Consider the following 223,977-nt stretch of genomic DNA (forward strand, 5'->3'; position numbering starts at 1 on the left):
GCCGAACCTGGGGCTGAGCGAGACCTCGCCGGTCGACGCCTTCGTGTCGGACTCGGCCAACGGCATGAGCGCCATCGTCACCGGGGTGAAGACCCACAACGGGGTGATCAGCCAGGGGCCGGACGGCGAACGCGGCCGGCGCGACGGGACCCCGACCCAGACGGTGCTGGAATACGCCGAGCAGCACGGCCTGCTGACCGGGGTGGTGACCGACCGTCCGATCACCGACGCGACCCCGGCCGCGACCTACGCCCATTCCAACGACCGCGGCAAATGGGGCGAGATCTTCCCCCAGGCCTTTTCGCCGCGCTTCGGCGACGGGGTGGATGTGCTGATCGGATCGGGCCGGACGGAGATCGCTGAACAGATGGCGGCGAACGGCGTCAGCTACGACAGCCTGGCCCGGGCGCACGACCGGCCGATCTATGCGACGCTGGAGGCGGCGCCGGCGGGGAACCGGCGGCCCGTGGTCGTGGCCGAAGAGATCGACGTGCGGGCGGCGACCCTGAGGGCGCTGGACCTGCTGCAGGCCGGGGACAAGGGCTATCTGCTGGTGGTGGAATGGGACGCCCATACCGACGATCCGCGCGAAGGCCTGCAGAACATCGCCGACCTGGACAGGCTGATCGCCGAGGTGCAGTCGCGCGTCGATCTGGACGACACCCTGATGATCTTCACCGCCGACCACTCTTTCGGCCTGCAGGTCGACGGCGGGCGTCGCGGCCAGCCCCTGCTGGAAGGCTATGAGGCCTGGAAGGCGCGGGACGGCGACGACCGCGTGGTGCGGCTGGAGAATGTCATGGTCAACCGCACCCATACGGCCGAGGAGGTCCCGGCCCTGGCCATCGGCGTCGGCGCCGAACGGGTGCGGGGCTATTTCCCCAACACCCATCTGTTCGAGGTGATGATGAAGGCCTTCGGCTGGACGCCCTCGTCCGGCGACTGAGACTTCAAGAGAGGAAATGGCGCACCCGACAGGATTCGAACCTGTGACCCCTGCCTTCGGAGGGCAGTACTCTATCCAGCTGAGCTACGGGTGCGCATGCGGCGTGACGCCGAAAGGGCCGCTTACAGCAAGCTGCGGGCGGCCTCAATCCCGAATAAGCAGATGATGGCCGGATGACCGTCTTGAACCATCGCCGCTGGTTGACAGGTCAGCGCTCTCCCGGCCTCAAGCAGCGCGAAGCGCGGTAGGCCCAAAAGAAAGCGCGCCTGCGCCCTATTGCGCGGTCATGCCGCCGTCGATCTTGAACTCGGAGCCGGTGACGAATTTGGATTCGTCGGAGGCGAGGTAGAGGACGCAGTAGGCGACGTCGTCCGGTTCGCCGATCCGTTTCAGCGGGATGCCGCGCGTCAGACGTTCGTGGGCCTTGGCCTCGTCGCCGCCGGCCATGGCGATGAAGGGGTCGAGGATCGGGGTCTTGATGAAGACCGGATGGACCGAGTTGCAGCGCACGTTCCAGTCGGCCTTGGCCGCCTCGAGCGCCAGAGTCTTGGTGTACATCCAGACGGCGGCCTTGGTGGCGTTATAGGCGCCCATGCCGGGGGCGGCGACCAGGCCGGCGATGGACGAGATGTTGACGATGGAGGCCGGGGCGGCGGTGCGCAGGTGCGGCATGGCGTGTTTGGCGCCCAGCATGATCGAGCGCAGATTGATCTCGTACTGACGCTGCCAGTTGTCGACCGTGTCCTGTTCGACGAAGGCCAGGGGGCCGCCGACGCCGGCGTTGTTGACCAGGACCGACAGGCCGCCCAGGTCGGCGACGGCGGCGGCGATGACCCGTTCCCAGTCGGCTTCGCTGGCCACGTCGTGGGCGTAGGCGAAGGCGGCGCCGGGGATTTCGGCGTTGATCCGCTCGGCCAGGGCGGCGACGCGGCCGCCGTCGATGTCGGTCAGGGCCAGTCGGGCGCCCTCGCGGGCCATCATGGCGGCCATGGCCTCGCCCAGGCCGCCGGCGGCGCCGGTGATCAGGACGGTCTTGCCGGCGACGCGGCCGGGGCGGGCGAAGGAAGCGGCGCTCACGAGACCGCTCCCATGTCGGCGGCGGCGCGGTCGATGAACCGGGCCAGGGTCACGTCCTTGTCGGTCACGCCGTCGGCGTCGTGGGTGGTCAGCAACACCTCGACCCGGTCATAGACGTTCGACCATTCCGGATGGTGATCCATCTTGTCGGCCATCAGGGCGACGCGGGTCATGAAGCCGAAGGCGGCGTTGAAATCGGCGAACTTGAGACTGCGCGATATGGCCGCCCGGTCGCCGTCATGGGGGCGCCAGGCGGGCAGGGTCTTCAGGGTTTCCGCAACGTCAAGGCGAGTGTCGGTCATGGGCTTTCCTCTTTTCTTCCGGCGTAAGGCGCCCGACGGATCGCGGCAAGCGTGCGCAAACGTCTCCGACGGTCGCGGAACGCATGAGCAAGCTCTGGCGTTATCGGACGTCGCGAAAGCGTCGCCGTTTCTGGCGCGGAGAAGTGGATATGGACAATCTGTGGCTCGCCGCTCTGGACGCGGCCGACAGGAAGCGGATCGAACCTCATCTGAGCGAGCACCAGATCGCGCGCGGCCAGATGCTGTACGACGCCGGCGAGGCGGTCGATCAGGTCTGGTTCCCGCTGAAGGGGGTGGTGTCGCTGATGACCGTCCTGCCGGACGACAAGATGGTGGAGACCGCCGCCATCGGGCGCGAGGGCCTGGTGGGGGTGACCTGCGGCCCGTTCAACGCCCGCGCCGCCAGCCGCGCCATCTCCCAGCGCGACGGCGTGGCCGTCTGCTGTTCGGCCGAGGTGTTCGGCCAGGCGCTGGATGAGAGCGAAGGCCTGCGCCAGGCCCTGTCGCGTTTCACCGAAGGCCTGATGGCCCAGGTGCAGCAGGCCGCCGCCTGCAACGCCCAGCATCGACTGGACGAGCGGTTGGCGCGCTGGCTGCTGACCCTGCACGACCGGGCCGAGGACGACCGGATCGACCTGACCCAGGCCGACATCGCCGGCATGCTGGGCGTGCGCCGCGCCACGGTCTCCGAGGTCGGGACCGTGCTGGAGGGCAAGGACCTGATCCAGCGGGGCCGGGGCTGGGTCCGGGTGCTGGACCGCGACGGGCTGGAGGAAGCGTCGTGCGGCTGTTACGGCCTGATGCGCGAGGTGATGAAGGATCTCGAACTGCCCCAGCCCCAAGCCGGGTCGGAAGCGATGCGATCAGGCTCTAGTGACGCGTGACGGGCGGCCCGTGACGCGCTAGACCGCGCGCATGACCGACGCCTCCTCCCACGGCCCGCATTCGTCGGGCGACCGTTCCTCCTTCGGCTTCCGCGACGTCGATGCGCGCGAGAAGGTCAAGATGGTGCGCGGGGTCTTCGATTCCGTCGCTTCCAGCTATGACGTCATGAATGACCTGATGAGCGTGGGCGTCCACCGCCTCTGGAAGGACGCGGCGGCGGCCAAGCTGAACCCCCGGCCCGGCGAGACCATCCTGGACGTGGCCGGCGGCACCGGCGACATGGCCCGGCGCTATTCCAAGATGGCGCGTGCGGCCCAGGAACGGCGCGGGGGCGAAGACGCTTCGGTGATCGTGCTGGACTATAACGCCGAGATGATCCTGGCCGGGGTGCACAAGGGCGGCGAGCCGGAGATGAGCTGGTCGGTCGGGGACGCCATGGCCCTGCCGCTGCCGGACGCCTCGGTCGACGCCTATTCGATCAGTTTCGGCATCCGCAACGTGGCCCATATCGACAAGGCCCTGGCCGAGGCGCGGCGCGTGCTGAAGCCGGGCGGCCGGTTCCTGTGCCTGGAGTTCTCGCGCCCGACGACCGGGCCGATCCGCGCGGCCTATGACGCCTGGTCCTTCCACGCCATTCCGCGCATCGGCGGCTGGGTGGCCAAGGATCGCGACAGCTACCAGTATCTGGTCGAGAGCATCCGCCGCTTCCCGGACCAGGCGGCCTTCAAGGGCCTGATCGAGGACGCCGGCTTCAAGCGCGTGTCGGTGACCAATCTGTCGGGCGGGATCGCCGCCATCCACCACGGGTGGGCGATCTGACCCGGATCTATCGCACGGCCCCGCCGCCGCCGCCCGCCGTGGCGGCGCAGAACCCGGTGGCGGCCTTTCTGCGCCTGCTGGGCTGGCTGTGGGTTCTGGCGCGTCATGACGCCCTGATCCCGCGCGAGGCCAATCCCCTGCTGCCCGTCTGGGCCCGACCCTTCGCCCGCGCGGTGCAGATGCTGTCCGGCCGCGATGGACGTCAGGGCCGGCCGGGCCAGAGACTGGGCAAGGCGTTCGAACATCTGGGGCCGGTGGCGATCAAGCTGGGCCAAGTCCTGGCCACCCGCGCCGACATCTTCGGCCTGCAGTTCGCGCGCGACCTGGGCCGGCTGAAGGACGCCCTGCCGCCCTTCCCGCTGGAAGAGGCGCGGCGCGAGATCGAGAAGTCGCTGGGCCGGCCGGTCGAGAGCCTGTTCACCGACCTGAGCCCGCCGGTCGCCGCCGCCTCCCTGGCCCAGGCGCACCGGGCGACCCTGGCCGACGGCCGGGCCGTGGCGGTCAAGGTGCTGCGGCCGGGGGTCGAGCGCCGCGTCGCCGACGGCCTGGACGCCATGCGGCTGGGCGCCGCCCTGGTGTACCGGCTGGTGCCCCTGTCGCGCCGGCTCGAGCCCCAGGCCTTCGTCGAGACCATCGCCAATTCCATGGATCTGGAGCTGGACATGCGGCTGGAGGCGGCCGCCGCCAGCGAGATGGCCGATGTCATGGCCAAGGACGGCTATATGTCCGCCCCCGCCGTGGTGTGGGACGGGGTGGGCAAGCGGGTGCTGACGCTGGAATGGGCGCAAGGGCTGCCCATGACCGATCCGGCCCTGACCGACCTGCCGGGCCTGGATGTCGATCTGCTGGCCGACAATGTGGTGCGGGCCTTCCTGGTTCAGGCCCTGGATCACGGGGTGTTCCACGCCGATCTGCACGAGGGCAATCTGTTCGCCAGCGCCCCGGCCCATCTGACCGCCATCGACTTCGGCATCGTGGGGCGGCTTGGGCCGGCCGAGCGGCGCTATCTGGCCGAGATCCTGTGGGGCTTCATCAGCCGCGACTACGACCGGATCGCCCGGGTCCATTTCGAGGCCGGCTATGTGCCGCCGCATCACTCCGTCGAGACCTTCGCCCAGGCCCTGCGCGCCGTGGGCGAGCCGGTGATCGGCCGCGCCGCCAGCCAGGTGTCGATGGGCCGGCTGCTGGGCCAGCTGTTCGAGATCACCGCCCTGTTCGACATGCGGCTGAGGCCCGAACTGATCCTGCTGCAGAAGACCATGGTCTCGGTCGAGGGGGTGGCGCGCCGGCTTCAGCCCGACCACGACCTGTGGAAGGCGGCCCAGCCGGTGGTCGAACGCTGGATCCGCCGCGAGCTGGGGCCCCAGGCCCAGGCCCGCGACGCCCTGAACGAGATGATCGCGGCGGCGCGGGCCATCTCGCGCCTGGTGCAGGAGCCGCCGCGTCCGGCGGCGGTGGTCATCGAAAAGTCGGGAACTCCCGCTTGGGTCACGGCTTCAGTCACGGTCGCGGTCATCGCGGCCCTGACGGCCCTGGGCCTTTCGCTCTGGCCCTATCTGTCCTGACCGGAGCCTTCGCATGAAGACGACCCTGATCGCCGTAGCCCTGCTTCTGGCCCCGGCCTCCGCAATCGCCCAATCCGGCGGCGCCGCAGCCGGCGCCGTGCCGAACAGTTTCGACCGACCGGCCCAGGCGCAATCTCAACCGGCCCTGCCGGCGCCGACCGTTCCCGCCGTTGCGGCGACCGCACCCGACATCGCCCGGTCTGAAGAGGCGCTGCGCGCCGTGATCGCGGCGGCCCAGGGTCCCGGCTTCGACTATTCGGTCTTCACCGACAGCCTGGCGGCCCAGATCCGCCAGCAGGCGGATCAGGTCGCGCCGCTGGTCAAGGGCTTCGGCGCGGTCAAGACCGTCGCCTTCGAACGGCCGGAAGGCGAGGCCCATCTGTTCAAGGTGACCTTCGACAATCAGGTCACCGAATGGGTGATCGGCTTCGACGCCGACGACAAGATCGCCGCCCTGCTGTTCCGTCCGGTCGAGAGCTGAGTTTTAGTCCAGCGTCGGCCGGCCGCGTCCCGACTTGATCGAGGCGCGGCTGGTCTTGGCCTTCAGCCGGCGCTCCTTGGAGGCCTTGGTGGGTCGGGTCGGGACGCGGAAGACCGGCCGGATCGAGGCCTCGTCCACCAGGGCCTGCAACCGTTCGATCGCGTCGGCGCGGTTGCGCTCCTGGGTGCGGTGGCGGACGGCGGTGATCAGGATCACCCCCTCCAGCGTCAGCCGGCTGCCGGCCAGCTTCATCAGCCGCGCCTTGACCGGCTCGGTCAGGCTGGGGGAGTTCCTGACGTCGAACCGCATCTGGACGGCGGTCGAGACCTTGTTGACGTTCTGGCCGCCCGGTCCGCCGGCGCGGTAGAAGTGGAACTCCAGCTCGTCCTCGGGGATGGTCGTCGTCATGGCTGGCTCGGGGGGGCGACCCGACGCGCCTTGACCACGGCCTGGTCCAGGGCCTGAAGAAACCGCGACCGGTCGGCGGCCGAAAACGGCGGCGGGCCGGACGTCGCCACCCCCATCGACCGCAGATGCTCGCCCACCATCCGCCCGGCCAGGGCCGAGCCGATGGAGTCCGGGGTGAAGGGCTGGCCGTTGGACTTCAGCGCCTGGGCTCCGGCCTTCAGGCAGCGGTCCGCCAATGGAATGTCGGCGGTGATGACCACATCGCCCACGCCCGCCCGTTCGGCGATCCAGTCGTCGGCCACGTCAGGCCCGGCGTCCACCACCACCTGTTCGATCAGGGCCTCGCGCGGGACCTGCATCCAGCCGTTGGAGACCACATAGGTCTTCAGCCCATAGCGCCGCGCCACGCGATAGACCTCCTCCTTCACCGGGCAGGCGTCGGCGTCGATGTAGAGGGCGGTCGGCATGGGCCTGACCTAGCGCGGACGGGGGTAGGGCGTCGATACCCGGTGCGGTCGGAGGGGCCGGGGGTGCCCTCCCTTTCATTCGTCATCCTCGGCCTTGTGCCGAGGATCCATACGCCCGGTGTGTCCGTGGCGGACTCTGACGGCATTGGATTTGGAAGGTCAGCTGGAAACGAGAGCGTGGCCTGGACGGCTAACCGGCGCTACGTTTTGGCGGCTCGCTGCTCGCCATCAAGGCGTTGAGTTCGGCGATGCATGTCAGCATCTCGTCCTGCGCTCCCAGGAAGCCTAGCAGACGGCACATGCCGAGGAGGGTGATCGAGAAGGCGTGACAGGCGAAACCTACCGTCTGCCCAATCCTTGCCGAATCCGGGCCGAAGGCGAAGCCATAAAAGCCTTCCTCATCGTCAGCCGAGAGGTAGTTGGTGGTGGATAGTAAGGTCGGGTGGGCTGCAGCGCCGCATAGCCATTTGTAGTAGGCGAAATGATCTGGGAAATCGCCGAGGGTCGCCAACTGCTCAATGCCGGGGACTTCGCGGCGCCCACGACGGGCCTGGATTGTTTGGGCGATCTGCTTATCGATCTGCCGAACAACGTCGGGATGATCGGCCATAAGCTTTTTTGCCGCTTTGTCACGACCAAGCTGACTTTTCATCTCTTCGCTGATGAAGTCTTCCGAACCGGCCAGCGGGGATTTTGCAATGTAGGCTACCCAGAAGCCGGTTTCGTAAATGGAGCGCACGACGGTCTGCGCTTCGATAGTCTGACCACGTTCAGCAAGCACGATTGCTCCGCCGAACGAATGAGCGACACGTGCCGTCAGTCGCATTATCAGCGCAACCGGGTGTCGGATTTCTTTGCCGTTTAGGCTTGGAACGTGATCGTTCATCAACCTCATGCCGAGGCGGTTGAAGCGCCGAGCAAAGTCAAACCATTCGGCGTTTTCAACGATGTGGTGCGGACGAAACTCGTCGATGACGGGGGCCAGCATCCCATCCACCTTTATGGAAGCGATAGCATCCGCTTCCGTCATCGAGATCATTGGTGGTTCGGACATGGCCCACCATAACGCGGGCTCGCTAAACTAAAAATGGGATGTCTCCGGGCCTTCAGACGCATCGTTGGATGCTGCCGATAGGGACGAAATGAGTCGCTTGCGATATCTATGGAACTTGTCTCAATCGAGTGCGCCACAGCCTTATACCGGGAGTATGGATCCCGGGGACAAGCCCCAGGATGACGGTAAAGGTAGGGATCTTCCGGCGCCGGTCGTGCGGACGCGCCCCCTCCGTCACGGCGCGAAGACGCGCCGCGCCACCTCCCCCAGAGGGGGAGGAGACCGGGTTGATGGACCTTGGGCCGCTGGCCTCTTCTCTTTCGTCATTCCGGGCGAAGGGCCTCTTGGCCCGGAGACCCGGAACCCAGCGGCGCGCGGAGCGCGAACCTGTCGCGGATTCGGTCTTTCGGCATCCTGCGGCGGATAGATTTCGTCTTCGGCGCCGCTGGGTTCCGGGTCTCCGCTACGCTCCGCCCGGAATGACGAAAGAAGGGTGGAGTCGCCTCCCCCAGGGGGGAGGAGATGAAAAAAGGGCGGGGCCTTGCGGTCCCGCCCTTTCCCTTCAGACCGTAAAGGCCGTCAGTTGCGGTAGGCCGGCGGCATCGGCGTCTGCTGGCGGTAGCGGTCGCGCAGCAGCAGGGCGCGGCTGGTCAGGGGTTGTTCGACGCCGTCGATGAAGACGGCCGAGGGCTGGCTGAGGGGCTCCAGCGGGTCGCCGGACCAGACCACGACGTCGGCGGCGGCGCCCGGCGCGATCTGGCCGAACTGCCCGGCCATGCCGAAGATCCTGGCCGGGTTGACCGTCAGGGCGGCGATGGCGGCGCCGTAAGGCAGGCCGTGCGAGACGGCGTTGCCGGCGTTGTAGCGGGCCTCGCGGGCGCGGTGGGTCGAACCCTCATTGCCCTTGATGGCGATGACGACGCCGGCCGCGTTCAGGGCCGCCGCATTCTCCATCCGCGCCGCCCGCATCTCGAAATCGCTGGGCAGGTTGGAGATGGGGTTCAGCAGCACGGGCACGCCGGCCGAGGCGATGTCGCCGGCGACCAGCCAGCCTTCTTCGGCGCCGTCCAGGATCAGCTTGATCCCTTCCTCGCGCGCCAGACGCAGCACCTGCTGGATGTCCGACGCCCGGTGGACGCTGACGATCAGGGGCATGGAGCCGTTGGCGACGGGGATCAGGGCCTCCAGGTCCGCGCGCGACAGGCTGAGATCGCGCAAGCCCGCCCGCTCATAGGCCGACTTGTTGCGGGCGTAGAGGCGGACCTCGGCCAGGGTCTCCTTGAACAGGACGAACTGGGCCCCGCGGGCGCCGCCGGCGATGTCGGCCCCGGCCTCGCCGAACGGGGCGACCATGGCCACGCGCGGCTTGACCAGGATGTTCGCGTCCTGACCCAGGTCGATGATGGCCGCCTGGCCGGCGAACAGGCCGGGCGTCTGATAGCCGCCGTCGCCGGCGCCGGCAGTCTCGTCCTCATGCACATGGCCGCCGGAGGAGCCGGGGTGCTGGGGCACGACCACGGCGCGGGTGATGCCGCCCAGACGCGCCACCGGCAAGGTGAAGGACCAGGGGTCCAGGCCGTAGGAGATGTCGAAGGCGGCGCTGAGGGTGTTGGCGCTGTTGCGCAGTTCGTTGGTGCCGCCGACGGCGCCGACCTCGGTCCCGGCGAGACCGGAATCGACGGCGACGAAGCCGGGGGCGACCACCTTGCCGGTCGCGTCGATGACACGGGCGCCGGACGGGGCGGCGGCCGTTCCGACCGAGACGATCTTGCCGTCGCGGATCACGACCGTGCCCCGCTCGATGACGGAGGTTCCGGTCAGAACCCGCCCGCCGACGATGGCCACGGTGTCCTGGGCCAGAGCCGGGGCGGCCAGCGACAGGGCCGCGACGGCGCCCGCGAGGATGTGGGACAGACGCATCAGCGGGCTCCTTCGGCGACGTTGGCGGCGGTCAGGCCATAGCCCGGCTGGCCCAGCTCGAAATCGCTGGTCGGCTGATAGGCGGGGTTGGTCCGGTCGAAGGTCAGGGCGCCGTCGATGAAGACCTGGTCGGCGCGGGCGTAGATCGAGAAGGGATCGGCGCTCCAGATCACCACATCGGCGCGCTTGCCGGGCTCCAGCGAGCCGGTCTGGTCGGCGATGCCGATGGCCTTGGCGGCGTTGGAGGTGATCCAGCCGATGGCGTGTTCTTCCGAAATGTTCAGCCCGGCGCGGCGACCGGCCGACAGGGCGGCGGCGGCCTCCTGATTCAACCGTTGAGTCAGTTCGGCGTCGTCGGAGTGGATGACGGCGCACGAGCCCTGTTGCGCATCCACCAGGGCGGCGTTCTCCTCGATGGCGTCCAGGGCCTCCATCTTGAAGCCCCACCAGCCGGTCCACATGGCCGCGCAGATGCCGTTGGCGGCCAGTTGCGGCGCCAGCTTGTAGGCCTCGGTGGCGTGGTGGAAGGTGGTGATCCGGTAGCCGAACTCCTTGGCCATATCGATCATCATGGCCATCTCGTCGGCGCGGTAGCAGTGGTTCTGGATCAGGATGGACCCGTCCAGCACCCCGACCAGGGTCTCGTTCTGCAGGTTGCGGGTCGGGGCCGCGCCCTCGCCGGTCTCGCGCCACTTGTCCCACTTGGCCTTGTAGTCGCGCGCGGCGATGAAGGCGGCGCGGTAGCCGGCCATATTGCCCATGCCGGTCGCCGGGCTCTGGTTGCGCGAGCCATAGACCCGCGAGGGGTTCTCGCCGCAGGCCATCTTGATCGTATAGGGGGCGTCCGGGAACTTCATGCCCTGCATGGTGATCGAGGGCGTGTTGCGGATGGTCACGCCCCGGCCGCCGAACAGATTGGCCGAGCCGGGCAGGATGTGAAGCGTGGTGACGCCGCCGGCGCGGGCGGTGTTGAAGCCCGGATCCTGGGGCCACAGCGAATGTTCGGCCCAGACCTGGGCCGTGTTCGGGCTGGTGGCCTCGTTGCCGTCGCTCATGCCCTGCACGCCGGGCGACGGATAGACGCCCAGGTGGCTGTGGACGTCGATGATCCCGGGAGTGACATAGCGGCCGCGCGCCTCGATCACGCGATAGCCGGCAGGGAGGGGGGTGGAGGCGTCACCGACGGCGGCGATCCTGCCGTCGGTGACCACGACCACGCCATTGTCGATCTTGCGGTCCGCGCCGGTCAGGACGGTCGCGCCGACCACGGCGAAATTCTCGCGCGGCAACGGTTGATAGGTGGACGGATAGGGGTTCAGCGTGGTCGCCGGATCCAGGCCTGCGGCCAGGGTCTTGTCCTTGGACGGCGCCGCCGTTTCCGATTCCGCGCCGGTCGTGGCGCAGGCCGACAGGCCGAGCATAGCAAAGCCTATGGCCGCGAGGCTGACGCCCCGCAGATGATGTCCGATCATCAGATCCCCTCTTCCCGACGACACGCCAGCCCGACGTGTCTTGCGACCGTCATAGGAGGGTCATCTGACGGAGGCGTCAAAAGATTTCGATGTTCGATGAGGGGGTGGCGCGCCGCCCGTTCCTTTCGTCATTCCGGGCGCAGCGTAGCGGAGACCCGGAACCCAGCGGCGCCGAAGGCGAAATCCATCCGCCGCACACTGTTTGAAGATCGAGTCCGCGACAGGTTCGCGCTCTCGCGCGCCGCTGGGTTCCGGGTCTACGGGCCAAGCGGCCCTTCGCCCGGAATGACGAAAGAGAGCGAAGTCGCCCCCTCCTGGTCGCTGGCGCGACCGGTCCTCCCCGTTCGCCTTCGCGAATGGGGAGGTGAGATGGTCTGGACGCTCCGGCCTGGGACCGCTAACGGCACGCGCATGAACGACGACGAAAACCCCCATCTTGACCGGCCGCTGCGGTCGTTCGGCCGGATCAAGGCGCGGCCGATCAAGCCGCGACAGGCGGCGCTGATGGACAGCCTGCTGCCTCAGATCGCCGTGCCCGATCCCAAGGCCGGTCCGCTGGACCCCAAGGCGATGATGCCCGAGGCGGTCGAGGTCTGGCTGGAGATCGGGTTCGGCGGGGGGGAGCATATGGCGGCCCAGGCGGCGACGCGGCCCGACGCCCTGGTGATCGGCTGCGAGCCCTTCCTGAACGGGGTCGCCTCCGCCCTGCGCCATGTCGAGGAGGGCGGGCTGAAGAATGTCCGCATCCACGCCGACGACGCGCGCGACCTGGTGGACGCCCTGCCCGACGCTTCCGTGGACCGGGTGCTGATCCTGTTCCCCGACCCCTGGCACAAGGCGCGACACAACAAGCGCCGCCTGTTGCAGGACGAGACGGCCCAGGCCTTCGCCCGCATCCTGAAGCCGGGCGGGACGCTGCGGTTCGTGACCGACTGGCGCGACTACGCCGAATGGACGCTGGAGCGGCTGGAGCGGACGCCCGGGCTGGAGCGGATCGGGGCGGCGGACCAGGACTGGTTCGTTCCTCCGGCGGACCACGTCGTCACCCGTTATGAAGAGAAGCGGTTGGGGGACACGGCGCCGATTTTCCTGGAATACCGCAGAAAATCCTGACGTTACGGTATACGCATTTTTACTTATTCGGCTTATAGACGGGTGTTTAACGAACTTCGTTAGGGATGGTCTCAAATAGTATTGGGGGACGGGACCATGAAGACGCTGACGATAGGCGGGCGGATCAATCTCCTCGCTCTTGTGACCATGGCGGGCCTGTTGCTCGTGACCGGTCTTTCCCTGATGCGGCTGGACGCGGTGATGCGCGACGAGATCGCCGACCGCACGAAGAAGGGCGTGGAGATCGCCCACAGCGTGGTCGCCTATTATCAGGGCGAGGAGGCAGCCGGCCGGCTGACGCGCGATCAGGCCCAGACCGCCGCCAAGGCCGCCGTTGGGGCCATGCGTTACGGCGCCGACGACTATTTCTGGATCAACGACATGCATCCCACCATGGTGATGCACCCGATGAAGCCGGCGCTGAACGGCAAGGACGTGAGCGAGAACAAGGACGCCGACGGCGTGCTGATGTTCAAGGAATTCGTCGCCGTGGTTCAGAAGGACGGCGAGGGCTTCGTCAACTATCAGTGGGCCAAGCCGAACCAGGACGGGGCCTCGCCCAAGATCTCCTATGTAAAGGGCTTCGCCCCCTGGGGCTGGGTGATCGGCTCGGGCGTCTATACCGACCAGATCGCGGCGGCCGTGGGCAAGGCCGCCCTGGCCCTGGGCTCCATGGCCCTGCTGGTGCTGCTGGCGGTCGGGGCGACGGGCTGGTTCATCGGCCGGTCCGTGTCGGCCCCGGTGGTGGCGCTGGAGCGGCGCATGCGCGGTCTGGCGGACGGCGACAAGACCTCTGACATTCCCGGCGTCAAGCGCGGCGACGAGATCGGCAAGATGGCCTCGGCCCTGGCGATCTTCCGCGACGCCGCCATCGAGAAGGACCGGCTGGAGGCCGAGACCCTGTCGCAACGCTCGATGAGCGAACAGGAGCGCGCCGCGCGCGAGGCCGAGAAGGCCGCCGAGGCCGAAGCCGACCGCGTCACCATCGAAGCCCTGGGCCAGGGGCTGTCGGCCATGGCCGACGGCGACCTGACCTATCGGATCGAGGCCGAGTTCGCGCCCAAGGCGGCGCAGCTGAAGTCGGACTTCAACGCCGCCATCGCCCAGCTGCAGCAGGCCGTTGCGGTGGTGGTGGCCAATATCGCCGGCATCCGTTCGGGCGCCGGCGAGATCTCGCAGGCCGCCGACGATCTGTCGCGCCGCACCGAACAACAGGCGGCGGGGCTGGAAGAGACCGCCGCTGCGCTGGATGAAATCACCGCCACGGTGAACAAGACCGCCTCGGGCGCGCGTCAGGCCTCTGACGTGGTTCAGGCGGCCAAGGGCGACGCCGAGACCTCGGGCGTCATCGTTCGCGACGCCGTCCAGGCCATGCAGGCCATCGAGGGCTCCTCCGAACAGATCAGCCAGATCATCGGCGTCATCGACGAGATCGCCTTCCAGACCAATCTGCTGGCCCTGAACGCCGGGGTCGAGGCGGCCCGAGCCGGCGAGGCCGGTCGCGGCTTTGCGGTGGTGGCGTCCGAGGTTCGCGCCCTGGCCCAGCGTTCGGCCGAGGCGGCGAAAGAAATCAAGACCCTGATCTCGACCTCGACCCACCAGGTCGGCTCGGGCGTCAAACTGGTCGGTCAGACCGGCGAGGCCCTGCAGCGGATCGTGGACCGGGTCGCCGAGATCGACGGCCTGGTGTCGGAAATCGCCGCCTCGGCCCAGGAGCAGGCCATCGGCCTGGCCGAGGTCAATACGGCCGTGAACCAGATGGATCAGGTCACGCAGCAAAACGCCGCGATGGTCGAGCAGTCGACCGCCGCCAGCCATTCGCTGTCGCAGGAAGCCCAGTCTCTGCAAGCCTCGGTCGCCCAGTTCAAGGTCGGGACGAGCGGCGCCACGCCTGCCGCCGCGCCAACGCCGGCGCGCGCGGCGCCGGCCCGCCAATTGGTTCAGGCGCTGAAGACCGTTGGTCGTGGCGGCGCGGCGCCCAAGCCTCAGGTCGAGGCCGAAGGTTGGGAAGAGTTCTGACGTCGTAGGCGCAGGCCGCCGCTGAGGGATCGGCGGTATATGTAGTTTGCCCTAACGCCGCGTTTACGATTCGTCCCGATCCGGGACGCCACATTCTCCCAGGTTTCAGGTTTCATCCCGGTGTCGCTCCTGGGGACTGGAGTGTCCGTTCTTCCGGGGCCGCAAGCCCAGCGGAGCGCCTGAAGCCAGGGTTCAAGATTCTTGAATCCTGTCCGTGCTTTGGCGCCTGGAGATGGCCTTGAACAAGATCCTGTCCGATACGAAGATCGCCGTGAAGATCATCGTGCCCCTGGTCCTGCTGGCCCTGGTGGGGCTGGGGGGCGCCGCCTACAGCGCCTGGGAGATGAAGAAGATCGACGCCGACTACAGCCGGCTGGTCGATGTGGACAACGTCGCCCTGGTGAGGATGATCCGGGTCAACCGGACCCTTCAGGGCCTGGGCTACGACACCTACAAGGTCTTCGTCTATGACGGGGCCTCGGCCGAGGCGCGCCAGGCGGCCGATCAGACGAATGTGGAAATCGAGACGATCGAGACCTTGCTGGCGGAGGCGGAATCCATCGCGCCGCACTGGAAGGACGAGATCGAGGGCTTCCGCGGCCCCTTGAACGAAGTCCGCGCCCTGGCCGCGCGGTCCGTCGAGCTGGCCCTGGTCAATGATGCGGCGGCGGGCCGCCCTGTGCTGACCGAGATGGACGCCAGGATGGAGGATCTGATCCCGAAATTGACCGCCTTCACCAACGCCAAGGTCAAGCTGACCGCCGAGGAATCGGCGCGGGCGTCGCAAAAGGTCGATGCGGCGGCGCTGACCACCCTGATCGCCATCGCGGTGGCGACCATCGCCGCCCTGGCCGCCGGCCTTGTCGTGGCGCGGTCCATCGTCGGCGCCCTGTCGGGCATGGGCGACCGGATGGGGCGGCTGTCGGCCGGCGACACAACGATCGACGTGCCCCACGCCCAACGCAAGGACGAACTGGGCAAGATGGGCGTCGCCCTGATCGCCTTCCGCGACGCCGCCATCGAGAAGATGCAGCTGGAGGCCGAGGGCGCGGCCCTGCGCAACCAGTCGGACGAGGAGCGGGCCCGCAACCAGCGCGCGGCGGACGCCCTGGCCCGCGAACAGGCGACCGTGGTCGCGGCCCTGGGCGAGGGTCTGGAACACCTGACGCGCGGCGACCTGACCTACAGCATCACTCATGATTTCCCCGGCGACTACGCCAAGCTGAAGACCGATTTCAACACCGCCATCGCCCAGCTGCAGCAGGCCATGGGCGTGGTCCTGGGCAATGTGGCCGGCATCCGCTCGGGCGCCGGCGAGATTTCGCAGGCCGCCGACGACCTGTCGCGCCGCACCGAACAACAGGCGGCCAGCCTGGAGGAAACGGCCGCCGCCCTGGACGAGATCACGGCCACGGTGAACAAGACCGCCTCCGGCGCCCGCCAGGCCTCGGACGTGGTCCAGTCGGCCAAGGGCGACGCCGAAACCTCGGGCGTCATCGTCCGCGACGCGGTCGAAGCCATGCACGCGATCGAGGGGTCTTCGGCGCAGATCAACCAGATCATCGGCGTGATCGACGAAATCGCCTTCCAGACCAATCTGCTGGCCCTGAACGCCGGGGTCGAGGCGGCCCGCGCCGGCGAGGCCGGTCGCGGCTTTGCGGTCGTGGCGTCGGAAGTCCGCGCCCTGGCCCAGCGTTCGGCCGAGGCGGCCAAGGAGATCAAGACCCTGATCTCGGCCTCGACCCATCAGGTCGGTTCGGGCGTGAAACTGGTCGGTCAGACCGGCGAGGCCCTGCAGCGGATCGTGGACCGGGTCGCCGAGATCGACGGCCTGGTGTCGGAAATCGCGGCCTCGGCCCAGGAACAGGCCGTCGGCCTGGCCCAGGTCAATACGGCGGTGAACCAGATGGACCAGGTCACCCAGCAAAACGCCGCCATGGTCGAGCAGTCGACCGCCGCCAGCCATTCGCTGGCCCAGGAGGCGGAAGCCCTGCAGGCCTCGGTGGCCCAGTTCAAGGTCGGCGAAACCGCGTCGGCCCTCGCCACCGCGCCCGCGCCCCGCGCGGCGTCGAGGCCCGGCGCCCCGGCTCCCGCCCGTTCGAACCCTATGGTCGCCGCCCTGAAGACTCTCGGTCGCGGCGGCGCGGCGCTGAAGGTCGAGGCCGCACCCCAGGCCGCGCCTGCTTCGGAGGGCTGGGAAGAATTCTAGGGCCGGAGGCGGAGCGGGGGCTGGCGCCGCGGCGATGAACCGCCCAGCTATGGCCTCCTCACCAAAGTCCTGGCCGGAACCCCTGGAATGACCTTCTCGATCTACGACGTCGCCTCGCCTGTTCTCGTGCGCGGCCTGACCAACCTGTCCGGCCTTCTGGACAAGGCCGTGGCGGAGGGGTTTGACGAAGCCGTCCTGATCCAGGCCCGGCTTCACGAGGACATGCGCCCCCTGGCCGCCCAGGTTCAGCTGGCGTCAGACTCGGCCAAGGGCGCCGTGGCGCGGCTGGCCGGGGTCGACAACCCGGCCATGGCCGACACGGAGACGAGTTTCGCGGAACTGAAGGACCGGATCGCCCGCACCCTCGCCTTCATCGAGAGCGTGGACCCCGCCGCCTTCGCCGGGGCCGAGACCCGGCCGGTGACGCTGAAGACGCCGAGCCGCGAGATGAATTTCGACGGCCTGGGCTATCTGACCAGCTTCGTCCTGCCCAACTTCCATTTCCACGTCACGACCGCCTACGCCATCCTGCGCAAGGAAGGCGTGCCGTTGAGCAAGATGGATTATCTGGGGCGGCTCAGCCTCATCTAGAATCCAGGGTTGCAATCTGGAGTGGGCGGGGCATTCTCCGACTGGTCATCTAGTGCGCTTGGGGAAGTGGAAGTGAAGCGAAGCGGCCCCACCCCAAAGATCGACCATTTGGTCGCCAGCGCCCTCTATGCGCCGGGTCTTTCGCTGGTCGCTTTTTTCGCCTGCGTGTTGCTGGTCTCTATTCCGCAGGCGGCCGCCGTCGGTGGCGGTGGCGGTGGCGGTGGCGGTGGCGGCGGGGTGGCGATCGACGTGATCGGGGGCATACTGAACCTCTTCGTTCTTTTCCTGCTTGTGACGGCGTGGGGCGTCGTCCCCGCCCTGCTGTTCGGCGGTGCCGGATGCTGGCTGGCCGAGCGTGGGGTGCAGACCCGGCCCTGGTGGGTATGGGGCTTTGCAGGGTCTGCAAGCGCGGGCGCCTACGTCCTTGTTGCGCTGATCTGCCGTTCCCTAGCGCCGACCGTGAGTTTTTTGATCGCGCCATGGGGATTTCGAACACAGCTTGGGCCGGACGCCGAGAGCGCCCTTTTCGCGTGGGATATGATGTTGGCGGCAAGCGTGGCGGGCATTCTGACGGGCGGGTTTCTGGCCGGAGCCCTCTATTTCCGCCTCAGTCGAGGCCGGTGGGCGCCGATTGGGGCTGACAAGCGAATGTGAAACGCCTATATGGCCCTCCACATCGTTAGACCGGCGTCCAACGGCGTCGTTCCAAGCGGCGGCCCGGACGGACCGCCGCTTTTGTTTTGGATAATCGCCGCTTGCGCGCAAGAACCGCCCAGGACCGCCAACTGCTGGAGCTGATCGACCCCATCGCGGAGTCGCTCGGTCTCGAGATCGTGCGTGTCCGCCTGATGACCGGCTCCAAACGCCAGCGTCTGCAGATCATGGCCGAACGCCCGTCCGACCACGACATCTCGGTCGAACAATGCGCCAAGCTGAGCCGCGCCGTGTCGGAGGTGTTCGACGCCGCCGACCCGATCGCCGGCGAATATATGCTGGAAGTCTCGTCGCCCGGCATCGACCGCCCCCTGACCCGTCCGCTCGACTTCGACCTGTTCGAGGGCGAGGAGGCGCGGCTGGAGACGGACCGGATGATCGAGGGCCGCAAACGCTTCAAGGGCGTGCTGGCCGGCTATGAGGACGGCAATGTCCTGATCGACCTGGACGGCGAGGACGAGACCGCCCTGATCCCCTTCGACTGGTTGAGCGATGCGAAACTGGTCCTGACCGACGCCCTGATGAAACGGGGCGCCGCCATCCGCGCCGCGCGCGGCGAACCTGAAGACGACGGCCTGCCCGAAGGTGAGGCCGCCGATTTGACAACCGACACCACGACCCCTTCTGAGGACAACGCCTGATGGCCGTCACCGGTATTTCCGCCAACCGCCTCGAACTGCTGCAGATCGCCGAGGCCGTGGCGCGCGAGAAGAACATCGAACGCGAAGTCGTCATCGAGGCGATCGAGGAGGCGATCCAGAAGGGCGCCAAGTCGCGTTACGGCGCCCACCACGACATCCGCGCCAAGATCGACCACAAGACCGGCGAGCTGGCCCTGACCCGTCACGTCACCATCGTCGAGGACGACTGGCAGCCGGAAGACGAGCTGGAAGAGTTCAACGACAGCGCCATGGTGCGCCTGAAGGACGCCCTGAAGCGCGATCCCGAGGCCGAGGTCGGCAAGGAATATGTCGAGACCCTGCCGCCGTTCGAGTTCGGCCGCGTCCAGACCCAGATGGCCCGCCAAGTCGTGACCGGAAAGGTCCGCGAGGCCGAGCGCGCCAACCAGTACGAAGAGTTCAAGGATCGCGTCGGCGAGATCGTCAACGGCACGGTCAAGCGCGTCGAATACGGCAACACCATCGTCGACCTGGGCCGGGGCGAGGGCGTCATGCGCCGCGACCAGTCCATCCCGCGCGAAGTGTTCAACATCGGCGACCGGATCCGCACCTACATCTACGACGTCCGGCCCGAGGCCAAGGGCCCGCAGGTCATGCTGTCGCGCGCCCACCCCGGCTTCATGGCCAAGCTGTTCGCCCAGGAAGTGCCGGAAGTCTATGACGGCGTGATCGAGATCCGCGCTGCGGCCCGTGACTCGGGCTCGCGCGCCAAGATGGCCGTCCTGTCGAACGACAGCTCGATCGACCCGGTCGGCGCCTGCGTCGGCATGCGCGGCTCGCGCGTTCAGGCGGTCGTCGCCGAACTGCAGGGCGAGAAGATCGACATCATCCAGTGGAACCCGGACGAGCCGACCTTCATCGTCAACGCCCTGGCCCCGGCCGAAGTCTCCAAGGTCGTGCTCGACGAAGAAGCCGGCCGCGTGGAAGTGGTCGTGCCCGACGAACAGCTGTCGCTGGCCATCGGCCGTCGCGGCCAGAACGTGCGCCTGGCCAGCCAGCTGACCGGCTGGCAGATCGACATCATCACCGAGTCCCAGGACTCCGAGCGTCGCCAGCGCGAGTTCAGCGAGCGCACCGGCCTGTTCCAGGAAGCCCTGGACGTGGACGAAGTCATCGCCCAGCTGCTGGTCACCGAAGGCTTCGCCACGATCGAAGACCTGGCCTATGTCGACCCCTATGAAGTCTCGGAGATCGAAGGCTTCGACGAGGAGACCGCCGAGGAGCTGCAGGCCCGCGCCCGCGACTTCCTGGACCGCAAGGCCGCCGAGCTGGACGCCAAGCGCGTCGAACTGGGCGTCGAGGACGGCGTGCTGCAGGTGCCGGGCGTGACCCTGGCCATGGCCGTCGCCCTGGGCGAAGGCGGGGTCAAGACCGTCGAGGACCTGGCAGACCTGGCCACCGACGAGATCCGCGGCGGCTACGAAGTGAAGAACGGCGAACGGGTCAAGGTCCCCGGCGTGCTGGAAAGCTTCAACCTGGCCCAGGAAGACGCCGAAATGCTGATCCTCCAGGCCCGTGTGGCCGCCGGCTGGATCGACGCCTCGGAACTGCCGCAGCCCGCGCCGGAAGAGGAAGAGGAAGAATTCGCCGACGGCGAATACGACCCGGACCAGGTGTTCGGCGACGCGCCGGCTGAAACCGAAGCCGACGCCGACGGTTCAGACGCAACTGCCGACGATGCGGAGGTCCTCGCCGAGGACGACTCCGAACCGTCGAACGCGTGATGGGAGCGTCGGGAAGAATTTGGGCCGCATATGAGCTTGCGCGACGCAACGATTGATCGGGAACGCCGGGACCTCGTCTCTCACGAGGTCATGGACGAATCTCGCCTGATCCGTTTCGTCGCCGGGCCCGATGGCCAGGTGGTTCCCGACCTGGGCAGGAAACTGCCCGGCCGCGGCCTGTGGGTCGAAGCCAGCCGCACGTCGATCGAGACGGCGGTCAAGAAGAACGGCTTCACCCGCGCCGCCAAGATGAAGCTGACCGCCCCGGCCGACCTGGCCGATATCGTCGAACGGCTGCTGTTCCGGCGCTGTCTCGATCAGCTGGGTCTTGCCCGGCGCGAAGGCGTGCTTATCTCTGGCTTCGAAAAGTCCGCCGCCAATCTGCGGGCCGGCAAGGTCGCCTGGGTGATCGAGGCCGCCGACGGCTCGGCCGACGGGCGTGGCAAAATCCTCGCCCTGGCCCGACATCAGACCGCGAAAGTCTGCGGCGCGTTCACTGTGGACGATTTGAGTTTGGCCCTTGGGCTGGAAAATGCGATACACGCCGTCCTGCTTGCGGGCGGAAGGGCCGAGCGTTGGACCATGGAGGTCGAACGACTGGCTGGATTTCGGCCGCTTCGCCCCGCTCACTGGGATATTCCCAGGGACGGGGACGGATCGGCGGGAGCAACCCCGACTGACCTTGATAAAGGTGGGGCGAGCTGAGGATTTTGGCGGCCGAGGGCCTGTCTCCAAGGGCGGAGACGGGCTCACGGTCGTTCATGTGCATTGAGACGACGGCGGGATTTTCCGCCCCTAGTAAAGCGACCGGATGAGCGACGAAAACGACAAGACCAACCAAGGCCAGGGTTCGGGCCAAGGTGCGAGCCAGGGCAATCAGGGCGGCACGCCGTCCCAGACGGGGCCGCGCGCTCCGCTGAGCCTGAAGCCGCGCGTTGTGGGATCGGTCCCGACCGGGACCGTCAAGCAGAGCTTCAGCCACGGGCGGTCCAAGACGGTGGTGGTCGAGACCAAGCGTCGACCCGGCGCCGGCGGGCCGCAACGCCCGCAGGGCTTCGACGTGGCGCGTCCGCAGCAATCGTCGTCGCAGAACCGTCCGCAGGGTCAGCGCACGTCGCAACCCGTCGGCGGCGCCCTGTCGCCTGAGGAGCAGGAAGCCCGTCGTCGCGCCATCGCCGTCGCGACCCAGGCCAACGCCGAGCGTGAACGCGCCGCCGTCGCCGAGAAGGCCGCACGTGAGGCCGCCGAACGCGAACGCGCCGCCGCCACGGAACGCGCCGCCCAGGCGGCGCGCGACGAGGCCGCCGCCGCTCAGGCCGCCGCCGAAGCCGCCCGCGCCCAGGCCGCCAAGCTGACGGCCGCCGCGCCTCAGCCGGCCAAGCCCGCGCCCAAACCCGCTGCGCCCGTCGCCGCAGCCCCGACGCCGGCTACGGTCGCCCCGACGCCTGCCACGACGCCTGCGCCGACGGCCGCCGCGACCCCGGCGCCCGCCGCTCCGGCCCGTCCGGCGGCTCCGGCCCGTCCGGTGGTCAACTTCGGCCAGCGCGTGCCCAAGCCCGGCAATCCGCAGCGCGCGGCCCCCGAGCGTCCCGCCTTCGGCGGTCGTTCGGCCCGTGAACAGGCGATGGGCGGCGGCGAACGGTCCTATACGGATCGCCCGCAGACCGACCGTCCGCAAGCCGACCGTCCCCAGGGCGCCCGCCCGGGTCCCGGCGGCGCAGGTCGTCCGCAAGGCGCCAAGCCGGCTGAACCCGTCCGCTATTCGGCCCTGAACCCGCGTCCCGCCCCCGGCGCCGCTCGTCCCGGCGGCTCGCGCACCGGTCCTGGCGGTCGTCCGACCCCCAACGCCCCTCCGGCCCAGGCCGAAGTGGCCCGCCCCAGCCGCGCCCCCGGCGCCGGCTTCGGCCGTCCGGTCGGTCGCGACGATGATCGCGAGAAGCGTTTCTCCGACGCCGGCAAGGCGGTCAGCCGCACCCGCGGCGAGCCGAAGCGCCGCGAAGGCCGCATGACCATCCAGTCCGTGGTCGGCGACGGCGACGCCGCCGAGCGCATGCGCTCGCTGGCTTCGGTCCGCCGCGCCCGCGAACGCGAGAAGGAAAAGCGCAAGGGCGGATCGACCGATGCGCCGAACCGTCCGCGCGAAGTGGTCATCCCTGACATCATCACCGTGCAGGAGCTGTCCAACCGGATGGCCGTGCGCGGCGTCGACATCATCAAGTTCCTGATGAAACAGGGTCTGATGATGAAGATCAACGACGTGATCGACTCTGACACCGCCGAACTGGTGGCCGAAGAGTTCGGCATGGCGGTCAAGCGCGTCTCTGAATCCGACATCGAATTCGGCTTCCTGGGCGACGCCGACGACGCGGAAGCGGCCGATGTCCGCGCCCCCGTCGTGGCCATCATGGGCCACGTCGACCACGGCAAGACCTCGCTGCTGGACGCCCTGCGCACCACTGACGTCGCGGGCGGTGAAGCCGGCGGCATCACCCAGCATATCGGCGCCTATCAGGTGCGCCTGGACGACGGCCAGAAGGTCACCTTCCTGGACACCCCGGGCCACGCCGCCTTCTCGGCCATGCGGGCGCGCGGCGCCAATGTGACCGACATCGTGGTGCTGGTCGTGGCCGCCGACGACGGCGTCATGCCGCAGACCATCGAGGCCATCCAGCACGCCAAGGCGGCCGGCGCCCCGCTGATCGTCGCGGTCAACAAGATGGACAAGCCGGGGGCGACGTCTCAGAAGGTCGTCAACGAGCTGCTGCAGCACGAAGTCATCGCCGAAAACCTGGGCGGCGAGACCCAGATCATCGAGGTCTCGGCCAAGGAGCGGATGAACCTCGACGGCCTGCTGGAAGCCATCCTGGTCCAGGCCGAGGTCATGGACCTGCGCGCCAACGCCGATCGCTCGGCCGAGGGCGTGGTCATCGAGGCCAAGCTGGACAAGGGCCGCGGCCCCGTCGGCACCGTCCTGGTTAAGCGCGGCACGCTGAAGCGTGGCGACATCGTCGTGGCCGGCGGATCGTGGGGCAAGGTTCGCGCCCTGCTGAACGAACGCAACGAGCAGCTGACCGAAGCCGGTCCGTCCGTCCCGGTCGAGATCCTCGGTCTGGACGAGGCCCCGTCTCCGGGCGACGTCTTCGCCGTGGTGGAATCCGAAGCCCGCGCTCGCGAGCTGACCGAATACCGTCAGCGGGTGAAGCGCGAAAAGGCCCAGGTCTCGGGCGGTTCCGTGTCGCTGGTCGACATGATGTCCCGCCTGCAGTCCAAGAAGGTCTCGGAACTGCCGGTCGTCATCAAGGCGGACGTGCAGGGTTCGGCCGAAGCCATCGTCAGCTCGCTGGACAAGATGAGCACCGACGAGGTGCGCGCCCGCACCGTCTATTCCGGCGCCGGCGGCATCACCGAGAGCGACGTCAACCTGGCCAAGTCGGCCGGCGCGCCGATCCTGGGCTTCAACGTCCGTGCGTCGAAACAGGCGCGTGATCTGGCCGAGCGCGAGGGCGTCGAGATCCGCTACTATTCGATCATCTACGACCTGCTGGACGATATTAAGGGCGTGCTGTCCGGCATGCTGGCGCCGCTGCAACGGGAAACCTTCCTGGGCAACGCCGCCGTGCTGCAGGTGTTCGACATCTCCAAGATCGGCAAGATCGCCGGTTGCCGGGTGTCGGAAGGCGTGGTCCGCAAGGGCGCCCGCGTCCGCATCATCCGCGACGATGTGGTGGTTCTGGAGCTGGGCGTGCTCAACACGCTCAAACGCTTCAAGGACGAGGTCAACGAAGTCACGGCCGGCCAGGAATGCGGCATGCAGTTCCAGGGCTTCCAGGACATCAAGGAAGGCGACTACATCGAGTGCTTCACGGTCGAAGAGATCAAGCGCACCCTGGACTAGGTTCAGGTTTCGCAAGCATCGAAAGAGACAGGCCCGGAACCCAGGTTCCGGGCCTTTTTCTTTGCGCCGGTCCCGCGCATGATGCCAAGCGTGGCGGGAGAGGCCGCGCGGGGATCGGTTCATGGCCAGACCACATCTGTCGTCGGGCGACTTCTTCGGCGCCGCCTCGCGGACGGTCGAGGCCGGGGGGTTCCGCGTCGGCCTGTGGATCGCCGACCGTCCGCCCGAGAGCGTCGTGTTTCACGCCCATGACGACGCCCATTTCATCCTGGCGCTCGACGACGGCTATTGCAGCCTGGCGCATGACCCCCTGACGCCCAAGGGCGCCGCCTTCGGCCCCGGCGCCCTGGTGTGGAATCCGCCGGGCGTCGAACATCGCGACTGTTTCACCGAGGCCGGCGGCCGCTTCCTGTCCATCAGTTTCGATCCCCCGAAAAGCGCCGGGCGCGGCGACCCCATGCGGTTGCGCGGCGCCCTGGCCGAAGGCGCGGCGCGACGTCTGATCGGGGTGGCCGGTCGGTTCGCGGCCGGAGACGCGGTCGTGATGGAGGGGCTGACCCTGGATCTGGCGGCGACGGTGCTGACCCCCGGCGACCTGAACGAGGATCCGGCGCCGGAGTGGCTGCTGCGGGCGCATGAGGTTCTGCACGACCTGGCCGATCAGCCGGGGCTGGAGGTGGCGACCGTGGCCCGCATCGTCGGGGTCCACGCCGTCTCGCTGGCGCGCCGCTATCGTCGCCATTTCGGCCGCTCGCCGGCGGCCGCCATTCGCCAGGCGCGGGCCGATCGGGCCGCCGGACGACTGGCGCGGGGCGTGGACCTGGCCGAACTGGCCGCGCTGGGGGGCTATGCCGACCAGAGCCATCTGACCCGCGAGTTCGGGCATATCTACGGCCTGACGCCCGGCCGCTACCGCGCCCTCTTCGCCTGAGCCGGTTTCACCTGTTCAAGACCCGGCGCGCGCATCCTGCCACACCTCGGGTCTCGCCTCTCTCAAGGATTGTCATGCGTTCCCTGCTTGTCGCGGCCCTCGGGCTCGCTCTCGTCTCGTCCCCCGTCGCGGCCGATCCGGCCTGGCCCGTCGCCGCGTCTGAAAGCCAGGGGGTCTCGGCCGAGGGGCTGGCGGCCATGGACGCCGCCGTCCGCGCCGGGACCTTCCAGAAGATCACCAGCGTCCTGATCGCCCGCCACGGCCGGCTGGTGCACGAGGTCTATTTCGATGAAGCGGGCCGCGAGAGCCGACGCAACACCCGCTCCGTGACCAAGACGGTCACCGCCATGCTGGTCGGCGCCGCCGTCGCCCGCGGCGACATCGCCAGTGTGGACGCCCCGATCCTGCCCTTCGTCGCCGACCATGGGCCGTTCGACAATCCCGACCCGCGCAAGGCCGCGATCACGGTTGAGGACCTGCTGACCATGAGCTCGCTGCTGGAATGCGACGACGACAATTCCTTCTCGCGCGGCAACGAGGAGCGGATGTATCTGATCGAGGACTGGGTCAAGTTCGCCATGGATCTGCCGATCCGGGGCTTTCCGGCCTGGATTCCCAAGCCCAAGGACCAGCCCTATGGCCGGGCCTTCAGCTATTGCACCGCCGGCGTGACCACCCTGGGCGCCGTGGTCCAGGCGGCGACGGGCGAACCGCTTCAGGCCTTTGCGCGCGACGCCCTGTTCGGCCCGCTGGGGATCGAGGGCGAGCAGTGGCAGACCTCGCCCCTGGGCCTGGCCCAGGGCGGCGGCGGCCTGGGCCTGCGCAGCCGCGACCTGCTGACCCTGGGCCAGCTGTTGCTGAACCAGGGCCGCTGGGACGGGCGCCAAGTCCTGCCGGAGGCCTTTGCGAAGGCCATGACCGCCCCGCATTCCACCGTCGATCCCGAACGGGGCGACTACGGCTATCTGGTCTGGCTGCCCACCTATCAGGTCAACGGCGTGGCCCATCCCGCCTGGGCGATGGCGGGGACCGGCGGCAACAAGGTGGTGATCGTGCCTGACCTCGACGCCGTCGTGGTGGTGACGACCGAGAACTACAATGTCCGTAATCCGCACGGTCTGGCCGACGCCCTGATCGCCGGCCACGCCTTGGCGGCCATGAGATAGTCGGGCGCGCCCTGAAACGACAAAGGCCCGGAACCGCAGTTCCGGGCCTTTTTGACGTATCTGTATTGAAAGCTCGCTACTGGCAGTAGCTGCGATACTCATTGATGGCGGCCTCAAAGTCTGCCTGCGCGGAGCGAAGCCGTCGAAACTCGCTGGAGCAATCGTCGTTGCCTTGGCTATTAGCGATGCAAGAGGTGTAGCGTCGGACGCGCGAGGAAATCTCGTCCACAGCGGCGTTGTACGAATTGACGGCAGATCGACACTGCTCTGCGTTTTGCGCTGGTGACAGTCCCGCCGTCATCGCCAGCGCAACCGACGCTATGCAGACTCGAGAAATCACTCTCTCTTTCCGATTTCGGCTTGGTCCAGTTGCCACCCTCCGCCCCCCTTCTCATCAACGCGGCTTTGCCCTCGCCGCATTGTGGCTCTTGATTATGCTGGGGATCGATCGGTCATGCCGCTGCTAGCCGCAGCACCGTTTCGTCCGGCGTCACAGTTTCAATCACGTTGGCTGCTTGGGCCAGAACCCCGAGCATAGAGCCGAGCTCTTCGCGCTTCGAAACCGATGCGATTCGGATCGGTGCATCCGGCAGTCGAGCTATGTCGTGATACTTTGCAACGGCGGCATAGATCGACTGCTTGGAACTACCAACCGATTCAAATAGCACCTGACGGCCATTGACCGTCACTGAGGCGTCCACGTCCCAATCAGTGCCGGAAGCGCCCGTTATGATTTTGTGCTCTTCAGTGTAGCCGAAGAGACGAGTTAGCCGCTCGAAGAGCCGGCGCTCCGACTCCTTGGCGTCCAGCACGTTTTGCTTGTGGACAGCCAGTGTCGCGGCCGAATGGGCGCAATTCGCAAGAGCAATCACGGCACCCGGAAGCTGATCCCTCTCAATCCCCGTCAGGAGGAATGATCGCTTATCAAAGCCGACTCCGGACTCCGCCGCGAGCTTCGGAGCATGACGATTGAAGGCTCTTTGCGCCCTGACATTCCGGGTCTCTTCATAAGAGACCGCCATGTCGCTCAATGAATACGTCGAACCGCCGTTGGTCAGGCGAACTCCGACGAGTGACCCACTGGGATAGGTTAGCGGTGTCCAGATCAGAGAACGTGAGTTGGTGTGATCAACGCCGACAATCTGCCGGGCGACCGCTTCCGCCGTCTCTCTGAGTGTGTCTGAAGCGGCAATCATCGGAACAGGTCTTCGGACCAAGGTGGAGGCTGGAGGTTGTCCAATCCCACAATTCTATACGTCTCTGAGACGAATGCAACAAGCGATCCAAGATTCGGTAGTGATCGTTCAATTGGGGCCGCGACTGGAAGATTGCCTGATTGTATCGATCCTTCCTTGGTACGGTTTTCGTAATAACTATGGCGATGGCTGCCGGTTATTAATAAGAACTTAAGCTCGGCGCGTCCGTTTCCTTTGTTGTTATGGGGCTCAATTGGGTTCCAGTCTATTCTATCAATCAAAGCAGACGCGCCAAACGCGGGGGTCACTTCTAGCATAAATGAGACGTCGCGCCCAGCTTCCGAAGCGCGAGACCGAGCATGTAACACCGCGCCCTCAATGGTCGCGCCATCGACATCTAGAAGGCCGCGCCAACGCAACATTCCTCCAGAATCTTCCGGCCGCCAACCGACTGTTGGTCGGACTGTTTTTTGCACTTCTAAAAGGTCACCAAACCCCATCCCCATGACGGAAGCCTAGCCCACCATTAGACCGCTTGGCGAGTCTGGGTTTGCGGGTCGATGCAACCCGCACGGGCTGGCCGACGCCCTAATCGCCGCTCGCCGCTCCATTCCAACGAAAAAGCCCCGGAACCGAAGTTCCGGGGCTTTCCCCTTTTTAGGCTCGCCGGAAGCCTCAGCGCGTCGGCCGGGTGACGCGCGAGGACAGGTTCTGGATCACTTCGCGGGCGTCGAAGGCGTTGGGGTCGCCGGCGGGCTTGGGACCGCGGCCCATGATGATCTCGGCGTTGGCTTCGTAGCGGTCGATCTGACGCGTGTCGAAGTCGTTGCTCCAGCTGTCCCAGGGGCTCCAGAAACCGCCGCGGTAATAGCGCCAGGACGGACCCCAGTAGGGGCCGTAGAAGCTGTTGTAGCGGCTGTAGAAGGGGTCCGGGGTGGTGACGTAGCGGGTGTCGCGGTCGGTGGCGCGGTTGACGGTGGCGAACCAGTCATAGCCGCTCTCGACCGTCAGTTCGGCCGAACGCAGCAGCAGGGACATCTCGACCTGTTCGCGCGAGGTCACCGAGTTTCCGGCGAAGCTGACGCGATAGCGGTTGTTCTCGACCCGCTGTTCGGCATAGCCGCCGCGTTCGCCGTTGAAGCCGGCGGGTTGATAGGGGGTGGCGGTGGCGCAGGCGGCCAGGGCCAGTCCCGCGACAGCCGTCATCGCCAGGGCTCTGAGCGCCGGCGTCTTTCTGGATAGGGCTTTCATGAATCGACTCCTTGATCGCCCATTCGGGCGCGCTGGCGGCTGAACGGCGCATGAACGGCCATGTTCCCCACCAATCTAGGACGAAGCCGGGCTGCGTCTAGAGCCGCAATACGATCAGTAGGGCCGCCGTCAGCAAAAGGACGCCGACGAACAGGCCGAAACCGCGCCGGAACCGGGGTTGCTGCATCCGTTGCGACAAGGCGGCGCCGGACAGGGCGTAGGCGCTCATCGACATCATATCCATGCCGATGACGGCCAGGGCGAACAGGGCCAGCTGCGGCGCGACGGGCCGCTCGACGTCCAGAAACGGCGGCAGGACGGCGGTGAAGAACAGGATGGCCTTGGGATTGGCGATCTGGACCGCGAAGCCGTCGATGAAGGCGCTGCGGCCCTTGCGGACCGCGACGGCGTGATCGGGCTGCTGGGGATCGGTCGGGGCGGTGTTCTGCACGGCGCCGCGCAGGGCCTTGACGCCCAGCCAGGCGACATAGAGGGCGCCGCCTATGGCGATCAGGTGAAAGGCGTCGGGGAAGGCCTTGACCAGAGCGCCCAGGCCCAGGGCGGCGGCGGCGAACCAGACCAGGGTGGCGCAGTTCATGCCCACCACCCCGACCAGGGCCGAGGCCCGGCCCTTTTCCACCCCGGTGGCGACCGCGAACAGATTGGCGGGGCCGGGCGTGATGGCCATCACCACCATGACGCCCAGGAAGGTCGAATAGAGGTGCGGATCGACGGGCAGGGCGGACATGCGGCGCGATGTCGCTGTAATGGCGGCGGCGGTCAAGGCCGGGCGACGCCTTCATCAGACGCGGACGGCGAAACCGGGTCAGGTCGCCGGCGGCTGGGGAGCTTGCGGCGGTTCAGGCGGCGCGATGGGCGCCACATCCTCCGCCTCCTCCTCCGCGACCACGGCGTCCGCCGCCTGGTCCATCGCGTACTGGGCGATCAGACCATAGGTCACCATCTGTTCGGGATCGGGATTGGTCCAGGCGCTGTTGCGGGCGATGCCGGTTCCGGCGGCGACGCCCTGTTGCATCCCCTCTTCCATCGCGCGTTTGACCTCGGGGTCGTTCAGGGCGTCTTCGACCAGGGCGTCGACGTCGATGTCCTTCAACGCCTCGGCGGCCAGTTCGGACGCGTGTCGGGTGGCTTCGGCGGTGAAGGCGGCGACGTCCGGCGCATAGGCGGACCAGAGGGCGGCGATGCTCTGGCCGCGGGCGCTCTCGCTCAGATTCGGGTCTTCGGAAATGGCCTCGGCCCGTTTGCCGAAAGCCTCCATCCGCGCCTCAAAGGCGTCGGCGGCGGCTTCGAGCCGCGCTTCGGCGGAGTCGGGATCGTGAGCCACGCCCCGGGCCGGCGCCGCCTGGGACGCCGCATTCTTGGACGCCGCATTCTGGGCGAGCGCCGAGGAGAGGGGCAGAAGGGCCAGGGCGGCCGTCAGGCTGAGCGCGCGGATCATGGGAGCTTCCCCGTTGATGACCCGTGCAAACTCCGCCCAAGGCCGGCCCGCCTCAAGTGAAATCGCGGTAAGACGCGGCGCTACTGCGGCGCAGGGGCGGTCTTCGCGGCGATCTCGGCGCGGACCATGGCCGGAACGGACTTGATCCGCTCCACAGCCGCAGCGACCTGTTCGGCCGGCGCGCCCTGGGCGAGGGCGAAGGTCTGAACCTCGGCGGCGAAGGACGCGGCCTCCGAATCGTAACGCGCCTGGATGGCCGCGAGGTCGGTCGCGGCCTTGGCCTTGTCCGCTTGGGTCGCGGCGGCCTCCATCTCGGCGGACATGGCTTCCATGCTCTTGCCGAAGGCCTCGGCGCGGGCCTCGAAGGCGGCCTCGTCGGGACTGCCGGCTTCCTCATCCGGCGCTGCGGCGGGCGCGGCCTGCTGCGCGACGGCCGGAGACGCCAGGACAGGCGCAGCCAAGGTCAGGACGGCGATGGCCGCGACGGAAGACAGTAGACGCATGATCTGGACGCTCCGAAGGCGGCAGGTCGCCGCACAATTGTTCCGACAAGGGCGCCGGCAAGCCGTTTCCGCGCCAGACCCAGAACACGATAAGGCTTGCCGCCGCCGAACTGCAACTGGGGAAAGAGGGGGCGGATCTCTGAAAACGCCTGAACCTTGGCCGTTACTTGTTGATATCCTCCGGGTGCGCAATTCTACCTAGATTTTAAAGAACGGAATTCTAAGGGCTTTGGCCCAGCCTGCTGGTATGGGTCGGAGCAGATCGAGTCTGGGGCGTGGGCGCTGGCGGTTTTTCCGCCATGACGCCGGTCGGGAGGCAGGCCCGCCGCCCTGGCTCTACGTATTGCTGTTCATCGCCAGTCAGTTGCTGGGCCAGTGGAGCATCGCGGCCCTGCACGCCACCGTGATGTGGCCCGCCAACGCCATACTGCTGGCGGCGGTGCTGCAATTGCGCCGGGACAAGGCCATGGGGGTCATGGTCGGCTGCGTCCTGATCAATCTGGCCAGCAATATCATTCGGGGCGACATCCTCCTGTTCGCGGTGACCAATGTCGCCCTGAACCTGCTGCAGGTGGGGATCGCGACCCTGCTGGCGCGTCGCCTTTGCGGGGCGGCCCTCGATATGCGGCGTCCGCTTCGTCTGTTCCGGTTCGCTGTCGGGGCAGCGGTTCCGGCCGTCGCCGTGACCACCCTGCTGGCGGGCCTGATCGCGGTCATCGCCGGGCGGCCGCCGCTGGAAAGCCTCGGCTTCCGCATGCGCCACCTGTTCGACATGGAGCTGCTGGCGATGATGATCGTCGCGCCGACCCTGTTGCTGGTCGCGCGCAATCACCGCTTCCGCAAGGACGCCCTGGCGTCGCGCTCCGAGTTCGTCATTCTGATGAGCCTGGTGGCCGTTGCAGCCCTGTGGGCCTTCGGTCAGAATCAGGCGCCCATTCTGTTCATCATCTTCCCGCCGTTGATCCTGCTGGCCTTCCGCCTGTCTCCGCCGTGGACGGCGGGGGCGGTGATCCTGGTCTCGGTCATCGGGGCCGGCGCCACCGTCACCGGCCATGGACCCGTGATTCTGACCCGGCTGGCCTTCGACCCGGCTCTGGAGGGCGTGCCCGCCGTCATGCGGCAGATGAACGTGCTTCATCTGTTTCTCCTGACCGTGGTGATCACGGCCCTGCCGATCACCGCCCTGTCGACCGAACGGCGTCGTCTGGTCGCCCGCCTGAACGTCCGCACCGAAGCCGCCTTGGCCGCCTTGAAACGCGCTGAACAGGCGGACGCGGCCAAGTCCCGGTTCCTGGCCATGATGAGCCACGAGATGCGCACGCCCCTGACCGGGATCACCGGCTATGCGGATCTGCTGTCGCGACATCCCGAACTGGACGCCGAGGGCCGACGTCAGGTCGAGGCCGTGCATCAGTGCGGCGAGGCCATGCTGCGCCTGATCGAGGATTTGCTGGAGGTGTCGAACGGCTGTTCTGCGCTCGACCTGAAGCCGGAGGACCTCTCCACCCTGATCGACGAGGCCGTCGGGCCGGCGCGCGAATGGGCCGCCGTCCGGGGCCTGAACTTCGCTGTAGGCTTCGCTCCCGGTACGGAGGGGCTGGTCCTGACCGACGGGCGACGCCTGCGTCAGATTCTGCACCACCTGGGCAGCAACGCCGTGAAGTTCACCGGCAAGGGCGGGGTGCGCATCGGGGTGGAGCGGGTGGGCGACCGACTGCGTTTCGCGATCAATGACACCGGTTGCGGCATGACCGAGGAGGTTCTCGCCGGAATATTCAGCCTGTTCGAACAGGCGGACGCCACCACCAGCCGCGCTCATGAGGGGGCCGGCGTCGGTCTGGCCCTGGCCAAGAACCACATCGACCGGCTGGGCGGAACCGTGACCGTCGAAAGCACGCCCCACAGGGGGACGACATTCACGGTGGAAATCCCGGCCAAGGCCGTGGCGGCCGCGGCCGCCCCTGCGGTCGAGACGCCGCCGCTGGAGGAGCGACGCATGCGGGTCCTGGTCGTCGATGACCATCCCGCCAACCGCGATCTGCTGCGGATCATGCTGCAAGCCGTCGATTGCGAGACCGCCGAGGCCTGCGACGGGCGCGAGGCGGTCGAGGCCGTGCGGACGGGCGATTTCGATCTGGTGCTGATGGACATCCGCATGCCGGTGATGGACGGCGTCGCCGCCACCCGGGCCATACGCGCGCTGGAGGGGCCGGCGGCCGGAACCGCCATCCTGGCCGTGACCGCCGAGGCCATGCCCGAGGACGTGGCGCGCTGCCTGTCCGCCGGCATGGACGCTCATGTGGCCAAGCCCGTCACCCAGGCCCGGCTCTACGCCGCCATGGACCAGGCCATGGACGCCGCCGAACACAGGATCGACGACGTCCGAGCTGCATAAAGCCGCCTACCAGGTCAGGTTGACCCGCGCATAGACGAACCGCCCGTTGAAGCCGAACGGCGAGTTGTAGGGATAGCCCAGCACCCCGTTCGAGTTCAGCGAGGCCGGGGTCGCGTCGGGATATTCGTCGAATAGATTGTCCGCCCCGACCGCCAGCCCGACCCGGTCGGTCAGCTGATACCGGCCCTCCAGATCGATCACCGTCTTCTCACCCGTGCGATAGTCGTTCGCCGCGACCGACCCCGGTTGCAGCACGTCGCCGTAATAGGTGGCCCGCAGGCTGGCGCCCCATTTCTGCAGCCGCCAGTCGGCGCCGGCCGAGACCTTCACGTCCGGCGTGCCCTCCTCGACGGTCAGGATGCGCTGGCGACCGAACAGGCCGGGCGCCAGGTCGGTGTCCAGCGACACGTCGTTGAAATTGGCCGCCACGGTGAAGTCGAAATCGCCGACGGTCTCGGTCGGCAGGCGATAGCGGCCCACCACATCCACCCCTTCCGTCGTGGTCGAAACCCCGTTCAGGAAGAAGCGCGCCGCCTGGACCCCCAGCGGGGTCAGCAGGGCGGGGTCGCGGATCAGCTCGGACAGGACGATCTGGTCCTCGATCTCGATCTTGTAGGCGTCCACCGTCAGGTCGAAGGCCCCCAGCCGCACCACGGCGCCCAGCGAAGTATTGGTCGAGGTCTCGGGCTTCAGCGGCCGCCCGCCCAGGGCCGTCCCCACCGGGCTGACCGACGGGAAGGTGCCGGTCTCCACCACCGCCCCGTCCTGGATCACCGACGAGGTCGAGGTGAAATAGGACTGTTGCAGCGACGGGGCGCGGAAGCCGGTCGAGACCGAGCCGCGCAGGGCGAAGTTGGGCGTGAAGTCATACCGGCCCGACAGCTTGCCCGTCTGGGTGTCGCCGAAGTCGGAATAGTCCTCGAACCGCACGGCGCCGGCGACCGTCAGCTTGTCGGTGATCGGCAGTTCGATGTCGGCGTAGGCGGCGAAGTTGTCGCGATCCACGTCCACTTCGTTCGACGGCTGGAAGCCGGGGAAGCCCTGGGCCCCGCCCGACAGGGCGGTGTTCGACCCCAGCGGCCCGCGGTTGTAGCTCTCGGGCTGGCCCGCCTCGATCTGATAATTCTCCCAGCGCTGCTCCAGACCCCAGGCCAGGCTCAGCGGCCCGCCCGCCAGACCCGCCTCGAACTGCCGGCTGAAGTCGGCGCCCAGCACCAGCTGGTCATAGATCAGGCTGCCGGAATCGAAACTGGTCAGCGAGGCGGCGCCATAGGTCGAGTTCAGCGAATCCTCGGTGCGGAAATCGAGCGCGTTGCGGCCATAGACCAGGCTGACGTCGGCGTCCCATCCGGCGATGACGCCGCGCAGGCCGCCGGCCAGCGACGCGTCCTGCGAATTGACCGCCACCTTGGGCAGGAAGCCGTTCGGATAGACGGCCGTGACATTGTTGACGTTGTCCGACAGGCGCGGGAAGGCGGCGCCGGAGCTGTCGCGGTCCTGATAGCCGGCCCAGCCATAGGCCTCCCAGCCGTTCCCCAGACCCTTGCCGGCGTTGGCGAAGACGGTCCACTGCTCGACGTCCGGGTCGCCGAACCGGGCGGTGACCGCGCCGTTGGCGGCCGCGCGGGGATCATAGTCCGAGCGGTTGGTCGACTCACGGTTCAGATATTCCGCCGACAGGGTCAGGAAGCCGTCGTCGCCCAGGGCGAACCCCTGCCAGGCCGAGGCGGTGGTGGTGGCGCCGTCCTCCTCGTCGCGCTCGCCGCGCGCGGTCTTCACCGTGGTCAGATACTGGCCATAGGTGACGCTGGCGCCGCCGCCGCTGGAGGCCGCCTTCAGCCGCAGGTTCATCACCCCGGCGATGGCGTCCGAGCCGTACTGGGCCGAGGCCCCGTCGCGCAGCACCTCGACCCGGTCCAGGGCCGCGGTCGGAATGGCGTTCAGATCCACGGCGGCCGAGCCCCGGCCGACGACGCCGTTGGTGTTGACCAGGGCCGAGGCGTGGCGGCGCGCGCCGTTGACCAGGACCAGGGTCTGGTCGGGCGACAGGCCGCGCAGGGTCGCCGGGCGGATCGAGTCGCTGCCGTCGTTGGCCGAGGGCCGCGGGAAGGTCAGGGACGGCACCGACTGGGCCAGGGCCGTCGCGAACTCGGTCGTGCCCCGGTTCTGCAGGCTCTGGGCCGTGACCACGTCGACGGGGGCCAGGGTGTCGAGACGCGAGCGATTGGCCACGCGGGTGCCGGTGACGACGATCTCGTCCACGGTCGCGGCCTCATCTGCGGCGGCGTCCTGGGCGAAGGCGGGCGCGGCGCTCAGCAGGGCGACGGCGGAGACGGTTGCAAGAAGAGCCGGAGAGGCGGCTCGGAAGGCGGTGCGCATTGAGAGATTTCCTGATGATTGTTTCTTGGCACGCACGGGCGCGCGGAACCGGCGTCTTCGACGTCCGGCCTAGAGGGTGGATCTGACGGATCGGGCGGCTTCAGCCGCTACATCGTCCGCCGCGCCGATAAGGGCCTGCCTGTGTCAGGACTTTGGACATCGTCGTCTCCGACCGCGCGGTCAGGGGGAGCGCCTCGCGGTCATGGCCATATCAGGGCGAAGATGCGGCGGGTCAATGCGCGGGAGGGGCCATGTTTGCTGAGGGCATGGTGCAGAAAATCTATTGTCTTCACGATGAGCAGGTAAAGGCCGGCTCACCTCTCCGCGCGCGAAGGCGCGTGGGGAGGACAGGTCGCGCTTGCGACCAGGAGGGGGCGACTCCGACGGCGACGATGACCTCAAGAGCGTCAGACACCCAGTCGCCCCCACCTGGCGTTCGCTGACGCTCCCGCCGGTCCTCCCCGTCCGCCTTCGCGGACAGGGAGGTGAGCGAGAGCGCGACTGTTTTTACGAGACGCCGCTGCGTTCGCCGGCATGGACGGTCGGCGGACCATCCCCAGGCCCGTCCCCAGTTTCCTCAATCCAAACCACAAGATGTAGCGGGTAGGACAATTTGTGATCACCAAATAGGTGATTTCCGACTTGGCGCCGGGCACGCCGAGTCGCATGGTGAGCCCCTCTCCGGAATCGCTCTTTTCAGGTCCAGTTCGATGAACGCCACCCCCCCGATCATCCGCGCCGACCGCGCCGGTCTTCTGACCCCCTCCGCCGCCTACAAGCCGTTCCGCTATCCGTGGGCGTTCGACATGTGGAAGAAGCAGCAGCAGGTCCACTGGATGCCGGAAGAGGTGCCGCTGGGCGAGGACGTCAAGGACTGGGCCTCGACCCTGAACGACAACGAACGCAATCTGCTGACCCAGATCTTCCGCTTCTTCACCCAGGCGGACATCGAGGTCCAGGACAACTACATGGAACGCTACGGTCGGGTGTTCAAACCGACCGAGATCAAGATGATGCTGGCCGCCTTCGGCAATATGGAGACCATCCATATCGCGGCCTACGCCCTGCTGCTCGAAACCATCGGCATGCCCGAGAGCGAGTTCGGCGCCTTCATGGAATATGAGGCCATGCGGGACAAGCACGACTATATGGGCCAGTTCGGCGTGGATTCAGACGCCGACATCTGCCGGACGCTCGCCATGTTCGGCGGCTTCTCGGAAGGGGTTCAGCTGTTCGCCAGCTTCGCCATGCTGATGAACTTCCCGCGCCAGAACAAGATGAAGGGCATGGGCCAGATCGTGTCCTGGTCGGTGCGCGACGAGAGCCTGCACTGCGAGGGCATCATCAAGCTGTACCACGCCTTCAACAAGGAGACGGGGGCCGTCACCAAGGCCGTGGCCGACGACATCGTCGACTGCTGCAAGACCGTGGTGAACATGGAGGACAGGTTCATCGACCTGGCCTTCGAAATGGGCTCGGTCCAGGGCATGACGCCCGAGGACATCAAACAGTACATCCGCTTCATCGCCGACTGGCGCCTGCGCCAGCTGAAGCTGCCGGAAGTCTATGGGGTCAAGGAAAACCCGCTGCCCTGGCTGCAGTCCCTGCTGTCGGGCGTCGAACACGCCAACTTCTTCGAGGCGCGCGCCACCGAATATTCGAAGGCCGCGACGCAGGGCAATTGGCACGGTTCGGACGGCGTCTGGACCGAGTTCGACCGGATGATGGCCCGCCGCGACATGAGCCTGGTCGCGGGCTGAGCCCTGTTGGTTACGGCTGCGGCCTGACCCAGGCGGGTCGGGCCGTGCAGGCCTCGCGGAAACCCGACTGGCACAGCCGCACCTGCTCGCGCCAGGCCGCATAGTCGCGGTCGTACTGGTCCTGGGCCGCGCGGGTCGCCTCGGCGGCGGCTCGCGCCTGTTCCTCGGCCTGACGCACCTCGATCTGATGACGGGCCACGGCGGCGTCATAGTCCAGCCGGGCGGCCTCGTCCGCCTTGTCGGCCAGGGCGTTCTGGGCGGCGATCTCGTCGTTCAGCGCTCGGGTGAGGCGCAATTCTTCCTCGGTCTGCCTGGAATCCTCAGCCCGGTGGTAGGCTTCGCCCTTCGCCCGCAGCAGCGCCTCGCGCGCGGCGGGGTCATTGGAGTCGGGCAGGGCGCGCTGATCGCGATAGGGGTCCGGCGCGCTATAGGGATCCGGGGCCGTCTGCGGCGCCGTCCGGGCCTGAGCCGCGCCGGTCAGGGCGATCGTCGCCAGCAGGGCGCCGAACAGGGACATTCGGATGGTCATGCAGCTATCCTTCGCTCAAGGCTCGTCGCCCGACCTTCGCCGTAACGGCGTCGATCCGCAATAACGCGGTCGTGACGAAAAGGTGGCGCGCGGCGCCGCTTCACGTCATGGTCGCGGTCGTTCCGATCGCCCAGCCCGACACCGAGCAGACCTCATGATCCTAAGCACCTCGTCCGGAGACTATCCGATCCCCGCCGACGTCGCGCGTCAACTGCCGAACGTACCCGCCCTGCCCGATCCGGCCGCGCCGAACGCGCGGCTGCAGATCGAGGATTTCCGCCACTGGCTGGACGCCTCGCCCGAGCACGCCATCGACTATGAACGGCTGCGGCGCTGGCATCTGGTGCAGGATGAACTGGCGGCCCAGGCCAAGGCGGCGAACCGCGCCTTCATCGTCTCGGACGACGGTCTGGAATAGGCGCCGGATCTGAAGCTCTAGGCGGGCAGGCGCAGCTCGAACACGGCGCCGCTTCCCTCATTGGCGCCTTCGCCGGGGACCAGCCTCAGGTCGCCGCCGTGCAGGGCCGCCAGTTCGCGCGATATGGTCAGGCCCAGGCCCGATCCGTCCGAACTCTTGGAGCTGACGAAGGGTTCGAACAGACGCTCGGCCAGACGCGGCGGAATGCCCGGCCCGTCATCGGCGATGCGGACCACGCAGACCCCGTCCTCGCCGAAGGCGCTGACGGTGACGGCCCCCCGGCCGCGCCGCTCCGGCGGACGTCCCCCGTCGGCCTCGATGGCCTGGCGGGCGTTGCGCATCAGATTGACCAGTATGCGATAGAGCTGGTCCGGGTCGGCCTCGACCGCGAACCGGGCGGGCAGTTGCTTGACCAGCCGCACGCCGTCCGGCTCCAGCCCCGCGTCCTCGGCCGCCACGGTCAGGGCCTTGGTCAGGACCACACGGGTCTTCTGCGGCGCCGGCTCCTCGCTGCGGCCATACTCCAGCACATTGCGCGACAAACCGGCGGCGCGGCTCAGCGCCCGCTCCAGCCGGGGCAGGGCCTTGGCCACCTGGGGGTCGGCCGAGGTGGCCAGCCGCTCCGAGGCCATCTGGGCCGAGGTCAGCATGTTGCGCAGGTCGTGGTTGATCTTGGCCACCGCCTCGCCCAGGGCGACCAGACGGGCGCGCGAGCGCAGGGACTGACGCACCTCCTCCTGCATCCGCGACAGTTCGCGCTCGACCCGGCCGATCTCGTCATGCCGGTCGGAGGGGGGCTCGGCCTCGCTCTCGGGATCGGCGGCGAACCGCTCCATTGATCGGGTGACGCGCCGCAGGGGGCGCAGCACCAGCAGGGCCAGGCCGCCATACAGCAGGGCGCCCGCCGTCACCGACACCAGCAGCGACACCAGAAGACTGTTCAGCAGGAAGGATTTCAGTTCCAGCTTCAACGGCTGGGCCGGGGTGACGATCTCGATGAAGTCGCCCGAGCGATAGCGCGGCTTGGCCTGGACCCGCAGCGACCGGTCCGGATGGCCGAACAGGGTGCGCCAGGGGTCGGTCAGCCGCGCCCAGCTGTTCTGCTGGCGCAGGTCGATCAGTTCGGGGGCCCGCGGCAGATTGGGGGCCTGGAGCAGCAGCCGCCGCACCCCCTGTTCGGTCAGGGCCACGGCCTGGACGCCGCCGATCCGCATCAGCTCGGCCGCCGTGTCGTCCTCGACCGCGCTATAGGGCAGGGCCTCGACCCCGACCGAGGCCAGTTCGGCCGCCTGCAGCCGGTCACGCAGCCAGCGTTCGTGGAAGGCGGACAGGTTGGGCCCCATGATCAGGGCCTCGACCGCCAGGGTGAAGGCCACGGTCAGCAGCAGCAGCCGCGCCGACAGGCCGTCCGGCGCGCGGGGCCGCAAGCGCTCGCGCCAGGTCTCCACCGCCTCGGGCGACAGTTTCAGCACCGTCGCCGCCTTGTCGAACAGGGGGCTCATGTCGGGGCGGTCTCCGCACGTCGGGCGCGGACCATCTGGATCAGTTTGATGCCGATGGGCAACAGCAGGGACAGGAAGGCCACCCCCATCAGCGGCCAGAAGAACTGGTGAAGCAGCATCGGCAGGTCCGGGCGCACCCCGGCCCGCAGCAGGCCGCCCAGTTGCGATCCGATCCAGGTGTAGATGAAGGTCGACGGCAGCAGGCCGATGAAGGTGGCGATCACATAGGGCCGCAGCGGCACGGCCATCATGCCCGCCGTGGCGTTGACCAGGACGAAGGGCACGCTGGGGATCACGCGCAGGGTGAACAGGGTGGTGAAGGCGTTGCGGTCGATGCCCTTGGCCACCCGATCCATGAAGCCGGCGTCGGCCTCGAACTTGGCGCGCAGCCAGGTGCCGATCGAGGTGCGATAGACGGAATAGATGACGACCGAGCCTATGGTGGCCCCGCTCGCCTGGGCCAGGGCGCCCACATAGGGGCCGAACATCATCCCGCCCAGCAGGGTCAGGAAGACCGGGCCGGGAATGGTCGAGGCGGTGGCCACGGCGTAGACGGCGACGAAGGCGGCCAGGGCGATCCACCAATGGGCCTGGGCATAGGCCCGAAGGTTCAGCCCGTGCTCGCGGATCAGATCCATCGACAGATAGCGGTTCCAGCCCAGGGCGAAGAAAACGACCACCAGGCCGGCGATGACCGCCAGCGGCGCCAACCGCAGGGCCCAGTCCTTCGCCGTTCGTTTCGCCATACGCTCTTCATTCCCGAATTGCCGTCCGAGCGTTGACTCGCGCGGTCATGCGACTTATACGCCCGCCCTTCCTGCGACGGACGCCTCTTGCCCCGCCGCCCAACCTTTTAACGTCAGGAGCCGACCGTGAAGCGGACCTATCAGCCGTCGCGACTCGTGCGCAAGCGCCGTCACGGCTTCCGCAGCCGGATGGCCACCAAGAACGGCCAGAAGATTGTTGCGCGCCGTCGCGCCAAGGGCCGCAAGCGCCTGACGGCGTAAGCGGCTCTCGCGTCCGGAGCCAAGGACGCATGAGCGACCCTTTACAGATCAAACGTCTGTTGCGGCGGCCCCAGTTCCTGGCGGCCGCCAAAGGCGTTTCCGAGGCGCGCGGCGGCGTGGTGATCCAGAGGCTGGAACGCGGCGACGGATCGCCGCATATCGGCGTGGGTTTCACCGCCACCCGCAAGATCGGCGGCGCCGTGGTGCGCAACCGCGCCAAACGCCGTCTGCGCGAGGCGGCGCGGGCCATGTTGCCCGTTCATGGCCTGCCCGGGAGCGACTATGTCTTCATCGCCCGCATGGGCACGACCGAGCGCGCGTGGGACCGTCTGCTTGACGACGTGAAATCGACGCTTACAAGGCTGGCGACACCGAAGGCTGATCGGCCTTCGCCCGCCCGCGCCCCCTCCGGCCAGGACCGCCCGAATCCATGACAAACGAGAACTCGCGCAACACGATCATCTTCATCGTGTGCTCGGCCCTGATCCTGGGAATTTACTGGTTCACCGTGCTGCGTCCGCAGGCCGAACGCCGCGCCGTCCAGCAGCAGGCCCAGGCCGAACAGTCCCAGACGGCCGAGAACGCCGCCCGCACGGCGCTGAGCCCGCAGGGGCCGACCTTCGTGACCGACCGCAGCCAGGCGCTGAGCACGGCCGCGCGCGTGCCGATCCAGTCCGGCACGTTGAAGGGGTCGCTGTCCTTGCAGGGCGGCCGCATCGACGACCTGTTCCTGACCGACTACAAGGAGACGCAGGACAAGCCTGAGCCGGTCGAACTGTTCCGCCCCCAGGGCATGCAGAACGCCTATTTCGCCCAGTTCGGCTGGACCGGCCCCAATGTGGTCGGCGGGGTTCCCGGACCCAACACCGTCTGGCGCCTGACCGCCGGTTCGACCCTGACCCCGACGACGCCCGTCACCCTGACCTGGGACAACGGCCAGGGCCTGCGCTTCACCCGCCTGGTGTCGGTCGATGATCGCTATGTCTTCTCGATCCTGGACACGGTCCAGAACCTGGGAACCCAGTCCATCACCATCGCCCCCTACGGCAGCGTCCAGCGCCAGGGCGTGCCGCCGCTGGCCGGTTCGTCCCATATCGTCCACGAGGGCGCCATCGGCACCTTCGGCAAGCCGGGCGACTATCGGACCGAGCAGAAGAAGTACAAGGACTGGCTGAAGGAGCCCCGCATCGAGAACGCCTCGACCGGCGGCTGGCTGGGCATCACCGACAAATACTGGCTGGCGGCCCTGCTGCCCCAGCAGAACGAGGCGGTCGAGACCGAATTCCGCGTCCGCGACGTCAACGGCGGCCAGCAGCTGGAAGCCAATATCCTGGGCGCGGCCCGCACCATCCAGCCCGGCGGAACCGCGACCGAGACCCAGCGCCTGTTCGCCGGCGTCAAGCGGGCCGAGGTGCTGAAGACCTATGAAGAGACCCTGCACCTGCCGCGTTTCGTCTATGCGATCGACTGGGGCATGTTCTGGTTCCTGACGCGCCCGATCTTCTGGATCCTGGAGAACGTCTATGGCCTGGTCGGCAGCTTCGGCGTCGCCATCCTGGCCCTGACCGTCATCGTCAAGCTGGTGATGTTCCCGCTGGCCAACAACGCCTACGCCAGCATGTCCAAGATGCGGAACCTCCAGCCCAAGATGGAGGAGATCAAGAAGAAGTTCAAAGACGACCCGCAGAAGCAGCAGCAGGAGACGATGGCCCTGTACCAGAAGGAGAAGATCAATCCGGTCGCCGGCTGTCTTCCCCTCGTGCTGCAGATCCCGGTCTTCTACGCCCTGTACAAGGTGCTGACCGTCACCATCGAAATGCGTCACCAGCCCTTCCTGGGCTTCATTCACGACCTGTCGGCGCGTGACCCCTCGGTGGTGTGGAACCTGTTCGGTCTGATCCCCTGGAATCCGGCGACCCTGCCCCTGCTGGGCGGGCTGCTGGTCGGACCGCTGGGCATCGGTCTGCTGGCGGTGGCCTATGGTCTGACCATGTGGCTGCAGACGGCGATGAACCCGCCGGCGGCCGATCCGGTCCAGCGCCAGATCTTCCAGTTCATGCCGCTGGTCTTCACCTTCATCATGGCCCCGTTCGCGGCCGGCCTGCTGGTCTACTGGGCCTGGTCGAACATCCTGACCATCCTGCAGCAGTATTACATCATGCACCGCTACAAGGCCGAGAACCCGATCGACGACTTCATCGCGCGCATCCGGAAGACGAAGGCCGCGTGATCGACGAAACCGAGTTCACCCCTGAGGACATCGAGGCCGCGCGGATCCTGTTCGCGCGGCCGGCGACCTTCATCATGGGCGCCGCCAAGATCGAGCAACTGCCCGATCCCGACCTGCCCGAGATCGCCTTCGCCGGCCGCTCGAACGTCGGCAAGTCCAGCCTGATCAACGGCCTGGTCGGCATGCACAAGCTGGCCCGCGCCTCGAACGAGCCGGGGCGGACGCGCGAGGTCAACTTCTTCGACCTGGACGGCCGGATGCGTCTGGTCGACCTGCCCGGCTACGGCTGGGCCAAGGCCTCCAAGACGACGGTGCGCAAGTTCCAGGACCTGGGTCGCGACTATCTGCGCGGGCGGGTGACGCTGAAGCGGGTCTATCTGCTGATCGACAGCCGCCACGGCCTGAAGAGCGTGGATTCGGAGGCGCTGGACGCCCTGGACCTCGCCGCCGTCAGCTATCAGATCGTCCTGACCAAGGCCGACAAGCTGAAGAAGGGCGAAGGCGAGGCCGTTCAGGAAGCCACGCTGAAGGCCATCTCCAAACGCCCCGCCGCCTTCCCGGTCGTGGCCCTGACCTCGTCGGAAAAGGGCCTGGGCCTGCCCGAACTGCGCGCCGAGATCATGCGCACCACCGGCGCGACGATCGACTGACGCCGGTCGTCATCCTCTGGCGGCAATCCACCGGGATCGGCAAGGCCAGGCGGTGAAAAGTCCGGCGTCGGCGCCTGCGCCGAGGGCTGCGCAAGACCCCAGGCGGATATTCATGTCGGCGATCGCAAGCCTCGCCCCTGGCGCGACGCCAGGGGCGAGGCCGGGGCCTGCCTCACTGTGAAATCAGATGCGCGTCCCGAAGAAGCTCGCCGACCTCGGTGGCGTCGATCCTCTTCAGCAGAAAATCGCGGATGAACGCCGGCCCGGGAATATCGAGGGCCTTGCCGTCACGAACGTGCCCGACGGCGGCCAGCAGCTTGCGCACGTCATAGGTCGAGTTGAAGACCTCGGGAACGCCGCGCTCCACATTCAGCAGCGTATAGACAGCCTCCATCGGCGTGCGCACCGAATATTCGGTGGTGAAGATGCAGTCGCGCTCGGCCGACTCGGCGAACTGTCCGATGAAGGCGAAATTGACCGCGCCCTGGGGCACGACGTCCGGACGATCCCCCGCCTGCCGCGGCATGAAGAAGGCCGTGATGTAGGGCATCATCACCGGCACGGCCCTGGCGCCTGTCGCGGCCAGTTCCGCGATGTCCTCGACAGGCACGCCGAGGTGATAGAGCAATTCCTGGGTGATTTCCTCGCCCGTGCAGTCCTGCATCGGCTTCTTGACGAAATCCCCGGGGGTGTCGACGAACAGCGAATAGACCCAGATGACCACCTGGTCTTTCGGCTGTTGCTTGAAGTGCGGGTGGCGGCTGACGGTCCAGCTCATCAACCAGCTGGAATCCTTGACGGTGACGATGCCGCCGGTGACGACCGTGCCGCTGAAGGGGTCGCGCTTGGCGATCTTCTGGATGTAGGCGGGGATGCGGGGGTCCAGCGTCGTGATCGTCGCCGATTCCCACTTGGTCTGGGCGATATGGGCGCCGAAGACGTCCGGGCGACCGAAGGCGGGGTCCTTGGCGGCGATATTGCGCCAGAGATCCCAGGCCGGAGCGGGACCCTCGTTCAGCCGGGCGGGCGTGTGATGGTCGCCATTATCGGAGTTCTCGGTCAGGGAGCCGATGGTCATGAAGACCAGATCGTCGGGGCCAAGATCCACGCCGCCGACAGCGCCGTCCTGCAGCCAGTGGATGCGGGTGGCCTGTTTACGCCCGGGCGTGATGTCGAAGTCGACGTCGGTGACCTCCACGCCGTATCGGAACGTGACGCCGTGATCCGTCAGCCACTTGTAAAGCGGCTCCACCAGAGATTCATACTGGTTGTGGCGGGTGAACTTCAGGGCGCTGAAATCGGCCAGGCCGCCGATGTGGTGGATGAAGCGGTGGACATAGAGCTTCATCTCCAGCGCCGAGTGCCATTCCTCGAAGGCGAACATCGTGCGCCAGTAGAGCCAGAAATTGCTCTTCAGGAAGTCCTCGCCCATCACCTCGTTGATGCGCCGGTTCTCCATCTCCTCGCGGGTCGCCAGGAAGAGGGTGATGAGGTCCTTCTGCGCCCTGTCGTTCAGGGTGAGGAGAGCGACATCCTCAATGGGCCGGCCCTGGTTCTGGGTCGCGCGCTGCAGGGAGAAGTTCGGGTCGTCCTTGTCCAGCCAGTAGAATTCATCGAGCACGCTGGCCCCCTCGACCTCAAGCGAGGGGATCGAGCGATAGAGGTCCCAGAGGCACTCGAAGTGTTCTTCCATCTCGCGACCGCCGCGGATCACGAAACCCTTCTCCGGATCCTTGATCCCGTCCAGCGCGCCACCCGGCAGCGCCAGTCGTTCAAGGATGGTGATCCTGTCGCCGGACATGTGCCCGTCGCGGATCAGGAAGGCCGCGCCGGCCAGACTGGCCAGGCCCGAGCCGACGAAGAACGCCGTCTTGTTCTCTATGCCCTCGGGCTTGCGAGGCCTGGCGAAGGCTTCGTAATTTCCGCTGCTGTAGTACATGGCGACGTCCTTTCCGGTGGTCTCAGTGCGCTAGAACGGCGCGTCTATGTCGACGACGTCGATAAGCTTGTGGTTGACGAATTCCTTGATGCCCAAGCCGATGAGTTCGCGCCCATAGCCGGAGCGCCGCACGCCCCCGAACGGCAGGTCGGCCTTGACCATGGTTGGATGGTTGACGAACACCATGCCCGTGGAAATCTTCCGGGCGACCTCGGCGCCATGGGCGGGATCGCTGGTAAAGACCGAGCCGCCGAGCCCGAACGGGGAGTCGTTGGCGATACGTATGGCGTCGGCCTCGTCCTTGGCTCGAAACAGCATTGAGACCGGCCCGAAAAACTCCCAGTGCCGCGCCGGGTTGTCGTCACCGACTTCGGTCAGAATGGTCGGCTGCACGAAGGCGCCCCGGTCAGGCGCGGCTGGTCCAACGGCTTCCGCCTTGGCTCCCAGCTTGACCGCTTCGGCGATCTTTTCCTTCACCTCATTGGCGGCACCCTGAGAGGACAGAGGCGCGAGGGTAGTCTGGGGGTCGAAGGGATCCCCTGCGACCAAGGCCGCCACGCCCTGGCGGTAAAGGTCGAGAAACGCGTCATAGATCTCATCGACGATGATCATCCGTTTGGACGACACGCAGACCTGTCCGCCGTTCCAGTGGCGTCCAAACACCGCCCAGTCGACGGTCTTCTGAAGATCGGCGTCGGCCAGCACGACAAAGGCGTCCGCGCCCCCCAGTTCCAGGGTCGACTTCTTCAAGGCCTTGCCGGCCTGGGCCGCGACGACCGATCCGGCGGCTTCCGAACCGGTCAGGGCCACGCCCTGAACGCGAGGATCATTGAGGATGAACTCGATCTGCGAGCGCGTGGCGAACAGGTTCTTGAAAGCGCCCTCGGGAAGGCCGGCCGCCTTCATCAGCGTCTCGAAAGCCTCGGCGCTCTGGGGGACGTTGGAGGCATGCTTGAGCAGCATGGTGTTCCCGGCCGACAGTTGCGGCGCGATGATCCGGGCGATCTGATAGTAGGGGAAGTTCCAGGGTTCGATGCACAGCAGCACGCCGAGCGGTTCGTGCGTCACCCGCGCCTCGCCCTCGGCCGGATGGGCGACGGGCAGGATTTCGTCGGCCAGCAGCTTTTCGGCGTTGGCGGCGTAGTAGTCGAAAATCTGCGCCGAAAGCTCGACCTCGGCCTTCGCCTCGGACAGCAGCTTGCCCATCTCGGTGGTCAGGATCGCGGCGAAGGCGTCGACGTCCTGTCGCAGGAGGCTGGCGGCGTTCCGCATCACTCTGGCGCGCTCGGTGAAAGCCGTTTCGCGCCAGGCCAGGAACGCGGCGTGCGCGTGCTCGATCGCTTGAGACACCTCCGCGTCCGTCGCGTCGGGGAAGGTCTTGAGCACTTCGCCCGTAAATGGATTTGTCGTTTGATAGGCCACGATCGGTTCTCTTCTCAATGCGATGCAAATGTGTCGGAGGGACCGTCAGCCGCCGAGAGGGAGATCGCCGACCTGCGCCGGTCCGGCGGGGGGCGTCATCACGGCCCGGCCTTGGCCGTTCCGGGTCTCGCTCAGGATCGATATCTTGATGGCCATAACGGAAGCCCGCCTTGCGCGATGTCGTCGCCGACCCCGTCGCTGTGGGCGCTTGCCGTACGAGCGGCCTTGACACAGATCAGTTCGCAGCGACTTTCCGCAGCGCATTTCGAATGCCGCCGGGCGACATGGGCGAAGGCTCAGCCCGTCGGCTTCCGCCTCCTGTTTCACATTGCGGGCGCGACTGGTTCGCTCACGCGCGCCGCTGGGCCGCGGCCTGCGCCCCAAGACGCGGCTTGCCGGAGGATCACGAAAGAAAGGCCCGGAGATCGCTCTCCGGGCCTCAGTCGTTTCAGCCTGTCGCCCGCCCTATTGGGCGGTCGGAGCCGCCGAGCGGACTTCGACGGGCAGGCCAAGCGCGTCGAGCTGGGGCTTGACCACCGAGGCGTCGCCGACGACCACCCAGACGAAGCGCGACGGGTCGAGCGCCGCCTTGGCGGCGGCGTCCATCTGAGCCGCCGTCAAGGCGTTGGTGCGGGCGGCGACGGTTTCCGGATAGTCGTCCGGACGACCCAGCAGGTCATTGGTCCGCATGGCGCCCAGGACGGCGGCCGAGGTCTCGTAGCTGCCGGCCAGGCGGCGGGTGTTGCCGTTGACGGTGCGTTCCAGCTCAGTGGGGGTCACGCCCTTGCCGCCCTTGAGGAAGTCGTTGAACTGAAGGTTCAGGGCTTCGATGGCCGGGCCGGTCTGGTCGGCCTGGACCGGGGCGGTGACCAGATAGGGGACGCGTCCGGCGAAGCCGGCGACCGAGGCGTTGACCCCATAGGACCAGCCCTTGGTCTCGCGCAGGTCGGAGTTGATGCGCGACAGGAAGTCGTTGCCCAGCACATTGTTCGCGGCGTTGAACACCAGCAGGTCGTCCGTGCCCTGCGCCGCCAGAACCTCGCCGCCCATGATGTAGGACTGGGGCGATTGCGGCCGGTCGATCAGCACGATCCTGGACGTGGTGGCGGGGATCGAACCGGAGAAGTCCTTCACGCCCTTGGCGACGGCCGGGGCGGTCCAGCGGCCGAACTCGGCCTCCAGAACCGGGGTGATCTCCGACAGGGGCTTGTCCGAGACCACGAAGATCTTGGCGTTGTCGGGCCGGATCCATTCGGCGTAGTCGGCGCGGATGTCGGCCTCGGTGATCGCCTTGACGCTGGCTTCATCGCCATTGCCGCTGAAGGGGCGACCATAGGGGCTGGACGCGCCGTAGATCAGTTCCGGCAGGGCGCGGCTGGCCAGGGCGGCCGGCTGGGTCCGTTCGGCGGCGATGCGCGACAGGCGGGTGGCGCGCAGACGCTCCAGCTCGGACGCGGCGAAGGCCGGGTTCTTGACCACATCGGCCAGCAGGGCCACCGACGGCTGCAGGTTCGGCGTCACGGCCGAGAGCTGGACCACCGAACGGTCCATCGAGGCGCCGGTCGAGATGGTGGCGCCCAGGGTTTCCTGGGCCTCGGCCAGCTGGGTCGCATTCAGGGTGCGGGTGCCCTCGTCCATCAGGTCCAGCATCAGGCTTTGCAGACCCAGTTTCGACGCGTCGTCCGCCGCCAGGCCGGCGTTGAAGTCGATGGCGATCTTGGTCGCCGGCACCGCGTTGCGCTGGGCGTAGACCACCTCGACGCCGTTCGACAGGCGGGTGCGCTGGACCGACGGGAAGTCGACATTGGCGACGGCGGCGATCTCGGGCTTGGGCATGCGGGCCACGCGCTCGATCGGCGGGGCCGGGGTGTGGTTGGCCCCCGACGGCGCCTCGGCCGCCTCCTGATAGGCTTCGCGTTCGCCCGGCAGGGTCGTCAGCGTATAGGCCGGACGGGTCAGCCATTTCTGCATCGCCGCCTGGACCTGGGCCGGCGTGACCGCCGCATAGGCCTGGAGCTCCTTCTTGTAGTGTTCCGGATCGCCGGCGTAGAGCTGGCCCTCGGCCAGGGCCACGGCCTTGCCGCCGAAGCCGCCGACCTGCTCCAGCCCCTGGACGGTGCGCGAGACATACTGGGTCTTGACCCGTTCCACTTCGGCCGCGGTCGGGCCGTCGGCGATCAGGCCGTTCATGATCTCACGGGCGCGGGCCTCGACGGCGGCGGGATCCTGGCCCGGCTTCACATCGAGGGTGATGTCGAACATGCCGACGCGGTGGAAGGCGCTGTTCGAAGCGCTGACCGAGACGGCGCTCTGTTCGCCGCGCACCAGGGCGTTGTCCAGGCGTGAGCTGGCCAGGCCGCCCAGCACCGAGGCGCCGACGCTGAGCGGTACGGCGTCTGCATCCAGCATGCCGGGCACGGCCCAGCTGATCTCGACGCGGGCGTTGGAGACGCGGTCGCGGGTGGTCTCGCTGATCGGCGCCGGCAAGGTCGGGACGGAGGCCTGGGCCGGGGTGTTGACCGGACCGCGCGGGATGGGGCCGAAATATTTCTGGGTCAGTTCACGCGCCTTGGCGGGCGTGATGTCGCCGGCCAGGACCAGCACCGAGTTGTTGGGGCCGTAGTTGGAGCGGAACCAGTCGCGGACCGTCTCCATCGACGCCGCGTCCAGATCGGCCATCGAACCAATGGTCGAGTGACGATAGGGGTGGCCCTCGGGGAACAGGGCTTCCAACTGCTTGTACCCGTTCAGGCCGTAGGGCTGGTTGTCGCCCTGGCGCTTCTCGTTCTGGACGACGCCGCGCTGTAGATCCAGCGTCTCCTGGGTGATGGCGCCCAGCATATAGCCCATGCGGTCGCTTTCCATGAACAGGGCCTGTTCCAGCGCCGGGGTCGGGACGGTCTCGAAATAGTTGGTGCGGTCGAAATAGGTCGTCCCGTTCATGTCCGTCGCGCCCATGTTGCGCATCGGGGTGAAATAGCTGCCGGGCGCATTCTCGGAGCCGCCGAACATCAGGTGTTCGAACAGGTGGGCGAAGCCGGTCTTGCCGGCCGGCTCGTCCTTGGAACCGACATTGTACCAGATGGACACGGCCACGACCGGGGCCTTGTGGTCCTCGTGGACCAGGACGGTCAGGCCGTTGTCGAGGGTGAATTTGGTGTAGGGAATATCGACTTCCGCGACCAGTTCGGACACCGGCGCGGCCTGGAAGGCGGGGGCGGAGGCCTGAGAGGGAGTCTGGGCGGGCGCGACGGAGGCCCAGACCGGGTTGGAGACCGCCAGCAGGGCGGCCGCGGCGACAAGAGAACCGGCACGACGCATGGGATGACATCCTTGATTGCAGCTGGATCGGACCATAACGACGGTCGATCCACTGGCAACGCGACCCATTGAACATGAACAAAGCTTCATGTTCGCCCGCCTCAGCCCCGGAAAAGGTTGCATCCCCGGACCCCCGGTCTTATGCGCGCCTCAACTCCCCGATCCCTGCTGCCGAGTTTATCGAAAGAGCCGCCATGTCCGCCCCCGCCGACAAGCCCGTGAAGAAAGTCGTCCTCGCCTATTCGGGCGGGCTGGACACCTCGATCATCCTGAAATGGCTCCAGACCGAATATAACGCCGAGGTCGTGACCTTCACCGCCGACCTGGGCCAGGGCGAGGAGCTGGGCCCCGCACGCGAGAAGGCGCTGAAGCTGGGCATCAAGCCCGAGAACATCTTCATCGACGACCTGCGCGAAGAGTTCGTGCGCGACTTCGTCTTCCCGATGTTCCGCGCCAACGCCCAATATGAGGGCGACTATCTGCTGGGCACCTCCATCGCCCGGCCGCTGATCTCCAAGCGCCAGATCGAGATCGCCCGTCAGGTCGGCGCCGACGCCGTCTGTCACGGCGCGACCGGCAAGGGCAATGACCAGGTCCGCTTCGAGCTGGGCTATTACGCCCTGGAGCCCGACATTCGCGTCATCGCCCCCTGGCGCGAATGGGAGTTCCGCAGCCGCGAGGCCCTGCTGGACTTCGCCGAGAAGAACCAGATCCCGATCGCCAAGGACAAGCGCGGCGAAGCGCCCTTCTCGGTCGACGCCAACCTTCTGCACTCGTCCTCCGAGGGCAAGGTGCTGGAAGACCCGGCGGTCGAGGCCCCCGAGTTCGTCCACCAGCGCACCATTTCGCCCGAGGACGCGCCGGACAAGGCCACGATCATCGAGATCGGCTTCGAACGCGGCGACGCCGTCTCGATCAACGGCGAGGCCATGTCGCCGGCCACGATCCTGACCGCCCTGAACCAGTACGGCCATGACAACGGCGTCGGCCGGCTGGACCTGGTCGAGAACCGTTTCGTCGGCATGAAGTCGCGCGGCGTCTACGAGACCCCCGGCGGGACCATCCTGATCGCGGCCCACCGCGGCATCGAGAGCATCACCCTGGACGGGGGCTCCATGCACCTGAAGGACCAGCTGATGCCGAAATACGCCGAGCTGATCTACAACGGCTTCTGGTTCTCGCCCGAGCGCGAGATGCTTCAGGCCGCCATCGACAAGAGCCAGGAAAAGGTCTCGGGCACGGTCAAGGTCAAGCTGTACAAGGGCAATGTCTCGGTCATCGGCCGCGAGAGCCCCAACAGCCTGTATGACCAGGACCTCGTCACCTTCGAGGAAGGCGTCCAGGCCTATGACCACAAGGACGCGGCCGGCTTCATCAAGCTGAATGCGCTGCGCCTGCGCGTCCTGGCCAAGCGCGACGCCCGCAAGGCCTAGCGCCAGACCGCCCGAGGCAAGCCGATGACCGTCAAGGACCGTCTCAGGATCCACGAGACCCGGCTTCTCTCGGACAACTGGTATGTGCTGAAGACGACCCGGTTCGACTGGAAACGGCGCGACGGACGCTGGCAGACCCAGGAGCGGGAACATTACGACCGGGGCAATGGGGCGGTGCTGCTGCCTTACAATCCGGCGACGCGCACCGTGCTGCTGGTGCGGCAGTTCCGGTTGCCGGCCTATCTGAACGGCTATGACGACCTGCTGATCGAGGCGGCGGCCGGCCTGCTGGACGACGCCGAGCCCGAGGTGCGGATCCGCGCCGAGGTCGAGGAGGAGCTGGGTTATCGTCTCGGCGCAGTCCGCAAGGTGTTCGAGGCCTTCATGAGCCCCGGCTCCGTCACCGAAATCCTGCACTTCTTCGTCGCCGAGTACGATCCGTCGATGAAGATCGGCGACGGCGGCGGTCATCCGGACGAGGGCGAGGACATCGAGGTGCTGGAGCCCACGCTGGACGAGGCCCTGGCCATGATCGCCGACGGCCGCATCCGCGACGCCAAGACCATCATGCTGTTGCAGCATCTGGCTATGACGCTTCCGAAGTAGGCGCCCGGTTTCGGCCTAGTCGGCGATCTCCGACCGGGCGATCCTGAGGATCGCCCGGCTGCGGTCGTCCGTGACCCAGATCGATCCGTCGGCGGCGACCGCCAGAACCACGGGCGAGCCGCGCGGCTGGCGACCCGCGACCGCGTCCCAACCCGGCGTCAGCACCTTGCCGCGCACGCTGGGCGCCCCGGCCGGATAGGGCAGGGCGCCGCGCGGGTAGATGGCGTAGCGTCCGCCGATGTCGGTCAGAGGGCGGCCTTGCGCGTCGGTCTCGGCCGCAACGATCCGGCCGGCGGCGCGACGATAGCCGTGCCAGCTCATCAACAGCCGGCCGCGCAGTTCGGGAAACATCGCCCCTTCGTAATAGATCAGGTCCAGCGGCGCGGCGTGCGGCGGCAAGAGGGCGACCGGCCGGTCGCGCCTGTCGCAGCGGGCCTGGGCCGCGCTCCAGCCCGGCAGGGGCGTCGTCAGATCCACGCAATAGGGCCAGCCGTAATGGCCGCCCTGACGCAGGACATTGATCTCGTCATAGGGATGGTCGGGCGTGGTCAGGTCGACCGAGTTCTCGCCCTGAAGGATCGTGCCCGACCGATGCCGCACCAGGGCGATGGAGTTGCGCAGGCCCGAGGCGAAGACGGTGCTGTCCTGCGCCCACCGGCCGTCGCCCAGATAGGCGTGGCGCCGCACCTGGGCCGTTTCGGCGCTGTCGGCGCATCCGCCTGAGCCGTCGGTGCGCGGCCGCCCCCGAACGTCCAGGCAACGGTCGCTGGGCGCCCCGACATTGACCAGCAGAGCGCCGTCGCCGTCGAAGACGAAGCTGGACAGGGGGTGGCGATTGTCGTGCAGCCGGTTGTCCGGCAGGTCGCCGATCACGGTCCGCACCGTCGCCGCCGGATCGGCCGCCTCGGGGTCCAGGGTCAGGATGCGGTTCATCTCGGACACATAGATCCGTCCGTTCGGGCCCCGCGCCACCGTGTGCGGCATGGACAGCCCTTGGGCGAGCCTGCGCCAGCGCGCCGCACCGTCGGCGCCGAACGACAGCCGCCAGACGGCGCCGCGTCCCGCCTCCCACCCGCCCAGGTCGGTGACGAGCCAGTCTCCGCCGGGCAGGGGCAGCAGGCCGCGCGGCATGCGGGGTCCGTCAGTCCCCGCGCCCTGCCAGATCAGGCCCAGACAATAGCCCGGCGCCATCCGCACCGTGGTCGCGGGCCGCCCGCCGCAGTCGCCGTCCACGGCATAGGCGCGCGAGGCGGCTTTGGCGCCGGCCGGGAGGCCCAGCAGGGCGAGCGCGAGGAGCGGAACTAAGGGACGGAGGTGACGACGCATGGCCTCTTGGTAAGGCGAGGCCGGACAGATTGCGAGCTTCGGGGGGCAGCCCCTAGGGGGCGAACAGGATCCAGAGGCCCGTGGCGGCGAAGCCGACGGCGGCGGCCAGCCGGATCCACTTCAGCGGCAGTTTCTTCGCCGCCGTCTCGCCCAGCAGGACGGCGGGGCCGTTGACCAGCATCATGCCCAGGGTCGATCCGGCCACGACCAGGGGCAGGTTCTCGAACCGGGCGGCCAGCATGGCGGTGGCGACCTGGGTCTTGTCGCCCATCTCGATCAGGAAGAAGGCCGAGGCGGTGGTCCAGAAGATGGCCCAGAAACCGCGCTGAACCTCGCCCTTCTGTTCGTCCAGGGTGTCGGGGATCAGGGCCCAGGCGGCGAAGCCCAGGAAGGCGACGCCGACGATCCAGCGCATCCAGTCGCCGGTGATGAAATGGGCCAGAACCGTGCCGGCCAGGGCGGCGAAGGCGTGGTTCAGCAGGGTGGCGGCGAGAATGCCCAGGATGATGGGCGCGGGCCGTCGCCAGGTCGCCGCCATGACGATGGACAACAACATGGTCTTGTCCCCGATCTCCGCGATGGAGACCAGGCCGGTCGAGATCAGAAAGGCTTCCAAGAAGGAACCTGTGTGCGCGGGAGCCTCGGCGGACGGACCTGTGGCGTTCGCAGCCGGGCCCCGCGTGGACATCCCTGCGAAAGCCGCCGGTCTTGCCGTGATCCGGACCCAAAAGGGTCCCGGACCGTTCCCGCGCCATCCTCTCCGGGAGAGGAAGCATGTTGACGCGAGCCCCGCTGATTGTTGCGGGCGGCTACTCCCCGATGACGGGCCGGGGTTTAGGACGCGCGGCCGGAAATGAAAAGTCGATAACGACTCGCAAGATTTGCCTCAGATCAGACCCTGCCGCCCAGCCTCGGCCGTCAGGTCGTCGCGGAACTCGGGCGCGGCCAGGGCGATCAGGGCGCGGGCCCGCTCGCTGGTCGACTTGCCTTTCAGGTTGGTCCAGCCGTGTTCGGTGACGATGATGTGGACGTCGTTGCGGGGCGTGGTGACCGGGCCGTCCAGCCGGGCGACGATGCGCGAACAGGTCCCCCTGGCCGCCGTCGCATGACAGGCGATGATCGACTTGCCCCCTTCGGAGCCATAGGCCCCGCGCACGAAGTCCAGCTGTCCGCCCGAGGCGGTGAACTGGCGCCCGTTCAGGAACTCCGAACAGCAGGCGCCGCTCAGGTCGATCTGAAGCGTGGCGTTGACCGAGACCATCTTCGCATTGCGGGCGATCACCGCCGGATCGTTCACATAGAAGACGGGATGGGCCTCAAGCCCGCGATTGCCGTCCAGGAAGTCATAGGTGTTCTGGTCGCCCATCGAGAAGGCGAAGACCCCGACGCCGGGGTGCAGGGTCTTGCGGGCGTGGTTGGCCACCCCGGCCTGCATCAGCTCGACCAGGCCCGGCGTCAGCATTTCTGTATGGACCCCCAGGTCGCGGTGGTCCTTCAGGGCGTCGCAGACGGCGTTGGGCAGGGCGCCGATCCCCATCTGCAGCGTCGCCCCGTCCTCGACCAGATCGGCGATGATCCGGCCGATGGCGAGGTCGGCCGGCTGGGGCTCGGCCCTGGGCACGACCAGCAGGGGGGCGGCGTGTTCCACGATCCCTGACACCCTGGAGACATGGACGGTGCAGTCGCCGAACACGCGCGGCATGTGCGGATTGACCTCGACCACGATGGTCCGGGCCGTTTCCGACACCGGCTTGGCGTAGTCCGTGTTCGTCCCGAACGAGAAGAATCCGTCGGCGTCCATCGGCGAGACGGTGCAGACCAGCGCATCCACCCCGACTTCGTCGCACAGCAGGCGCGGCGACTGCTGGAAGCCGGTCGGGATGAACTGGACCGGATTGGGCCGACCTTCCTCGAAGGCGCGCTGCTCCAGCCGGCGTTCGACGGCGCTGTGGAACAGGCTCCACGGCCGGATCCTGTCCATCAACTCATAGCGCAGCACCGTCTCGCCGGCGATGGCGGTGGAAAGCAGATAATAGAGGTTCACGTCCTCGACCTCGCCCCGCTCGGCCCGTTCGGCCAGGGCCTTCAACAGGGCGGGGGGTTGGGACACGCCCAGGCCCATGGCGACCTTGGCGCCCGACCGGATCAGGGCCGCAGCCTGATCCGGCGTTTTCAGCCGTTCGGCATAGAGGGCGGCGTGGTCCATGGCGTCTCTCCCGTCTGCGCGCCGCTCTGTTCAGATCGAGGCGGCGTCTCAAGACAGACTATCCTGCGTCCGACGCCAAGGCGGGGCTAGACTTTGGTCGGATCGTCCCCGGTTTCAGGCTCCATCGGCGACGGCTCGTCCTGCAGGGGCGCCTGATGACGCTTCTGCCAGCGCGCAATCCCATAGGCGACCAGCCACAGGACCATGGCCCAGGCCGAGCCCACGGCCCAGCCGGCGAAGACGTCCGTCGCCCAGTGGGCGCCCAGATAGATGCGGGTCAGCCCCACCAGCAGGGCCATCAGAATGCCGACCCCCAGGACGAAGATCTTGAACCTCTGGCGCGGAAAGGCCCGCGTCAGCATGACCGCGACGCTGAGGTAGAAGACCGTCGCCAGCAGGGCGTGGCCGGAGGGGAAGCTGGCGTTGATCGTCTCGACCGCCTGCAGGGCCTGGGGCGGGCGTTCGCGCTCGAACACCGCCTTCAGCCCCTCGCTCAGCATCACGCCGCCGATCAGGCCCAGGGCCAGCAGGACGGACGACAGCCATTTCCTCTGGCTCAACAGGAAGACGATGACGATCAGGGCGAACAGGCCCAGCACCGATATGCCGCCCAGCGAGGTGATGTCGGCCGCCGCCTCCTTCAGCCACCACGGCCCCCAGGGCCGGCCGGGATCGTCGGCATAGGGGCGCAGCAGGGCCAGAACCTGATGGTCGAAGGCCTGGCCGTCGGCCTCCGTCATGTCGTCGGCGATCTCGACGAAGGTCATGACGCCGATCGCGGCGACGAACAGGGCCGTCAGAGCGGCGATCTCTGTTCGCGCAACCGTCAGGGCGCGTATCAAAAAGGGACGGAAATCTGAAACGGTCATGGACGGGCCAAACGGCCAAGCTCGCCCTATGTTCCGATCACGCGTTCGTGATATCGCAACTGCGAAGGCCTGTGAGGGGTTTGCTGGCTTGCTTGCTGGATTTTCCCCAGGCGTGGACGAGTTGTCCGACCGATTCGCTTACAAAGCGACCGTCAAGACGTTGACGGGTTATTAGGCATGTGCGCCCTATATGTGGGCTCAGGGAGCGTTGAGACCACTAGATGATGTGGTCACGGCGCAGGTGGCTCTAGGCTGTTTATTGTTCAGGACGCAGATGACCATGGCTGGCGGCGAGGCTTTGAAGACGACGGAATTCCAAGGTGTTGTGACGAACGCGACCCTCGAGAAGCCCCATCTGACTGTCGTGAAATCGGTCCAGGTGGACCGTTCGCGCGACGCCCTGCTGACCGACTTTGGCAAGAAGACGCTGGAAGACCGCTACCTGCTGGCGGGCGAGAGCTATCAGGACATGTTCGCCCGCGTCTCGACCGCCTTTTCGGATGACGCCGACCACGCCCAGCGCCTGTACGACTATATGAGCCGCCTGTGGTTCATGCCGGCGACCCCGGTCCTGTCGAACGGCGGCGCGGATCGCGGCCTGCCGATCTCCTGCTTCCTGAACGCCGTCGGCGACAGCCTGGACGGCATCCAGAGCGTCTGGAACGAGAACGTCGCCCTGGCCTCGAACGGCGGCGGCATCGGCACCTACTGGGGCGGCGTCCGCTCCATCGGCGAGAAGGTCAAGGGCGCGGGCAAGACCTCGGGCATCATCCCCTTCATCCGCGTGATGGACTCGCTGACCCTGGCGATCAGTCAGGGCTCGCTGCGTCGCGGCTCGGCCGCCGTCTATCTGGACATCCATCACCCCGAGATCGAGGAGTTCCTCGAGATCCGCAAACCCTCGGGCGACTTCAATCGCAAGTCCCTGAATCTGCACCACGGCGTCAATGTCACGGACGAATTCATGGAGGCGGTGAAGACCGGCGCCACATTCGACCTGAAGTCCCCCAAGGACGGCGCGGTCATCAAGACCGTCGACGCCCGCTCGCTGTGGACCAAGCTGCTCGACATCCGGATGCAGACCGGCGAGCCCTATATGATCTTCTCCGACACGGTGAACCGCCAGATGGCGCCGCACCAGCGCGACCTGGGCCTGAAGGTCAAACAGTCGAACCTGTGCGCCGAGATCATGCTGCACACCGGCCGCGACCACCTGGGCGTGGACCGGACCGCCGTTTGCTGCCTGTCGTCGGTCAATGCCGAGACATTCCTGGAGTGGCGCGAGGAGCCCAAGTTCATCGAAGACATCATGCGCTTCCTGGACAATGTCCTGGAGGACTTCATCCGCCGCGCCCCGCCGGAAATGAAGGCCGCCGTCTATTCGGCCAAGCGCGAGCGTTCGGTCGGCCTGGGCCTGATGGGCTTCCACTCCTTCCTGCAAGGCCAGGGCGTCGCCTTCGAAAGCGCCATGGCGAAGTCGTGGAACATGCGCCTGTTCAAACACCTGCGTCGCGAGGCCGACAAGGCCAGCCGCGTCCTGGCCGAAGAGAAGGGCCCCTGCCTGGACGCCGAGGAGCGCGGCGTGATGGAGCGGTTCAGCCACAAGCTGGCCATCGCCCCGACCGCCTCGATCTCGATTATCTGCGGCGGGACCTCGGCCGGCATCGAGCCGATCCCGGCCAACATCTACACTCACAAGACCCTGTCGGGCTCGTTCGCGGTCAAGAACCCCTATCTGGAGCGCCTGCTCGACGAGAAGGGGATCAACACCGATTCGGTCTGGAGCTCGATCCTCGAACACGAGGGGTCGGTCCAGCACCTGGACGCCCTGAACGAGGACGAGAAGGGCATCTACAAGACCGCCTTCGAACTGGACCAGCGCTGGGTGGTCGAACTGGCCGCCGATCGCGCCCCGGAAATCTGCCAGGCGCAATCGCTGAACCTGTTCATCCCGGGCGACGTCAACAAATGGGACCTGCACATGCTGCACTGGTCCGCCTGGGAGCGGGGCGTGAAGTCGCTCTACTATCTGCGCTCCAAGTCGGTGCAGCGCGCCGCCTTCGCCGGCGCCGAGGACAAGGTGGAGGCGGTCATCGATCCGAACCAGCCCGACCTCTTCTCCATGCCCAAGACCGACTACGACGAGTGCCTCGCCTGCCAATAGGCGGGAGGACCTCAGACCTGAAAGGGCTCCGCGCAGGCGGGGCCCTTTTTCACGACTGGAACTCCGGCGCGGCGGCGTCGTTCAAAAGGGACGAAACAGTGTCTTGAAAATGTCTGTTGGAGTCTGGTTGCACCTGGTGCAAGCTGGAGAACAGCGGACGGTGGGGAGACCGAATGCGCGTTGCGGTGTGGAGCGTTGGAGTGGGAATCATCCTGGCGGCAGCCGGGTTCGCAGACTCGCGCGCCCAGGCCTGGATCCCCGGCGCCTTCGACGAAACTCACGCGACGGCTCAAACCCTGACCGCGCGCCTCAATGAGCAAGGCGGGTTCCGCGTCACGCCCGACGCCCGCTTCGGATCCGAAATCGAGATGAGCGCGCCCTTGCGGCCGGCCGAAACCGAGGGTCTGGCCGCCGCCACCCGCAACGACATCTGGATCGACCGCAAGGCTTTCACCGACCGGGTCACGCTGGAAACCGCCGGGCGATTGCGTCGCGCCGACGGCTCGCCCCTGCCGGTCACGCCGATCGACCGGGCCGAGCTGGACGCGGAAGCCTATGACCTGCGCTATGTTCGCGGCTTCCGCGGCGCCGTCGGACACACGCCGTCCGGCCTGGAAGTCAGTCTGACGCCCCACGCCGGTTTCGGCCTGGGCAGCGACGGCGGATCGGCCGAGGCCGGCGCCACCCTGAAGATCGGCGAAGGCCTGGATCGTCTCGCCCCCGACGGAACCGCGCGCTTCGGCGAGCGTCCCCGGTGGTATCTCTACGCCGCCGGGTCCGGCCGGGCGGTCGGCTATAATTTCGCCCGCACCCGCGACGGCGACTACGCCCGCTCCGGCTACACCCAGGATCGCGGCGCCTTCCTCGGCGACGCCTCGGTCGGCGTGGCCTATCGCCGGGGCGACGTCCAGACCTCGGTCGGCCTGGTCTATCGCGAGATTGACGCCGGCAAGGGTCTGCGCGGCATGAATGGCCTGGATACCGACGTGGACGAAGGCATGATCGCCTTCCAGCTGTCGATCAAACCGCGCCGCTGATCCGCCGACAGGTCTCCGGACCTCAGCGGACCTCCGACACTGCCACGCCTTCTCGCCTTGGATCCGCGCCGCCGTCCCAGCGGCCGTTGCGCCACATCGCCCCGTGCAGGCCCGAGGTCTCGGTCGCATTGGGCCGCAGGCTGATCCCCGCCGCCGCCAGGGCGTCGCGGATATCCGGCGCGATCAGGGCGGTGTCGGCCCCGACCATTTCGCCCCGCACCACAAGATTGGGCAGATTGATCGCCTCCTGCACCGGCAGGTCCCAGTGGATGATCCCGATCAGGGCCTTGGCCACATAGGCCAGGATGCTGGACCCGCCCGGCGAGCCTATGGCCCCGACCAGACGACCCTCACGATCCAGGATCAACACCGGCGTCATCGACGACCGGGGCCGCTTGCCCGCCGCCACCGCATTGGCCGCCGGATGGCCGTCCTCCATCGGCGTGAAGGAGAAGTCGGTCAGCTGGTTGTTCAGAAAGAAGCCCCCGACCATCCGGCCGTTGCCGAAGATGCTCTCGACCGTGGTCGTCATGCTGACCGCGTTCCCCTCGGCGTCGACGATGACCATGTGCGAGGTGCCGCCCGGCTCGGCCGTGCGATCCTCGCCGCGCGGGGGCGAGCCCGTGGGGGCGCCGGCCGCTGCGGGACCGTTCAGGCTGGGAACCAGGGCGGCGCGCGCGGCGACATAGTCAGGGTCCAGCAGCCCGGCGACCGGCACCCCGACGAAGTCCGCATCCCCGACATAGCGGTCGCGGTCGGCGTACATCAGCCGCTGCAACCGCCCGAAGGCGACCCAGGCCGCCGGGCTGTCGGCGCCCTTCTGCAGATCCGGCGTCTGTTCGGCCATCTCCAGAAACTGCAACAGGGCGACCCCGCTGGACGGCGGCGGCGGAACGCAGACGACATAGATCCGATAGGGCCGGCACAGGGCGTCGCGGCGCAAGGGGCGATAGGCGGCGATGTCGGCCTCGGTCAGGCCGCCGGGGCGCGGTCCCTCGGCCACGGTCCGGGCGATCTCGTCACCAATGCGACCGCCGTAAAACAGGCCGGGGCCTTCCTCGGCCAGGGCCGCCACCGTCCGGGCGTAGGCGGGGTTCTTCAGGACGTCGCCGGCCTGATAGCGTGCGCCGTCCGGTCGCGTGAAATAGGCCTGCGCCCAACGGCTGCGCGCCTGAGGCGCGCGGCCGTTGATCATGCCGGCCATGCGCGGGCTGACGACAAACCCGTCGCGCGCCAGCCGCTCGGCCTCGCCGAACAGATCGCGCCACGCCAGCTTGCCGTGATCCTTCTGCGCCATGGCCAGCATGGCCACCGCGCCCGGCGCTCCGGTCGAACGCCCTGACAACAGGGCGTCGATGAAGCTCAGCGGCTTGCCGTTTTCGTAGAACAGCTCCGGCGTGGCCGAGGCCGGCGCCGTCTCGCGGCCGTCATAGGCCGTCACATGTCCCGTGGCCGCCTCATAGCTCATCAGGAAGGCCCCGCCGCCCAGGCCCGACGACTGCGGCTCCACCAGGCCCAGAACCGCCTGCACGGCCACCGCCGCATCCACCGCCGACCCGCCCCGCCGCAGCACCTTCATCCCCGCCTCGACCGCCAGCGGATTGGCCGCCGCCACGAAGGGGCCGCGCGCAGGCGTCCCGGCCTCCGGCGTCGTCGCCTGACCCTGAACCGGTGTCTCGGCCGCTGTCGGAGCGCCCCCGCCCGCCGTCTGGCAGCCGGCGATGACAATGGGAATGAGCAGGACGGCGAGACGACGGCGGATGAAATGCATGAGAAAATCCGGACGAGGGAGGACGTCGTCTCCCGACCTAGGCCGTCCCGGCGTCCGCGCCAACCGCCGACCACGCAGAAACTGCATTCCGCCGCTTGCGCCCGCCGGTTTCTACGGCTAAAGACCCGCCCTCGCCGCAAGGCAGCCGCACCCGTAGCTCAGCTGGATAGAGCACCAGACTACGAATCTGGGGGTCGGGCGTTCGAATCGCTCCGGGTGCGCCACTTCCACAAATATATCATTCGGGTAGACGGGCCGCGCTGCGAGTCCAACCGACGGGCTGGCTGTAATATTGCCGACAGTCGAATCCAAGTCTCTGATTTTAGACAACGCACCCGGTTTACAGGGTCCGAGGCTCGAGAAGGGTCGCCGTGTGCATCGAACCTGCATGACGGCTGCGCTGACAATCCATCGACGGCGCAACCGTTCTCGACGGCCATGGCGGAGAAGCATTTCCCGAAAGGGAGGCCCCATGCTTCACATACCCGTTCTGCCTCGATCATCATTCTGGCTCAGGGTCGCCGTCGGCGCCGCCCTGGTCGGCCTCGCCGACCTGCTGTTCTTCGCCCATGCCCCCGGTACGAGTCTTGGCCTGTTCGCCTTCGCGGTCCTGGGGGGCGCGTTCCTTGGTCGGAAAGACCTGCTGCAAGACCGTCGAGGCCGGGGCTTCGTCCTGGCCGGCGTCGCCTTCGCCCTGGTTCTGGCGGACCGGCCTGGGCTGCTGGCCTGGGCTCTGTTCGGGGTCTCGATCAGCCTCGGGGCGTTGTCGAGCCGGGTGGGACCGAACGAGACGGCGTGGGGCTGGGCCCAAAGACTGGCGCTTCACTGGTTTTTTGCGCTGTTTGGCCCCGTGATCGACCTGTTCAAGGTCTCGCGGTTGAGGCGCGGTCGCGGCGGAATGTCCGCTCTGAACCTGCTTGGCCTTCTCATCATGCCCGTGGTCGGCGGCGGTGTCTTCCTCGCCCTGTTCTCGGCGGCGAATCCGCTCATTTCGAATGCGCTCGCCAACCTGTCCCTGCCGTCCCTGTCGCCCCAGAACGTCCTCCGCATCCTGTTCTGGTGCGCCGTCTTCATCGGCGTTCTGGGCCTGCTGCGGCCGCGCTGGCGCAAGCCCTTGCTCGCCCTGCCGGAACGCAAGATCGGAAAGCCTTCAGCCTTCCTGACCCGCACGATCACCCTGTCCCTGATCGTCTTCAATGCGGTCTTCGCGCTCCAGAACGGCCTGGACATCGCCTTCCTGTGGAGCGGCGCGCCGCTTCCCGGCGACATGGGCCTGGCCGAATACGCCCATCGCGGCGCCTATCCCCTGATCGTCACCGCCCTGCTCGCCGGGCTGTTCGTCCTGGCGGCGCTGCAGCCGGGTTCCGACACAGCGAACAAGCCGCTGGTGCGTCGTCTGATGGTCGTCTGGATCGCGCAGAACATGATCCTGGTCGCATCCAGCCTGCTGCGCACCGCCGACTATATCGAGGCCTACGCCCTGACCCGTTTCCGCATCGCCGCGATGATCTGGATGGGGCTGGTGGCGGTCGGCCTGATGCTGATCTGCTGGCGCATGCTGGCCGGCAAGTCGGCGCACTGGCTGATCAACGCCAACGCCGCGGCCGCGCTGATCGTGCTGGCGGTCGTCAGCGTCATCGACCTCGGCGCCGTCGTGGCCGGCTGGAACGTGCGGCATGCCAGGGAAGTCGGAGGTCGCGGGGTCGCGCTGGACCTCGGCTATCTCCATACCCTGGGCGCGCCCGCCCTCGTCTCGCTGGTCGAACTGGAAACGACCCTCGACGACGCCGTCCTGCGCGACCGGGTCGCCGCCGTCCGCCTGGACATCCTGCTGAACGTCCGTCGGCGACAGAGCGAATGGCGCGGCTGGACCTGGCGCGACCAGCGTCGTCTGGATCGCATCGACGCCCTGCAACAGAAGGGCGCCTTGTCGGCGCCGGCGCCGGGCGCCCGTCACTGGAACGGGCGGCTCATCCAAATGCCGCCGCCCGCCGCGCCGGCGCCCGTCGCCGCCCCGCCGCCTGTCCCGTTGACCTCGCGGACGGAAGGCTGAACATGGCCATCATGCAAAGCACCGTCCTGGTGGTCGACGACGACCCGCACATCCGCGACCTGCTGACCTTCGCGCTTCAGAAGGCGGGTCTGGCGACGCGGGAGGCCGCCGACGGCGAGGCCGCTCTGGCTGACATCGCCCTGTGCAGGCCGAACCTCGTCGTGCTGGACATCAACATGCCCCGCATGGACGGGATCGAGGCCTGTCGCCGAATCCGCGCCCAGGGCGATCTGCCGGTCCTGTTCCTGTCGTCGCGCGATGACGAGATCGACCGCATCCTGGGCATGGAGCTGGGCGCGGACGACTATGTGACCAAACCCTTCAGTCCGCGCGAGGTGGTGGCGCGGGTCGCCGCCATACTGCGCCGGATCGCGCGGAGCCCGCCCCCGCCGACGCCGGGTCAGTTCGCCTTGGGGAGCCTGGGCCTGGACGCGGACGGATGGCGGGCGACGTGGGGCAATATCGAGGTGCCGCTGACGGTGACGGAGTTCAGCATCGTACGCACCCTGGCCGATGCGCCGCGCCGGGTCTTCACGCGGGACGCCATCATCGACCGGGTCCATGGCCCAGGCTTCGCCATGACCGACCGTACGATCGACAGCCATGTCCGCAACCTGCGGGCCAAGTTTGCAGCGGTGGGCGGGGCTGACGTGATCGAGACCAGGCCGGGCATCGGCTACCAGCTTGGCCCCTGCCTGGGCGCGTCCGGGGCGCCGGAGGCGTGATCGCACGTCTGCGCGCCTTCATCCGCAATCACTGGCCAGCGCTCAGGCTTCGGACCATCCTGTTGTCCGTGCTGATCTTCGCCGGCGTCCTGCCGGGGCTCAGCGCCATATTCCTGCGGGTCTATGAGAACACCCTGGTGCGTCAGACGGAGGCGGAACTGGTCGCCCAGGCTGTCGTCCTGTCGGCCGTCGCCGCCTCGGATTGGCCCGGCGCCGTCGTGGTTTCGCCCGATCCCGCCCGGCGCGACGATCCGGGTTACTACAGGCCCGAACCCGCGACGATCGACCTGGGGTCCACGCCGGTCTTGCCGGCGCGGCCCGCGCCGCGTCACGCTGCCGTGCCTGAGGCCGGGGCGGTCGAGGTCGCCGACCGGCTTGGCTCCGTCGTCGAGCAGACCAGCCGCACCACCCTGGCCTCGATCCTCTTGCTGGATCGCAACGGGACGATCGTTCTGGGCTACGGCCAGGGCGGCGGCCTGGCCGATCTGACCGAAGTGCGCTCGGCGCTTGCGGGCGAACCGCGAACGGTTCTGCGTCGCAACGACGCCTACCGTCCGCGCTATTCCATGGAATGGCTCAGTCGCGCAGCGGGCGTTCGTATCCACCATGCGCGGCCGGTGATGGTGAATGGCCGGGTCGAGGGGGTCGTCGTGGCGTCCCGCTCGCCCCGGGCCCTGTTCAAGGGGCTGTACCAGGACCGGATCAAGATCGGGCTGGGCGTCGTCGGCACCCTGGGGGTGATCGCCCTTCTGGCGGTTCTGGTCTCGCGCGGCATCGCCCGCCCGATCGAGGCGCTCAGCCGGGCGACGCGCGATGTCGCCAACGGCGGCGGCGTGCTGCCCCCCGCGCCGGCCACCGCCGCCGTCGAAATCCGAATCCTTTATGAGGACTTCGGGCGGATGGCCCAGGCCGTCGATCGCCGCTCCCGCTATCTGCGCGACTTCGCCGCCGCCGTCAGCCATGAGTTCAAGACGCCCCTGTCCGGGATCCAGGGGGCCGTCGAACTGCTGCAGGACCATGAAATGGACCCAGGTCAACGTCGGCGGTTCCTCGACAACATCGCCGCCGACGCCCGCCGCCTTTCGGCCCTTGTGACGCGCCTGCTCGACCTGGCGCGCGCCGATATGGCGCGTCCTCAAGCCGGGCTTTCGGTCGATGTGCGCCTCCCGATCACGAAGGCGGTCGACGCCAGGTCAAGCCGGCTGGCGATCTCGGTGATGTTCGGGGACGAAACGCTCAGGGTGGCCGTTCCAGCGTCTACCATCGAGATGGTGGTTTCGACGCTCCTGGAAAACAGCCGCCAGGCCGGCGCGACGGCCGTCAGCATCAGGGCGGCGGCCCTGCTCGATCGACTTGTCGTCACCCTGGCGGACGATGGTCCAGGCGTCGCGCCGGCCGACGCCGGTCGCGTCTTCGAGCCCTTCTTCACCACGCGACGCGGGGAGGGCGGCGCCGGCCTCGGCCTGTCCATCGCCCGCGCCCTGCTGGCCGCGAACGACGCCACCCTGGATCTGCTGCCTACGACCGAGGGCGCCGTCTTCGAATTGGTCATGCCGCTCGCCGAGCAATAGGTTTGGCCGTGCGACCGGGGGGCCGGAACCGGGCCGTCTTTCGCGGACAAGCCTTGTACGCCGCGGATCACCCGTCCCGGGACAGCCTCGGCCGCCATCGGCGGAGGCGGATCGAAACCCGACCCATTCCCCGCTTCAGCCGCGGGGTCCGATGCGGAAGCGGCGCTGTCCGCAGGCGCCCCGTCTCGAGACAGTGACGAACGCCCCATGCCGAATTGCGACAGGCCCGCACTTACGATGACCCGGAGCCGGTCTGCAGCCCCACGCTTTGAGAGCCGCCGTATTAACGCTGTCCGAACCCGGTTCGATGTCAGATCAATCGCTTGCGTAGTCCTCATCGACCAACCCCTTACCGCCTATGATTAATTTGTATTAGTCATTGTAATGGATGGGTTTTTGCACTGAGCCGGTTTGCCCGATGTTGGGCCTTCTGGAGAAATCTCGTGACCACCAAGATCCTCATCATCACCGCCGTTCTCGGCGTCGCGACGGCCGGCGCCGCCCATGCTCAAAGCATCGGATCAGGCCAGTCGAACAATGCATCCGTCCGCTCGCAGCTGAACGCCACGATCACCGACGTGAACAATTCGGTTTCCGTCACCTCCGCCGCCATTTCCAACAGTGTGACCATCGACGGCGGCACGGCGGTGTCCCTGAACAACACTCAGAACGCCTGGGGCGGCGCGTCGTCCCAGCTGAACGCGACCATCGGCGATGTCTCCAAGGACGTCTCGGCGACGTCGGCGGCCATCGCCAACTCGGCGACGATCAAGACCTCCGACTGGGGCGGGGCGATCACCAACACCCAGGTCGCCTATAACGACCCCTCGGCCACGCTGAACTCCACCATCAGCGACGTGTCGGGCACGGTTTCGGCGACGGCGGCGGCCATCAGCAACTCCGCCACCATCGACTCGCGGCTGGGGTCCCTGAACTCGTCGCAGACCAATACAGCCGGGGTTTCCGCCATCGCCACCACGACCGTGCGTGACGTCTCGGGCGCCGTCACCAACACGGCGGCGGCCATTGGCAACAGCTTGACCGTGACCGGCTTCTGAATGGACAGGCCGGCGTCCCCGCGAAGGCGGCGTCGGCCCTTTCCGCCGCTTCACCCCGCTCTCCTTCCCGCTGAGATGACACACATCATGACCAAGACGCCGCTCTTGCCGCTCGTAATCCTGACCCTGTCCGGTCTCTCCGGGCGGGCCCTCGCGCAATCCTCGACCGAGTCCGCCGGGGCGGCTTCGATGGAGGCCGGCTATGGCCGTTCCGGCGCCGTTGCGACCCAGACCTTCAACCCCGTCACGCGCGACGCCAACGGCAATCGACTGGTCGTCAACGGCGTCATCGTGAACAGTCAGGCCGGCACGAGCGTCAGCTACGCCAGCACGGGGTCGAACACGCAGTCGGGCGCCGCCTATTTCGACAGCGGCGCGGCGGCGCTGGGCGATACGAGCAGCGCGACGGCCGTGGGCAACCTGGTCAATGTCTCCATCATCGGCCACGGCAACACCGTGGTGCTGAACAGCCGCCAGACCAACAGCGGCGACGTCAGCGCCAATGTGCGGAAGTCCGGCTCATGAGGCGGGCGGCGATCACGGGGATCGCGCTCGGCCTGGTCGCCGGAGCCGCGACGGCGGAACCTTCGGGCGGGATGAATTCGGGCGCGATCCGCGGCGCCCCCGCCACGGCCAATCCGTCTCCCTATTCCGCCGCCCTGACCTGCCTGTCGCGGCGGGGCGGCTGGATCGGCGGCGTCCCGCCCAGGATCGCGGTGGGACGGATTTCCGACATGACGGGCCGGGTCGATCTCCAGACCGGAGCCCGCGTCTCGCAGGGCGCCGCGCTGTTCGCCATCACGGCCCTGGCCCGCTCCGGCGCGCCGGTGGTCGAGCGGCTCGACAACACGGTCGCCGAGATCGAATTGAACTATGCGCGCCAGCACCTGCTGTCCGACGCCCCGGAACGGGCCGGTCAGGATCCCGAGAATTTCAGGCCGATCCACGTCGGCCAGGTCGCGGGGTCGCGGTACTATCTCGTCGGCGGCGTCACCGAACTGAACTACAATATCGCTTCGAACGGCGTGAACGTCCAGGCGGGCGATGTGAGCACGACCGGCCTGCGCGGCCTGGGTCAGGCGTCGCGCTATGTGATGAACGTCGCGGTCGACCTCAGGCTGGTGGATACGCGCTCGCAGGAGGTGGTGAACAGCGTCAGCTTCCAGAAACAGGTGGTCGGCGTGGACCGCAGCCTCGGGCTGACGGGAACCCAGGGATCGGTCGGCGGCGTCGCGACGGCCGGCGGCGGCGCCATGGAGCCGGTGCAGGCCGCTGTGCGGACGGTGGTCGAACGCGGCGTCTTCGAACTGTTGGCCGGCATCCAGTCGCCGGGCGCCAAGGCGACCTGCCTGCCGGCCGACGACCCTGTCGGGGTCCAGACCTACGCCATCGCCGCAGGAGCCGCTTCGTGAGACTGAGACCGCTTCTGGAGGCGTCGATGATCGCGGCGGTCGGTCTGGCCGGCTGCACGACCGCACGCTACGACCCCGCCACCGGTCTCTACGCCAATCCGATCGGCGGCGCGCCGGCGACCGGCAACGACACCGCCTATTCCGCCGCGCTGAGATGTCTGGCGTCGGCGGGCCAGGCGGAGGGGCGCAGCGCGCCACGGCTGGCGGTCGGCGACATCGCCGACCTGACCGGCCGCAATGATCTGGAGACAGGACGCAAGATCAGCCAGGGCGCGTCCCTGTTCGCCGTGACAGCCCTGACCAAGGCCGGCGTGCCCACTGTGGAGCGCCAGGATCGCGGGGTTTCGGAGGTCGAACGACAATATGCCCAATCTCATCTCCTGTCCGACACCCCCCAGGCGGCCGGCGAAAGCGCCGAGAATTTCCGCCCGATCTACGCCGGTCAGATCGCCGGTTCGCGATATTATGTCGTGGGCGGGGTCACCGAGCTGAACTATAATCTGCGGTCTTCCGGGGTCGATGTCTCCGCCGGGGGAATCGAGGCCAGCGGGGTCAAGGGGGGCCTGACCAGCAGCGGCTATGTGATGAACATCGCCATCGATCTTCGCCTGGTCGACACCCAGTCCCAGGAGGTCGTCGCCACGGCCTCCTATCAAAAGCAGCTTGTCGGTCGCGAGATCCGCGTGGGCGTGTTCGACTTCACCCACGGCAATATTTTCGACCTTTCCGCTGGAGCCTCCGGCATGGAGCCGATCCAGTTCGCCGTCCGGACCGCGATAGAACGCGGCCTGTACGACTTCGTCGCCGACCTCTACGCCATTCCCCGCGACCGCTGTCTCGCGCGGCCGGAAACGGGGCTGCAAGGCGAGAGCCTGCTGGCGCTGCGCGCGGCGGAAGCGGCTGCGCCCCAGGCCGAACGGCCGTCCGCCAGGCCGCCCGCCGTCGGGCAGGCCCCGTCCCGCCCGATGGCGGGACCGCCGGCCCGCTGGGTGCTGGATCCTTCCAGCTGGCGCACCGCGCCGTCGTCCGCGGTGCGCGGGACGACGGCCGCGGGCGGTTGAGGCGCCACGGACTTTCCGACTTCTCCAGTGCGAATTGAAGAAGGCCGTCGCGAGCGTCGCGACGGCCTTTCTCGTCTGGGTCAGTCCCCCGATCCGTCGCGCGGGACGGCGTCGTCCCGCGCGACGAAGGGTCAGAGGCCCCCGGTCACCCGGCTGATGGTCGCCGAATTGCCGATGGCCGCCGCCGTCAGCGACGCCGAATCCACGGACCGGACCGTGACGTTGGATATCGCCTGCGTCAGGGCCTTGTTGTCCTGAACAGAGGAGGCCGTCAGCATGGTGTTCGGCCCGGTGTTCAGCGTCAGCGAGTTGGAGATCGCCGCCGAGGTGGCCGACACCGCGCCATCGACGTCGGCGATCGTGGCGGACAGGGTTGCGGTCGGGTCGTAACCGGACATCTGGGTGTTGGTGACCGTGCCCTTGCCCGCGCCCTGAAGGTCGATGGTCGCCGAATTGGCCAGGGCGGCCGAGGTCAGGTTCACCTTGTCGGACACGTCCTGGACCGTCGCGTTCAGCACGGCTCGCGAGTCGCCGTTGAAATATTGGGCGTTGGTCACGGTCATCGCCCCCTCGCCCGAGGCGGTGAAGGAGTTTGCGATGGCGGCGGCGGTGCCGTTCACGGCGCCGTCGATGTCCGCCACCTTGAGGTTGGCGTCCGCCAGAAACTGTCCGCGATGGGTGTACTGGGTGTTGGCGACCTTGGACACGACATTGCCGTCCAGGGTGACGGTGGCGGAGTTGCCCAGGGCCGCCGCCGTGGCCGCGACATCGCCGTTCACGTCGGCGACATTGCTGGACAGGGCGGCGCTGGTGGAGCCCCAGCTATCCTGAAGATTTCGCACGGTCGTCGGCCCGGCGCCGGAGATGGTCGCGGAGTTGCTGATCGCCGCCGAGGTCTGCGAGACGTTCCCGTTGACGTCGTTGACGACGGCGTTGAGCTGAGCCCGGACGGTCGCCGTGTTCTTCTGGTTCGATGTTGCAGTAGACTGCGCCTGAGCGCCGGATGCGAGCATGAGAGCGGCCGCGGCCGCCAGGCTGGTCACGCCGATATTGTGAGTCATTTGAAAGCCCCAAGAGGATATCCGTCGGAAATGACGGCGTTCTGTCGACTGCAAGAACGGCCGCGTCTTTCCGCGTTCGAGGCGTTAACCGAGTCTCGGGACGAAGCGCCGATACGCGTTGAAGATCGTCCCGCAGGACGGAGGACAGGGTTAACCTTCGCGCTGTCCGCCTCGTTCAGTTTGCGACGCTTGCGACCGCGCCTGCCTCGGATTGGTACATTCGCAGGACGGACGTCGATCCGTCTCGCCCTGCAGTCGGCGCAATAGAAAACCCGCGCCGGCGAAGGCGCGGGTTGAGGAAGCGCGCCGTCAGGCTTGATCAGCCCCGAACGGGGCGCAGGCCGTCGGCGGAGGCTTGTTGCAGGGCCGGGCGCTTCTGTCCGCCGGATGCGATGATGCGGTCGATGCGGGCCTTTTCGGCGCGGAAGGCGGCCAGGTCGCCGCCGGCCAGTTCGGTGCCTTCCTGGGTGCGGACGCCGGCGGGATTGATCCGCTGGCCGTTGCGCCACAGTTCATAGTGCAGGTGGGGGCCGGTCGAGGCGCCGGTCGAACCGACATAGGCGACGACCTGGCCCTGGCTGACGCGCTGGCCGGCGCGAATGCCGGAGCCGTAACGCGACAGGTGTCCGTAGCCGCTCTCGAGCCCGTTGTTGTGGCGGATGCGCAGCCAGTTGCCGTAGCCGCCCCAGCGACGCGCCTCGACCACCACGCCGTCGGCGGGGGCCACGATGGGCGTGCCGGAGCCGGCGGCGAAGTCGATGCCCTGGTGCATCTTCTTGTAGCCCGAGATCGGGTGGGTGCGGAAACCGAAGCCTGACGAGACGCGGCGGAAATTCTGCAGCGGGGTGCGCATCATGGCCGAGCGCAGGTTCTTGCCCGAGGCGTCGAAGAACTGGGCTTCCTTCGCGCCGACCGGCTTGAACCGATAGAAGGTGACGCCGCGCAGTTCGGCGTACATCAGGTCGCCCACGCCCACGGTGCGACCGGCCTCGGTCACGTCGCGGTCGAAGACCATGGTGAACTCGTCCGAGGCGCGGATGTCGCGCTGCATGTCGAACTTGGTGGCGAACAGGCGGCTGGCGGAGCGTACGATGGAGGCGGTGGCCCCCAGTTCGCGGGCGCTGGCGGACAGGGAGCGTTCGACGTCGCCCTTCAGGACCACGGTCTCGTGCGTGACTTTTTCTTCCAGCGAACGCAGGCGCAGGGCGCCGTCGAAACTGCGCGACACGGTCAGCTGGCTGGCCGGGCCGGTGCGCATGGTCAGGCCGATCAGGCGGGCGTCGCCCCGGCCGTCGCGCGGCTTGGCGATGGCGGTTTCGAAGCGAAGGCCGGCGCGGAGGTCGGCGAGGTCGAAAGCGTTGGCGACGGTGGCGGCGACGGCGCTGGCTTCTTCCGGCGCGACGCCGGTGCGGCGCACGGCCTGCTCGAAGGTTTCGCCGCGACGGATCTGGACGGGGACGGCTTCCGGGGCGGTCATGCCGGCCGGGGCGTTGGCGGCGGCGAAGGCCTGGACTTCCATAGCGGCCATCTGGGCCGACGACATTACGGGAACTTCTTCCGCCTGAGCGGGTTGGTAGACTCGACCGGCCAGCAGGGCGACCGAAATGGCGGCGGCGGCGGTCACGACATGCGGTGCGAGACGCATAGGTTGGCGGCGTGGGTCGAACTGAGCCATCGGTCTCATCGTGTTGCGACGCCCGAGGCGCCAAACTTTTTACCCAAAATCGCGCCGATAGACCCCGAGCGCGAAGTCATCGGCTATAACCTGCCTGTCTCAGTTTGGGAAGACAGACCGTTACAAACCGTTAAGAACCGGACGTGGGCGGAAAAAGTCTCACAGACTCATGCGATTGACACGCAGGCTCGCCCTCTTGTCGCCCAGCTTGGCTGCGACGGACGCAGGGTTCGGGCCTGTCGGCGACGCTTGAGGCTTGTATTCGCATCGAGGGTGGCGATGGTGGTCCGGCGATCAGTTCTCAATCGATACGGCGTCCCTGTTTGACCGAAGTTCCGGACAGTCCTTCCGACCGATCCCCAGGCGTCAGGCGCAAGGGCGGCCTGCGGCGTCGACTGGGCCTGGGCCTGCTCGCCGTGTTCGTGGTCGTGGCCCTGCTGGCGGCCGCCCTCTATCTGAATCGCCGGGCCGCCGCGCGCGAGGTTCTGGTCGGCTGGCTGGAGCGTCGGGGCGTCCAGGCCGAGGTGGAGGTCGAGCGGATCGAGCTGGACGGCTTCGTCGGCCGCATCCGCATCGGCGACCCGCGCAATCCGGATGTGACCGTCGAGCGGGTCGAGGTGGATTACGCCGTGGCCCTGCCCTGGTCCAGGACCGGCGTGGGGGTGACGCCCAGCCGGATCCGCCTGGTGCGGCCGGTGATGCGGGCCAGCTGGAAGAACGGGAAACTGTCCCTGGGGTCGCTCGATCCTCTGGTCGAACAGTTCACAGGCGGGCCGCCCAGGCCGGATTCGCGCAGCCCTCTGGTGATCGTCGAGGGCGGGCGGGCGCGGCTCGATACCGAATACGGCTCGGTCCAGCTGCTGGCCGATGCGCGGGTGGACGACGGCAAGCTGATGCGTTTGAGCGCCCGGATGCCGCCGGCCGCGCTGAAGAGCGGAGAATTCGAGGCTGACGGCCTGGGGGCCGTCGTCGATCTGACGACGACCGGCGACCGGATCGCCTTGCGGGTCGAGGCCGAAGGCGACCGGGTCCGGACCGCCGCCCTGAACGGCCGGGCGATCCGGCTGAGCCTGACCGGCGACCTGCCCTATCCCGACATGAAGAGGCGGCGCGGCGACGGCCGGGCCGTGATCGACGCCCGTCTGGTCGGCGACGTGCTGGGCTTCGCCCAAAGCGGGGGCGGGGGCGGGGGCAGACAGCAGACGCAGGCGCGGGACGCGGAGCTGTCGGCGCGGTTCGACGGCGTGACGGCCGGATGGATCGAGACCTTCCGGCTGGAAGGCGCGACCGCCCTGAACCTGAAGGCGGCGACGATCGATGGGCCGGGGCTGGCGGCGCGTCAGGTCGCCGGTTCGGCGACGGGCGGGCGGTTGACCGTGTCGCGGGATGAGGCCGTGCGCTGGAGCCTGGAGACGCCGCTCAATTTGAGAGCCGCCTCTGGCCAGGCCGGCGAGGCCAAGGCGCAGAACCTTTCGATCCAGTCGAACGGTCTGTCCATGGGCGGGCGGAATACGGCCTTCGAGGCGACCGGGCCGGTGACGGCGGCGTTCGACCGGATCGGTTTCGGCGACCTGATGCTGAAACAGGCGCGGGGCGAACTGAGCCTCGACGTGGTTCAGGACGGGGCGATCCGGATCGCGGCCGAAGGCGGCCTGCGCTCGGCGGGCGGCGCCTGGCCCCTGTTCGGGCCGGTCGGGCCCGACGAGATCGCCGAGCTGACCGAGATGAAGACGGCGCTGGGGGATTTCGCCCTGAACGCGCCCGCCATCCGCTTCGCCACGGGTTCGGCGGGGACCAGCGTGACCCTGGCCCGGCCCGTCACCCTGACGCCGGCCAACGGCGGAATACTGACCGTCGCCCAGGCGGGAACGGGGGCCTATCAGGCCGAACCGGGACGGTTGGGCGGCGGGGCCCTGACCCTGACGGCGACGCGAGGGCGAGGCCTGCCGGAAATGGCCGTGGCGGTGCCTGAGTGGCGGCTGACGGACAGCGGGTTCGAGGCCCTGCTGGACGGGCGGGCCCAGCTGGACTTCGACCTAGCGCGCGGCATCGACGCCCGGACTCGTGGTCTGCTGGCCATGGCGGGCGGGCGGCTGACCTATGCGACGTCCGACTGTGTGGATCTGACGGTCGAACGGCTGGAGCTGGACGAGAACGACGTCCATCGGGTGGCCGGGAAACTGTGTCCCGAGACCGGACCCCTGCTGAGTTCCAAGGACGGGATCTGGCGCGTCGCCGGCGGTTTCCAGGGCGTGTCGGCCGACGCTCCCTTCCTGGGGATGCGGTTCGCCGAGGCCTCGGGCCGGGTGGTGGTGGACGGGACCAAGGCGGGGGTCGGGCTGACGGCCACGGTGGCCCAGGTCCAGGCGGTCGACGCGACCACGCCCAAACGGTTCGAGACCCTGGCGGCTTCCGGCCAGGCGACCCTGGCCAATGAGCGCTGGACCGGCGGGTTCGACCTGAAGGGAACCGGCAAGGCGGCCGCGACCACCCTGGGGCGGCTGACCCTGGCCCACGACGGTCGAACCGGGGCCGGGGGCGTTCACATCGCCGCGCCGGAGGTGCGGTTCGTCGAGGGCGGCCTTCAGCCCTCGATGCTGAGCCCCCTGGTCGAGGCCTTCGTTCAGTCGCCGGCGACCGGCGTCGTCGGGTTCGACGGCCGGTTCGACTGGACCAAGGACGGCGAGCCGACGTCCAGCGGGCGGTTGAGCGTGCCGGGGCTGGACTTCGTCAGCCCGGCCGGGCCGGTCAAGGGCGCGCGCGGCGAGATCGAATTCACCAGCCTGAGCCCCGCCATCATCACGGCGCCGAACCAGAGGCTGACGGTCGACAGTCTGGACATCGGGGCCGACGCGACGGCCCTGGACCTGAACTTCGCCATCGACGCGGCGGGGTTCAGCATCGCCGGCGGGTCGGTCCAGGCCGGGGGCGGGACCGTCTCCATCGAACCCCTGGTCGTGCCGCTGGACCCAACCCAGGCCTATAGCGGGGTCATCGTGCTGGACCGGGTCCAGCTGGGGGATGTGGTCGCCGACAGCGGTTTCGCCGACAAGGTGATGCTGGACGCGGTGGTGTCGGGCCGGCTGCCCTTCACCATGGACCCGAAACTGGGCCTGAAGATCACGGCCGGCGCCCTGGGCGCGGTCCAGCCGGGGCGGCTGTCGATCCAGCGCGAGGTGCTGACCGACGTGGATGCGGGCGGCGGGGGCGCCGACGTGCCGCCCAATATGGTCGAGGACCTGGCCTATCAGGCGATGGAGCATCTGGCCTTCGACGTGCTTAGCGCGGATGTGAACAGTCTGGACGAGGGACGGATCTCGGTCCTGTTCCACATCCGCGGGCGGCACGAACCGCCGCAGCGCCAGGAACTGCGCCTGACGGTGGCCGAGCTGATCAGCCGGGAGTTCCTGAACCGGGAACTGCCCCTGCCGTCGGGCACCCAGATCGACCTGACGCTGGACACCACCCTGAACGCCAACCAGTTGTTCGCCGACATCATGGCGGTCAATCGGGCGCGTCAGGGTCAGAAAGAGCCAGGGCCGACGCCCGCGCCCGAGACTGAGCCCGAGACTGGGCCCGAGACTGGGCCCGAGCCCGAAGCGCCGTGAGCCGAACCATTCAGCGACCGTTCACGCGATAGCGTGCTAATGACCTCTCAACCTTGACCGACCCGGAGTTCTCGCCATGATCAACAAGCGCCAGTTGGCCGGACTCGGCCTCGGGGCGGTCGTCGTCGCCGTGGCGGCCTGCGCCCCGACCATCCGTCTGGAGGTTGCGCCGATCCAGATCTACGCCAAATTGGATGCAGACGTCCGCGTCCGGCTGGATCAGGAGCTGCAGCAACTGCTTCAGCAGAACCCGAACCTCTTCTGATCGCCTCGCTTCTTTTGAAAGGACAGGCCGATATGAGCCTTCGTAAATTCCTCGCTGTCGGCGCCCTCGCCGCAGCCGTTTCATTCGGCGGCGCCGCCCTGGCCCAGACCGCAGCCCAGAAGACCCTGGTCGACCAGGCCAAGGCCGCCGGCACCGTGGGTGAACAGGCCGACGGCTATGTCGGCTTCCGCGTCAGCACGTCCGACGCCGCCCTGCGCGCCGCCGTCGACGCCATGAACGCCGGCCGCCGCGCCGCCTACGCCCGCAGCGCGGCCGAGGCGGGCACCAGCGCCGATGTCGCCGGCGCCCGGATGTTCGAAAGCCAGCTGCTGCCGCGCATCCAGTCGGGCCAGTGGTACCGCAACGCCCAGGGCCAGTGGGTCCAGCGCTGAGCCGGGCCTGAATGATCGATCCGGCGTTTCGCCGGGTCGATCCCACGGGCTTCAGGCCGCTGTGCGACGCGAGCTCAGGGCCGGCAGAAGCAGGCCTTCGGTCAGGGCGCGCACCACGGGCACGGCGACGGCGTCGCCCATCAATTTCAGCGCCGCGCTCTCGCTGCCGGGCAGACGATAGTCGTCCGACACGCCCATAAGCCTCGCCGCCTCGCGTCCGGTCAGGCGACGCACCCGCGTCCGACCGCCGTCGCAGACCACCACATATTGCCGCGACGACCCGCCCGCCGGGGTGCGCAGACAGCCGGCCAGGCCGTCGAACCGGATCTCAAGCCGCTGGACCTTGCGTCCGTCTTCGGTCCGCACCCGGCGATAGGCGGCGCCGACCACGCGCCGGCCGGAGGCGACGGCGGCCTCGATCCGGGCGCGGTGCAGCGGAGCGGCCAGGGCCAGGATTTCCGCGCCGTCGTCCAGCCATTCCACGGATTCATCCGGCTCCAGCAGGGCGGCGAGATCCAGGTTGCGCCGGGGCGGGACCGGCAGACTCCACCAGGCCCAGGCCGCGCGCACGGCGTCCGGCAGCCGGGCATGGGCGGCGATCAGGCGGGCGGAGTGGAAGGGGCCCGAGGGGGCGGCGGCCTCGGGCGCGCCGTTCAGGGCCGACTCCTGAACCGCCACGATGAACAGGCGGGGCCGTGACTGGGGCAGCCAGTGGGCGGCGTCCATCTCCAGCGCCCCGACGCGATAGCCGGCCTGGACCATGGCGGCGCAGACGGCGGAAAAATCCCGGCCCGATTCGTCTTTGGGGCCGGAGGTCAGCAGACCGATGACGTTTTCCAGCACGATGACGCGGGGCGCGCGCCCCTCGACCGCCAGGCCCTGGATCAGGCGCCAGAAGCCCCAGAAGGCGCCGGATCGACCGGCCTCCAGTCCGCCTCGCGCCCCGGCCAGGCTGACGTCCTGACAGGGCGACGAGGCCCAGGCCAGATCGGGCGCGCCCGGCAGGTCGGCGGGGCGCAGGGACCAGACGTCGCCCAGATGGAAGCGGATGTCGGGATGGTTGGCGACGAAGGCCCGCCCCTTGGCGGGGTCCATGTCGTTGGCGAAGACGGTGTCGACGCCGGCCCATCTCTGGCCTGAGAGGCCGGCGCCGGACAGGCCCAGGCCCGCGAGACCGCCCCCGGCGAAGAATTCATAGGCGGTCGGGCGAATCGACATGCGGCCACCATAACTCAGCCCGGCCCCTTGACCGAGGCCGGCCCCGTCCACACCTGCAGGCCGAACGCGGGGGTCCGTCATGCGCGCCATACTCACCACATTGCTGATCGGGCCGGTTCTCGGCCTGACCCTGGTCGGTTGTTACGACCGTCGGGACAAGGCGCCCGAATCCGCGCCGCCACCCGAGGCCGCGCCGGTTCTGGCAGGGGTCGATCTGGGCAAGCCGGTGCGGGCCCTGGGGACCGAACCCTTCTGGAGCGTGGAGATCACCCCGGACACCCTGATCTACACCCGGATGGACCAGCCGACGCAGCGGGCGCCGAACCGTGGGGCGACGGTTCAGGGCACGGTCGCCACCTACGCCACCTCCACCGACCTGAATGCGGCGATGAACGTCGTGCTGATCGCCACCGAATGTTCGGACGGCATGAGCGACCGCACCTATCCCCTGACCGCACGGGTCGAGATCGGCGACGACACCCTGAGCGGTTGCGCCGCATCGGCCTCGGCCCTGGAAGCGCGCGGTGAACGCGAGTCCGTCAGCTAGACCCGGGTTTTGTGGTCTGGGCCGCAACCGGTCCCGTGACAGCCTCTCTGAGCCACGCCGCCACCGCCTTGACCCCGTCTTCGGTCCAAGCCTGGGGCGTCGCTACGATGTGATAGGCTTCGCCGTCGAGGATCGGCCCAAAGGGATTGACCAGGAGCCCGGCCTCCAGCTCGGGCCGCGCCAGCTCCAGAGAGGCCAATGCCGCGCCGTGCCCCGCTGTGGCGGCGAGCAGCGCGTGAGCATCATCGGTGAAGCGCGGGCCGGTTTCAGCGGAGAGGGCGGTCAAGCCGGCCTGTTTGGCCCATCGTCTCCAGTCGGGATCGTCGCCGGCCTTTTTCCATTCGATATGGAGCAAGGTCGTATTCAGAAGATCTGTCGGTTGGGTCAGACGCAGTCCAGGACTGCTCACCACGCCGAAACGTTCGGAGACCAGCGTCTCTGTGACCAAGCCGGGAAACGGGCCTGCGCCGTAGCGAACCGCCAGGTCAGCTCCGCCGGACGCCAGATCGACGATGGCGTCGCTGGCGTGGAGCCGCAGATCCAGATCGGGATTGCGGGCCTGAAACGCGGCCAGAGCCGGTATCAGCCGCCGCGCCGTGAACAGAGTGGTGGCGGTCAGCGTCACCGTGGTGCGCCGGTTTCGCGGTCTGACGTCTTCGAGCACCCGCTCGAAGGCGTCGAACCCGTCCCTAAGCGTTGAAAACAGCCGCCCTCCGGTCTCCGTCAACACCACCTTCCGGACCAGCCGTATGAAAAGCGGCTGCCCCATCGTCTGTTCCAACAGACGGATTTGATGGCTCACGGCCGTCGGCGTGACGGAAAGCTCTTCCGCCGCCCGACGAAAGCTCATGTGGCGGGCCGCCGCCTCGAAGGCGCGAAGAGCGCCCAAAGGCGGCAGCTTGCGGGGCCGCCTTATGGATGATTTAGCTTCATCCATTAGCTGAGAAATTCGCGTTCGTCGTCAGCATATCTGGACCCTATGCAACAGCATCTTCAATAGATGCATGAGTCTAGTTTATCATGATAAAGTCTTCTACAGGCCGGATTCGCCTTCTCCACATCGACGCAAGCGCCAGACTGGGCGAGTCGGGCCGTGACAAGCACGGGTCGCACACGCGACGTCTCGGTCGGCGCTTTGTTGAGCGATGGGCGGCGGTCCGACCGCAGGACGAGGTTCATCATCTCGATGTGGGGCGGACCCCGCCGGCGCCGGTCAATGAGGCCTGGATCGCGGCGGCCTTCTGTCCGCTGGAGCGGCGCAACCCGGCTCAGAAAGCGGTTCTGGCTGAGAGCGACTCCCTGATCGCAGCCTTGATTCAGGCGGACCTGATCGTGATCGGCGCGCCCATGTACAATTTCGGGCTTCCGGCGCCGCTGAAGGCCTGGATCGACAATGTCGTTCGCGTGGGCGTCACCTTCGGTTTCGACCGCACGCGTCCCGGGGCGCCGTATTGGCCCATGCTGCCGAAGAGCAAGCGGCTGATTATCCTTACCTCACGCGGCGACTATGGCTACGATCCGGGAGAACGTCTGGCGCAGATGAACCTGGTGGAGGCGGGGCTGAAGGTTCCGCTGGCCTATATCGGTCTGTTGGAAAGCGACGTCATCGCCATCGAGTACGACGAGTTCGCCGATACGCGCCTCGCCGTCTCCATCGCAGAGGCCGAGGCGGCCGTCGATCAGCTGGTCGATGGGCTGGCGGCCGGCGTTGAGCCGGTCTCCTGAACCGCCATCCCTGCCGTCACCACCAGTCGGCTTCGCGCAGGGTGCGGGCGTAGCGGCGGCTGACGGGGACGCTGAGACCGCCCTCCAGCGTCAGGGTGGCGCGGCCGTCGCCGCGGTCGACGCCGCGCACGGCGGATCGGGCTACCCACCAGCTGCGATGGGTGCGGGCGCCCTCCAGCCCCTCCAGCTCCTCGACCGCGTCGGACAGGCGCATCAGGATCAGGTCCGAGCCCCGGTCGGTGTGCAGGCGCAGATAATGATCCTCGGCCTGGACGGCGTAGAGGGTCGCGCCCCTGAGCTTCAGCGGCAGCCGGTCCAGGAAACGGACCGGATGCGGCGAAGCCGGCGCGGGGGAGGCGGGCGCGGCGTGGGTCTGGACCGGCTGGGCCCGGCCCAGGAAGACATTGACGGTGGTGACCGCCAGGGTGACGACCAGGACCGGGCCGAACAGCTGGGGCAGGGCCGCCAGCGGATAGAGTTTCTGGGCGAAGAACAGGCCGGTCGCCGCCCAGACGATGACGCTCAGGGGGCCGGTGATCACTCCGGTCATCACCGCCACCGTCAGCCAGGGGCGGTCGTCCACATCGACGAACCGTGTCACGATCCGGCTGCACAGATGGCCCCACAGCCCGCCCAGGATCATCATCAGCACCCAGTAGGCCAGGCGCTGGACATAGGGGGCGTTGGCGCTGCCGAAGGCGCCGGTGGTCGCCAGGAAGACCCCGACCAGACTGGCGACGACCAGGCCGCGCAGGAAGGTTCGGCGACGGTCGGCGGCGGGAGACGTCATGGCGGCTTTCGAAGGAGGGACGCCTGTCTGAAATCATGATTTCGGGGCCGGAGGAAGGGGCGTCCGTTCGCGAAGCCGGGGTGGTCGTTGACGCAGAACGGGAGGCGCGACCGCGAGCCGGGCTTCAGAAGCGGCGAGACACATCGCCGGAGGTTCCCCTTGTTTCGTCACGCCCGTTTCGCCCCGTCCATCGCCGCCCTGGTCCTGCTGGGCGTTCCCATTGTCGCCTATCTGGCGGCGGACGGGGGGCGGATCGCCCTGCTCGGGTTCAGTTTGCGCGCGCCGGACTTCGGCCTGCTGGCGGCGGCGCCGACCGCGATCCAGATCCATGTGGCGGCGGCCCTGACCGCCCTGGCCATCGGCATCGTGCTGCTGGCGGGGATCAAGGGGACGCGGCTGCACCGGGCGCTGGGCTGGACCTGGGTGCTGGCCATGGGGACGACGGCGGTCAGCTCGTTCTTCATCCACACGATCAACCCCGACGGGCCGGCCGGCTTGTCGTTCATCCATCTGATCAGCGGCTGGACGGTGGTGAGCCTGCCGATGGCGGTCCATGCCGCGCGGCGTCATCGGGTGCAGGCGCACCGGCGGGCGATGACGGGCATGTTCGTGGGCGGGCTGATCGTCGCCGGCGCGCTGACCTTCCTGCCCGGCCGGCTGATGTGGGCGATCTTCTTCAGCTAGCGGGGCGACATGCCGACGACGGCGCGGAAGCCGGCGGCGGCGAAGCGGACCATATAGTCGCCGGCCGTCTCCAGGTCCCCGGATCGGGCCAGGCCGCCCGACAGCCGGTCCAGACGGCCCGTCTCGCCCAGGGTCAGGGTCAGGGCGCCCGACAGATTGTGATAGCCCCAGTACAGGTCCACCTCGCTGGCGTCCGGCAGGACCACGGCGATCAGCTCGATCAGACGACGGATGGCGGGGTCGAAATAGCGGGCCATGGTCTCGCCCCCGAAGGTGGGGTTGGCGTTGGTCTGGGCCACCAGGGCGGCATAGTGTTTCCAGCCCGGCCCGCCCTTCAGCGACCATTCGAACGGCGGCCGCAGGAAGGCCTCGAGCAGGCCCTCCAGGGTCATGTCCGGCCCGGCGGCCTCGGCGTAACGATCGATGGCGGCGACGCGGTCGTCGTTCCAGACCTCGGCCCGGCGCAGGAAGACGGCGTCGAACAGGTCGCGCTTGGCCCCGAAATAGTAATGGACAAGTGCGGTGTCCACGCCCGCCTCGCGCGCCACCTCGCGGATGGTGACGCCGTAGAAGCCGTGTTTGGAGAACAGGTCCTCGGCCGCGTCCAGGATCAGGTCGCGCGTCTCGCCGGCGGCCTTGGCCTGGGCCTTGGGGGGACGGCCGCGTCGGCCGGGCCCCTGAGCCGAAGGGGCGCTGACGGCCGACTTGCGGCGCGCGGCGGCGATGGAACGGACGGCGGGGGGCGACGCGTCGGGCTTGCTCATGATCGGGAGGCTAGGCGGGCGTTCGCACCGGTGCAACGGCGCCACGCCCCGGATCGAAGCGGCGGCGCGGTGACGCGGGGAAGGGGGAGGGTTTGACAGACGGCGGAAACCGGGTCAGGTTCAGGAAAATCATTGAACGCTGAATAAATGCGTCAACGGGCTGGAAACGACAACCAAAGGGGTAGGATCATGAGACATCATGTGAAGTGCGCGCTACTGGCCGGCGCGGCTTGGGGCGTGCTGGCGGGGGCTTCCACGGCCCAGGACGCCGAGGCGGCGGCCCAGGCGGCCAATGCAGAACAGGCCAATATGGTCGAGGACATCGTCGTCACCGCCCGGCGGCGCGACGAACAGCTGAAGGACGTGCCGGTCGCGGTCTCGGCCCTCAGCGCCGAGCGTCTGGAACAGACCGGCGCGACCAATATCACGGCCCTGCAGCAGCAGACGCCGAACGCCACGGTGCAGATCGCCCGCGGCTCCAACTCGACCCTGATCAGCTTCATCCGCGGCGTGGGCCAGCAGGACCCGCTGTGGGGCTTCGAGCCCGGCGTCGGCCTCTATATCGACGACGTCTATGTGGCCCGGCCGCAGGGCGCGGTGCTGGACATCTTCGACATCTCGCGCATCGAGGTGCTGCGCGGGCCCCAGGGCACCCTGTACGGCCGCAACACCATCGGCGGGGCGATCAAATACGTCACCAAACGCCTGGGCGCCGATCCCAGCCTGACGGCGCGGGCCGAGGTCGGTTCGTATAACGAGCACAACTTCCTGCTGTCCGGCTCGGTCCCGGTCGGCGACACCTTTGCGATTGGGGGCGCGGTCGCCACCTATCAGCACGACGGCTACGGCGAGAACCTGAACACCGGCCAGGACCAGTACGACAAGGACGTCACCGCCTATCGCGCCAGCGCCGAATGGACGCCGAACGAGAACCTGTTCTTCCGACTGGCCTGGGATCGGGTCGAGGACGATTCCAGCCCCCGTCACGGCCACCGCGAAGTGAATTCGACCACCGGCGGCTATACGCCTCCGGCCAGCGAATATGACACCTACGCCGGCGTCACCGGCGAGCAGAAGGTGGTCACCGAGGGCGTGTCCTTGACCGGCGAATACCGGGTCAACGACATGCTGACCCTCAAGTCCATCACCGCCTATCGGTCGGGCGACACCTCGACCGTCATCGACTTCGACCAGACGCCGCTGCCGACCCTGGACGTGCCGGCCATCTATTCGGACGACCAGTTCACCCAGGAGTTCCAGGCCCTGTTCACCGGCGATCGCTGGTCGGGCGTGGCGGGCGTCTTCTATCTGGACGGCACCTCCTCGGGCGCCTTCGACACCATCGCGGGCAATCTGGGCCTGGCCATCGCGGCGGCGGGGTCGGTGGACACAAAGTCCTTCTCGGTGTTCGGCGACTTCAGCTACGACATCTCTGACCGGCTGCACGTCTCGCTGGGCGGGCGCTACACCAAGGACGACAAGGACGCCTCGGTCCTGCGCCTCTTCTATCTGGGCGCCACGCCGACGCCCTACACCGGCGGAGTGGCCCGGCCGATCTTCGCCACACGCACCGACTACACCGCTTCGGACAGCTTCGAGAAGTTCACGCCGCGCGCCAGCATCTCGTATGACTTCACCGAGGAGGTTACCGGCTACGCCTCGGTCAGCCAGGGCTTCAAGTCGGGCGGCTGGGACATGCGGGGCGACGCCGCCCTGGTGCCGCAGACGGTCAATGGCTACCAGCCCGAGACGGTCACCACCTATGAGCTGGGCTTGAAGGGGTCGGCCTTCGACCGGCGGATGAACTTCGCCTCGGCGGTCTTCTATTCCGACTACAAGGACCAGCAGATCACGACCCAGCAGGTGGCCACGGCCCCGGCCGTCGGCATCGCCTCGGTGGTCGACAACGCCGGCGCCTCGACCATCTACGGCTTCGAGCTGGAAGGGTCGGCCTTCCTGACCGACGACATCACCGCCAACTTCTCGCTGGGCTATCTGAAGAACGAGTTCGATGAGTTCATCACCCGGATCACGGGCACGCCGGTCGATATCTCCGACACCCGCGAGCCGCAGAACTCGCCCGAATGGTCGGCCTATTACGGCATGACCTGGCGGGGCGACATCCTGGGCGGGGAGATCCGGGTCACGCCGTCGCTGTCCTATCGCTCGGACTACCACCTGTTCGACACGCCGGACCCCATCCTGGACCAGGACGGCTATGTCCTGGCCGACGCCAGCGTGGTCTGGATCGCGCCGAGCAAACAGTGGGAGGTCGGCCTGTTCGGCCGCAATCTGACCGATGTCCGCTACAAGGTCGGGGGCTACAGCTTCCCGGGCGCGACCTACAACAACTCGATCAGCGCCTTCTACGGCCCGCCGACCACCTATTCGGCGCGCCTGACCTACCGGTTCTGATTGTCACCAAATGCCTGATGCTGGGGCGGCGGTTTTCGGGCCGCCGCCCTTTGCTTTGCAGAGACCAGACTTGGGGCTAGGCTCGCCCCAACAAGAAAAATACGCCGAGGGAAACGCCGATGACGACCGACACGCTGACGGACGCGCAGGCGCCCGCGCCGCACCGACCGGGCTACCGCTTCTATGTGCTGGCGGTGCTGATCCTGATCTACATGCTGAACTTCCTGGACCGGCAGATCATCGGCATCCTGGCCGCGCCGCTGAAGGAAGAGTTCGGCATGTCTGACAGCCAGTTCGGCCTGTTGGGGGGCATCGCCTTCGCATCGGTCTATTCGACTCTGGCCATTCCCCTGGCCTGGATGGCTGATCGGTTCAGCCGGGTCTGGATCATGACCGGAGCCCTGGCGGTCTGGTCGGGCTTCACCGCCCTGTGCGGCATGACGGGGTCGTTCGGCCAGCTGTTCCTGTGCCGTATGGGCGTGGGCGTGGGCGAGGCGGGCGGGGTCGCCCCGGCCTATTCGCTGATCGCCGACTATTTCCCGCCCCATCAAAGGGCGCGGGCCCTCGCGGCCTTCGCCTTCGGGATTCCGCTGGGCATGGCGGCGGGCACCCTGGTCGGGGGGCTGCTGGCGGCGACCTACGGCTGGCGCACGGCCTTCATCGTCGTCGGCCTGCTGGGCCTTCTGGTCGCGCCCCTGCTGAGGCTGACGGTGAAGGATCCCCAGCGCGGCGGAACCGATGCGGTCAAGACCGAGGCCCAGGTCGCCGCCCTGGCGGCGGCGCCTGCGGGCACGGACCGGGCGGGCCGGATCGCGGCCCAGGTCATGCTGGGCCTGGGCGCCGGGCTGCTGCTCCTGGCGGCGGCGAACTGGTTGCTGGGCGTGTCCCTCGGCAGTCCGCTGGTCCTGGCCTTCGGCGGCCTGCTGGCCGGGGTGATCGGCGTGTCGCTGATGGTGGCGCGGCGCACCGCCTCGGTGGTGATCCGCAAGCCCAGCTTCTGGCTGCTGGGCCTGGGCGCGGCCTCGTCCTCGGTGTGCGGCTACGGCGTCGCGGGCTGGTTGCCGCTGTTCTTCATGCGCAGCTTCGACCTGACCCTGCGTCAGACCAGCTGGTATTACGCCGGCATCGCCCTGATCGGCGGTCTGCTGGGCATCTGGCTGGGCGGGATGATCGCCGACAAGCTGTCCAAGAAGGGCAAGGGCGCCTATCCCCTGACCCCGGCCATCGCCTTCCTGATCTCGGCGCCCTGTTTCATTCTGGCGATGAACTCGCCCTGGCTGATCGGCCTGGTCCTGCCGGGCGGCGGCAGCAACACCCAGCAACTGGTCCTGGCCTTCCTGATCTTCCTGTTGCCGACCGGCCTGAACCTGGCCTGGCTGGGGCCGATCACGGCGGCGGTCCAGCATCTGGTCCCGGCGGCCATGCGGTCCACGGCCTCGGCCCTGTTCCTGCTGCTGAACAATCTGCTGGGGATCGCGGTCGGCTTCTACTATTTCGGCTGGATGAGCGACCTGCTGGCGCCCCGGTTCGGGGAAGAGAGCCTGCGGTGGGCCATCTACACCGGCATGGGCTTCTATGTGCTGGCGGCGGTCCTGCTGATCGGGGCCTCGCGGACGCTGAAGCGGGACTGGGTCGACTGAAGCTTAGACCAAAACCATGGTCGACCCCTGTTGCGCCTGCGAAGGGGCGGAGCCTATAAGCCCCGCAAACCCTTCCCAGCAAAGATTGCGGCGGTCGCCATGAACATCCACGAATATCAGGCCAAGCAGGTTCTCAAGGGCTTCGGCGCCCCGGTCGCCGAGGGCGTGCCCATCACCTCGGCCGATCAGGCCGAGGCCGCCGCCAAGCAACTGCCTGGCCCGCTCTATGTCGTGAAGTCGCAGATCCACGCCGGTGGACGCGGCAAGGGCAAGTTCAAGGAACTGCCGGCCGACGCCAAGGGCGGCGTGCGCCTGGCCTTCTCGATCGAGGACGTGGTCAAGAACGCCAAGGAAATGCTGGGCAACACCCTGGTCACCGCCCAGACGGGCGAGGCCGGCAAACAGGTCAACCGCCTCTATATCGAGGACGGCGCCGACATCGCCCGCGAACTGTACTGCTCGCTGCTGGTCGACCGTCAGTATGGCCGCGTGGCCTTCGTCGTCTCGACCGAGGGCGGCATGGACATCGAGGCCGTCGCCCATGACACGCCCGAGAAGATCCAGACCATCGTCATCGACCCCGCCACGGGCGTGACCGAAGCCGACGTCGCCGCCATCAACGCCGCCTACGGCCTGACGGGCGATGCGGCCGAAGACGGCAAGTCGCTGTTCCCGGCGCTGTACAAGGCCTTCGTCGAGAAGGACATGGCCATGCTGGAAGTGAACCCGCTGATCGTCATGGAGAACGGCCGTCTGCGCGTCCTGGACGCCAAGGTCAGCTTCGACGGCAACGCCCTGTTCCGCCATGAAGACATGCGCGCCCTGCGCGACGAGACCGAAGAGGACGCCAAGGAAATCGAAGCCTCCAAGTGGGACCTCGCCTATGTCTCGCTGGACGGCAACATCGGCTGCATGGTCAACGGCGCCGGCCTGGCCATGGCGACGATGGACATCATCAAGCTGTACGGCAAGGAGCCGGCCAACTTCTGCGACGTCGGCGGCGGCGCCGGCAAGGAGAAGGTCGCTGCGGCCTTCAAGATCATCACCGCCGACCCGAACGTCCAGGGCATCCTGGTCAACATCTTCGGCGGCATCATGAAGTGCGACGTCATCGCCGAGGGCGTCGTCGCCGCGGTGAAGGAAGTCGGCCTGAAGGTGCCGCTGGTCGTGCGCCTGGAAGGCACCAACGCCGAACTGGGCAAGAAGATCCTGAACGAGTCGGGTCTGACCATCCAGGCCGCCGATGATCTGGACGACGCCGCCCAGAAGATCGTCGCGGCGGTCGGCTAGGTCCGGCGGCTCGCCCCCAGGCGGACGTCGTCGATGGCCGTGTTCGAAGTCGTCGCCATGGCCCTGGCGCCGGAGCGGCATGTCGCGGCCTTCGTCGATCACTTCCGCCGCAAGGGGGCCGCGCGCGTTCGCGTCTATTTCGACGGCGCGGCCGCGCCGGCGCCGGACGCCGTGGGCTTGGCTGAAGGCGAGCTGATCGTCTGTGACGACGCCTTCTGGTCCGCCCTTGGCGGTCGGCCGGCGACGGTCGAGGATCGGCAAAGGGTCGTCTATGGCGCCGCCTATCGCAGCCTGGCCGCCGACTGGCTGCTGGTCGTCGATATAGACGAGCGGCTGTTCGGCGCGGTCTCGCCGGCCGCCGTGCTGGAGGCGGTTCCGGCCGACTATGAGTCCGTCATCTTCGAGACCGTCGAGGCGGTCTGGCGATCCGGGGACGATCTCAATCTGGAATACGGGGCCAGTCTGGCCCGCAAGTCCTACAGCGGGCCGTTCTGGTCCGAGCTGAGCAATGGCCTCTATCCGGGCGCCGGCAAGTTCTTCGTCCGGGGACTGCTGGGCCACCATATGGGCAAGCACGCCGTGCGGCGCGGCCTGGCCGACATCACCGTCTGCATCCACGAATCCAAGCGGGCGGGGGTTCCGTTGAAGGCCGCCCGCGCCCGCGACCCCGGCGATGGCGGTCGAGCCTGGCTGCTCCATTATGACGCCATCAGCCTGGACGGCTGGCGCGCCAAATGGGATCGACGGCTGGCTGCCGGCGATACGGCCGAGTGCGGCCGTCGCCGAAGACGACAGCAGACTGACTACGCCGAGGCGCGGGCCGCGGGCCGGGAGGCCGTGCTGTTCGAGAGGCTGTACGCCCTGACGCCGGTTCAGGCCTGGATTCTGCGGCGGCTGGGATTGGTGCTCGATATTCCGAGCCCCTGCTGGCCGACAAGGGACTGACTTGCCCCGTCTCGCTCCACGGCCTATGTGTTCCACATAACCCGTGTAGGCCGATGACCCGCAACCTGACCCTCGCCATCGACGACGACCTGCTCGACAAGGTGCGGGTTCTGGCCGCCATGAAGCGGACCAGCGTCAACGAGATGGTGCGCGGCTTTCTGACACGGCTGGTCGAGCAGGAGACCTCCAAGGACGAGGCGCGCGAGGCGCTGCTGAAACTGATCGACGAATCCGAAGGCCGCGGAGGCGAGGGTTGGCGTCCCCCCGCACGGGAAGAAACCTACAGCGGAGACCCTCGGTTTGATCGCGAGTTCTGAGGTCTTTCTCGACACCAATATTCTGCTCTACGCCGCTCTTGGTCGCGACCATGCGGGGCATAGGTGGGAGCGTGCGCGCGAGATCGTGCTGACCGAGGACTATTGCACCTCGGGCCAGGTGCTCGCCGAATTCTACAACAACGCCACGCGCAAGGGCGCGCCGCCGCTTTCGTCGGACAAGGCCCGCGAATGGGTCCGCGTCGTCGCCATGAAGCCCTGCCAGCCGATCACGCCGGAGGTGGTGGTCGCGGGCGTCGACAACGCCCGCCGCTATCAGCTGTCCTACTGGGACGGCGCCATCATCGCCGCCGCCGAGCGGCTGGGCGCCAAGGTGCTCTATTCCGAAGTTCTCACTCACGGTCAGACCTACGGGTCGGTCCGCGTCGAAAACCCCTTCCTCTCCGCCTAGCCAAAGAAGCGAGACCCCATGTCCATCCTCGTCAACAAAGACACCAAGATCATCGTCCAGGGCCTGACCGGCAAGACCGGCGGCTTCCACACCGAACAGGCCCTGGCCTATCACGGCACCAAGATGGTCGCCGGCGTGCACCCGACCAAGGGCGGCACGAATTGGACGGGTTCGCACGGCGAAACCCTGCCCATCTACGCCTCGGTCGCCGAAGCCAAGGACGCCACGGGCGCCGACGCCTCGGTGATCTATGTCCCGCCGTCGGGCGCCGCCGCCGCCATCATCGAGGCCATCGACGCCGAGATCCCCTTCATCACCTGCATCACCGAGGGCATTCCGGTGCTGGACATGGTCAACGTCAAGCGCCGCCTGGAAGGCTCCAAGTCGCGCCTGCTGGGTCCGAACTGCCCGGGCATCCTGACGCCGGACGAGTGCAAGATCGGCATCATGCCGGGCAATATCTTCAAGAAGGGCTCGGTCGGCATCGTGTCGCGTTCGGGCACCCTGACCTATGAGGCCGTGTTCCAGACCACCAACGAAGGCCTGGGCCAGACCACGGCCGTCGGCATCGGCGGCGACCCGGTCAAGGGCACCGAGTTCATCGACGTGCTGGAACTGTTCCTGGCCGACCCGGAAACCACCTCGATCATCATGATCGGCGAGATCGGCGGCGGCGCCGAAGAAGACGCCGCCCAATTCCTGATCGACGAAGCCAAGAAGGGCCGCAAGAAGCCGATGGCCGGCTTCATCGCGGGCCGCACGGCTCCGAAGGGCCGCACCATGGGCCACGCCGGCGCCGTCGTCTCGGGCGGCAAGGGCGATGCGGAATCCAAGATCGCGGCGATGGAAGCCGCCGGCATCCGCATGTCGGAATCGCCGGCCCGCCTGGGCAAGACCCTGGTGGAAGTGCTGAAGGGCTGATCGCTCGAACCTCTCCCTCCCCCGGCGGGGGAGGGGCGTCGCGTCAACGCCGGGGTGGGGGCGGCCAAGCTGGGTCGCGCCTGTCGGGGGAAGGAAGGTCTGTGGGGCGTCGCCTTGCCCGCCCCACCCGGCTCCGCTTCGCTTCGCCCCCCTCCCCCGTGGGGGAGGGAGAATGAAAAATGCCGGTCTCGGCAGGATTGGACGCCCCCGGTTTCGGCCGGGGGCGTTTTTCTTTGCGCCTGCGACCAATTTCTCACCGAATTGCCCCGTTTCGGTCATGACCCATAAGGAAAGCACGCCTATATGACGGGCGCGCCCCTCACGGAGATGTGTCCGGCGGGGCCCAAGGGATAGCGAGAACAATGGCGGACGATGCGGGTCGGCTGAACCAGGTCTTTGCCGAGACCTCTTTCCTCTACGGGTCCAATGCGGCCTATATCGAGGAGCTGCACGAGAAGTGGGCCAATGATCCCGGCTCGGTCTCGGCGGAATGGAAAGCCTTCTTCGACCAGTTGCGCGACAACGCCGCCAGCGTGAAGGCCTCGGCCGAGGCCGGCGCCTGGGGGCGCGGAACCGCCACCGAGCCCAATGAGGCGAACGCCGTGTTCGACGGCCGCTGGCCGGCGCCCAAGCCCGACCCCAAGAAGCCCGGCGGCGCGCCGACGCCTGCAGCGGCCAAGGCCGCGCCGGCCGAGGTTTCAGGCGACGCGATCCGCGCCGCCGCCCATGATTCCATTCGCGCCCTGATGCTGATCCGCAGCTATCGCGTGCGCGGCCACCTGCAGGCCAAGCTGGACCCGCTGGGCATCGAACAGCCGGTCGAAAACCCGGAACTGACGCCGGAATTCTATGGTTTCAGCGCCGCCGACATGGATCGTCCGATCTTCCTGGACGGGGTCTTGGGGCTTCAGACGGGCACGATCCGCCAGGTGCTGGACCTGCTGAAGCGCACCTACTGCGGCAATATCGGCATCCAGTACATGCATATCGCCGAGCCGGAGGAGAAGTCCTGGCTGCAGCAGCGGTTCGAAGGTCCGGACAAGTTCGAGCAGAACGCCTTCACCAAGGAAGGCAAGCTGGCCATCCTGAACAAGCTGATCGAGGCCGAGGGCTTCGAACGCTTCCTGCACAAGCGTTTCCCCGGCACCAAGCGGTTCGGCCTGGACGGCGGCGAGGCCATGGTCCCGGCGCTGGAGCAGGTGATCAAGCGCGGCGGCAATCTGGGCGTCGACGAGGTCGTGCTGGGCATGGCCCACCGCGGCCGCCTGAACGTGCTCGCCGCCGTCATGGGCAAGCCCTACAAGGTCATCTTCCACGAGTTTCAGGGCGGTTCGGCCGTGCCCAGCGACATCGAGGGCTCGGGCGACGTCAAATATCACATGGGCGCCAGCTCGAACCGCGAGTTCGACGGCAACCACGTCCACCTGTCGCTGACCGCCAACCCGTCGCACCTTGAAATCGTCAACCCGGTGGTGCTGGGCAAGGCGCGCGCCAAACAGGCGTTCGACATCCGCGAGGCCAACGCCGGCAAGCCCGAGGCCGAATGGGCGCTGGACCGTTCCAAGGTCGTGCCCCTGCTGATCCACGGCGACGCCGCCTTCGCCGGCCAGGGCGTGGTGGCCGAATGTTTCGCCCTGATGGGGCTGAAGGGCTACCGCACCGGCGGCACCCTGCATTTCGTCATCAACAACCAGATCGGCTTCACCACCAGCCCGCGGAACTCGCGCTCGTCGCCGTACCCGTCTGATGTTGCGCTGATGGTCCAGGCGCCGATCTTCCACGTGAACGGCGATGATCCCGAAGCGGTCGTCTTCGCCGCCAAGGTGGCCACCGAATACCGCCAGAAATTCCACAAGGACGCGGTGGTGGACATGTTCTGCTATCGCCGGTTCGGCCACAACGAAGGCGACGATCCGACCTTCACCCAGCCGCTGATGTATTCGAAGATCCGCGCCCAGCCCTCGACCCGCGAACTGTATTCGCAGCGTCTGGTCGCCGAGGGCGTGCTGACGCAGGCCGAGGTGGACGCCGAGATTGCGCGGTTCGACACCTTCCTTGACGACCAGTTCGAGGCCGGCAAGACTTGGTCCGCCGAGAAGGCCGACTGGCTGGACGGCCAGTGGCAGGGCTTCCAGTCGCCCAAGGACGAACTGCGCGGCGAGACCGCGGTGCCCCTGGCCAAGCTGACCGACCTGGGCCACCGCCTGACGACCATCCCCAACAGCGTCGACATGCACAAGACGCTGAAACGGGTCATCGACGGCCGGCGCGAGGCCATCACCTCGGGCGAGGGCCTGGACTGGGCCACGGCCGAGAGCCTGGCCTTCGCCTCGCTGGTGGACGAAGGCTTCCCGGTTCGCCTGTCGGGCCAGGATTCGGTGCGCGGCACCTTCTCGCAGCGCCATTCGGGCATCATCGATCAGACGACCGAAGAGCGTTACATCCCGCTGAATAACCTCCGCGAAGGCCAGGCCAACTACGAGGTCATCGACTCGGCCCTGTCGGAAGAGGCGGTGCTGGGCTTCGAGTACGGCTATTCGCTGGCCGACCCCAACACCATGGTCATGTGGGAAGCCCAGTTCGGCGACTTCGTGAACGGCGCCCAGGTGGTGATCGACCAGTTCATCAGCTCGGGCGAACGCAAATGGCTGCGGATGAGCGGCCTGACCATGCTGCTGCCGCACGGCTATGAAGGCCAGGGACCGGAACACTCGTCGGCCCGCCTGGAGCGGTTCCTGCAGCAGTGCGCCGAAGACAATATGCAGGTCGCCAACTGCACCACCCCGGCCAACTATTTCCACATCCTGCGTCGCCAGATGCACCGGCCGTTCCGCAAGCCGCTGATCCTGATGACGCCCAAGAGCCTGCTGCGTCACAAGAAGGCGGTCTCGTCGATGAAGGATCTGGCGGAGGGTTCGTCCTTCCACCGCGTCCTGCACGACGACGCCCAGACCCGCCCCGACGTCGCCGGGATCAAGATCAAGGCCGACAAGGCGATCCGCCGCGTCATCCTGTGCTCGGGCAAGGTCTATTACGACTTGCTGGACGCCCGCGAGAAGAAGGCCAAGGACGGCCAGGCGGTGGACGACGTCTATATCCTGCGCCTTGAACAGTTCTATCCGTGGCCGATCCAGTCGCTGCGCAAGGAACTGGCCCGCTTCCCGAAGGCGGAAGTGGTCTGGTGCCAGGAAGAGCCGAAGAACATGGGCGGCTGGACCTTCGTCGATCCGTGGCTGGAGCTGACTCTCGACAAGCTGGACGTCGCCTCCAAGCGCGCCCGCTACGTCGGCCGTCCCGGTTCCGCCTCGACGGCGGCCGGCCTGATGAGCCGCCACCTGAAGGAACTCGAGACCTTCACCAACGAAGCCTTCGCCTGATACACCTCACCGAATACTCCCAAAGAGACAGCTGGACCCGACATGGCCGACATCCTGACCCCCGCCCTCGGTGAATCCGTCACCGAGGCCACCATCGCGAAATGGACCAAGAAGGTCGGCGACGCGGTCAAGAAGGACGAACTGCTCGTCGAACTGGAGACCGACAAGGTCTCGCTGGAAGTGGTGGCCCCGGCCGACGGCGTCCTGGGCGTCATCAACGCCGCCGAGGGCGACACCGTCGTGCCGGGCACGGTCCTGGGTTCGGTGACCGAAGGCGGCGCGGCCGCCGCTGCGGCTCCGGCCCCGGCCCCAGCCAAGGCCGCCAAGGCCGAGGCTAAGGCGGCGCCCGCCACCGCTGCGTCCAGCATCGACATCACCGTGCCGGTGATGGGCGAAAGCGTCGCCGAGGGCTCTATGGGCAAGTGGCTGAAGAAGAGCGGCGACGCCGTCAAGAAGGACGAACTGCTGGTCGAGATCGAGACCGACAAGGTCGCGGTCGAAGTGTCGGCCCCGGCGGACGGCGTGCTGACCATCGCCGCCGACGAGGGCGCGACCGTCACCCCCGGCCAGAAGATCGGTTCGGTTTCGGGTTCGGGCGCAGCCGCTTCGGCTCCGGCCGCCGCTGCCCCGGCGCCCGCCGCCGCTCCGGCCAACACCGGCTCGGCCCAGGTCTCGGGCGGCAAGAACGACACCCTGTCGCCGGCCGTCCAGCGCGTCGTCGCCGAAAACAATCTGGACCCGAAGGCCATCGCCGCCACCGGGCCCAAGGGCAATATCACCAAGGCTGACGCCATCGCCGCCATCGGTCAGGCCGCCCCGGCTCCGGCCGCCGCCGCCGCGCCTTCGGCCCCGCGCGCCGTCGGCCCGCGCGAAGAGCGGGTGAAGATGACGCGCCTGCGTCAGACCATCGCCCGTCGCCTGAAGGAATCGCAGAACACGGCCGCCCAGCTGACCACCTTCAACGAGGTGGACATGACCAATGTCATGGCCCTGCGCGCCCAGTACAAAGAGGTGTTCGAGAAGCGCCACGGCGTGAAGCTGGGCTTCATGTCCTTCTTCACCAAGGCCGTGGTTGCGGCCCTGCACGAGATTCCGGCCGTCAACGCCGAGATCGACGGCACGGACATCATCTACAAGAACCACTATGACATCGGCGTCGCCGTCGGCACCGAAAAGGGTCTGGTGGTTCCGGTGCTGCGCGACGCCGACACCCTGAGCCTGGCGGGCATCGAAAAGGGCATCGGCGCCCTGGGCAAGGCCGCCCGCGACGGCGCCCTGACCATGGACCAGCTGCAGGGCGGCACCTTCACCATCACCAACGGCGGCACCTATGGGTCGCTGATGTCGACGCCGATCCTGAACGCCCCGCAGTCGGGCATCCTGGGCATGCACAACATCGTCCAGCGCCCGATGGCCATCAACGGCGAGGTCAAGATCCGTCCGATGATGTACCTGGCCCTCAGCTATGATCACCGCATCGTCGACGGCAAGGAAGCCGTGACCTTCCTGGTCCGCATCAAGGAACTGCTGGAAGACCCGCAGCGGGCCCTGCTGGACCTGTAAGAGACGGAAAGGCGGCGAGGTTCTCGTCGCCTTTTTCTTTCCCGACGAGGCCGATCATGCTGACCCTCTATACCGCCCCCGGATCCTGCAGCCGGGCCAGCCATATCGCGCTGGAAGAGTCCGGCCTGGCGTTCGAAGCCCGGCTGGTCGACTTCGCCCAGGGGGACCAGCGCCGGCCCGAGTTTCTGGCGATCAACCCCAAGGGGCGGGTTCCGGCTCTGGTGACCGATCAGGGCGTCCTGACCGAAAGCCCGGCCATTCTGGCCTATATCGCCGCCCTCGCTCCGCAGGGTCTGCTGGCGCCCGTCGAGCCCTTCGCTCTTGCGCGGATGCAGGCCTTCAACCTCTATCTGGCCTCGACTGTCCACGTCGCCCACGCCCATGGCCGCCGGGCCTCGCGCTGGAGCGATGACGCTGCGGCCCAGGCCTCGATGGCGGCCAAGGTGACGCAGAACATGCGGGACTGTTTCGCGCTGATCGAGGACGGTCTGGCCCAGAGCGGAGACAGCGACTGGGTGATGGGCGACGCCTATTCCGTCGCAGACCCCTATCTGTTCACCTTCACCGGCTGGCTGGAAGGCGACGGCGTGGATGTGGCCGAGTTTCCGAACGTACGCGCCCATTACGACCGGATGGGCCGTCGTCCGGCGGTCGTTCGGGCGCTCCAGGCCGAGCAGACGCGCGCAGCCTGAGATATCATCGGTTGTGTCTCGTTTGCGCCGGTTGGACCTTTTCAGCCGACTAAGGGGTTTTCCGCACTTACGGCCCGGGCGGGAATGACGCCTTATTCCCGCCATGGATTGGGCAGCGCGCGCGATAGGGGTGTTCTACGTCTTGGGCGGGCTGATGCTTCTGTATCAGGCCTGGCTCAACTGGCGTTTGCAGCGTGCATTGTCGGGGCTGATCCCGGTGTCCGTCACCGACCAGGTCGGGGACGGGGTGATTGCTCTGGGCGCCATGCTGGTCCTGGCCTCAGGCGCGGCCCTGGCGGCGCTCAGCGGCTGGGCGGTCGCGGCCTTCCTGGCCGGGTGGACGATCCAGGCCCTGTATCTGCTGTGGAATGATCGCGCCGTCCGCATCGCCGAGCCCACGGCCCTGAGCGGCCGTCGCCGGTCGGTCCACGCCTTCGCCGGCTATACAGCCGTCACGGCCCTGGTGCTGTGCCTGCCCATGCTGGGCGTGCTGGGCTGATCAGCTGAACTCGGCCTCGAGATCCGCCAGGCGTGCGGCCTGGTCTTCGGCGATCAGGGCGTTCAGCATGGGGTCCAGGTCGCCTTCCAGGATCTGGGGCAGGCTGTGCAGGGTCAGGCCGATCCGGTGGTCGGTCACCCGGCCTTGCGGGAAATTGTAGGTGCGGATCCGCTCGGACCGGTCGCCCGACCCGACCTGGGACTTGCGCGAGTCGGCGCGGGCCAGATCCTTGGCCTGGCGCTGCATGTCGTACAGGCGGACCCGCAGGTTCTTCATCGCCTTGTCGCGGTTCACGTGCTGCGACTTCTCGGAGCTGGTGGCCACGATTCCGGTCGGAAGGTGGGTGATCCGCACGGCCGAGTCGGTCTTGTTGACGTGCTGACCGCCCGAGCCGGAGGCGCGGAAGGTGTCGATGCGGATGTCCTTTTCCAGGATTTCGATCTCGACGTCCTCGACCTCGGGCAGGACGGCGACGGTGGCGGCCGAGGTGTGGATGCGGCCTCCGGCCTCGGTCGTCGGCACCCGCTGGACGCGGTGGACGCCGCTCTCGAACTTCAGCCGGCCGAACACCCCGTCGCCGGTGACGGTGGCGATGATCTCCTTGTAGCCGCCGGCGTCCCCTTCGGTCGCCGAATCCAGCTCGATCCGCCAGCCGCGCGTGGCGGCGTAGCGCGAATACATGCGGAACAGGTCGCCGGCGAACAGGGCCGCCTCGTCGCCGCCGGTGCCGGCGCGGACTTCCAGCACGGCCGAGGCGTTCTCGTCGGCGTCGCGCGGGGCCAGCAGCAGGGCGACGTCGTGTTCCATCTGCGGCAGGCGTTCGGTCAGGTCGCGCAACTCGTCCTGGGCCATGGCGGCCATTTCGGGATCGGCGGCCATGACCTCCAGATCGGCCATCTCGGCGCGGAGTCGGGCCAGACCCTGGACCGCGTCGGCGACGGGCTTCAGCTCGGCGTGCTCCTTGGACAGGCGGACGATCTCGACGCCGTCCGTCGCCGCACCCATGCGGGCCTCCACCTCGTGGAAACGGTCGAGCACCTGATCGAGACGGGCCTGGGGCAGACGCAAGGGGGCAATCCTGGAGAAAGGGAGGGCCGTCCTTAGCGCGCCGAGGGGCGCGATGTCGATTGTCGGCGGGGACCACGGTCGGCGCCGGGATTGTGATTTTGGATAACGATGGCGTCAGAGGCGCTTACGCCGAGGGTTCCAAACGACTAGCTGACGGCCGATCAGCCGTGAGGAGGACGTCATGTTCGATCGCCCGCCGCCGTCGAAGCCTGTCGCCCAGGCCGCCGACGCGACTCCGGACGGCGCCGACAGCGTGGAACGGCTGTGCCGCCTGTATGACGCGCGTCTCACCGCGGCGGGCGGCCGTCTGTCGCCGGACGATGCGCGCGACCTGAAGACCATGGCGGGCCTCTATGGCCTGGATAGCGACCGGCCGGCGGTCGAGGTCTGGCGCGATCTGCGCCGGGTCATCGTGGCCCAGACATCCGGTTCCGCTGAAGGGGCCGCGCCCCGGCCGGCCGAGATCGCCGTCGTGGGGGGCGATCTGGAGCCCCTGACCCTTCTGGTGGTCGAGGATGACGCCGAGGTGGCCGCCGACCTGACCGAACTGTTGACCGAGGCCGGGCACAGGGTGGTGGGCCCGTTCCACAGCGCGGCGGCGGCCGAGGCTGCGGCGGCCCTGCACGCCATCGACGGCGCCCTGCTGGACATCAATCTGTCCGGCGCCACGACCGGGGGCGAATTGGCCGAGGTTCTGACGCGGCGCTGGGACATTCGGGTGATCTTCATTTCCGGCGACGCTGAGGCCGCAAGCCGTTACGCCCCCCTCGCCGAGGCCCTGGTGCTGAAACCCTATACCGGTCCGCAAATCCTGGCGGCGGCGGCCCGGCTGGCCCGGCCGGGATGAGGTCGGGCCGGACGGCGAACGGCGTCTTGCGTCCGGCGCGCGGTCGCGCGATCACGGACCATGCTGTCGAACCGGTCCCGCTACGCCCTGCGCGCCATGATCCATCTGGCCGGCCTGCCGGGCGGCGGCCCCGCCACCATCGGCGAGATCGCCGAGGCAGCCACGGCGCCGCGCAAATTCCTAGAAGCCATACTTCTGGATCTGCGTCGTCAAAATCTGCTGGTGTCCAAGCGGGGGCGGACCGGAGGCTACGCCCTGGCGGCGCCGGCCGAGACCATCAGTTTCGCCGATGTGATCCGGGCGCTGGAAGGCCCCCTGGCCCTGGCGCCCTGCGCGTCGCGCACCGCCCACGGGCCTTGCGAGACCTGTCCGGACGTCGAGACCTGCCCGTTGCAGCCGGTCCTGCAGGATGGGCGCGACGCCGTCGCCGCGGTGTTCGAGGCGCGAAGCCTTCTGCAAGCCGCGTCGAATCCTTCTCCTATTGACCCAGTAGGAAAATAACACGCACCGTCGGGCGGATTTTCAGGGGCGGCCATGCAAGATTTCCTCGTCTTTCTCCTCGTCGGTTTCCTGGCCCAGTCCGTCGATGGGGCCCTGGGCATGGCTTACGGCGTCATCTCCTCGACGGTTCTGCTGTCGTTCGGCGTGCCCCCTGCGACAGCTTCGGCCAGCGTCCATGCCGCAGAGGTCTTCACCACGGCGGCGTCGGCCGGATCTCACACGGTCAACAAGAATGTGAACTGGAAACTGTTCGTGCCCCTGGCCATGGGCGGGGTGGTGGGCGGCTGCCTGGGAGCCTTTGTCCTGACCAGCATCGACGGCGACCTGGTCAAGCCCTGGATCACCGCCTACCTGGCGATCATGGGGGGCGTGATCATCTGGCGCGCGACCCGCCAGACTCGCGCGCGGATCTTCCCGGTCAGGTTCGCGGGGCCGCTGGGCGTGGTCGGCGGGTTCTTCGACGCCATCGGCGGCGGCGGCTGGGGGCCGACGGTCACGACGACCCTGGTGGGGTCGGGGGGCGATCCGCGCGCCGCGATCGGCACCACCAATACGGCGGAGTTCTTCGTCACCTCGGCCATTTCGGCGACCTTCCTGGCCGCCCTGCTGACCGGTCACTGGGCGGACGCCAAAGGCGTCGCCACCCACGCCGCCTCCATCCTGGGCCTCATCCTGGGCGGTCTGATCGCCGCGCCCTTCGCCGGGGTGATCGCGCGGATCGCGCCCCGTCGGATCCTGACCTATGGCGTCGGGGCCGTTGTGTTGCTGTCCGCCGGCTATCAGGCCCTGCGGCTGTTCAGAGTGATCTGAGACGAAAGGCGACGGCGGGTCGGGGCCCGCCGTCGCCGTGGTCGTCCTTTGATCCGATCAGCGCGCGCGGGCGCGGAAGCGGGTCAGGAATTCCTTGATGTTTTCGCGGATCGAGGCTTCGTTGGCCATCCGAAGACGTTCCACGCCCATGAAGGCCTGACCCATGGTCGCTGTGCCGGTCGCCGCCACCGTTTCGTCGAAGACGGAACGGTCGGCTCGCATCACGGTATAGCGAACCTGGCTGGTCACAGACATGTCAAAGCCGGCCATCGGCTGTTTCAGGTCGATCAAGGATGCGGAGATCGTCATGGGCTGACCTTCGGTCCCCATATAGCCGGCGGCCGCTAAGGAGCCTTCCAGCGCGGTCTTGAAGTCCGCATTCGAAACCTCGGAGGTCCACATCGGATTGGTGTTCTGGCCGCCGGAAACCGTGACTGTCGTCACCGACCGATAGCCGAGATCGCCGGGCGCCGCCGTGAGGCCCGATGTCGCCGGCAAGGTCATGAGCGCGGGGTTGGACGGGCTGGCGCAGGCCGCGACGCCCATCAGGGCGCCCAGAGCGGCGGCGGCGGCGAGACGACGGATCATTATTCGCCTCCGGCTGCGGCTGCGGCGGGCGGCGTCGCGACGGGGGCCTGGGCTGCGGCCGCTTCTTCGGCCGGGGTGCGCAGGGTCACGATCAGCGGATTGGGCTTCAGATCATTCATGGCGCCGGAGGTGGCGTCGATCGCCCCGCCGATGATGCCGCCGATCAGGATGTTGCCGGCCATGGCCGTGCCGCCCGCGCCGGAGACGCTGCTGGTGATGTCATGGGTCTGGGCGACGTAGCCGTCCTTGGACACGGTGATGCGGAAGGCGTCCTTGCGCGGCATGCGGAAGGTGCAGGGCGTCGCCTGGCATTCGAAGCCGTTCGACGTGCTGACCTGGGCGCCGGGCGGGGTGCTCTGGACGGAGAATTGCTGACTGGAGCCACGCGTCACGGTGGCGCAGGCGGGCAGCGACATCGCCACGCAGGCAAGCATGAGCAAGCGCACGCCGAAACGTGCGGAATTTTTGGAAATCATAAAGCCCCTCAGTGGATTAAGGTTCAGCCTCCCCAGGCGAACCAACGGCAGAGGTTGCACTTCCGACACGATCGGTCAATCACTCAGGCGTGAATTTCATCAAACCTTGTGCAACCTCGGGGGGGGGGAGTCTATTCCGCCGCCTGAAGCTCCGCCGCCCGGGCCGCGTCCAGTTCGGCGGCCTTCTGCTCGACCAGGTCGACGATGTGGTCGATCATGCCGTCGTTGGCCTGTTTGTGGGCGATCTTGCCGTTCAGATAGATCATGCCGGCGCCCTTGCCGCCGCCGGTGAAGCCGATGTCGGTATAGAGGGCCTCGCCCGGGCCGTTCACGACGCAGCCGATGACCGACAGGCTCATCGGCGTCGAGATGTGGGCCAGCTTCTCTTCCAGCAGGGTCACGGTCTCGATGACGTTGAAACCCTGACGCGCGCAGGACGGGCAGGCGATGATGTTGACGCCCCGGTGGCGCAGGCCCAGCGACTTCAGGATGTCGAAGCCGACCTTGATCTCCTCGACCGGATCTGCGGCCAGGGAGACGCGGATGGTGTCGCCGATGCCGGCCCACAGCATCGAGCCCATGCCGATGGCCGATTTGATCGTGCCGGTGCGCAGCGGCCCGGCCTCGGTCACGCCCAGGTGCAGCGGGCAGTCGATGGCCTCGGCCAGCTGCTGATAGGCGGCGACGGTCAGGAAGGGGTCGGACGCCTTCACCGAGATCTTGAACTCGTGGAAGTCGTGGTCCTGAAGGATGCGGGCGTGGTTCAGGGCGCTCTCGACCATGGCGTCGGGGCAGGGCTCGCCGTATTTCTCCAGCAGCTCCTTTTCCAGCGAGCCGGCGTTGACGCCGATCCGCATCGAGCAGCCGTGGTCCTTGGCGGCCTGGATGACGTCGCGGACGCGGTCGGCGCTGCCGATATTGCCCGGATTGATGCGCAGGCAGGCGGCGCCGGCCTGGGCCGCCTCGATGCCGCGCTTGTAGTGGAAATGGATGTCGGCGACCAAGGGGACCTTGGCCTCGCGGGCGATGGTCTTGAAGGCCTCGGTCGATTCCACGTCGGGGCAGGAGACGCGGACGATGTCGGCGCCGGCCTCTTCCAGCTGACGGATCTGGTCAATCGTCGCCGCCGCGTCGGACGTCGGCGTATTGGTCATCGACTGCACGCTGATCGGGGCGTCGCCGCCCACGAGGACGGAGCCCACGCGGATCTGGCGGCTTTTGCGGCGCTCAATATGGCGCCAGGGTCGGACGTGGGTGTGGTCGCTCATCACGGGCTCATATAGGCCGAAGACGGCGTCAGGGCCACGGGGGCGACGATCAGTTTGTCGCCGCGACGGGGGGAGGGGCGGGTTGAGCGGCTTGTTGGGCCGCCCGCACGGCCTGAGCCTGCGCCACGCGGCGGGCCTGGTCCTCCGCCACCTGGCGGGCTGCCTGTTCTGCGCGGCTGTTCAACTGGGCCAGGGGCGTCAGGACAGCCGGCAGGATGCCGCCGTGTTCGCCGTTCAGATAGACGTCAAAGGCCGCCGGATCCGATACATCGATGGTGGCGCTGACGCCCATCGGCGCGCGCCAGGCCTCGCCGGCGGCCATCTGGCGGGCGAACAGGGCCTGACCGTCCCCCAGCCGAACGACCAGGGCGCCGGCCTTCTTGGCCTGGATCACCACCTGGGAGGCGGTGGCGGGGGCGCCATAGACGGCGCCGCGTGGGTTGAAGGCCTTTTGCACGGGGGCGTTGTTGGCCGCCGCCGTCGCCGCCAGCACCGCAGGATCATTGGGATCGATCCCGGTCAGCTCGGCCTCCAGGCCGGGCGTGATGTAGAGGGCCGGCGTGGTCTGGTCCAGCGGTGCGGCGCGGGGCGCGCTGAGGTCGATCAGACCGTTCTGACCGGGCACGTCCCCCAGGGTCCAGCTCTCGGGCACGGCGGCGATGTCGGAGGCGCGCGGCGCCTTCATCAGATTGATGCGCTGGAAGACATTCCATCCGACGATGGCCAGGGCGGCCACGGCGACGACCGCGATGATCCGCGGCGAATAGCGTTTCACATCCTCAAAGGCGATGCCGATGGGCGCCTTCAACGGAGCCGAGGTGTCGGGGCTGTCGCGCTTGAACCGTTCGACGGCCAATTGCTCGTCGAGGCCCAGGGCGGCTGCATAGCCACGCACATAGCCGATGGCGAAAACCCGAGAGGGCAGGGAGGACCAGTCGTTCTGCTCCAGAGCGGTCAGGAACCGCGAATGGACCTTGGTTTCGGCGGACAGATCCGCCAGGGACTTGCCGGACGACTCGCGCGCCCGGCGCAGGCCGTCGCCCAGAGTCACGGACTCTGCGATGGAGGGCGCAATGTCCTTCCAATCAGGATGAGCCTTGAACTCGTCGGGGGCTTGCCCCGCATCCAGCGCCATGACGCCTGACCCCACACTCGGAACGGCTTGAAGCCGCTCCGTACTCGAAACGGACCCGTCCGGTAGCATGTCTTCGTGACTGGACTCGCCTCCCCCCGGAGGCAGTCCTGATGCGTCCTGTGGATAAACCATAATGCCCGCCCCATCAACGGCGATTCCCAAAACGGAACGCGCGCGAAGACTCTCAGACGGCGATGTTCAACTTCCGCGCCAGGGATTCGATCTCGTTGCGCACCGAGCCGGTCGAGAGATTCAGCAGATTGTTCAGGCCCCGGCGCGCCGCCGTCAGGTCCGCGGACAGGATCATCCGCTTGACCGGGCCGACGCCGCCGGCCGGGGCCGACAGGCGGGTGAAGCCCAGGGTGATCAGGGCGAAGGCCTCCAGCGGCCGGCCCGCCAGTTCGCCGCAGATCGACACCGGGGTGCCGGTGTCGGCGCAGGCCTTCTGGATGGTCTGCAGGGCGCGCAGGGTGGGCGGCGACAGGGGATCGTAGCGGTCCGAGACCAGGGGATTGGTCCGGTCGGCGGCGTACATGTACTGGAACAGGTCGTTGGTCCCGATCGAGACGAAGTCGGTCAGGGGCAGAAGCGCGTCGAGGTGCCACAGCAGCGACGGGCATTCGACCATGGCCCCGACGCGCAGCAAGGCGGGCAGGGCGCGGCCGCGCCGCTTGGCCCAGGCGCATTCGACGTCGACCAGTTCGCGCGCGGCGCGGAACTCGTCCACCGTGGCGATCATCGGGAACATGACGCGCAGCTCTCGACCCGCCGCCGCCGTCAGCAGGGCCCGAAGTTGCATCCGTAACAAAGACGGCCGGTCCAGGCCCAGGCGTATGGCGCGGCGGCCCAGGGCGGGGTTCTCCTCCCGCTCGGCCTCCAGATAGGGCAGGACCTTGTCGCCGCCGATGTCCAGGGTGCGGAAGGTGACGGGCCGGTCGCCGGCGGCGTCCAGCACCAGCTTGTACAGGGCCGTCTGGGCGTTCAGCCGGGGCAGCTCGTCCGAGACCATGAACTGGAATTCGGTGCGGAACAGGCCGATGCCCTCCGCCCCCGTCTCGTTCAGATTCTCCAGGTCCACCGCCAGGCCGGCGTTGGTCAGCAGGGTGATGCGCTGGCCGTCCAGGGTCACGGCGGGGGTGTCGCGCAACTGGGCGAACTGGGCCTGGCGCTGGTCCCGCACGGCCATACGCGACTGGACCGCCTCGATCATGTCGGGGCGGGGCCGCAGATAGGCCTCGCCGGTCTCGCCGTCGGCGATGACGACGTCGCCTTCCGACAGCCGGTCGCGCAGGCCCATCAGGCGGCCGACGCACGGGATCTGCAGCGCGCGGGCGACGATGGCGGCGTGGCTGGCGGCCGAGCCTTCTTCCAGCAACAGGCCCTTCAGCTTGTCGCGCGGATATTCCAGCAGATCCGCCGGACCCAGGTTGCGGGCGACCAGAATGGCGTCGTCGGGCAGCTCGCGCTCGCCCGGCTTGTCGCCCGCCAGCACCCGCAGCAGCCGGTTGGCCAGGTCCTCGAAATCGTGCAGCCGTTCGCGGATATAGGGGTCGCGCGCCTGGGCGAAGCGGGCGCGGTGCTCGTTCCGGACCCGGTCCACCGCCGCCTCGGCGGTCAGGCCGTTGCGGACCGCCTCTTCCAGCGACCGGTTCCAGCCCCGGTCGTCGGCGAACATCCGATAGGTCTCCAGCACCTCGAACGAGGGTCCGGCCAGGCCCTGGCCCTTGTCCAGCATGGCGTCCAGGCCGGTCTTCAGCGAGGCCAGGGCCAGCTTCAGCCGGGCCTCCTCCATCGCCGGGTCTTCGGACAGCAGTTTCTCGGGCGGCAGGGGGGCTTCGTGCAGGACGACCCGGCCGACCGCCAGACCGTCGCCGAACTTCTGGCCCTTCAGCCGTTCGGGCCGGTGGGGCGCCAGTTCGACGTCGCGCAGTTCGTCCTGTTCCAGCAGTTCGCCGGAGGAGACCGTCTCGGACAGGACCATGGCGATGGTCTGGATGTCCTCGACCTCCTCCTCGTCATAGCGCCGCTCGGTGCGGTTCTGGACGACCAGGACGCCGATGGCCCGGCCGCCGCGCAGCAGGGGGGCGCCGAGGAAGGCGTGATAGGGGTCTTCGCCCGTCTCCGGCCGGTAGGAGAAGGAGGGGTGCGAGGGCGCGTCCGACAGGCTGATCGGCTGGGCCATCCGGGCCACCTCGCCCACCAGGCCTTCGCCGGGGCGCAGGCGGGTGTTGTGGACGGCGTCGGGGTTCAGGCCCTCGGTGGCGAACAGCTCCAGCTCGCCCGAGGCGCGGCGCAGATAGATGGAGCAGACCTCGGCGACCATGGATCGGGCGATGATCCGCACCACCATGTTCAGACGGTCCTGCGCCGGGGTCGCGCCCGCGCCGGCCCCGCCCAGAGCCTCGCGGATCTGGCGCAGGAGGATCCGAGGTCCTCTGGTCATCGCGCCGCCTGCCGGCATCATGGCTCCCGCGCTCCGGCGCCGAGGCGCCTGTTCAAATCATCCTATATCGCGTCCAGCCCGTAAGCCGAATGCAATGCGCGCACGGCCAGTTCGGCGTACGCCGCGTCTATCAGGACGCTGATCTTGATTTCCGAGGTCGAGATGGCCTGGAACTTGACGCCCTTGTCGGCCAGGGCCTTGAACATGGTCTGGGCCACACCGGCGTGGCTGCGCATGCCGACCCCGACGACGGACACCTTGGCGACATCCTCGTCGACCCGGATTTCCTCGATGCCGATCTCGGCCTGGGCGGCCTTCATCAGGTCGGCGGCGCGGACGGCGTCGCGACGGCCGGTCGTGAAGGTCAGGTTGACCGCCCCGGCGGTGCGCGACTGGCTCTGGACGATCATGTCCACATTGACGTTGGCCTCGGCCAGGCGGGTGAAGACGTCGGCGGGGGCGTCCACGCGGTCGGACAGGCCCAGCAGGGTGATGCGGGCCTCGTCACGGCTCATGGTCACACCGGACACGATGCGCTTTTCCAAGATCTCCTCCTCGTCGCAGATCAGGGTTCCGCCCTTGTCGGGCATTTGGCCGGACGCGTCCGGTTCGATGAAGCTGGACAGGACGCGCACCGGCACCTGTTTGGCCATGGCGAGTTCGACCGAGCGGGTCTGGAGCACCTTGGCCCCCAATGAGGCCATTTCCAGCATCTCCTCATAGGAGACCTTGGCCAGGCGCCGGGCGCGGCTCTCGATGCGCGGGTCGGTCGTATAGACGCCGTCCACGTCGGTATAGATGTCGCAGGGACAGCCCAGGGCCGCCGCCACGGCGACCGCCGAGGTGTCGGATCCGCCGCGGCCCAGGGTGGTGATCTTGCCCTCGGGGGTCACGCCCTGGAAGCCGGGGACAATAGCGATCTCGCCCGCGTCGAGGGCGGCGCCCAGTTTCTCGCCGGGGATGTCGATGATGCGGGCGCGGGCGTGGGCGTCGTCGGTGATGATCGGCACCTGCCAGCCCATCCACGACCGGGCGTTCAGCCCCATGTTGCGCAGGGTCAGGGCCAGAAGTCCGGCCGTCACCTGTTCGCCCGAGGCGACCACCACGTCATATTCGTCGTCGCTGAGCGGCAGGCCCGCCGCGGCCGGGCCGGCGCCGTCGGTCCAGGCGACCAGTTCGTTGGTCTTGCCGGCCATGGCGGAGACGACGACGGCGACCTTCTTGCCGGACGCGGCCTCGGCGGCGACGATTCGCGCCGCGCGCCGAATCCGTTCGAGGTCGCCCATCGAGGTGCCGCCGAACTTCATCACCAGTCGCGTGGTGTCGGATCGTGAAGAATCGGGCCGCGTCATCGTGGCGTTTCGCCCCCTGCTTGCGTGAAAGGGCGCGAAGGTTCATCCCTCGCGTCATGACCGCTTCTAGCGACGCCGCACCGTCTCGCCTACCCCGCGAAGGGCATGGTTTTCCGCAAAATTCGTCCGAGGGCGCATTTGGCGCATCGATCGACCCGGCCGACGTCGCCCGCTTCTCGGCCCAGGCGGCCGAGTGGTGGGATGCGCACGGGCCGTTCGCGCCGTTGCACCGGTTCAATCCGGCCCGGCTGGCCCTGATCCGCGAACAGCTGTGCGGCCGGCTGGGCCGCGATCCCAAGGCGCGTCGCCCCTTCGAGGGACTGACCCTGCTGGACGTCGGCTGCGGCGGCGGGCTGATCGCCGAGCCGATGCGGCGGATGGGTTTTTCCGTCACCGCCATCGACGCCTCGTCCGAGAATATCGGCACGGCCCGCGCCCACGCCGGGATGGTCGGGTTGGACATCGCCTATCGCGCCGCCACGGTCGAACAGATCGAGGCCGAGGGGGCGGGGCCGTTCGACGTGGTCCTGACCATGGAGGTGATCGAACATGTCGCCGATCCGGAAGCCTTCGTGCGCGCCTGTTCGCGCCTGGTGCGGCCGGGCGGGGTGATGATGGTCGCCACCCTGAACCGCACGCTGAAGTCGCTGGCCCTGGGCAAGGTGGCGGCGGAATACATCCTGCGCTGGGTGCCGGCCGGGACGCACGACTGGCGCCAGTTCCTGAAGCCCGACGAGATACGGACGATGCTGGCCGCCGAGGCTGTGACGGTCGAGGGGCCGTATGGCCTGAACTACGACCCGCTGGCCGACCGCTGGAGCCAGAGCGACGACGCGGGCATCAACTATATGATGGTGGCGACGCGGGCGGCCTAGCGGATCTCCCTCCCCCTGCGGGGGAGGGGCGTCGCGCAGCGACGGGGTGGGGGCGGCCAGGCGGGGGCGCACCTATCCGGCCGAGCCAGGTTTGCGATGTGTCGCCCTGCCGCCCCCACCCGGCTTCGGCTACGCCTCCGCCCCCCCTCCCCCGCAGGGGGAGGGAGAATGTCAGAGTCACACCGCCTTGGCGCGGCTGCGGGTCCAGGCGTAGAGGCCGAACACCGCGACGGCGAAGCCGATGATCCCCGCCAGCATGGCCGGCCAGGTCGAACCCTCGGGCAGCATGGCGAACGGCGCGTCGTCGCGCGTGGCCACGATCACCCCGGCGGTGAAGACGCCGAACAGGCTCTCGCCGACGATCAGGCCCGAGGCCAGCAGCACGCCCATGCGGCGCGCCACGTCGGCGTAACGGGTGCTGGACACGGCCTTGTCGTAGATCCAGCCGCAGACGGCGCCGATGACCAGCATGGTCGTGACGGCGGCGGGCAGATAGAAGCCGATGCCGACGGCGAGTGGCGGCAGCTTGACCTTGCCGTTCGTGGCCTTGGACACGACGGCGTCCAGCACGATGATGATCACGCCGATCACCGCGCCCAGGCCGATCAGGTCCCAACGCAGGTCGCCGCCGATGACGCCGCGCGCCAGGGCCGAGATCAGGGTGGCCTGGGGCGCCGCCAGGGTCTTGGCGCCCTCGACGATGGCGGGCGGCCCGCCCTCGAAGCCGAAGGCCTGGTTCAGCAGGTTCAGGATCAGGGGAATGACGATGGCGCCGGCGCCGACGCCGACGATCAGGGCGACCTGCTGGCGCCAGGGCGTGGCCTCGACCAGTTGGCCGGTCTTCAGGTCCTGAAGATTGTCATTGGCGATGACCGCGACGGCGAAGACCACGGCGGTGACGATCAGGGCGAAGGCGATGATCGACGGATCGGCCGGCACGCCCGCGATGGCCATGACGCCCAGCATCAGCAGCGAGGCGATCACGACCGCCAGGATGCCGACGCCCGAGACCGGGCTGTTCGACGAGCCGATCAGGCCGGCCATATAGCCGCAGATGGCGGCGACGGCGAAACCGATCAGGACGACATAGACCAGGCCGCCGATGACCAGCAGCGGGGTCGATCCCGCCAGGGCCGGGGCGCTCTGGGCGAACCAGGCCAGCAGGCCGGCGATGCCGACCAGGCAGGCGACCGAAATCGCGCCGACCAGCTTGATGGGCAGGTCCTGTTCGGTCCGTTCCAGCACCTCGCCGTGGGCGCGCTTGGCGTTGGCGGCCAGGGCGGAGGTCAGGCCGCCGATCAGCGGTCCGGCCAGTTTGACCAGGGTCCAGATGGCGGCGACGCCGATGACGCCGGCGCCCATGAAGCGGACCTCACGGCTCCAGACGGTCGCCGCCAACTCCTCGGCCGGCGCGCCGACGGGCAGGGTGGAGGCGATGGACGGGATCCCGTGCGCCGTCAGCCAGGCCACGGTGTCGGGGCTGGTCAGGATCGGCACGGCGATGGCCCAGGCCAGGATCAGGCCGAACAGTTGGGCCAGACCCACGGTCAGGCCGATCAGGTGGCCGGCGCCCAGAAGCGCGAACTGCATGCCGAAACCCATGCCGGTGGCGCCGCCGCCCAGGGCGGCCGGCAGCTTGAAGAATTTCGCCGCCTCGCCGGCGAAGACGCGACCCGCGACCAGCAGGGCGTAGCCGGCCGAGACGACAGCGCCGGCGACGACGATCCACAGACCGGACTTGTTCTCGCGCACCGCGCTCTCGGTCTGTTCGGCGCCGCGCGAGCCGACCTTCAGCACCTCGGCGGCGGCGACGCCCTCGGGGTAGGGCAGGCCGCCGTTGGTCACCAGGGCGCGGCGCAGCGGGATGGAGAAGGTCACCCCCAGCACGCCGCCCAGGATGCAGATGGCCACCGACTGCCAGAAGGGAAACTCCAGCCACCAGCCGATCATCACCAGGCCGGGCAGGACGAAGATGATCGAACTCATGGCTCCGCCGACCGAGGCCACGGTCTGGACGGTCATGTTCTCCCAGATGGTCGAGGTGCGGAAGGCGCGCAGCACCGCCATCGAGATCACCGCCGCCGGAATGGCCGAGGCGAAGGTCAGGCCCACCAGCAGGCCCAGATAGGTGTTGGCGGCGGTGAAGATCACCGCCAGCAGGCAGCCCAGCACAAGGGCGCGAAGGGTCAGTTCAAGCCGGCCCTTTTGGGCAGGGCTTTGGGGCGCAGCGGCGGCGTCAGTCATCGAGATCGGTTCCCACGTTCGACGCGGACGTAAGCCCATAACGTCGCCTGCGGCAACCGGTCACGCCCAGACAACGCTCAGGCGGGGAGGGGCTGAAGCCCGCGGAACCGCCGCCGCGCCCGACGAACCAGGCCGGGCGAGGCCACCGTCACCCGATAGACCCCCGTCATGACCAGGGCGGTCAGGGCCCAGGACAGCAGGATGTCCGACAGGAAATGCCCCCCGAAGGCCAGCCGGTTCATCGACAGGGCGAAGGCGTAGACGACGGCGAGGGGCAGGACGACCGGCCGCCATTTCGCCGGCGTCACTACCAGCAGGACCCCGACCATCCAGGCCGCGCTGGAGCCCTCGCCCGAGACGAAGGAGCAGTTGGACTGGCAGGCGTCGCTGACCATCCAGACGGGGGTGAAGGCCGCGTCGCCGCCGAACTGGTCGATCTGAACCGGACGGGCGCGGCCCCACAGCCCCTTCAGCACCAGATTGACGATCAGGCCCGGCCCGACCGCGAGGGCGGCCAGGACGAAGACCGCGCGGCGCGCGGCGGCGCCGAGAGGCCGGCGACGCAGGGCGCGCCACGCCAGTCGGCCGATCACGCCCAGAAGCATAAGGGCCAGAACGAGGGAGGAGCTTTTGCGCAGCGCCTTCAGCAGGGGATTGTCGGCCAGGAAGAAGCCGGCTTCGGGCCGGTAGAACAGACGGCTGACCGCAATATCGACGCCGGGAAAGGCCAGGAAATAGACGCTGACCGCCAAAACGGCCGCCGCCGCCAGGATCGCGGCGTCGTCGCGCGTCAGACCGACCGAACGAATCAGGTTCGAGACGCGGACGCCGGGCCGGCGGATGATGATCGATTGAGACACGTTCCCCCCGGAGTGCGCCTAAAATGGATGACAGACCAGGGTGTCGGCTGAACGTCGGTTCGAACAAGGTTTTCTGAAGATCGCAGCGGGGGCGGACGATCCGCTTGGCCCGCCCGTGTCGAGGCGCTAGGACCGGTCCATGCCAGAACTCCCCGAGGTCGAAACCGTCCGACGCGGCCTGACGCCGGTGCTGGCGGGCGCGTGCCTGTCGCGGGTGCGGATCAACCGGCCCGATCTGCGGTTTCCGTTCCCGGAACGGTTCGTCGAGCGGCTGGAGGGGGCGACGGTCCAACGGATCGACCGACGGGCCAAATATCTGTTGATGCCTTTGTCTAGCGGCGAGACCTGGATCACCCATCTGGGCATGACCGGCCGGTTCACCCTGGACGGAACCCAGCTGGGCGAGTTCGAGGAGGCGGCGCCCATCGCCGGCAAGCACGAGCATTTCAGCGGCTGCGCCGTCCGTGACGGCGCCTCGACCCGGATCGGCTACGCCGACGCCCGCCGGTTCGGCTTCATGGGCCTGATCCCTACCGACCAGGTCGAGGTCCACCCGTGGTTCGCCGGCCTGGGCCCCGAACCCCTGGGCAATGGTTTTTCCGGCGCGCATCTGGTCGAGGCCTTCGCAGGCAAGACACAGAACATCAAGGTCTCCCTGCTGGACCAGCGGATCGTCGCCGGCCTGGGCAACATCTATGTCTGCGAGGCGCTTTACCGCGCCCGCATCTCGCCCCTGGTCGCGGCCGGATCTGTGTCGAAGGCGCGGCTGGAGCGGCTGGCCGCCGTCGTCCGCGACGTGCTGAACGACGCCATCGCCGCCGGCGGATCGACCCTGAAGGATTTCGCCAACGCCGAGGGCGGCCAGGGCTATTTCCAGCACCGGTTCGACGTCTATGGCCGCGAGGGTCAAGCCTGTCAGGGCGAAGGCTGCTCCGGCGTCGTGGCGCGCATCGTCCAGGGTGGTCGCTCGACCTTCTACTGCCCGTCCTGCCAGAAGACGTAATCCCGAGGAGGTCCGCCCCATGCGCAAAATCCATCTGTGGATCAGTCTGGTGGTCGGCGTCCTGGTCTGGGGCGCCTATTTCCTTCATTTCGCTCAAGGTCTGCGCTCCGGCGATCTCGGGGGACTGATCTGGTGGTTTCTCGCCGCCCTGATCGTCGCCGTCGTCGCAGAAGGGGCCGCCACCGGGCTGATCGCCCGTCTGCTTCGACGGCGCACCCGTGCGCTGGACGACGGGCCGACGCTTCAGGCGGCGCTGAAGGCGGGGCATGTCGCCCTGATGCTGCTGGTCGGCTTGATCCTGCTCTCGGCCCTGGTCCTGGCGCTTTCATCCGTCTTCGGCTGGACGCTGGATCTGTCGGGCGCGCGCGGCCAGGTGATCGCCGCCAATCTGCTGCTCGGCATGGCGGTCGTCGCCGAACTGGTGCGCGCCGGCCTGACGCTGGCCTTGGCGCCGCGCCGGTAGCAAGCCCGCCTTCCTCCCTGTATGACCGCGCTCAAAGGAGACCGCCCATGGCCGACGCCTATTCCACCCTGCTGATCGAACGCTGCGCCGACGGCTACGCCGTCGTGACCCTGAACCGGCCGGAGGCGCTGAACGCTCTGAACTCGACCCTGTTCGGCGAGCTGGCGGCCTTCCTCGATGCGGTCGAGACCGACGACAGCGTGCGCTGCCTGATCCTGACCGGCTCGGCCAAGGCCTTTGCCGCCGGCGCCGACATCAAGGAGATGGCGGACCAGTCCTACGCCGACATGTTCAAGGGCAATTTCTTCGCCCTGGGCCATGACCGGATCATGCGCTTCCGCAAGCCGATCATCGCGGCCGTGTCGGGCTACGCCCTGGGCGGCGGCTGCGAACTGGCGATGTTGTGCGATTTCATCATCGCGTCCGAGACGGCGAAGTTCGGCCAGCCCGAGATCAATCTGGGCGTGGCGCCCGGCATCGGCGGCTCGCAGCGCCTGACCCGTCTGGTCGGCAAGTCCAAGGCCATGGACATGATCCTGACCGCCCGGATGATGGACGCCGCCGAGGCCGAGCGCGCCGGCCTGGTCAGCCGCGTCGTCGCTCCCGACGCCCTGCTGGACGAGGCCCGCGCCGCCGCCGCCAAGATCGCGGCCCAGAGCCCGCTGGCGGTGATGATGAACAAGGAACTGGTCAACGTCGCCCTTGAGACGACCCTGACCGAGGGCGTGCGGTTCGAGCGCCGCCTGTTCCACTCTCTCTTCGCCTTCGAGGACCAGAAGGAGGGCATGTCCGCCTTCGTTGACAAACGCAAGCCGGACTTCAAGGGGCGATGACTCACGGTCGCGGCCGTCAACCGATCGCCGTGATCGTGCGTTAGGTGCGGGTCATGCGCCGTCTTCTTGCTCCGCTTTTCGCGATCCTGTTCGTCGTCCTTCCCGGCGTCGCCGCCGCCCGGACAACAGTATCGGCGTCTCTCGCCCCCGCCTTCCGCTCCGACCGGATCATCGTCGAGACGCGGGGCGCGGGGCCGGATATCGTCTTCATTCCTGGCCTGGGGTCCACCGGGGCCGCCTGGCGGTCGACGGCGGACAAGCTGGAGGGGCGGTATCGGGTCCATCTGATCACCATCCGGGGCTTCGGCCAGACGGACATCGGCGCCAACGCCGGCGGCGCCCTGGCCGCGCCCGCCGCCCTGGAGATCGAACGCTACATCCGCGAACAGCGGCTTTCGCGCCCTGCCTTGATCGGCCATTCGCTGGGCGGCCAGATCGCGCTGCGGGTCGCGGCGGACATGCGGGACCGGATCGGCCGGGTGATGGTGGTCGATTCCGCCCCCTTCTTTCCGGCCCTGGTCGATTCCCGCGTCACCGCCCGCGAGGTCGAGCCCCTGGCGCGGCTGGGTTATCAGGCCCTGATGCTGTTCGGGGACCAGGCGCTGAAGGGCCAGGTTTCGGCCCTGGGCGGCGACCTCGGCCTGGCGGGCGACATGGTGTTCGACGGCCTGGGCCTGCAGGGCGGCGACCGGCGGGTGCTGGCCCAGGGCCTGTACGAAGCCCTGACGGTCGATCTGCGCCAACGGCTGCGCGACGTCACCGCTCCGGTCACGGTGGTCTATGGCTGGACTCGGGACACGAACAACCCGCGCAACCGGCTGGAGGGCCTGTACCGCTACGGCTTCTCCACCCTGCGCCGGCCCGCACAATTCGTCCGCATCGAGGGCGCCGACCACCAGGTCATGATCGACCAGCCCGCACGCTTTCAGGCGGCGGTGGAACGGTTCATGGGATAGGTGCAGACCTTCCCCCGCTTGCGGGGGAAGTGGCAGGTCGTGGCGCGAAGCGACACGCCTGACGATGGGGGAAGTCTCCCTTTGAGCGACACTCCCCTCTCCGACCCTGGTTCGCTGCGCGAACGCCGGGCCACCTCTCCCGCAAGCGGGAGAGGGTCTTAGCGGCTGCGGGCCTCGCGATGGATATGGTCGGTGACGGCGGTCAGGTCGTTAAGGACGTCGCGGGCCGGAATCCGCAGGGTGCGTATGCCCTGATCCAGCAAGAAGGCGTCGCGCCGGGCGTCTTGAGCGCCTCGCCCTTCATGACTTTCTCCGTCGATCTCGACCGCCAGTCGCGCGCCGGCGCAATAAAAGTCGAGCACATAGGGGGCGATCGGATGCTGGCGGCGGAACTTCAGCCCGCCCAATTTCTCGCCCCGCAGCGCCTGCCATAGCTGGACCTCGGGCAAACTCATCTCTCGGCGCAAATCGCGCGCCCGGTCGATGATGTCCGAGGGACGACCGTCTTCGGGCTCCAAGCCTTTCGCCAGCGTCTCCAGCACCCCCTTGCCGTAGCGGTCCAGCTTCGACTGGCCGACGCCGGGCAGGGCGGCGAGGGCGGCGAGGTCGCCGGGCTCGGCGTGGGCGATTTCCAGCAGGGTCTTGTCCTGGAAGATGACATAGGGCGGGACGTGCTGTTCCGAGGCGCGGTCGCGGCGCCAGGCCCGCAAGGCCTCGAACCGGGCGCGGACGTCGGCCTCCATGGTCTCGAGCGCGGCGTTGCGGCCCTCGCCGGCGCGGTCGCGGCGATTGCGCGGATTGCCCGAGCGCGTGCCGGCGTCGAAGCCGGCGGGCGCGCGACGCACCTCGATCTTGCGTTCGGCCTTGTAGACGGCGCGCACCGCCTCGCCGTCGCCCAGGCCGACCAGGGGCTTGCCGTCGTTCGGATCCTCGACCAGCAGGCCCTCGAACAGCAGGTGATCGACGATGTCGCGCCAGCCGTTGGGCGAGATGTCGGCGCCTATGCCCCAGGTGGACAGCTGCTGCTCCCACGGCTGGACCGCCTTGGTCCGGCCGGTCAGGTGGTCGACGATCCGGCCCCGGCCGAACCGGCCGCCCAGACGCTGGACCGCCGCCAGGGCCTTTTGCGCCGGGACGGTCGCGTCATAGAGAAGCGGCGGGTCGCCGCAGATGTCGCAGACGCCGCACGGGTCCGCGTCGGTCTCCCCGAAATAGCGGCGCACGGCCTGGGCGCGGCAGACGGCGCCGTCCAGCATGGCGAAGAGCTGACGGGCCTTGCGCACCTGAACCTGTTTGACCTCCTCGGCCATCGGGCGGCTGTCCAGCCGGCGCAGGGTCCAGGCGATGTCGGACGGGCCGTACAGGGTGATGCCCTCGGCCGGTTCGCCGTCGCGGCCGCCCCGGCCGATCTCCTGCCAGTAGGCCTCGAGACTGCCCGGCGGATCGGCGTGGATGACGAAGCGGACGTCGGCCTTGTCCACCCCCATGCCGAAGGCGATGGTGGCCACCATGACGGCGCCGTCCTCGGCCAGGAACCGTTCCAGACGGCGATCGCGCTCCTTGGTGTCCATGCCCGCGTGATAGGCGATGGCGTTGGTTCCGGCGTCGCGCAGCGCCTGGGCCACGCGGTCGCAGCCGTCGCGGCTGCCGCAATAGACCACGCCCGACTTGCCCCGGCGTTCGCGCACCAGTTCGATGACGCGGGCGTCGGTCTTGGCGCGCGAGGCGCTCTCCTTGCGCTCGGCCGACAGCTGCAGGTTGGGGCGGGCGAAGCTGTCGACGAAGACCTTGGCCTGTTCCAGCCGCAGCGAGCGCAGGATGTCGTCGCGGGTGCGGGCGTCTGCGGTGGCGGTGACGGCTATGCGGGGCACGTTCGGGAACCGCTCGGCCAGCAGACCCAGGTTGCGATAATCGGGCCGGAAATCGTGCCCCCATTGCGAGACGCAGTGGGCTTCGTCGATGGCGATCAGGCTCAGTGGCAGTTCGGCCAGTCGATCCATCATGGCCCCGGCCGCCAGGCCTTCCGGCGAGACATACAGCAGGTCCAGATCGCCGGACCGGGCCGCGGCCCAGATCGCCGACCGCTCGTCCAGCGAGACGCCGGAATCCAGGCGGGCGGCGGCGACGCCCTGTTGCTTCAGGGCCTCGACCTGGTCGGTCATCAGGGCGATCAGGGGCGAGACCACGAGGCCCAGGCCGGGGCGGAGGATGGCCGGGATCTGATAGCAGACGCTCTTGCCGCCGCCGGTCGGCAGCACGGCCAGGGCGTCGCGCCCGGCCAGGATCTCGGCCACCACCTGGCTTTGCAGCCCCCGGAAGTCGCCATGGCCCCAGACGCGCGACAGCAGGGACCGGGCGTCGTCCAGCGTCGGGTCCTGGGCGGGGCGGAACTGGGTTTGCGTGGCGGGCATCCGAAGGTTGTGCACTATTTGTTCCGCCGTGCGAAGATCGCCCGGCCGTTTTCACGGCCGGGCGTCAGTCAGGCCGGCGAAGGGGGCGTCAGTGGGCGGGCGAGACGGCGAACTGGCCGCCGTCGCGATAGCGCCACAGATAGGAGGGGGCGATGGAGCCCATGCTGGTCGGATGAACCATGCCCAGGTCGGTCAGGCCGGCGGCGTCCGGCGAGACGATGTTGTCGGACTGAAGCATGACGACCTGATCGCGGGTCAGGGGCGGGGTCAGGCCCAGAAGGGCGACGGTCTGGAACACCGAACCCATCAGACGGGCGACGGGGAAGGGGATGGGCAGAAGCGGCCGATTGCGGCCGGTCTCGCGGCACACCAGCTCCAGCACTTCGCGGAAACTGTAGACGTCCGGTCCGCCCAGTTCGAAGGTGCGGCCGGCCGCGTCGCCGCGGATCACGGCGCGGGCGACGGCCTCGGCCACGTCGCCGACATAGACCGGCTGGAACTGCGTCTTGCCGCCGCCGATCAGCGGCAGGGCGGGGGCCATGGTCGCCATGGCGGCGAACCGGTTCAGGAAGCCGTCGCTGGCGCCGAACACCAGGGACGGGCGCAGGATGACGGCGTCCGGATAGACGGCGCGGATCTCGTTTTCGGCCTCGCCCTTGGTGCGGGCGTAGGCGGAGCGGCTGTTGGCGTCGGCGCCGATGGCCGAGATTTGGACGACGCGCTCCACCCCGGCGGCCTTGGCGGCCTGGGCGATGTTCCTGGCGGCCTCGACATGGGCGCTCTTGAAGCCGCGCTTGCCGCCGCCGTCGTGCAGGACGCCGACCAGATTGACCACGGCGTGCGAGCCGCGCACCGCCGCCGCCACGTCCTCGGCATTGGTCACGTCGCAGCGCATGAACTGGATCTGGCCCGGATCGCCCAGGGGCTGGACCTCGATGGCCAGAACCGGGTTGCGCACCGCCACGCGGATGCGCCAGCCGCGACGGGCCAGGGCGCGCACCGCCTGCGATCCGATGAAGCCGGATCCTCCGAAGAGGGTCACGACGCCGGGGGCGAGGTCAGCCATGGGGAAAGCTCCAGTCGAAATCCGTGTCGGCGGGATAAACGATAGGGCGCCGCACCGCAACGCGGCGTTGGACTGTCAAGCTGGCGATCGTGGCCGCCGCCCCTATCTGCGACCTATGAAAGTCTTCACAATCGGCTACGAGGGCGCGACCCAGGCCCAGGTGATCGACCGGCTGAAGGCGGCCGGGGTCGATCTGCTGGTCGATGTCCGCGCCGTCGCCGCCTCGCGCCGCGCCGGGTTTTCCAAGACGATTCTGGGCGAGAGCCTGAAGGCCGAGGGGATCGACTATCTCCACCTGCGCGGTCTCGGCACGCCCAAGGCGGGGCGGGATGCGGCCCGCAAGGGTCATATCGCCGAAATGCGCGCCATCTTCGCCGACCATCTGGCCGAGCCCCAGGCCCAGATGGAATATGAGCGGCTGAAGGCGCTGGCGGGCGAGAAGCGCGTGGCCCTGCTGTGTTTCGAGGCAGACCACGCCGGCTGCCACCGCGCCGTCCTGGCGGAGCGACTGTCGGATGAGGCGGGCGCGAGCGTGGTCAACCTTTAGGGACGGGGGGCGAGGCCCACCTTCCCCCGCTTGCGGGGGAAGTGTCAGGTCGTGGCGCGAAGCGACACGCCTGACGATGGGGGGAGTATTTCTTCTGAAATAAGACTCCCCTCTCCGACCCTGGTTCGCGTTCGCGAACGCCGGGCCACCTCTCCCGCAAGCGGGAGAGGGTCTATTGCGTTAAGGCCGGCCGACCAGTTGGTCGACCGAACCGCTGGTCACGGGATGGTACAGCGGCCGGGCCTCGGCGTAGATGCGGCGAGCGATGGGGCGGCCCCAGTCGCCTTCGTTCCACAGGGTCTGGAACAGGGGCATGACGAACTTGCGCCGGCCCTGGCTGGTCAGGAACCGCTCCGCCGTCGCGACCGACGGCTGGTAGCGGTGGGCCAGGGCGATCTGCAGCCAGGCGAAGGTCAGTTCGCTGTTGCCTTCGTTCGCCAGGTTCAGGGTGCGCTCCAGATCCGCCAGCTGGGCGGCGGTCAGCCAGTCGGCGTTGGCGGCCAGGCCTTCGGGACGCCAGCCCAGGAAACGCTGCCGCTGCTGGGTGTTCCACTCCGCCCACGGAATGGCCGAGGCCGGTCCCTTGTCCTTGAAGAAGGCGACGGCGGCCGCATCGACCGGGGTGAAGGCGTTCGACACCGGGGCCACGGCGTTGGACGGCAAGCCGGGCTGATAGACCCAGGCGTCCAGCTGCAGTTCGGATTCCAGAGCCGCGTCGCCTTTCACCAGATGGGTGCGGATGTCCTGCAGAAACATGGCCGTGGTCATCGGCCGATAGGCGTTGCGGTCGAAATAGCCGCGCAGCCAGGCGTCGAACCGATCGCGGCCCGCGATCCGCTCGATGGTGCGCAGGAAGGCCGATCCCTTGTCATAGGCGATGGTGTTCATGCCGTCGTCGGGATCGCGGCCGGTCAGGTCCAGGTGCAGGCGCGTGTCGGCGGCGGGCAGGGACTTCAGCTCGTCCTGCAGCCCGTCCCAGCTCAGCACCTGTTCCTGCACCGCCCGGTCATGGCCGTAGATCGACTCCATGATCCGGTTCTCGAAATAGGTGGTGAAGCCCTCGTTCAGCCAGAAGTCGTTCCAGGTGGCGTTGGTGACCAGATTGCCCGACCAGGAGTGCGCCAGCTCGTGGGCCACCAGCGAGACCAGCGACTGGTCGCCGGCGATGATGGTCGGGGTGGCGAAGGTCAGTTTGGGGTTTTCCATCCCGCCGAAGGGGAAGGACGGCGGCAGGACCAGCAGGTCGTAGCGGCCCCACCGATAGGGGCCGTAGAGCTTCTCGGCCGCGTCCACCATTTCGGCGGTCGGCTCCAGCTCGGCGGCGGCGGCGCGCAGACGGCTGGGCTCGGTCCAGACGCCGGTCCGCTCGTCGAACGGCGCGAAGGCGATGTCGCCGACGCCGATGGCGATCAGATAGGGCGGGATCGGATTGTCCATCCGGAAGCGCCAGGTCTTCATGCCATTCGCCGCCGCTTCGCCCTGGGGCGTCAGCTGGTCGGCGCTCATGACCACGGTCAGGTCGGCCGGGGCGGTGATGCGGGCCGAATAGGTCTGGCGGATGCCGGGGCTGTCCTGGGTCGGAACCCAGGTGCGGGTCAGGATGGCCTGGCCCTGGCTGAACAGATAGGGCTTCTGGCCGCCGGCCGTCTGGCTGGGCGACAGCCATTGCAGGGCCGCCGCGTCGGGACGGGTCGAATAGCGGACGGTGATCTTGCGCCGTTCATTGGGCGCGAAGGCCGGAAAATAGACGGTCAGGGGCTGGCCCTTGATGGCGTCATTGTCGCCGACGACATAGCGCAGCGGCTGGCCCGAGGCGTCGCGCACGTCCTGGATGTCCAGGTTGCGGATGTCCAGGATCACCTCGTTGGCGCCGGGGGCGGCCAGGATGTCCAGGGTCGCCGTCCCCGACAGGGTCTTGGCGTTGAAGTCGGCGGTCAGGTCCAGAGCGACGTCGACGACGCGGGCGATCTCGGGCCGGGCGTAGGTGTGGCTGTCGACCGCGTCGGGGCCGGGCGCGGGGGCGATGGCGGGCGGCGTCATCGACGCGGTTCCTCCGGTCGGGGTGGAACAGGCGCCGAGGCCGAGAACCGAAGCAAGGGCGAGGGCGGAGACGAGACCGAAGGCTTTGCGCTTCATCGAGGCTTTCCGGGGCTGACCAGAGGGGTTGGCCGGAGAACGCGCGGAAACGTCGAAAAGATCAAGCCTGCGGTCGGTAAAGCCTCAGTGCGCCGTCGCGCCGGGCGCGTGATGCGACCGGAACAGCCGGCCGCGCTCGGCGAACAGGACCCAGGCCAGGGCGATCAGGCCGAAGACGGTGAAGCCCAGCACCATGGGCACGGTGGTGCCGTTGAACTGTTGACCCACCGCAAAACCCAGCAGCGAGCCGAAGATGGTGGAGACGAAGCCCTGGATCGAGGCGGCGGTGCCGGCGATATGGCCCATGGTCTCCATGGCCATGGCGCCGAAGTTGCCGGCGATCAGGCCGAAGCAGAACATGGTCAGGGTCTGCAGCACGGCGAAGGTCCAGATCGATTCATGCCCGCTGATCGCCACGGCGGCGTGGACGGCCGAAATGGCGGTGAAGCCGATCAGGGCCGTGTGCGAGATCTTGCGCGATCCCAGCCGGACCACCAGCCGCGCATTGACGATCGAGGCCACGGCGATGCCGCCGGCGATCAGGGCGAAGACGGCCGGGAAGGCCGCCTCGGCGTCGAAGACGTCGGCGAAGATCTGCTGCGACGAGTTGATGAAGCCGAACAGCGCCCCGGTGATGGCCGTCATGGCCAGGGTGTAGCCGACGGCGGTGCGGTCGGTCAGGGCGGTCCTGTAGGCCGAGGTCAGGCGTTTCACCCGGATCGGCAGCCGATCCTCGGGCTTCAGCGTCTCGGGCAGACGAAGCGACGCCCAGACGATCAGGCCCACGCCGATCAGGCCCAGGCCCGCGAAGATCCAGCGCCACGGCCCGACCAGCATGATCAGCTGGCCGATGGACGGCGCCAGGATCGGCACGCCCAGGAAGACCAGGAAGCTGAAGGACATGACCCGGGCCATGGTGCGGCCCTCGTAACGGTCGCGCACGATGGAGACGGCCAGCACGCGGGTGCAGGCGCTGCCCAGGCCCTGGCCGATCCGCGCCAGGATCAGCATGTCGAAGGTGGGCGCCAGGGTCGCCAGCAGGCTGAACACCACATAGACGCCGACGCCGAACAGCAGGACAGGCTTGCGCCCGAACCGATCCGCCAGCGGGCCGTAGAACAGCTGGGCCCCGCCGAAACCGAGCAGATAGGCGGTCACCACCCACTGGCGGTCGTTGTCGGTCGTCACGTTCAGGTCGGCGCCGATGTGCGGCAGGGCCGGCAGCATGGAGTCGATCGCCAGGGCGTTCAGCGCCATCATCAGGGCGATCAGGCAGACGAACTCGACGAAGCCGGGCTCCTTCCTGGCGGGCTGGGCGGGCGGCGAGGCAGGTGCGGCGGACATGCCCGGCAGATGCCCGGCAATCGCCCGAACCGCAACCGCGCAGGCGTCATAAATTGCTGCAATGCAGCGAAATCGAGATTGAAGCCGCAACGCCTCGCCATTGTCACGAAGCTTCGCTAGAGGAAGTCATGACAGAACAGATGACAGCACAGGCGGCGCTGGACCGCCTCGAAACCCTCTACACCCAATCCGTGACCAACCTGCGCGACGCCGTGCGGGATTTCGTCGAGACCGGCGCGCGGCCCGATCCGCTGAAACGCGCCGAAGGGGTGTTCGCCTATCCCGAACTTCGCATCCGCTGGGACGGGGATCGTCCCCAGGACCTGGAGCCGCGCGCCTACGCCCGGCTGTCGAAACAGGGAACCTACGCCACCACGATCACGCGTCCGGACCTGTTCCGCCCCTATCTGACCGAACAGCTGGGCCTGCTGGAGCAGGAGTACGCCGCGACCTTCGAGGTCGGGATCTCGAAGCAGGAAATCCCCTTCCCCTATGTGACCGACGGACTGGAGGTGGCGCTGGACCGGTCGATGACGGCGGCCCTGGCGCGCTGGTTCCCGACCACGGACCTGGCCCATATCGGCGACGAGATCGCCGACGGCCTGTTCGACATGGGCGGCGACTTCCCCCTGTCGCATTTCGACGGACTGAGGACCGACTTCTCGCTGGCGCGGCTGCGGCACTACACCGGCACGGCGGTGGACGATGTCCAGTCCTATGTCCTGTTCACCAACTATAATCGCTACGTCGACGAGTTCGTGCGCTGGGCCATCGAGCAGCTTCAGACGCCGGGCACGCCGTATGAGACCCTGTCCTGCGCCGGCGGGGTGGTGATCACGCGCGACACGCCCAATCCCGAGGCCTCGATCAGCGACACGGCCTGGAAGAAGCACCAGATGCCGGCCTATCACCTGACCGCGCCGGGCCATAAGGGCGTGACCCTAGTCAATATCGGCGTCGGACCGTCCAACGCGAAGACCATCACGGATCACCTGGCTGTCACTCGCCCGCACGTCTGGCTGATGATCGGACACTGCGGCGGCCTGCGCGCCAGCCAGACCATCGGCGACTATGTGCTGGCCCATGCCTATCTGCGTGACGACCATGTGCTGGACGCGGTGCTGCCGCCGGACATTCCGATCCCCTCGATCGCCGAGGTCCAGCGCGCCCTGTACGATGCGACCAAGTCGGTCAGCGGCATGCCCGGCGACGAGGTCAAGCTGCGCCTGCGCACCGGCACGGTGGTCACGACCGACGACCGGAACTGGGAGCTGCGCTATTCGAAGTCGGCGCTGCGCTTCAACCAGAGCCGGGCCGTCGCCATCGACATGGAAAGCGCCACCATCGCCGCCCAGGGCTACCGGTTCCGCGTCCCCTACGGCACCCTGTTGTGCGTCTCGGACAAGCCGCTGCACGGAGAGATCAAGCTGCCGGGCCAGGCCAACCGCTTCTACGAAGGCTCGATCTCGGAACACCTCCAGATCGGCATTCAGGCGGTGGACCTGATGCGCAACGAGGGTTCGCGCCTGCATTCGCGCAAACTCCGCGCCTTCGACGAGCCGCCGTTCCGTTAAGGGCGTCGTACGAAAGATAAGGGCGTCGCACGAAAGACCCTCTCCCGCTTGCGGGAGAGGTGTCGCGTTGATCGCGCAGCGATCCAGCGACGGAGAGGGAAGTCCAACTCAGACGCAAGACTTCCCCATCGTCAGGCGTGTCGCTTCGCGCCACGGCCTGACACTTCCCCCGCAAGCGGGGGAAGATCTTTCGTCGCTGGCGTCGAAAAGTCGGCGGCAAAGGGTCTCCGAAGAAGAACTTTACAAACCAAAGCGCATTGTACATCCTGTGATCATCGGATTTCAGGAGGAGGGCGCCATGACGCGCGAGACGCAGACTATTCAGGACGACATCGCCTATATGCGGGCCTTGGCCCAGGAGGGGCGGCACGCGCCTTTGTTGGCGGGGCCGTTCCTCGTAACGGCCGCCGTTGTCTTCGGTGCGGCCAACATAGGGCAATGGGCCCTGCTGAGCGGGTTGATCGACGCCGGGCGTTGGGCCCCGGTCTGGCTCTGGATCGGAGCCGGCCTTGTCTTCGGTGCAGCCTTGGCCGTGTTGATGCAGCGGATGAAGGGCAAGCCGGGCTTCAACTCGTCGGGTAATCGCGCGGTCGGAGCGGCCTGGTCGGCCGTCGGGTACGGCATCTTCGCCACATGGCTGGGGCTGATGGCCAGGGGGCTGAACAGTGGCGATTGGTCGGCCATGATGGCCATGCCAATCGTGGTCTTTGTGGCCTATGGCTCGGCCTGGATCATTGCCGGGACTATGACGAACACGCGCTGGATGACCCTGACCGGGCTCGGGTCCTATGTCGGGGCGGTAGCCATGGGCTGGTTTGCGGGCGACATGGCCATGTATCTGGTCTTCGCAGGGATGATTTTCGCCGTCGCCTTTGTTCCCGGCCTGATCCTGATGCGGCAGGAACCGTCGGAGATCGTCTGATGGCGGATGATTTCGATATCAGCCGGATCGACGAGGTGATCCACGGGCGGATCCGGCTGGGGATCATGGCCTATCTGTCCGGGGCCGAGGCGGCGGATTTCAACACGCTGAAGGCCCGGTTGCAGACGACCGACGGCAATCTGTCGGTCCATCTGCGAAAGCTGGAGGAGGCGGGCTTCGTCGCCGTGACCAAGAGCTTTGTCGGCCGCAAGCCCCTGACCGAGGCCCGGCTGACCGAAGAGGGCCGGACCGCCTTCGTCGCCTATCTGGACGCCATGGCGGGGCTGCTTCCGGCGCGCTAGCTCTTCAGACGCCAGCCCGAGCGGAACACCAGCCAGCAGACGACTCCCATGACGACCATCAGCACGGCCGAACCGATCACGCCGACCGTCAGGTTGCTCTCGGCATGGCCGATGAAGCCGTAGCGGAAGCCGTCGATCAGATAGAAGAAGGGATTGTAGCGGCTGAACGAGCGGAACGGCTCGGGCAGGTTGTCGACCAGATAGAAGGTGCCCGACAGGAAGGTCATGGGCATGACGATGAAGTTCTGGACCGCCGACAGATGGTCGAACTTCTCGCTCCAAAGGCCCGCCAGAATCCCGGTCATGCCCATGATGAAACTGGCGGCCAGGGCGAACCAGACGATGGCGAAGATATTGGCCACGCCGAGCGGCGCGAATGGCAGGACGCACAGGGCCGTGACCAGACCGACCACCGCCCCGCGCGTCGCGGCGCCCAGGGTGAAGCCCATCGTCAGCTCCAGCGGGCTGAGCGGCGGGGTCAGGAAGTCGGTGGCCGTGCCCATGATCTTGGCCTGGATCAGGCTGGACGAGGCGTTGGCGAAGGCGTTGTTCAGCACCGCCATCATGATCAGGCCGGGCGCCACGAACAGGGCGAAGGGCGTGCCGTGCAGCGGCGGCCGGGCGCCCTGAAGCGCGACCACGAAGACCAGCATATAGAGCAGGGTCGTCACCACCGGCGCCGCCACCGTCTGGGCCCCCACCTTCCAGAACCGCCGCACCTCGCGCAGATACAGGGTCTGCACCCCGATCCAGTTGACCCCCGGATAACGCCGCGGCTGCGGCAGGCCGGCGGGGCGGGTGGAGATCAGGTTCGGCGCGGTCTCGGTCATGGCCGCCAGATGCGCTCTGGGGCCTGGCTTCGCAAGGTGGGGGTGACTCGTGATTGGTGAATCGTGGCCTTCGCTGACTCCCGATTCACGCGTCACGCCTGACGAACCCGTCTTAACCTTAACGAAGATTCAATATCTGGTTTCTGTGGACGGTTGATTCGCACATCTTGCGTCTCTTAATGGCTGGTTTACGATTAGTGGTAGGTCAAGACCCCGGAGGGGGAGCCTGGACCTAGATATTGAATCCAAACTCGCTGAGGGTGGCATGACCGCAGGCTGGACCGACGACCGCGTAGGCGCGCTGAAGAAGCTCTGGCTCGAGGGCCAGTCCGCGAGCCAGATCGCCAAACAATTGGGCGGCGGGGTCACCCGCAACGCCGTGATCGGCAAGGTGCACCGTCTGGGCCTGTCGGGCCGGGCTGCTCCGTCGCAGCCGGCGCGCACCGCGACCAGCTTCCGCACCACCCGCCCGCGTCCGGCCGCCCCGACCGCGACCCCGGCCCAGGCGCCCCAGGCTTCGGCTCCGCGCCGCCTGGAAGCCGTCTCGTCCAAGCCGGTCCCGCCGACGCCCCCGGCCGCCCCGATCCCGGACCTGCCGGGCACGGCCACGGTCATGACCCTGGGCGCGCACATGTGCAAATGGCCGATCGGCGACCCGTCCTCGCGCGAGTTCAGCTTCTGCGGCCGCCGCGCCTCGGAAGGCGTCTATTGCGTCGAACACGCCCGCGTCGCCTACCAGCCGCAAGTCCGTCGCGGCGCCAAGGAAAGCGGTTCGGACCTGGCCCGCAGCCTGCGTCGCTACATCTAAGGGCGCTATCGCGCTTCGCGCTACTTGAGCGCGGCGCTTCGCGCGGGAGCGCACGAATGCGCTCAAGCCGTGGGCGACCGCGTCGCGAACATAGCGCCACAAAGAGATGCTCTCTAGGGAGCCGACTTCCCCCTCGCCGGTCTGCGCAAGCGGCCGGCGAGACTTCAGGGGGCGGGGCTGCGGTTCATCCGGGTTGACGCAGCCCCATCCGCCTTGGTTGCGGTGCTTCCATCAGAAACGTCCCAACTGGTTGTAGAGAGCCACAGGCGGACGTTAGCGAGTTCTTCAGCGGACGACGGCAGGTTGGCGTCATGAGCATACCGGACCGCGTCATCGTCGTTGGAGCCGCCCTTCCGGCCGCGCTTGGATTTCCCGCCGCGCTTGGCTTGACGCACGACCTTATGGTCTCAGGATTTGTCGGGCTGGCCGCCAGTCTCGTCGGCGTCGCCATCTCCCTGGCGCCGCCCGTTCGCAGAGCGAGAGTGCGCCTGCTGCGGCGGAAATATCCCGCTGAATCGTAAACTATATAGACCTCAGTTCAACACCCGCCGCGCCTCCGGCGTGTCGAGCGAGAAGGCCGGGATCTCGGCCTCGAAGCTGCGGCCGTCCGCGTCCGTCATATAATAGGCGCCGACCATCGACCCGCTGTCAGTCGGCAGCGGACAGCCCGAGGCGTAGGCGTAGCTGGCGCCCGGCTCGATCACCGGCTGTTCGCCCACCACGCCGGGGCCGCGCACCTCTTCGACATGGCCGTGACCGTCGGTGATGGTCCAGCGGCGCGCCATCAGCTGCACCGTCGATCCGCTCAGGTTCACGATCTCGACCTGATAGGCCCAGACCCAGCGGCCCTCGTCGGGGTCCGACTGGCCCGCCAGATAGCTGGGCCGGACCCGGATCAGGATGCCGTTGGTTTCGGCGGTATAGGCAGGACCATCGTGCATGGGCTATATGCTCGCCCCGCCGCGCGCGGGCTGCAAGCGCGACTTGGAGACAAGCCGCGAAAACCGTGTGAGACAGACGCCATGAGCTCCTTCCAAGCGCCCCGTCCCGGCATCCTGCCCGCCCAGTCCATCGAGACGTTGATCGCCACGGGCGCCATCACGTCGGACACAGAATTCGATCACGACCAGGTCCAGCCCGCCAGTCTGGACCTGCGCCTGTCGGACCAGGCCTGGCGCGTGCGCGCCTCCTTCCTGCCCGGCCGGCGCAAGGTCGAGGAACGGATCGCCGACGTGGCCATGCACGCCATCGAGATCACCGACGCGGGCGTCGTTCTGGAAAAGGGCTGCGTCTATATCGTGCGCCTGCAGGAGCGGCTGAACCTGCCCCAGGGCCTGATCGCGCGGGCCAACCCCAAGAGCTCGACCGGCCGCGTCGATGTCTTCGTGCGCCTGCTGACCGATCAGGGCGCCAGTTTCGACGATGTGGCCGAGGGCTATGACGGCCCCCTCTATATGGAGGTCGCGCCTCAGACCTTCTCCATCCTGGTGCGGCCGGGCACCCGGCTGAACCAGCTGCGGCTCAAGGCCGGCGATCCGCCAAAGCTGGAGACCCGCTCGGTCGGCGTCGATCTGCAAGGCGGCGACATCGTCGGCTTCCGGGGGCGACGCCACGCCGGGGTGGTCGATCTGGATCATATCGACGGCCACGACCCGCGCGACTTCTGGGAGCCGCTGACCCTGCGGCGCGGCGAACTGCTGCTGGATCCGGGCGAGTTCTACATCCTGGCCTCGTCCGACGACGTCGAGATCCCGGTCGACCAGGCCGCCGAAATGACTCCCATCGACCCGTCGGTGGGCGAGTTTCGCGTCCACTACGCCGGCTTCTTCGACCCCGGCTTCGGCACGGACGAGGCGCATGGTGCGGGGTCGAAAGGCGTGCTGGAAGTCCGCACCCACGACACCCCCTTCCTGCTGGAACACGGCCAGATCGTCGCCCGCCTGGTCTATGAACCCCTGACCGAACGCCCCAGCCGCCTGTATGGCGAGAGCGGCAGCCACTATCAGAACCAGGGCCTGAAGCTGTCGAAGCATTTCAAGGTGTGGTGACGGGGAGGCGTGACGGGTGAGGCGTGAATGGTGATTGGTGCGTCTGCGCCTCACGATTCACCAATCACCATTCACCGACTTCACGTCAGCTTGCTCGCCTTGCGCAGCCCCGGGAACATGGCCGACCAGGCGCCGGTCGCGGCCAAGGCCCCGACGCCGCCGAACACCGCCGCCCCGACCGCGCCCAAAAGCCGGACCATGACGCCGGAATAGGCCTCGCCCAGTTCGTTCGAGGCGCCGATGAACAGCATCGACACGGACGAGACCCGGCCGCGCATATGATCGGGCGTGGCCAGCTGGATCAGGGTCTGGCGGACGTTGACGCTGATCATGTCCGCCGCCCCGCCGATCAGCAGGGCCAGGCCGGACAGCCAGACGATCCTGGACAGGCCGAAGGTCAGGGTGCAGATGCCGAACACCGCCACGGCCGAGAACATCCAGCGCCCGCCGTTCCGCCGGATCGGGAAGCGGCTCAGATAGATGGCCATGCCCATGGCGCCGACGCCGAAGGCCGCGCGCAGCAGGCCGAAGCCCTGGGGCCCGACATGAAGGATGTCGCGGGCGAAGATCGGCGTCAGAAGCGCGACGCCCGCCAGCAGGACCACGACCAGGTCCAGCGAAATGGCGCCCAGGACGATCTTGGTCTTCCAGACATAGGCCAGCCCCTCCTTGACCGAGTCGATCGGCGACAGGGGATTGGCCTGGGGCGCGGGCTTGCCGCTGGTGCGGATCAGGATGAAGGCCGCGACCGCCAGCAGGAACATGCCCAGGGACACGGCATAGGCCAGGGGCACATTGACCCCGACGATCACCCCGCCCAGGGCCGGGCCGGCGATGGCGCCGGTCTGGAAGGCGATGGACTGGGCGGCGATGGCGGGCGGCAGGGCCTTGCGCCCCACCACCATGGGCAGGAAGGCCTGGCTGGCCGGCGCCAGGAAGGCCCGCGCCGCGCCGAACAGGGCCGCGACCGCCAGCAGACCCCACAGGGGCGGGTTTCCGTGAAGCGCCATGGCCAGGAACGACCCGGCGCAGGTCGCCTCGACCAGGATGGAGATCCAGACGGTGCGCTTCCTGTCGCGCCGGTCGGCCATGGCCCCGGCCGGCAGGGTGAAGGCCAGCAGCGGCAGGAACTGACACAGGCCGACCAGGCCCAGATACAGGCTGGCCTCCTCGATCGGATGGTCGCGCCGCGCGATCTCATACACCTGCCACAACAGGGCCGAGGACTGGATCTGGATGGCCAGCACGGCGACCACGCGGCCGAACCACAGGAGGCGGAAATCGCGGATGCCCCACGGACTGTCGGGGCCTTCGGCAGGGGCGGTGTCGGTAGAGTCTGAGGTCACGTGCGTCTGGGCTGTTTCGGATAGGGCGAACCGTCGCGGTGGAAGTAGCGGTCCGCGCCTGCGGGCAGGACCATGTCGATATCGGGGTAGTCGCAAGGGGTGACGGTCGGGCTGCGCGTGCCGACCTCCAGCAGAACCGCCTCGCGGCCGGATCGGTTCTCGATCCGGTGGCCGTTGGGGACGCCGGCCTTGAACCCGGCGCAGTCGCCGGCGCGAAGCACCGTCTCGCCCTCGTCCTCGATCAGCACGACCTCGCCCTCGACCACCATGACGAACTCGTCCTCGGCTTCGTGCCAGTGGCGCTGGCTGGACCAGGCGCCGGCGGGCAGGCGCAGCAGGTTGACGCCGAACTGGTCCAGGCCCGCCGCATCGCCCAGCTTCCAGCGGCGACGCGACAGACAGGGGCCGGCGAATTCATCCGGATAGGTCGTGCCGTCGCCCCGGGGCGCGGCGTCGATGTCGATCTTGGGCATGGGCCTTCTCGCCGTGACGCGATGTCCGTAAAGCATAGGCGCATGAGCCGCGCATCAACTCCTGTGATCGATCCTGTCGAACTGACCCGCGACCTGATCCGTATTCCGTCCGTCACCCCCGCCGACGAGGGGGCGATGGACGTGCTGGAACGGCATCTGACGGCCCTCGGCTTCCACTGCCGCCGGCTGGCGTTCGAGGGGCCGGGGGGCGAAGGGGTCCATGCGCGGATCGAGAACCTGTATGCGCGGCGCGGGACCGCCTCGCCCAATCTGTGTTTCGCCGGCCATACGGACGTGGTGCCGACCGGCCCGTCCGAGCAGTGGTCGTCGCAACCCTTCACCGCCGAGGTCAGGGACGGCGTCCTGTACGGCCGGGGCGCGGTGGACATGAAGGGCGGGATCGCCGCCTGGGTCGCCGCCGTGTCCCAGGTCATCGCGCACCATGCCGAGAATGGGGGAGAGGTCGAAGGCTCCCTCTCCTTCCTGATCACCGGCGACGAGGAAGGCCCGGCGCTTCACGGCACCAAACGGGTGGTCGAGACCCTGTTGGCCGAGGGCGAGGTGATCGACGCCTGCGTGGTCGGCGAACCGTCGTCGTCGCAGCATCTGGGCGACATGATCAAGGTCGGGCGGCGCGGTTCGCTGAACACCTGGATCACGGTCACGGGCAAACAGGGCCACGTCGCCTATCCCGAACGGGCGGCCAATCCGGCGCCCGTGATCGCCAAGCTGATGAGCCGGCTGAACGACCATGTGCTGGACCAGGGGTATGAGGGTTTCCCGCCCTCGAACCTGGAGATCACCAGCATCGACATCGGCAATCCGGCGACCAATATCATTCCGGCCGAGGCCAGGGCGCGGCTGAACATCCGCTTCAACCCCAGCCATACGGGGGACGGCCTGATCGACTGGCTGAACCGCGAGGCCGGGGCCATGCAGGCCGAGACCGGGCTGCAGATCACCCTGGAGCACCTGTGTTCCGGCGAGGCCTTCCTGACCGAGCCCGGCGTCTTCGTCGCGGCGGTTCAGGACGCGGTCGAGGCTGTCGCCGGCCGCCGGCCCGAGGCCTCGACCACCGGCGGCACCTCCGACGCCCGCTTCATCCGCGCCCTGTGCCCGGTCCTGGAACTGGGCCTGGTCGGCCAGACCATGCACCAGATCGACGAACGGGTGCCGACAGCGGAGCTGGAGACCCTGACGGCCGTCTATCGCCGGGTGATCGAGACGGTGTTCGAGCGGCTGTGAGGCCGTGGCAAATAGACTCGATCCCCTGTGAAAAAAGAGAGTCTATTTCGTCTAATTTGTCTATTTCGCGCGCGGCGATGCCGGGGCGATGCCGGGGCGAGGTCGCGGCGTGGGGCGCGTGGGGGATTTGGTTTTCAAAGACCGAGAGTGGAGTGTCGCACGGTTTTGGGACGTGATGGGTTTAGGGGCGTTTGCGGGCAGTAGGGAGTTGAAAAGGCGGGGGTTTGGTTGCGGAATTGGGATGGGAAGCTGGTTCGCAGTGACACGTAGGCAAGGTTTCGAACTGTGCCGATGCGATCAGGAACACGCCTAGTCGGCCCTCCCCTACCATTGACGACCATGGTGAAGCTGGTGCAACCGAGAGCTGAGATGCGTCGGGGGAAGCATGGCGAGGCGTAAGTCGACTGGGGCTGAGGCGGGCTGTTTCGGCATCCTCATTCTGATCGCCATTCTGGCGGTGATCGGTCCGCTCGCTTTGGCCTGCTGGTGCATCATCGCGGAATTCCGAGCCCTCGGACATCGCGGCGCTCGATCCGTGCATGAGGTGCTGACCCAACAGGAGCAGGCCGAACTTCAGTGGGCCGACCGACAGCTTGAGGACGCCGATAGGGCGGTGCAGAAAACCCTTCAGTCCGGTCTGGCCGCAGGATTCGCCACACGTGCAGACGGCATGTTCGACGCGCGGAAATATGCCGCGAGAGATTTGAACATGGTGCTTGAGGATCATCTTCTGCGTCGGCACTCCGCCATGGTGCAGCGGGACGCCATCTATGCTCGCCTGGGCGGTCGTATGGACGCTTGGCTGAATGCACGGGCCGAGGTGGTCGGAGCCCGCGCGGGCATCATCAGCTTCATCATCGCATTCGTGATCATGGTCGCCGCCCAGGATGGGAGTCTGCAACCTGCGGCGCTTCTGTTCGGAGCCGGTCAAGATGCCGGCTCCCGACTGGCGGCCAGCCTTACGGCAATGGTGTGCGCGGTCGTTGTTTTTCTGATCGCCCGCTCAAGGACGCGTGCGTCCCTTGTCGCGTAGCGCCTTCTCCAACAGCCGTCGACCGGGACCGTCTTCCGTCGCGGTCCCTTTCCCTATCAATTTAGTGACCGACAAGCCTGTGCCAGGCAGTCCGGCGGTGATCTGTTTACCGCGCGAACCGATCGTCGCCTTCAGGCCTCGAACGCCGACAGTCGTAGAGATGCTGCGTTTAGAGACGTTGAGCCAGAGGCCTGGTGCGACGCGAAATCGCCGAAAGAAATTCAACCGCATCTCCGTCTCCCCGATCATCCGGCCCGATCTTGTCAGGCTTCAGCCTGGAGCGAAATCATGACTGATCACTACGCCGTCCTCAATGTCAGTCGCGACGCTGAAGATGTGGTCATAGAAGTGGCATGGCGTGCGCTGATGAAGCGCTATCACCCGGACAAGATGCAGGGCGACCCCGCCGCATCTGAACGGGCTAAAGCCATCAATGCCGCATATGATGTGTTGAAAGATCCTGAGTCTCGCGCCCGTTATGATCGGACACTTGACGCTGAGATTAAACCGGCCTGGACAGAACCGGACACTCCGGACTGGCGGGCGCCTGAGCCGCCGCACTCACCACCGACAGCAAGATCGACAACTGCGGTCTCCTCGGCAGCGGCGGCGCGGGAGAAGTGGGCTCCTCTCTTTTTCATAGGCTTGTCAATATTGGTCGGTGTCGGAGCAATCGGCTCGCTGATGCAGCCGCGCGCGCCAACGGCTGGAGTTTCGCAGTCGGGGGCGCTGCCGGACGCTGTCAGCACCGATGAGACGCAGACTAGGCGTGAGCCCAGCCGGGCGCGAAAGGTCGAGCAGGCGGGGCTGGGGACCTCGCTGCAAGAGGAAGTCGCTCCTGTCGAGGATCCCTGCGCCTCGTCAGTAGGTGCGGTCGCCTATCTCGTTTGCGCGGACCCTGCCGTCAGTCTAGCTAGGACGCGTGTTGATGAGGCGTTCAATGCGCAGTTGGCTAGGTCACCGGACCCAACGCGGTTGCAGGAGGCTCAGACGGTCTGGCTGAGCCGCCAAGATGCCCTGCCTGCGGACAAGGATCGACTGATCGCCGCCTTTGATCAAAGGGTCCGAGAGATTGAGGCCGACGATCTGACGGGGTTGTATTGAAGCTCAACTAGCGGGGCTCCGTCCGCCCCACCGAGTCCGGACAAGAGCCCCTCCGTCACGGCGCTGAAGAAGCGCCGCGCCACCTCCCCGCGGGGCGGGGATGAGACAGGGGATCGCGACTTAACTCCGCTCCAAAAACCGCAGCGCCGTCAGCACATGCGTCTTCACCCCCAGCGGCAAGACCTTTTCATTCGGTGAAAACTCCGGCGAATGGTTGGGCGCGGACTGGGACGGGTCGACGCCGTCAGGACTGGCCCCAAGGTGGTAGAAGACGCCGGGGATGGCCTGCTGGAAATAGCTGAAGTCCTCGGCCACCGTGGTCGGGGGCGTGGCGGGGTTGACGTTGCCGGGGCCGGCCGCCTCGGTCAGGACCGGGGCCAGCCAGGCGGACAGGTCGGGGTCGTTGAAGACCAGGGCGGCGTTCTGTCTGACGCCGAACTCGGCGGTGGCGCCATAGGCGGCGGCGATGTGGTCGATGGCGGTCTCGGCGCGGGCGACCAGGGCGTCGCGCTGGGCGACGTCGAAGGTGCGAAGCGTGCCCGACAGGGTCGCGCTGTCGGGGATGATGTTGTAGCGGACGCCGGCGTTCAGGGTGGCGATGGTGAAGACCGTCGGGGTGGTGGTCGGATCGACCGTGCGGGCGGTCAGGGTGTTGACCGTCTCGATCACCTGGCCCGCCACCGCGATCACGTCCACGCCGCGCCAGGGCCAGGCGCCGTGGGTCTGTTTGCCCTTCAGCACGATGTCGACCCGGTCGGAGGCGGCCATGAAGCCCTCGGGCCGATAGAAGACGCTGCCCGGGCGGCCGGGCACGACGTGCAGGCCGAAGATGGCCTCGGGCTTGGGATCGTTCAGCGCGCCCTCGGCGATCATCAGGGCGGCGCCACCCTTGGGCTCGCCGGGAGGGGCGCCCTCTTCCGCCGGCTGGAAGACGAAGACCACCGTGCCGGCGATCTGGTCCTTCATTCCGGCCAGGACTTCGGCCGCGCCCATCAACATGGCCATGTGCATGTCGTGGCCGCAGGCGTGGGCGACGGGAACCGTATTGCCCATGTATGTGCCGGTGGCGGTGGAGGCGAAGTCCAGGCCGGTCGCCTCCTGCACCGGCAGGGCGTCCATGTCGGCGCGCAGGGCCACGACCCGGCCCGGACGGGCGCCATGCAGGACGCCGACGACCCCGGTCTTGCCGACCCCGGTGCGGACCTCCAGCCCCAGGGACCGCAGATGGTCGGCGATGACGGCGGCCGAGCGGGTCTCGGCGAAGCCCAGTTCGGGATGCTGGTGGAAGTCGCGGCGCCAGTCGACCACCCGGGGCGTCACGCGCTGGACGGCGGCGTCCACGCTGGCCGCATCGACGGCCTGGGCGTGGGCGGAACCGGCCGCGAGCAGCAGCGCCAGGGTGGAGACGGCGAACAGGCGACGCATGTGGATATCCCGTAAAATCGGAGAAGCCGCAGGATGAGGGCGCCGGGGCCGCTTGTGCAACGATCCTCGCTCGGCGAAACTCGAATCATGGCCAAGCCGATCAAGAGCACGACGACCGAGTGGCGCGACGTCGTGCTGGTGTGCCGTAAATGCTCCAAGAAGCTGGACGGCGGCTTCGGGCCGGACGGCGATCTGACGCTGAAGAAGGCCCTGCGCAAATATCTGCACCTGAAGAAGGGCAAGAAGGGGCGCAAGGGCGAACTGACGGTGGCGGGGACCGACTGTTTCGACATCTGCCCCAAGGGCGGGGTGGTGGCGGTCAACGCCGCCCATCCCAAGAAACTGCTGATCATCCCGGCCGGCGCCGACCTGTTCGAGGTCAAGACGCGGCTGGGGCTGGACGACGGGCGGCGGCTGAAGGTGGTCACGCCCGACTGAGACGTCTTTCTTCCGCCGCCCAGTCGTGCCAGATCGGCGGCATGGACGACACCAAGATCGAGAAACGCGCCGGCGTGCGGGCGACCTCCGACCGGATCTGGGAGCTGGTCTCCGACCTGTCGCGCTGGAACGAATGGAATCCGCACGAGACCGAGGTCTCGGGCGCCATCGCCTTCGGCGGCCAGTTGACCCTGACCGAGGCCTTTCTCGGTCAGCCGGAGCGCGCGGTCGTGGCCCGAATCGCCGACTGGCGGCCCTATGTGCGGCTGGTCTGGACCGAGAACCGGGGCTTCCTGTTCCGCACCCTGCGCTACATCGACATCGAGGAGCTGGAAAAGGGCAGCTGCATCGTCTCGTCGGCGCACAAGTTCGCGGGGCTGAGGGGCGAGCTGTTCCACGACAAGCACCGGATCGCCCTGCGCGACGCGCATCAGGCCATCGTCGACAATCTCAAGGCCGCAGCCGAGGCCTGAAACGCCGCCGGATCAGCCCTTGGCCATCGTGTCCATGATGTTCAGGATCGCCGGGCCCAGGATGACGATGAACAGGACCGGCAGGAAGAACAGGATCATCGGCACGGTCAGCTGAGCCGGCAGGGCGGCGGCCTTCTTCTCCGCCGCCGACAGCCGCAGGTCGCGGTTTTCCTTGGCCATCACCCGCAGGGCCGAGGACAGGGGCGTGCCGTAGGTCTCGGCCTGGGTCATGGCGACGGCGACGGATTTGACCCCGGGATGGTTGGTTCGCTTGCCCAGGTTCTCGTAGGCCATGCGCCGGTCCGGCAGATAGCTGAGTTCGGCGGACAGCAGGGACAGCTCCTCGGCCAGTTCGATGGACGATGTGCCGATCTCCTGGCTGACCTTGGCGATCGCCGCCTCGATCGACATCCCCGCCTCGACGCAGATCAGCAACAGGTCGAGGGCGTCGGGGAAGGCCTGCATGATCGAGGTGCGGCGCTTGGTGATCCGATTGGTCAGAAACAGGTTGGGCGCATAGAAGCCCGCGACGGCGCCGGCCACGCAGGCGGTGACCTTCTGCATCGTGGGCCAGTCCACGACCTTGATCACGAACATGTAGAAGGCGACCACCATCAGGAAGATGAAGGGCGAGGCGAAGCGGAAGAAGTAGAAGGTGGTCAAGGGGCGGGGGCCGCGATAGCCGGCCTGGGCCATCTGGTCGGCGACCTTGGGATCCTCCAGCAGCTTGGTCAGGTTCAGCCGGTCCACGACCCGCTTCTTGAACCCCTCATCGTCCGTGTGGCGCAATCCGCCCGGCCCCGTGTGGATGGCGGCCCGGGAGCGGCGCTTGAGTTCGTCGCGGCGTTCCGACACCGCCTTCATCCGCTGGTCCAGCTTCACCCCGCCCGTCATCGACGACAGCAGGGTCAGGACGGTGGCGAAGACGAGCACGCCCACGCCGAGGCTGAGCAGGTTCTGCGGGTCGGTGATGAAGCGAATGAAGGCGTCCACGGTCCCGACCTCAGATCTTGAACGAGATCATGCGCTTCATGACGAAGATCCCCGTCCCCATCAGTGCGCCCGCCAGGAGCAGCAGCGCGTTGCCGCGGATGTCGGTGAACAGGGCCATCATGTAGCCGGGGCTGGTGAACATCACCATCGTCATGACGGCCGGCGGCAGGGAGGCGATGATGCCTGCGGACGCCAGGGCTTCCGAAGACAGGGCCTTGACCTTCTCGCGCATCATCCGGCGCGCGCGCAACACGGTCGACAGATTGCTGAGCGCCTCGGCCAGATTGCCGCCCGTCTTCTGCTGGATGGCGATGACGATGGTGAAGAACCTCAGTTCCGGGGTCGGCATCTGTTCGAACATCTTGTCCAGCGCCTGTTCCAGGGTCATGCCGACGCCCAGGGCCTCCACGAGCTTCTTGAACGCCGGGCCCAGGGGGGCGGGGCTTTCGCGGGCGATGATCTTGAAACACTCGTGGACCGGCAGGCCCGACTTGATGCCGCGAACGATGACGTCCACCGCATTGGGAAACTCCAGCGAGAATTTCTTCATCCGCGCCTTGGCCAGGAAGCCGACGATCCACCGCGGCAGACCCAGGCCGACGACGATCGCGAGGCCGAGAACGATCAGGATGTGCAGGCCGAAGGCCAGGGCGGCGACGGCGGCGATCAGGCCCACCCCGCCGCTGACGATGTAGAAGGTGCGGACGCTGATCGTCAGTCCGGCCTGTTTCAGCTTGGCCGCCATATTGGCGCGCGCCTTGCGCTCGCGGCGCTCGGCTTCCTGGAGCTGGACCATGATCTGCTTGCGGCGCGCCTCGGGCGTATTGGCGGCGGCCGCGGCCTTGCGCGCCGTGGCGGCGTTGCGCTTTCCCTCGCCCAGGTTCTGCGCCCGTTTGACCGCCTGACCGGACGAATCGTCGCCGCCGACGAAGACCCAGCCCAGGCCGCCGATGGTGATGAAGGCCAGAACGGCGGCGAGGATCGGCAACATGTCCCTACTCCGCCGCGTCCAGGGCGTCCGCCAGTTCGCGCTCCAGCCCGTAATAGCGGGCGCGGTCCCAGAAGCGGGGACGGGCGATGCCGGTCGACCGGTGACGGCCGATGATCTTGCCGTTCTCGTCCTCGCCGGTGATGTCGTAGACGAACAGGTCCTGGGTGACGATCACATCGCCTTCCAGGCCGACGACCTCGGTGATGTGGGTGATGCGGCGCGAGCCGTCGCGCAGACGCGCGGCCTGGATGATGACGTCGACCGAGCCGACGATCATCTCGCGGATGGTCCTGGACGGCAGGCCGTAGCCGCCCATGGTGATCATCGATTCCATCCGGCTGATGGCCTCGCGCGGGGAGTTGGCGTGCAGCGTGCCCATGGAGCCGTCGTGGCCGGTGTTCATGGCCTGGAGCAGGTCGAAGGCCTCGGGTCCGCGCACCTCGCCGACGATGATCCGTTCGGGACGCATCCGCAGGCAGTTCTTCACCAGGTCGCGCATGGTGATCATGCCCTGGCCTTCGAGGTTCGGCGGGCGCGTCTCCAGACGCACCACATGCGGCTGCTGCAGCTGCAGTTCGGCCGCGTCTTCGCAGGTGATGACCCGTTCGGTGGGGTCGATGAAGGCCGTCAGGGTGTTCAGCAAGGTCGTCTTGCCCGAGCCCGTGCCGCCCGAAATCACCAGATTGCATCGCGAGGCGCCGATGACGCCCAGGACGCGTGCGCCCTCGGGACTGATGGAGGCGTACTCCACCAGATTCTTCATCGTCAGCTTGTCCTTCTTGAACTTCCGGATCGTCAGCGTCGGCCCGTCCAGCGCCAGGGGCGGGGCGATGACGTTGACGCGCGAACCGTCCGGCAGGCGGGCGTCGCAGATCGGGCTCGACTCGTCCACGCGGCGGCCGACCTGGGACACGATCCGCTGGCAGATGTTCATCAGCTGGGCGTTGTCGCGGAAGCGGACATTGGTCAGCTGGACCTTGCCCCCGACCTCGATGAAGACCCGGCCGGCGCCGTTGACCATGATGTCGGCGATGTCGTCGCGGGCCAGCAGCGGCTCCAGCGGGCCGTAGCCCAGGACGTCGTTGACGATGTCCTGGACCAGGTGCTCCTGCTCGGCGACCGACATGGAGACGTTCTTGATCGCCACCAGTTCGGCGACGATGTCGCGGATCTCTTCCGACGCCGCCTTGGTGTCCAGCTGGGCCAGCTGGGCCAGGTCGATGGTGTTCATCAACGCATTGAAGATGGTGGTCTTCGTGGCGTGATAATAGTCGCTCTGTTCCCGGACGATCTCGGCGACCGCCTGGGCCTTCTTCAGCTGTTCGAACCCGGCCGTGGCCTTGGGACCGGGCGCGGGCTTGCCGCCCGGCGCGGCGGGGGCCGCGGCCTCGGGGGTCGGGCGGGACGCCAGGGCGTCAAGGCGATCAGCCTTGGCGGCCGGCTGGGCCTGGGCCTGGGCCTGCCCCGAAGCGGCCGGGGCGAAGGCCTCGACAGCGGGCTCGAGGTCGGCCGCGCCGCCGAAGGCGAAGGCCTCGGTCTGGACGCCCGGCGCGGGCTGTCGCGGGGCGAACTCGGGCGCGGCGCCTGCGACGCCCGCAGGGGCGGGACGCATCGGAGCCGGAACGACGCCGGGTTGACCTGTGCGCTTGCCGAACACCCGTCAGCGCTTCTTGAACATGGAGGCGAACAGGGATTTCGACTCGGTCGAAGCCGCCTTTCCGGGCTTGGCCTTGGGTCCGGCGATGACGGGGATTTCCCGGCGCGACACGATCTGGGCCAGGGTCTGGAACGCCTCGGCCGCCTTGGTCTTGGCGCCGGCGTCCAGGATCATCTGGCCGTTGTTGGCGGCCGCGCCGAAGGTCTTGGCGTCGAAGGGGATGATCAGGCTGGGATGAACGCCCAGGGCGGCGCCGAAATCCTTGGCCGGGATCTCGGGACGACCGGGCACCCCGACCTGATTCAGCACCAGGCGCGGCGGGGCGTCGTTCGGGCGGCCCGAACGGATCAGGTCCATCATGTTCTTGGCGTTACGCAGGGCCGCCAGGTCCGGCGTCGCCACGATCACCACCTCGTCGGCGCTGATCAGGGTGCGGCGCATCCACGGCGACCACAGGTGCGGCAGGTCCAGGACGACGAAGGGCGCGGTCGAGCGGATGCGCGTCGTCACCTCCTCGAAGGCCTCGGTCGAGATGTCCCAGTCGGTGTCCAGGGTGGCGGGCGCCGCGAACAGGCTGAGCTTGTCGGTGCAGCGGACCATCATCCGGTCCAGCAGGGTCGAGTCCAGCCGGTCCGGCTGGCCCAGGGCGTCGGCGACGCCGCTCAGCGGATCCTGGTTGAAATCCAGGCCGGCGGTGCCGAACGGCAGGTCATAGTCGACGATGACCGTATTGGCGCCGATCCGCTCCGAGATCGCATAGGCGGTGTTGTGCGCCACGGCCGAGGCTCCGGCCCCGCCCCGCGCGCCGACGAAGGCGATGGACCGGCCGACAAACGGTTGCGCCGGATCGTTGAACAGGCCGCCGATGGCCGCGATCAGTTGCAGCGGCTGGAGCGGGCCCACCAGATATTCGCTGACCCCGCGACGCATCAGTTCGCGGAACAGCAGGATGTCGTTGGTCGGCCCCACGACGACGACCTTGGTGCCGGCGTCGCAGACCTCGGCCAGCTGATCCACTTCCCACAACAGGGTCTGGGGATCCTTCAGGCATTCGACGATGATCAGCGGCGGGGTCGGTTCGTGCTGATAGGTCTCGACGGCGGCCATGATCCCGCCGATGCGGATCTGGGTGGTGGCGCGCGACAGGCGTCGGTCCTGGGCGGCGCGCTCGGCCGCCGCCAGGGTGTCCTGACGTTCGGCGAAGACATGGATGGCGATCCGCGGCACCGACACTTCGCCGATGGATCCGACGGCCGCGAGACCGGCGGCCATTCCGGCCGGGGCGACGCCGGACGGCGTGGCGGTCGCTTCCGGCGCGAGGGCCGGCGCCAGGGTGGATTGCGCCTGGGCGACCATCTCGCCTACGGGATTGAACCCCGGGGCGGCAGGCTGGACGGACGGCTGGATGGGCGCCGGGGCGGTGAACTGCAGCGGCGACCGCTCCGGCTCGGCCGGGAAGGCGGTCGGCTCCGAGAAGTCCATATCGACGTCAAAGCCGTCGTCGAAGCTCGAGAGGGGGCGTGGCGTGGCGGTGCTCATGAGCCTCAGTCCACGGCCGTGGAGACGCGTGCGCCTACCACCAGGGTTTCTTGGGGCGCGGCCGTAGGCTGGCCGGCGCGATACTTGTCGAACACCACCGAGCGTCGGGCCGCATCGGCGGGCGTCATGGGCCGGGGCGCCACGATGTCGCGCGGATCGGCGATCTGGGCGGCCAGGTTGGCGGTGACGGCGCAGCCGAAGTTCGACCCGGACATGTTGTCGCCCGTCCGGCTGAGATTGCCCCAGGCCGCGCCGCAGCGCGGCACGGCCGCCTGGACCGTTTCAAAACCGACGAGCACCGGGGCGCGCGGATCCGGCCCGATATAGCTGACGAGACGAAGACGCTCCGAAGGCAGACCGATCCGCTCAAGGGCGGTCCTGGCTTCGTGGGCGGCCTGGGCGGAAACGGGATCCCCGCCGGCCGGCGCCTCGATCACCACGGTTCCCGCGCCGGAAGCGGCGAACCGCTGGGCTAGGTCGCGCAGGGCGGCGTTCTGATTGGCCGACAGCCCATCGTCGTGCACAGCCAGGGCGATGCGGTCCAGGCCGGCCTCGACCTGAAGCGAATAGCGTGACGTCGGCGTCAGCGGGGCCGGCCCGCCCAGGCTGGCGGGACCGCCAACACATCCGGTCAGGCCGACCACGGCGGTCGAAAGGGTCAGGGCGAGAAGCGGCTTGCGGGTCCGGATCATGAGCTCACTCGATCACATAGCCGGCCGCGCCCTGCCACGTGGGGCCGGACGGGGCGGAGGGGGCGGGCGATCCGTAAACCTGGTTCAGTTGCCCGAACAGGATGGTCTGCGAGTCGCTGGCGATGCGCAGCCCATCGGCCGGCGTCTGCATGCGGTCGGGCGAGGTCGGGCTGACGATATAGGGTTCGACGATCACGACCAGCTCGGTCTCGCCGTTGAGGAAGTCCCGCGACCGGAACAGCGAGCCGAGCACCGGCAGATTGGTGACCCCGGGCAGGGAATCCACCGTCTGACGCGTGCTTTCCTGAAGCAGGCCGGCGATCATCATCGAGCCGCCCGAAGGCAGTTCGACCGTATTCTCGCTGCGGCGAACCGTCAGGCCCGGCAGGGTGATGGACGAGGGGGTGCCGGCGCCGATGGTGAAGCCGCCCTGGTCGGTCAGTTCCGACACCTCGACCTTGACCTGCAACGAGATCCGTCCTCCCGACAACACGATCGGGCGGAAGGCCAGACCCACGCCGTAGGGCTTGTAGGTGACGGTGATATTGCCGTCCTTGTCGCGACCGGTCGGCAGCGGAAACTCGCCGCCCGCCAGGAAGTTGGCGGATTCGCCGTTGACCGAGGTCAGGTTCGGCTCGGCCAGGGTGCGGGCCAAACCCACGCGTTCGAAGGCTTCCAGGCACCCCGTCGCGTTGGTGCCCGTCATCGTCCGGAAGGCCGTGGAGGCGACATCGGAGATCACGTTGGACAGCGAACTGCCTGAACTGTTGGTCGTGGTGCGGCGATCAAAATTCAGATCATCGCCGTTATGGGTCTGGACCACATCGACAGTGCTGTTGGAGTTGTTGACGTTGCTCGACGTCGAATTGGAATTCGAGACGTTCGTCGTTCGACCGCCGTTCTGATTATAGCAAAGCGAGGTGCCGCCGGTCGCCGCGCCGTTGACGCCATAGGTGTTGGGCCGGCTGAAGCCGTAGGAATGGATGCCCGACCCCTTCAGGATGTCGGCGTTGAATCCCAGTTGCTTCAGGCTGCTGCGCTGGACCTCGACCACCCGGACCTTCAGGGTCACCTGATCGGATCCGGCGATGCTGATCATGTTCAGCACCTTTTCCGGCGCGGACACGAAGGCGCGGGCCACCTGAGCGGCCTGGACGGCCTGGGCCGGAGAATCGGCGACCCCGCTCAGGATCACGCTGTCGTTGACCGCCTCGGCGCGGATCTGGCTGCCCGGAACCAGCCGGCTGAGCGTGTCCTGCAGCGCGCTGGTTCCCGCATCGACCCGCACCCGCAGGCTCAGGATGGTGCGGCCGGCGGCGTCCAGAAAGACGGCGTCGGTCTCGCCGGGCGCAATCCCGATCACGGTGATGCGGCGCGGCGAATGCAGCATGGCCTCGGCCACCTGCGGATTGGCGACGATCACGTCGCGGGCGTCGGCCGGCAGATCGACCGCGAAGGACGTCCCGCGCGGCAGATTGATCAGTTGCGGCGCGGCGCCCATGGACACGGCGGCGCGCGTCTGGGCCAGGCCGGCGACCGGGGCGGCCCCCAGGCCGGCCAGCAGGACGCAGGCCAGGGCGACGGTCTTGCGCACGGTCGTCTTCCTCATGGGGTGGTCACCACTTCCGGTTCGCCGCCGCGATAGACGCGGACGCTGCGGGACGCGCTGGCGACGGCGCGGGGCGCACGGGTCGCGCCCGAGGGCCCGGCCGTGTCCGCATAGGAGCGCAGCGACAGGGACAGTTCGCCCTCGGACTTGGCCTGGGCCAGGAGCACGGTGTCCTGGGGGCGGACCTCCAGGGTGGCGGTCGCGCCGACCACGGCCTGGGCGTCGTCGCCGGCCCGCGTGGACTGGTCGATGGCCAGAACCTTGACGTTCTGCATCACGGTGGCTGAGGAATATTTGGCCGTTGCGCCGCCGCCCTCGACGGCCGAGCTTCCGCCTTCGTTCTGCACCGTCAGGACCACATCGACCCGGTCGCCGGGCAGGATGAAGCCGCCGGCGGCGGATTCCACCGTCACGGCGATGGCCATGGCCCGCATGCCGGGCTCCAGATAGGCGGCCAGATAGCCGCTGTCGCCGGCGCGCACGATCTTGCGGCCGACGATGGGCTCGCCGGCCAGGATGGGTTCGCGCACCACCGAACCGATATAGTCGGACTTGGCGCCGGGACCGGCCATCTGGCCGGCGGCCTCGGCCACGCGCTCGACGGCGGCGCCGGCCTTTTCGCCGGCGCCTTCGGGGGCGGGCTTGGCGGGAATGGGCGTGGAGCCGTCGGTGATGAAGGCGGGATTGACCTCGTCGACCGGCCAGTCCTTCCAGGCCAGGTCCGCCTCGGCCAGGCGTTTGCCCGGCTCCAGATTCTTGGCCGCGACCAGGATCTTGGCCATCGGCCGGGTCTCGACGGGCGCGGCGGCGGCGGGGGCGGCGGGCTCGCCGTTCCCCATGGCGCGGACGACCAGCGCCAGGCCCAGGGCCGACACGGCGGCGATACAGATGACGGCGATGCGGGCGGGCTTCATCCAGAGGTCTCCGGCAGGCGTGACGACCCGGAGTCGATCCTCGACGCCCTACCGTTAACGATCATGAGGCCGGCGGGTTAATGCTTCCTAAGCGCCGACGAGGTCGCGCGCCGGCGCGTCTATCGCGCCGTCAGAAAGCGAACCACCAGATCCCCCTCGGGAAAGGCGATCAGGGCGCCGATTGCGATGGCGACGCCATAGGGAATGTCGCCCTTCGGCTCCACCAGCCGGGCGAGCCACCCGATGCGGGGCGCGGCAGGCGCGACCATCGGATAATACTGGCGGACGAGCAGCAGCAGCAGACAGAAACCGCCGCCCACGATCGCGGTCCATAGCAACAGGGGGGCGAGACCCGTAAGGCCCATCCACAGACAGGCGGCCGCCAGGGCCTTCGCGTCGCCGCCGCCGATCCAGCGCAGGGCGAACATGATCATGCCCACGATCAGGGCGGCGAAGCCGACGCCGACATGGAACGCGACCTCGATCGGCGACAGACCAACCAGGAGCGCCGCTGGAAAGAAGGTCGCCAGCAGGACCAGGGAGATCCAGTTCGGAATCCGCATCGTCGTCAGATCGTGCAGGCCGGTTGCGATCATCAGGATCGGAAAGACGGCGAGGCAGAGAAGGCTCAGAAGGTCCATGCGGGAATCTGTGGCACGTCGCCTGTTAAGGCCGGGTTGCCGTCGGACAAACAAAAAGGGCCGGAGCGTGCGCTCCGGCCCTTCAAGGTTTCAAGATGCGAGAAGTCTTAGGACTTCTTGTTTGCAATGCCGTTGGCCACTTCCGTGAACTTGGCGTCCAGATTGGTGCCGACGGTGGTAAGGATGGAGATGATCACGACGGCGATCAGGGCGGCGATCAGGCCGTATTCGATGGCGGTGGCGCCCGATTCGTCTTTGGCGAAACGCGAGATGAACTTGGTCATGGAGTGTTCCCTTTGATAAAATGTCTAGCGAGCAACTTGGCGGGGGGAGCCGGTAGCCCGCTTGACCCCCAAACGCAGGGTGAAGATGACTGACGCACGTTAAGGCTGAGTCACGAGTTTTGGTTACCCTCGGATTTACCAAAGAAAATTCGGTTTGAACCGCTTCAGCCTTTGTTGAGACTCCCAGGGACATCATGCGCGTGTCCGCGTTCATGCGCGTTATTGTTCAGAGCCGCCGATGTCCCGCCTTTCCATCGCCGTGTTGGCCGCCGCCCTGATGGCCGCGCCGCTCGCCGCCGTTCCGGCCCAGGCCCAGAGCGGCGCCCTTAATGTCGAGATCGATCGCTCGGCCCGCGTTCAGCTCAACGGCGCGGCCTCGTCCGTCATCGTCGGCAATCCGCAGATCGCCGACGTCACCGTGGTCGACGCCAACACCCTGTTCATCGTCGGCAAGGGCTACGGCGTCACCGAAGTGGTGGCGGTGGACGGCGTGGGCCGCACCCTGTTCCAGCGCGAGATCGTCGTCACGGGCGGCTCGACCGGTTCAGTTCGCGTCTGGCGCGGCGGTCAGGCGACGGAAATGGCCTGCAGCGCCTCCTGCGCCCCCAGCGTCCGCGCCACCGCCTCGACGGCCGGCGCCACGCCCACGCCCTGACCTTCGTGGACATGCCTCTTCGTCGTCGGTTCAAGGCGGGCCAGGCCCGCAGGTCGCGCGAAGGCGCGGCGGCGGTCGAGTTCGCCCTGGTGGCCACGCCCTTCTTTCTGCTCTTGTTCTCGATCTTCCAACTGGGCCTGGTCTTCATGATCGACGCGGTGGCGGAAAACGCCGTGCTGGAAGCCAGCCGCCTGGTGCGGACGGGCGAGGCCCAGACGAAGAAATTCGACAAGACCGCCTTCAAACAGGCCGTTTGCGATCAGATGAGCGTGTTCAAGAGCGACTGCGCGGATCGGGCGACGATCGACGTGCGCGTCGTCACCCGCTTTTCCGACGACATCGATCCGCCCAGGGACAAAGACGGCGTGCTGGACCTGTCCCGGATGGACTTCAAGGGCGGGGTCGGCCAGGACCTGATCATCGTTCGGCTCTGGTACAAGCAGCCCATGATCGTTCCAGCCCTGACCCAGGCGGTCAGCAGCGCGGGACCCGGACAGATCATGATCTCCTCGACCACGGCCTTCCGCAACGAGCCCTTCTGATGTCCCGATCCTTGATCCGGCGCTTGGCCGGCGATGAAAGCGGCGTATCGGCGGTGGAGTTCGCCCTGATCGCACCCGTCATGCTCCTGTTCTACGCCGGCATGGTGGACCTGTGCCAAGGCTATATGGCCCTGAAGCGCACCAGCCACGCCGCCTCGGCCGTGGCGGACCTGGTCTCCCAGTCGCGAACCATCACCAAGGCTGACATAAACAGCATCTTCGAGGTCGGGCCGGCGATCATGACGCCGTTCGCCTCAGCCTCCATGGAACAGCGCGTCAGCAGCGTGACCCGTGTTTCCGCCAACAAATATACGTTGAACTGGAGCCGAAGCTGGACTCCCGACGGCGGCGCGGGCACGAAGATGAACAAGCCTCTTGTCATCGCCGACGCCGGTATTCCGGCCGACATGTTCCCGGCCAACGGGGACTCGATCATCGTCGCCGAGGCCTATTACAAATATTCTTCGCCCTTCCAGCAGTTCCTGCCGGCGGCGGAGTTCACCCGTCGGGCCTATCTGAACCCGCGCGAGGCGACCGTCATCACCTGTTCGGATTGCTGACCGACCAGGGCGCGCTTCAGCGCTGAAATCTTCACCTCGGTTTCGGCCAGTTCCGCCTGCGGGTCGCTGTCGGCCACGATCCCGGCCCCCGCAAGGGTGCGGAAGCTCCACCGCCCGTCCCGGCGTTCGAAGGCGGCCGTGCGGATCAGGACCGAGGCGGTCAGGCCCCCGTCTTCTTCCAGAATGAACAGGGACCCGCACCAGGCGCCGCGCGGCGGCTCCAGGTCGGCGATCACCTTCATGGCCTGATGCTTGGGCGCGCCGGTGATCGAACCGGGCGGGAAGGTCGCCGCCAGCAGATCGGCCGGCGTCACCCCCGGCTCGGCCCGGCCGACCACGGTCGAGACCAGATGATGGACGGTCGGATGGCTCTCGATCGCGAACAGCCGCTCGACCGCCACCGAGCCGACGCGCGAGGCGCGGGCCAGGTCATTGCGCATCAGGTCGACGATCATCAGGTTCTCGGCCCGGTCCTTGGCGCTGGCCTGAAGCTCGGCGGCCAGGGCCGCGTCTTCGACAGGGTCGGCCGACCGGGCGCGGGTGCCCTTGATCGGCCGCGCCTCTATGCGCCGGTTCTCGCCGTCGAAGGCCAGGAACAGTTCGGGCGAGTTGGACACCAGGGCCCGGTCGCCGATCCGCCAGAAGGCGCCATAGGGCGAGGCCCGCCCCTGTTGCAGCCGCAGGAAGACGTCGAACGGATCGGCCTGGGGCTTGAGTTCGCCGCCCCAGGCGCGGGCGATATTGGCCTGGAACAGCTCGCCGGCGGCGATGCGGGCCACGACCGCGGCGACGGCGTCGCGATAGGCCTGGTCATCCGCCTCGGCCACGAAGGCTTCGGCCGGGGCGGCGGGGGTTTCTGGCGTGATCGCCGCCGCCAGCCACCCGGCGGCGCGGACGGCGGCGGCCTCGGCTTGTGACGCCGTCGCCCCCCGGCCGATGGCGCAAACCCGGCGCTGAAGATGGTCGAAGCTGAGCATCGCCGGGTAGCGGGCCAGGATCAGGTCGGGCCAGACCTGAGGCCGGTCGCCCGTCGCCGCCCGCGCCCCGGCGTCATAGGCGGCCAGCCCCACCGTCCCCGCGCCCCAGGCCGGATCGCGCAAGGGGGCGAACAGATCGGCCTCGACCGCGCCCACGTGAATACGGTCCGGCGCCGTCGCCACATGGGACCAGCGTCCACCCGGCCCGCCGTCGGACAGCAGGGCCAGGCCGCCGTCGGCCTCGCTGATCCCGGCCGCCACATCCAGAGGATCCGTCCACGGATGATCTCGGACGACGACATGGGTCAGACCATCGCTCACGCCGACAGCCGCGCCTCGATCCGCGCCCGCAGGGCGGCGTCGACGCCCAGGGCCTGGGCCAGATAGGCGTCCAGCGATCCGTGCCGCGCCTCGACCTCGGCGAAGGCGGCCTCCAGATAGGCGGGCTCGACCCCCAGGAAGGCCACGACGGCGTCATCGGAGGCGACGCGGCCGGTCATCTTGTGCAGTTGCCGCGCGATGGACGGGGCGCGGCCGACCAGATCGACGGCGGTGTTGGTCAGCAGATAGTCCTCGACCATGTCGTCGCGATGCACGCCCAGCAGATGATGGGTCAGGGCGGCCAGGAACCCCGTCCGGTCCTTGCCCGCCGCGCAATGGATCAGGACCGGCCGGTCCTGGTCGCCCAGGCTATGGAAGTATCGACTGAAGACGTCGATGTGCGAGGCGTCGAAGGGCAGGGACCGATAGGTCCGCTCCATGAAGCGGCGGCCGGAGGCGGGCGTCAGATCCTCGGTCTTCAGGAAGGCGATGTGCGGCGCGTCGGCCCCGTCGTCGATCCCGCCCTCGATCACCAGGGCGTCGAAGCCGTCGGGCCGCCGCGACGGCTGGTCCCGCCGCTCGCCCGGCCGTCGCAGATCGATCACCGCCCCCAGGTCGAACCCCTTCAGCCGCTCCAGATCCGCGTCGCTGGCGCGGGCGTGATGGCCCGAACGCAGCAGACGGCCGGCGCGCACGCGTCGGCCGGCCGCCGTGGCGTAGTCGCCATAGTCCCGGAAGTTGTCGATGGCCTCGAAGGCGTGGAGACGGTCGTTCATGCCCGTTTCCTAGGACGAATCGACATTCAGCGCATCCAGATCATGGCGGTGACGGTGCGGGTCCGTCACAGGGCGGGCGCCGATCATCGATCCGCTGTCGTCGCCGAGGGGCCGGTCTGGCGGCGCAGGCGTCGCTGGCGCCCGGCCCGATCAGCGGCTAACTCTGGAGGATTGCTCCCCTGAGAGGTCCGCCATGCTGTTCCGTTCGCTCGTCGCCGCTGCGGCGCTGTTCGCCGCCGTTCCAGGCCTTTCGCCGGCCTGGGCCCAGGAAGCGACGCCCCAGGCCGGCGACCGCCCCGACATCGCCGCCGGCGCCGCCCAGTTCATCAAGCCCACCAACGCCGAACGGACCCAGGTCCTGGTCGGCATGCTGACCCGCCTGGGCTTCACGCCCGAGATCCAGGTCTTCGCCGGCGGCAATCGGGCCACCGGTCCGATGGAGGGCGCGAACCTCGTCGTGACGGTGGGCGAGGGCGCGAAGGACATCGTCCTGACCGCCCACTATGATGCGGTGAAGCTGCGCGACGGAACCCTGTCCCAGGGCGTCGTCGACAATATCGGCTCGGTCATGGCCATGATGGAGGCGGCCAAGACCTTGGAGATGGGGCTGGAGGGGCAGCCGGTCGCCCACCGCTTCGTCTTCGTCTTCACCGATCAGGAGGAACTGGGCCTGCTGGGGGCCAAGGCCTTCCTGGAAAAGCACGGCAAGGACCGGATCGCCGCCGTCATCAACGCCGACGTCGCCGCCTATGGCGAGACGGTCATGTACGGCGAGAACAACGGCGACCAGTCCGGCTTCGTGCTGGAGACCCTGCGCAGCCTGTGCGCCGAGCGCGGCTTCGACTGCATGCCCTATCCGATCTATCCGCCCAGCGACGACCGCGTCTTCTCGGCGGCCGGCGTGCCGGTGGTCTCGCTGGGGACGCAGGATGCGGTGGGCGCCCATCAGATGTGGCTGGCCTTCAACGGCGGCAAGGACAACGGCCTGAAGGAGGGCTTCGTCCCGCCGGTCTTCCAGCGCATCCATTCGACCGAAGACAGGCTGTCCTACATCAACGGCGTCGATGTGGCCCGCTTCGGCCTGTTCCTCGCGGACCTGGGGCTCGCGTTGGACAAGCGACTGGTCGAAATCCAGGCCAAGCAAGACGCCGTGGCCGCAGAAAACGCCCCCGCCGCCGCCATGCCGGACGCCAGCAACCCGTAGCCTTCGCCTCGGCGCCGGTGTTGACTAACACCGTCGCCCGTCCGACAACGCCTGTCCCTATGAAACCGGCTCCGTCGCGCCTCGCGTCGGGGCCGTATCGCTTTTGGAGGTCTTAGTCCCGTGTCCACGAACCATCTGATGGGTGTCTACAATCGCGCGCCGCTGGAAGTGGAACGCGGCCGAGGCGCTCGCCTGTGGTCGACCGACGGGACCGAGTATCTGGACTGCGTCGCCGGCATCTCGACCAACGGCCTGGGCCACGCCCATCCCGAACTGGTCCAGGCGGTCAAGGATCAGGCCGAGAAGCTGTGGCACGTCTCCAACATCTTCCGCATTCCGGGCCAGGAAGCCCTGGCCGACGCCCTGTGCGAGTCGAGCTTCGCCGACGTGGTCTTCTTCACCAACTCGGGCACGGAAGCGGTCGAGTGCGCGTTGAAGACGGCGCGTAAATATCATTCGGCCAACGGCGCGCCCGAGCGGATCGACATCTACGGCTTCGACGGCTCGTTCCACGGCCGCACCTATGGCGCGATCAACGCCGCCGCCAACCCCAGCTATACCGAGGGTTTCGGCCCGCCGATGCAGGGCTTCCACCAGTTGAAGTGGGGCGACCACGACGCCATCAAGGCCGCCATCGCCAATCCCACGACCGCCGCCATCATCGTCGAGCCTGTCCAGGGCGAGGGCGGCTGCCGCGCCATGCCGGAGCAGTGCCTGCGCGGCCTGCGTGAGCTGTGCGACGAACACGGCGTCCTGATCATCTTCGACGAGGTCCAGTGCGGCATGGGCCGGACCGGCAAGCTGTGGGCCCACGAATGGGCCGGCATGTCGCCCGACATCATGGCGGTGGCCAAGGCCCTGGGCGGCGGCTTCCCGATCGGCGCCTGCCTGGCCACGGCCCGCGCGGCTTCGGGCATGACGGTCGGCGTCCACGGCTCGACCTTCGGCGGCAACCCCCTGGCCATGGCCGTGGGTCTGAAGGCGCTGTCCTTGATCAACACGCCAGAGACCCTGGCCAACGTCAACGACATCGCCGGCTATCTGAAGCAGCAGCTGGCGGGGCTTCAGTCCCGCTTCCCGGACGTCATCGTCGATGTGCGCGGCAAGGGGCTGCTGATCGGGGTCAAGCTGGTCCCGAACAATCGCGAGTTCATGGCCCTGGCGCGCGACACGCAACAGCTTCTGATCGCCGGCGGCGGCGACAACTGCGTACGCCTGCTGCCGCCGCTGAACCTGACCCTGGACGAGGCCCGCGAACTGATCGTCCGGTTCGAAGCCGCTTGCGAGGTCGCCCGCGAGAAGTGGGCGGCCTGATCCTCAAAAACGCTCATCCCCGCGAAAGCGGGGGACCCAGGCCTTTTACGCGAAAGGCCCGGGACCGGCGGACGTGACAGACATCGGGCGCCCGTCGCCCAAAGCATCAGGTCCCCGCCTTCGCGGGGATGAGCGGAGTTAGGCAATGGTCCGGCACTTCCTCGACATCCACCTGCTGGACGCCGCCGATCTGCGGTCCATCCTGGACGACGCCCACGCCCGAAAGGCCGCCCGCAAGGGCTGGCCCCAGGGCCGTCCCGACGCCGATACGCCGGGCAAGGATCGGGTCCTGGCCATGATCTTCGAGAAGAACTCGACCCGCACCCGGTTCAGCTTCGACGCCGCCATCCGCCAACTGGGCGGCGCCGCCATCATCGCCACGGCTTCCGATATGCAGTTGGGCCGGGGCGAACCGGTCGAGGACACGGCCCGTGTCCTGTCGCGCATGGTCGACGCCGTAATGATCCGCGCCAACAGCCATGAGGACGTCGAACGCTTCGCCCGCGTCTCGACCGTGCCGGTGATCAACGGCCTGACCGACCGGTCGCATCCGTGCCAGATCCTGGCCGACCTGCAGACGATCGAGGAACACTCCGGCCCGGTTTCGGGCAAGACCATCGCCTGGATCGGCGACGGCAACAACGTCTGCCACAGCTTCATGCACGCGGCGCCCAGGTTCGGCTTCCACCTGAACGTCGCCTGTCCGGCGGCGTATCATCCAGACCTGCGCGACCTGGCCAAGGGCGGCGGCGCCGTCACCCTGACCAGCGACCCGCGCGAGGCGGTCAAGGGCGCCGACGTCGTCGTCACCGACACCTGGGTGTCGATGGGCGATCAGGACTATGAGGCGCGTCTGGCGGCGTTTGAGGATTACACCGTCGATGAGGCTCTGATGGCCCTGGCCGATCCGGATGCGGTCTTCCTGCACTGTCTGCCGGCCCACCGGGGCGAGGAAGTCACAGACGCCGTCATCGACGGCCCCCGCTCCCTGGTCTGGGACGAGGCCGAAAACCGCATCCACGCCCAGAAGGCGGTCCTGGCCTGGTGTTTCGCCGGCTGACGCCGTTCTGGCGATCGCCAGGCCGCGCTCATGCGGTCTGGCTCTTGCTTCCTTAAGGTCACGCTTGTCGCGCCCTGGGGAGGCTGAGGCCATGACCACCATATCCGCTGCGGGTTCCACCCTCACGCAACAGCTCTATCAGAAGCTGTTCGACCGTCTGAACACCGACGGCGACGACGCCCTGACCCTCGACGAAATCAGCGCTGTAGACGCTGGAAACACCAAGGTTTCAAAGGCTTTCGAAACCTTCGACGCCGATGCGGACGGTCGCGTCACCCGCGCCGAAATGACCCCCGCCGACACATTCGGCGCCGACACCCTGAACGCCCTGATCCAGGCCCAGTCGGGGTCGGAATCCCTTTCCGACGCGGAATATCTTGCCGACTGGTTCGCCCAGACCGACACGGACAGCGACGGTCTGGTGTCGAGGTCGGAACGCGAGGCTGCGGCGGATCTGCGCCGTGCGGCGGCCTATGACGCCGGCTATATGAGCGACCGCGTCGTCATGGCCCGGTTGGGTTCGGATCGCGATCAGCCGCTGTCCATCGACGATTTTGTCGCTGGCCGAATGCGAACGCTTCAGCGGACCCAGGTCTCCAGCCTGTCCCCCGAGCGCCAGGCCGAGATCCGACAGTTGACGGAAAGCCTCCGCTCTGACCCCGTCCAGGCGCCCCCCGCAGACGATGAACCCCTGGTCTCCCCGGAACAGGCCGCGGCCGACTGGGCCGAGCGCGCCTCCGGACCCGCTGGAACCGCTCGCTTCCTCAGTCGCGAAATCGAAGGCCGGAGAGCGGCCGAGGCCGCCCGTATCGCCGCCGCCCCGATGAGCGACGCTCTTGCCGTGCGGCTGTTCCAACAGGCGCTGAACAGCTGGACGCCGTCGAGGGACGGACAACAGGCTGTCGCCGAAACGCGCGCATAAATGCGTGCGCCGGCGGAGCGCCCGCCTATTGCAGGTTCACGTCCGAAACGCCGCCGACGTCGGGCGTCGTTTTGGTCAGATTGGCCTTCATCACCTGATAGCCGAAGCCCAGCGCGCCCTTGTCCGAAACCCAGACCCGGCCGTCCTCGGCGTTGAAGCGGATCAGGGTCAGGTGCGGGTCGTCCTTGCCGTCCGGGTACCAGGCGGCGACGACGGGGTTCCAGTATTTTTCAATCCGGGCGCGGTCCTGGTCGATCGACAGGTCGCCGTGGATACAGGCCTGAACCTTCTGGTCCTTGGCCTGATAGCAGAACATGCCCTGCTGACCGCCGACCGCCACGTCGCGGGCGAAATCGGTGTCGTCGCGGCTGAAGAACCAGATGGTCCCGGTCTCCGGCTCGCCGAAACCGGTCATCGGCTGATGGTGATAGCCGGCCTGGTCCAGGCCCAGCATGCCGGTGTTGGACTCCTTCAGGCTGTTCCAGAATTCCTTTTCCGCCTCGGCGGGGGTCAGTTTGTCGGCCATGATGCGTCTCCTGTCTGGGGCTCGCAGGATCAACCATCGGGCCTCGCTCGGGTTCCTAAACTGAAACCCAGGGCGGTCGTTCGGCGCCGAACAGGGTGGCCAGGTGGATCAGCAGCAGCATGGCCAGGGCCGCGGCGCCCAGCATGATGAAACGCCAGGGGACCATGCGCGGCCCCTTGAACGGGTCGGGCGGCCGCGCGCCGCGCCAGCCGGCGAAGACCATGACGGCCAGGGCCGCGCCCAGCAGGATCAGAGTGGTTGTCAGGCTCATGGGCCGCAGTTGGCGCCGCCGGGGCGTGGACGCAAGCCGAACCGGTTACCAGGTCCTTAATCTTAATCGGTCATTAACCACGTCGCGCCCAAAAGCCTCCCCATCCGACGAGATGTCCACAGGCTGACGAGTCGGCGCAACATCTTGCGGTTAACCACACGTTTACACCCTCGATATTGGCGTTATAGCCTCCATCCCATGGGTCGGGAGCCGAATCAGTGAGCGCAGCGGCGCCTTGGAGCGTGAAGGGTATTGATCCGAAGGCTCGCGAGGTCGCCAAGGATCTTGCGCGCCGCTCGGGCATGACCCTGGGCGAATGGCTGAACTCCATGATCATGGAAGACGAGGACGAGGGTTACGCCACCCTGCCGCGTCGCTCCGCCGGCCCCGAGATGTTCGAACGTCGCGGTCGCAGCCGCCGTCTCGACGACGCCTATGACGCTTCGGACGAAGGCTGGCAGCGGGTCAGCGCCTCGATCGACGCCATCGCCGCCCGGCTGGAGGCCGCCGAACGTCGCTCGACTGTCGCCATTCAGGGTGTGGACCAGGCCGTGTCCGGCCTGGTGCGCCGGCTGGACGGCCAGGACGCCCAGACCAAGGGGCAGGCCCGCCGCATCGACGACATCGCCGAGGAATTGCGCGAGGGTCATCGTCGCCTGCGCGCCTTCGAACGCGACACCGGCCCCCAGACCCAGGAGACCTTCGGCAAGGTCGAGCAGTCGCTGGGCGCCCTGGCCGGCCGCCTGTACGACATCGAGGAACGCCAGAGGTCGGGCGTCTCGGAACTGCGTCAGCGCATGGAGGCGGTCGAGAAGGCCGCAGGTCCCGGCGTCGGCACGGACCTGCTGGCCCAGGTCGGCGCGCGTCTGGACCAGGCCCAGAGCCGCACCACCGAGGCGCTGAAGACCCTCGAGCGCTCCTTCGCCGAGCTGGACCAGCGCATGCGCGCGGCCGAGGGGCGGGTCGAGCCCGAGGGGGCGCGTGACGCCGCCCGGTTCGAGAAGCTGGCCGAGACCCTGTCGCGTCAGATCGAGTTCAACCGCGCCGAGATGATGCAGCGGCTCGACGCCGCCGAGACCGGCGCGCGCATCGACCGGATCGAGCAGGCGGTCCGCAGCGTCGGCGACCAGCTGAACGCATCCGAGCGCAAGGGTGCCCAGGGGCTGGAGGCCATGGGCCGCGAGGTCCTGAAGATCGCCCAGAACCTGAACGCCCGGGTCCAGACGGTCGAACGCGAGGCCATCGGCCGCGCCGAGGCCGTCACCCGCAGCGTCACCGACCTGGTCGGCCGCAAGGTCGAGGCCGATCTGTCGCGTCACGCGGCCAGAATGGACCAGGAGTTCGCGCGCCACGTCGATCGCGTCGATCAACGCCTGACCGCCAGCGACGACCGTCACGCCCTGGCGCTCGAGAAGCTGGGCGGCGAGATCACCCGGATTTCGGATCAGCTGAGCGACCGCATCGCCCAGTCCGAACGCCGCTCGCAGCAGGCGCTGGACGACATCGCCCGCCGCCTGTCGGAAAGCTCGGACAAGATCGAACAGCGCTACGACCGCGCCTCCGGCGAACTGGCCGAGCGGATGCGGATGAGCGAGGAGCGCACCGCCCGCCTGCTGGCCGAGGCCCGCGAGAGCATGGATACGCGCAAGCCGGCCGCGACCCGCGACCTGCAGCTGGACATCCCCGAGGCCGAGCCTTCGCCCGAGCCCGCGCCCCGCGCCGTCGCCGAGCGCGCAGCGGTCGCCGCCGTCTCGGCGCCGGTCGAGCCGGACTGGCGCGCGGCCGTCTTCCCCGAAGAATCCTTCGACGTCGAGGATGACTGGTCGATCGACCCCGTGTCGCCGGACGCGGCCATGGCGACGCCCTTCCCGTCGATGCCGACGGCTCCGACGCCCGCTGCACTGGCGTCGGAGCCGCTCCGGCCCGAGCCTGATCCGGCTCCGGTTTCTGCGGCGTCGGTCGAAAGCGAACCCCGAATCCAGCCCTTCGGCGGTTTCGGCGGCGCCGATGTCGACGACGCGCTGGAGGCCACCGCATCCGGTTTCTCGACCCGGTCGGAGCCGCGTCCGAACGGACAGGCCCCGGATCAGGACGCCGTTCAAGGCCCCGTTCAAGGCCCCGGTCAAGGCCGGAGCGACGCCTTGCTGGACGGCGACGACGACTTCGCCGACGACACCGAATTCGTCGATCCCCGCCGTCTGCGCGCCAGCATGGGCGCGGCCGCCGCCGCCGGTCGCGCGGCCTCGACCCGCAGCACCATCGACGCCGCCCGGGCGGCCATGACGACGCCGGCGGCGCCCGAGGAAGCGCCCCGCCAGGGCTTCGGCCTGATGCCCAAGCGCGGCGGCAAGTCCAAGCTGCAGGAGCGGCTGGACAAGCAGGCGGCCAAGGACGGATCGACGGTCAAGAAGGCCTTTCTGGCCTCGGTCACGGCTGTGGCCCTGACCGGCGGGGCCTATGCGTCTTTGACCCTGGCCGACGGGTCGGGACTGCCCGATCTCGAACTGCCGGGGTTGCCGGGTTCGACCCGGACGCCCGCCTCCGCCGCCAGCGAAACCCCGATCGCCATGGCGATCACCCCGACGGACGCCGTACCCACGGTCGACGCCGGCGCGGCCGAGTTCGAACGGGCCGTGAACCGGATCGAGAGCGGCGACCTGGAAGGCGTGGACGAACTGAAGCGCGCCGCCGACCTGGGGTACGGCCCGGCCCAGACCTATCTGGGTCAGCTCTATCTCATGGGTGGAAACGGCGTGTCCGCCAATCCGGCCGAGAGCCGTCGGTGGGGCCGCCGTGCGGCCGAGTCCGGGGATCCCGGCGGCATGCATCTGTACGGCATGCAGTTGTACGAAGGCGACGGCGGCGCGGCCAATCAGGCCGAGGGTCTGATCTGGCTGCTCAGGGCGGCCGAGCGGGGCCTGACCGACAGCCAGTACAATGTCGCCCGCATCTATGAGACCGGCGCCGAGGGCGTGGCGAAGAACCCGACCGAAGCCCTGAAATGGTACATGATCGCTGCGCGCGGCGGCGACAGCGAGGCCCAGGCGGCCGTCACCCGACTTCGTCCCGCCGCCACCGCCACCGCCCAGCGCGCCGCCCGCACCGCCGCCGACGCATTTGTGCAGCAGCAGGTCCAAAGCCCGGCTCAGGGCCGAGGCTAGGCCGCCAAACCTTTCGCGCACGGGTGGCGGCGCGCCGTCCCCGTCGCTAAAGAACACCCTGTCGCCGTTCGGCGTCTCCCGTTCCGCTCCAGCCGAAGGCGCGTCCTTTGGACATCTATCTGCCGATCGCCGAGGTTTCGGTGAACTGGCCGACCCTGGTGATTCTGGGGGCGGTGGTCGGGTTCGTCTCGGGCCTGTTCGGCATCGGCGGCGGCTTCCTGATGGCGCCGATCCTGGTCTTCATGGGAATTCCGCCGACCGTGGCCGTCGCCAGCCAGGCCAGCCACGTCGTCGCCTCCTCCACATCCGGCGTAATCCGCTATGCGGGCCAGGGCGCGGTGGATTTCAAGATGGGCGGCGTCATGGCCGCGGGTGGGGCCGCCGGGGCGATCGCGGGCGTTGAACTGTTCCGCTATCTGCGCCTGCTGGGCCAGGCCGATCTGGTGGTGGCCCTGTCCTATCTGGTCTTCCTGGGCGCCATCGGCCTGCTGATGCTGCACGAGAGCCTGACCGAGATCCTGCGTCGGCGTCGCGGCCTGCCCCCGCCGCGCAAGGACCGCCGCCGTCCCCTGTGGCTGTACGGCTTGCCGCTGCGGATGAAATTCCCCAAGTCGGGCCTCTATATCAGCGCCCTGCCGCCGTTCGGCCTGGGCGTCTTCGCCGGGGTCCTGTCTGCCATCATGGGGGTGGGCGGCGGCTTCATCCTGGTGCCGGCGATGCTCTATGTGCTGCGGATGCGAGCCGGGGCCGTGGTGGGCACCAGCCTGTTCCAGATCATCATCACCACGGCCATCACCACCATTCTCCAGGCCGGCCGCAACCAGACGGTCGACATCCTGCTGTCCACCATCCTGCTGCTGGGCGGGGTGGTCGGCGCCCAGATCGGCGCCCGGTTCGCGGGTCGGTTCCGGGCTGAGGAGTTGCGCGCGGCCCTGGGCCTGATCGTGCTGCTGGTCGGCATCCAGATGGGGCTGGAGCTGTTCGTGCGGCCCAGTGACATCTTCCTGCTCGCGCCGGGGGTGTCGGACTGATGCAGGCGCTTCCTCCACCCCCTCCGGCCATCGAGGCGCCCCCCATCGAGGCGGCCGCCGTCGCGGCGCCGGCCCCCGACCGGTCCGAGGCCACGACGGGCGAACTGCGCGTCGCCGCCGCCCTGACCGACGCCCAGGTCCACGTCGATTCCGGCTTCACCGGCGCCTCCATCGTCCTGTATGGCGCGGTGTTCAACCCGACCCCCGACCCGGTCGATGTGGTCGTGGTGGTGCGCGGCCCGGACGCGCCCGTCCGCCTGGTCAAGAAGACCCGCAACATGGGCGTCTGGCTGAACAGCCGTCCGGTCCTGTTCGAAGGGGCTCCGGGTTTCTACATGACCGCCTCGACCCGCCCCCTGTCGGACATCGCCGATTTCGGCCAGCTACGTCGGCTGGGCGTCGGGGTGGATCACCTTCGCATCGACGCGCCGGAAGAGGCCGGGACTGTGACCCGCTACGGGGTGCGCGACGTGGTCGTCAGCCGCCTGGGCGATGACTATCTCGATTGGCGCCGCGCCGTGATCCGGCTGAAGGAGGCGGCGGCCCTTTATGACACCGACCCCGACGGGGTCGAGTTCGTGGATCGCGGCCTGTTCCGGGCCGAGGTCAAGCTGCCGACCGTCGCCCCCACCGGGAAATACTATGCCGAGGTCTGGCTGTTCCAGGACGGCGAGCCCCGGTCGGTGTCCAACATGACCCTGACGGTCGAGAAGGTCGGGCTCGAGCGCGACATCTACGAGTTCGCTCATCGTCGCCCCTGGCTGTACGGCCTGTTGTGCGTCGTGCTGGCGGCCCTGACCGGCTACGGCGCTTCGCGCCTGTTCAGCCGCCGCGACTGAGGCCCAGTTCTGCGCGCAGGGCTTCGGCTGTCAGCCCGCCCGCGCGCAGCTCCGCCAGGGTCACGGACCGGTCCCGCTTGGCGTAGCGTCGCCCATCGGGCCCCGTCAGCAGGCGGTGGTGGCGATAGATAGGCGCCGGCCAACCCATCAGGGCCTGAAGCAGCCGTTGCACATGGGTCGCCTCGAAAAGGTCTTCGCCGCGGATGACGTGGTCGATGCCTTGTAGGGCGTCGTCGTGGGTCACGGCCAGATGATAGGCCACACCCGTATCCTTGCGCGCCAGGACCACGTCCCCCGCCGCATCCGGACGGACGGGCACGACGCCGGTCTCTCCGTTCGGACCGGCGCCCTGTTCGATGAAGTGGAGCCCGCTCCACGCCGCCTCGCCCAAGACCTCACGCGCCCGATCCAGTGACAGCCGCCAGGCGAAAGAGCGCCCGGCGTCCAGGAACCGGGCCTCCTCGTCCGGAGGATGGGGGCCGGGACGGGCCGCCTCCATCGCCCCGTGCGGCGCATCCCCGATCCCGGCGAGCACCTCCGTCCGTGTACGGAAGCAGCGATACAGAAGTCCCCGCTCGCGCAGGTCGTCGATGACGACGGCATAGTCCGCAAGATGGTCCGACTGGCGCCGCACCGGCATCTCCCAGTCCAGCCCGAGCCATGCCAGGTCTTCCAGAATAGCGACCTCATACTCCGGCCGACAGCGCGTGGGATCGATGTCCTCGATCCGCAGCACGAACCGCCCGCCCCCCGCCTTCGCCGCAGACCAGGCGGTCAGGGCCGAGAAGGCGTGGCCCTTGTGCAGACGGCCGGTGGGGGAGGGGGCGAAACGGGTGGCGAACATTTCAGTCGGTCGCGGGGTCCAGCAGTCGAGCCCAGTCACGCGCGGCGTGAAGAATACGGACGACCTCCACTGCCTCAGATAGGCGATAGAAGATCAGATAGTCATCGAGCGAGCGTTTCCGCAGATTCTGAACGCCGGCTTCCGGGTAGGCGCGCGGTTGATCAACCAAGCCTTCGCAGGCGTCGAGCAGTTTCAGGACGAAACGCCGAGCAGCCCTCGCGCTATCCCGGGCGATGAAGGCTTCGATCTCAGCAAGGTCGCCGGCTGCGGCCCGCGTGATGACCAGCCTCATTGGCCGTCGTTTGCCCAGCGCGCCTTCATTTGCGCCCGTACCTCGTCGATCGTGTGAACCCGCCCGGCGTCAGCGTCGTCGATGCCTTCCTGGAGCTTGCCCAGCAGGGCCGCCAAGCGGGCCTCACGCTCTTGGACCAGTCGCACGCCGGTGCGCAGCACCTCGCTCTTGGAGCCGTATCGGCCTTCCTTGACCAGGCTCTCCACCACCTGCTCCAAGGCTCCCAGTTCGACGGTCATCGTCATGGCGTCTACTCCGTTTGATCCAATAATAGTTATTGGCGGCCCGCATTGACAGCCGTTTTGCGCCAAGCCCGCATTCCCCAACCGGCGAACCCGCGTCATACAGGGGTCATGCCCGTCGCCCCCACAGCCCAGGAAATCGCCACCGCGCGTCAGGCCCTGGCCGCCGCCGATCCCGCCCTGACGCGCGCCCACGCCCAGACGCCGGCGTTCGAGTGGCGGCTGCGGCCCGGCGGTTACGAAGGCCTGTTCCGCATGATCGTCGAGCAACAGGTGTCCGTCGCCGCCGCCGCCTCGATCTGGGCGCGCACCATTCAGGGACTGGGCGGAACGGTGACGCCGGACGCCGTGCTGGCCCACGACATCGACGCCCTGCGCGCCTTTGGCCTGTCGGGCCAGAAGGCAAAATACGGCCGCGAGATCGCCCTGGCCCAGGTGGAGGGCCGCGTCGATCTGGACCATATGCAGACCCTGTCCGACGAGGATGCGATCGCCGCCCTGACCGCGATCAAGGGCGTCGGCAAGTGGACGGCCGAGACCTATCTGATGTTCTGCGAGGGCCGGCTGAACGTCTTTCCGGGCGGCGACGTGGCGCTTCAAGAAGCGATGCGCTGGGCCGACCGCGCCGAACTGCGCCCGACCGAGAAACAGGCCTACGTCCGCGCCGAGATCTGGCGACCGCATCGCGGTGTGGCTGCACATCTGCTGTGGGGGTGGTATGGCGGCGTCAAGCGGGGCGAGATCGCTCTGGAGGAGCTGACCGCGTGACCCCCCTCGATCCTGCCCTTACCGAGCCGCTGCGCGATCCCCGCACGGTGCTCGCCGCCCTGGACTTCGCCGGGGTGGCCGTCTTCGCGGCCACCGGCGCCCTGGCCGCCGCACGCGAGAAACACGACGTCATCACCTTCGCCTTCTTCGCGGCCATCACCGGGGTAGGGGGCGGCACCTTGCGCGACCTGCTGCTGGGCCTGCCCGTCTTCTGGGTGCAGGACTGGCGCTATATGGCGGTCTGCCTGCTGACGGCGGTGGTCGTCTGGTTGATCGGACAGCGCGACTGGCGGTTCCGGGCCCTGCTGTGGCTCGACGCCATCGGCCTGGGCGCCTATGGCGTCATGGGGGCGGCCAAGGCGGAGGCGGCGGGCGCCCCCCCGTTGATCTGCATCGTCATGGGCACCCTGACCGCCTGTTTCGGCGGGGTGGTGCGCGACACCCTGGCGGGGCAGCCGTCGATCCTGCTGCGGCGCGAGATCAATGTGACGGCGGCCATACTGGCGGCGACCCTCTATATCGTCCTGCGCATCCCCGAGGCGCCGATCTGGCCCGCCGCCATCGTCGCCGCCGTGGCCGGTTTCATGCTGCGGGCGGGGGCGCTGCGCTGGGGCTGGACCCTGCCGGGCTTCCCTGAGCGAAATTGAACGGTTCGTCGCCTGTTCGTCATGGCGGCGTCTTCGAATCGGGACTAGGCTGAACGCCTCGGACTAGGGAAGGAGACGCGTCTTCAATCCTGTAGCTTCCATACCCCCCGCGCCGACCGGGAGGGCCTGATGCAGGTCCTCCACCGACCGCCGTCGGGCTTTCCCGCCCTCGTTCTGAACGCGGACTTCCGGCCGCTGTCCTATTACCCGCTGTCGCTCTGGCCGTGGGAAGAGGCGGTCAAGGCGGTCTATCAGGACCGGGTGGACGTGGTGTCGCTGTACGACAAGGTGGTCCGCTCTCCGTCGATGGAGATGCAGCTGCCCAGCGTCATCGCGCTGAAGAACTATGTCGATCAGGATCGCAGCCCCGCCTTCACCCGGTTCAACGTCTTCCTGCGCGACGGCTTCGCCTGTCAGTACTGCGGGGAATCGACCGAGCTGACCTTCGACCACGTCATTCCGCGCTCGCACGGCGGGCGCACGACCTGGGAGAACATCGTGGCCGCCTGCGGCCCCTGCAACCTGACCAAGGGCGGCCGCACCCCGCGCCAGGCCATGATGCCGATCCGCCGCGAGCCCTATCGCCCGAACGCCTGGCAGCTGCAGGAAGCGGGCCGGCGTTTCCCGCCGCATTATCTGCACCAGAGCTGGCTGGACTATCTCTATTGGGACATCGAGCTGGAACCCTGAGGGTTTCCCGGTGACGCCCAAGCGCCTGTTGGCGCCTGACGTCGGGCCCAGAGCGCTATTCGGCGTGGGATGTAAAGTTGAAGGGTTTGGCTCGCGCCGCGGAGGCTTGACCACGTTTTGCGGATTTCGCCGAGCGCGGCAGCCTTGCTGGCCCGTTGGCCCAGCCGGTGTTGTCGTTGAGTAGACCAACGGGTTTGACACTGTGCATTGTCGGAACTTCGACTGGCTGCCGGTTTCGTCAATGACGGGGCAGAGCTGTATATCTGAGGTTGATTGTCCAGTACAGATTGACGACGTGCGTATGAAATATTGACGACGCCTGTCAGCTTGTTCGGGTCGTTCAGTCTCTCTGTCGTCTGCGCCTTGGCAGACCACGGGGGACTACATCATGAAAACCAAATCTCGCTATCTGGCGGCGGCCGGAGGCCTGGCGTTGATCGCGGCCTTTCCGCAATGGGCGGCGGCCCAATCGCAGTCGCAGTCGCAATCGACCTCGTCCGAGGCGCAAACGGCGGCGCAACCCAACCCCGCCGTCCTCGATGAAGTCGTCGTCACCGGCTATCTGCAGGGCCTGCGCCGCTCGATCGACGAGAAGCGCAACAGCGACATGATCTCGGACAGCGTCAGCGCCGACGATATGGGCAAGCTGCCCTCGTCCAACCTGACCGAAGCCGCGTCCCGCATTCCCGGCGTGTCGGCGGTCCGCAACCACTTCACCGGCGAAGGCGACCGGGTGGTGATCCGGGGCATGGCGACCGAATACAACGCCTACGCCGTCAACGGCGTGCGCATGGGCGGCACCGGATCGCCGGGCGACAACTTCTTCCGCGGCGTGCGCCTCAGCTTCCTGCCGACGTCGGGCGTCGATGCGATCACGGTCTACAAGAGCCTGCTGCCCTATATGGACGGCGACGCCATCGGCGGCACCATCGACATCAAGACGCCGACGGCCTTCGACTATGATCCGACCCATGTGGCGGGCTCGAGCGAGGGCACCCTGCTGCAACAGCGCGACGACCGGACCTCATGGGCCGCCGATGTGGCCTTCGGCAAGCAGTTCTCAGAGCGCCTGGGCCTGTTCGTGACCGGAAACTACTCGGAACGCGCCTCGCAGTTCGAGCAGATCGGCAACTCCGGGGATAATATGCCCCGTAACTGGTACGGCACGGCCCAGAGCCTGGACTTCGATCCCCAGACCTTCGTGACCCGCGGTCTGGAAATGTCCACCGGCGACACGGACGTGACGCGGTGGGGCTTCAACGGCTCGCTGGACTGGCGCGGCGACAATCACGACTTCCACCTGCGTGGTCAGTACAATGAGTATGAAGAGACCCAGTTCAGGAACCGCCTCAACTTCCGCAACGAGGCCGGCACCAGCGCCTCGGCGCGCCTGGAGCAGGTCGACAAGTCGCGCGGCGACCTGATCCAGCCGGCGAACGCCGTCATCGGCTACGATGACATCAAGGGCGCCATCTACAACTACACCACCGACCAGATCGTCGACCGCGACAAGGACGACAAGATCACCGACGCGGACAAGGGTTCCAACAGCTATTACAGCCTGAACGGCTCGTCGGGCTCGTGGGATCCCAAAGGCTTCCGCCTGCGTCGCTACTGGGAAGGCGGCACGACCGAAGGCGTGCTGCAGATGGTCAACTTCGGCGGCGAAAGCCGCTTCCGCGAGTTCACCCTCGACTACGACCTGTCCCACTCGGAATCCGAGGACAATATCGTCGACAGCTACGAGATGTTCTTCGGCCGCAACGCCTATCTGTGGAAGGGCAACGAAGGCGTCGAGATCGTCAGCCAGGGGGATCCGCAGTACCTGAAATGGGTGCTGAACCCCGCCGGCATGGCGGGCGTCCAGGACCTGACCCAGTACACCGCCTCCAGCCTGAGCGGCAGCTACGGCGGCGCCAAGGAAACCCTGAACCAGGCCCAATTCAACCTGCGCTACGAGCCGACCGGCTCCTGGCTGCAAGAGGTCCGCGTCGGCGCCAAATACTACAAGTCCGAGCGTGAACGCCTGGAAGGTTCGCTGATCGACCTGGAGCCCCGGGGCACCATGGCCGACTATTCCGCCCTGTTCGGCGAAGCGATCACCGACATGTTCGACGGCCGTTACACCGGCCAGTACCAACTCGGCCCCGTCATCGACACCGACAAGATGATGGCCGAGATCGAACGCGCCAAGGCGGGCAACTCGACCCTGCTGACGCTGAACGAGGCGGACTCGATCGACTACGCCTCCACCTGGTTCTACGACGAACAGGTAGTGTCGGCCTACGCCATGGCCACGGCTCGTTTCGGCGCGGCCGAAGTGATCGCCGGGGTGCGGGTCGAGGACACCAGCAACGACATCCGCGCCTGGACCGAAGACCCGGTGCGGGGCGAGGACTACACCACCGACACCTCGGGCTTCACCAACTGGCTGCCCTCGATCCACGTCAACTATGACGTGAGCCGGAGCGCCAAGCTGCGGGCGGCGATCTGGACCAGCGTCTCGCGTCCGGACATCAAACGGATGACCTCGGTCAAGGAATACAGCTACGACAGCGATCCCGACGGCGACGGCGTGACCAACCCGACCAGCGAATGGGTGCTGACCGGCGTCGTCCAGGGCAATCCCGATCTCGAGCCGATGACCTCGGTCAACTACGACCTGTCGGCGGAATATTACAACGGACGCACGGGTGCCTACTCCGTCGCGCTGTTCTACAAGGATCTGGACAAGTTCCTGTTCCGCTCCTCGTCGTCGGTCATTCGGGACGGCACGGAGGGCGAGTTCGACGATCCGTCGGGCGTGCCCGTCTCCATGCCGATGAACGGTCGCAAGGCCGAGATCCGCGGCGTCGAGATCAACGCCCGCCAGCAGCTCCACTGGCTGCCGGCGCCGTTCGACGGGCTGGGCGTGGCGGCGAACGCCACCATCCAGCGCTCGGAAGCCGAAACCGGCCTGTCCTGGCACCCTGAAGGCTACACCCTGCCCTTCATGGAAACCCCCGACCACATCGTGAACCTGGAACTGTTCTGGGAGCGCAACGGCTGGGAGGCCTATGTGGCCTACAACTATCAGGACGTGTCTCTGGAAGACATCGAGGACTTCGGCAACGATCCCTATGAGCAGGATTACCACTTTGTGGACCTGATGGCGCGGCGTCAGATCACGCCGAATCTGACGGCGACCTTCAAGGTGCAGAACCTGTTGGACAACTACACCTACTTCTACACCTTCGGTGAAGGAAAGGGCGGCGTCCGCGACTACATCGAAAACGGTCGTTACCTGAGCCTGAACCTGAACTGGCGGCTCTGATCGCTCCTGCCGCTCGCGGGAGATCTCCCGCGAGCGGCGCCTTTTCCAGACATCGAGGATACCTCATGCGCCTGTCCCTGCGCCTCGCCGCGACCCTGTCCTGCAGCGTCCTGGCCTTCGCCGCCCTCCAGACCGTTCCGGCGCAAGCCCAGACGGCTTCCCTGCCCGAACGCGTCATCGTCAATCTGACCGAGACGCCCTCGACCAGCCTGGCCTTCAACTGGCGCGCCGAAGCGGGCGCAGGCGACGGCTTCATCGAATACGCGACCCTGACGCCGGGGCCGGCCTATCCGGCCCAGGCCGTTCGCCTCCCCGCACAGCGCACCTCCGCCGCCTTCACGACGCGGGACGACCAGAACGTCGCCGCAGACTATTACAGCGTGCGGCTGACCGGCCTGACCCCCGACACCCAGTACGTCTATCGCGTGGGCAAGGAAGGCGCCTGGTCGCCCTGGCGCCAGGTCAAGACCGCCGCCGCCGAGGTTCGTCCCTTCACCTTCCTCTATATGGGCGACGTCCAGAACGACATCCGCTCCATGGGCGGCCTGGCCGTGCGCCGCGCCCTGCGCCAGACCCCGGACGCGGCCTTCATGCTGTTCGCCGGCGACCTGATCAACCGGGCCGACAACGACGCGGAATGGGGCGAATGGTTCGATATGGACGCCCACCGCCTGGCCGAGACCCCGTCGCTGATGACGCCGGGCAACCACGAATACATGAAGCCCCAGGGCGAGACCCCGCAAATGCTGGCGCCCCAGTGGCGGCTGCAATTCACCCTGCCCGAGAACGGCCCGTCCGACATGCTGACCGAGACCGTGTATCGGGTCGATTATCAGGGCGTGCGCATCATCTCGCTCGACGCCGACATGATCGACGAAGACCCGCAGGCTGCGCAGGATCAGTTCGCCTGGCTGGAGCGCCAACTCGCGGACAACCCGTCGCGCTGGACGGTCGTCTTCCTGCACTACCCCCTCTATTCCACCGCCCGGGGCCGCAGCGGCGAGGAACTGCGCGCCGTGCTGCAACCCCTGTTCGACCGCTATCACGTCGACCTGGTGCTGGCCGGCCATGACCACACCTATGGGCGCGGTCGCCCCCACGATCAGGGCCCGGTCTATATGGTCTCCAATGTCGGGCCGAAACAGTATCCGCTGGGCGACTTGAACTGGACGGAGCGCAAGGCCAGCGGCGTGCAGGTGTTCCAGCAGGTCGAGGTGGCCGGTGACCGACTGACGGTGCGGGCCTTCACCATGGACGGCGCCCTGTACGACGCCTTCCAACTGGAGAAGCCCGGCGCGGGTCCGGCGCGCCTGACCGATCTGAAGCCGGCGACGCCGGAGCTGATCCTGCGGCGCGAGGACCAGTAGTGACGGTGCGTACCGCGATCGTCGGGCTGCTCGCGGCATGGGCGGCGGGGCTGGCGGCGACGCCGGCCCTGGCCGATCCGGTCTGCGGGCAGACCGCCGTCATGTCGCGCCTTCAGGCCGAACTGGCGAAGCCGCGCGGCGCCCTGCTGATCGCCGCACACCGGGCCGGCCACCTCGACGCGCCCGAGAACTCGCTGGCCGCCATCGACGAAGCGGTGCGCGAGGGCGCCGACATTGTGGAGATCGACGTCAAGGTCTCCGCCGACGGCGTGCCCTTTCTGATGCACGATCAAACGGTGACTCGGACCACCGGCGGCGCCGGCGAGGCCGAGAGCCTGACCTACGCCCAACTGCGTCGCCTGCGGCTGGAAGACAGTTCCGAGCCGCCCCCGACCCTGGTCGAGGCGCTTCGCAAGACGTGCGGACGGGTGCTGGTTGATCTGGACCTCAAGACGGATCGCATCGGCCCCGTGGTCGCGGCGGTGCAGGGGCTGGGAATGACGGACCAGGTCGTCTTCTTCGACTCCGACGGGGCGGTGTTGCGGGCGGTGCGTGAGCTCGCGCCGCGCGCCCTGCTCATGCCGCGCGTCAGCCGTCCCGACGGCTTGGCCGCCGCCGTCGAGGGGCTGGCGGCGGCGACGATCATTCACGGCGACCCCGAGTCTCTGACCCCGCAGCTCCGCAACGGGGCTCGGGCCCTGCCGGCGCGAATCTGGGTCAACAGTCTGGGCGATGTCGATGAGGCCTTGGCGGTCCGGGCGCCCGACCTGTGTCTCCGGCTTGAGGGACTGTTGGTCCTTGACGCCAATGTGATTCAGACGGATCGGCCGCGGGGCCTTCGGCGCGCCGTGAGCGACTGCGGGCTCGCGGCGCTGCCATGATCGAAGCCATGCAAAGGCGCGGGGGCCGAGCGGGCGGCGCCTTCAATCCCCGCCTGACCACAAAGACGCGCGATCTTTCCGGGTCGTGCAGCCTCTCCGTAACGGATCGCTTTGACTTCGCCCAGGATGAGCTTTTGCTGACGGTGTGCAACGCGGCCGGCGGCGATGTGGCGTATCTTCAGATCCTCGATGCGCATCAGCCGTCGGCGTCCATGGACGCCTTCAGCCTGCCGCCCGGCGAGCAGGTCGAACTGATCCGGACGGCCGACCCCTATGATCTGCGCCTGCTCGGACCCGACGGCTTCTGCAGGCGCTTCTCCGGCTGTTTGGCCGAAGACGGTCCTGTCGCGGCGCGCCTGAAAGAGCCGCGCCGAGGTCGGGGCCTGATCCTGGAGATCGTCCCGGCCGAGGACGCCTGGTTCTGCGTCAATGACGAGACGGGCCTGTGTCCCACGCGTCGCTACAGGCTGGGCGCTGGAGCGCCCTTGCGCCTGCGACTTCCGGTCCTGCCGGACGGCGCCTACGACCTGACCGTCTCGCGCCTCGGCGGCGCCTTCAGCCGAAGGTTCGCGGGCCGCCTGGCGTCGCAGGATCCGCTCAGAAGCTGCGGCTGATCGCCAGGGTCACCGTCGGCCCGGTGCGGATATACTCCCGCAAATCCTCCGGCCCCGAGCCGAAGGTGTACCAATAGGTATGGCTGTTCAGCAGGTTGCGGATCTGAATCGACGCCAAGCCGTCGCCGCCCAACCGTCGTCGAAGGCTGATGTCCACAAAACTGTAGGCCTGTTCGTAGGGGTCGTTGGCGAAACTATCCATACCTTCGAGGAAGCCGCCCTGGCGGCTCCAGCCGGCGGCCGCCTCCCATCCGCCGCCCTGCCAGAACAGTTCGACGGACGCCAGGGTCTCGGGCGTCTCCGTAAAGGGAAGCCGATCGCCGACGCGCCAGGCGATGTTGGCGTCGGCGCGACTGACCTGCCAGGTCAGATTGGCCGTGACGCCCAGCCCATCCAGCGGGGCGGGCGCCCAGTCCAGGCCGTGGCGTATCGCCAGTTCGACCCCGCTGATCCGCGCCCGCCGACCGTTGGCGTAGGCCCGCACGGGCGTCCCGTTCTCATCCCCGCGGTCAATCAGTCCGCCGTCGCGGATCGAACTGGTTGAGGCCCTATAGAGAAAATTATGAATGTCCTTGTGGAACAGGGCCGCCGACCAGGCTGTCGATCGGCCATAGTGTTCGAGCGACAGATCATAGCCGATGGCTTCCATAGGCTTCAGGTCCGGATTGCCTTGGCGGATTTCCTGAAGGATCCAGTCTGCCTCGGGATTGACCTCGCCGTCGCGGTCGGGATCCTGATCGTAGACATACTGCCGCGCCGACGTCATTCGGGCGATGTCCGGTCGGGCGAAACTGGTCCAGATCGCCGCCCGCAAGACCTTGTCGCCCTCCAGGGCGCGCCGCAGATGCAGCGATGGCAAAACATTGGTGAAACTGTTTCGACGTTGATCCCGTCCGTCGCCACGGAGCGCATCCAGAATGGGAAAACTCACCTTTGATCGGGTGTGCTCGATCCGCACGCCGCCCGTGATCTCCGTTCCGGCCCATCGGGCTGCGGCCATGACATAGCCGGCCGCCGCCTGTTCCTTCAGCCGGAACCTCTCGGCTTCGGCCTGGGGCTCGAACTCGGGGTCTACGGTGAAATAGGCGCTGTCGCCGCGATAGGCCCGTTCGATCTCGGCCGACATCCGTCGGCTGTCCAAGACCACGCCCAGCCGGTGGTCCCCGACATAGCGGCCGTCGAACAGGTCCGTGACCGGCGCGCCGAACAGCCCTTCCAGATCGGCCAGGGTCTCCGGACCGATCAGATCGGGGCGGGCGCCTCCCGCGCTGCGGCGGTTGGAGTGCATATAGCGCCCTCCGGCCTGGACCGACTCCAGCCAGCCGCCGGTCGGCGTATAGGTCAGACCGAACTGGGCCTGGGCCAGGGTCTCGGACGTCTGTTCCCACTCATCGCCCAGATGTCTGAAATCATAGGCGGCCGGATCCTGAACCGCCGCCATGCCGGCGGGATTGAGCCCCCACAGGCGAAAGCGCGGATCGTCGGTCTCGATCACCCGGACGCCGCGATTGCCCAGCCATTCGACGGCGTCGGTCCTGAATTCCAGGAGCGCGCCCTCGTCCAGATCATCCTGAGAGCGCGACAGCGAGACATCATAGTCGATCCGCCACGGCCCGTCCCACCGCCGTCCGCCCAGGGTGATGGACGACAACAGGCCGGATTCCCGCGTCGCTTCCCAGAACCGTCTCAGTCGGAAGCCCATTGGATCCCACACGCCCGATGCGCCAGCCAGACTATAGACGGAGCGGACATCGCGGTCGGCGTCGGTGATCCGCCCATCCCCGTCCACATCCTTCATGTCCGCAGTCGAGTAGCCGTAGATGCGCCCCAAATCCGGATCCGAACCGACCACCATCTCGTTCGGCTGCGCAAGGCCAGTTCGACCGCTGTCCACCTGGACCAGCCGCTCGGTTCCCGCCAGGCCGTCGTTCCGGAAATTCAGACGGTTCCGGTACTCCTCGCCCTCGTAGCGGTTGTACTGAAGCCGCAGGTGAAGCTCCTGCTGCCCGCCTCGCCAATCCAGGCTCCCGTTCACCCCAAGGCGGCGCACCTGGGTCTCGCCGACGGCCAGTTCCATGCCCCTCATGATGAAACGGTCGAAATCCCAGCCGGTCGAATAGAAGGTGTCGAACCAGACGGGCGGCAGGTCGTCGCTCTCGCCGCCGACCATCTCGAATTGCGAGCGGGCGTCGCTCCAGTTGGCGGCGACGAAGAGGCCCAGCTGATCCGAGAGACGGCGCGAGACGGCCAAGGCCAACTTGCCCGACTTCGGTCGGTCGAACCGGGTCAACCAGCCGTTTTCCGCCGACAGCCGCACATAGTCGTGGTCGGCGTCGAAGGCCGTCGGGGTTTGAATGTCGATCAGGCCGCCCAGGGCGTCTCCGTCCAGATCGGGCGTCAGGGTCTTTCGCACGATCAGGTTCTGGATTCCTTCGGGCGGCAGATAGCTGAGGCGGACGCCACGATAGAATTTGTCCGCCCGCGACCCGGCGCCGCCCAGGCGCACGCCATTGATCCGATAGGCGTTCCATTCGGTCGACATGCCGCGGATCGTCAGGCGATCGCCTTCACCGGTCTGGTGGTTTCTGACGGCGTTGACGCCGGGCAGACGCGCAAGGCTTTCCGCCAGATTGTTGGTCGGCAGCAGGCCCTGGTCGTCGACGCTGACCACATCGCTGACGCCGTCATAGGCCCGTTTGATCTCCAGAGCCTCCTGGAGGGCCCCTTTGCGGCCCAGGACCACCACCTCCTCGAGCTGGGTCACGGTCGTCGGCGCCGGCGCAGCCTGCGCCCGCTCGATGATCAGGGTCTCGCCGACGATGCGGGCCTGCAGGTCCGGATGGGGGGCCAGCAGCCGGGTCAGGGCGTTCCAGGCGGTGGTTCGGCCTTGCCACTGCGCTGTGCGACGTCCGTTCATCAGATCGGCGTCGGCCAGAACGGCCATGCCCGATTGCCGGGAAAGATCACGCAGGGCCTGGGCAAGAGGGCCGCTGGAAATCCGAAACCTGTGCGGGGTCTGGTCGGCGGCGGCGGCGGCGGCGAACGGGGCCGGGGCATGGGCTTGAGCCGCGGCGCCGCCCGCGGCAAGCCACAGGCTCGTCACCGCTGCTGCGCTCCAAAACCTTGCGCGGCCCGCCCACATCCTGGGTTCACCGATCGATCAGCAGACGGCCGGAGGCGTCCCTGCGAAGCGTCAGATCCTGCATGTCCGCGACCACGGTCAGGACGTCCTGCGGTCGAGAAGCGGCGAACCGCCCGCTGATCCGGCGCCGGCTCAGGGCGGGATCGGCGAACTCGGCCTCCAGGCCGGGCGATTGGCGTTTCAACTCGATCAGCAGATCGGCCAGGCTCATATTGTCCGCGTCGATCCATCCCTCGGTCCAGTCCGGCGTCTTGACCTCCGGGTCCAGGCGTTCGATCGCCCCGGCTCGGGCGGTCGCGCCGTCGCTCAGCAGTCGACCGCCTGCGTTCAGCACCTGGCCGCGCTCGGGGTGGTTCAAAGGCACCACCTCGACCCGGCCTTCCAGGACCGTCACCTCCACCGCGCCGCCGCTGCGTTCATCGACGTTGAAGCGCGTGCCCAGGGCCGTGATTCGATGTGTGGCCGTGATGACCGAGAAGGGGCGTCTGGCGTCCTTGGCCACCGAGAAGAAGCCTTCCCCGCTCAGCCAGACGTCCCGCCGTTCCGGGCCGAAGGCCGTGCGGACCCGGCTGTCGCCGTTCAGCTGGACCGAAGAGCCGTCGTCCAGCGCCGCTTGAAGGCTGCGTCCCGCCGTTCCCTCCAGCCTCTGTTCGACCAGGGCGGGCTGGGACGGCCATATCAGCACGGCGAGCGTCACGGAGGCCGCGGCCAGCATGCCGCCGGCCCAGAGGGATGGCGAGAGTGGAAGGGGCCGAACCCGCCAGGCGCGCCGACGCCGGCCCGCTTCAGCCGCCAGTGTTGCGCTGGCCGCCGCCAGGGCCGGATCGGCGAGCAGCCGCTCCTGGGCCTCCAGCAGTCGGGCGCGCTCCGGCGCTGCGGCCAGCCAGGCGCGCAGCGCCTCGTCCGCCGCGTCGTCCATTTCGCCGTGACGCCGACGGTCGGCCCAAAGGGCGGCCTGTTCTTCGGAGACGCGCGCAGAATTCTTCATCGCGCAAGCTCCATGTCCAAAGCCTTGCGCACTTCGAGGGCGGCGCGACTGAAGTGCTTCTGGGCGGCCTCGACCGAGATGTTCAGCCGCGCGGCGATCTCCGGATAGCTGAGATCGGCGGACTGGCGCAAAACAAAGACTTCTCGCCTGAGCCGGGGCATGCGCCGAAGCGCGCGGGTGAAGAGGTCTGCTCTCTGCTTCATGTCGAGAACTTCGAACGGGGAGGGCGCGTCCGAGGCCGCCGCGTCGTCGATCGGTTCGTTCACATCCGGGGCGCCGGGGCGCCTCTGGTCGCTGAGCAGATTGAGCGCGACCCGAAAGGCGTAGGCCACCGGATCCTTCAGCGGCGTGGCCCGGGATCGGGCCAGGACGCGGGCGTAAGCCTCCTGGCTGATGTCGTCGGCGTCGGCGTCGTTGTGGACCCGGCTGCGGACAAAGGCGCGCAGACGCACGGCGTTCTTCGCCAGCAATCGCCCCGCACTCAGATCCTGAACAGACATCCTACCCCCGCGGGCGCACCCGTTGGGCCGCGCTTTTACGGCTCAACGATGACGGTGCGAAAACAGTCCGACGAATTATCGCTCGCCGCGGAGGGCGCGGAGCTGGCGTGCGGGCGGCCTTGTTGGTAGCGGCGGCAGGAGGCGGCCCAGGCCAGCGGTTCGTGCCCCGCCTTCGTCCTGAGCATCGCCGACCGCTTCCCGAGCATCAGGATGGGCGTATCCGGGCCCGGAGGTGACGGGTCCGAGGGGCCTGGTTCCTTCGCCAGATCGGCTTGATGGCCGAACACGATCGCGTCGAACGCGAAGGACTGAACCCGTCGACATAGTCGAGCCCAAGACGGAAGGATCGTCACGCGCGCGCCCAGGGCCTGGATTGAACGGCGGCTTACGCCTTGCCGCACGGGATCGGCCTCCACCAAGGCGATGTGGCGGCCACAGGCTTTCAGCCGGAAAGCGACGCTCGGCGAAGGCGGCGGGTTCGCCACGAAAGGCCTAGCCGAGAGGCGCCGGAATCCGCCGTGCTGAAGCGTAAAACGGCGTGTCGATTCAGATGCTTCGGGGGCTGAGCATATCCACACGTCTTGGTAGCGAATAGGTGATATTCAAGGAAGGAATCAACCGGGCAAAGACTGGGACGCAATGTTGGGCAAGGGAAAACGATCGGCGTCGCTGGTGCTTGAAGAAGCTGTCGAAGCCTTGCGAACCAACGTGATGATCGCGGACAAGGACCTGAACATCACCTATCTGAATCCGGCGGTTCAGGACCTGCTGCAGGCCGCTGAGGCGGATCTGCGCAAGGAACTTCCGAACTTCAGCGTCGCCAAACTCGTCGGCAGCAACATCGACATCTTTCACAAGAACCCGGCCCATCAGCGCGGGATGCTGGCGGCCCTGACCAAGCCGCATTCGGCGACCATCCGCGTCGGAGACCTGGCCTTCGACCTGCACGTCAGCCCGCTGAAGCGACGGGGCAAGCCGGCCGGCTTTGTCGTGGAGTGGGCGGACGCCCACCACCGGCTCGCCAGCGAGGATTTCGCGGCCCAGATTCAGGCGATCGGGCGATCCCAGGCGATGATCGAGTTCAAGCTGGACGGCACGATCGTCAACGCCAACGAGCGATTTCTCGATGTCATGGGCTACCAGCTCAATGAAATCGTGGGCCGCAAACACGAGATCTTCGCCGAACAGGAATACCGCGACAGCCCCGATTATCAGCAGTTCTGGGCCGCGCTCGCGAGCGGCGCGTTCCAGTCCGGCGAGTTCAGACGGGTTCGCAAGGACGGGGGCGTCGTCACGATCCAGGGCGCGTACAATCCCATCCTCGGCCCGGACGGCAAGGTGGCCAAGGTGGTCAAATTCGCCACAGACGTGACGCAGCGCGTGGAGGCCGTAACCGTGATCGGCGACGCGCTGACGGCGCTCGCCGAGGGCGATCTCCAGCAGCGGATAACGACCAAATTCATACCCGAACTCGACAAGCTCCGGATCGACTTCAACAGCGCCGTCGAAACCCTCCAGGCGACCATGACCAGCGTCGGCGCGACCGCGGGCGCGATTCGCGCGGGCGCCGACGAGATCGGCGTTGCTTCCGACGAACTGTCGCGCCGGACCGAACAGCAGGCCTCCAGTCTGGAAGAGACCGCCGCGGCGCTTGATCAGCTCACCTCGACCGTCAACAGCAGCGCCGCCAATGCGCAGAAGGCGGCCGCCGTCGCGCTCGGGGCCAGGGGGGACGCCCAACGCTCGGGCGACGTCATGGGCGAGGCGATCTCCGCCATGTCGGAAATCGAGCGATCCGCCGTGGAGATCACCAACATCATCGGGGTGATCGACGAGATCGCCTTCCAGACCAATCTGCTGGCCCTGAACGCCGGGGTCGAGGCGGCGCGGGCCGGGGACGCCGGCCGCGGCTTCGCCGTCGTCGCTTCCGAAGTGCGGGCGCTCGCCCAGCGATCTGCGGAAGCCGCCAAGGAAATCAAGGGACTTATCGCGGGAAGCTCGCAGCAGGTCACCAAGGGCGTCAAACTGGTCGGCGAGACCGGAGAGGCTCTCGGGGTCATTGTCGAGCGCGTGGCCGAAATCGACGCCCTGATCAGCGACATCGCCACCTCGGCCCGTGAGCAGTCCTCGGGCCTGAGCGAAGTGAATGTGGCGGTCAACCAGATGGACCAGGTCACCCAGCAGAACGCCGCCATGGTCGAGGAGTCCACGGCCGCTTCACATTCGCTCCGTCAGGAGACCGAAGGGCTGATGACGATGATCGGGCGGTTTCAGCTTGGAACGGCGGGAAGCTCACCCCGACAGCAGGCCGCGCCCGAGCCTCGCCCGGTCCGCCTCGTCGCCGTCGGCGGCGGACGGGTCCAGGCTGCGCAGGCGACATCGGACTGGGAGGCGTTCTGAAGCGAGCCGCCGTGCCGATCTTCGGAACGCCCAGGCGCGGCTCAGGAGCGAATGGGAACACCGGTCACGCGCCGAGCATAGAGACCGGTCCGGGCATGCAGGCGCAGCCTCGGGGCTGCGGCGCCGGGTCTGCGTCCGTCGCAACGGAACAATCGTGCGCCCCAAGGGCGGCGTTCATCCGGGACAGGACGGCGAGGGCGGTCGAGAGGTCCTGGAGCGAGACAGAGCTTTCGGCGCTGTATTGCACGCATGAGGCGCAGGCCGACCAGAGTTTCGCCGCCTCTCGTCCGCTGTCGGTAAGGCGCAGGAGGTGGGCGCGTCGATCCCCCTTCAGGGCCTGGCGCTCCACCAGACCCGCCGCAAGAAGGCCGGTGACACGCGTCGACATGACGGCCTCCGAAAGCGCCAGCGCATCGGCCGCTTCCCTCTGGATCAAGCCGGAGGGGCGCTGGGCCAGAAGGTTCAGAACCGCCAGCTGGCCCGCGTTCAGGCCGCCTTCCGCCAGCACCTCGTCCACCCGCGTCGTCCATCGACGCGCAAGCCGGATGACGGCGGACTGCAGCATGGTCCCCACAGCGTGATGATTGGCAGGTCCGCAGGTTCGCACGTCGCCCCACTTGGGACATTGGCACGTCGTCTTCTCCCAGCGGCCGGTTTCGAAGCGCTCTGCCATCGCCGTCTCTCGTTTTCGGCGTCGAGAGTCCTTGAAAGCCCAGGTGAGCGCAATAAGGGGTATCCCTCCGTATCCAGCTCAAAATCCTGAGGGACGACGTGTCCCGACGCGCTCTACGGCAAAGCGCATCGCCCTGGCGGCCCGAGGGTCGCGCTCAGCTTGGGTCGGATCAGACCTTGATGTCGAGATAGGAGCCGGGGCGCATGATCCGGGGCTCTTCGCGCTCCGGCGCCACCGGGGCGGGTTCGACGGGGCGCGCCGGGTTGGCGGTGCGCACCGTGGACATGACGGCGGCGGCGGGCGCCTGACTGGGTTGAACGCGTGAGGCCTGATCCAGGGCGGCGCGGAAGAAGGCGGCCTGCGCGTTTCGCGCCGTCGGCAGGTCGAGACCTTGCGACGGGACGGGCTGCGGCAAACCGGGGCGAATCGCGCTCATGCCCAAACGTTAACGCATCCGGAGCGATCAATCGTTAACAAGGCCTCTCGAAAGAGAGTTAATGCGATTTTTCACCGGGAGCGGGCCGGGGCGGGGCCTGCATGGAGGTGACGAGTCGTTCGATGTCGGCGTCGTTCAGCAGGGGACCGGACTGTTTGGCGGTGATCCGGCCCATGGCGTCGACGGCGAAGGTCTCGGGCACGCCGGATATGCCCAGGTCCAGACCGGCCCGACCCTCGCGGTCCACCAGAACCATGGAATAGGGGTCGCCCAACTCGTCCAGGAAGGCGCGCGTCGCGACCGGCTCGTCCTTGTAGGCCACGCCGACGACGGCGATCCCCCGCGCCTTCAGGGCCAGCAGCTTGGGATGTTCGATCCGGCACGGCGCGCACCACGAGGCGAAGACATTGACCAGCATGGGCCGGCCGACGCCCGCCGTCTTGAGGTCCAGATTGCCGGGGCCGGCGGTGTCGCCGGTGAGCATGGGCAGCACCGTTTCGGGGATGGGCTGGCCGACCATGGCGTCGGGCTTGAAGGCCGGATCGCGTTTCAGCGACCAGCCGATGAACAGGGCGGCGAGCGCGCTGAGCACCACCAGGGGCAGGAGGGCCAGCCAGCGGTTCATTCTTTTGGCCCTACCGCGCTTTGCGCTACTTGAGGGCGATTGGAGTCTGCGGCGTCTGATGTCGCGCTCTGGTCTTTTTCCAGACGCTCGAGTTCGCGCTTCCATTTGCGGGAGGCGATGACGGCGCGGGCGACCAAGGCGGCCAGGACCAGGGCGCTGACGCCCCAGGCGGGCCAGACGAAGGCGGCGTAGGGGGTCATGTCGAGGTCGAGCATTTTACGCCTCTAGGGCCTGACGGGCGCGCAGGGTCAGGACGCGGCGACGGCGGACCTCGGTGCGGATCGCCGTCAGCCACAGGGCCGCGAACAGAACCCCATAGGCCGCCAGCATGGTCAGGAAGGGCGGCAGATAGACCGGGTCCAGGCCCGAGGATCCGGGGGTCAGGAAGCTGGCCGGCTGGTGCAGGGTGTTCCACCAATCGACCGAGAATTTGACGATGGGCAGGTTGATCAGCCCGACCAGACCCAGGACGGCGGCGGCGCGGGCCCCCTTCTGCTCGTCGTCGATCGAGGCCCGCAGCGCCATATAGCCGAGGTAGAAGAGAAACAGGACCAGCACGCTGGTCAGGCGCGCGTCCCACACCCACCAGGTCCCCCACATGGGCTGGCCCCACAGGGAGCCGGTAAACAGGGCCAGGGCCGTGAAGGCGGCGCCGGGCAGGGCGGCGGCGCGGGCGGCGGCGTCGGCCAGGGCGTGGCGGAAGACCAGGGCGAAGAAGCTGGAGACCCCCAGGGCCGAATAGGCGCCCAGTCCCCAGACGGCGGCGGGCACATGGACGAACATGATCCGCACCGTATCGCCCTGCTGATAGTCCGCAGGGACGGTGAAGCTGAGCCAGGTCCCGACCGCCAGCAGCACGGCCGCGACCGTCCAGAGGACGGGCGTCAGAGGGCCGGTGAAGGCCATGAAACGCTGCGGGTTGGACAGGCCGAACATGGCGTCAGCGATTACGCGGGGTCGCGACGGCGGGCAAGCGGCGGATCACCTCCGTCATCCCTGGGCGTTGCGCACGGCCGCTGCTCCGGCGAAGGCGGCGATGACGCCGGCGAACAGGACATAGGCGCCCAGGAAGGCCAGGGCCGGGGCGGGCGACTGGCCCGAGGCGGCGCGTTCCAGCGCCCCGGCGCCGAAGACGACCGGGGGGATGAACAGGGGCAGGACCACGACGGCGATCAGCAGGCCGCCGCGTTTCGCCCCCAGGGCCAGGGCGGCGCCCAGGGTTCCGGTGCAGGCGAAGCCCGCCCCGCCGATCAGGGCCGACAGGGCGGTGAGCGGGACCAAGGCCGGCGGCAGGCCCAGGGCCAGGGCCGCGACCGGCGCGGTCAGGGCCAGGGGCAGGCCGACGGCGATCCACTGGGCCAGGGCCTTGATCAGGACGACCGATTCCAGCGGCAGATGGCCCAGGGCCAGCAGGTCCAGGGCGCCATCCTCCAGATCCCGCTCGAACAGCCGCTCCAGCGACAGCAAAGAGGCGAGGGCCAGGGCCAGCCAGGCGATCCCGCCGGCCACGGGCGAAAGCGTGCGCGGATCGCCGCCCACGGCCAGGGGCAGGACGGCGGTCAGACAGACGAAGAAGCCGCAGGCCAGCAGGGGGCCGCCGCCGCCGCTCCAGGCCAGGTCCAGCTCCCGCTCCAGCAGCACGCGCGTCGCGCCGCGCAGGCCGGGCGGGCGGGGTTCGGCGTCCACAGGACGGCTCATGTCAGGCCTCCCAGGTCCAGGGTGCGGGCCGGCAGGGGCAGGGGGTCGTGGACGGCGGCGAGGATCAGGCCGTCGGCGTCGAGATGGCGGCGCATCTGGTCGGCGAAGACGGCGCGCCAGCGGGCGTCCAGCGGGGCCATCGGCTCGTCCAGCAGCCACAGGGCGCGCGGCGAGCCGACCAGCCGGCCCATGGCCAGGCGGCGGCGTTGACCGGCGGACAGGCGGCGGACTTCAAGGTCCAGCAGGGGAGCGAGGCCGAAAGCTTCGACCGCATCGTCCATGCCGCATTGGACATGACCCAGCCAGTCGCACTGGAAGCCCAGTTCTTCGCGCGCCGTCCGCCCGGTCTTCAGTCCGTCCTGATGGCCGAGGAAATGGGTTTCGCGACCGCGCGCCAGCCGCTCGTCCAGCGGATTGCCGTCGCCGTCGTGGAAGGCGACCTCTCCCGCATCCGGCCGCAACAGGCCGGCGATGGTTCGCAGCAGACTGGTCTTGCCTGCGCCATTGGCGCCCGTCAGCACCACGGCTTCCCCGGCCTGGAGGCGCAGGTCGAGACCCTGGAACAGACGACGCTCGCCGCGTGAGACGGTCAGGTCGGAGATCGAGAGGGTGTGGATCATGACGGCTACACTCTCCCTCCCCGCGCCGGGGAGGGGCGTCGCGGAGCGACGGGGTGGGGGCGGCCCGGCGAGGGCGCACGATTTCCTGGAAACAAGGCGAGCGATGGGTCGCGCGGCCCGCCCCACCCGGCCTCGCTCCGCTCAGCCCCCCTCCCCGGAACGGGGACGGGGAAAATACGCATTGTTTTGAGAACCTTTCTCAATGTCCGCGTCGAGGGTGTGGACACATGGACGGTGCGCGATGAGCGGACTATAGGCACGATTGCCGCAGCAGGCTTTCGCCGCGCGCGCAGGGGCCCTGTGAGCCGCTGCGTCTGCCGCGCGAAGGCGCAACCGGATTGTCGGGCGGCGCTGACCAGAGGAAAACTCTCCATGCCGTCCACCGACAGCTTCAACACCCGCCAGGACCTTTCCGTCGGGCGCAAGAAATACGCCTATTACAGCCTTCCGGCCGCCGAGGAAGCGGGTCTGACCGGGATTTCCCGTCTGCCGCGCTCGATGAAGGTGCTGCTGGAGAACCTGCTGCGCAACGAAGACGGCGTCTCGGTGACGCAGGACGACCTGAAGGCCGTCGCCGCCTGGGTCGAGAACAAGGGCTCGGTCGAGCACGAGATCGCCTTCCGTCCGGCCCGCGTCCTGATGCAGGACTTCACCGGGGTTCCCGCCGTGGTCGATCTGGCCGCCATGCGCGACGCCATGAGCGCCCTGGGCGCCGACGCCGCCAAGATCAATCCGCTGGTCCCGGTCGATCTGGTCATCGACCACTCGGTCATGGTCGATCACTTCGGCACGGCCAAGGCCTTCGGTCAGAACGTCGAGCGCGAATATGAGCGCAACATCGAGCGCTACAACTTCCTGCGCTGGGGTTCGTCGGCCTTCAACAACTTCCGCGTCGTGCCCCCCGGCACCGGCATCTGCCACCAGGTGAACCTGGAGAACCTGGCCCAGACCGTCTGGACCCTGGACGAAGGCAAGAAGACCGTCGCCTATCCGGACACCGTCGTCGGCACCGACAGCCACACCACCATGATCAACGGCCTGGCCGTCCTGGGCTGGGGCGTCGGCGGCATCGAGGCCGAGGCGGCCATGCTGGGCCAGCCGATCCCGATGCTGATCCCCGAGGTCATCGGCTTCAAACTGACCGGCCGCCTGCCGGAAGGCACGACCGCGACCGACCTGGTGCTGACCGTCACCCAGATGCTGCGCAAGAAGGGCGTGGTCGGCAAGTTCGTCGAATTCTTCGGCGACGCCCTGCCGAACATGACCATCGAGGACCAGGCGACCATCGCCAACATGGCCCCGGAATACGGCGCCACCTGCGGCTTCTTCCCCGTCTCGGCCGCCACCATCGGCTATCTGACCGCCACGGGCCGCGACAAGGCGCGCGTCGCCCTGGTCGAAGCCTACGCCAAGGCCCAAGGCCTGTGGATCGACGAGACCTCGGAAGACCCGGTCTTCACCGACGTTCTGGAACTGGACCTGGCCACGGTCGTGCCGTCGCTGGCCGGCCCCAAGCGTCCGCAGGACCGCGTCGAACTGACCACGGCCGCCCCCGCCTTCGAAACCGCCCTGGTCGATGTCTTCGCCCGCCCGACCGACGCCCCGCGCGCGGCCGTCGAGGGTGAGAAGTTCACCGTCGGCGACGGCGATGTGGTCATCGCCGCCATCACCTCGTGCACCAACACCTCCAACCCGTCGGTGCTGATCGCCGCCGGTCTGGTGGCGCGCAAGGCCCATGCGCTGGGCCTGAAGGCCAAGCCCTGGGTCAAGACCTCGCTGGCCCCCGGCTCGCAGGTCGTCACCGACTATCTGACCGACGCCGGCCTGCAAAAGGACCTGGACGCCCTGGGCTTCAACCTGGTCGGCTACGGCTGCACCACCTGCATCGGCAACTCGGGCCCGCTGGATCCGGCGATCTCGAAGGCGATCAACGACAACGCCCTGGTCGCGACCTCGGTCCTGTCGGGCAACCGCAACTTCGAAGGCCGGGTGAACCCCGACGTCCAGGCCAACTATCTGGCCTCGCCGCCGCTGGTCGTGGCCTACGCCATCGCCGGCTCGATGCGGATCGACATCACCAAGGATCCGATCGGCCAGGACAAGAAGGGCAATGACGTCTTCCTGAAGGATGTCTGGCCGACCTCGCAGGAGATCGCCGACATCCAGAAGAAGTCGGTCACCCCGGCCATGTTCGCCAAACGCTACAAGGACGTGTTCAAGGGCGACAAGCACTGGCAGGCGATCAAGGTCACGGGCGGCCAGACCTATGAGTGGGACGACGCCTCCACCTATGTCGCCAACCCGCCGTACTTCGAAGGCCTGTCGATGGACCTGACTCCGGTCCAGGACATCGTCGAGGCCCGCGTCCTGGCCATCTTCGGCGACTCGATCACCACCGACCACATCTCTCCGGCCGGTTCGATCAAGAAGACCTCGCCCGCCGGCGTCTATCTGACCAGCCACGGCGTCGAGGCGGCCGAGTTCAACAGCTACGGCGCCCGTCGCGGCAACCACGAAGTCATGATGCGCGGCACCTTCGCCAATATCCGGATCAAGAACCGGATCACGCCCGAGATCGAGGGCGGCGTGACGAAGCATTTCCCGTCGAACGACACCATGTCGATCTATGACGCGGCCATGCGGTATCAGTCGGAAGGTCGGCCGCTGGTCGTCTTCGCCGGCAAGGAATACGGCACCGGCTCGTCGCGCGACTGGGCGGCCAAGGGCACGCGCCTCCTGGGCGTTCGCGCCGTCATCGCCGAAAGCTTCGAGCGCATCCACCGTTCGAACCTGGTCGGCATGGGCGTGGTGCCGCTGCAGTTCAAACAGGACGGCTGGCAGAAGCTGGGCCTGACCGGCGAGGAGATCGTCACCATTCGCGGCCTGTCCGACGCCAATGTCGGCAAGCTGCGTCCGCGTCAGGACCTGTGGGTCGAGCTGTTCCGTCCGTCGGACGGCAAGATGGCCCGCTTCCCGGTCCGCTGCCGCATCGATAACCAGACCGAGATGGACTATCTGCTGGCCGGCGGCGTCATGCCCTACGTCCTGCGCAACCTGGCCCGCGGTCCGGAAACCGAGGCGCCGATTGCGGCCGAGTAATCCGGCGGCTGATCGCTGAAACAGAAAGGGCCGGCGGAGCGATCCGCCGGCCCTTTTGTCTTGCGGCTTGCTCTTTCAGCATGGCTATTAGCAGCCAAGCTTCGGTCAATGGGAGTTGCGAGTGAGATATTCGGCCGCCGTCGCTATGGTCTTCTCGCTGCTCTTTTGTCGTGACGTTCACGCGGCAGACGCGGTCAATCCGAAACATGTCATCGGCCAGATCGCTGACGCGATTGAAGAAAATTACTTCGACATCGCGCGAGCACGAGAAGCGGCTTCGGCCCTGAGGACTGATGCCGCAGCCGGCGTCTATGATCTATATGCGGACGATGACCAGCTTGCCGCAGCGCTTACTCGTCGGCTGAAGCCTTTGGATGGACATTTCGGCGTAGCGCCGCCCTCTGTGGCGACCGTCGATGAACCTCGCTTGACGATTGACTACGACGATCAGGTTCGTCGCATGAATTTCGGATTCCGCACCGTCGAGGTTCTTGCTGGAAATATCGGCTATATCGATCTGAGGTTCTTTCCCGACATCGATTTCGACGCGGCGGAAAGTCCGGAGCGGCAAGCCGCCGACGCGGCGCTGCAGACCCTGGCTCATGCTGAGGCGGTGATTATCGACTTGCGCGATAATGGCGGCGGATCGCCCGCCATGGCGACCTATCTCGCCAGCGCCTTTCTACCCGCCGACGTCAACGCCTATATGGTCGAGCGCGATGGGTCAGGGAGAGAGACCAGCCTGAGACCTTCGCGGCCTTACCCCCGGCCACGTTCAGATATTCCCGTGATCGTCATGATCAGTGCGAGGACAGCGTCTGCTGCCGAGGCCCTGCCCTACATGCTTCAATCGGCGGGGCGAGCAATCGTTGTCGGTCAACCGAGCATGGGCGCCGCTAGCGTGGCCAAACCTATCGCCACACCATCCGGCTTTTCAGTTTTTGTCCCTTTCGCTGAGACTATCAGTCCTCTGACGAACGCGAATTGGGAAGGGGACGGCGTACAGCCTGATATCGCCGGACCCATTGAACAGGCTAAGAATCACGCTTGGATTTTGGCGCTCCATAAAGTGCTAGAACGAGGCCTGCCCGAAGCAATCGCCGCTGAGGACCTTTGGATAATCCAAGCGTTGGAAAGCAAAGCTGTGGTGATGCCTCTAGATTCTTATCCGGGACGGTACCGCGACGCCCAAGTGTTCATCGAACATGGAAGTCTGCGCTACAAACTGGGGGAGCGCCCGCCTTGGATATTACGCGCGCTTTTGGCAGACCTGTTCACTGTCGAGGACGAACCGACCCGACGTGTAAGGTTCAACCGCGATGCCCAGGGACGGGTCACTGGGCTCAATGTCCTTTGGTCTGAAGGAAGCGTTTCTCCAACCGAACTTCGAGTGGACTGACCCCTCAATCCAGTTTTAGCGCCTCGGCCAGCAGCCGCGCCTCGGCCGCCCGGCTGGAGCCGGAGCGCCAGGCGACGACGATTTCGCGGTGGGGCGGGGCGCCGTCGGCCTGGTTCTCGAAGGCGCGGATGACGACCGAGGGGGTGTCGGCCAGGCCGGCCTGGACCGCCATCTTGGGCAGGAAGGAGACGCCCAGGCCCGAGCCGACCATCTGGATCAGGGTGTGCAGGCTGGTGGCGGCGAAGACGTCGTCGCCGCGCGGGGCCTCGATGTCCAGGGCCGCCAGGGCGTGGTCGCGCAGGCAGTGGCCGTCCTCCAGCAGGATCAGGTCTTCGGCCCGCAGCGAGCCGGGCCGGATCGGGCCGGGCGCGGCCAAGGCGTGGTCGTGGGGGGCGGCGGCCATGATCTCGTCGTCGCCGATGCGGGCGTGCTCGACCCCCGGCGCCTCATAGGGCAGGGCGATGACGGCGGCGTCGATCTGGCCCGCCTTCAGGGCGGCGATCAGGCGCGGCGTCAGGTCCTCACGGATGAACAGCTTCAGGTTCGGATAGGCGATCTTCAGCGACGGCAGTTTGGCGGGCAGCAGGAAGGGGGCCACGGTCGGGATGACGCCCAGGCGGAATCGGCCTGACAGCAGCCGGCCGGCGTTCTTGGCCGCCTCGACCAGGTCCTCGGTCCGCGCCAGCACGTCCTCGGCCCGGCGCACAGCCTCGACCCCCACCGCAGTCATGATGACGGCGCCGCGCGCGCGCTCGACCACAGGGGCGCCCAGGATCCGTTCCAGCTCCTGCACCCCGGCGCTGAGGGCGGGCTGGCTGACGTGGGCGGCCTCGGCGGCGCGGGAGAAGCTGCCGTGTTCGGCGAGAAGCTTCAGGTACTGGAGTTGACGCAGGGTGGGGAGCATTTCGGACGAATAGGGCGGGTCTATACAAAAATCAAAGATAATCGATTGGTCTTATGAAGCTGGGCCGTGTTCAATAGCCACGTCAGCCGAAGGGCTATCGCCAACACGCCCGCCGCATCGCGCCATCACAGGGAAGACCGCCATGACCACCGAAGCCAAATGCCCGTTCTCAGCCGCGACGACAGAGTCGGTCGCCGGGGGCGGGGTCCAGAACCGCGACTGGTGGCCGGGGCAGCTGCGCACCGACCTGCTGAACCAGCATTCGTCGCGCTCCAACCCGCTGGGTGAGGGGTTCAACTATCGCGAAGCCTTCTCCAAGCTGGATTATGAGGCGCTGAAGAACGATCTGCGCCAGCTGATGACCGACTCGCAGGACTGGTGGCCGGCGGACTTCGGCCATTATGGGCCCCAGTTCATCCGCATGGCCTGGCACAGCGCGGGCACCTATCGGGTCGGCGACGGACGGGGCGGCGGCGGGCGCGGCCAGCAGAGGTTCGCCCCGCTGAACTCCTGGCCGGACAATGTGAACATCGACAAGTCGCGTCGCCTGCTGTGGCCGATCAAGCAGAAATACGGCCAGGCCATCTCCTGGGCCGACTTGCTGATCCTGACCGGCAATGTGGCGCTGGAGACCATGGGCTTCCGCACCTTCGGCTTCGCCGGCGGACGTGAGGACACCTGGGAGCCGGATCAGGACGTCTACTGGGGCCGTGAAACGACCTGGCTGGGCGGCGACGAGCGCTATGCGCGCGGCTCGCACGGCGTGGACAAGCCGGCTGACGAGGCCGTGCTGGTGACCGACGACAACGCGGACGGTCGTGAGCATACTCGCGATCTGGAGAACCCGCTGGCGGCGGTCCAGATGGGCCTGATCTACGTCAACCCGGAGGGCCCGGACGGCAATCCCGACCCGATCGCGGCGGCGCGCGACATCCGCGACACCTTCGCGCGGATGGCGATGAACGACGAGGAGACGGTCGCCCTGATCGCCGGCGGCCATACCTTCGGCAAGACCCACGGCGCCGGCCCGGCCGACCACGTCGGACCCGAGCCCGAGGCCGACGGCCTGGAAGCGCAAGGCCTGGGCTGGACCTCGAGCTTCGGCAGCGGAAAGGCCGGCGACGCCATCACCAGCGGCCTGGAAGTCACCTGGACCCAGACCCCGGCCCAGTGGAGCAACTTCTTCTTCGAGAACCTGTTCGCCTTCGAATGGGAGCTGGAGAAGTCGCCAGCGGGAGCCCACCAGTGGGTGGCCAAGGACGCCGGCTTCATCATCCCCGACGCCCATGATCCGACCAAGATGCGTCGGCCGACCATGCTGACCACCGACCTGTCGCTGCGGTTCGACCCGGAATACGAGAAGATCTCGCGTCGCTTCCTGAGCAATCCCCAGGCCTTCGCCGAGGCCTTCGCCCGCGCCTGGTTCAAGCTGACCCACCGCGACCTGGGGCCGCGCTCGCGCTATGTGGGCCCGGAAGTCCCCAGGGAGGAACTGGTCTGGCAGGATCCCGTGCCGGCCGTCGACCATCCGCTGATCGACGCCGGCGATGTGGCCACGTTGAAAGCCCAGGTGCTGGCCACGGGTCTCAGCGTGTCGGAACTGGTCGGCGTGGCCTGGGCCTCTGCCTCGACCTTCCGGGGCGGGGACAAGCGCGGCGGCGCCAACGGCGCGCGCATTCGCCTGGCGCCGCAAAAGGACTGGGCCGTCAACCAGCCCGAGCAGTTGGAGCGGGTGCTGAAGACGCTGGAAGGCGTGCAGTTCGCCTTCAACCAGGCTCAGGTCGGCGGCAAGAAGGTCTCGCTGGCAGACCTGATCGTGCTGGCCGGCGCGGCGGGTGTCGAACAGGCGGCCAGGGCGGCGGGACATGAGGTCGTCGTGCCCTTCACGCCGGGACGGACGGACGCCAGCCAGGCCCAGACCGACGTCGAATCCTTCGGCTATCTGGAGCCGGTCGCTGACGGCTTCCGCAACTATCAGAAGGCCCGCTACGCCGTTCCCGCCGAATCCCTGCTGATCGACCAGGCCCAGCGTCTGACCCTGACCGCGCCCGAGATGACGGCGTTGATCGGGGGGCTGCGCGCCATCAACATCAACGTCGGTGGGGCGACCCACGGGGTGCTGACGGACCGACCCGGCGCCCTGACCAACGACGTCTTCGTCAACCTGCTGGACATGGACGTGAAGTGGCAGGCGACCTCGGACGCCAAGGAGGTGTTCGAAGGCCGAGACCGCAAGACGGGCGAGGCGAAATGGACCGGCACGCGCGTCGATCTGGTGTTCGGCTCGAACGCCGTGCTGCGCGCCCTGGCCGAGGTCTACGCCGGGTCGGACGGTCAGAAGAAACTGGTCGAGGACTTCGTGGCGGCCTGGGCCCGGGTCATGGAGCTGGACCGGTTCGACCTGCACGGCTGATTTAAGCCGGAGTACAGGCGGCGAGGGGGCGGACGCATGCAGGCGTTCGCCCCCTCGCTGTGTCTGGGATCAGCGCAGCCTGATCTCGAACAGTTGCGGCCACCGTTTGCCGGTGACGAACAGGCGTTTGCTGGCGGCGTCCCAGGCGATGCCGTTCAGGACGTCGTCGTTCGGGTCCAGGCCCGCATCCTGGGGGACCAGGGCGGTCAGGTCGATGAAGGCCTTTACGACGCCGGTCTCCGGGTCGATGCGGGCGATGCGGTTGTCCTGCCACAGGTTGGCGAAGACCTCGCCGTCGATCCACTCCAGCTCGTTGATCTGATCCAGCGGCTCGCCGTCTGCGGTGACGGAGACGCGGCCGGTCTCGGCCAGGGTGTCGGGATCGAGGAAGCGCAACTGGTCGGTGCCGTCGCTCATGATCAGCCGCCGCCCGTCGGTGGTCAGGGCCCAGCCCTCGCCCGGATAGGAGAAGCCGCCCAGGGGCGAGAAGTCGTCCAGCTTCCAGATGAAGCCGATGTGGTTGCGCCAGGTCAGGCTGTAGAGCTTGCCGTTCAGCGTGGTCATGCCTTCGCCGAAATAGACGGTCGGCAGGTCGCGCTGGCGCACCACCTCGCCCGTCTCCAGCCGCACCTGACGGATGAAGGACGGGTACAGGCCGGTGCTCTCGTACAGCGCCCCCTGATGGAAGAAGAGGCCCTCGGTGAAGGCCGTCTTGTCGTGCGGATAGGCGCGCACGACCTCATAGGCCTGAACGGGAACCTCGGCGCGGGCCGGCGAGACGCCGCCTGTCGCCAGCAGCAGACCGGCGGCGAGGCCGGCGAGGCGGGACGACAGGCGGATCATCGGCTCAGGCCTTCTCGGCGGCGGCTTCCGCCTCGGCCTTCCTGGCGCGGGCCTCGGCCTGATCGGCCTGGGCGCGGGCGGCCGTGGCCTTTTCCTTCTTCGTGGCGGAGCGACGGCCCATCATGTTCAGGGCCTCGACCCCGGCCGAGAAGGCCATGGCGGCGTAGATATAGCCCTTGGGCACATGATAGCCGAAGCCGTCGGCGATCAGCACCATGCCGATCATCAGCAGGAAGCCGAGGGCCAGCATGACGACGCTGGGGTTCTCGTTGATGAAGTTGGCCAGCGGGTCGGCGGCCAGCAGCATCACGGTCACGGCGACCAGGACCGCCACCACCATGATCGGCAGGTGTTCGGTCATGCCGACGGCGGTCAGGATGGAGTCGATCGAGAAGACCAGGTCCAGCAGGATGATCTGGAAGATCGCCGCGCCGGCGTTGGTGATCATCACGTCCTTCTTGTCCATCACGTCGTGGGTGGGCGTGGGATCGACGGTGTGGTGGATCTCCTTGGTGGCCTTCCAGACCAGGAACAGGCCGCCCGCGATCAGGATCAGGTCCTTCCACGAGAATTCGTTGCCCATCAGGGTGAAGACCGGCTGAACCAGACCCACCAGCCAGGCGATGATCGACAACAGGGCCAGGCGCATGACCAGGGCCAGGCCGATGCCGATGCGCCGCACCTTCTGGCGCTGATGCTCGGGCAGTTTGTTCGACAGGATCGAGATGAAGATCAGGTTGTCGATGCCGAGCACGACCTCCATCACGATGAGCGTCACCAGCGCGGCCCAGGCGGCCGGGTCGGAGAGCAGGGGCGTAATGCTGTCGAGCATTTAGGTGTCCTAGGTGGAAAAGCGTCAGCGTTAAGCGCTAGGGCCGCCGCAGGTTCCGATCAAGCGGTCGGGGGCGGCGCAATGGTCGCACCCCGGTCCTCAATTGTGCGATCATCTTTCGTCCGGCGCGACATCGACGACTACGGGGAAATGGTCCGAGATCACCTGGCCGCTGAAGGAATCGGTGGGCACGCCGTAGCGTTCGACCGACAGGCCGGGAGCGACGAAGACATGGTCGATGGCGACGCCGTCATTATCCCTGGCGATGTCGAAGTCGTTGTAGGTGCCGGCGGGACCGAACACGACAGGGCTGACGGCGCGGGCGTCGCGCAGCCCGGCGGCGAGGACGCGGCGATAGGGGGCCGTGTCCGGCCCGGCGTTGAAATCCCCCATCAGCACCACCGTCGCCGTCGCCCCCTCAACCGTCGCCGGGGCCAGATCGGCGGCCAGGGCGGCGCACTGTTCACGGGCGACCGCGCCGACATGGTCCATGTGGGCGTTGCGCACGTCCAGAAGCCGGCCGCTGGCCCGGTCGCGCAGCACGACGCGGGTCACGGTGCGCGGCAGGGCGGCGTCCCACCCCTTGGACGGACGGTCCGGCGTGGGCGAGCACCACAGGGTCTGGGTGCTGACCGCCTCGAATCGGGCGCGGCGCCAGAACAGGGTCGTCGTCTCGCCCGCCTGGGCGCCGTCGTCGCGGCCGAGGCCGTAATGGTCATAGGCCGGCGCCTGATCGGCCAGATAGGCGACCATCGGAATCAGCGCCTCCTGAACCCCCAGGACGTCGGGATCGAAGAAGGCGATCTGGCGCGCCATGTGCGGCCGGCGCTGCAGCCAGTTCGGCGTGTCGTCGGGCGCGTCATAGCGGATGTTGTAGCTCATCAGTCGCACGGAGCGGGGAGCGTCCGCAGGGGCGGTCAGGCCGCCGGCTCGGGCGTGCGACGGGGCGGCGACGCAGGGCGCCAGGAGGGCGCAGGCGGCGGTGATCAGCAGTGGGTGCGGTTTCATCTCGGCTCTCGTCGGCAGGTCGGCTCGTGATTTCACATGGAGGGATGACCGGGGTGCGACACCTTATGCGACAGGGTGCGGCTTCATCACCCCTTCACACAATGTTGCGAGCAGCAAAACCCCGTGCTATCAGGCGCCCGGCTTGAAGGGGGCGTATTCACGAATACGGCCTCTGTCGTGCTTTCCGCAAGCATTTCAAGCTTTTGACCGTTGCGAGCCTCGCATTCGGTCGCGACCCTGACACAACGACCTCGGACCCTAATCAGTGGCTGATGATTTCAGAACGACGGAAGTCGGCGATCGCTACGCACAGGCGCTGTTTGATCTGGCGCTGGAAACCGGCCGCCTGGACGCCGTCCGTGCTGACCTGACGTCGTTGAAGGCCGCCTGGATCGAGAGCGCCGACCTGCGCCGCCTGGCGACCTCGCCGGTCATTTCGGCCGAGGATCAGGGCAAGGGCCTCGTCGCCATCGCCGCCAAGGCCAAGTTCGAACAGACCACCGCCAACTTCCTGGGCCTGCTGGCCCAGAACCACCGCGCGCGGGACCTGCCCCATGTGATCGCCGGGTTCGAAGCCCGCTACGCCAAGCACGCCGGCATCGTCGCCGCCGAGGTCGTCTCGGCCCAGGCGCTGGACGCCAAGCAGCTGGCCGCGATCAAGACCGCGCTGAACGCCAGCCTGGGCAAGGCGCCGGAGCTGACCACGCGGGTCGATCCGGCCATCCTGGGCGGCCTGAAGATCAAGGTCGGCTCGAAACTGTTCGACGCCTCGCTGAAGACCAAGCTCGACCAGATGAAGTTCGCCCTCAAGCGAGCGTAAGCCCGCTCCCCGCCCCAAGAATGAAGCGCGCCTGATCGGCGCACCCGCAGAAGACTGAAGAACAGAGAGCCCGTCATGGACATCCGCGCCGCTGAAATCTCGGCCATCCTCAAGTCGCAGATCGCCAACTTCGGCGTCGAAGCCGATGTCTCCGACGTGGGCAGCGTGCTGTCGGTCGGCGACGGCATCGCCCGCATCCACGGTCTGGACAATGTCCAGGCCGGCGAAATGGTCGAGTTCACCAAGGCCGGCGTCAAGGGCATGGCCCTGAACCTGGAACGCGACAATGTGGGCGCCGTGATCTTCGGCGCCGACGCCGCCATCGCCGAGGGCGACGACGTGCGCCGCCTTGGCGAGATCGTCGACGTGCCGGTCGGCAAGGGCCTGCTGGGCCGCGTCGTCAACCCGCTGGGCGAGCCGATCGACGGCAAGGGCCCGATCCAGTTCACCGAGCGCCGCCGCGTCGACGTCAAGGCGCCGGGCATCATCCCGCGCAAGTCGGTCCACGAGCCGATGCAGACCGGCCTGAAGGCCATCGACACCCTGATCCCCGTCGGCCGCGGCCAACGCGAGCTGATCATCGGCGACCGTCAGGTGGGCAAGACCGCCGTCGCCATCGACACCATCCTGAACCAGAAAAACGTCAACAAGACCGACGACGAGAGCGCCAAGCTCTACTGCATCTACGTCGCCATCGGCCAGAAGCGTTCGACCGTCGCCCAGATCGTCAAGACCCTCGAAGAGGCCGGGGCGATGGAATACACCATCGTCGTCGCCGCCACGGCGTCGGAGCCGGCCCCGCTGCAGTTCCTGGCGCCCTTCTCGGGCACGGCCATGGGCGAATATTTCCGCGACAACGGCATGCACGGCCTGATCGTCTATGACGACCTGTCCAAGCAGGCTGTGGCCTATCGCCAGATGTCCTTGCTGCTGCGCCGCCCGCCGGGCCGCGAAGCCTATCCCGGCGACGTCTTCTACCTGCACAGCCGCCTGCTGGAACGTTCGGCCAAGCTCAACGAGGACTACGGTTCGGGCTCGCTGACCGCCCTGCCGCTGATCGAGACCCAGGCCAACGACGTCTCGGCCTATATCCCGACCAACGTCATCTCCATCACCGACGGCCAGATCTTCCTGGAATCCGACCTGTTCTACCAGGGCATCCGCCCGGCCGTGAACGTCGGCATCTCGGTGTCGCGCGTCGGCTCCTCGGCCCAGACCAAGGCGATGAAGAAGGTCGCCGGCACCATCAAGGGCGAGCTGGCCCAGTACCGGGAAATGGCCGCCTTCGCCAAGTTCGGCTCGGACCTGGACGCCTCGACCCAGAAGCTGCTGGCCCGCGGCGCCCGCCTGACCGAGCTGCTGAAGCAGCCGCAATACTCGCCGCTGGCGATGGAAGAACAGGTCGTCTCGGTCTACGCTGGCACGCGCGGCTATATCGACGGCATCGCCGTGAGCGACGTCGGCCGGTTCGAGAAGGAACTGCTGGCCCGCATCCATGCGAACCACGCCAGCCTGCTGGAAGGCATCCGCACCAAGAAGGACCTGACCTCGGACATCGAAGCCGAGCTCAAGGACATCCTGGCCGCCTTCGTCAAGACCTTCGCCTGAACCCCGCCGGTAGTTAGAGGAAGAGCAACGCCGGATGGCCAGCCTCAAGGAAATGCGCAATCGGATCGGAAGCGTGAAAGCCACGCAGAAGATCACGAAGGCCATGCAGATGGTCGCCGCGGCCAAGCTGAAACGCGCCCAGGACCAGGCCGAGAGCGCCCGGCCCTATGCGCGCAAGATGGCCTCGGTCATCGCCAACCTGGCCGCCGGCGTCTCGGGCGCCGACGCGCCCAAGCTGCTGGCCGGCACCGGTCAGGACCAGCGTCACCTGATCGTGGTGGCGACGGCGGACAAGGGTCTGGCGGGCGGTTTCTCGACCAACGTCATCCGCGCCGCACGCGAGCGGATCAACAGCCTGGTCGCCAACGGCAAGGACGTGAAGATCATCGCCGTCGGCCGCAAGTCGCGCGATCAGCTGACCCGTCTGTACGGCGAGAAGGTGGTCCACACCTTCGAGCTGAGCGCCCAGAAGACCATCGGCCTGCCCCTGGCCCAGCCGGTCGCCGAAATGATCGCCACGGCGTTCGAGGACGGCCAGGCCGACGTGGTCACCCTGTTCTACAGCCAGTTCAAGTCGGTCATCCAACAGGTCCCGACCGGCAAACAGCTGATCCCGGCCGTGGTCGAGGGCGACGCGGCCCCGATCGACCTGAACGGCGCGGTCTATGACTACGAGCCCTCGGAAGAGGAAATCCTCGAGACTCTGCTGCCCCGCAACCTGACGACCCAGATCCTGGCCGCCCTGTACGAGAACCAGGCCGGCTTCTTCGGGTCGCAGATGGCGGCGATGGACAACGCCACGCGCAACGCCGGCGACCTCATCAACGCCCTGACGCTGCAGTACAACCGCAAGCGCCAAGCCCAGATCACCACCGAGCTGATCGAGATCATCGCCGGCGCCGAAGCCCTCTGATCCCGACCGAACAGACATTCCGATACGGACCCCAGCCATGACCGACACCGTCGCCCCCAAGAAGCCCGCCGCCCGCAAGCCGGCCGCCAAGAAGGCCGCTCCCGCAGCGGCTCCCGTCTCCGCCGTCGCCACGGGCAAGATCGCCCAGGTCATCGGCGCCGTCGTGGACGTCGAGTTCACCGGCCACCTGCCGGCGATCCTGAACGCCCTGCACACACAGAACATCGACCAGAAGACGGGCGAGCCCTTCACCCTGGTCCTGGAAGTCGCCCAGCACCTGGGTGAGAACATGGTCCGCACCATCGCCATGGACACGACGGAGGGCCTGACGCGCGGCCAGCCCGTGTCGGACACCGGAACCTCGATCCAGACCCCGGTCGGGCCGGGCGTGCTGGGCCGGATCATGAACGTCGTCGGCCAGCCGATCGATGAAGCCGGCCCGATCCAGACCACCCAGTACCGCCCGATCCACCGCGAGGCCCCGACCTTCGAGGAGCAGACCAACTCGTCGGAAATCCTGGTCACGGGCATCAAGGTCATCGACCTGATCTGCCCCTACACCAAGGGTGGCAAGACCGGCCTGTTCGGCGGCGCCGGCGTGGGCAAGACCGTGACCATGCAGGAACTGATCAACAACATCGCCAAGGCGTACGGCGGTTATTCGGTCCTGGCCGGCGTGGGCGAGCGCACCCGCGAAGGCAACGACCTGTATCACGAGATGATCGAGTCGAACGTGAACGTCGACCCGGCCAAGAACGGCGGCTCGACCGAGGGTTCCAAATGCGCCCTGGTCTACGGTCAGATGAACGAGCCTCCCGGCGCCCGCGCCCGCGTCGCCCTGACCGGCCTGGCCCAGGCCGAGTATTTCCGCGACGAAGAGGGCAAGGACGTCCTGCTGTTCGTCGATAACATCTTCCGCTTCACCCAAGCCGGTTCGGAAGTGTCGGCTCTCTTGGGCCGTATCCCGTCGGCCGTGGGCTATCAGCCGACGCTGGCCACCGAGATGGGCAATCTGCAGGAACGCATCACCTCGACCAAGAAGGGCTCGATCACCTCGGTCCAGGCCATCTACGTCCCGGCCGATGACCCCACCGACCCGGCGCCCGCCGCCTCGTTCGCCCACTTGGACGCGACCACCATGCTGTCGCGTGACATCGCCGCCCAGGCCATCTTCCCCGCCGTCGATCCGCTGGACTCGACCTCGCGGATCATGGACCCGCTGGTCATCGGCGAAGAACACTACAACGTCGCCCGTTCGGTCCAGGAAGTCCTGCAGCAGTACAAGGGCCTGAAGGACATCATCGCCATCCTGGGCATGGACGAGCTGTCGGAAGAGGACAAGCTGGTCGTCTCGCGCGCCCGCAAGATCCAGCGCTTCCTGTCGCAGCCCTTCTTCGTGGCCGAGCAGTTCACCAACGCCCCCGGCAAGTTCGTCGAACTGGCCGACACCATCCGCTCGTTCAAGGGCATCGTCGCCGGCGAATACGACCACCTGCCGGAATCGGCCTTCTACATGGTCGGCGCCATCGAAGAGGCGGTCGCCAAGGCCGAGAAGATGGCGGCGGAAGCCTGATCATGCGCAAGGCCTTCGTCAGCCTCATTGTTTCCTTCCTGCTGGCGCCCGTTTCGGCGCAAGCTCAGGTCGGAGATTTTGAAGCCATGGCGGGGGCCTGCGACGCTTTTCTGGCTGATGGTCGTTTCCCCCCAGCTACGGCTGAGGCTGCGTTCTTCCTTGATAGAGGATTTAAGGGCGCGGCCATGACGGCCCGAGACGGCGAAGTTTCTCGAAGTTACACACGGTCCGGCACACCCGTTGATCCTGTTCGGATCATGGTGGCTCGACCGACAGAGACGGGCGGCGAAAGCTGCAGCGTGCTGGACCTGAGCGGCCCGGAGGCTGGCGATAGCTTCATCGTAAAGACTCGCGCTGAACGCTCTTGGACGTTCGATAGCGAGTCCGATGATGTGAACGGCAAGGGCGTTCTTTTCGAGCGAAGCGTCGCCACCAACATGATCTTTCTGTCGATATGGGGAACGGGCGGCGCCTACCCCGTTTCCATCGCATCCTATCAAATCGGAACATCGGACTGATGGCTGGCAAACTTTCCTTCTCCCTCGTCTCGCCGGAACGCGAGGTCTTCTCGGGCCTGGTGGACCAGGTGGATGCGCCGGGCGTCGAGGGCGACTTCGGCGTCCTGCCGGATCACGCCCCCTTCATGACCGCCCTGCGCGAGGGTCTGGTGACCGTCTATGTCGGCGCCGCCCGGACCCAGTATGACGTCAAGGGCGGCTTCGCCGACGTCAACGGCGAAGGCCTGACCATCCTGGCCGAACAGGCGACGGAGGTCGTCGCGGCCTGATCCACACGCCGGATCGAACGATTTGAGGCCTCTCGTTTCGGCGGGGGGCCTTTTCGTTGGCGAACGCCTTGACCATCAGGTGTGGACCACGCACTCTCAGCTTGTTTGGCGGGGCTGAGCATGAACACTCTCTCGATCCGGCTGGCGGGCGTCGCCGCCATGGTCTTCGCCCTGGCCGGGTGCGCGACCAATCCGACCGTCCTACCAACCCAGCCCGCGCCCTGGGCCGCCCTGACCTCGCCCATGGCGGCGATGGAGATCGTCGTCTCCGACATCTGCCTGACCGCCGTTCGAGAGAATCGTCCGGTCGAGGCTTTGGCGCTGGATCACTGGCTGCGTCCCGTGCCGCCCCGCACTACTGGTTCGCCCCTTGCCGTCGCCGCCTGGCGGCTGGCCTCCTATTCCGAAGTCTATGTCATGGCCCTGCCGGACGGGGGCTGTTCGGCCTCGGTCGAGGCGGGCGACCCCAAGGCCCTCAATGACGCCGCCGTGGACCTGTTGGCGAAGCACGGCGATTTCCGCCGGGGCGAGACCCTGGTCGCCGAGGACCATAGCCGCACCGCCTGGTGCACCGGGGAGGCGGACCGGCCGCTGGTCGTCGCGCTGGCCCAGGCGAACAAGGCCCGTATGGCGGGCGGGCGGCGTCCGGCGCTGATCACGAACGTCTTTCGCGCCGCCGGCGCCAGACCCGGCTTCTGCCCGCCGACGGCGTGACGGCCCGGCCGGCGCCGGACGGGTTCCGGGAAAGGGGCCGCACCTGAGACTTTCCCCGCCGGCGGGGGACGGTCTATGAACGGAGTCATGACTGACATCGATATTCAAGGCCATTGCGAACCGCGCTTCGAGGCCGTGCGCGAGGCGTTCGCCGCCAACTTCACCGACGCGCCCGAGGGGCTGAACGAGCAGGCGGCGCGGTTCAGCGTGCTGATCGGGGGGGAGACGGTCGTCGATCTGTGGGCGGGGCATGCAGACACGGCGCGGACCACGGCCTTCACCGAGACGACCCTGACGCCGGTGTTCTCGACCGGCAAGGCGGTGATGGCCCTTCTGATCGCCACGGCGGTCGAGGCGGGCCGGCTGGATTATGAGCAGACGGTCGCCAGCCTGTGGCCCGCGTTCGGGGCGGCGGGCAAGGCCGGAATCACCGTGGGCCAGTTGATGAGCCACCAGGCGGGCCTGCCGGGCTTTTCCGAGGCGGTCGATCCGTCGGTCTGGTTCGAGGCGGCGTCCGTGCTGGCGCGGCTGGCGGCCCAGGCGCCGATGTGGGAGCCCGGCACGGCGTCCGGCTATCACCCCGTCACGGTCGGCTACATGGCCAACGAGGTCTTCCGTCTGGCGACGGGGCGGACCATGGGCCAGGCCTTGCGGGCGGACTTCCCCGACCTGGATCTGTGGATCGGCCTGCCGGAGAGCGAGCATGGCCGGGTGGCCCAGATGCGCAAGCCCACGGCGGCGCCCAGCCTAGGGACCGTCGATCCGATCAAACAGGCGGCCTTCCTGGACCGGGGCTCGGCCCCCGGCGGGCGGGGGTCGGCCGAATGGCGCAAGATGGAGATCCCTTCGGCCAATCTGCACGGCACGGCCCTGGGCCTGGCGCGGATGATGGGTGTGGTCGCCAATGCGGGGGTTCTGGAGGGCCGGTCGGTGCTGTCGGCCGGGACGCTGGACCAGTTGACGCGCGAACGGATCCACGGCCCGGACAAGGTGCTGCCCTATGTAATCAGCTGGGCGGCGGGCCTGATGCGCAATGACGGGCTGAACGTCTTCGGGCCGGGCGAGTCCTTCGGCCACTACGGCTGGGGCGGGTCGATGGCCATGGCCGACCCGTCGCGCCGACTGTCGGCCGCCTATGTAATGACGCGTCAGTCGCCGCACCTGATCGGCGACCCTCGCCCCCGGCGGCTGCTGGCGGCCCTATACGGCGCGCTCTAGACCGTTTCGGACAGGACGACGGCGCGCCGTGCGGCGCGCGACCGCCGCGCGGCGCCGATCGCGAACACCCCCGCTCCGGCCCAGATGAAGCCGAAGGAAACGATGCGCAGCGGCGTCAGGGCCTCGCCCGCCCAGACGCCGCAGGCGAACTGGAGCGTCGGCGCCAGGAACTGGATGAAGCCGAGGGTGGACAGGGGCAGACGCCGCGCCGACCAGGCGAACAGGACCAGGGGGATGACCGTCGCCGGGCCGTTGACCAGGGCCCAGGCCAGGCCGGCGGGGGAGGCGAAACCTGTCGCCTGGCCGTGCGTGGCCAGCCAGGCCAGGAACAGGGCGCCGATGGGCAGCAGCACCAGACATTCGACGAACAGGCCGGTCTGGGCCGAGGCGGGCACCCGCTTTCGGATCACCGCATAGGCGCAGAAGGTGATGGCCAGGGTCAGTCCGATGATCGGCACATGGCCCAGGGCTATGGTCTGGATCACCACCCCGACCGCGGCCAGGCCGATGGAGAGGCCGCTCCAGCGGTCGATCCGTTCACGGAATAACACCGCTCCCGCCGCCATGTTGAGCAGCGGGTTGATGTAATAGCCGAGGCTGGCCTCCAGCGTCGCGTGATGGGTGGTGGCGAAGACGTACAGGCTCCAGTTGGTCGCGATCATCGCCGCCGACAGGGCCAGCCAGGCCAGGGTGCGCGGCGTCGCCAGCACCTGTTTCGCCTCGCCCCACTGGCCCGCCAGCAGCAGGAACAGGCCCGCCACGAAGACCGACCAGACCGCCCGATGCGCCAGGATCTCCGGCGCGCCGAACCCATGGGCCGCCAAGGCCATGAACAGCAGGGGCAACAGGCCCCACAGGCTGTAGCAGGCGACGGCGGTGGCGACCGCGCGGGGATCGTTGGGGGTGGCGGCGGCGGTCATGGGCGACTCAACTTCACTTTCGTCATTCTCCGGCAAGCCGCGTCTTCGCGGCGCAGACCGGGGAACCCAGCGGCGCCGAAGGCGAAATCTCCCAGCAGCATGACGGCCGAAATCGCGTCCGCGACAGGGTGGCTGCTACGCGCCGCCCTTCGGGTCGCGCTCACGCGCGCCGCTGGGTCCCCCGGTCGCGCTACGCGCGCCGGAGGATGACGAAAGACATTACACCGTGATCGAACGATACCCCGACGACGAGGTGATGACGCCCGTCTCGTCCAGCAGCTGGGCGATCTGGACGGCGTTCAGGGCGGCGCCCTTGCGCAGGTTGTCGGACACGATCCACAGGTTCAGGCCGTTCTCGACGGTCGGATCCTTGCGGATGCGCGACACATAGACGCCGTGTTCGCCGGCGGCGTCGACGGGGGTGATATAGCCGTCGTGCTCCTGCTTATCGATCACCAGCACGCCCGGCGCCTCGCGCAGGATGGCGCGGGCCTCGTCCGGGGCGAGGGGGCGGTCGAACTCGATGTTCACGGCCTCGGAGTGGCCGACGAAGACCGGCACCCGCACGCAGGTGACGGTGACCTTGATGTCGGGGTCCAGCATCTTGTGCGTCTCGTCCGACATCTTCTGCTCCTCGTCGGTCGAACCGTCCTCGAGGAAGGAACCGATATAGGGGATGACGTTGAAGGCGATCTGCTTGGGGAATTTCTTGGGACGGGCGTCGCCCAGGCCGTAGATGGCCTTGGTCTGGTTCCACAGCTCGTCCATGCCTTCCTTGCCGGCGCCGGACACCGACTGATAGGTCGAGACCACGACCCGCTTGATCCTGGCCGCGTCGTGCAGGGGCTTCAGCGCCGTGACCAGCTGAATGGTCGAGCAGTTGGGGTTGGCGATGATGTTCTTCTTCTTGGCGTCCTTGACCGCGTCGGGGTTCACCTCGGGCACGATCAGGGGCACGTCGGCGTCCTTGCGGAAGGCCGAGGAGTTGTCGATCACGATGGGGCCGGCCTTGCCGATCTTCTCGGACCAGGCGCGCGAGACCTCGCCGCCGGCCGACATCAGGACCAGATCGACCTTGGAGAAGTCGAACTGTTCGATGTCCTGGCATTTGATGGTCTTGTCGCCGAACGAGACCTCGACCCCCTTGGACTTGCGCGAGGCGATGGCGTGGATTTCATCGACGGGGAATTCCAGCTCCTCGAGGATGTTCAGCATTTCGCGGCCCACATTGCCCGTGGCCCCGACGATCGCGACGCGATAACCCATGATGATTGGTCCTTCGGACGCGCTATCGCTCGGCCCACGGGGCCTCGCTGCTTGAGCGCGATGTGTTGTGTGGTGTGCATTTAGGCGTTCGCAGCCGCGAAGCAATCGCTTTTCGGCGGCGGGGACTTTAAGCAGGGGCTCATGACCTCCCGCATCCGAAACGCCTACGACATCCGCGTGGAAGAGGGCGTGCTGACGCCCGATCCGGCCCAGGCCGAAGTGCTCGTCGCCCTGGAGCGGCTGGAGACCGATCTGGCCCGGCGCGGCCTGTTCGGACGCCCGCCCGAGGTGAAGGGGATCTATCTGTGGGGACCGCCCGGGCGGGGCAAGTCCATGCTGATGGACCTGTTCTATTCGGCCACGCCCGAGCCCCGGAAAAGACGCGCCCATTTCCACGCCTTCATGGCCCGGGTCCACGACCTGGTGCGCCAGTGGCGCGAGGGCGACTCCAAAAGCCGCAAGGCCGTGTTCGGGACGCATAAGGGCGACGATCCCATTCCGCCCATCGCCAAGCTGATCGCCTCCGAAGCCCGGCTGCTGTGTTTCGACGAGCTTCAGGTGACGGACATCGCCGACGCCATGATCCTGGGCCGGCTGTTCGAGGCCCTGTTCGAGGACAAGGTGGTGCTGGCCATCACCTCGAACCGGGCGCCGGAGGACCTGTACAAGAACGGCATCAACCGCCAGCTCTTCACCCCCTTCATCGACATCATCCGGGACCGCTGCGCCGTGGTGAAGACGGCGGGCGCGCGCGACTGGCGGCTGGACCGGCTGAGTTCGGCCGAGATCTGGCACACGCCGGACGACCGGGCCGGGTTCGAAGAGCTTTGGCGCGAACTGAAGGGCGGCGAGCCGGAAGAGCCGGCGCATCTGACCGTGCTGGGCCGCGACGTTGTGGTGGAGCGGACCGTCGGCTCGATGGCGCGGGCGACTTTCGCGGACCTGTGCGGCCGACCGCTGGGGCCTCAGGACTATCTGGCCATCGCCGAGCGGTTCCACACCCTGTTCCTGGAAGAGGTGCCGATCCTGAGTTCGGCCAACCACCACGAGGCGCGGCGTCTGGTGACCCTGGTGGACGCCCTGTACGAGGCCAAGACCAAGCTGATCGTCCTGGCCGCCGCCCGGCCCGAGGCCCTCTATACCGAGGGTGTGGGGGCGTTCGAGTTCGAACGCACCGTGTCGCGCTTCAACGAGATGCAGAGCAAGGACTGGCTGGCCCACGTGCGGGAGTGACAGCAGACCCTCTCCCGCTTGCGGGAGAGGTGGGCCGGCGTCCGCGCAGCGGACCAGGCTCGGAGAGGGGAGTTCTGCTTGGCTGGAAGAGAACTTCCCCCATCGTCAGCCGTCTCGCTGCGCTCGACGAGCTGACACTTCCCCCGCAAGCGGGGGAAGATCTGGAAAGCGCAAAGAAAAAGGGCCTGCGGATTGCTCCGCAGGCCCTTCGTCATTCGATCTGTGCGATCGCTCAAGCCAGCGAGGCGTCGATATCCTTGCAGGCCTGCAGCAGGCCCTGGACCGAGGCGACGGACTTTTCGAACATCGCCTTTTCGTCGTCGTTGGTGGTGAACTCGATCACCTTTTCGACGCCGGCGGCGCCGATCAGGGCCGGGACGCCGACATAGAGGTCCGACAGGCCGTATTCGCCCGAGAGCCAGACGGCGCAGGGCAGGACGCGCTTCTGGTCCAGCAGATAGGACTTGGCCATCGCAATCGCGCTTTCGGCCGGGGCGTAGAAGGCCGAGCCGGTCTTCAGCAGGGCCACGATCTCGCCGCCGCCCTTGCGGGTGCGGTCGACGATGGCGTCCAGCTCGTCCTGCGACAGGAAGCCGGCCTTGACCGCGTCCGGCAGGGGCAGGCCGCCGACGGTCGAGTGGCGCACCATCGGCACCATGTCGTCGCCGTGACCGCCCAGGGTCCAGGCGTGGATGTCCTGAACCGAGACGCCGGTCTTTTCAGCCAGGAAGTAGGCGAAGCGCGCCGAGTCGAGCACGCCGGCCATGCCGACGACCTTCTCCTTGGGCAGGCCCGAGAATTTCTGCAGCGCCCAGACCATGGCGTCGAGCGGGTTGGTGATGCAGATGACGAAGGCGTTGGGGGCGTGGGCCTTGATGCCCTCGCCGACGGCCTTCATGACCTTCAGGTTGATGCCGATCAGGTCGTCGCGGCTCATGCCCGGCTTGCGCGGCACGCCGGCGGTGACGATGCAGACGTCGGCGCCCGCAATGTCGGCATAGTCGTTGGCGCCCTTCAGGGCCACGTCCGAGCCGAAGACGGCGGTGGCCTCGGCGATGTCCAGCGCCTTGCCCTGGGGGGTGCCTTCAGCGATGTCGAACAGGATCACGTCGCCCAGCGCTTCGCGCGCGGCCACATGGGCCAGGGTGCCGCCGATCATGCCGGCGCCGATGAGGGCGATCTTCGCGCGAGCCATGGATGTCTCCGTTTATTGCGTGTGCGAAAGGGGATTAATCGTGCGGGCGGTCTAGACCCGCATCGGCCGCGCTGCAAGGCTGGGAAAACCCTGTTGCGGAGACGCCATGACCGACTTTCGTCCAGACCCCGCCTTCGAAGCCGGATCGGTCGCCGCCGCCGAATGGCCACTGTGCCATGTGCGGCTTCAGGACGATGCCCGCTTCCCCTGGCTGATCCTGATCCCGCGCGTCGAGGGGGCGGTGGAACTGGAAGACCTGAGCGTCGAACAGCGGGCCGTGCTGATGGAGGAGACGGTGCGGGCCGGGGCGCTGGTGCGGCGATTGGGGCCGGTCGAGAAGCTGAATGTGGGGGCTATCGGCAATGTGACGGCCCAGTTGCACCTCCATGTCGTCGGCCGCCGTCGCGACGACGGCCTGTGGCCCGATCCGGTCTGGGGGCGAGGCCCGGCGGCCCCCTATGCGGGTGAGGCGCGGGCGTGGCTATTGGATGTGATCCGAGGCGGGTAGTCGATCCGACGATCGATGTGTCGTCGCGCCCCATTTGCGTCAGGCGCTCTCGCACCGCATATGAGTCCTATGGAAGACGCGCCGCGCATCCGGCTGGACGAACGCCAGGTGAACCTGATCGCCAAGGCCCTGGCGGAGCCGCGTCGCCGTCAGATCCTCAAGGAGATCGGCGCGGCCAGCGAACCCACCCCCTGCGGCGCGGTCGCCCAGCTTGTCTCGGTCAGCGCCCCCACCTTCTCGCACCATATGAAGGAACTGGAGACCGCCGGCCTGATCCAGATCTGCCGGCAGGGCAAGTTCGCCTTCCTGGTGCTGCAGCGCGACGTCCTGAACGCCTATCTGGCCCAGCTCGCGGAAATCTGAGGCCGGCTTTCAGAAAATCACGCGGCATCGCTCATTGAATCACTTCGATGGTTATCTAAGTATCAAACCGTTCGCCGCTGAAGGCGACCGGAGAGAGATCATGAGCAAGCTTTCAGGCAAGACCGCCGTCGTCACCGGCGCATCGAAAGGCATCGGAGCGGCCATCGCCAAAGCCCTGGCCGCCGAGGGCGCCGCAGTGGCCGTCAACTACGCCTCCAGCCGCGAAGGGGCGGACAAGGTCGTGGCCGAGATCACCGCCGCCGGCGGCAAGGCCATCGCCGTTCAGGGTTCGGTGGCCAAGGGCGACGACGTCACGCGGCTGTTTGACGAGACCCATAAGGCGTTCGGCGGGGTGGACATCCTCGTCAACAACGCCGGCGTCTATGCGTTCGCGCCGATTGAGGACGTGACCGAGGCCGAGTACCGACGCCAGTTCGACACCAATGTCCTGGGCTTGCTGCTGGCCACCAGCGAGGCGGCCAAGCGCTTCGGCCCGGACGGCGGCAGCGTGATCAACATCAGCTCGGCCGCCACCACCGTGGATATCCCGACCGCCTCGGTCTACACGGCCACCAAGGCCGCCGTGGATTCGATCACCCGCGTGTTGGCCAAGGAACTCGGCCCGCGCCAGATCCGCGTCAACGCCATCGCGCCCGGCGCCGTCGAGACCGAGGGCACCCACGCCGTCGGCATCATCGGCTCGGATCTGGAGGTCCAGATGGTCGCCCAGACCCCGCTCGGCCGCATGGGTCAGCCGTCTGACATCGCGCCTGTCGCCGTCTTCCTGGCCTCGCCCGACAGCGCCTGGATCACCGGTGAAATCATCGCTGTGGCCGGCGGCAACCGTTAAATCACGCCGTGGCGAGGGACGCGGCCGGGGTTCGGCCGCGTCCACATCCCTCAGATGATGTCCAGTGGCGTCTCGCGCGTGGGCGGGGGGAAGGCCGTATCGAGGCGTTCGAGATCCTCGAGGTCGAACTGGATCTCCAGGGCGTCGGCGTTGGCCTCGACATGTTCGACCGAGCCGGCCTTGGGAATGGCGATGACGCCGTCGTGGCGCAGGACGGCGGCCAGGGCGACCTGGGCGGGGTCGGCGCTGTGGCGGTTGGCGATGTCGCGGATCAGGGGCTGTTCCAGCAACTCGCCCCGTCCCAGGGGCGAATAGGCCATCATGGGCATGTCGCGGGCCTGCATCCAGGGCAACAGGTCGAACTCCACCCCGCGCGAGCCCAGATTATAGAGCAGCTGGTTGACGGCGCAGTCCTCGGCGCCCTCGATCTCCATCAGCCGTTCCATGGCGCGCATATCCAGATTGGACACGCCCCAGCGGGCGATCATCCCCTCGTCGACCAATTCCTGGAAGGCGGCGACGGTCTCTTCCAGCGGGACATTGCCTTCCCAGTGCAGCAGATACAGGTCCAGCCGGTCGGTCCCCAGCCGTTCCAGCGACTTCTCGCAGGCCAGCATCATCTTCATTTCCGACGCGTTGTCGGGCCGGACCTTGGAGACCAGAAAGACCTCGTCGCGGCGTCCGGCGATGACCTCGCCCACCAGCCGTTCGGAACGCCCGTCGCCGTAGAGCTCGGCCGTGTCGATCAGGGTCAGGCCCAGGTCGATGCCCCGCGCCAGGGCCTGCTGCTCCTCGTCGCGCCAGGCGGGATCGTCGCCCATCTCCCAGGTGCCTTGGCCCAGGGCGGGAACGGTCGTACCGTCTGCAAAGGTGACGAGGCGGGTCATGTCGGTCCTGTTCCATTCGCGGCGGAAGAGCCGCCTGCGAGGTTGAGATGCGCACTCGGCTTATCAAGACCGACGGCCTTGTCCAACAGGTGCTGGAGGCGGGGTTCGAAGACCTCAACGCGCCATTGGTCCTGCTGATCCATGGCTTTCCGGAACTGGGGATCAGCTGGCGGCCCCAGGTCGAGGCCCTGTCGGCGGCGGGATATCACGTCGTGGCCCCGGACATGCGCGGATACGGCGGCACGGACAAGCCCGAGGGCGTCGACGCCTGTTCGATCCTGCATCTGGTCGGGGACATGGTCGATCTGGTCCGGGCGTTGGGCAAACCGAGCGCCGTCGTCGTGGGCCACGACTGGGGCGCGCCCGTCGCCTGGCATTGCGCCCTGCTGCGGCCGGATCTGTTCACGGCGGTGGCCGGCCTGTCCGTGCCCTTCCAGCCGCGTCGGCCCCAGGGACCGCCGACGACCGTCATGGCCATCCTGTCCGAACGGGCCGGGCTGGGCGATCTCTATATCAGCCGGTTCCAGGCGGCGGACGCCCATCTGACGCTGGAGGCCGATCCGGCGACGACGCTGAGGAAACTGTTCTGGTCCTATGACGGCGCTACCCCGGCCGCGAAACGGGCCACCGGTTTCATGGCGCGGGGCGTCGGCCTGCTGGACAGTATCGACGACGGCGCCGACCTGCCGCCGTGGATGGGCGCCGCCCATTTCGCCGAATATGTCGAGGCCTTCACGGCCGGCGGCTTCGACGCGCCGCTGAACTGGTATCGGGCCATCGATCTGAACTGGTCGCTGACCGCCTTCGCGCAGGAGCAGCGGATTCTTCAGCCAGCCCTGTTCATCGTCGGCGAGGACGACCCGGTCCGACACTACGCCACCTCGGCCGAGGCGGGGCTGAAGGACTGGGTTCCGAACCTGACGCGTTCGGTGGTCCTGCCCGGCGCTGGCCACTGGATCCAGCAGGAGCGGCCGGATGAGGTGACTGGGCTGCTGCTGGGGTTTCTGGGGGAGCTCTGACTCGCTTCCTTCTCCCCTTGCGGGAGAAGGTGGCCCGCAGGGCCGGATGAGGGTTCCGCCGGTGGGCCAACTCGCACTACCTTACCCCTCACCCTTTCGCGCAAGACCGATCGCTACGCTCTCGAGCGCTCAAGCCCTCTCCCGGCGGGAGAGGGGACGGGTTCACGCCGCCGCTTCCGCCGTCTCCATCTGACCGCGAACTTCCGCCACGATCTCGAGGCTGTGGATGCGGGCGGCGTTGTCGAAGGCCATGCCGGTGATCATCAATTCATCGACGCCGGTCAGGGCGATGAAGTCGGTCAGCTGTTTCCGCACCGTGTCCGGCCCGCCGACGGCGGAATAGAGCAGGCGGCTGCGCGCCCCCTCGATCTGTTGCGGGGTCAGGACGGCCGTGATGTCGTCGACGGGCGGGGGAAGCTTGCCCGGCTTGCCGGTCGAGAGGCGGGCGAAACTCTGTTGCATCGAGGTGGACAGGCGCACGCCTTCCGCGTCCGTATCGGCGGCGAAGACGTTGATCGCCGCCATGGCGTAGGGCTGGGCCAACCGGTCAGACGGGGTGAAGCTGCGGCGATAAAGCGCCAGGGCCTCCAGCAGCAGTTCAGGCGCGAAATGGCTGGCGAAGGCGTAGGGCAGGCCCAGTTGGCCGGCCAGCTGGGCGCTGAACAGGCTGGAGCCGAGAAGCCAGATGGGCACGCGCAGGCCCGCGCCGGGGACGGCGCGGACGGGCTGGTTGTCGGCGGCCGGTTCGAACCACTGGATCAGTTCGACCACGTCGCGAGGGAACTGGTCGGCGCCTTCGAAATAGCGGCGCAGGGCGCGGGCGGTGGCGCCGTCGGTGCCGGGCGCGCGCCCCAGGCCGACGTCGATCCGGCCGGGGAACAGGGTCTCCAGGGTGCCGAACTGTTCGGCCACGACCAGGGGGGCGTGGTTGGGCAGCATGACGCCGCCGGAGCCGACGCGGATCCGCTGGGTGCCCGCCGCCACATGGCCGATGACGATGGCGGTCGCCGCGCTGGCGATGCCGGGCATGTTGTGGTGTTCGGCCAGCCAGAACCGCTCATAGCCCAGCCGGTCGGCGGCCTGGGCCAGGGCCAGGGTCTCGTCGAGGGCGCGGCGGGCGTCGCCGCCTTCGACGATGGGGGAGAGGTCGAGAACTGAGAACGGGATCATGACGCCTAGATCGGGGCTGACGGCCGAGGTTCAAGGGCAGGGAGCGGGGAACCGCAACCGGGTCGGGCGCTTTACCTCCGACGAACCCGGAGACATGAGCCATGACGGACGTTGACGCCGAAAAGACCGAAGCCGAGTGCGAGGATGCGCGCGAGGCCGCCGACATGGGCGAAAAGCCGGACCTGGGGCACAAGGCCGACGCCCTGATCGAGGCGTTGGACGGCACAGATTCCGGCTCCGACACCCGCGCCGGCTCGCTGCGCGGCGGGTCCGCCAGCGGATCGGACGATGATCCCGACTCGCTCGAGATCAACGAGGCCCTCGCCGAAGAAGGGCGGGCCTCGGCGGGGACACGGGGCCGCGCTGAAAACGACGATTGACACCGACGCCTTGCTGCCGCCGCATCCTTGCGCCACGGTGGCGCCTTGACCATGGGTCCAAGGGACGATTCCCCGATGATACGCCGTCTGGCGGCCTCGGCCGCCTTAGTCTTGCTTTGCCTTGCAGGTTGCGACGACCGGTCCAGGACCGAAAAGGCGCCGGCCCAGGCCTCCCTCGCCGCCCCTGACCAAATGACCGCCCCGGCTTCGCCGTCGGAGGGAGAGGCTGCGCCTGCGCCCGAGGCGATGACGGCGGATATCCCCGCTGCACCCGGCGCGCCCGCCTATGCCGCCCTGTACCCCGGCGCCGCCCTGGACCAGCCGGCGACGACCGCCGCCGGGCCGGACGGCGAGGGCGGGCTGGTCACCTTCACCACCGCCGCCACGCCCGACGAGGTGGTGGCCTTCTATCGCACCCGCGCCGAGGAGGCGGGCCTGACCTCGGTCATGGGCATGAACCAGGGCGACGCCCGGGCCTATGGCGCTGCGGGCGGCCAGGCGGGCGCGACCAATCTTCAGGTGGTGGCGGCGCCGGGCGCCGGCGGCGAGACCTCGGTGCAGCTGAGCTGGAGCGCGGGTCTGTGAGACCGGTCGCCGCTCTGATCGCGGCGACGGTGATCCTGCCTTCGCTGCCCCTGGCGGCCTGCGCCCCGGCCGGGCGGACTGCGCCCCATCTGATCTTCAGCGCGACCGACGAAGGCTATCTGTCGCCCGGCGTCGTCGCGCGGTTGGCCCAGGCTGTGACTCCCGCGCCCGCCGAGGGATCGCCGCAGGATGCGGCCGACCGGGCGGCCTCGGCGCGGTTCACGGCTCTGGAGGATTCGGACCGCTGGCTGATGGCGACCGCCCATGCCGAACTGCGCCCGCCGCTGGCGCTTCAGCATTTCGACTGCGCCCTGGGGGTGCGGCTGGGCTCGGCCGAGACCCCGGCGCTGGACCGGATGATGGCCAAGGTCTTTCATGACGCCCAGGCGGCGGTCGTGATGGCTCAGGCGAAAGGCGTTCGCGCCCGGCCGGTCGCCGAGGATCCCGCGCGCCCGGCTTGCCAGACCCTGACGCCGGCGATGCGACGCAGCCCGTCCGCGCCCTCCGCCGGCGCGGCGTTGGGAACCGCCTATGCCGAGGCCCTGGCCCTGATCGCGCCGGACCGGGCGGCGGCGGTGCGGCGCATCGGCCATGAGATCGCCCTGAGCCGCCAGATCTGCGCCATGGACTATCCCAGCGACGGAACGGCGGGCGAAGCCCTGGGGCGGGCCGTGACGGCCGAGATCTCGGCGACACCGGACTTCCAAAGCGAGATCGCGGCGGCGCGCGACGAACTGGCGGCGGCGCGGGCGACGGGACGGACCAATCCCGGCTGCGCGGCCGAGCGCGCGGCCCTGGCTGTTCCCCTGCCCTGAGATGTGGAGCGGCCTGATCCTGCTGGCGGCGGTTCAGGCGGGCGATCCCGCAGGCGCGCGCGCCTGCACCCCGGCCGAGGTGCGCGACCTGACCGCCCCGTCCGATCAAGCCTATCGCCTGACGTGCCGCGCCGACCTGGCGGGCGTCGCCGTGCGGCGGCCTGTTCTGATGGAGGGGGCCGAGGCCTCGGGCGCGGGGATCGACTGCGGCGGCGGGGTGATCCGACCGGCGCGCGAGGCGACGTCACAGACGCCGACGGTGGCGATCTGGTCGCGGCGTCAGGGCGACGGCTGGAGCCGTCCGGTCCAGACCTATGTGCGCAACTGCACCGTCGTCGGCAATGTGCGGATCTGGGGCATGGGGGCGGGCGGATCGATGCGCGACCTGCTGGCCTCGTCACGGACGCCCGATCACACGACGGCGGCCCAGAGCGCGGCGCCCCTGGGCACGATTCTGGAACGGGTGCGGTTCGAGGGCGTGGGGACCATCCCCCTGTATGTCGGGCCGGGGGTGACGCAGACCATGGTGACGCACTCGCGCTTTTCGGGCCGGTCGGTCTCGACCGCCGTCTATCTGGACGCAGAGAGCGCCGGAACGGTGATCCAGGACAACGACTTCACCATTCGCACCGGGCGTGAACAGATCGCCGTGGACGGATCGGGCGCCAATCGCATCATCGGCAACCGCTTCGCCCTGGGCGGTCGCGGCGGGGTCTTCCTGTACCGCAACTGCGGCGAGGACGGGGTGATCCGGCACCAGACGTCGTCCTATAATCAGATCACGGATAATGTGTTTTCCGGCGTCGGCTGGCTGCGCCGCAGGACGGTGGTGGTGGGCGCGCGCGAGGGGAACCGGCCCTATTGCGGCGATGACGCCGGCTATCCGTTCGGGTCCAGCGCCGACGACGGCGACGGAGCGACCGGCAACCGGGTCGAACGGAACCGGACGCGTCCCTGACCCCGCACTTGCGAAATGACGCCAGCTCGGCCCTATTGGCGCGATGACGCCTCGGGGGATGCATCTAATGCGGCTGGTCTTGTTGTTGGCGGCCCTGGCGGCGGCGCTGGGGTTGGCCGTGATCACGACACAGACGCCTCGGCCCGCGCCGACAAGCGCCGCCGCGACCGGATTTTCGGCGAAGCGGGCCATGGCGGACGTGCGGGTCATGGCCCGCTCCCCCCGTCCCATAGGTTCGACCGATCACGCCCTGGTCCAGGCCTATCTGCAGGGCCGAATGGCGCAGCTGGGCCTGGCGCCCACGCTCCAGGCCGGGGCCCTGTCGCCCGCCGCCGTGCGCCGGATCGAGGACCGGGGCGAGTCGGTCGAAGGCTTGTCGGTGGTCAATCTGGTCGGCGTCCTGCCGGGCCGGAACCCCAGCCTGCCCCTCGTGGTGCTGATGGCCCATTACGACAGCGTGCCGGGCTCGCCGGGCGCCGCCGACGACGCCAGCGGCGTGGCGGCGGTGCTGGAGGCGGTGCGGGCGATCAGGGCGCGCGGACCGGCCGACCGGGGGCTGGTCGTGCTGCTCACCGACGGGGAGGAGCTGAACCTGGACGGGGCGCGGGCCTTCTTCAGCGAACATCTGTTGCGGGGTCGGGTCGGGGCGGTGGTGAACCTGGAGGCGCGCGGCGGCGGCGGTCGGGCCATGATGTTCGAGACCGGCCCCGGCAACGCCCAGACCATCGATCTTTACGCTCGGGCGACGCGCCGGGCCGACGGGGGCGCGGCCAGCAACGCCCTGGCCATCTTCGTCTATCGGCTGATGCCCAACGGCACCGACTTCACCCTGGCCGCCGACCGGGGCCTGGCCGGGATCAACCTGGCCTTCATCGGCCGGCCGGCACAGTACCATTCGCCCAGTTCGACGCCGGACGCCCTGGACCAGGGCAGTCTGCAACATATCGGATCCCAGGCGCTGGAAATGACCGACGCCCTGGTGCGGGCGCCCGTTCTGCCGAAGGCCACGCAGAACGCCGTCTACGCCGATGTCTTCGGCCTGGGGGTGTTGCGGCACGGGCCGGGGACGGGGTGGGGACTGCTGGGTCTGGCCTTTCTGTTGACCGGTTTCGCCGCCTGGGGCGCGCGTCACGCCACGGGCCTGACCTTGCGTCAGTTCGGCAAGGGGCTGAGCGGGGGCGTCTGGCTGCTGGCCGCCGGGATCGTCGTGGCCCAGGCGGTGCGGGTTCTGGCCGGGCCGGTCGGCGGCCGGATCGAGTCGGCCGAGACCTATTATGTCCTGCTGCGCCGCCTGCCCTGGATGGAGGCGGGCGTAGGCCTGGCCGTGCTGGGGGTGATGTTCGCCCTGCTGGCGGGGCGGGCCCTGATCGGGCGGCGTCTGCTGGCGGGGGTGATCGCCGCGGCGGCGGTTCTGGCCACGGGCCTGGGCGGGTTCGATCCGGTGGTGCTGGGCGCGGCCCTGGTCGCCGTGGGTCTGAGCCTGTGGCCTGGCGGCGAGGACGAGACGGTCTGGGGCGGCTGGCTGGGGGCCATCGTCCTGGTAATGATCCTGGGCGTCTTGGTTCAGGCCGTGGCGCCCGAAGCGGCCTTGCTGTTCGTCTGGACCGGGTTGGCGGCGGCCGGCGCAGCGGCCCTGGCGGCGGGGATCGGGGCGCGGCTGGAGCGATGGGCCGCCTTGGCGCCCGCGGCGGTCGCCACCGGGGTCGTCGGCGGCTGGCTGGCGGGGCTGGGCCATTTCGTCTTCCTGGGCGTGGGGATGGACCAGCCAGGCGCGCTGGGCCTGATCGCTGTGCTGATCGTCGCCCTGGCCCGGCCCTTGGCCCCGGGTGCGGGAAGAGCGCGCCACACCCTGGCCGGGCTGGCGGCGGCCATGCTGATCCTGGGCTGCGGCCTGTCCCTGGCGGCCCGCCATGCCGAGCCGGCGGCTGAGGCGCCGGTCGCCGTTCCTTGATACGTCAAAACCGGACGTAGGATTCGGATGTTCTCATCGGGTCCGGATGAGAACATCTTGTGAACTGGAACAAACCGTGCACATAGTCGGCCTCACAAAAACGGGGGCGGGTCCATGGCGGGTCTCTCCCAAGCTTCTGACGGGAATCATGGCAAGGGAGACGAAGGCAATGGCACAGGCGGCTTTGAAACTGGTGGGCAAGGAAGACGGCGACAAGCAACGGGCCCTGGAGGCGGCGATCGCCCAGATCGATCGCGCCTTCGGCAAGGGTTCGGTGATGAAACTGGGCAAGGGCGGGGTCGCCGACGTGATCCCCTCGGTGTCCACCGGATCCCTGGGCCTGGATATGGCCCTGGGCATCGGCGGCCTGCCGCGCGGGCGGGTGATCGAAGTGTTCGGCCCTGAATCCTCGGGCAAGACGACCCTGGCCCTGCATACGGTGGCCGAGGTTCAGAAGGCCGGCGGCACCGCCGCCTTCGTCGACGCCGAACACGCGCTGGACCCCGGCTATGCCCAAAAGCTGGGCGTGAACCTGGATGATCTGCTGGTGTCCCAGCCGGACACCGGCGAACAGGCGCTCGAGATCGTCGACACCCTGGTGCGCTCCGGCGCCGTGGACATCGTGGTCGTCGATTCCGTCGCTGCGCTTACGCCGCGCGCCGAGATCGAGGGCGAAATGGGCGACAGCCTGCCGGGCCTTCAGGCGCGTCTGATGAGCCAGGCGCTGCGCAAGCTGACGGCCTCCATCTCCAAGTCGAACTGTATCGTCCTGTTCATCAACCAGATCCGTCACAAGATCGGCGTCATGTACGGCTCGCCCGAGACGACGACGGGCGGCAATGCGCTGAAGTTCTACGCCTCGGTGCGCCTGGACATCCGCCGCACCGGCGCGATCAAGAACCGCGACGAGGTCGTCGGCAACACCACCCGGGTCAAGGTGGTCAAGAACAAGGTCGCCCCGCCGTTCCGCGAGGTCATCTTCGACATCATGTACGGCGAGGGCATCTCCAAACTGGGCGAGATCATCGACCTGGGCGTCAAGGCCGGGGTGATCGAGAAGTCGGGCAGCTGGTTCAGCTATGACTCGACCCGGATCGGTCAGGGCCGCGAGAATGTACGCGAATTCCTGAAACAGAACCCGGACATCGCCGCCTCGATCGAAAAGGCGGTGCGCGCCTCGACCAGCAAGATCGCCGACGAACTGCTGGGCACGCCCGAGCCGGACGAAGGCCAGGATCTCGAAGGCTGACGACCGTCTCGCCTTCCTAGACACTCCGTCGCCCCAAGCGACCCGCCACCGACCCCGCGAGGGGCGGCGGAGCGACCCGTCCGACCTCGTGTCGGGCGGGTCTTTTTTCTTTCGTCATCCTCCGGCGCGCGTAGCGCGACCGGGGGAGCCAGCGGCGCCGAAGGCGAAATGCTTCCGCCGTACTGTTGTGAGACCGTATGCGTGACAGGTTCGCGCTCACGCGCGCCGCTGGGTCCCCGATCTGCGCCGCGAAGACGCGGCTTGTCGGAGGATGACAAAATGTAAGCGCCGCCAAACCAAAACGGGCGGCCCGAAGGCCGCCCGTTCCGTCGTTCTACGATGTCCGCAACCGATCAGGCGGCGGCCTTCTCCGGGGAGAACTTGCCGTAGAAGGTCTCGTTCTTGGCGGCCATGTCGCGCAGCAGCTGCGGGACCTTGAACCGGTCGCCGTAGGTCGCCGCCAGACGATCCGCCGTCTCGACGAACTGGGCCAGGCCGATGCCGTCGATCATGCTGATCGGGCCGCCGGTCCAGGGCGCGAAGCCCCAGCCCAGGATAGCGCCCAGGTCGGCCTCGCGCGGGTCGTCGATGACGCCCTCTTCCCAGCAGCGGGCGACCTCGACGGCCTGGCGATACAGCAGGCGCGTCTTCAGCTCGTCGATCTGGGCGAAGGCGGTCGCCTCTTCGGGCTTGTCGATGCCCTTGGTGGTCGGCGCCAGCTCGCTCAGCCCCTTCCAGATCGTCTTGGGCTTCTGATCATAGTCATAGAAGCCCTTGCCGTTCTTGCGGCCGTAGCGTCCGCCCTCGACCATCTTGGCGACGATGTCGGCGCCTTCCGACGGGACATATTTGTCGCCCAGGTCCAGCGCCGTCTGTTTGGCGATCTTGTAGGACAGGTCCAGGGCGACGTCGTCGTGCATCTCCAGCGGGCCGCGCGGCATGCCGGTCATCCGACCGACATTGTCGATCAGGGCCGGGCCGTAGCCTTCTTCCAGCATCGCCATGCCTTCCATCAGGAAGGTGGAGAAGCAGCGCGAGGTGTAGAAGCCGCGGCTGTCGTTGACGACGATCGGCGTCTTCTTGATCTTCAGCACATAGTCCAGCGCCTTGGCGATGGCGGCCTGACCCGTCTTCTCGCCCAGGATGATCTCGACCAGCATCATCTTGTCGACGGGCGAGAAGAAGTGAATGCCGATGAAGTCCTCGGGCCGGACCGAGGCCTCGGCCAGGCCGGTGATCGGCAGGGTCGAGGTGTTGGAGCCGAAGACGGCGCCCTCGACCAGCTGGGCCTCGGCGCGCTTGGTGACGTCGGCCTTGATCTCGCGGCTTTCGAACACGGCCTCGACCACCAGGTCCGAACCCTTGATGTGGTCATAGTCGGTCGTCGCCGTGACCAGGGCCAGGGTGGCGTCATACTTGTCTTGCGTCATCTGACCGCGCGACAGACGCTTCTTCAGCAGCTCCTCGACATGGGCCTTGCCCTTGTCGGCGGCTTCCTGGGTCTGGTCGATCAGCACCGTCTCGATCCCGGCCATGACCTGAACATAGGCGATGCCCGCACCCATCATGCCGGCGCCCAGGACCGAGACCTTTTTCGGGTCCGATTTGGGCACGTCCACGGGACGCACGGCGCCCTTGTCCAGCTCCTGCTTGGACAGGAACAGGCTGCGGATCATGGCCTGGGCCTGGGGCGTCATCAGGGTCTTGATGAAATAGCGGGTCTCGATGCGCAGGGCCGCATCCATCGGAACCTGGGTTCCTTCGTAGACGGCCTTCATCAGGTTCACCACGGCCGGATAGTTGCCGTAGGACTGTTTGCGCAGCATGGCGTTGCCGACCATGAAGTTCTGGATGCCGGCCGGGTGATAGGGGCCGCCGCCGGGCAGTTTGAACGACTTGTCGTCCCACGGCTGGATGGCCTTGCCGCCATTCTTGATCCAGGTCTTGGCGGCCTCGACCGACTGGCCCTTCTCGACCACCTCATGGACGATGCCGGCGCCCTTGGCGTCGTTGGGGCGGAAGGACTTGCCTTCGCTCATCGCCATCATGGCGTTCTGGACGCCGACCAGGCGGGTCAGGCGCTGGGTGCCGCCGCCGCCGGGGAACAGGCCGACCTTGATCTCGGGCAGGCCCAGCTGGATCTTGTTGTCGTTCTCGACCACGCGATAGTGGCAGGCGAGGGTGAACTCCAGCCCGCCGCCCAGGGCCAGGCCGTTGATCGCCGCCGCCACCGGCTTGCCGCAGGTCTCCAGCGCGCGGAAGGCGCCGTTCAGCTTCCAGCCGGCGTCGAACGCCTTCTGCAGGTCGCCGCCGCCCGACAGGACGCCGCCGGCCATGTCGCCCAGGTCCGCGCCGGCGCAGAAGCCCGACGCCTTGCCCGAGGTGATGACGGCGCCCTTGATGGACTCGTCGGTCTTGATCCGTTCGACCAGCTCGGGGATTTCCTTCATCACCGAAGAGGTCAGGGTGTTCATCGAACGGCCGGGGACGTCGAAGGCGATGACGGCGATGCCGTCGGCGTCGATGTCGATCTTGAAGTTTTCCATAGTCATTCGCTCCGGATCAGACGCGTTCGATGACGGTGGCGGTGCCCATGCCGCCGCCGATGCACAGGGTGATCAGGGCCGTCGACTTGTTCGAGCGTTCCAGCTCGTCCAGGGCGGCGCCGGTGATCATGGCGCCGGTGGCGCCCAGGGGGTGCCCCATGGCGATGGCGCCCCCGTTCACATTCATTTTCGCGTGGTCGATGTTCAGGGCCTGCATGTAGCGAAGCACGACGGCGGCGAAGGCCTCGTTCAGCTCCCACACGTCGATATCGTCGGGCGTCATGCCCAGCTTGCCCAGCAGTTTGCGGGTCACATATTCCGGACCCGTCAGCATGATCGACGGCTCGGAACCGATCGAGGCGCCGCCCAGAATCTTGGCGCGCGGCTTCAGGCCCAGGGCCTGGCCGGCTTCCAGCGAACCGATCAGCACGCCGGCCGAACCGTCGACGATGCCGGACGAGTTGCCCGGGGTGTGGACGTGGTTGACGCGCTCGACCTCGGGGTAGCGTTGGTTGATCACGCTGTCGAACGCCATTTCCCCCATCATGGTGAAGGAGGGGTTCAGGCCGCCCAGGGTCTGCATGTCCGTGTTCGGACGAATGGTCTCGTCACGGTCCAGGATGGTCAGACCCAGCTGGTCCTTGACCGCCAGGACCGACTTCTTGAACCGGCCCTCGGCCCAGGCCTGGGCGGCGCGCTTGTGGCTTTCGACCGAATAGGCGTCCACGTCGTCGCGGCTGAAGCCGTATTTGGTCGCGATCATGTCCGCCGACACGCCTTGCGGCACGAAATAGGTGGGGAAGGCCGACGACGGGTCGGTGGGCCAGGCGCCCATGTCCGAACCCATGGGCACCCGGCTCATGGCCTCGACCCCGCCGCCGACGGCGAAGTCGGCCTCGCCGGACTTCACCTTGGCCGTGGCCATGTTCACGGCTTCCAGGCCTGAGGCGCAGAAGCGGTTGACCTGAACCCCGGCGGTATATTGCGACCAGCCGGCCGACAGCACCGCCGTGCGGGCGATGTCGGCGCCGAGTTCGCCCACGGGGGTGACGCAGCCCAGGATGACGTCATCGACCTTGGAGGTGTCCAGGTCGTTACGGTCGCGCAGGGCCTCCAGAACCTGGGTCGCCAGGCTGAGGCCGGTGATCTCGTGCAGCGAGCCGTCCTTCTTGCCCTTGCCGCGCGGGGTGCGGACGGCGTCGTAGATATAGGCGTCAGCCATGGGCGTGAGTCTCCATTTTTGGCCCCTGCGCTCGGCGCCCGATGAGGATTGGGCGTCGCGCGACGGTCGGGGAAAGGACGGGTCTAAGCTCGAACGCCAAGAACCCTACGTTTACGTCAACGTCAAGTAATAAGCCGCGTGAACGGCCGCGACCGCCATGTCGCCTGCCGCATGCGGGGCGATGACGACAAGGACGCCAGAGGCAGAAGACGGTGCGTCTGATCCGGAGCGGCCTGAAGACGGGCCGCTCCGGGCGTCGCTCAGTTCGACGGAATGCGGCTCGCGACGCCCGTGATCCGACAGGCGTAGTCGGTCTCCGGCCGGCCGCTCTGCAGGCCGGTGGGCGTCAGTATGCCCTGACGTGCGGTGCAGGCCGCCTCAAGGGCGTCCATGTCTGCCTGGTAGCTGTTTACGCCCTTGGTCGTGCCGCAGGCCGCCAGCAGGGGCAGGGCGATCAGGCTCGACAGAATGAGAGTACGCATGGGGAATCTCCATAATGGAACGCCGAGGCGTTCGGACGACCCCGACCGGGTGCAGGCTAGCGCGCGACCGCCAGCCTGACCAGCTTGCCGTCGTCCTCGTCGGTGATGGCCCAGACCGCGCCGTCCGGCCCCACAGCCACGTCGCGGACGCGTTCGCCCAGGTCGGTGAGCAGCCGCTCCTCGCCGACGACGCGGTTATTTTCGATCACCAGCCGGGCGATGTGTTTCTCCTTCAGGCCGGCCACCAGCAGATCGCCGTCCCAGCCGGGGAACATGGCGCCCTGATAGAAGGTCGCCCCGCCCGGCGCGATGACCGGATCCCAGTAATAGACCGGCTGCTCCGTGCCCTGCGCCTGCGTATTGCCGCCCGTGATCTGTCCGCCCGCGTATTCCACGCCATAGGCCGCGTCAGGCCAGCCATAGTTCAGGCCCGGCTTGTCCAGGTTGACCTCGTCGCCGCCGCGCGTGCCGTGCTCAATGGTCCAGACTGCGCCCGTGCCGGGCTGGACGGCGATCCCCTGGACGTTGCGATGGCCCAGGCTCCAGATCTCGGGCAGGGCGCCCTCACGGCCGACGAAGGGATTGTCCTGGGGCACGGAGCCGTCGGCGTTGATCCGGATGGTCTTGCCCATGTGCGAGCCCAGGTCCTGGGCCTGCGCCCGCATCGGCCTGTCGGAGCGTTCGCCCAGGGTGATGAAGAGCTTGCCGTCCGATGCGAACGCCAGGGATGAGCCGAAATGCTTGTCGCCGTCATAGACGGGCAGGGCGCGGAAGATGACCTGGACGTCCTCCACCCGCGCCCCGTCGTCGGACAGGCGACCCCGGGCGACCGAGGTGGCGTTGCCGCCCTCACGAGGCTCCGCATAGCTCCAGTAGATCAGCCGGTCCTGGCCGAATCCGGGGCTTGTGATAACGTCCAGCAGGCCGCCCTGGCCGCGTGCATCGACGCGGGGCAGGCCCTGGACCGGTTCGCCGACCTGGCCCTGGGCAGTGATGATGCGCAACCGTCCTGGCTTTTCCGTCACCAGCCAGCGCCCGTCGGGCATCAGGGCCAGGCCCCACGGATGCGTCAGGCCCGAGACGACGACGCTGTGGCTCAGGGCGACGTCGGTCTTCACCCCCGGCGCCCGGGTCTGACCGGGGAAGGCGGGCTGCTGGTCGGGGTTGTTGGCCGGCCGGGTCTCCAGCGCCGCGCCCGCCTGGCTTGAGGCCGGAGCGCTCTCGCCGTTGGCGCCGCAGGCGGCGGCGAGGACGAGCAGGGAGGTCGAGGCGGCGAGGACGATCAGGCGCATGGCGGGGGAAGCTCCGGCAAGGTCTTGAGGGGATCTGGGACGGACTGAGGGCTGACATCGGCAACGACCCCTTCAGCGTTACCGTTCCCGCCGAGGCCTGTCCTGCGCCGCATCGCCGCACGATCTGCGTCGAGACGACTTGAACCGCGCGCCCGACGGCGATATAGGCACGCCTCTTTCGCGCCGGCCCCAGGTCGCGCGGACGCCCGGAGACGGGATGCGACTGGGTAGCTCAGATGGTTAGAGCGGTGGATTCATAACCCACAGGTCGGCGGTTCGATCCCGCCTCCAGTCACCACCTTCTCATAAGTTCCGATGCCCAAGGGAAATGGTCCGCCCTTAAAGAGCGGACCGATAGGTTCTGTTGGAATTTTATGACCAAATGCCGCCGCAGTACTCGCCGTAATATAGCGCGCTGGCGGTGCGATAGCATTGCTTCCAAGCCGTCGTACCGTAGGTATAGCCGCCCAAGTATGTGCAGTAGTCTTCGGGCGGCATGATGCAGACAGGATCTGATGGATCGGCAGACGCCACAGTCACGGAAGCAAGCGACGCAGTAGCGGCCCCCGCGAGGGCAGCGCTGACCCGGGCGAAGCTCGAACGGAACAATTTCATTTCATTCCTCCTGGGGACTATTCCCTAAGAGAGGGAACCATGTTTATAGCCGGCAAGCAACTGTGGGTTTTCTTTTGTTACCTGAAGTTGTGTCTGTGGCAAACGACCTCGAAGAAGCTCTTTTGGCAACCGGCCCGGTCCTGCCGCGTTCAGCGGCCGACAACCTTGACCGGAGAGACCTCATGACCATCCGTACGAAAGCCCTGCTGACAGCCGCCGCCGTCCTGTCCCTGGGCGCCGCCGCCTGCACCGAGGCCGAGCAGGAAAAGACCGAAGCCAACGCCGAGGCGGCTGCGGATCGCACCGGCGAAGTCGCCGCCCAGGCGGGCGAAGTCATCGAGTCCGGCGCCATGAAGGCCGCTCAGGCGGTCGAGACCGGCGCGGGCAATGTCGCCGACGAGTTGGAGGAAAACCAGGCCGAGGCCGCCGCCGAGGGCAAGCCCGGCGCCGTCAACCCGAACACCGACCAGCGTGTGCCGGCCGAAAACTGAGTTCCGATCAGGCGCCCGGCGTCGCCCCGACCGGGGGCGCGCCCTCCGCCAGCAGGGCGTCGATCAGGGCGTGGGCCTCGGGGCTGTTCCAGTCGGCTTCGCCCGAGAAGGTCGCGCGGATGCGGCCTTCGCGATCCAGGAAGATGGTCTGGGGCATCTTGCCCTTGCCCGGAAACTCGAACGGCAGCTGGAACTTGATGTCGCTGTACAGCGGCAGGGGCTCGTGAACGTCGATGAAGCTCCTGGCGTCGGCCAGGGCGTCGGGCGAGGCGTCGACATTGATCGGCAGGACGATCAGATCCTCGTTGCGCTGATAGGACCGGGCCAGCTGGGCCAGGGTCGGCATTTCGGTGCGGCACGGCGCGCACCACATGGCCCACAGATTGACCACCACCACCTTGCCCTCGAAGGTCGAGAACCGCACGGCCGTGCCGTTGCGGTCGCGGAACATGTATTCCGGCGCGGTCTTCAGCTCGGACGGCGTCTCCAGCGACGCCAGCGGCCCGACGGCGAACTGGGCCAGATCGCTTTTCGCGACGGGCGTCGTCTGGGGTTGCGCCTTCTGCCTATGATTGGCGTATAGCGACATCGCCAAGCCGCCGGCGCCGGCGAGCGTGCTGAACAGCACGAGCGCGCCGACGACCGCCCAGATCGCCTTTCTCGAGCCACTCATGACAGACGCCGCCTCCGATACCGCCCAAGCCAGTGCTTCTAAGGCCCCGGCAAAGCCCGCAGGTCAAGACATGTGGGGCGGTCGCTTTTCGTCGCGCCCCGCCGAGATCATGCAGGCGATCAACGTCTCCATCGGCGTGGACCAGCGTCTTTGGCGTCAGGATCTGGCCGGATCGCGCGCCCATTGCCGGATGCTGGCCAAACAGGGCGTGATCCAGGCGGCGGACGCCGAGGCTATCCTGGGCGGGCTGGACGCCATCGAGTCTGAGATCGTCGGCGGGACCTTCCCCTTCCGCGACCAGTTCGAGGACATCCACATGAATGTGGAGGCCCGGCTGTCGGAACTGATCGGCGAACCCTCGGGCCGGCTGCACACCGCCCGCAGCCGTAACGACCAGGTGGCCGTCGATTTCCGCCTGTGGGTCCGCGACGCCGCCGACCGCACCATCGCCCAGCTGAAGGCGCTTCAGGCCGCCCTGCTGGACCGGGCCGAGCAGCACGCCGGCGACCTGATGCCCGGCTTCACCCATCTGCAGACCGCCCAGCCCGTGACCCTGGGTCACCATCTGATGGCCTATGTCGAGATGTTCGGCCGCGACGCCGGCCGGTTCGCCGACGCCCGCACGCGGATGAACGAGAGCCCGCTGGGCGCCGCCGCCCTGGCCGGCTCGCCCTTCCCGATCGACCGCCACATTACGGCGGCCGAACTGGGCTTCGACCGGCCGATGGCCAATTCGCTGGACGCGGTGTCGGACCGCGATTTCGCCCTGGAAAGCCTGGCCGCCGCCTCGATCACGGCGGGACACCTGTCGCGCCTGGCCGAGGAGATCGTGGTCTGGATGACGCCGATGTTCGATTTCGCCAGCCTGCCGGACGACCTGACGACGGGGTCGTCGATCATGCCGCAGAAGCGCAATCCCGACGCCGCCGAACTGGTCCGGGCCAAGACCGGCCGGATCCTGGGCTCGCTGGTCGCCCTGTCGACCGTGATGAAGGGCCTGCCGCTCGCCTATTCCAAGGACATGCAGGAAGACAAACCGCCGGTGTTCGAGGCCTTCGACGCCCTGGACCTGGCCCTGGTCGCCATGACCGCCATGGTCTCGGCCCTGCGGCCCAACACTAAACGGATGGCGGCGGCGGCCGGCGCCGGCTTCTCGACCGCGACCGACCTGGCCGACTGGCTGGTGCGCGAACTGAACCTGCCCTTCCGCAAGGCGCACCATGTGACGGGCGCGGCTGTGAAACAGGCCGAGGCGATGGGCGTGGACCTGTCGCAACTGCCGCTGACGGAAATGCAGAAACTCGAGCCGGGGATCACGGAAGCGGTTTACAAGGTGCTGACCGCCGAGGCTTCGTGCCAAAGCCGTCAGAGCTATGGCGGCACCGCGCCGGAACAGGTCCGTGCGCGCATCGCCGACTGGAGAGCCCGCCTATGAAAAAGACCCTGATCCTCGCGGGCCTGCTCGCCCTGTCGGCCGCCGGCTGCGGCCGCATGGCCGACCTGGAATCGCCGGCGCGCGAGACCGAGCGCGCGCCGCGCAGCAGCCGCGCCCCCGGCCTGCCCGAACCGGCGACCCTGAACCGCCCGTCCAGCAGCGTGCCGATCGACGGCGGTCCCTCCAATCCGATCGGCGCCGGCGCCGCCCAGAACGATCCCCGCTAGGCCGCCTTGCATCATTTCGACCTGAAGGACGGCGCCCTGTACGCCGAAGGCGTCCCGCTCGAGATCATCGCCGACGAGGTGGGGACGCCCGTCTATGTCTATTCCACCGCGACGCTGAAGCGGCACTACGGCCTGTTGCGCGCCGCCGCCGACGCCCATCGCGAGGCCCTGGGCGAGGCCCTGATCGCCTTTGCGGTCAAGGCCAACTCCAACCTGTCGGTGCTGGCGACTCTGGCCAAGTTGGGCTCGGGCGCCGACACGGTGTCCGAGGGCGAGATTCGTCGGGCCCTGGCGGCGGGCATCCCCGCCGACCGGATCATCTTCTCCGGCGTCGGCAAGACGGATGTGGAGATGGTCTTCGCCATCGGCGTCGGCGTGCGCCAGATCAATATCGAATCCGGCGCCGAGCTGGATCGGCTGATCGCGGTCGCCGCCCTGATGCAGGCGTCGCCCGCCGTGGCCGTGCGGGTCAATCCCAACGTCGGGGCGGGCGGCCACGCCAAGATCACCACGGGCGGCAAGGGCGACAAGTTCGGCGTGCCGGTCGAGGAGGCGATGGCCCTCTACGCCCGCGCCTCGGCCTCGCCCCATGTGACGCCCGTGGGCCTGGCCTGTCATATCGGCAGCCAGATCACCGACCTGGCCCCGCTGGAGGCCGCCTTCACGGTGCTGGCCCAGATGACCCGCGATCTACGGGCCCAGGGGCATGCGGTGACGCGGCTGGACCTGGGCGGCGGCCTGGGCGTGCCCTATTCGGGCGGGGTCGAACCGCCGTCGCCGGCCGACTATGTGGCCATGGCCGCGCGGGTCCTGTCCGGGCTGGACGTCGAGGCGGCGTTCGAGCCGGGGCGTCTGCTGGCCGCCAACGCCGGGGTGCTGCTCAGCCAGGTGATCCAGGTCAACGAACGCTCGGACGGGCGGCGCTTCCTGGTGCTGGACGCGGCGATGAACGACCTGATGCGCCCGGCCCTGTACGACGCCTTCCACGACATCAAGCTGGTCAATCCCCGTCCCGGCGCCGCCCTGTCTCATGACGTGGTGGGGCCGGTCTGCGAGACGGGCGACACCTTTGCGCGCGACCGCAGCCTGCCGCCGCTGGAGGCCGAGGATCTGGTGGTCTTCACCGGGGCCGGCGCCTATGGGGCCGTCATGGCCAGCGAATACAACAGCCGCCCCCTGGTCCCTGAGGTTCTGGTCGACGGCGACCAGTGGGCCGTCATTCGGCCGCGCCCCACCTATGAAGACATGCTGGACCGGGAACCCTTCGCCGACTGGCTGTAAGGTGGAATTGGTCTCGACCGTTATAAAGTAACGGAGTATAGGCCCGCCCATGTCGCCCGTCTCCGAACCGTCCGTGTTGCTGTCCCTGCTCGGGGGCGGCTTCGTCGCGGCCTTCCTGCACGCCGCCCTGCCGACCCATTGGCTGCCCTTCACCCTGGTGGGTCGGGCGCAGGGCTGGCGGGCGTCGCGCGTGCTGCTGGCCGTAACGGCGGCGGGCCTGGCCCATATCGCCTCGACGGCGGTGGTCGGCGGCCTGATCGTGGCGGCGGGCCTGGCGCT

At 67.8% G+C, this 223,977-nt stretch carries 204 protein-coding genes, 3 tRNA genes, 1 pseudogene and 1 riboswitch (2 of these 209 cut by a window edge); of the genes and pseudogenes, 117 read left to right on the top strand and 91 right to left on the bottom strand.

Annotated features, from left to right (window positions below; genetic code table 11):
- A protein-coding gene (locus tag ACW18C_RS00535; RefSeq protein ID WP_492072187.1) for an alkaline phosphatase crosses the window boundary here: on the top strand, nt 1-946 show its 3' portion. The gene continues 254 nt to the left of window position 1, outside the view; only the last 946 of its 1,200 coding nucleotides appear in the window; its start codon lies beyond the left edge, outside the window; its stop codon occupies nt 944-946.
- A 17-nt stretch (nt 947-963) separates the two neighbouring features.
- Here the strand turns inward: ACW18C_RS00535 and ACW18C_RS00540 are convergent.
- From ACW18C_RS00540 to ACW18C_RS00550, 3 genes are all read right to left on the bottom strand, one after another.
- Nucleotides 964-1,040, bottom strand: a tRNA-Arg gene (locus ACW18C_RS00540).
- Nucleotides 1,041-1,219: 179 nt separating this feature from the next.
- Nucleotides 1,220-2,023, bottom strand: a complete 804-nt coding sequence (locus tag ACW18C_RS00545; RefSeq protein WP_492072189.1) for an SDR family oxidoreductase — start codon at nt 2,021-2,023, stop codon at nt 1,220-1,222.
- On the bottom strand, nt 2,020-2,325 hold the full coding sequence (locus ACW18C_RS00550; RefSeq protein WP_492072190.1) for a 4a-hydroxytetrahydrobiopterin dehydratase: 306 nt from the start codon (nt 2,323-2,325) through the stop codon (nt 2,020-2,022). Before ACW18C_RS00550 ends, ACW18C_RS00545 begins: the two co-directional genes overlap by 4 nt.
- 149 nt (nt 2,326-2,474) lie before the next feature.
- Here ACW18C_RS00550 and ACW18C_RS00555 point away from each other — a divergent pair, with 149 nt between their 5' ends.
- Genes ACW18C_RS00555 through ACW18C_RS00570 form a run of 4 tightly spaced genes read left to right on the top strand, consistent with a single transcriptional unit; the run spans nt 2,475 to nt 6,075 of the window.
- Nucleotides 2,475-3,209, top strand: coding sequence for a Crp/Fnr family transcriptional regulator (locus tag ACW18C_RS00555; protein ID WP_492072192.1), 735 nt, complete (start codon nt 2,475-2,477; stop codon nt 3,207-3,209).
- A gap of 31 nt (nt 3,210-3,240) precedes the next feature.
- Nucleotides 3,241-4,029 (top strand): class I SAM-dependent methyltransferase, encoded by a 789-nt coding sequence (locus ACW18C_RS00560; RefSeq protein WP_492072193.1) that lies wholly within the window; start codon nt 3,241-3,243, stop codon nt 4,027-4,029.
- Nucleotides 4,017-5,594, top strand: a complete 1,578-nt coding sequence (ubiB, locus tag ACW18C_RS00565; protein ID WP_492072194.1) for a 2-polyprenylphenol 6-hydroxylase — start codon at nt 4,017-4,019, stop codon at nt 5,592-5,594. The genes ACW18C_RS00560 and ubiB overlap by 13 nt, the downstream gene beginning before the upstream one ends.
- A 13-nt stretch (nt 5,595-5,607) precedes the next feature.
- Nucleotides 5,608-6,075 carry a hypothetical protein gene (locus tag ACW18C_RS00570; protein ID WP_292148794.1) on the top strand — a complete coding sequence of 156 codons (468 nt, stop codon included), beginning with the start codon at nt 5,608-5,610 and terminating at the stop codon, nt 6,073-6,075.
- 3 nt (nt 6,076-6,078) lie between these two features.
- Here ACW18C_RS00570 and arfB read toward each other — a convergent pair whose 3' ends face one another.
- The 5 genes from arfB to ACW18C_RS00595 form a co-directional block, all read right to left on the bottom strand.
- On the bottom strand, nt 6,079-6,483 hold the full coding sequence (gene arfB, locus ACW18C_RS00575; protein WP_492072196.1) for an alternative ribosome rescue aminoacyl-tRNA hydrolase ArfB: 405 nt from the start codon (nt 6,481-6,483) through the stop codon (nt 6,079-6,081).
- Nucleotides 6,480-6,950, bottom strand: coding sequence for a YaiI/YqxD family protein (locus tag ACW18C_RS00580; protein WP_492072198.1), 471 nt, complete (start codon nt 6,948-6,950; stop codon nt 6,480-6,482). Before ACW18C_RS00580 ends, arfB begins: the two co-directional genes overlap by 4 nt.
- A 190-nt stretch (nt 6,951-7,140) precedes the next feature.
- Nucleotides 7,141-8,004, bottom strand: a complete 864-nt coding sequence (locus ACW18C_RS00585) for a DUF5677 domain-containing protein (protein ID WP_492042139.1) — start codon at nt 8,002-8,004, stop codon at nt 7,141-7,143.
- Between the two features lie 579 nt (nt 8,005-8,583).
- Nucleotides 8,584-9,924, bottom strand: a complete 1,341-nt coding sequence (locus ACW18C_RS00590) for an amidohydrolase family protein (RefSeq protein WP_492072200.1) — start codon at nt 9,922-9,924, stop codon at nt 8,584-8,586.
- Complete coding sequence (locus tag ACW18C_RS00595; RefSeq protein ID WP_492072202.1) at nt 9,924-11,396, bottom strand: amidohydrolase; 1,473 nt, start codon at nt 11,394-11,396, stop codon at nt 9,924-9,926. The genes ACW18C_RS00590 and ACW18C_RS00595 overlap by 1 nt, the downstream gene beginning before the upstream one ends.
- Nucleotides 11,397-11,807: 411 nt before the next feature.
- Here ACW18C_RS00595 and trmB point away from each other — a divergent pair, with 411 nt between their 5' ends.
- The 11 genes from trmB (at nt 11,808) to ACW18C_RS00650 (ending at nt 26,438) form a co-directional block, all read left to right on the top strand.
- Nucleotides 11,808-12,509 (top strand): tRNA (guanosine(46)-N7)-methyltransferase TrmB, encoded by a 702-nt coding sequence (gene trmB / locus ACW18C_RS00600; RefSeq protein ID WP_492072203.1) that lies wholly within the window; start codon nt 11,808-11,810, stop codon nt 12,507-12,509.
- A 96-nt stretch (nt 12,510-12,605) separates the two neighbouring features.
- Entirely contained in the window at nt 12,606-14,528 is a 1,923-nt protein-coding gene (locus ACW18C_RS00605) for a methyl-accepting chemotaxis protein (protein ID WP_492072204.1), read from the top strand.
- A gap of 232 nt (nt 14,529-14,760) precedes the next feature.
- Nucleotides 14,761-16,737 carry a methyl-accepting chemotaxis protein gene (locus tag ACW18C_RS00610; RefSeq protein ID WP_492072206.1) on the top strand — a complete coding sequence of 659 codons (1,977 nt, stop codon included), beginning with the start codon at nt 14,761-14,763 and terminating at the stop codon, nt 16,735-16,737.
- Nucleotides 16,738-16,824: 87 nt separating this feature from the next.
- Nucleotides 16,825-17,328, top strand: a complete 504-nt coding sequence (locus ACW18C_RS00615; RefSeq protein ID WP_492072208.1) for a DUF1993 domain-containing protein — start codon at nt 16,825-16,827, stop codon at nt 17,326-17,328.
- 108 nt (nt 17,329-17,436) lie between these two features.
- The gene (locus ACW18C_RS00620; RefSeq protein ID WP_492072210.1) at nt 17,437-17,982 is read left to right on the top strand and encodes a hypothetical protein; all 546 of its coding nucleotides are present in this window, start codon (nt 17,437-17,439) and stop codon (nt 17,980-17,982) included.
- Nucleotides 17,983-18,083: 101 nt separating this feature from the next.
- Nucleotides 18,084-18,683, top strand: coding sequence for a ribosome maturation factor RimP (rimP, locus tag ACW18C_RS00625; protein ID WP_492026776.1), 600 nt, complete (start codon nt 18,084-18,086; stop codon nt 18,681-18,683).
- Nucleotides 18,683-20,446 carry a transcription termination factor NusA gene (gene nusA / locus ACW18C_RS00630; protein WP_492072212.1) on the top strand — a complete coding sequence of 588 codons (1,764 nt, stop codon included), beginning with the start codon at nt 18,683-18,685 and terminating at the stop codon, nt 20,444-20,446. The genes rimP and nusA overlap by 1 nt, the downstream gene beginning before the upstream one ends.
- Nucleotides 20,447-20,476: 30 nt before the next feature.
- Nucleotides 20,477-21,151 carry an RNA-binding protein gene (locus ACW18C_RS00635; RefSeq protein WP_008264043.1) on the top strand — a complete coding sequence of 225 codons (675 nt, stop codon included), beginning with the start codon at nt 20,477-20,479 and terminating at the stop codon, nt 21,149-21,151.
- 106 nt (nt 21,152-21,257) lie between these two features.
- Nucleotides 21,258-24,341 carry a translation initiation factor IF-2 gene (infB, locus tag ACW18C_RS00640; RefSeq protein WP_492072214.1) on the top strand — a complete coding sequence of 1,028 codons (3,084 nt, stop codon included), beginning with the start codon at nt 21,258-21,260 and terminating at the stop codon, nt 24,339-24,341.
- Between the two features lie 121 nt (nt 24,342-24,462).
- A complete protein-coding gene (locus tag ACW18C_RS00645; protein ID WP_492072216.1) occupies nt 24,463-25,272 on the top strand; it encodes a helix-turn-helix domain-containing protein in 810 nt (269 codons plus the stop codon).
- Between the two features lie 74 nt (nt 25,273-25,346).
- Entirely contained in the window at nt 25,347-26,438 is a 1,092-nt protein-coding gene (locus ACW18C_RS00650) for a serine hydrolase domain-containing protein (protein WP_492072218.1), read from the top strand.
- A 452-nt stretch (nt 26,439-26,890) separates the two neighbouring features.
- Here the strand turns inward: ACW18C_RS00650 and ACW18C_RS00655 are convergent, their stop codons facing one another.
- The 5 genes from ACW18C_RS00655 to ACW18C_RS00675 all read right to left on the bottom strand — a co-directional run bounded on the left by ACW18C_RS00655 (nt 26,891) and on the right by ACW18C_RS00675 (nt 30,847).
- Nucleotides 26,891-27,634: a hypothetical protein gene (locus tag ACW18C_RS00655; RefSeq protein WP_492072219.1), complete on the bottom strand. Its 744-nt coding sequence runs from the start codon at nt 27,632-27,634 to the stop codon at nt 26,891-26,893.
- A 675-nt stretch (nt 27,635-28,309) separates the two neighbouring features.
- On the bottom strand, nt 28,310-28,885 hold the full coding sequence (locus ACW18C_RS00660; RefSeq protein ID WP_492072221.1) for a CC0125/CC1285 family lipoprotein: 576 nt from the start codon (nt 28,883-28,885) through the stop codon (nt 28,310-28,312).
- A 97-nt stretch (nt 28,886-28,982) separates the two neighbouring features.
- Nucleotides 28,983-29,633: a LysE family translocator gene (locus tag ACW18C_RS00665; protein ID WP_492072223.1), complete on the bottom strand. Its 651-nt coding sequence runs from the start codon at nt 29,631-29,633 to the stop codon at nt 28,983-28,985.
- Nucleotides 29,634-29,711: 78 nt separating this feature from the next.
- Nucleotides 29,712-30,344 (bottom strand): hypothetical protein, encoded by a 633-nt coding sequence (locus ACW18C_RS00670; protein WP_492072224.1) that lies wholly within the window; start codon nt 30,342-30,344, stop codon nt 29,712-29,714.
- An 80-nt stretch (nt 30,345-30,424) separates the two neighbouring features.
- The gene (locus tag ACW18C_RS00675) at nt 30,425-30,847 is read right to left on the bottom strand and encodes a hypothetical protein (RefSeq protein ID WP_492072226.1); all 423 of its coding nucleotides are present in this window, start codon (nt 30,845-30,847) and stop codon (nt 30,425-30,427) included.
- A 343-nt stretch (nt 30,848-31,190) separates the two neighbouring features.
- Between ACW18C_RS00675 and ACW18C_RS00680 the strand changes: the two genes are divergently transcribed.
- A complete protein-coding gene (locus tag ACW18C_RS00680; RefSeq protein WP_492072228.1) occupies nt 31,191-33,242 on the top strand; it encodes a response regulator in 2,052 nt (683 codons plus the stop codon).
- 6 nt (nt 33,243-33,248) lie between these two features.
- On the opposite strand, the gene ACW18C_RS00685 is transcribed toward ACW18C_RS00680, so the two are convergent.
- The gene (locus ACW18C_RS00685; protein ID WP_492072230.1) at nt 33,249-35,621 is read right to left on the bottom strand and encodes a TonB-dependent receptor plug domain-containing protein; all 2,373 of its coding nucleotides are present in this window, start codon (nt 35,619-35,621) and stop codon (nt 33,249-33,251) included.
- A gap of 710 nt (nt 35,622-36,331) precedes the next feature.
- Here ACW18C_RS00685 and ACW18C_RS00690 point away from each other — a divergent pair.
- Nucleotides 36,332-37,381 (top strand): ribonucleotide-diphosphate reductase subunit beta, encoded by a 1,050-nt coding sequence (locus tag ACW18C_RS00690; RefSeq protein WP_492072232.1) that lies wholly within the window; start codon nt 36,332-36,334, stop codon nt 37,379-37,381.
- Between the two features lie 10 nt (nt 37,382-37,391).
- Here ACW18C_RS00690 and ACW18C_RS00695 read toward each other — a convergent pair whose 3' ends face one another.
- On the bottom strand, nt 37,392-37,910 hold the full coding sequence (locus ACW18C_RS00695; RefSeq protein WP_008263711.1) for a hypothetical protein: 519 nt from the start codon (nt 37,908-37,910) through the stop codon (nt 37,392-37,394).
- A gap of 154 nt (nt 37,911-38,064) precedes the next feature.
- Here ACW18C_RS00695 and ACW18C_RS00700 point away from each other — a divergent pair, with 154 nt between their 5' ends.
- A complete protein-coding gene (locus tag ACW18C_RS00700; RefSeq protein ID WP_008261527.1) occupies nt 38,065-38,328 on the top strand; it encodes a hypothetical protein in 264 nt (87 codons plus the stop codon).
- 17 nt (nt 38,329-38,345) lie between these two features.
- Here ACW18C_RS00700 and ACW18C_RS00705 read toward each other — a convergent pair whose 3' ends face one another.
- Together ACW18C_RS00705 and ACW18C_RS00710 are read right to left on the bottom strand one after the other, a co-directional pair.
- On the bottom strand, nt 38,346-39,830 hold the full coding sequence (locus ACW18C_RS00705; RefSeq protein WP_492072234.1) for a sensor histidine kinase: 1,485 nt from the start codon (nt 39,828-39,830) through the stop codon (nt 38,346-38,348).
- Nucleotides 39,827-40,576: a TVP38/TMEM64 family protein gene (locus ACW18C_RS00710; protein WP_008261615.1), complete on the bottom strand. Its 750-nt coding sequence runs from the start codon at nt 40,574-40,576 to the stop codon at nt 39,827-39,829. The genes ACW18C_RS00705 and ACW18C_RS00710 overlap by 4 nt, the downstream gene beginning before the upstream one ends.
- 126 nt (nt 40,577-40,702) lie before the next feature.
- On the opposite strand from ACW18C_RS00710, the gene rpmH reads away from it, so the two are divergent.
- Genes rpmH through yihA form a run of 4 tightly spaced genes read left to right on the top strand, consistent with a single transcriptional unit; the run spans nt 40,703 to nt 43,717 of the window.
- Nucleotides 40,703-40,837, top strand: a complete 135-nt coding sequence (rpmH, locus tag ACW18C_RS00715) for a 50S ribosomal protein L34 (protein WP_003164000.1) — start codon at nt 40,703-40,705, stop codon at nt 40,835-40,837.
- A 29-nt stretch (nt 40,838-40,866) separates the two neighbouring features.
- Nucleotides 40,867-41,271, top strand: coding sequence for a ribonuclease P protein component (gene rnpA / locus ACW18C_RS00720; RefSeq protein WP_008262129.1), 405 nt, complete (start codon nt 40,867-40,869; stop codon nt 41,269-41,271).
- On the top strand, nt 41,268-43,067 hold the full coding sequence (yidC, locus tag ACW18C_RS00725; protein WP_492072237.1) for a membrane protein insertase YidC: 1,800 nt from the start codon (nt 41,268-41,270) through the stop codon (nt 43,065-43,067). Before rnpA ends, yidC begins: the two co-directional genes overlap by 4 nt.
- The gene (gene yihA / locus ACW18C_RS00730) at nt 43,064-43,717 is read left to right on the top strand and encodes a ribosome biogenesis GTP-binding protein YihA/YsxC (protein WP_492072239.1); all 654 of its coding nucleotides are present in this window, start codon (nt 43,064-43,066) and stop codon (nt 43,715-43,717) included. Before yidC ends, yihA begins: the two co-directional genes overlap by 4 nt.
- A 172-nt stretch (nt 43,718-43,889) precedes the next feature.
- Here yihA and ACW18C_RS00735 read toward each other — a convergent pair whose 3' ends face one another.
- From ACW18C_RS00735 to ACW18C_RS00745, 3 genes are all read right to left on the bottom strand, one after another.
- Complete coding sequence (locus tag ACW18C_RS00735; RefSeq protein WP_492072240.1) at nt 43,890-45,656, bottom strand: oleate hydratase; 1,767 nt, start codon at nt 45,654-45,656, stop codon at nt 43,890-43,892.
- 30 nt (nt 45,657-45,686) lie between these two features.
- Nucleotides 45,687-47,078 carry an NAD-dependent succinate-semialdehyde dehydrogenase gene (locus tag ACW18C_RS00740; RefSeq protein ID WP_035307661.1) on the bottom strand — a complete coding sequence of 464 codons (1,392 nt, stop codon included), beginning with the start codon at nt 47,076-47,078 and terminating at the stop codon, nt 45,687-45,689.
- A gap of 465 nt (nt 47,079-47,543) precedes the next feature.
- Complete coding sequence (locus ACW18C_RS00745; protein WP_492072242.1) at nt 47,544-50,399, bottom strand: M16 family metallopeptidase; 2,856 nt, start codon at nt 50,397-50,399, stop codon at nt 47,544-47,546.
- 194 nt (nt 50,400-50,593) lie between these two features.
- Here ACW18C_RS00745 and ACW18C_RS00750 point away from each other — a divergent pair, with 194 nt between their 5' ends.
- Complete coding sequence (locus ACW18C_RS00750; protein ID WP_492072243.1) at nt 50,594-51,832, top strand: argininosuccinate synthase; 1,239 nt, start codon at nt 50,594-50,596, stop codon at nt 51,830-51,832.
- A gap of 24 nt (nt 51,833-51,856) precedes the next feature.
- Nucleotides 51,857-52,438: an NUDIX domain-containing protein gene (locus tag ACW18C_RS00755; RefSeq protein ID WP_492072244.1), complete on the top strand. Its 582-nt coding sequence runs from the start codon at nt 51,857-51,859 to the stop codon at nt 52,436-52,438.
- Nucleotides 52,439-52,453: 15 nt separating this feature from the next.
- Here ACW18C_RS00755 and ACW18C_RS00760 read toward each other — a convergent pair whose 3' ends face one another.
- The 4 genes from ACW18C_RS00760 to ACW18C_RS00775 form a co-directional block, all read right to left on the bottom strand.
- Entirely contained in the window at nt 52,454-53,764 is a 1,311-nt protein-coding gene (locus tag ACW18C_RS00760; protein WP_492072245.1) for a PQQ-dependent sugar dehydrogenase, read from the bottom strand.
- 52 nt (nt 53,765-53,816) lie between these two features.
- The gene (locus ACW18C_RS00765; RefSeq protein WP_492072246.1) at nt 53,817-54,380 is read right to left on the bottom strand and encodes a TMEM165/GDT1 family protein; all 564 of its coding nucleotides are present in this window, start codon (nt 54,378-54,380) and stop codon (nt 53,817-53,819) included.
- A gap of 99 nt (nt 54,381-54,479) precedes the next feature.
- Nucleotides 54,480-54,595, bottom strand: a riboswitch (yybP-ykoY riboswitch).
- 55 nt (nt 54,596-54,650) lie between these two features.
- A complete protein-coding gene (locus tag ACW18C_RS00770) occupies nt 54,651-55,970 on the bottom strand; it encodes an acetyl-CoA hydrolase/transferase family protein (RefSeq protein ID WP_492072248.1) in 1,320 nt (439 codons plus the stop codon).
- A gap of 86 nt (nt 55,971-56,056) precedes the next feature.
- Entirely contained in the window at nt 56,057-56,839 is a 783-nt protein-coding gene (locus ACW18C_RS00775; protein ID WP_008260320.1) for a phosphatase PAP2 family protein, read from the bottom strand.
- 274 nt (nt 56,840-57,113) lie between these two features.
- On the opposite strand from ACW18C_RS00775, the gene ACW18C_RS00780 reads away from it, so the two are divergent.
- On the top strand, nt 57,114-59,003 hold the full coding sequence (locus ACW18C_RS00780; protein WP_492072249.1) for a ribonucleoside-diphosphate reductase subunit alpha: 1,890 nt from the start codon (nt 57,114-57,116) through the stop codon (nt 59,001-59,003).
- Between the two features lie 200 nt (nt 59,004-59,203).
- Nucleotides 59,204-60,040 carry a lipid A-modifier LpxR family protein gene (locus ACW18C_RS00785; RefSeq protein ID WP_492072250.1) on the top strand — a complete coding sequence of 279 codons (837 nt, stop codon included), beginning with the start codon at nt 59,204-59,206 and terminating at the stop codon, nt 60,038-60,040.
- A gap of 22 nt (nt 60,041-60,062) precedes the next feature.
- On the opposite strand, the gene ACW18C_RS00790 is transcribed toward ACW18C_RS00785, so the two are convergent.
- The gene (locus ACW18C_RS00790) at nt 60,063-61,811 is read right to left on the bottom strand and encodes a gamma-glutamyltransferase family protein (RefSeq protein ID WP_492072252.1); all 1,749 of its coding nucleotides are present in this window, start codon (nt 61,809-61,811) and stop codon (nt 60,063-60,065) included.
- 147 nt (nt 61,812-61,958) lie between these two features.
- On the opposite strand from ACW18C_RS00790, the gene ACW18C_RS00795 reads away from it, so the two are divergent.
- The 8 genes from ACW18C_RS00795 to hfaB (ACW18C_RS00830) all read left to right on the top strand — a co-directional run bounded on the left by ACW18C_RS00795 (nt 61,959) and on the right by hfaB (ACW18C_RS00830) (nt 69,691).
- Nucleotides 61,959-62,035, top strand: a tRNA-Arg gene (locus tag ACW18C_RS00795).
- Nucleotides 62,036-62,283: 248 nt separating this feature from the next.
- Nucleotides 62,284-63,864: a DUF4153 domain-containing protein gene (locus ACW18C_RS00800; protein ID WP_492072254.1), complete on the top strand. Its 1,581-nt coding sequence runs from the start codon at nt 62,284-62,286 to the stop codon at nt 63,862-63,864.
- Nucleotides 63,865-63,866: 2 nt separating this feature from the next.
- Nucleotides 63,867-64,589 (top strand): response regulator transcription factor, encoded by a 723-nt coding sequence (locus ACW18C_RS00805; RefSeq protein ID WP_492072256.1) that lies wholly within the window; start codon nt 63,867-63,869, stop codon nt 64,587-64,589.
- Entirely contained in the window at nt 64,586-66,160 is a 1,575-nt protein-coding gene (locus ACW18C_RS00810; RefSeq protein ID WP_492072257.1) for a sensor histidine kinase, read from the top strand. Before ACW18C_RS00805 ends, ACW18C_RS00810 begins: the two co-directional genes overlap by 4 nt.
- Nucleotides 66,161-66,603: 443 nt before the next feature.
- Entirely contained in the window at nt 66,604-67,218 is a 615-nt protein-coding gene (locus ACW18C_RS00815) for a hypothetical protein (protein WP_492072259.1), read from the top strand.
- Nucleotides 67,219-67,305: 87 nt separating this feature from the next.
- Entirely contained in the window at nt 67,306-67,743 is a 438-nt protein-coding gene (gene hfaA / locus ACW18C_RS00820) for a holdfast anchoring protein HfaA (RefSeq protein ID WP_050771585.1), read from the top strand.
- Complete coding sequence (gene hfaB, locus ACW18C_RS00825) at nt 67,740-68,630, top strand: holdfast anchoring protein HfaB (RefSeq protein WP_492072260.1); 891 nt, start codon at nt 67,740-67,742, stop codon at nt 68,628-68,630. The genes hfaA and hfaB (ACW18C_RS00825) overlap by 4 nt, the downstream gene beginning before the upstream one ends.
- On the top strand, nt 68,627-69,691 hold the full coding sequence (gene hfaB / locus ACW18C_RS00830) for a holdfast anchoring protein HfaB (protein ID WP_492072261.1): 1,065 nt from the start codon (nt 68,627-68,629) through the stop codon (nt 69,689-69,691). The genes hfaB (ACW18C_RS00825) and hfaB (ACW18C_RS00830) overlap by 4 nt, the downstream gene beginning before the upstream one ends.
- 131 nt (nt 69,692-69,822) lie before the next feature.
- Here the strand turns inward: hfaB (ACW18C_RS00830) and ACW18C_RS00835 are convergent, their stop codons facing one another.
- Together ACW18C_RS00835 and ACW18C_RS00840 are read right to left on the bottom strand one after the other, a co-directional pair.
- Nucleotides 69,823-70,752, bottom strand: a complete 930-nt coding sequence (locus tag ACW18C_RS00835; RefSeq protein WP_052005161.1) for a hypothetical protein — start codon at nt 70,750-70,752, stop codon at nt 69,823-69,825.
- 319 nt (nt 70,753-71,071) lie between these two features.
- Entirely contained in the window at nt 71,072-72,397 is a 1,326-nt protein-coding gene (locus ACW18C_RS00840; RefSeq protein WP_492072262.1) for a M23 family metallopeptidase, read from the bottom strand.
- Nucleotides 72,398-72,750: 353 nt separating this feature from the next.
- On the opposite strand from ACW18C_RS00840, the gene ACW18C_RS00845 reads away from it, so the two are divergent.
- The 3 genes from ACW18C_RS00845 (at nt 72,751) to ACW18C_RS00855 (ending at nt 76,692) form a co-directional block, all read left to right on the top strand.
- Entirely contained in the window at nt 72,751-76,035 is a 3,285-nt protein-coding gene (locus ACW18C_RS00845) for an intermembrane phospholipid transport protein YdbH family protein (protein ID WP_492072263.1), read from the top strand.
- 76 nt (nt 76,036-76,111) lie between these two features.
- Nucleotides 76,112-76,300 carry a YnbE family lipoprotein gene (locus tag ACW18C_RS00850; protein WP_008262758.1) on the top strand — a complete coding sequence of 63 codons (189 nt, stop codon included), beginning with the start codon at nt 76,112-76,114 and terminating at the stop codon, nt 76,298-76,300.
- 32 nt (nt 76,301-76,332) lie between these two features.
- Nucleotides 76,333-76,692, top strand: a complete 360-nt coding sequence (locus tag ACW18C_RS00855) for a DUF1318 domain-containing protein (protein ID WP_008261324.1) — start codon at nt 76,333-76,335, stop codon at nt 76,690-76,692.
- Between the two features lie 51 nt (nt 76,693-76,743).
- Here the strand turns inward: ACW18C_RS00855 and ACW18C_RS00860 are convergent, their stop codons facing one another.
- The gene (locus tag ACW18C_RS00860) at nt 76,744-77,910 is read right to left on the bottom strand and encodes a DNA cytosine methyltransferase (RefSeq protein ID WP_372704832.1); all 1,167 of its coding nucleotides are present in this window, start codon (nt 77,908-77,910) and stop codon (nt 76,744-76,746) included.
- 79 nt (nt 77,911-77,989) lie between these two features.
- On the opposite strand from ACW18C_RS00860, the gene ACW18C_RS00865 reads away from it, so the two are divergent.
- Entirely contained in the window at nt 77,990-78,457 is a 468-nt protein-coding gene (locus ACW18C_RS00865; protein WP_492072264.1) for a COG3650 family protein, read from the top strand.
- On the opposite strand, the gene ACW18C_RS00870 is transcribed toward ACW18C_RS00865, so the two are convergent.
- The gene (locus tag ACW18C_RS00870; RefSeq protein ID WP_492072265.1) at nt 78,450-79,307 is read right to left on the bottom strand and encodes a LysR substrate-binding domain-containing protein; all 858 of its coding nucleotides are present in this window, start codon (nt 79,305-79,307) and stop codon (nt 78,450-78,452) included. The two genes, ACW18C_RS00865 and ACW18C_RS00870, sit on opposite strands and share 8 nt — an antisense overlap.
- Before the next feature lie 170 nt (nt 79,308-79,477).
- Here ACW18C_RS00870 and ACW18C_RS00875 point away from each other — a divergent pair, with 170 nt between their 5' ends.
- Nucleotides 79,478-80,182, top strand: a complete 705-nt coding sequence (locus tag ACW18C_RS00875; RefSeq protein ID WP_492072266.1) for an FMN-dependent NADH-azoreductase — start codon at nt 79,478-79,480, stop codon at nt 80,180-80,182.
- Nucleotides 80,183-80,198: 16 nt separating this feature from the next.
- On the opposite strand, the gene ACW18C_RS00880 is transcribed toward ACW18C_RS00875, so the two are convergent.
- Nucleotides 80,199-80,972, bottom strand: a complete 774-nt coding sequence (locus ACW18C_RS00880; RefSeq protein ID WP_492072267.1) for a LytTR family DNA-binding domain-containing protein — start codon at nt 80,970-80,972, stop codon at nt 80,199-80,201.
- A 159-nt stretch (nt 80,973-81,131) separates the two neighbouring features.
- Between ACW18C_RS00880 and ACW18C_RS00885 the strand changes: the two genes are divergently transcribed.
- Nucleotides 81,132-81,656 carry a DUF2306 domain-containing protein gene (locus ACW18C_RS00885; protein ID WP_492072268.1) on the top strand — a complete coding sequence of 175 codons (525 nt, stop codon included), beginning with the start codon at nt 81,132-81,134 and terminating at the stop codon, nt 81,654-81,656.
- On the opposite strand, the gene ACW18C_RS00890 is transcribed toward ACW18C_RS00885, so the two are convergent.
- Complete coding sequence (locus ACW18C_RS00890) at nt 81,653-82,420, bottom strand: TetR/AcrR family transcriptional regulator (protein ID WP_492072269.1); 768 nt, start codon at nt 82,418-82,420, stop codon at nt 81,653-81,655. The genes ACW18C_RS00885 and ACW18C_RS00890 overlap by 4 nt on opposite strands.
- A gap of 189 nt (nt 82,421-82,609) precedes the next feature.
- Here ACW18C_RS00890 and ACW18C_RS00895 point away from each other — a divergent pair, with 189 nt between their 5' ends.
- The 11 genes from ACW18C_RS00895 to ACW18C_RS00945 all read left to right on the top strand — a co-directional run bounded on the left by ACW18C_RS00895 (nt 82,610) and on the right by ACW18C_RS00945 (nt 96,488).
- On the top strand, nt 82,610-84,835 hold the full coding sequence (locus tag ACW18C_RS00895) for a TonB-dependent receptor (protein ID WP_492072270.1): 2,226 nt from the start codon (nt 82,610-82,612) through the stop codon (nt 84,833-84,835).
- A gap of 119 nt (nt 84,836-84,954) precedes the next feature.
- Nucleotides 84,955-86,475, top strand: a complete 1,521-nt coding sequence (locus ACW18C_RS00900; RefSeq protein WP_008259696.1) for a spinster family MFS transporter — start codon at nt 84,955-84,957, stop codon at nt 86,473-86,475.
- 99 nt (nt 86,476-86,574) lie between these two features.
- Entirely contained in the window at nt 86,575-87,765 is a 1,191-nt protein-coding gene (sucC, locus tag ACW18C_RS00905; protein ID WP_008263529.1) for an ADP-forming succinate--CoA ligase subunit beta, read from the top strand.
- A 33-nt stretch (nt 87,766-87,798) separates the two neighbouring features.
- Nucleotides 87,799-88,710 (top strand): hypothetical protein, encoded by a 912-nt coding sequence (locus tag ACW18C_RS00910; protein WP_492072271.1) that lies wholly within the window; start codon nt 87,799-87,801, stop codon nt 88,708-88,710.
- Nucleotides 88,711-88,763: 53 nt separating this feature from the next.
- Nucleotides 88,764-89,027, top strand: a complete 264-nt coding sequence (locus ACW18C_RS00915) for a ribbon-helix-helix protein, CopG family (protein WP_492072272.1) — start codon at nt 88,764-88,766, stop codon at nt 89,025-89,027.
- The gene (locus tag ACW18C_RS00920) at nt 89,011-89,436 is read left to right on the top strand and encodes a PIN domain-containing protein (protein ID WP_008262108.1); all 426 of its coding nucleotides are present in this window, start codon (nt 89,011-89,013) and stop codon (nt 89,434-89,436) included. Before ACW18C_RS00915 ends, ACW18C_RS00920 begins: the two co-directional genes overlap by 17 nt.
- A gap of 18 nt (nt 89,437-89,454) precedes the next feature.
- On the top strand, nt 89,455-90,357 hold the full coding sequence (gene sucD / locus ACW18C_RS00925) for a succinate--CoA ligase subunit alpha (RefSeq protein ID WP_008262761.1): 903 nt from the start codon (nt 89,455-89,457) through the stop codon (nt 90,355-90,357).
- Nucleotides 90,358-90,719: 362 nt separating this feature from the next.
- Nucleotides 90,720-93,734, top strand: a complete 3,015-nt coding sequence (locus tag ACW18C_RS00930) for a 2-oxoglutarate dehydrogenase E1 component (protein WP_035310192.1) — start codon at nt 90,720-90,722, stop codon at nt 93,732-93,734.
- Between the two features lie 42 nt (nt 93,735-93,776).
- The gene (gene odhB, locus ACW18C_RS00935) at nt 93,777-95,297 is read left to right on the top strand and encodes a 2-oxoglutarate dehydrogenase complex dihydrolipoyllysine-residue succinyltransferase (RefSeq protein WP_492072273.1); all 1,521 of its coding nucleotides are present in this window, start codon (nt 93,777-93,779) and stop codon (nt 95,295-95,297) included.
- Between the two features lie 56 nt (nt 95,298-95,353).
- Nucleotides 95,354-95,989, top strand: a complete 636-nt coding sequence (locus tag ACW18C_RS00940) for a glutathione S-transferase family protein (protein WP_492072274.1) — start codon at nt 95,354-95,356, stop codon at nt 95,987-95,989.
- 154 nt (nt 95,990-96,143) lie between these two features.
- Nucleotides 96,144-96,488: a hypothetical protein gene (locus ACW18C_RS00945; protein WP_197019800.1), complete on the top strand. Its 345-nt coding sequence runs from the start codon at nt 96,144-96,146 to the stop codon at nt 96,486-96,488.
- Here ACW18C_RS00945 and prfA read toward each other — a convergent pair whose 3' ends face one another.
- Nucleotides 96,489-97,556: a peptide chain release factor 1 gene (gene prfA, locus ACW18C_RS00950; RefSeq protein WP_492072275.1), complete on the bottom strand. Its 1,068-nt coding sequence runs from the start codon at nt 97,554-97,556 to the stop codon at nt 96,489-96,491.
- Between the two features lie 181 nt (nt 97,557-97,737).
- Here prfA and ACW18C_RS00955 point away from each other — a divergent pair, with 181 nt between their 5' ends.
- From ACW18C_RS00955 to ACW18C_RS00965, 3 genes are read left to right on the top strand one after another with little or no spacing between them, the layout of a single operon-like run.
- A complete protein-coding gene (locus ACW18C_RS00955) occupies nt 97,738-98,403 on the top strand; it encodes a response regulator (protein WP_492072276.1) in 666 nt (221 codons plus the stop codon).
- 60 nt (nt 98,404-98,463) lie between these two features.
- On the top strand, nt 98,464-98,904 hold the full coding sequence (locus ACW18C_RS00960) for an RrF2 family transcriptional regulator (RefSeq protein WP_008264352.1): 441 nt from the start codon (nt 98,464-98,466) through the stop codon (nt 98,902-98,904).
- A gap of 33 nt (nt 98,905-98,937) precedes the next feature.
- Nucleotides 98,938-99,714, top strand: coding sequence for a sulfite exporter TauE/SafE family protein (locus tag ACW18C_RS00965; RefSeq protein ID WP_154726056.1), 777 nt, complete (start codon nt 98,938-98,940; stop codon nt 99,712-99,714).
- Nucleotides 99,715-99,771: 57 nt separating this feature from the next.
- Here ACW18C_RS00965 and ACW18C_RS00970 read toward each other — a convergent pair whose 3' ends face one another.
- From ACW18C_RS00970 to ACW18C_RS00995, 6 genes are all read right to left on the bottom strand, one after another.
- The gene (locus tag ACW18C_RS00970; RefSeq protein ID WP_492072278.1) at nt 99,772-100,302 is read right to left on the bottom strand and encodes a hypothetical protein; all 531 of its coding nucleotides are present in this window, start codon (nt 100,300-100,302) and stop codon (nt 99,772-99,774) included.
- Complete coding sequence (locus ACW18C_RS00975; RefSeq protein WP_154726074.1) at nt 100,302-100,718, bottom strand: PEGA domain-containing protein; 417 nt, start codon at nt 100,716-100,718, stop codon at nt 100,302-100,304. Before ACW18C_RS00975 ends, ACW18C_RS00970 begins: the two co-directional genes overlap by 1 nt.
- A gap of 191 nt (nt 100,719-100,909) precedes the next feature.
- The gene (ispG, locus tag ACW18C_RS00980) at nt 100,910-102,049 is read right to left on the bottom strand and encodes a flavodoxin-dependent (E)-4-hydroxy-3-methylbut-2-enyl-diphosphate synthase (RefSeq protein ID WP_492072279.1); all 1,140 of its coding nucleotides are present in this window, start codon (nt 102,047-102,049) and stop codon (nt 100,910-100,912) included.
- Between the two features lie 46 nt (nt 102,050-102,095).
- Nucleotides 102,096-103,181, bottom strand: coding sequence for a helix-turn-helix domain-containing protein (locus ACW18C_RS00985; RefSeq protein ID WP_492072280.1), 1,086 nt, complete (start codon nt 103,179-103,181; stop codon nt 102,096-102,098).
- Between the two features lie 184 nt (nt 103,182-103,365).
- Nucleotides 103,366-105,624: a phosphoenolpyruvate--protein phosphotransferase gene (gene ptsP, locus ACW18C_RS00990; RefSeq protein WP_369732953.1), complete on the bottom strand. Its 2,259-nt coding sequence runs from the start codon at nt 105,622-105,624 to the stop codon at nt 103,366-103,368.
- Nucleotides 105,625-105,686: 62 nt separating this feature from the next.
- Nucleotides 105,687-106,976: an aspartate kinase gene (locus ACW18C_RS00995; RefSeq protein WP_492072281.1), complete on the bottom strand. Its 1,290-nt coding sequence runs from the start codon at nt 106,974-106,976 to the stop codon at nt 105,687-105,689.
- A 56-nt stretch (nt 106,977-107,032) separates the two neighbouring features.
- Between ACW18C_RS00995 and ubiG the strand changes: the two genes are divergently transcribed.
- Complete coding sequence (gene ubiG, locus ACW18C_RS01000; protein WP_492072282.1) at nt 107,033-107,851, top strand: bifunctional 2-polyprenyl-6-hydroxyphenol methylase/3-demethylubiquinol 3-O-methyltransferase UbiG; 819 nt, start codon at nt 107,033-107,035, stop codon at nt 107,849-107,851.
- A gap of 177 nt (nt 107,852-108,028) precedes the next feature.
- Here the strand turns inward: ubiG and ACW18C_RS01005 are convergent, their stop codons facing one another.
- Both ACW18C_RS01005 and ACW18C_RS01010 read right to left on the bottom strand, forming a co-directional pair.
- The gene (locus ACW18C_RS01005) at nt 108,029-110,095 is read right to left on the bottom strand and encodes an OPT family oligopeptide transporter (protein ID WP_492072284.1); all 2,067 of its coding nucleotides are present in this window, start codon (nt 110,093-110,095) and stop codon (nt 108,029-108,031) included.
- A 77-nt stretch (nt 110,096-110,172) separates the two neighbouring features.
- Nucleotides 110,173-110,955 carry a phosphatase PAP2 family protein gene (locus ACW18C_RS01010; protein WP_492072285.1) on the bottom strand — a complete coding sequence of 261 codons (783 nt, stop codon included), beginning with the start codon at nt 110,953-110,955 and terminating at the stop codon, nt 110,173-110,175.
- A 139-nt stretch (nt 110,956-111,094) separates the two neighbouring features.
- Here ACW18C_RS01010 and mutM point away from each other — a divergent pair, with 139 nt between their 5' ends.
- From mutM to ACW18C_RS01030, 4 genes are read left to right on the top strand one after another with little or no spacing between them, the layout of a single operon-like run.
- Nucleotides 111,095-111,958 carry a bifunctional DNA-formamidopyrimidine glycosylase/DNA-(apurinic or apyrimidinic site) lyase gene (mutM, locus tag ACW18C_RS01015; RefSeq protein ID WP_492072286.1) on the top strand — a complete coding sequence of 288 codons (864 nt, stop codon included), beginning with the start codon at nt 111,095-111,097 and terminating at the stop codon, nt 111,956-111,958.
- Between the two features lie 19 nt (nt 111,959-111,977).
- Nucleotides 111,978-112,421 (top strand): hypothetical protein, encoded by a 444-nt coding sequence (locus ACW18C_RS01020; RefSeq protein WP_492072288.1) that lies wholly within the window; start codon nt 111,978-111,980, stop codon nt 112,419-112,421.
- A gap of 47 nt (nt 112,422-112,468) precedes the next feature.
- Nucleotides 112,469-113,254, top strand: coding sequence for an enoyl-CoA hydratase (locus ACW18C_RS01025; protein WP_035308791.1), 786 nt, complete (start codon nt 112,469-112,471; stop codon nt 113,252-113,254).
- Between the two features lie 53 nt (nt 113,255-113,307).
- Nucleotides 113,308-114,210 (top strand): alpha/beta fold hydrolase, encoded by a 903-nt coding sequence (locus ACW18C_RS01030; RefSeq protein WP_492072290.1) that lies wholly within the window; start codon nt 113,308-113,310, stop codon nt 114,208-114,210.
- Between the two features lie 158 nt (nt 114,211-114,368).
- Here the strand turns inward: ACW18C_RS01030 and ACW18C_RS01035 are convergent, their stop codons facing one another.
- The 3 genes and pseudogenes from ACW18C_RS01035 to ACW18C_RS01045 form a co-directional block, all read right to left on the bottom strand.
- The gene (locus ACW18C_RS01035) at nt 114,369-114,665 is read right to left on the bottom strand and encodes an endonuclease domain-containing protein (RefSeq protein WP_426025900.1); all 297 of its coding nucleotides are present in this window, start codon (nt 114,663-114,665) and stop codon (nt 114,369-114,371) included.
- A gap of 72 nt (nt 114,666-114,737) precedes the next feature.
- Nucleotides 114,738-116,621: pseudogene (gene recQ, locus ACW18C_RS01040) on the bottom strand (DNA helicase RecQ); the annotation flags it as partial.
- Between the two features lie 88 nt (nt 116,622-116,709).
- Nucleotides 116,710-117,687, bottom strand: a complete 978-nt coding sequence (locus ACW18C_RS01045; protein ID WP_492072292.1) for a complex I NDUFA9 subunit family protein — start codon at nt 117,685-117,687, stop codon at nt 116,710-116,712.
- A 115-nt stretch (nt 117,688-117,802) separates the two neighbouring features.
- On the opposite strand from ACW18C_RS01045, the gene ACW18C_RS01050 reads away from it, so the two are divergent.
- Complete coding sequence (locus tag ACW18C_RS01050) at nt 117,803-118,234, top strand: DUF488 domain-containing protein (RefSeq protein ID WP_492072293.1); 432 nt, start codon at nt 117,803-117,805, stop codon at nt 118,232-118,234.
- 180 nt (nt 118,235-118,414) lie between these two features.
- Here the strand turns inward: ACW18C_RS01050 and ACW18C_RS01055 are convergent, their stop codons facing one another.
- Both ACW18C_RS01055 and ACW18C_RS01060 read right to left on the bottom strand, forming a co-directional pair.
- Complete coding sequence (locus ACW18C_RS01055; RefSeq protein WP_492072295.1) at nt 118,415-120,370, bottom strand: M1 family metallopeptidase; 1,956 nt, start codon at nt 120,368-120,370, stop codon at nt 118,415-118,417.
- An 84-nt stretch (nt 120,371-120,454) separates the two neighbouring features.
- A complete protein-coding gene (locus ACW18C_RS01060) occupies nt 120,455-121,714 on the bottom strand; it encodes a multidrug effflux MFS transporter (RefSeq protein ID WP_492072297.1) in 1,260 nt (419 codons plus the stop codon).
- Between the two features lie 128 nt (nt 121,715-121,842).
- On the opposite strand from ACW18C_RS01060, the gene ACW18C_RS01065 reads away from it, so the two are divergent.
- From ACW18C_RS01065 to ACW18C_RS01075, 3 genes are all read left to right on the top strand, one after another.
- Complete coding sequence (locus ACW18C_RS01065) at nt 121,843-123,288, top strand: AMP nucleosidase (RefSeq protein WP_035308775.1); 1,446 nt, start codon at nt 121,843-121,845, stop codon at nt 123,286-123,288.
- Between the two features lie 67 nt (nt 123,289-123,355).
- Entirely contained in the window at nt 123,356-124,210 is an 855-nt protein-coding gene (locus ACW18C_RS01070) for a hypothetical protein (protein WP_492072298.1), read from the top strand.
- Nucleotides 124,210-124,512 (top strand): winged helix-turn-helix domain-containing protein, encoded by a 303-nt coding sequence (locus ACW18C_RS01075; RefSeq protein ID WP_154726070.1) that lies wholly within the window; start codon nt 124,210-124,212, stop codon nt 124,510-124,512. Before ACW18C_RS01070 ends, ACW18C_RS01075 begins: the two co-directional genes overlap by 1 nt.
- Here ACW18C_RS01075 and ACW18C_RS01080 read toward each other — a convergent pair.
- On the bottom strand, nt 124,509-125,342 hold the full coding sequence (locus ACW18C_RS01080) for an ABC transporter permease (protein WP_154726071.1): 834 nt from the start codon (nt 125,340-125,342) through the stop codon (nt 124,509-124,511). The genes ACW18C_RS01075 and ACW18C_RS01080 overlap by 4 nt on opposite strands.
- 265 nt (nt 125,343-125,607) lie before the next feature.
- Between ACW18C_RS01080 and gcrA the strand changes: the two genes are divergently transcribed.
- A complete protein-coding gene (gene gcrA, locus ACW18C_RS01085; RefSeq protein ID WP_035308771.1) occupies nt 125,608-126,150 on the top strand; it encodes a cell cycle sigma 70 cofactor GcrA in 543 nt (180 codons plus the stop codon).
- 533 nt (nt 126,151-126,683) lie between these two features.
- Here the strand turns inward: gcrA and apaG are convergent.
- Nucleotides 126,684-127,091 (bottom strand): Co2+/Mg2+ efflux protein ApaG, encoded by a 408-nt coding sequence (apaG, locus tag ACW18C_RS01090; protein WP_492072300.1) that lies wholly within the window; start codon nt 127,089-127,091, stop codon nt 126,684-126,686.
- Nucleotides 127,092-127,172: 81 nt separating this feature from the next.
- On the opposite strand from apaG, the gene ACW18C_RS01095 reads away from it, so the two are divergent.
- Entirely contained in the window at nt 127,173-128,198 is a 1,026-nt protein-coding gene (locus ACW18C_RS01095) for a 2'-deoxycytidine 5'-triphosphate deaminase (protein WP_492072301.1), read from the top strand.
- 80 nt (nt 128,199-128,278) lie between these two features.
- Here the strand turns inward: ACW18C_RS01095 and ACW18C_RS01100 are convergent, their stop codons facing one another.
- Nucleotides 128,279-129,544: an MFS transporter gene (locus ACW18C_RS01100; protein WP_492072302.1), complete on the bottom strand. Its 1,266-nt coding sequence runs from the start codon at nt 129,542-129,544 to the stop codon at nt 128,279-128,281.
- Nucleotides 129,541-130,017, bottom strand: a complete 477-nt coding sequence (locus ACW18C_RS01105; protein ID WP_492072304.1) for a cupin domain-containing protein — start codon at nt 130,015-130,017, stop codon at nt 129,541-129,543. Before ACW18C_RS01105 ends, ACW18C_RS01100 begins: the two co-directional genes overlap by 4 nt.
- Nucleotides 130,018-130,059: 42 nt before the next feature.
- Between ACW18C_RS01105 and dapE the strand changes: the two genes are divergently transcribed.
- Together dapE and ACW18C_RS01115 are read left to right on the top strand one after the other, a co-directional pair.
- Entirely contained in the window at nt 130,060-131,262 is a 1,203-nt protein-coding gene (gene dapE / locus ACW18C_RS01110) for a succinyl-diaminopimelate desuccinylase (protein WP_492072306.1), read from the top strand.
- A gap of 385 nt (nt 131,263-131,647) precedes the next feature.
- Nucleotides 131,648-132,295, top strand: a complete 648-nt coding sequence (locus tag ACW18C_RS01115) for a hypothetical protein (RefSeq protein WP_492072308.1) — start codon at nt 131,648-131,650, stop codon at nt 132,293-132,295.
- On the opposite strand, the gene ACW18C_RS01120 is transcribed toward ACW18C_RS01115, so the two are convergent.
- Nucleotides 132,266-132,544 carry a DUF4236 domain-containing protein gene (locus ACW18C_RS01120; protein ID WP_492072309.1) on the bottom strand — a complete coding sequence of 93 codons (279 nt, stop codon included), beginning with the start codon at nt 132,542-132,544 and terminating at the stop codon, nt 132,266-132,268. The genes ACW18C_RS01115 and ACW18C_RS01120 overlap by 30 nt on opposite strands.
- 39 nt (nt 132,545-132,583) lie before the next feature.
- On the opposite strand from ACW18C_RS01120, the gene ACW18C_RS01125 reads away from it, so the two are divergent.
- A complete protein-coding gene (locus tag ACW18C_RS01125; protein ID WP_492072310.1) occupies nt 132,584-133,399 on the top strand; it encodes a DnaJ domain-containing protein in 816 nt (271 codons plus the stop codon).
- 120 nt (nt 133,400-133,519) lie between these two features.
- On the opposite strand, the gene ACW18C_RS01130 is transcribed toward ACW18C_RS01125, so the two are convergent.
- Nucleotides 133,520-134,824, bottom strand: coding sequence for an amidohydrolase (locus ACW18C_RS01130; RefSeq protein WP_492072311.1), 1,305 nt, complete (start codon nt 134,822-134,824; stop codon nt 133,520-133,522).
- 87 nt (nt 134,825-134,911) lie between these two features.
- On the opposite strand from ACW18C_RS01130, the gene ACW18C_RS01135 reads away from it, so the two are divergent.
- Together ACW18C_RS01135 and ACW18C_RS01140 are read left to right on the top strand one after the other, a co-directional pair.
- Nucleotides 134,912-135,262: a hypothetical protein gene (locus ACW18C_RS01135; protein ID WP_008260764.1), complete on the top strand. Its 351-nt coding sequence runs from the start codon at nt 134,912-134,914 to the stop codon at nt 135,260-135,262.
- 41 nt (nt 135,263-135,303) lie between these two features.
- Nucleotides 135,304-135,735: an SRPBCC domain-containing protein gene (locus ACW18C_RS01140; RefSeq protein WP_492072313.1), complete on the top strand. Its 432-nt coding sequence runs from the start codon at nt 135,304-135,306 to the stop codon at nt 135,733-135,735.
- 12 nt (nt 135,736-135,747) lie between these two features.
- Here ACW18C_RS01140 and ACW18C_RS01145 read toward each other — a convergent pair whose 3' ends face one another.
- From ACW18C_RS01145 to ACW18C_RS01185, 9 genes are all read right to left on the bottom strand, one after another.
- Nucleotides 135,748-136,728, bottom strand: a complete 981-nt coding sequence (locus tag ACW18C_RS01145; RefSeq protein WP_492072315.1) for a type II secretion system F family protein — start codon at nt 136,726-136,728, stop codon at nt 135,748-135,750.
- A gap of 10 nt (nt 136,729-136,738) precedes the next feature.
- Nucleotides 136,739-137,719, bottom strand: coding sequence for a type II secretion system F family protein (locus tag ACW18C_RS01150; RefSeq protein WP_292149410.1), 981 nt, complete (start codon nt 137,717-137,719; stop codon nt 136,739-136,741).
- Nucleotides 137,720-137,723: 4 nt separating this feature from the next.
- The gene (locus ACW18C_RS01155; RefSeq protein ID WP_492072317.1) at nt 137,724-139,331 is read right to left on the bottom strand and encodes a TadA family conjugal transfer-associated ATPase; all 1,608 of its coding nucleotides are present in this window, start codon (nt 139,329-139,331) and stop codon (nt 137,724-137,726) included.
- Nucleotides 139,332-139,379: 48 nt separating this feature from the next.
- On the bottom strand, nt 139,380-140,915 hold the full coding sequence (locus tag ACW18C_RS01160; protein WP_492072318.1) for a CpaE/TadZ family protein: 1,536 nt from the start codon (nt 140,913-140,915) through the stop codon (nt 139,380-139,382).
- Between the two features lie 5 nt (nt 140,916-140,920).
- Nucleotides 140,921-141,607, bottom strand: coding sequence for a CpaD family pilus assembly protein (locus tag ACW18C_RS01165; protein WP_492072319.1), 687 nt, complete (start codon nt 141,605-141,607; stop codon nt 140,921-140,923).
- Nucleotides 141,608-141,611: 4 nt separating this feature from the next.
- On the bottom strand, nt 141,612-143,216 hold the full coding sequence (locus ACW18C_RS01170; protein WP_492072320.1) for a type II and III secretion system protein family protein: 1,605 nt from the start codon (nt 143,214-143,216) through the stop codon (nt 141,612-141,614).
- Nucleotides 143,213-144,130 (bottom strand): Flp pilus assembly protein CpaB, encoded by a 918-nt coding sequence (gene cpaB / locus ACW18C_RS01175; protein WP_492072321.1) that lies wholly within the window; start codon nt 144,128-144,130, stop codon nt 143,213-143,215. The genes ACW18C_RS01170 and cpaB overlap by 4 nt, the downstream gene beginning before the upstream one ends.
- Before the next feature lie 119 nt (nt 144,131-144,249).
- A complete protein-coding gene (locus tag ACW18C_RS01180; RefSeq protein ID WP_492072322.1) occupies nt 144,250-144,771 on the bottom strand; it encodes an A24 family peptidase in 522 nt (173 codons plus the stop codon).
- A gap of 107 nt (nt 144,772-144,878) precedes the next feature.
- A complete protein-coding gene (locus ACW18C_RS01185; RefSeq protein WP_492072323.1) occupies nt 144,879-145,055 on the bottom strand; it encodes a Flp family type IVb pilin in 177 nt (58 codons plus the stop codon).
- Between the two features lie 238 nt (nt 145,056-145,293).
- On the opposite strand from ACW18C_RS01185, the gene ACW18C_RS01190 reads away from it, so the two are divergent.
- The 3 genes from ACW18C_RS01190 to ACW18C_RS01200 are packed head-to-tail and all read left to right on the top strand — an operon-like array spanning nt 145,294 to nt 146,812.
- Nucleotides 145,294-145,710 (top strand): pilus assembly protein N-terminal domain-containing protein, encoded by a 417-nt coding sequence (locus ACW18C_RS01190; protein ID WP_154726087.1) that lies wholly within the window; start codon nt 145,294-145,296, stop codon nt 145,708-145,710.
- Nucleotides 145,711-145,721: 11 nt separating this feature from the next.
- Nucleotides 145,722-146,252: a TadE/TadG family type IV pilus assembly protein gene (locus ACW18C_RS01195; protein WP_492072324.1), complete on the top strand. Its 531-nt coding sequence runs from the start codon at nt 145,722-145,724 to the stop codon at nt 146,250-146,252.
- On the top strand, nt 146,252-146,812 hold the full coding sequence (locus ACW18C_RS01200) for a TadE/TadG family type IV pilus assembly protein (RefSeq protein WP_492072326.1): 561 nt from the start codon (nt 146,252-146,254) through the stop codon (nt 146,810-146,812). Before ACW18C_RS01195 ends, ACW18C_RS01200 begins: the two co-directional genes overlap by 1 nt.
- Here the strand turns inward: ACW18C_RS01200 and ACW18C_RS01205 are convergent.
- Together ACW18C_RS01205 and ACW18C_RS01210 are read right to left on the bottom strand one after the other, a co-directional pair.
- On the bottom strand, nt 146,764-148,110 hold the full coding sequence (locus ACW18C_RS01205) for an anthranilate synthase component I family protein (protein ID WP_492072328.1): 1,347 nt from the start codon (nt 148,108-148,110) through the stop codon (nt 146,764-146,766). The genes ACW18C_RS01200 and ACW18C_RS01205 overlap by 49 nt on opposite strands.
- Nucleotides 148,107-148,886, bottom strand: coding sequence for a tyrosine-protein phosphatase (locus ACW18C_RS01210; RefSeq protein WP_372704796.1), 780 nt, complete (start codon nt 148,884-148,886; stop codon nt 148,107-148,109). Before ACW18C_RS01210 ends, ACW18C_RS01205 begins: the two co-directional genes overlap by 4 nt.
- A gap of 193 nt (nt 148,887-149,079) precedes the next feature.
- Here ACW18C_RS01210 and ACW18C_RS01215 point away from each other — a divergent pair, with 193 nt between their 5' ends.
- The 4 genes from ACW18C_RS01215 to ACW18C_RS01230 all read left to right on the top strand — a co-directional run bounded on the left by ACW18C_RS01215 (nt 149,080) and on the right by ACW18C_RS01230 (nt 153,386).
- On the top strand, nt 149,080-150,090 hold the full coding sequence (locus tag ACW18C_RS01215; RefSeq protein WP_492072329.1) for a M28 family metallopeptidase: 1,011 nt from the start codon (nt 149,080-149,082) through the stop codon (nt 150,088-150,090).
- 138 nt (nt 150,091-150,228) lie between these two features.
- Nucleotides 150,229-151,404: an aspartate aminotransferase family protein gene (locus ACW18C_RS01220; RefSeq protein WP_492073944.1), complete on the top strand. Its 1,176-nt coding sequence runs from the start codon at nt 150,229-150,231 to the stop codon at nt 151,402-151,404.
- A 145-nt stretch (nt 151,405-151,549) separates the two neighbouring features.
- Complete coding sequence (argF, locus tag ACW18C_RS01225; protein WP_492072330.1) at nt 151,550-152,464, top strand: ornithine carbamoyltransferase; 915 nt, start codon at nt 151,550-151,552, stop codon at nt 152,462-152,464.
- Between the two features lie 91 nt (nt 152,465-152,555).
- Nucleotides 152,556-153,386 (top strand): EF-hand domain-containing protein, encoded by an 831-nt coding sequence (locus ACW18C_RS01230; protein ID WP_492072332.1) that lies wholly within the window; start codon nt 152,556-152,558, stop codon nt 153,384-153,386.
- A gap of 25 nt (nt 153,387-153,411) precedes the next feature.
- Here the strand turns inward: ACW18C_RS01230 and ACW18C_RS01235 are convergent, their stop codons facing one another.
- Nucleotides 153,412-153,912 carry a pyridoxamine 5'-phosphate oxidase family protein gene (locus ACW18C_RS01235; RefSeq protein WP_492072334.1) on the bottom strand — a complete coding sequence of 167 codons (501 nt, stop codon included), beginning with the start codon at nt 153,910-153,912 and terminating at the stop codon, nt 153,412-153,414.
- A gap of 55 nt (nt 153,913-153,967) precedes the next feature.
- Nucleotides 153,968-154,183 (bottom strand): hypothetical protein, encoded by a 216-nt coding sequence (locus tag ACW18C_RS01240; protein ID WP_008261388.1) that lies wholly within the window; start codon nt 154,181-154,183, stop codon nt 153,968-153,970.
- Between the two features lie 218 nt (nt 154,184-154,401).
- Between ACW18C_RS01240 and ACW18C_RS01245 the strand changes: the two genes are divergently transcribed.
- The 3 genes from ACW18C_RS01245 (at nt 154,402) to ACW18C_RS01255 (ending at nt 159,214) form a co-directional block, all read left to right on the top strand.
- Nucleotides 154,402-157,344, top strand: a complete 2,943-nt coding sequence (locus tag ACW18C_RS01245; RefSeq protein ID WP_492072335.1) for an SEL1-like repeat protein — start codon at nt 154,402-154,404, stop codon at nt 157,342-157,344.
- 107 nt (nt 157,345-157,451) lie between these two features.
- Nucleotides 157,452-158,375 carry a sulfite exporter TauE/SafE family protein gene (locus ACW18C_RS01250; RefSeq protein WP_183196621.1) on the top strand — a complete coding sequence of 308 codons (924 nt, stop codon included), beginning with the start codon at nt 157,452-157,454 and terminating at the stop codon, nt 158,373-158,375.
- Nucleotides 158,375-159,214, top strand: a complete 840-nt coding sequence (locus tag ACW18C_RS01255; RefSeq protein WP_492072337.1) for a TIGR02186 family protein — start codon at nt 158,375-158,377, stop codon at nt 159,212-159,214. Before ACW18C_RS01250 ends, ACW18C_RS01255 begins: the two co-directional genes overlap by 1 nt.
- Here ACW18C_RS01255 and gluQRS read toward each other — a convergent pair.
- The 3 genes from gluQRS to ACW18C_RS01270 are packed head-to-tail and all read right to left on the bottom strand — an operon-like array spanning nt 159,198 to nt 160,595.
- Nucleotides 159,198-160,058 carry a tRNA glutamyl-Q(34) synthetase GluQRS gene (gluQRS, locus tag ACW18C_RS01260; RefSeq protein WP_492072338.1) on the bottom strand — a complete coding sequence of 287 codons (861 nt, stop codon included), beginning with the start codon at nt 160,056-160,058 and terminating at the stop codon, nt 159,198-159,200. The two genes, ACW18C_RS01255 and gluQRS, sit on opposite strands and share 17 nt — an antisense overlap.
- A 1-nt stretch (nt 160,059) precedes the next feature.
- Nucleotides 160,060-160,350, bottom strand: a complete 291-nt coding sequence (locus ACW18C_RS01265; RefSeq protein ID WP_492072340.1) for a type II toxin-antitoxin system RelE/ParE family toxin — start codon at nt 160,348-160,350, stop codon at nt 160,060-160,062.
- Nucleotides 160,347-160,595, bottom strand: coding sequence for a type II toxin-antitoxin system ParD family antitoxin (locus ACW18C_RS01270; protein WP_492072342.1), 249 nt, complete (start codon nt 160,593-160,595; stop codon nt 160,347-160,349). The genes ACW18C_RS01265 and ACW18C_RS01270 overlap by 4 nt, the downstream gene beginning before the upstream one ends.
- A 108-nt stretch (nt 160,596-160,703) precedes the next feature.
- Here ACW18C_RS01270 and ACW18C_RS01275 point away from each other — a divergent pair, with 108 nt between their 5' ends.
- The 7 genes from ACW18C_RS01275 to ACW18C_RS01305 all read left to right on the top strand — a co-directional run bounded on the left by ACW18C_RS01275 (nt 160,704) and on the right by ACW18C_RS01305 (nt 168,872).
- Nucleotides 160,704-161,360 (top strand): DNA-3-methyladenine glycosylase family protein, encoded by a 657-nt coding sequence (locus ACW18C_RS01275; RefSeq protein ID WP_492072344.1) that lies wholly within the window; start codon nt 160,704-160,706, stop codon nt 161,358-161,360.
- On the top strand, nt 161,357-162,007 hold the full coding sequence (locus tag ACW18C_RS01280) for a trimeric intracellular cation channel family protein (RefSeq protein ID WP_492072345.1): 651 nt from the start codon (nt 161,357-161,359) through the stop codon (nt 162,005-162,007). The genes ACW18C_RS01275 and ACW18C_RS01280 overlap by 4 nt, the downstream gene beginning before the upstream one ends.
- A 129-nt stretch (nt 162,008-162,136) precedes the next feature.
- Complete coding sequence (locus ACW18C_RS01285; protein WP_008264308.1) at nt 162,137-162,697, top strand: HNH endonuclease; 561 nt, start codon at nt 162,137-162,139, stop codon at nt 162,695-162,697.
- Between the two features lie 388 nt (nt 162,698-163,085).
- Complete coding sequence (locus ACW18C_RS01290) at nt 163,086-166,010, top strand: TonB-dependent receptor (protein ID WP_492072347.1); 2,925 nt, start codon at nt 163,086-163,088, stop codon at nt 166,008-166,010.
- A 65-nt stretch (nt 166,011-166,075) separates the two neighbouring features.
- Entirely contained in the window at nt 166,076-167,377 is a 1,302-nt protein-coding gene (locus ACW18C_RS01295; RefSeq protein ID WP_492072349.1) for a purple acid phosphatase family protein, read from the top strand.
- Between the two features lie 5 nt (nt 167,378-167,382).
- Nucleotides 167,383-168,258 (top strand): glycerophosphodiester phosphodiesterase family protein, encoded by an 876-nt coding sequence (locus tag ACW18C_RS01300; protein WP_492072351.1) that lies wholly within the window; start codon nt 167,383-167,385, stop codon nt 168,256-168,258.
- Nucleotides 168,255-168,872 carry a phospholipase domain-containing protein gene (locus tag ACW18C_RS01305; RefSeq protein ID WP_492072352.1) on the top strand — a complete coding sequence of 206 codons (618 nt, stop codon included), beginning with the start codon at nt 168,255-168,257 and terminating at the stop codon, nt 168,870-168,872. The genes ACW18C_RS01300 and ACW18C_RS01305 overlap by 4 nt, the downstream gene beginning before the upstream one ends.
- Here the strand turns inward: ACW18C_RS01305 and ACW18C_RS01310 are convergent.
- Genes ACW18C_RS01310 through ACW18C_RS01320 form a run of 3 tightly spaced genes read right to left on the bottom strand, consistent with a single transcriptional unit; the run spans nt 168,856 to nt 173,502 of the window.
- The gene (locus ACW18C_RS01310) at nt 168,856-171,975 is read right to left on the bottom strand and encodes a TonB-dependent receptor (protein WP_492072353.1); all 3,120 of its coding nucleotides are present in this window, start codon (nt 171,973-171,975) and stop codon (nt 168,856-168,858) included. The genes ACW18C_RS01305 and ACW18C_RS01310 overlap by 17 nt on opposite strands.
- 46 nt (nt 171,976-172,021) lie before the next feature.
- Nucleotides 172,022-173,002 carry a FecR family protein gene (locus tag ACW18C_RS01315; RefSeq protein ID WP_492072355.1) on the bottom strand — a complete coding sequence of 327 codons (981 nt, stop codon included), beginning with the start codon at nt 173,000-173,002 and terminating at the stop codon, nt 172,022-172,024.
- Complete coding sequence (locus ACW18C_RS01320; RefSeq protein ID WP_492072356.1) at nt 172,999-173,502, bottom strand: sigma-70 family RNA polymerase sigma factor; 504 nt, start codon at nt 173,500-173,502, stop codon at nt 172,999-173,001. The genes ACW18C_RS01315 and ACW18C_RS01320 overlap by 4 nt, the downstream gene beginning before the upstream one ends.
- Before the next feature lie 672 nt (nt 173,503-174,174).
- On the opposite strand from ACW18C_RS01320, the gene ACW18C_RS01325 reads away from it, so the two are divergent.
- The gene (locus ACW18C_RS01325) at nt 174,175-175,902 is read left to right on the top strand and encodes a methyl-accepting chemotaxis protein (RefSeq protein ID WP_492072357.1); all 1,728 of its coding nucleotides are present in this window, start codon (nt 174,175-174,177) and stop codon (nt 175,900-175,902) included.
- Between the two features lie 64 nt (nt 175,903-175,966).
- Here the strand turns inward: ACW18C_RS01325 and ACW18C_RS01330 are convergent, their stop codons facing one another.
- The 7 genes from ACW18C_RS01330 to ccmA all read right to left on the bottom strand — a co-directional run bounded on the left by ACW18C_RS01330 (nt 175,967) and on the right by ccmA (nt 179,954).
- Nucleotides 175,967-176,467, bottom strand: a complete 501-nt coding sequence (locus tag ACW18C_RS01330; protein WP_492072359.1) for a MarR family winged helix-turn-helix transcriptional regulator — start codon at nt 176,465-176,467, stop codon at nt 175,967-175,969.
- 277 nt (nt 176,468-176,744) lie between these two features.
- The gene (locus ACW18C_RS01335; protein WP_292150871.1) at nt 176,745-177,011 is read right to left on the bottom strand and encodes a hypothetical protein; all 267 of its coding nucleotides are present in this window, start codon (nt 177,009-177,011) and stop codon (nt 176,745-176,747) included.
- A gap of 58 nt (nt 177,012-177,069) precedes the next feature.
- Nucleotides 177,070-177,636 (bottom strand): DsbE family thiol:disulfide interchange protein, encoded by a 567-nt coding sequence (locus tag ACW18C_RS01340; RefSeq protein ID WP_492072360.1) that lies wholly within the window; start codon nt 177,634-177,636, stop codon nt 177,070-177,072.
- Nucleotides 177,633-177,851: a heme exporter protein CcmD gene (gene ccmD / locus ACW18C_RS01345; protein WP_492072362.1), complete on the bottom strand. Its 219-nt coding sequence runs from the start codon at nt 177,849-177,851 to the stop codon at nt 177,633-177,635. Before ccmD ends, ACW18C_RS01340 begins: the two co-directional genes overlap by 4 nt.
- A gap of 1 nt (nt 177,852) precedes the next feature.
- Nucleotides 177,853-178,572, bottom strand: a complete 720-nt coding sequence (ccmC, locus tag ACW18C_RS01350) for a heme ABC transporter permease CcmC (RefSeq protein ID WP_492072364.1) — start codon at nt 178,570-178,572, stop codon at nt 177,853-177,855.
- 54 nt (nt 178,573-178,626) lie between these two features.
- A complete protein-coding gene (gene ccmB / locus ACW18C_RS01355) occupies nt 178,627-179,334 on the bottom strand; it encodes a heme exporter protein CcmB (RefSeq protein ID WP_492072366.1) in 708 nt (235 codons plus the stop codon).
- The gene (ccmA, locus tag ACW18C_RS01360) at nt 179,331-179,954 is read right to left on the bottom strand and encodes a heme ABC exporter ATP-binding protein CcmA (protein ID WP_492072368.1); all 624 of its coding nucleotides are present in this window, start codon (nt 179,952-179,954) and stop codon (nt 179,331-179,333) included. The genes ccmB and ccmA overlap by 4 nt, the downstream gene beginning before the upstream one ends.
- Nucleotides 179,955-180,326: 372 nt before the next feature.
- Here ccmA and acnA point away from each other — a divergent pair, with 372 nt between their 5' ends.
- The gene (acnA, locus tag ACW18C_RS01365; RefSeq protein WP_492072369.1) at nt 180,327-183,053 is read left to right on the top strand and encodes an aconitate hydratase AcnA; all 2,727 of its coding nucleotides are present in this window, start codon (nt 180,327-180,329) and stop codon (nt 183,051-183,053) included.
- A 121-nt stretch (nt 183,054-183,174) separates the two neighbouring features.
- Nucleotides 183,175-184,452 (top strand): S41 family peptidase, encoded by a 1,278-nt coding sequence (locus ACW18C_RS01370; RefSeq protein ID WP_492072371.1) that lies wholly within the window; start codon nt 183,175-183,177, stop codon nt 184,450-184,452.
- Nucleotides 184,453-184,456: 4 nt separating this feature from the next.
- Here the strand turns inward: ACW18C_RS01370 and ACW18C_RS01375 are convergent, their stop codons facing one another.
- Nucleotides 184,457-185,356 carry a hydrogen peroxide-inducible genes activator gene (locus tag ACW18C_RS01375; protein ID WP_492072373.1) on the bottom strand — a complete coding sequence of 300 codons (900 nt, stop codon included), beginning with the start codon at nt 185,354-185,356 and terminating at the stop codon, nt 184,457-184,459.
- A gap of 142 nt (nt 185,357-185,498) precedes the next feature.
- Between ACW18C_RS01375 and katG the strand changes: the two genes are divergently transcribed.
- Nucleotides 185,499-187,769 (top strand): catalase/peroxidase HPI, encoded by a 2,271-nt coding sequence (katG, locus tag ACW18C_RS01380; protein ID WP_492072375.1) that lies wholly within the window; start codon nt 185,499-185,501, stop codon nt 187,767-187,769.
- Between the two features lie 69 nt (nt 187,770-187,838).
- On the opposite strand, the gene ACW18C_RS01385 is transcribed toward katG, so the two are convergent.
- The 3 genes from ACW18C_RS01385 to ACW18C_RS01395 form a co-directional block, all read right to left on the bottom strand.
- Nucleotides 187,839-188,612, bottom strand: coding sequence for a glutaminyl-peptide cyclotransferase (locus ACW18C_RS01385; protein ID WP_492072377.1), 774 nt, complete (start codon nt 188,610-188,612; stop codon nt 187,839-187,841).
- Nucleotides 188,613-188,616: 4 nt separating this feature from the next.
- On the bottom strand, nt 188,617-189,444 hold the full coding sequence (locus ACW18C_RS01390) for a TerC family protein (protein WP_492072379.1): 828 nt from the start codon (nt 189,442-189,444) through the stop codon (nt 188,617-188,619).
- Between the two features lie 111 nt (nt 189,445-189,555).
- Entirely contained in the window at nt 189,556-190,452 is an 897-nt protein-coding gene (locus ACW18C_RS01395) for an endonuclease/exonuclease/phosphatase family protein (protein WP_492072381.1), read from the bottom strand.
- A 265-nt stretch (nt 190,453-190,717) separates the two neighbouring features.
- Here ACW18C_RS01395 and ACW18C_RS01400 point away from each other — a divergent pair, with 265 nt between their 5' ends.
- The 8 genes from ACW18C_RS01400 to ACW18C_RS01435 all read left to right on the top strand — a co-directional run bounded on the left by ACW18C_RS01400 (nt 190,718) and on the right by ACW18C_RS01435 (nt 198,085).
- Complete coding sequence (locus tag ACW18C_RS01400; RefSeq protein ID WP_008260465.1) at nt 190,718-191,272, top strand: F0F1 ATP synthase subunit delta; 555 nt, start codon at nt 190,718-190,720, stop codon at nt 191,270-191,272.
- A 75-nt stretch (nt 191,273-191,347) separates the two neighbouring features.
- Nucleotides 191,348-192,880: a F0F1 ATP synthase subunit alpha gene (gene atpA / locus ACW18C_RS01405; RefSeq protein ID WP_008260776.1), complete on the top strand. Its 1,533-nt coding sequence runs from the start codon at nt 191,348-191,350 to the stop codon at nt 192,878-192,880.
- A 34-nt stretch (nt 192,881-192,914) separates the two neighbouring features.
- Nucleotides 192,915-193,793, top strand: coding sequence for a F0F1 ATP synthase subunit gamma (locus tag ACW18C_RS01410; protein WP_492072383.1), 879 nt, complete (start codon nt 192,915-192,917; stop codon nt 193,791-193,793).
- 37 nt (nt 193,794-193,830) lie between these two features.
- Nucleotides 193,831-195,366 (top strand): F0F1 ATP synthase subunit beta, encoded by a 1,536-nt coding sequence (gene atpD, locus ACW18C_RS01415; protein WP_008261723.1) that lies wholly within the window; start codon nt 193,831-193,833, stop codon nt 195,364-195,366.
- A gap of 2 nt (nt 195,367-195,368) precedes the next feature.
- Nucleotides 195,369-195,884, top strand: coding sequence for a hypothetical protein (locus ACW18C_RS01420; RefSeq protein ID WP_035308967.1), 516 nt, complete (start codon nt 195,369-195,371; stop codon nt 195,882-195,884).
- The gene (locus tag ACW18C_RS01425) at nt 195,884-196,153 is read left to right on the top strand and encodes an ATP synthase F1 subunit epsilon (RefSeq protein WP_008260049.1); all 270 of its coding nucleotides are present in this window, start codon (nt 195,884-195,886) and stop codon (nt 196,151-196,153) included. The genes ACW18C_RS01420 and ACW18C_RS01425 overlap by 1 nt, the downstream gene beginning before the upstream one ends.
- 120 nt (nt 196,154-196,273) lie before the next feature.
- The gene (locus ACW18C_RS01430; RefSeq protein ID WP_492072384.1) at nt 196,274-196,867 is read left to right on the top strand and encodes a hypothetical protein; all 594 of its coding nucleotides are present in this window, start codon (nt 196,274-196,276) and stop codon (nt 196,865-196,867) included.
- Between the two features lie 87 nt (nt 196,868-196,954).
- Nucleotides 196,955-198,085, top strand: a complete 1,131-nt coding sequence (locus ACW18C_RS01435) for a serine hydrolase domain-containing protein (protein WP_492072386.1) — start codon at nt 196,955-196,957, stop codon at nt 198,083-198,085.
- Here ACW18C_RS01435 and rarD read toward each other — a convergent pair.
- Both rarD and ACW18C_RS01445 read right to left on the bottom strand, forming a co-directional pair.
- Complete coding sequence (gene rarD / locus ACW18C_RS01440) at nt 198,082-199,005, bottom strand: EamA family transporter RarD (protein ID WP_492072388.1); 924 nt, start codon at nt 199,003-199,005, stop codon at nt 198,082-198,084. The two genes, ACW18C_RS01435 and rarD, sit on opposite strands and share 4 nt — an antisense overlap.
- A 219-nt stretch (nt 199,006-199,224) precedes the next feature.
- A complete protein-coding gene (locus ACW18C_RS01445) occupies nt 199,225-200,271 on the bottom strand; it encodes an aspartate-semialdehyde dehydrogenase (RefSeq protein WP_492072390.1) in 1,047 nt (348 codons plus the stop codon).
- 141 nt (nt 200,272-200,412) lie between these two features.
- Here ACW18C_RS01445 and zapE point away from each other — a divergent pair, with 141 nt between their 5' ends.
- On the top strand, nt 200,413-201,504 hold the full coding sequence (zapE, locus tag ACW18C_RS01450; protein ID WP_492072391.1) for a cell division protein ZapE: 1,092 nt from the start codon (nt 200,413-200,415) through the stop codon (nt 201,502-201,504).
- Nucleotides 201,505-201,736: 232 nt separating this feature from the next.
- On the opposite strand, the gene mdh is transcribed toward zapE, so the two are convergent.
- Complete coding sequence (gene mdh / locus ACW18C_RS01455; RefSeq protein WP_008263318.1) at nt 201,737-202,699, bottom strand: malate dehydrogenase; 963 nt, start codon at nt 202,697-202,699, stop codon at nt 201,737-201,739.
- 106 nt (nt 202,700-202,805) lie between these two features.
- Here mdh and ACW18C_RS01460 point away from each other — a divergent pair, with 106 nt between their 5' ends.
- The 3 genes from ACW18C_RS01460 (at nt 202,806) to ACW18C_RS01470 (ending at nt 204,420) form a co-directional block, all read left to right on the top strand.
- Nucleotides 202,806-203,207 (top strand): HIT domain-containing protein, encoded by a 402-nt coding sequence (locus ACW18C_RS01460; RefSeq protein WP_492072392.1) that lies wholly within the window; start codon nt 202,806-202,808, stop codon nt 203,205-203,207.
- A gap of 69 nt (nt 203,208-203,276) precedes the next feature.
- Nucleotides 203,277-203,570, top strand: a complete 294-nt coding sequence (locus ACW18C_RS01465) for an ArsR/SmtB family transcription factor (protein WP_035310615.1) — start codon at nt 203,277-203,279, stop codon at nt 203,568-203,570.
- A 100-nt stretch (nt 203,571-203,670) separates the two neighbouring features.
- Nucleotides 203,671-204,420, top strand: a complete 750-nt coding sequence (locus tag ACW18C_RS01470; RefSeq protein ID WP_492072394.1) for a glucose 1-dehydrogenase — start codon at nt 203,671-203,673, stop codon at nt 204,418-204,420.
- 50 nt (nt 204,421-204,470) lie between these two features.
- Here ACW18C_RS01470 and ACW18C_RS01475 read toward each other — a convergent pair whose 3' ends face one another.
- Complete coding sequence (locus tag ACW18C_RS01475; RefSeq protein ID WP_492072395.1) at nt 204,471-205,307, bottom strand: aldo/keto reductase; 837 nt, start codon at nt 205,305-205,307, stop codon at nt 204,471-204,473.
- A gap of 47 nt (nt 205,308-205,354) precedes the next feature.
- Between ACW18C_RS01475 and ACW18C_RS01480 the strand changes: the two genes are divergently transcribed.
- Nucleotides 205,355-206,326: an alpha/beta fold hydrolase gene (locus ACW18C_RS01480; protein WP_492072397.1), complete on the top strand. Its 972-nt coding sequence runs from the start codon at nt 205,355-205,357 to the stop codon at nt 206,324-206,326.
- A 162-nt stretch (nt 206,327-206,488) separates the two neighbouring features.
- On the opposite strand, the gene ACW18C_RS01485 is transcribed toward ACW18C_RS01480, so the two are convergent.
- Nucleotides 206,489-207,496, bottom strand: coding sequence for an LLM class flavin-dependent oxidoreductase (locus tag ACW18C_RS01485; protein WP_492072398.1), 1,008 nt, complete (start codon nt 207,494-207,496; stop codon nt 206,489-206,491).
- A 101-nt stretch (nt 207,497-207,597) separates the two neighbouring features.
- Here ACW18C_RS01485 and ACW18C_RS01490 point away from each other — a divergent pair, with 101 nt between their 5' ends.
- The 6 genes from ACW18C_RS01490 (at nt 207,598) to recA (ending at nt 213,434) form a co-directional block, all read left to right on the top strand.
- Nucleotides 207,598-207,876, top strand: coding sequence for a hypothetical protein (locus tag ACW18C_RS01490; protein WP_008261484.1), 279 nt, complete (start codon nt 207,598-207,600; stop codon nt 207,874-207,876).
- Between the two features lie 192 nt (nt 207,877-208,068).
- Complete coding sequence (locus ACW18C_RS01495) at nt 208,069-208,461, top strand: hypothetical protein (RefSeq protein WP_221205239.1); 393 nt, start codon at nt 208,069-208,071, stop codon at nt 208,459-208,461.
- The gene (locus ACW18C_RS01500) at nt 208,458-209,276 is read left to right on the top strand and encodes a phosphatase PAP2 family protein (protein WP_492072400.1); all 819 of its coding nucleotides are present in this window, start codon (nt 208,458-208,460) and stop codon (nt 209,274-209,276) included. Before ACW18C_RS01495 ends, ACW18C_RS01500 begins: the two co-directional genes overlap by 4 nt.
- A gap of 1 nt (nt 209,277) precedes the next feature.
- Entirely contained in the window at nt 209,278-210,234 is a 957-nt protein-coding gene (locus tag ACW18C_RS01505; protein WP_492072402.1) for a right-handed parallel beta-helix repeat-containing protein, read from the top strand.
- A 67-nt stretch (nt 210,235-210,301) separates the two neighbouring features.
- Entirely contained in the window at nt 210,302-212,185 is a 1,884-nt protein-coding gene (locus tag ACW18C_RS01510) for a M20/M25/M40 family metallo-hydrolase (RefSeq protein WP_492072404.1), read from the top strand.
- Between the two features lie 169 nt (nt 212,186-212,354).
- Nucleotides 212,355-213,434, top strand: a complete 1,080-nt coding sequence (gene recA, locus ACW18C_RS01515; protein WP_008261712.1) for a recombinase RecA — start codon at nt 212,355-212,357, stop codon at nt 213,432-213,434.
- Nucleotides 213,435-213,787: 353 nt separating this feature from the next.
- On the opposite strand, the gene ACW18C_RS01520 is transcribed toward recA, so the two are convergent.
- From ACW18C_RS01520 to ACW18C_RS01535, 4 genes are all read right to left on the bottom strand, one after another.
- Nucleotides 213,788-215,980: a 3-hydroxyacyl-CoA dehydrogenase NAD-binding domain-containing protein gene (locus tag ACW18C_RS01520; protein ID WP_492073945.1), complete on the bottom strand. Its 2,193-nt coding sequence runs from the start codon at nt 215,978-215,980 to the stop codon at nt 213,788-213,790.
- Between the two features lie 16 nt (nt 215,981-215,996).
- Nucleotides 215,997-217,202: an acetyl-CoA C-acetyltransferase gene (locus tag ACW18C_RS01525; RefSeq protein ID WP_426025562.1), complete on the bottom strand. Its 1,206-nt coding sequence runs from the start codon at nt 217,200-217,202 to the stop codon at nt 215,997-215,999.
- A gap of 260 nt (nt 217,203-217,462) precedes the next feature.
- Entirely contained in the window at nt 217,463-217,684 is a 222-nt protein-coding gene (locus ACW18C_RS01530) for a hypothetical protein (RefSeq protein ID WP_292149417.1), read from the bottom strand.
- Between the two features lie 56 nt (nt 217,685-217,740).
- Complete coding sequence (locus tag ACW18C_RS01535) at nt 217,741-218,976, bottom strand: PQQ-dependent sugar dehydrogenase (RefSeq protein ID WP_492072406.1); 1,236 nt, start codon at nt 218,974-218,976, stop codon at nt 217,741-217,743.
- Between the two features lie 221 nt (nt 218,977-219,197).
- On the opposite strand from ACW18C_RS01535, the gene ACW18C_RS01540 reads away from it, so the two are divergent.
- Together ACW18C_RS01540 and ACW18C_RS01545 are read left to right on the top strand one after the other, a co-directional pair.
- A tRNA-Met gene (locus tag ACW18C_RS01540) sits at nt 219,198-219,274 on the top strand.
- Between the two features lie 499 nt (nt 219,275-219,773).
- A complete protein-coding gene (locus ACW18C_RS01545) occupies nt 219,774-220,082 on the top strand; it encodes a hypothetical protein (RefSeq protein ID WP_492072408.1) in 309 nt (102 codons plus the stop codon).
- Between the two features lie 7 nt (nt 220,083-220,089).
- Here ACW18C_RS01545 and ACW18C_RS01550 read toward each other — a convergent pair whose 3' ends face one another.
- A complete protein-coding gene (locus ACW18C_RS01550) occupies nt 220,090-220,755 on the bottom strand; it encodes a TlpA family protein disulfide reductase (protein WP_492072410.1) in 666 nt (221 codons plus the stop codon).
- Between the two features lie 70 nt (nt 220,756-220,825).
- On the opposite strand from ACW18C_RS01550, the gene argH reads away from it, so the two are divergent.
- The 4 genes in view from argH to ACW18C_RS01570 are tightly spaced (at most 49 nt apart) and all read left to right on the top strand, a layout consistent with a single transcriptional unit that may run on beyond the window.
- The gene (gene argH, locus ACW18C_RS01555; protein WP_492072412.1) at nt 220,826-222,190 is read left to right on the top strand and encodes an argininosuccinate lyase; all 1,365 of its coding nucleotides are present in this window, start codon (nt 220,826-220,828) and stop codon (nt 222,188-222,190) included.
- Entirely contained in the window at nt 222,187-222,417 is a 231-nt protein-coding gene (locus ACW18C_RS01560) for a hypothetical protein (RefSeq protein ID WP_008262007.1), read from the top strand. The genes argH and ACW18C_RS01560 overlap by 4 nt, the downstream gene beginning before the upstream one ends.
- 6 nt (nt 222,418-222,423) lie before the next feature.
- Complete coding sequence (gene lysA / locus ACW18C_RS01565) at nt 222,424-223,698, top strand: diaminopimelate decarboxylase (RefSeq protein ID WP_492072414.1); 1,275 nt, start codon at nt 222,424-222,426, stop codon at nt 223,696-223,698.
- Nucleotides 223,699-223,747: 49 nt separating this feature from the next.
- Nucleotides 223,748-223,977 carry the 5' portion of a hypothetical protein gene (locus ACW18C_RS01570; protein WP_008262528.1) on the top strand. Its footprint extends 427 nt past the window's final position, so only the first 230 of its 657 coding nucleotides appear in the window; it begins with the start codon at nt 223,748-223,750; its stop codon lies off the right edge, out of view.

Source organism: Brevundimonas sp. FV1ye7S (assembly GCF_058680995.1).

What these genes read in the sequence shown, in the direction of transcription:
- ACW18C_RS00550 (WP_492072190.1), bottom strand. Translation starts at nt 2,325, where the DNA reads ATGACCGACACTCGCCTTGACGTTGCGGAAACCCTGAAGACCCTGCCC.
- ACW18C_RS00555 (WP_492072192.1), top strand. Translation starts at nt 2,475, where the DNA reads ATGGACAATCTGTGGCTCGCCGCTCTGGACGCGGCCGACAGGAAGCGG.
- ACW18C_RS00560 (WP_492072193.1), top strand. Translation starts at nt 3,241, where the DNA reads ATGACCGACGCCTCCTCCCACGGCCCGCATTCGTCGGGCGACCGTTCC.
- ACW18C_RS00570 (WP_292148794.1), top strand. Translation starts at nt 5,608, where the DNA reads ATGAAGACGACCCTGATCGCCGTAGCCCTGCTTCTGGCCCCGGCCTCC.
- arfB (WP_492072196.1), bottom strand. Translation starts at nt 6,483, where the DNA reads ATGACGACGACCATCCCCGAGGACGAGCTGGAGTTCCACTTCTACCGC.
- ACW18C_RS00580 (WP_492072198.1), bottom strand. Translation starts at nt 6,950, where the DNA reads ATGCCGACCGCCCTCTACATCGACGCCGACGCCTGCCCGGTGAAGGAG.
- ACW18C_RS00585 (WP_492042139.1), bottom strand. Translation starts at nt 8,004, where the DNA reads ATGTCCGAACCACCAATGATCTCGATGACGGAAGCGGATGCTATCGCT.
- ACW18C_RS00590 (WP_492072200.1), bottom strand. Translation starts at nt 9,924, where the DNA reads ATGCGTCTGTCCCACATCCTCGCGGGCGCCGTCGCGGCCCTGTCGCTG.
- ACW18C_RS00595 (WP_492072202.1), bottom strand. Translation starts at nt 11,396, where the DNA reads ATGATCGGACATCATCTGCGGGGCGTCAGCCTCGCGGCCATAGGCTTT.
- trmB (WP_492072203.1), top strand. Translation starts at nt 11,808, where the DNA reads ATGAACGACGACGAAAACCCCCATCTTGACCGGCCGCTGCGGTCGTTC.
- ACW18C_RS00605 (WP_492072204.1), top strand. Translation starts at nt 12,606, where the DNA reads ATGAAGACGCTGACGATAGGCGGGCGGATCAATCTCCTCGCTCTTGTG.
- ACW18C_RS00610 (WP_492072206.1), top strand. Translation starts at nt 14,761, where the DNA reads ATGGCCTTGAACAAGATCCTGTCCGATACGAAGATCGCCGTGAAGATC.
- ACW18C_RS00615 (WP_492072208.1), top strand. Translation starts at nt 16,825, where the DNA reads ATGACCTTCTCGATCTACGACGTCGCCTCGCCTGTTCTCGTGCGCGGC.
- nusA (WP_492072212.1), top strand. Translation starts at nt 18,683, where the DNA reads ATGGCCGTCACCGGTATTTCCGCCAACCGCCTCGAACTGCTGCAGATC.
- ACW18C_RS00635 (WP_008264043.1), top strand. Translation starts at nt 20,477, where the DNA reads ATGAGCTTGCGCGACGCAACGATTGATCGGGAACGCCGGGACCTCGTC.
- infB (WP_492072214.1), top strand. Translation starts at nt 21,258, where the DNA reads ATGAGCGACGAAAACGACAAGACCAACCAAGGCCAGGGTTCGGGCCAA.
- ACW18C_RS00645 (WP_492072216.1), top strand. Translation starts at nt 24,463, where the DNA reads ATGGCCAGACCACATCTGTCGTCGGGCGACTTCTTCGGCGCCGCCTCG.
- ACW18C_RS00650 (WP_492072218.1), top strand. Translation starts at nt 25,347, where the DNA reads ATGCGTTCCCTGCTTGTCGCGGCCCTCGGGCTCGCTCTCGTCTCGTCC.
- ACW18C_RS00655 (WP_492072219.1), bottom strand. Translation starts at nt 27,634, where the DNA reads ATGATTGCCGCTTCAGACACACTCAGAGAGACGGCGGAAGCGGTCGCC.
- ACW18C_RS00660 (WP_492072221.1), bottom strand. Translation starts at nt 28,885, where the DNA reads ATGAAAGCCCTATCCAGAAAGACGCCGGCGCTCAGAGCCCTGGCGATG.
- ACW18C_RS00665 (WP_492072223.1), bottom strand. Translation starts at nt 29,633, where the DNA reads ATGTCCGCCCTGCCCGTCGATCCGCACCTCTATTCGACCTTCCTGGGC.
- ACW18C_RS00670 (WP_492072224.1), bottom strand. Translation starts at nt 30,344, where the DNA reads ATGATCCGCGCGCTCAGCCTGACGGCCGCCCTGGCCCTTCTGCCCCTC.
- ACW18C_RS00675 (WP_492072226.1), bottom strand. Translation starts at nt 30,847, where the DNA reads ATGCGTCTACTGTCTTCCGTCGCGGCCATCGCCGTCCTGACCTTGGCT.
- ACW18C_RS00685 (WP_492072230.1), bottom strand. Translation starts at nt 35,621, where the DNA reads ATGCGCACCGCCTTCCGAGCCGCCTCTCCGGCTCTTCTTGCAACCGTC.
- ACW18C_RS00690 (WP_492072232.1), top strand. Translation starts at nt 36,332, where the DNA reads ATGAACGCCACCCCCCCGATCATCCGCGCCGACCGCGCCGGTCTTCTG.
- ACW18C_RS00695 (WP_008263711.1), bottom strand. Translation starts at nt 37,910, where the DNA reads ATGACCATCCGAATGTCCCTGTTCGGCGCCCTGCTGGCGACGATCGCC.
- ACW18C_RS00700 (WP_008261527.1), top strand. Translation starts at nt 38,065, where the DNA reads ATGATCCTAAGCACCTCGTCCGGAGACTATCCGATCCCCGCCGACGTC.
- ACW18C_RS00705 (WP_492072234.1), bottom strand. Translation starts at nt 39,830, where the DNA reads ATGAGCCCCCTGTTCGACAAGGCGGCGACGGTGCTGAAACTGTCGCCC.
- ACW18C_RS00710 (WP_008261615.1), bottom strand. Translation starts at nt 40,576, where the DNA reads ATGGCGAAACGAACGGCGAAGGACTGGGCCCTGCGGTTGGCGCCGCTG.
- rnpA (WP_008262129.1), top strand. Translation starts at nt 40,867, where the DNA reads ATGAGCGACCCTTTACAGATCAAACGTCTGTTGCGGCGGCCCCAGTTC.
- yidC (WP_492072237.1), top strand. Translation starts at nt 41,268, where the DNA reads ATGACAAACGAGAACTCGCGCAACACGATCATCTTCATCGTGTGCTCG.
- ACW18C_RS00735 (WP_492072240.1), bottom strand. Translation starts at nt 45,656, where the DNA reads ATGTACTACAGCAGCGGAAATTACGAAGCCTTCGCCAGGCCTCGCAAG.
- ACW18C_RS00745 (WP_492072242.1), bottom strand. Translation starts at nt 50,399, where the DNA reads ATGCGTCGTGCCGGTTCTCTTGTCGCCGCGGCCGCCCTGCTGGCGGTC.
- ACW18C_RS00750 (WP_492072243.1), top strand. Translation starts at nt 50,594, where the DNA reads ATGTCCGCCCCCGCCGACAAGCCCGTGAAGAAAGTCGTCCTCGCCTAT.
- ACW18C_RS00755 (WP_492072244.1), top strand. Translation starts at nt 51,857, where the DNA reads ATGACCGTCAAGGACCGTCTCAGGATCCACGAGACCCGGCTTCTCTCG.
- ACW18C_RS00760 (WP_492072245.1), bottom strand. Translation starts at nt 53,764, where the DNA reads ATGCGTCGTCACCTCCGTCCCTTAGTTCCGCTCCTCGCGCTCGCCCTG.
- ACW18C_RS00770 (WP_492072248.1), bottom strand. Translation starts at nt 55,970, where the DNA reads ATGGACCACGCCGCCCTCTATGCCGAACGGCTGAAAACGCCGGATCAG.
- ACW18C_RS00775 (WP_008260320.1), bottom strand. Translation starts at nt 56,839, where the DNA reads ATGACCGTTTCAGATTTCCGTCCCTTTTTGATACGCGCCCTGACGGTT.
- ACW18C_RS00780 (WP_492072249.1), top strand. Translation starts at nt 57,114, where the DNA reads ATGACCATGGCTGGCGGCGAGGCTTTGAAGACGACGGAATTCCAAGGT.
- ACW18C_RS00790 (WP_492072252.1), bottom strand. Translation starts at nt 61,811, where the DNA reads ATGCATTTCATCCGCCGTCGTCTCGCCGTCCTGCTCATTCCCATTGTC.
- ACW18C_RS00800 (WP_492072254.1), top strand. Translation starts at nt 62,284, where the DNA reads ATGCTTCACATACCCGTTCTGCCTCGATCATCATTCTGGCTCAGGGTC.
- ACW18C_RS00805 (WP_492072256.1), top strand. Translation starts at nt 63,867, where the DNA reads ATGGCCATCATGCAAAGCACCGTCCTGGTGGTCGACGACGACCCGCAC.
- hfaA (WP_050771585.1), top strand. Translation starts at nt 67,306, where the DNA reads ATGACCAAGACGCCGCTCTTGCCGCTCGTAATCCTGACCCTGTCCGGT.
- hfaB (WP_492072260.1), top strand. Translation starts at nt 67,740, where the DNA reads ATGAGGCGGGCGGCGATCACGGGGATCGCGCTCGGCCTGGTCGCCGGA.
- ACW18C_RS00835 (WP_052005161.1), bottom strand. Translation starts at nt 70,752, where the DNA reads ATGACTCACAATATCGGCGTGACCAGCCTGGCGGCCGCGGCCGCTCTC.
- ACW18C_RS00840 (WP_492072262.1), bottom strand. Translation starts at nt 72,397, where the DNA reads ATGCGTCTCGCACCGCATGTCGTGACCGCCGCCGCCGCCATTTCGGTC.
- ACW18C_RS00850 (WP_008262758.1), top strand. Translation starts at nt 76,112, where the DNA reads ATGATCAACAAGCGCCAGTTGGCCGGACTCGGCCTCGGGGCGGTCGTC.
- ACW18C_RS00855 (WP_008261324.1), top strand. Translation starts at nt 76,333, where the DNA reads ATGAGCCTTCGTAAATTCCTCGCTGTCGGCGCCCTCGCCGCAGCCGTT.
- ACW18C_RS00860 (WP_372704832.1), bottom strand. Translation starts at nt 77,910, where the DNA reads ATGTCGATTCGCCCGACCGCCTATGAATTCTTCGCCGGGGGCGGTCTC.
- ACW18C_RS00865 (WP_492072264.1), top strand. Translation starts at nt 77,990, where the DNA reads ATGCGCGCCATACTCACCACATTGCTGATCGGGCCGGTTCTCGGCCTG.
- ACW18C_RS00870 (WP_492072265.1), bottom strand. Translation starts at nt 79,307, where the DNA reads ATGAGCTTTCGTCGGGCGGCGGAAGAGCTTTCCGTCACGCCGACGGCC.
- ACW18C_RS00875 (WP_492072266.1), top strand. Translation starts at nt 79,478, where the DNA reads ATGATAAAGTCTTCTACAGGCCGGATTCGCCTTCTCCACATCGACGCA.
- ACW18C_RS00880 (WP_492072267.1), bottom strand. Translation starts at nt 80,972, where the DNA reads ATGACGTCTCCCGCCGCCGACCGTCGCCGAACCTTCCTGCGCGGCCTG.
- ACW18C_RS00890 (WP_492072269.1), bottom strand. Translation starts at nt 82,420, where the DNA reads ATGAGCAAGCCCGACGCGTCGCCCCCCGCCGTCCGTTCCATCGCCGCC.
- ACW18C_RS00895 (WP_492072270.1), top strand. Translation starts at nt 82,610, where the DNA reads ATGAGACATCATGTGAAGTGCGCGCTACTGGCCGGCGCGGCTTGGGGC.
- ACW18C_RS00900 (WP_008259696.1), top strand. Translation starts at nt 84,955, where the DNA reads ATGACGACCGACACGCTGACGGACGCGCAGGCGCCCGCGCCGCACCGA.
- sucC (WP_008263529.1), top strand. Translation starts at nt 86,575, where the DNA reads ATGAACATCCACGAATATCAGGCCAAGCAGGTTCTCAAGGGCTTCGGC.
- ACW18C_RS00910 (WP_492072271.1), top strand. Translation starts at nt 87,799, where the DNA reads ATGGCCGTGTTCGAAGTCGTCGCCATGGCCCTGGCGCCGGAGCGGCAT.
- ACW18C_RS00915 (WP_492072272.1), top strand. Translation starts at nt 88,764, where the DNA reads ATGACCCGCAACCTGACCCTCGCCATCGACGACGACCTGCTCGACAAG.
- sucD (WP_008262761.1), top strand. Translation starts at nt 89,455, where the DNA reads ATGTCCATCCTCGTCAACAAAGACACCAAGATCATCGTCCAGGGCCTG.
- ACW18C_RS00930 (WP_035310192.1), top strand. Translation starts at nt 90,720, where the DNA reads ATGGCGGACGATGCGGGTCGGCTGAACCAGGTCTTTGCCGAGACCTCT.
- odhB (WP_492072273.1), top strand. Translation starts at nt 93,777, where the DNA reads ATGGCCGACATCCTGACCCCCGCCCTCGGTGAATCCGTCACCGAGGCC.
- ACW18C_RS00940 (WP_492072274.1), top strand. Translation starts at nt 95,354, where the DNA reads ATGCTGACCCTCTATACCGCCCCCGGATCCTGCAGCCGGGCCAGCCAT.
- ACW18C_RS00945 (WP_197019800.1), top strand. Translation starts at nt 96,144, where the DNA reads ATGCTTCTGTATCAGGCCTGGCTCAACTGGCGTTTGCAGCGTGCATTG.
- ACW18C_RS00955 (WP_492072276.1), top strand. Translation starts at nt 97,738, where the DNA reads ATGTTCGATCGCCCGCCGCCGTCGAAGCCTGTCGCCCAGGCCGCCGAC.
- ACW18C_RS00960 (WP_008264352.1), top strand. Translation starts at nt 98,464, where the DNA reads ATGCTGTCGAACCGGTCCCGCTACGCCCTGCGCGCCATGATCCATCTG.
- ACW18C_RS00965 (WP_154726056.1), top strand. Translation starts at nt 98,938, where the DNA reads ATGCAAGATTTCCTCGTCTTTCTCCTCGTCGGTTTCCTGGCCCAGTCC.
- ACW18C_RS00970 (WP_492072278.1), bottom strand. Translation starts at nt 100,302, where the DNA reads ATGATCCGTCGTCTCGCCGCCGCCGCCGCTCTGGGCGCCCTGATGGGC.
- ACW18C_RS00975 (WP_154726074.1), bottom strand. Translation starts at nt 100,718, where the DNA reads ATGTCGCTGCCCGCCTGCGCCACCGTGACGCGTGGCTCCAGTCAGCAA.
- ACW18C_RS00985 (WP_492072280.1), bottom strand. Translation starts at nt 103,181, where the DNA reads ATGGCGCTGGATGCGGGGCAAGCCCCCGACGAGTTCAAGGCTCATCCT.
- ptsP (WP_369732953.1), bottom strand. Translation starts at nt 105,624, where the DNA reads ATGACCAGAGGACCTCGGATCCTCCTGCGCCAGATCCGCGAGGCTCTG.
- ACW18C_RS00995 (WP_492072281.1), bottom strand. Translation starts at nt 106,976, where the DNA reads ATGACGCGGCCCGATTCTTCACGATCCGACACCACGCGACTGGTGATG.
- ubiG (WP_492072282.1), top strand. Translation starts at nt 107,033, where the DNA reads ATGACCGCTTCTAGCGACGCCGCACCGTCTCGCCTACCCCGCGAAGGG.
- ACW18C_RS01005 (WP_492072284.1), bottom strand. Translation starts at nt 110,095, where the DNA reads ATGACTGACGCCGCCGCTGCGCCCCAAAGCCCTGCCCAAAAGGGCCGG.
- mutM (WP_492072286.1), top strand. Translation starts at nt 111,095, where the DNA reads ATGCCAGAACTCCCCGAGGTCGAAACCGTCCGACGCGGCCTGACGCCG.
- ACW18C_RS01020 (WP_492072288.1), top strand. Translation starts at nt 111,978, where the DNA reads ATGCGCAAAATCCATCTGTGGATCAGTCTGGTGGTCGGCGTCCTGGTC.
- ACW18C_RS01025 (WP_035308791.1), top strand. Translation starts at nt 112,469, where the DNA reads ATGGCCGACGCCTATTCCACCCTGCTGATCGAACGCTGCGCCGACGGC.
- ACW18C_RS01030 (WP_492072290.1), top strand. Translation starts at nt 113,308, where the DNA reads ATGCGCCGTCTTCTTGCTCCGCTTTTCGCGATCCTGTTCGTCGTCCTT.
- ACW18C_RS01035 (WP_426025900.1), bottom strand. Translation starts at nt 114,665, where the DNA reads ATGAGTTTGCCCGAGGTCCAGCTATGGCAGGCGCTGCGGGGCGAGAAA.
- ACW18C_RS01045 (WP_492072292.1), bottom strand. Translation starts at nt 117,687, where the DNA reads ATGGCTGACCTCGCCCCCGGCGTCGTGACCCTCTTCGGAGGATCCGGC.
- ACW18C_RS01050 (WP_492072293.1), top strand. Translation starts at nt 117,803, where the DNA reads ATGAAAGTCTTCACAATCGGCTACGAGGGCGCGACCCAGGCCCAGGTG.
- ACW18C_RS01055 (WP_492072295.1), bottom strand. Translation starts at nt 120,370, where the DNA reads ATGAAGCGCAAAGCCTTCGGTCTCGTCTCCGCCCTCGCCCTTGCTTCG.
- ACW18C_RS01060 (WP_492072297.1), bottom strand. Translation starts at nt 121,714, where the DNA reads ATGTCCGCCGCACCTGCCTCGCCGCCCGCCCAGCCCGCCAGGAAGGAG.
- ACW18C_RS01065 (WP_035308775.1), top strand. Translation starts at nt 121,843, where the DNA reads ATGACAGAACAGATGACAGCACAGGCGGCGCTGGACCGCCTCGAAACC.
- ACW18C_RS01075 (WP_154726070.1), top strand. Translation starts at nt 124,210, where the DNA reads ATGGCGGATGATTTCGATATCAGCCGGATCGACGAGGTGATCCACGGG.
- ACW18C_RS01080 (WP_154726071.1), bottom strand. Translation starts at nt 125,342, where the DNA reads ATGACCGAGACCGCGCCGAACCTGATCTCCACCCGCCCCGCCGGCCTG.
- gcrA (WP_035308771.1), top strand. Translation starts at nt 125,608, where the DNA reads ATGACCGCAGGCTGGACCGACGACCGCGTAGGCGCGCTGAAGAAGCTC.
- apaG (WP_492072300.1), bottom strand. Translation starts at nt 127,091, where the DNA reads ATGCACGATGGTCCTGCCTATACCGCCGAAACCAACGGCATCCTGATC.
- ACW18C_RS01095 (WP_492072301.1), top strand. Translation starts at nt 127,173, where the DNA reads ATGAGCTCCTTCCAAGCGCCCCGTCCCGGCATCCTGCCCGCCCAGTCC.
- ACW18C_RS01105 (WP_492072304.1), bottom strand. Translation starts at nt 130,017, where the DNA reads ATGCCCAAGATCGACATCGACGCCGCGCCCCGGGGCGACGGCACGACC.
- dapE (WP_492072306.1), top strand. Translation starts at nt 130,060, where the DNA reads ATGAGCCGCGCATCAACTCCTGTGATCGATCCTGTCGAACTGACCCGC.
- ACW18C_RS01115 (WP_492072308.1), top strand. Translation starts at nt 131,648, where the DNA reads ATGGCGAGGCGTAAGTCGACTGGGGCTGAGGCGGGCTGTTTCGGCATC.
- ACW18C_RS01120 (WP_492072309.1), bottom strand. Translation starts at nt 132,544, where the DNA reads ATGATCGGGGAGACGGAGATGCGGTTGAATTTCTTTCGGCGATTTCGC.
- ACW18C_RS01125 (WP_492072310.1), top strand. Translation starts at nt 132,584, where the DNA reads ATGACTGATCACTACGCCGTCCTCAATGTCAGTCGCGACGCTGAAGAT.
- ACW18C_RS01130 (WP_492072311.1), bottom strand. Translation starts at nt 134,824, where the DNA reads ATGCGTCGCCTGTTCGCCGTCTCCACCCTGGCGCTGCTGCTCGCGGCC.
- ACW18C_RS01135 (WP_008260764.1), top strand. Translation starts at nt 134,912, where the DNA reads ATGGCCAAGCCGATCAAGAGCACGACGACCGAGTGGCGCGACGTCGTG.
- ACW18C_RS01140 (WP_492072313.1), top strand. Translation starts at nt 135,304, where the DNA reads ATGGACGACACCAAGATCGAGAAACGCGCCGGCGTGCGGGCGACCTCC.
- ACW18C_RS01150 (WP_292149410.1), bottom strand. Translation starts at nt 137,719, where the DNA reads ATGTTGCCGATCCTCGCCGCCGTTCTGGCCTTCATCACCATCGGCGGC.
- ACW18C_RS01155 (WP_492072317.1), bottom strand. Translation starts at nt 139,331, where the DNA reads ATGCGTCCCGCCCCTGCGGGCGTCGCAGGCGCCGCGCCCGAGTTCGCC.
- ACW18C_RS01160 (WP_492072318.1), bottom strand. Translation starts at nt 140,915, where the DNA reads ATGAGCACCGCCACGCCACGCCCCCTCTCGAGCTTCGACGACGGCTTT.
- ACW18C_RS01165 (WP_492072319.1), bottom strand. Translation starts at nt 141,607, where the DNA reads ATGATCCGGACCCGCAAGCCGCTTCTCGCCCTGACCCTTTCGACCGCC.
- ACW18C_RS01170 (WP_492072320.1), bottom strand. Translation starts at nt 143,216, where the DNA reads ATGAGGAAGACGACCGTGCGCAAGACCGTCGCCCTGGCCTGCGTCCTG.
- cpaB (WP_492072321.1), bottom strand. Translation starts at nt 144,130, where the DNA reads ATGAAGCCCGCCCGCATCGCCGTCATCTGTATCGCCGCCGTGTCGGCC.
- ACW18C_RS01180 (WP_492072322.1), bottom strand. Translation starts at nt 144,771, where the DNA reads ATGGACCTTCTGAGCCTTCTCTGCCTCGCCGTCTTTCCGATCCTGATG.
- ACW18C_RS01185 (WP_492072323.1), bottom strand. Translation starts at nt 145,055, where the DNA reads ATGACCAAGTTCATCTCGCGTTTCGCCAAAGACGAATCGGGCGCCACC.
- ACW18C_RS01190 (WP_154726087.1), top strand. Translation starts at nt 145,294, where the DNA reads ATGTCCCGCCTTTCCATCGCCGTGTTGGCCGCCGCCCTGATGGCCGCG.
- ACW18C_RS01195 (WP_492072324.1), top strand. Translation starts at nt 145,722, where the DNA reads ATGCCTCTTCGTCGTCGGTTCAAGGCGGGCCAGGCCCGCAGGTCGCGC.
- ACW18C_RS01200 (WP_492072326.1), top strand. Translation starts at nt 146,252, where the DNA reads ATGTCCCGATCCTTGATCCGGCGCTTGGCCGGCGATGAAAGCGGCGTA.
- ACW18C_RS01210 (WP_372704796.1), bottom strand. Translation starts at nt 148,886, where the DNA reads ATGAACGACCGTCTCCACGCCTTCGAGGCCATCGACAACTTCCGGGAC.
- ACW18C_RS01215 (WP_492072329.1), top strand. Translation starts at nt 149,080, where the DNA reads ATGCTGTTCCGTTCGCTCGTCGCCGCTGCGGCGCTGTTCGCCGCCGTT.
- ACW18C_RS01220 (WP_492073944.1), top strand. Translation starts at nt 150,229, where the DNA reads ATGGGTGTCTACAATCGCGCGCCGCTGGAAGTGGAACGCGGCCGAGGC.
- argF (WP_492072330.1), top strand. Translation starts at nt 151,550, where the DNA reads ATGGTCCGGCACTTCCTCGACATCCACCTGCTGGACGCCGCCGATCTG.
- ACW18C_RS01230 (WP_492072332.1), top strand. Translation starts at nt 152,556, where the DNA reads ATGACCACCATATCCGCTGCGGGTTCCACCCTCACGCAACAGCTCTAT.
- ACW18C_RS01235 (WP_492072334.1), bottom strand. Translation starts at nt 153,912, where the DNA reads ATGGCCGACAAACTGACCCCCGCCGAGGCGGAAAAGGAATTCTGGAAC.
- ACW18C_RS01240 (WP_008261388.1), bottom strand. Translation starts at nt 154,183, where the DNA reads ATGAGCCTGACAACCACTCTGATCCTGCTGGGCGCGGCCCTGGCCGTC.
- ACW18C_RS01255 (WP_492072337.1), top strand. Translation starts at nt 158,375, where the DNA reads ATGCAGGCGCTTCCTCCACCCCCTCCGGCCATCGAGGCGCCCCCCATC.
- gluQRS (WP_492072338.1), bottom strand. Translation starts at nt 160,058, where the DNA reads ATGTTCGCCACCCGTTTCGCCCCCTCCCCCACCGGCCGTCTGCACAAG.
- ACW18C_RS01265 (WP_492072340.1), bottom strand. Translation starts at nt 160,350, where the DNA reads ATGAGGCTGGTCATCACGCGGGCCGCAGCCGGCGACCTTGCTGAGATC.
- ACW18C_RS01270 (WP_492072342.1), bottom strand. Translation starts at nt 160,595, where the DNA reads ATGACGATGACCGTCGAACTGGGAGCCTTGGAGCAGGTGGTGGAGAGC.
- ACW18C_RS01275 (WP_492072344.1), top strand. Translation starts at nt 160,704, where the DNA reads ATGCCCGTCGCCCCCACAGCCCAGGAAATCGCCACCGCGCGTCAGGCC.
- ACW18C_RS01285 (WP_008264308.1), top strand. Translation starts at nt 162,137, where the DNA reads ATGCAGGTCCTCCACCGACCGCCGTCGGGCTTTCCCGCCCTCGTTCTG.
- ACW18C_RS01290 (WP_492072347.1), top strand. Translation starts at nt 163,086, where the DNA reads ATGAAAACCAAATCTCGCTATCTGGCGGCGGCCGGAGGCCTGGCGTTG.
- ACW18C_RS01295 (WP_492072349.1), top strand. Translation starts at nt 166,076, where the DNA reads ATGCGCCTGTCCCTGCGCCTCGCCGCGACCCTGTCCTGCAGCGTCCTG.
- ACW18C_RS01305 (WP_492072352.1), top strand. Translation starts at nt 168,255, where the DNA reads ATGATCGAAGCCATGCAAAGGCGCGGGGGCCGAGCGGGCGGCGCCTTC.
- ACW18C_RS01315 (WP_492072355.1), bottom strand. Translation starts at nt 173,002, where the DNA reads ATGAAGAATTCTGCGCGCGTCTCCGAAGAACAGGCCGCCCTTTGGGCC.
- ACW18C_RS01320 (WP_492072356.1), bottom strand. Translation starts at nt 173,502, where the DNA reads ATGTCTGTTCAGGATCTGAGTGCGGGGCGATTGCTGGCGAAGAACGCC.
- ACW18C_RS01330 (WP_492072359.1), bottom strand. Translation starts at nt 176,467, where the DNA reads ATGCTGCAGTCCGCCGTCATCCGGCTTGCGCGTCGATGGACGACGCGG.
- ACW18C_RS01335 (WP_292150871.1), bottom strand. Translation starts at nt 177,011, where the DNA reads ATGAGCGCGATTCGCCCCGGTTTGCCGCAGCCCGTCCCGTCGCAAGGT.
- ACW18C_RS01340 (WP_492072360.1), bottom strand. Translation starts at nt 177,636, where the DNA reads ATGAACCGCTGGCTGGCCCTCCTGCCCCTGGTGGTGCTCAGCGCGCTC.
- ccmD (WP_492072362.1), bottom strand. Translation starts at nt 177,851, where the DNA reads ATGCTCGACCTCGACATGACCCCCTACGCCGCCTTCGTCTGGCCCGCC.
- ccmC (WP_492072364.1), bottom strand. Translation starts at nt 178,572, where the DNA reads ATGTTCGGCCTGTCCAACCCGCAGCGTTTCATGGCCTTCACCGGCCCT.
- ccmB (WP_492072366.1), bottom strand. Translation starts at nt 179,334, where the DNA reads ATGAGCCGTCCTGTGGACGCCGAACCCCGCCCGCCCGGCCTGCGCGGC.
- ccmA (WP_492072368.1), bottom strand. Translation starts at nt 179,954, where the DNA reads ATGATCCACACCCTCTCGATCTCCGACCTGACCGTCTCACGCGGCGAG.
- acnA (WP_492072369.1), top strand. Translation starts at nt 180,327, where the DNA reads ATGCCGTCCACCGACAGCTTCAACACCCGCCAGGACCTTTCCGTCGGG.
- ACW18C_RS01375 (WP_492072373.1), bottom strand. Translation starts at nt 185,356, where the DNA reads ATGCTCCCCACCCTGCGTCAACTCCAGTACCTGAAGCTTCTCGCCGAA.
- katG (WP_492072375.1), top strand. Translation starts at nt 185,499, where the DNA reads ATGACCACCGAAGCCAAATGCCCGTTCTCAGCCGCGACGACAGAGTCG.
- ACW18C_RS01385 (WP_492072377.1), bottom strand. Translation starts at nt 188,612, where the DNA reads ATGATCCGCCTGTCGTCCCGCCTCGCCGGCCTCGCCGCCGGTCTGCTG.
- ACW18C_RS01390 (WP_492072379.1), bottom strand. Translation starts at nt 189,444, where the DNA reads ATGCTCGACAGCATTACGCCCCTGCTCTCCGACCCGGCCGCCTGGGCC.
- ACW18C_RS01395 (WP_492072381.1), bottom strand. Translation starts at nt 190,452, where the DNA reads ATGAAACCGCACCCACTGCTGATCACCGCCGCCTGCGCCCTCCTGGCG.
- atpA (WP_008260776.1), top strand. Translation starts at nt 191,348, where the DNA reads ATGGACATCCGCGCCGCTGAAATCTCGGCCATCCTCAAGTCGCAGATC.
- ACW18C_RS01410 (WP_492072383.1), top strand. Translation starts at nt 192,915, where the DNA reads ATGGCCAGCCTCAAGGAAATGCGCAATCGGATCGGAAGCGTGAAAGCC.
- atpD (WP_008261723.1), top strand. Translation starts at nt 193,831, where the DNA reads ATGACCGACACCGTCGCCCCCAAGAAGCCCGCCGCCCGCAAGCCGGCC.
- ACW18C_RS01420 (WP_035308967.1), top strand. Translation starts at nt 195,369, where the DNA reads ATGCGCAAGGCCTTCGTCAGCCTCATTGTTTCCTTCCTGCTGGCGCCC.
- ACW18C_RS01425 (WP_008260049.1), top strand. Translation starts at nt 195,884, where the DNA reads ATGGCTGGCAAACTTTCCTTCTCCCTCGTCTCGCCGGAACGCGAGGTC.
- ACW18C_RS01430 (WP_492072384.1), top strand. Translation starts at nt 196,274, where the DNA reads ATGAACACTCTCTCGATCCGGCTGGCGGGCGTCGCCGCCATGGTCTTC.
- ACW18C_RS01435 (WP_492072386.1), top strand. Translation starts at nt 196,955, where the DNA reads ATGACTGACATCGATATTCAAGGCCATTGCGAACCGCGCTTCGAGGCC.
- rarD (WP_492072388.1), bottom strand. Translation starts at nt 199,005, where the DNA reads ATGACCGCCGCCGCCACCCCCAACGATCCCCGCGCGGTCGCCACCGCC.
- ACW18C_RS01445 (WP_492072390.1), bottom strand. Translation starts at nt 200,271, where the DNA reads ATGGGTTATCGCGTCGCGATCGTCGGGGCCACGGGCAATGTGGGCCGC.
- zapE (WP_492072391.1), top strand. Translation starts at nt 200,413, where the DNA reads ATGACCTCCCGCATCCGAAACGCCTACGACATCCGCGTGGAAGAGGGC.
- mdh (WP_008263318.1), bottom strand. Translation starts at nt 202,699, where the DNA reads ATGGCTCGCGCGAAGATCGCCCTCATCGGCGCCGGCATGATCGGCGGC.
- ACW18C_RS01460 (WP_492072392.1), top strand. Translation starts at nt 202,806, where the DNA reads ATGACCGACTTTCGTCCAGACCCCGCCTTCGAAGCCGGATCGGTCGCC.
- ACW18C_RS01465 (WP_035310615.1), top strand. Translation starts at nt 203,277, where the DNA reads ATGGAAGACGCGCCGCGCATCCGGCTGGACGAACGCCAGGTGAACCTG.
- ACW18C_RS01470 (WP_492072394.1), top strand. Translation starts at nt 203,671, where the DNA reads ATGAGCAAGCTTTCAGGCAAGACCGCCGTCGTCACCGGCGCATCGAAA.
- ACW18C_RS01475 (WP_492072395.1), bottom strand. Translation starts at nt 205,307, where the DNA reads ATGACCCGCCTCGTCACCTTTGCAGACGGTACGACCGTTCCCGCCCTG.
- ACW18C_RS01480 (WP_492072397.1), top strand. Translation starts at nt 205,355, where the DNA reads ATGCGCACTCGGCTTATCAAGACCGACGGCCTTGTCCAACAGGTGCTG.
- ACW18C_RS01485 (WP_492072398.1), bottom strand. Translation starts at nt 207,496, where the DNA reads ATGATCCCGTTCTCAGTTCTCGACCTCTCCCCCATCGTCGAAGGCGGC.
- ACW18C_RS01490 (WP_008261484.1), top strand. Translation starts at nt 207,598, where the DNA reads ATGACGGACGTTGACGCCGAAAAGACCGAAGCCGAGTGCGAGGATGCG.
- ACW18C_RS01495 (WP_221205239.1), top strand. Translation starts at nt 208,069, where the DNA reads ATGACCGCCCCGGCTTCGCCGTCGGAGGGAGAGGCTGCGCCTGCGCCC.
- ACW18C_RS01505 (WP_492072402.1), top strand. Translation starts at nt 209,278, where the DNA reads ATGTGGAGCGGCCTGATCCTGCTGGCGGCGGTTCAGGCGGGCGATCCC.
- ACW18C_RS01510 (WP_492072404.1), top strand. Translation starts at nt 210,302, where the DNA reads ATGCGGCTGGTCTTGTTGTTGGCGGCCCTGGCGGCGGCGCTGGGGTTG.
- recA (WP_008261712.1), top strand. Translation starts at nt 212,355, where the DNA reads ATGGCACAGGCGGCTTTGAAACTGGTGGGCAAGGAAGACGGCGACAAG.
- ACW18C_RS01520 (WP_492073945.1), bottom strand. Translation starts at nt 215,980, where the DNA reads ATGGAAAACTTCAAGATCGACATCGACGCCGACGGCATCGCCGTCATC.
- ACW18C_RS01525 (WP_426025562.1), bottom strand. Translation starts at nt 217,202, where the DNA reads ATGGCTGACGCCTATATCTACGACGCCGTCCGCACCCCGCGCGGCAAG.
- ACW18C_RS01530 (WP_292149417.1), bottom strand. Translation starts at nt 217,684, where the DNA reads ATGCGTACTCTCATTCTGTCGAGCCTGATCGCCCTGCCCCTGCTGGCG.
- ACW18C_RS01535 (WP_492072406.1), bottom strand. Translation starts at nt 218,976, where the DNA reads ATGCGCCTGATCGTCCTCGCCGCCTCGACCTCCCTGCTCGTCCTCGCC.
- ACW18C_RS01545 (WP_492072408.1), top strand. Translation starts at nt 219,774, where the DNA reads ATGACCATCCGTACGAAAGCCCTGCTGACAGCCGCCGCCGTCCTGTCC.
- ACW18C_RS01550 (WP_492072410.1), bottom strand. Translation starts at nt 220,755, where the DNA reads ATGAGTGGCTCGAGAAAGGCGATCTGGGCGGTCGTCGGCGCGCTCGTG.
- argH (WP_492072412.1), top strand. Translation starts at nt 220,826, where the DNA reads ATGTGGGGCGGTCGCTTTTCGTCGCGCCCCGCCGAGATCATGCAGGCG.
- ACW18C_RS01560 (WP_008262007.1), top strand. Translation starts at nt 222,187, where the DNA reads ATGAAAAAGACCCTGATCCTCGCGGGCCTGCTCGCCCTGTCGGCCGCC.